The sequence below is a fragment of the Arsenophonus sp. aPb genome (assembly GCF_029873475.1).
Taxonomy (GTDB): domain Bacteria; phylum Pseudomonadota; class Gammaproteobacteria; order Enterobacterales; family Enterobacteriaceae; genus Arsenophonus.
In genome coordinates, this window is the sequence record NZ_CP123499.1 from 1557128 (window position 1) to 1787813 (window position 230686).

The following is a 230686-nucleotide window of genomic DNA, read 5'->3' on the forward strand; positions in this document are numbered from 1 at the left end:
CTTTCCTTTGGCGCCGAAGACGAAGCCACCCCAGGTATGATCACTTTTTTGGCTGCTTCACCTCCTTTAGCTAATAAGGCTTTACCCGTTTCTGTATCTGCGGGTACTACGGCATTATCATTTTGCACTATCCGTTGTGGCGCATTTGCTGCATATATATAAGCAGTAGCAAGTGTGTTACCACCATCATTTAAAGCAACATTACGGACGACATAAAAATAAGCAGCACCTTTTTTCTTAGCTTTTTTAGCGAGCGCCTCATTAAGTGCGGCTTCAGAGCTATACAAGCCACTGACAGTCACAGTATCAAATGGTAATAATCTTACAGCTTCTGTTTTAGGCAATTCTTTGATGCCAGCAAAGATGCGATAGGGGGGATGAGTTACTTTTGCCGCATCTTTACGATACAAATCGGCAACTACCCGTAAATTACCACTATCGCCTACATCATCTAGGCTTTGAATATAGTAAGAATAGGCGCCTTCTTTATCTGCTCGACGAGAAACTGCATCGGATGCTTCATAAATGGCATTAAAGCGGCCTGTGACAGCGATCCTTTGGTAAGGCTTTAATTCTTGAGCTTGTTCCGGTGTTAATTCTACAGCGGCTTGCACACTTATTATACTGCTTAGTGAAAGTACCGCAGTTGTGATGGCCGTTATTTTAAGCTTCATACAAAATCCTTCCGCATTACACAATTTACTATCAAAATGCTGAATTAATAGTCGTATCATACAGATAATAATTATTACATGTAATAACAGCAATTGTCCCATTGTTTTCTTGTGAAACTATTAATTTAGTTGAATACTCACTACTTTTGCCAATTATTTTTATAAATTAATATCAAGTCGTGAGCTATTTGACTAATATCATTTTTTGCTAAAAAAATTTAATTTAATGTCGTGGAAATCCGATAAATTATGGCTCATGATTACTATTTTCAGTAGGTTTCAATAATGTTTTTTCACTCAATATAACAGATATATATAATATAATTAGTTATGTAAGCAGGGAAGAAACATCAAGCAACTTTGAACTAGAAGGGATCATTATGCGTATTGGTGTACCGAAAGAAAGAATTACCAATGAAGCACGTATTGCAGCAACACCATTAACAATAAAGCAGCTAATTAAACTAGGTTTTTCTGTCGTCGTTGAACGAGAAGCGGGCCATCTTGCTAGTTTCGAAGATGCTGCTTTTGAGCAAGCTGGCGCTGAAATTGTCGAGCAACAATCTGTGTGGAATGCAGATATTATTTTTAAAGTTAATGCTCCGCTAGAAACCGAAATCGCGCTTATCAAAGAGGGGGCAATATTAGTTAGCTTCATTTGGCCGGCACAACAGCCAGATTTGATGCAAAAATTAGCAGAGCGTAAAATTACCGTATTAGCAATGGATGCAGTGCCACGTATTTCCAGGGCTCAGTCACTTGATGCACTAAGTTCTATGGCTAACGTTGCTGGTTATCGTGCAGTGGTAGAAGCAGCCTATCAATTTGGGCGTTTTTTTACGGGGCAAATTACTGCTGCTGGCAAAGTGCCGCCAGCTAAAATAATGGTTATTGGTGCAGGTGTTGCCGGTTTAGCAGCAATAGGTGCAGCAGGTAGTCTTGGGGCTATTGTGCGAGCATTTGATACCAGACCAGAAGTAAAAGAACAAGTACAAAGCATGGGGGCTGAGTATCTCGAATTGGATTTTAAGCAGGATTCGGCACGCAGTGATGGTTATGCTAAAGAGATGTCCGAGGCTTTTATTCAAGCTGAAATGGCTTTATTCGCTAAACAAGCAAAAGAAGTGGATATTATTATCACCACCGCATTGATACCAGGAAAACCTGCGCCAAAATTGATTACCAAAGAGATGGTTGACTCGATGAAGCCTGGTAGTGTAATCGTTGATTTAGCCGCGCAGTCGGGCGGAAATTGCGAGTTAACCCAAGCAGATAAACTGATCGTTACTGATCATGAGGTTAAAATTATTGGCTATACTGATTTACCCAGTCGTTTACCGACACAATCTTCACAACTTTATGCAACTAATATCGTTAATTTAATCAAGCTGCTTTGTAAAGAAAAAAATGGTCAACTAGCCATTGATTTTGATGATATTGTTGTGCGTGCGGTCACTGTTATTAAAGAAGGAGAAATTACCTGGCCGTCTCCACCGATTCACGTATCCCAACAACCGCAAACAAAAAATCAACTGATAAAATATGAAGAAAAACCGGCAACGAAAAAAATCTCCCCCTGGTTAAAATATATTTCTCTAATGTTGGCAATTATACTTTTTAGTGGTTTTGCGAGTGTAGCACCTAAAGATTTTCTTTCTCATTTTACCGTATTTGCGCTGGCATGTGTTGTTGGCTACTACGTTGTATGGAATGTTAGCCATTCACTGCATACGCCACTTATGTCAGTAACCAATGCGATTTCTGGTATTATCGTGGTAGGTGCATTATTGCAAATTGGCAGCGGTGGTTGGGTTACTTTCTTCTCATTTGTTGCAGTACTAATTGCCAGTATCAATATTTTTGGTGGATTTACAGTCACGCAACGTATGCTGAAAATGTTCCGTAAAGGGTAAGGGGTTTAAATTATGTCGAGTGGAATGGTAACAGCAGCATATATTGTGGCGGCTATCTTATTTATTTTCAGCCTAGCTGGTTTGTCTCGTCACGAAAGTTCTAAACGCGGTAATATATTGGGTATTACCGGAATGGCAATTGCTTTAATTGCAACTATCTTAGGTCCCGATGCGCATAATATTGGCTGGATTATTATTGCAATGGTTATTGGTGGTGTTATTGGGGTGCGTTTAGCAAATAAAGTCGCCATGACTGAGATGCCAGAACTGGTTGCTATTTTGCATAGTTTCGTCGGTTTGGCTGCTGTTTTAGTCGGTTTTAATAGCTTTATTGCTCATGAAGTATTTTCAGAAAATATAATGGAGAATATTCATCTGACAGAAATTTTCCTAGGTATTTTTATTGGGGCAGTAACATTTACTGGCTCAATTGTTGCTTATGGTAAATTATGCGGCAAAATAGCATCTAAACCCTTAATGCTTCCTAATCGCCATAAACTTAATTTATTGGCGTTATTAATTTCATTTATTTTGCTAGTTATTTTTGTCAAAACGACAGCTATTGGCTTGCAAGTATTTGTCTTATTAATGATGACCATCATTGCCTTAGCATTTGGCTGGCATTTAGTCTCTTCAATTGGTGGTGCAGATATGCCAGTTGTGGTATCAATGCTGAACTCTTATTCAGGATGGGCCGCCGCTGCTGCAGGTTTTATGTTGAGTAATGACTTGCTAATTGTTACTGGGGCGCTAGTGGGTTCTTCAGGTGCGATTTTATCTTACATTATGTGTAAAGCCATGAATCGCTCTTTTATTAGTGTCATTGCTGGCGGGTTTGGTACTGATGGAATATTAGTGGATGATGAACATAGTCAAGGAAATTATCGTGAAACCACAGCGGATGAGGTGGCTGAATTATTAAAAAATTCCCATTCGGTAATTATTACTCCTGGCTATGGAATGGCGGTGGCACAGGCTCAGTACCCCATCCACGATATTACACTAAAATTACGTGAAAAAGGGATTAATGTTCGTTTTGCAATCCATCCTGTTGCAGGACGTTTGCCTGGTCATATGAATGTATTATTAGCTGAAGCCAAAGTACCTTACGATATCGTTTTAGAGCTCGACGAAATAAATGATGATTTTGCTAGTACAGACACAGTATTAGTGATTGGGGCAAATGATACTGTTAATCCAGCAGCACAAGATGATCCTAATAGCCCGATAGCGGGTATGCCTGTCCTGGAAGTTTGGAAAGCGCAAAATGTGATTGTATTTAAACGATCAATGAACACGGGTTATGCTGGCGTTCAGAATCCATTATTTTTTAAAGAAAATACCCAAATGCTATTCGGTGATGCAAAAGTAAGCGTAGAAGCTATTTTGCGTGCTTTATAAGATTTTTAATAATCTCATGGCTCTATTTGGTAGGGCCATTTGCTGGGTTTATTGGACAAACAAAACCATCCGGTTTAATGGCCAATAAATCACATCTTAACTTATCAATGATCTGTTCAGCGGTATTGCCTAAAAACGCCGCCGAAATACCTGTTCTACCTAAAATACCCAGTACAACAATACCTGCATGTAATTCGTCACAGATTTCAGGGATTATTTTCTCAACGGGTCCTTCAACAACATGAGTATATTTTTCATCTATGGTAAATTTTTGTCTTAATTTTTTCATCGCAATAAGATGTTGGCCCCGCAAGGCCTGATTGTAGATATTTGGATCAAAATCCGGTAATTCAATAGCAATATTTATTGGGGCAACAGGGTAGGCACTCACGAGATGTATATGTGGACTTTTAACAATCCTATGACTAATATTTTTCGTTTCCTTGATTAATTTAATATTAAGTTTCTCATGATAGGATTCTTCGTTAGATAAATTAACTGCAACAACAATAGCACCATCGTTAGGCCATACTTTGTCTTTTACCATCCAGACTGGACAAGGACATTTACGTAGTAAATGCCAATCAAGGGGGGTAAATATCATGGCATCAAAGCGATCATTTTGAGGAGCCATTTTTAATAATAAATCATGTTTATCGGCAATAACTTCTTGAATAATTGCTTCATAAGGTTTGTTATGCCATATCACTTTGATTTCAATATCAATGCCAGCCTCTAAATAGTAGTGTGCTTGTTGTTTTATCCATACTTTTCGCTGACTAATAACACCTTTGCGCATTGCATTGCGTTCTTCTGGTGATAATAAGGTTGTCATGTCATAAGAGAGATCATAGATCGGCAAGAAAGCCTTAATGCGTCCACCATTGCGTTGTACTATATATACAGCACGTCGGAGTGCAGGTTGGTCATCCTGATTTGGATCGATAGCAACTAACAGATTCCGGTAATTAGCCATAATGGTTCCTCTAAGAGGCTGAACAACATTTATATCACTAAAGATAAACCAATATGGGTTATGATAATAGATAGTAATATAGCCAAATCACAAAAAAATAATAAGTTAATGTGATCTGGCCTACATTTATGAAGATGTTTAAGCTGAGGTTTTACCCGCAATTTCGGTCAGCTTATACATATCATTAATTGTGATATATTTACCTTTGACACTGAGAGTATAATTTTTTTGGAAGCGACCCAATAAACGACTAATTGTTTCAACGGTTAAACCGAGATAATTACCAATATCACCTCGAGTCATCGTTAGGCGAAATTCTTTTGCTGAGAAACCACGTTGAGCAAAACGACGAGACAGATTATAAATAAAAGCAGCTAATCTTTCTTCAGCATTTTTTTTCGAAAGCAGTAATATCATCTCTTGATCATCCTTAATTTCACCACTCATCAATCTCATTATTTGTTGCCGCAAATTAGGCATTTTACCTGAAAGGTCGTCGAGTGTTTCAAAAGGAATTTCACAAACCATTGAAGTTTCAAGAGCTTGAGCAAAACTTGGATGTTGATTATGGATAATAGCATCAAAACCAACAAGATCACCGGCTAAATGGAAACCGGTAATTTGTTCATCACCTTCCTCGGTAATAGTATAACTTTTTATAGTACCTGACCGGATGGCATAAAGTGATTTTAATTCATCACCCGCTTTAAATAGGGTTTGCCCTTTTTGGATTGGTTTTTTACGTTCAATAATATTATCGAGTTGATCCAGTTCATGTTCATTCAATGTGAATGGAATACAAAGCTGGCTAATACTGCAGTCCTGGCAATGGATAGCGCAGCCACCAGACTGGATTCGGCGAACAACGCGTTTTTCTGGGATCATATTACTTGACTCATTATGATAAGAAATATTGATTTTAGTCAATTTTAACACATATTCTGCGCTTGAGTAAAAGAATTAATAATTAGTTGTATTTTTATTTAACTACTATTATCAATATAAGCAGTTCACTTGACAGTCATTTATTTTACTTAAGCTAATTGTTATAACTTATAGAAAAGTAAAAATAAAATCAAATTTTGTCTAATAATATATTAATTTTTAATTAGTTTTGAAAATGTGGTTATTTATAATTTTAAACTTTATTTATTTGTTTTTAGTAAAATTTATTTTCTAATAATATTACTTAATAAAGTTTTTTTATTATAAAACATATTCATTCGGATAGATTTTATTAATCAATATATGATTTAGAAACGACGTTTTTTTAAAATTTTACCAACTAATAACTTATAGAAATAGTTTTATTGGTGTTTTATTATTTTTTTATAGTAAATAGTTTAGAGGTGGTGAATAGTGAAAGGTTGGCAGTTAGGCATTGCTATTACCATCATATTGCAGATTAAGGAGTGTTATGCTGTAACGCTATTTTTTTCTTATCCGCAAGCAATATCATGTCCATTCTTAGCGCAGCAACGTGGGTCTGACAATTTTTATCCACCACTTAGTAATGAAAATCACGTTTTTAGTCAAAAAACGAGGTTTATACCAACTTTACAGGCTAACAAAAAAACAACAATAAATTCTATGTCAATGAAGTGTTATATAAATTATCTTATCAATATGAAAAATCAATATAAATCGCCATCGAATTTAACAATAAGTAATATATGTAACTCAGTAAGTGACACTGTCACTAAAGCCTGTTTAAAACAACAAAAAAATAATGTAAATGATAAGTTGAAGGTCAATTTTATTACAACAAATAACACAAAGAAATTTTATTTTAATAATCTAAATCAGTTTTTTAGTAGTAGAGAATTAAATAGAATGAAAAATTTTGATGCTATGGAAATTGAGTTTTATATAAATTATAAAATAAATCATAAAGTTAGTCTTGGAACGAGATTTCTTAACGAAATAGATGGTATTAATTATAAATTAACTAAATTTGACTTTATTGCTCAGTGGCATTTCTGATCAAACTTTTCATTTTTTATATATAGTCAAAAGATAATATTAAATATTGGTTAAATTATTAGAGGAAAATTTTACGGCTCTCAAGTACAATAATCAGTTGACTGGCTCAGCAACGGAGTTACTATTGAATGCCGCACCATCATATAGATACTTTACCAAAAACGATGCTTGCCATCGAAATTGTGGGGCCAGGCGGCCCAGAAAAACTTAAACCCACCCAATTACCACTAATAAAACCACCAAAATCTCATTTACTTGTTAAGGTTGCCGCTGCGGGTGTAAATCGTCCAGATGTTTTTCAGCGTATGGGGGTTTATCCACCTCCAGCAGATGCATCTCCAATACCAGGATTAGAAATTTCTGGTCAAGTTGTTAGTGTCGGAGAAGGTTGTCAGCGTTGGAAAAAAGGCGATAAAGTTTGTGCTTTAGTTGCCGGAGGAGGATATGCTGAATACTGTTTGGTGCATGAAGCTATCGCTTTACCTATTGGTGATCTCAGTTATATCGAAGCGGCGGCACTGCCAGAAAACTTTTTTACTGTTTGGGCTAATGTTTTTCAAATTGGTCAACTTAAAAAAAATGAAACTGTTCTCATCCATGGTGGTACCTCTGGTATTGGTAGTGTCGCTATTATGTTAGCGAAAATTTTTGGTGCTAAAGTATTTACAACCGTTGGTTCAGTGGAAAAAATGAAGGTGGCTTCTTCTTTAGGCGCTGATAAAGTTATTAACTATGTAACAGACGATTTTGCTGAAAAAATAGCTCAATATACCCAAAATAAAGGGGTCAATATGGTGGTTGATCTGATTGGTGGCGATTATGTGAATAAAAATTATCAAATTGCCGCTAAATATGGCCGTATCATTCAAGTTGGTATGATGCGTGGGGCACCTCAGCAGGTAAATTTGATGCCATTAATGGTTAAACAATTAGTTCATACGGGTTCAACAATGCGAGCAAGGACGTTAGTGGAAAAAATAGCCATTGCAAACGCGTTAGAAAATAAAGTTTGGCCATTGATTAATACAGGTAAAATCAACCCTATTATTGCTAAAACGTATCCATTAGAACAAGCAGCAAAAGCGCATCGTTTTATGGAGTCAGGTGATTTAATTGGTAAACTAGTATTAGTTAATGAGCACTTTTGATATTGTTTTTTAGTATCGTTTTCATCTTACTGAGAGCTATTTTATGATTAAATATGTATTATTAAATTACATGAATAAACAGTCTAATTACCTAAAATTACTTGTTATATTATTACCTTTACAAGTTTTCGCTTATGATGAACAAGCTTCGTTAGAACAGTATCCGACAAAAGATATTGTGGCATATTTTAAGCAAGCACAACAAGAAGGCTTAACTGGTATTGCTCAAAAAAGCAAGTCGGTCTATGCGCGGCTAGCAACGCCGGGTGAAATTATTAAGACCATTATTAAAGGCGTTGGAACTGAGGGTATATCACCGCCAGCTCAAGAGGGTGATTGGGTGGTGGAAAATATTTGTCCAGCCACAGGTAATGAGCAATATCTGGTTAAAGAAGCAAAATTTCACCAATATTATCATGATCCTGTTACCGTATTAGGTAAGCCCAATTATTTACGTTTTATTCCTACTGGTAAAATGATGAATTATTTTATTGTACCAGAAACCGAATCGGCGTTTACCTTTATTAATAGTTGGGGGAAAAAACAATTATTACGTGCAGGCGATATTCTTATTCAGCCTGTTAGTCAGACTCAAAGTTTTTATCGAGTGCCAAAGCAGTCATTTTTATGTACATACAATATTGTTGTAACTGCACACAAAACGCCAAATGATCTTGCCAGTAATTAGCAATTGGTACGGTGATACTGATTATTTTCTAATTGATATCCTTAAAATTAATCAGACACATCATTTTTAAGTGAAAATCGACTCATTCATCGGTTTTTTGTATCTTATATTTTCTTACAATAGGTAATACCTATTGAATTAATAGTAGAAAGGAATTAGACGTAATATCTTTATGTTTATACATTAAGTACATATCAAATAGAAGGGAGCAGTAAAATGTCTTTGGTTAATACTGAAATTAAGCCTTTTCAAAATACCGCCTTTAAAGATGGAAAATTTATTGAGATATCTGAAAAAGATATAAAAGGTAAATGGAGCATTTTTTTCTTTTATCCTGCTGATTTTACCTTTGTTTGCCCAACTGAATTAGGTGACTTAGCTGATCATTATGAAGAGTTCCAGAAATTAGGCGTCGAAATTTATTCTGTTTCAACGGATACCCATTTTACTCATAAAGAGTGGCATAGTCACTCAGATACGATTGGTAAAATTAAATATACCATGATTGGTGATCCAAGTTGGACATTAACGCGTAATTTTGAAGTGATGCGTAAGTATCAAGAAAATGATGAACAGAAAGAATTAGGATTAGCGGATCGTGGTACGTTTATTGTTGATCCGAAAGGTATTATTCAAGCAGTAGAAATTACTGCTGAAGGTATCGGACGTGATGCATCCGATCTATTACGTAAAATCAAAGCTGCGCAATATGTCGCAAGCCATCCAGGGGAAGTCTGTCCCGCCAAATGGAAAGAAGGAGAAGCTACATTATCGCCTTCACTTGATTTGGTAGGAAAAATCTAATTAAAAACTTTGTGAGTAATTTTACTGTATTCGGGTGCATTAGCACCCGTTTTTTTCGGGGATAAAGCAATGCTTGATAGTAATATGAAATCTCAACTTAAAATCTATTTAGAAAAATTAATCCAACCAGTTGAGTTGATTGCAACATTAGATGAAAGTGAAAAGTCTGCCGAGATAAACGCATTATTACAGGATATTAGCACACTGTCAGATAAAATAACTTTTATTACAGACAATAATTTAGCGGTACGTAAACCGTCATTTTTAATTACTAATCCGGCTAAAGATAGCGGATTAAGGTTTGCCGGTTTGCCGTTAGGCCATGAATTTACCTCATTAGTTTTAGCATTATTGCAAGTTGGCGGTCATCCAGCAAAAGAAGCGGTAGAAGTATTAGATCAAATCCGTCAATTAACAGGACAGTTTCACTTTGAAACCTATTATTCATTGTCATGTCATAATTGCCCGGATGTTATCCAAGCTTTAAATTTAATGGCAGTTTTAAATCCTAATATTACACATACTGCTATCGATGGTGCTATTTTTCAGTCGGAAGTACAGCAACGAAATATTATGGCAGTGCCTGCCGTTTTTCTAAATGGTAAAGAGTTTGGGCAAGGGCGAATGACTTTAAGTGACATTGTCACTAAAATTGATGTTAATGCTGAAAAAAATGCCGTCCAAAAACTGAATCAACAATCGGCTTATGATGTTTTGATTGTTGGTAGCGGCCCGGCTGGTGCTTCAGCCGCCATTTACGCCGCTCGCAAAGGCATACGTACCGGTATTATTGGCGAGCGTTTTGGTGGGCAAGTGTTAGATACAATCGATATTGAAAATTATATTTCTGTATCGAGAACCGAAGGGCCAAAATTAGCTGCTGCACTACGTAGCCATGTCAATGATTATGATATTGATATTATTGATTCACAAATGGTGGCAAAACTCATTCCTGCTAATGTTGCTGGTCAGTTGCATAAGATCGAAACCGTATCGGGCGCTACTTTAAGTTCTCGCAGTATTATTATTGCAACAGGAGCTAAGTGGCGCGATATGAATGTGCCAGGCGAAAAAGAATATCGTACCAAAGGGGTAACTTATTGCCCCCATTGTGATGGGCCGTTATTTAAGGGCAAACGAGTCGCTGTGATTGGTGGCGGTAATTCTGGCGTTGAAGCCGCGATTGATCTTGCTGGCGTTGTTGAGCATGTGACTTTATTAGAATTTGCCGCAGAAATGAGGGCAGACGCGGTATTGCAGCAGAAATTAGCGAGTTTAAGCAATGTCGATATCATTTTACAAGCTGAAACCTTAGCAGTAAAAGGGGATGGTGTAAAAATGACTGGCTTACAGTATAAAAATCGATTGGATGGCTCGCTACATGATTTAGCGGTGGCTGGAACTTTTGTCCAAATTGGCTTATTACCTAATACCCAATGGTTAGATGGTGTAATAACACGTAATGCAATCGGTGAAATTCAGGTTGATGACAAAGGTGAGACCAATATAAAAGGCATCTTTGCTGCCGGCGATTGTACAACTGTTCCTTATAAACAGATTATTATTGCGGCGGGAGAAGGGGCGAAAGCATCACTTAGTGCTAGTCAGTATCTAATGAACAGCATGCAATAAAATAGTTATTGCGCATAATCATCCTATATCGATTATTTCAATCATCAGCAACCCCTTGTCAAGGGGTTGTTTTTTTTATTCAATTATTATTGAAACACTTACCGGCAAAAACTTTACCGCCAGGCTGGAGGGATAATTTTACACAAGGTTTCATTACACTGTTGTTTTGCATAAGTAGTCATACTATCATATAAAAGTGCGCTACAAGTGAAGGTATTTTCTGTTCCTAGTAATCGATTTTTCCAATCTTTGAATATATGGTGACCCAGCAGTGTTGGATCTAATTGATGGGCTTTTTCCATTAAGGCATAAGCATAATAGCGCAGCATTAATGGAGAATTCCGCGCAGTACCAAAAATGGCACTGGAGGAATAGCGGGTAAAAACCGTTGATAAAGCGAATAGATGCTCTGCTTTAGTTCGATTGGTACTTAATGCCAGATCAAATAAATTGATAATTTTCTGGTAATGCTGTTGTTGCAGGCTATAACCTTTTTTAAAATCAAGCACTGGAGAAAAAATCTTACTTAATTCTTGTTGAGCAGCGTTATCTATCAGCTTTGAGGTATAGTTGTGGGAATTTAGGGCATCAAGAAAGAGTGGTTTTAGTCGGTTTCCCAAATCCAGTATTTCAATTAATTTATTAACGTTTGTTGAATGTAAGCTATAGGTAAATGGATGGGAAAATAAAGGGAATTCTTGCTGATAGCATTGGCTAAGATTATATTCAGTTGGACTTAAGCAGCGACCATCTTGGAAAAGGAAAATATTATTCCATTTTGTGTTCGGGTTGGAATGTAACATCTGGCTGAGGTCATTTTCAGCCACCACAAACACTCTATCTGGTTTTGTGGGGGATAATAGCAGATAATTTTGCGCATCTTTATCTGACCAATCGGCATTACCTGCATAATCACCAAAAATACCTTTAATTTCATCATATTGTAACTGTTGCTGTATTTCAGGTAACGCTAGGTATTTTTCATATAAACTATGAGCCATACCCACATTGTTGGTATTAATATCCTGTGTTCTGGCTGCCAGTATGGTTTGAATAAAGCCACTATTCAATTTGTCGGAGATCATCAGATAGGGGTGTCGGTCGAAATAGTGGAGAAAGTTATTGATAATGGTCGGATGAGCATCCAGCTTACTGAGTAAATGCAATGCATAATCTGCTAGATAACTTGTTATCAATTTATCAACAAACTGATTAATCTGTTGATTTTTATTAAAAGGCGCCTTACTGAAGGTATCTAATAGCGGCAATGCGACGCTGGAGAGATTAATGTTAGGTTGGTCAAGAGAATGAATTAATTGCAAAGCCAGTTTAGTCTTTAGTTCACTATAGTGGTCATCGATACTGTCAATACTGGTTAATAAACTACCTTGGTTATTGAAATGATTAAGTTTAATATCAAGATCTGTTGCATCCCAACGAACAGGAAGAGCGAGGGTTAAACTATCATTTAGTATTGCGCCGGCAAAGTTAGTCTGATTAATATCGAGTTCACGCAAAATAACATCATGCAGATCAATATTGTTCAAGTTAACTTTATTTAGGGTCGCACCGGTTAAGTTGGCACCAGCTAGGTTAACGCCAACTAAATTAGTCTCGGTCAAATCCGCTCCAGCCAAATTAGCTTTGCTAAGATTAGCATTAGTCAGGTTTGCTATAAACAAATTAGCCCCTGTCATGTTAGCTTCAGTTAGATCAGCGGCATTCATATTGGCTAAGAGTAGTTTAGCATTAGCTAAATCAGCTTGTATCATCTTAGCTTTGTTCAAATTAGCATTAGTTAAATCCACATTTATCATAATAGCTTGGCTTAGATTAGCTTTGGTAAAGAGTGTTTCAATGACCGTTGTATTAGTCAAGTTAGCCTGAGTTAAGTTAGCTTCTGTCATTTTGCATCTAGCTAAAGTAGCTTCAGTAAGATCAACCATCTTCATCTCAGCTTGAGTAAAGTTAATTGTTAACAAATTAGCTTTTATCATTTTGGCTTGGTCCAAATTAGCTTTCATGAGGTTGCTATTAGTCAAGTTTGCTTTTACTAGCGAGGCGTTAGTCAGATTGGCGCTAGTCAAGTTTGCATTTACTAATTTGGCGTTAGCCAGATTAGCTTTCGTTAAGTTAGCGGCTATCATCGTGGTTTTATTCAGGGTAGCATTGGTTAGATTAGCTTCAGTGAGATTAACAGAGTTCATTTCAGCTTCAGTAAAGTCAACGTTAGTTAACTTGGCTCCTGTCATTTTGGCTTCATTCAGCATAGATCGCGTCAGATTAGCATTAGTTAGATTAGCTACGGTAAGATTTACTGAGTTCATTGTAGCTGAAGATAGGTTAGCCTTGGTCAAATTCGCTCCTGTCATCTGCGCTTCTTCCAGGATAGAATTGTTTAAATTAGCGTCAGTAAGATCAACTGAGTTCATCTTAGCTTGAGTAAAGTTAGCGCTAGTCAAATCTGCGTCTTCCATCCGGGCTTGGTTCAGGTTAGCCTTAGTTAAATTAGCGCCATTCATCTTAACTTTAGTTAGATTAGCTTCAGTTAGGTTAACGTTAGTTAAAATAGTATTGTGGAAATTAGTCCCATAAAGATTGCCGTGAGAGAAATTTTTTCTGTTATCGACTAAATAAACAGTCAGATCGAAATAGCTTAAATTTGCTTTTGGTAAGTTAATGGAAGCACTTGTGTTTTTTAAAAACCATTTTACTGCTGCCAATGACTTGTTTCTTTCTATTTCTATTTCAACTTGCTCTTCAGTCTTCCAGTTTTGAGTAGCTTGTTTCGTTCGCCACTTTTGCGCCGCCATTTTAGAGCCTTTGCCGCCTAAACCTTGAGTTTTTAGATGATAAAGGCGTTCTTGCAGCCGCATAGGCGCTAATGTTAGATTACCAGCGACATCACGATGATATTTTCGGCCATAGGGCATGCCGGTTGTTGGATTTAGCTGTACAAAGATATCTTTACCCTGTTGTTTACCGATATTCACGACTTGAACAGTTTTTTTTAGCTCAGGCCGGTAGGCGGTTTCAATTTTTTCTGGCTTAAGCGGCAGAGTTTGCGGAAAATTTTTTGCTTGCTTTTCTAGCGCTTCGACCAGGGGAGTTAAGCCAGGATTTTTTTGGCTTAAATTGATGGCCGCCTCTTTTAAGCTATTGATACCTTTTAGGCCACCCAATGTCAGCAATTCAACCCCTGGGTCTGCGCTACGAATAAAGCTAGTTCCTAATCCAATGTAAGTGTCTGCTGGTACACTTTTTGCGATATGGGGTATGCCGGCACTCACAAACTGCTTGCCACCATGCTTTATAGCCTGAGCAATTGTTGCCTGTTTTGCTGCGATTGAAAGCCCCTCAGTGGCTGCTTCCCCCATCGCAATACTAAATCGACCACCGATTTGCAGTCCTTTTGCCAAAAAGGGTAAAAAACTTAAGATATCAAAAACTCCAGCGACGATAGCTTCTCTGACTTTGCCTTTTTGCGCCTCAGTAATACAAGTATAAAATGGAATAAGACTTAAGAAAAAAGCATCGACTTTTTGGTGGGTGGTTTTTTGATAACCTTCATCATGGAGTTTTTTAAACAGCTTGTTAGCATGTAATGCCGCCAATTTTTCTAACGCTATTTTCGGCTGTTCAGCTGCTTTTTTTAGTAAGGTGGGGGAGTGGATCTTCAAGGCAAAATTTTTGTTATGGCGGGTATTTTTATGATCTTTTATTAAATTAAAGATTAGCTCTCGATTGCGGTCAACACGTGTTAATTTATAGTTAGCCATTTTTTGATCTTTCTGCAAGGCATAAAGACGCTCTTCTCCGTTAAACGAAAAACTGAGCATATCAATTGCCTCAGGCACAGGAATAATGAGGCCATTGTTAGCAACTAACCCGGCTACGCCGGGTGGCAAAGAATGAATGCCACTATCTCGGGCGTTATATTCAACTTTGATTTGATTTATTTCTGCTTGTTGCAGAAATTGTTGTTCTGCTGTACTCAGTGAATTAAACGCTTGAGGTAAAAGAACATAGTCGGTTTGCATAAAAATATCAGCGATATGTTGATTTTGCTGGGTAAAAATCTCATCGATATTGGGTAATAAGGTTATCTCTCCTTGATTATTGGGATATTCAACCTCTCTATTTTTATATAAGTAATTATTTAAGCAATCTTCGGCAATATCATGTTGTTTTAATTGTTGACGGGCAAGCGCTGGCCGGCTTTGCCAATCTTGTAATAACTGACTGAGTTGAATAAAAGGATTATTCTGACTGAATTGATGTAAGTAATGAAAATATTGCTGATAAAGAGTTTGTCTATCTTGTTCAGATAGTTGCGCGATATCTTGTTTATTTTCAGGATCTAATTGGTTATGGATGGTAGCGGGTAAATTAAAATAATAAGAATATGCAGCTGTTGTTTTTCCTGCCTGCAAAAGACTGTCTAGTAACATGCCAGTTGTAATAATATCATCCAGCGACATTTTATCAATTTCAGCACCATTTTCTATCAATAACATCGCACCGGCATGCAAATAACCCCATTGCGCTTGATCTAAAGTCATTTTTTGTAGTTTTTCATGCTCAAGTGGGGTGTTAAATTGCAACATTAATGTTGGCATCACTCGTTTCAGAACATGTTGTTGATAATAATTTTTGGCTTCGGCAGAGAGGTAGCCAAATTCGGTTTTACGGTTTAATTGGTCGAATTGATATTTTTTTAGATCTGCATAATTCAATAATGAAATAGGGTTTGCTTTATTATCAGCGATTTGCTTCGATAGCCATTGATCGGAGGGCATACCTAATATCGCCAATTGTAGCCAATCCGCAATAATAGCTTGTTGGCGTTTTGGCGGAATTTTCTCTCCCTCACCAGCGCCATATTCATTTAATGGAATTAATAATTGCTTAACAAGGATTGCTATTTTTGTTTCGTCGTTTTTATATTTTGCCAGATAATCAATGAGTTCATTAACCAAATTAGGCGGCGGGCGGTTTTTACTATTCTGATTTACGTTATCACTTTCTTTAGCCAGAAAGAGTTGTAAAAGTTTATTCTGTTCACGATAAGCTAGTTGATAAAAAAATGCAGTTTCTGAAGCGGGTAAAGTGATATTTATCGACCGGCTTGGCTTCATCAACAAAATATCAACAGTATTGTCTGATTGGTCAGAACTTATATTGGCGCTACTTTCAGTTGCAGCGGCCGGTTCTTCGTATTGTGATGTATTTGCTGATATTTTTTTACTTTGCAGGATGGGCTCACCCAAATCGACTTTATCACTCGTCGTGTTCTCAATGTTGCTTTTATTATCGGGTAAAGGTTCAGAGGCAAAAGGTAACCAGGAAGATGGTAGGGTTGAAGCTATAGTTGGCATTAACAATCCTTTATTTTTCAATAAAAAAACAATTAATAAATAAAATGTTAACAACGGCAAGTTTTCGTTAACAATTATGTGCTGTAACAAAAGTATTGCTATTGGAATATTGACCGATATCCCACTTATTTTAATCATGTTGATGGTGAGGAGCATTTAGAGGGTAGTGGAAATAAGTTATACAGGATTATATTGAACTAATAGGGTGTTTATGTTGATAGCAGAAGCCATCCGCTAATGGATGGCTTTTTTTAAAGTTAGGAATAATCGATAAAATCTAAATTATGTTTTAAGTTTCTGGTGCGTAATAATTGATGGCGTAGTTCTTCTAAAGAAACATGAGGGCAAGTTATTGCTGGGATCGGTGTTGTCATCGCTGTTGCTGGTATTGGGGCAGATAATTTTTTGGCTCGTTCAGCGGCTTTCATTAACTCTTCCACTTGATCAAGTGTTGCTTTTGCGGATTCTGTATCTAAGCTCCATTTATTAAACCAGTGGGCGACGGCAAATGGATCTACACGTGAAATATCAACAGCACCATATTGCATACGATAAATAACGACATGTTCTAGTTTTTCCTGAAAACCTTTCGACTCAATACTATAACGCCAATACCAAATATCACAGCGACATAAAAAATCTTTATCTGGATAAATAATATACTGTTTATATTGATCTTCCGAAGCGGAACCAGAACCTAACACAGCATCTAAACCATTTGTTGCCAGCTCTTCAATAAATTTCCCTACTTTTTGGCCATTGGGTTCTTGCGAAAGCGAGAATGCTGATTAGATGGTTTTTGCAATTGCACTACCAACCGCATCCTTACTATCTGTTTTGGTCATGACATGCATACGTTCGGTTTGAAAATCTTTGGTGACTCCTGGTGCTAAGCTGTCTTCATCACTTTGATGCCAGGAATTATTCATTTCATGTTTGAAATTCTCTAATTTGGCTTCTCCCAATTTGACTAGAATATTGAGCGTCTCTTTCAACTGCTCTTCCATATCTTTTCTTGGATCAAGATCACGAATAAATTTACTAACAACCGCCATAGTTAATCTCCTTATTAAATCATAATCATTAATAAATAGTGTTTAATTGTTAAATAATTGTTAACTATTTGATAGGTGCATGGCGATTATTATTTTTTGGTCTTATTATGTATAGTGATTATTTGTTGTTTTAAATTTAATAAACAAATAATAAGCAGTTACGTGAATTGGTTAGATTTTGTTTTTGACGGTGTTATCTGAATAAATTGATAAATAATAATTTCAAATTAGGTGTATTATTAAACATAATTTATTTTAATTGATGAAAATTACCGGTCATTAATCTTATTATTTAATTTACTACTATTATTAAATTTTATTTTTAGCATTTTTTAATAATTGATCTGTTTCTATATTGGCTAAGGCACGACATTGTAGCTCAACAGATCACTTACATCGGCATATTTCACAGCGTTTTTATATATTGCATTGTTAGACATAACAACCTTATGACCAGCATAGTCAAATTGAAAACCAAATGCAGGATTGCCATCGCTATACTTTACAAAAAATCCGGTGATGATGATAAAAAATAACCAACTTAGGCAAATAATAAAATGTTTTAACTATTTCATATTTCATTTTATAACTAATATTATTATTACTTTTCTAAAGGAAAATTATTTTTATTGAATTAAATAACATTAATTTTTTTATAAATAGATATTGATTTATATCAAGATAAAATCAACATATCCCATAAAAATAACTTATTGAAAATAAAAAACTTTCGTGCTTTTTATTACTAAATGAAAATTAAATTCAATTTTATTTATTAATGTAAATTTAATAGCAATAAATAAATTTTTTTGCAATCAATTGTATTATAAATTTAGGCTTATTTTTTATACTCATTGTACAAATATTTTCTTGAATTTTTTAATTAAATAGCCATTTGAATTTACCTATTTAATTAAAAATTAGTGTTATCCATTAATAATGATTTTAACAAATTAGTAAGGTTTGTCGGAGGAGTATATGAAAAAATACCTTGTTCCAATATGGATCACAGGAGGAATAATATTGTCACTATTATTGATAGGCTGCGCGATGGCGCAATCAGCAAAAATAAACCTAATTAAGCTTGCGGAAACTGGCGATTTAATGGCAATTGAACAGGCATTTAAAAATGGCGCTAATCTAGAACAACGTGATTGGCGTTTACGGACACCATTAATGGCGGCTACTCATACTAATCAAATTCAAGTTGCGCGATTTTTGATTGAACACGGGGCAGATGTTAATGCGAAAGATGCTAGTTTGGATTCACCTTATCTCTATGCAGGTGCTAAAGGATTAAAGGAAATTTTAACCATGACGTTGACTCACGGTGCTGATTTAAAAAGTACTAATCGTTATGGTGGAACAGCTTTGATACCGGCGGCAGAACGAGGCCATGTGCAAGTGGTACAAATGTTAATTGCCGCTGGTGTAGATGTTAACCATGTCAATCGTCTGGGTTGGACGGCATTAATTGAAGCTATTATTCTTGGTGATGGCAGTAATAAGTATGCTCAGATCGTGCAACAATTAATTAATGGCGGCGCTGATGTTAACTTAACTGATAATTTAGGTAATACACCATTGAAGTTAGCTAAACAAAAAGGTTATCAACAACTTGTGCAGATCTTACAAAATGCAGGAGCCAAAGAATGAGTGACCAACAGTTTTTGGAAAAAGCAATTAATTTAGCAAAAGAAAATGTTAAAGTAGGCGGTAGACCATTTGGTGCAGTGATTGTCACCAATAATACCATTATTGCTTCTGGTGTTAATCAAATAGCACAACAGGGTGATCCAACCGCTCATGCTGAATTACAGGCATTAAGAGCAGCGAGTAAAGCATTAGGTAAAGTTGATTTAGCAGATTGCACAATTTATGCTAGTGGACAACCTTGTCCAATGTGTCTAGCGGCGATAAGAATGGTAGGGATTAGCCGTGTTTTTTATGCTTATTCCAATCAAGATGCCGCACCTTTTGGCCTCTCTACTGAGAAATTAGCTCAACAATTAAGATTACTACCGCAGCAACAGCAAGATTTTGTGTTTGTTCAGTTAAAAATAACGTCACAAGTTGAACTATATCAGTTATGGCAACAGCAGCAGGCAATTAAGCATTAAAATGTTAGCTAAAACTGTCCGGATAATTGCCGGACAGCTAAGTTACTGTTGATTAGCAAATAGACACTATACTAGATATTTAAACATAAATTTGCGTTAATTTCCTGCGCTAACAAATTAGGCACTTCAAATTCAACAGCTAGTTTTTGCCACTGTGAAACTTTCTCTATCGTTTCATCAATAATTCCGTTGATCATTTCTCGGGTAAATAGGGGACTTAGTTTTTCTAATGAGTAAAAATCTTGGCGAGAAAAGTTGTCACGTTTCCCATTTAAGCTCATCCAATGACTGTTTACCCATTTACTACCGGGCTTGTAGCTATAAGCTAAATCGTAGGCAGGGGCTAGCATCCACTTATCGCCTTTTAACATAAAAGAAAAATTTTTAGCGTGATCATCATGGTTACGAGCTACAATATTAAAGGTCATTCTTTTTAGTAGTTGTTCTGCCTCTTTTGCTGAAAGTTTTAATTGTCTAGCAACAGCGAATAATTCGGCGTAGGAGAAAGAGCCGGGTTTTTTGTAATCAACGTGAGCAAGGCCATTTAAGGTTTGTACATGGCGTTTTTTATTACCAAAACGATCAAAGCGCTGAGTAATAAAATGGCGTCTATTACCTTCAGCGAGCAGCCGGCAAGGCATCATTTCTATGCCACAGCGGGTTGCCAATAAATAATAAACATATTCCATTGCACCAAAACCGACTGGATCACCAAAGGTTTGTTGATTTTTATTATGTTCACTAACACCATCGAACTTTATTAAATAATGGGTAAAACCGTCCGGAACATTAGTTTGTCCCGAACGAACCTGGGTGAAATCGTGATTAAAAGCAAGAACGGCTTTTGGTCTCGCGCCACCAGCACTCATGCCAACTGAAAGCAGTGCCATCATTGCTTCGCGATCTTCCTGACCATTTTTATGCAGCTCAACGGTAAATTTTTGCCTTGAATCAAGAATTTCTTGAGTGATAGCAACCAGAGAACTGATCTCAACGTGTTGTGAGGCATTGAGACTTTTGATCCTAGTTGCTGGCACGTATTCTAACGCGCCCATCCCTCTTTTACCGGTATATTGTAGTCGCTGTAATGGCGTAATGGTGTCAGGCGATTTACCCATCGTCGCAACCCAAGCATTAAGTACCGCATTACCAAAGTCATCGGGTAACGAGTCAGCAATTAAACCAGGTAATCCTTTAAAGGTATTAAAATCCAATTCGGGAAAACTATAAATTCGCGTTGCTAATGGCATTTTCAGTGGCGATAACTCGATTCCCTGTTTGATAAAGCTGGCATTGTATTCAAAAAAACCTAAACCTTTGCTAGTATCAAAACTTACTGCACCCACTTCATGTTGCTTATAGGTGACATTGATAACTTCCATTACCATTCTGCTAAATCCTCTGTATTATTTTTTCTCTGCCCAGATGCGCGTTGTCTTTTTTTACCCTGTAACTTAGCAAGTTGAATAGGTGAGATATCCTGTTTAGGCAACAATAGATCTAATTGTTCAAGCAAATTCAATGCTGCCATAATAGCGATTAAGTTCTCTAATTGGACGTTACCTTTTTCTGCATTTAGGACCGTTTTTCGACTGATACCGGACATTTCAGCTACTTCAGCTTGAGTTAAATCATGATTTAATCGAGCTTGTTTCAAACGTTCGCCTAATTCCGCTGCGATCGCTGAAGCTGATTTTTCAAATATGCTCATAGTATCCTCATTTAAGTACATTAAAGCAAAAAAGTGGTGTTTATGGGTATATTTTAGCACATTATAATGCTTGATTCATATTATTGGTTAGTGTCCCAAAATAGGGTCTTTATTGACTATAATAGGATTTAATGTATCTAAATACGGACATTGTGGGAATGGTAAAATGGCAGTTAAAAGACAATTATTGCTTAATCAGCAAAAAATTTGTGTCAATTTGATACTTTATTATTAAGCTTAATTTTCTAACAATAATCATTCATACATTTAATGTTAAGAGGTTTTTATGTCAGTTCCTGCATTTGGATTAGGCACTTTTCGTCTTAAAAGTGATATTGTGATTTCATCGATAAAAAATGCACTTGAATTGGGTTATCGTGCTATTGATACGGCGCAAATTTATGATAATGAAGCTGATGTTGGGCAAGCAATAAAAGAGAGCACTGTACCACGTGAAGATATCTATATTACGACAAAAATATGGACAGAAAATCTGAGTAAAGAAAAGTTAATCGCTAGCCTTAAACAAAGTTTAAGCAAACTAGGCACAGATTATGTTGACTTAACCTTAATTCATTGGCCGTCACCCAATAACGCGGTTAGTGTTAAGGAAAGTATGGAGGCTTTATTAACAGCCAAAGAAATGGGACTAACACGTGAGATTGGTGTGTCGAACTTTACTATTGATTTGATGCAACAAGCGGTAGCTGCCGTTGGCATAGAACATATTGCGACCAATCAGATTGAACTGTCGCCATATTTGCAAAATCGCCGTGTTACCGCCTGGGCAAAAGAGCAGGGAATACATATTACTTCTTATATGACATTGGCTTATGGTAAAGCACTGCAAGATGAAGTTATCAAGCAGATAGCTAAAAAACATCAGGCTACGCCGGCACAGGTAATATTGTCCTGGGCGATGGCGCTAGGTTATAGTGTGATCCCCTCTTCAACGAAGCGGGAAAATTTAGCCAGTAATTTAAAAGCCGTTGAATTGAAACTGGATAGCGAAGATATGGCCGCAATAGCAACGCTTGATCGTAATGAACGTTTGGTTAGCCCTGAAGGATTGGCTCCTCAATGGGATAATTAAATTTTGTCGTTTTTAATTACGAGTTGGGCTCCTACGGGAGCTATTTAAAAATTCAATTAAATAATCAATAAAGATCCGTATTCTTACACTGACTGGTTGATCACTGTAATATACTGCATGAAAGGGCATTGTAAGCGGTAAACGTTGCTCAATAAACAACTCAACAAGTTGACCGCAGGCTATCTCTTTATCGATCATAAAATCGGACAGGCAAGCAATACCATTACCCGTTAAACAGAGTTGCTTAAGGGTTTCGCCACTATTGGAAGAAAGGCCAACAGCGATTACATGTTGTTGGCCGGAGTGCTCGGATATTGGCCAACTATTAAGGGAACTAGGTTCAGTAAAACCTAAACAAAGGTGATTTTGTAACTCATTAATTGTCTGGGGGACACCAAATTGTTGTAGATATTCTGGTGAGGCAACTATTTTTCGTCTGCTGGAAAAAAGTAATCTAGCTCGTAAACTAGAGTCAGCTAGCTTACCTGCACGAATAGCAATATCGACTTTGCGTTCTATAAGGTTGATATAACTTTCGGAAGAGATCAGCGATATTGTTATTTCAGGATAACGCATACGGAACGTTTTGATCATTGGCATCAGTAAGTGCAATACCACTGGTGTTGCTGCATCGATACGTAATAAACCACTTGGCCTATCTTTAGATTCCATCAACTCATTTTCAGCCGCCGTCATTTCTTGCAATGCATGTTGAATACGGTTGAAATAGTGTTTACCTTCATCAGTTAAACTGAGTTGCCGAGTAGTACGATTAAGTAAACTGACACCAAGTTTTTTTTCCAGTTTTTTTACTGCTCGACTAACAGAAGAATTGGCTAATTGCAGTTGTTCCGCTGCTTGGCTAAAGCTGCCATTTTCTACTACTGATACAAAAATCATCAACTCTTCAGAATTTGCTTTCATTAATATTATTCCTACAGCCAGTTACTAATGGTTAGGCAAGCTAAACAAAATAGATAACTTTAAAATTAATTTTTTGACCACCAATAAAAATAATACCATTTGTTTAGTAGTGATTTTAGTCATTGATCAGATTATTGTTATATAAGCAAATAATTTTATACATTCTCGTCATTTAAGCGTGGTTTTTTACCGCCTATTATAATTATAACGAAGTTAATTAGAGGTTATGATGAGTAGTATCTTAATTATTAATGGCGGCAAAAAATTTGGCCATTCTGGGGGGCAATTAAATGATACGCTAACTAGAGTAGCAGAAAATTATTTAGCTGAAATCGGTCATGCTGTTGAAGTAGTACACGCTGACAGCCAATATGATATTAATGCGGAAGTACAAAAAATCTTACAGGCTGATGTGATTATTTGGCAGATGCCGGGATGGTGGATGGGAGCGCCATGGACGGTAAAAAAATATATAGATGAAGTTTTTACCCAAGGGCACGGCTTATTGTATGCCAGTGATGGACGTACCCGCTCAGATGCGAGTAAGAAATATGGCTCAGGTGGGTTAATTCAGGGCAAGAAATATATGTTGTCATTAACCTGGAATGCACCTTTAGAAGCTTTTAATGATGAAACGCAATTTTTTAATGCAGCCGGTGTAGATGGGGTTTATTTACCTTTTCATAAGGCTAATCAATTTCTGGGTATGGAACCTTTATCAACATTTATTGTTAACGATGTGATTAAATCACCCGATGTTCCAGGTTATATCGAAGAGTATCGTTTACATTTAAGCAATGTGTTTGGTTCCCAGGAATAATTAAGCGTATTCCCTAATACAGTCGCTGAATTTTTTGAGAATCTTATTCCAAGCATCATTGAGGGTGAAGAACCGTTTTGTGGGCGAGGGCGGTACATAGAAGCTAAGTGGGGCTGGTTTAACAGCCCCCAACTCACACCACAAAGCGTTTTCTGTGAAGTTATTTTGACCTGAACGTTTAGCAATGCAATAAGCAGCATTATTGTTTGCCTAACCTTTCACAATGCAATATCGTCTTTTCAAAAGCGAGCGCAATTGCATCCTTCATGGCCTTTTCACAACCGGTTTCGTTATACATATTGGCGAACAACTGATAATCAGAAACAAAATCTAATGGGGCAAGTTTTGTCGCCTTCCTATTTAGTTGTGCGCTGAAGTCAAATCCTGCTTTTGGTCCATATTGGTTTGCCGTCCATAAAACCTCGTGCGGTGAGTGTCCGCCATCGTAAGTCATAAACATCATGATGCCAAGCAGAGCAAAATTAGGGTTGATGTTCAGGCCTTGCTCACGTAGGTGAGACACAATACCAAGCATGATGTTCGTTGAGCCAGATATCCCCGCACTATAAGGGATCCCATTTTGCAGTGCGGTATGCATTGGAGTTATTTTCTTATTTAGTCGAGGTTTGTAATGCAATGCAGGTCTGTCGGTTATTGTCATCCAACTTTCTGACACTGCTGCTAATTGATGCCCCAGCGTTATACCTGCAGCAGGGGAAACAGGATTGTTTGGCGTTGCGCCAGTGCGACCCCGGTGTGGAGTAAGCATAGATTTGTAATTTGAGTTGATCTTTTGGTACCAAACGGCATTTCTCAAGTTGTCAATTTGAGAAAAGCCATTAAATAACTTCACGGCTAAATAGGGTATGGCAATACTTTCAAATCCATTGGTTATTTCATTACGTAATAATTTTAGCAGTAAATTTTTTGATTCTGGCCACGCAGATTCAGAAAATTGGCTAACACCGTCCACTTGATTAAACCAAAATCGTATATCACCCTCAATACGTTTTTGCAAATACTCGACCAACGTTCTTTGTGTTGAGTCGGTTTGGCTTTCTAGTAAATCAGCTATTCCATTTCCGATAGTATGCATCACGTTCAATACCTCTTTAGGAGGGTTGTTGACAAACTCAGCGATCCAGACTGATTCAAAATATCTGCCATAAATATTATCGTGTAGCTGTGTCAAATGAAGATCGCTTTCATTCCGAGGTAAAAGAGATACTAAATCTGTTGCAGTAGAATTTTCGCAATAGGCCAGATTTGCTAAATCGTTTAATCCATTGCTACGCAGAGCATTACTATCATCAGTGAGCGATTTTACAGTTTTTTCCAAGTTCATATCATGAGCCAACCAGCGATTTTTTTGTGCCTGTAACAAATCTGTTATCAGTTTTTTTTGCCGCTCAGTATTCTCGACTTTAGTTAAGGCTCGAGCTAATGTCGTTATCCAACGCATTGTAATCTCCGATGGTGTACTACATACCGGTTTATCAAAAGTGTGTGTCTGACTGACAGGGATGTGTGGTGATGTTATTATGGAAAAGTCAGCCATACTAAGATTTTTTTTAATCTCTTTTCCTAACATATTCCCAATGAATTCCGCCGCTTGATTTGCCCGAAATTGCAGTCCGCTAGACTTATTCACATCTTCCATTTTAGCTACGTAAAAATAGTTTCCATCTGGTGATTTTCTTAACAATAAACAATCATCAGCAGATATTTTGTTATTTAGTTCTACTAATTTTGATATAAATTTTACTAATTCGGATATAGTTAGTGGTTCTTTTGAATTTTTAATTTCCACTTCTTTAGGTAGTTCTATCCTATAAATTCCTGGATTGGACTCAATGTCATCAACTATTTTGTGATAAAGTTTTGCAAAATCCATTTCATTCAATATTTGCGTCTGTCCGTCCTGAGAGCGTAACAGGACATTGCATCCATCTTGTTGAATTGTTATTTCTTGTCCATTATCTAAAGTGACGGTTATATGGTCTTTAATATTCTCCATCGCTACTGATAATTCATCCGCGATAGCTTTGGCGTTATAGCAAAATTCATGAATTTTAGGATTTACATTTGCGTACCGTTCGACAAGATAGATAACCCCATATCCCAAACCTAGTGTGAGGATACCGACAGCACACTTGGCAAATTTTGACATCATGGAAGTATCATAGTTTCCAGCGGCATAAGCCAGGTTATCTGTTGCTTGAAAAGCTCTGGCGTAAGTATTAAGTGATGTAGTCATTTTTAGTAAAGTCTTTAAATTGATTGAATCAAATATATAATGCAACTTGTTGAGGTTTTCTCATGGTCAGCATTAACGTTCATTGTCCCCGGTCAATTTGCTCTGGTTTTATCGCCATAGTCAGCACACTAAAGGGCGGCAGCAACTTTGGTATGTTTATAACCCTAAAACAACCAGTATACTGATCTATACCTTCAGTTCTCGAATAGCTAAAACTTGCCGCGAGTTATTACAATTTAGGAATGACAACTAACGACGACTGGGGCTGTTATAGCAGGGGAGTGGTTATACTATGACAATAAGATGTCAGTCTGGGGTATCAGGTGATACCCCTAATCGAGCTTGTAAGCGCTTATGTCAAAAAGAGCTAACAAAGAGCTAACTAAAAAATTTAACGTCTAGGAATTCAAACTTTTTGCAACAACATGAAGAGGGGGATTATAGCCACTTAATCAATGGATTGTTTTGCGTTCAGGATATTAATGGAGCGGTTTTTTATTATTTTAATTGTTTTTTAGTGCCTATTTTTAATTAACTAATCAATTTTTATTGGGTATTAACATTCCCTCAAATCTTTTAACTCAGCATAATAGTCGTTAGTTTTACTGAAGAAATCCGGTTATGCTGTTAAAAAGTCGATCGGTTTTTATGGACGTAGCAAAGATGTCCTGCCCAAATAATCAAAGGAATGTTTTAATAAAAAACGGAGGTGATTGATGAAATATATCATTAAAATTATAACATTATTTTTAATATCAATATCTTTAACCGCTAATGCAATTCCAATGGCGATTAAACACGGCACAACACTTTATGATCCTGCAAAGGCATGGAGTAGTTATATACTTTTTGCCAGCCGGGACGCCAAAACTTATCTTATAGACATGATGGGAAATGAAATTAATCGTTGGCCCTATCATGCTTTTCCTGCATGGCCTATAGCAGGCGAAAATTCAGCTAAAATTTTAGTTGAACTCGCTACTATAGATAATTATGGTGTAGATTATCAACCGTTTACTGGAATGCGAAATGTCAGTATTGGCGAAGTCAACTGGCAAGGAAAAGTTGTTTGGCAATATGGTTCGAAAATTGATCCTGCTCATCAGCATCATGAAATTCAGCGTTTGTCTGATGGAAACATACTTATTTTACGAGCTAAGAAGAAAAGGATCGATGGATGGGATCACGATATAATCGATGATTATATAGATATAATATCCCCAGAGGGAAACAGCGTTTGGCATTGGTCGGTTGCTGATCACTTTGATAAGCTTGGCTTTGACTCACAACAACAAAAAATAATGAAGGGTGCCAGAATTGGCAATTTATTTCATATAAATACTGCTACACCATTAGGCAAAAATAAATGGTATGACAGCGGAGATAAACGCTTTGCTCCAGAGAATATACTTATCAACTCAAGAAATGGTAATTTAGCTGTTATTATTTGCCGTGAAACCGGTGAAATAGTGTGGAGGTTAGGACCTAATTTTCCATCAGTTAACTATCAAGGGGAAATACCCAGACCATTAGATCAAATAATAGGTGCGCATAATATTCATATGATTCCTTATGGATTACCCGGGGCAGGGAATCTATTAATATTCGACAACCAGGGCGCAGCAGGTTTTCCACCGGCAAAAAATAACATCCTCTCAGCGTCGAGAGTGATTGAAATTGACCCCCAATCAATGAAAATCGTCTGGGAGTATAATGCTGACAAATCTAAGCAACCTTTATATAATTTTTATAGCTCATTCATGAGTAATGCTCAACGTTTGCCAAATGGCAATACTTTGATTAATGAGGGGCAAAGTGGCCGGTTATTTCAGGTAACGCCTGAAGGAGAAATAGTATGGGAATATGTTAGTCCATATTATGGCAATGCTGTTAATCCTGCTGAACACAAGGCGAATAAAATTTATCGTGCTTATGCGGTTGATTACTCATGGGCGCCGAAGGGAACAAAATATAGTGAGCATTCTATCCAGGCAGATTGTGTAAATTATAAAAGTATGCCCGGGTGTAATTAAATAAATTTCAGAGGAAGGTGATTTTTAATAAGGATCACATTTCCTTTCTATAAGTTTTTTATAGATAAGGCGTAAGGAGGGCGAAATTTGAAAATCTCAATGGATTTATTAATGTTAATTTGTACGTTTTTAGCTAATGTTTGTCCTAATGGTTTTTATGATGACGAAAGCAGAAAATTATGTGTAAATAAAAATGATCTTACTGTGACAACAGAAAAACTATATGAGTGCGTAGAAGTAATAAAAGCGATACCTTGTATATCCAATAATTGATAGCTTGTGACAAAAATCTGATAATATTGTGACAACAGAAAAACTATATGAGTGCGTAGAAGTAATAAAAGCGATACCTTGTATATCCAATAATTGATAGCTTGTGACAAAAATCTGATAATATACATAGAGTTATTTCTTTATCATTTCATTATAATGGAGTTTATTTAACATAATATGTATTATGCGAATATTTATTATGAAATTGATTTGTAATATGAAATAAATAGCTACAACAAGTGTAAATGTTAATCAAGCTTTAGGTTTACTTAAGTATACAAGTATAAATGCGTATTTAAATTTTTTCTGGAATAATAGCCAATTGACAACAAGCCCATAAAATAAACAAGTTTGTCCATTCTTTTAAGCTGGGCTGTGAGTCATCAACGGGATATTTTGCGCGACTTCCACCTTGTTAGTAACACGATTAAATTTTCCTGCTACTCCAACAGGCCTTGCCTTTGAATCGTTATAAATACGGTCATCTTTTTTTACAGCTAAATGATTTAAATTTAGATAATTAGAGTTATTTATATTCATGGTATTAAAATTTTTATGCTAGCTAGCTAGCTAGCTAACTTACTGTTAACCTTTATTTTACCCTTTCCTATGCAAATATAACAACTGGAAACATTAAATATGTTTCCAGTGTTCCTAACCGATAAATAAATTAAGAAACTTTTTCTTTCTTTTCTTTTAAGGCAACCGTATTTGCAGCATCAATTTTTTGATGTTTTTTATGTTCTTGCACGTTATTTCGTTCAGGTATTTTTTTATTCAGATCTACTGTGATTTTTTTTGATATCCCAATAAAGAATCCACCATCCTCAATGGACAGATTTTCACTATAAATTTCACCTTCGATCATGCCATTTTTTTGAATTTCGATTAAATTAGATTCAACACGACCTTCAATTTTGCCATCGATAATTGATTTTTTGGCTAATATACTGCCTGTTACAATGCCAGTTTTTGTTACAATAACTGTGTTTTGTTTACATAAAATATTGCCAATATATTTACCATCAATAAGTATATCTGCATCTGAGACAATATCGCCTGTGAAACAAGTTTCAGCACATATAATGGTCTTTTTGTCACTTTTGTTTTCAAAATTATTTTCTGTGCTTTGTTTGTTTTCTGTACTTTCAATTTCCCGTTTCTTAAACAAAATCTTTCTCCTAAAATAATAGATAATTAGCAGGCTAGAGACTAATCCACTGCTAAAGCAAACCCAAAAAAATCCAGTAGAATACATGATGATAGAAAAGCACCATGCAACAATTGCTACATTGATTAATCGCACATAGTCCTCCACCGGATTTTAATTAACTAGCACAGCATTAAATGCAGAGTTTATGATGCGTAAAGTAAAAATTTTTTTGTCATCTCCAATAGTTTTATGTCATTAATCGTTTCACTTTAATTTAAAGTGGATATTTGTGTTAAAATATTTAGCTTCTTGTTAGTTAATGGTTGATCAATATGTCACTTAGATTGATTTTCAAATTAAATCATCTTTTTATGTTCACATAATGTAAAATACGGATTGTTATCGTATAGAGAAAATAAATAGCATTTTTTTGACTCTTAGAAAATAGTTAAATTGCAACAAAATTAATCATTATTCATTATATTAGTTAGCTTTAGTATATTGCAATGTATCTTCGGTTAGAAATGTTGACTTATGTTATAACTTTTATACTTTTATTCTGAAGTAAAAAAATTATAAATTATTATTCGAGTTAATTTTTTAATATTATAAACGTGATTAGTTACTATTTTGATAATAATATAAGCATTATATTGTTGTGGTTATATAATGAATTTGATAACTATTTTAGATGATAATTTATATTAAAAGCATAATTAAAAGCGACTAATTGTATATTAGGTTAGCCACTTTTTTGCTGCTGTTTAATTATTAAAAAATAGCGTTAATTATCATTTAATTTACACTGATAATCTTGAATTGCACCTGCTGAACCAAGATTGAAATCGAGCAATTTTAATCGGCTCGCCAACAAAATAAACTCATTTTTTTGTGTGGCTGGGGTCATCACTAAGCCATAATAGGCAATATTATCACCCTGCTCTGCGACATATTTTTCTAGATAATTAAAGGGTGATATTTTGTTTATGTCTGACGCGGGAACTTTAATGGCTATGTATTCATGACTATTAATTCTTTCCTTTAAGGGCTGCCAGTTCGTGGTTATGGTATGCTCATTTTCTTTTATGGTTTGATAGACTTCTGGTTTTAAACAGGCTAGATGAATGTGTAGTTGTTCTTGCGTGCGACCATATTTTGAGTTTATAGCGAGAGAAAGAAATTGCTCATTTATAGGTTTATTCGCTGATTTTATAAATAGATCCCGATTTTGCCATGCTAGCATGAAATAATTTTCTGTGTTTTTTTGTTGTAAAATAGGACTTTCAATGCCGGAGATTTTATCTAATGGTAATAATAAATCATGTAATGGCCCCTTTATATCCTTATAAATAACATATCGGTGTCGTTGGTCAACTTTGATACATGGCGATTGTAAGTTGCCATTTTTAAACTGAGGAATACATTGTTGATTAATCGTTTGCCATAATTTATCACTATTTATTTTTATATAGGCAAAATAAATTAATATTGATAAAAGTAAAGCAAGAAATATCTTGAGTACTAACTTGATAGTTTTTTTCATAAAAAATCCTATTATAAAAATTTTCCTTGAAAGCATTTTAGAATGGCTGATTTAGCGACTATCAGCGTTTTTTTGCTCATCTAGTATAAGATATGTGTAAGTTTATTCTATCTATTTGTTAATTTAATGTTCTAAGTATTTTTCTTATTTGACAGAATATAACTTTAATACGTAGCTAGCATGCGTTAAAGATATCACTTGACTCTTTTCATGTGAGGTTTTTTACTTACACCTAATTAGAAGCAAAAAATAAAAGAAGGTAAATAATGATAATTTTTGTCACTGGTGTTACCGCAGGGTTTGGTGAAGCAATAACTAAAAAATTTATTGCTAATGGCCACATTGTTATTGGCACAGGTCGACGAGAAACACGGTTAAAAAAACTGCATCAGCAGTTAGGAAAAAATTTTCACCCTATCCTGTTAGATGTAATGGATAAGCAAGCCATTAATGATGCAGTTAACAACTTAAATTTTAAAAAAATTGATGTACTGGTAAATAATGCTGGGCTGGCTTTAGGCTTAGATACTGCTGAAACGGCTAATACAGATGACTGGGATATTATGATTGATACCAATGTGAAAGGATTAGTTCATATGACCCGTGCAATATTACCAGGAATGGTAGCTGCTAATCATGGCCATATCATCAATATTGGTTCGATTGCAGCTAACTGGCCATATAAGGGAGGAAATGTTTATGGAGCCACTAAAGCATTTGTAAAACAATTTTCTTTAAATTTACGTGCTGATTTACAAGGTAAAAAAATAAGAGTAACGGATATTGAGCCAGGTTTGGTATCTGGAACGGAATTCTCTTATGTACGATTTAAAGGTGATGCAGAAAAAGTATCCGAGACTTATAAAGGTGCCAATGCTTTAACAGCAGAAGATATTGCTGAAGCTGTTTTATGGGTTTCAACATTACCTGGGCATGTCAATATTAATATTTTGGAAATGATGCCTGTTTGCCAATCTTTTGCTGGCCTAAGCATAAATAAAGAATTTTATAATGATAATTAATAATTTTTAAATATATTTTGTTATAATATAGCTCTAATTAACTAGGACAAATATTTTTGTACTAACAAGAAGGTGGTAAATTATGTTTAAGAGTATATCAATATTAGCCTTATTGGCTGGTTATTTGTCTATCGGAACTGTTTCTGCGGTAGAATTATTTGTTCATGATGGTAATAGTGATTTAACAAAAGAACAAGCGCGTGAACAGAAAGAGCAATGGAATGAAACGCAACTATTACGTAAAAAAGTCAATAAACGGACAGAAAAGGAGTTTGATAAATTAGATAAGGCAATCGACGAAAGCGAAGCTTGCTATAAAAGTAGTAAATTAAATGCTTATTGGGAATCTAAAACTAAACGTTGTTTGGACAGTAATACAGGACAACCTATACGTCCTTAAAAATGTTTTAAACATTAAGGAAATGGACATGAAAAAGATATTTTTATTAAGCTTACTGCTATGTTTTGTCGTACCAAGGATGGCACTAGCATCACCTTCTTGTGAAGATATTAAGCAGAATATTACAGACAAAATTGTTAAAAAAGGCGTTTCCTTGGATGCATTTAAACTAGAAATTTTACCAACTAAACAAGTAGATGCAACAAAAGTTAAGGTTGTTGGTCATTGTCACGATGATAAATTTAAAATTGTTTATAGCCGTTTACTGCATTATTAGTACTTAATGATTAAGGGTGACATTGGATGCACCCTTTTTTAGTATTAGCAATTTTTCATCATGTTTTTTAACAGTTTTTTATCTATATACTCAGATAAATTTCGTTCTTCCGGCCGTAGTAAATAAGGAATTTCCCCTAGTTTTGGCGCCGGTATGTGACGCTGTAACCTATCAATAATTTGCGCATAACAAGTTAATCCTGGATTAATACGATTTGCTATCCATCCAATTAAGCGAATACCGTCTTGAATAATAGCGTGTGCTGTTAATACAGCATGGTTAATACAGCCGGGCTGTATACCAACAACTAAAATAACGGGTATTTTTTGTTGGATTACCCAATCGGAATAAAACATTTGCTGATCAAGTAAGTGGCGCCAACCTCCACAACCTTCAATAATAATATAATTAGCTTTTTGTCTTAAAATAGTTATTTTTTTATTAATTTCATTAAAATCAATAACAGACTCTTTCTCTTGGCTATTTTGAATAATTACCGGCTTTATTTCATTAGCAGTTAGAGTAATCGGTGATGATTGTATAATAGTACTGGTAAATTTGTTTAGTTCATCTTGGACTGATGTCTTTTGAAATTTTGTCTTTATAATAGGTTTATAACCTATTGCACTACTTGTGTTATCGTTGAGCGTTTGCAATAAGGCACGGGTAGCAATTGTTTTACCTACATTGGTATTTGTTCCGGTTATAAATAAACTTGTCAACATATCTTAAACCTTATCTATAATAGATTAAGAAATTTTGATGAAGTTTAAGATATTGTATTTTTTAGAAAATTGCGTTAGCTCAATTTTTTACTTGATTAGTTTTTACCAAATTTTTATCCTTCTATTAATTTAGCCAGTAGAGAACCATTATATAATGCATCTTTGATAATAGCGGTAGCTAATAATGTTCCTTGATTACTAAATTTAGTAGCTACCAGGGACATTTTATTTTGGTAACAAGGTAAAGATTTTTGTAAAATATGTTTGGTAATGATAGGAAATAGCTGATTTTTTACTTCATTTAAAGGCGAGCCAATTAAAATTAATTGGGGATTGAAAATATTAACCATTACAGCAAGGGTGTTACCGATTTGCCGGCCTACTTTTTCCAGAATATCAACAGCAATTGGATCTTGTAGATTAATAGCCTGACAAAAATCATTGATAGAGATTTTGTCTTTATTAAGGATAGAATCGGGATATTGATGAGCGATTGATCGCGCTTTTTTTAATATTTGTGGGATCGCAATATCGGTTTCCAAACAACCTTGATTACCACAATAGCAATCTACACCGTCAAAATTGATATTTATATGCCCAATTTCAATCGCATGACTATTACCTAAAGGTAGGATACTTCCTTTAGTAACAATACAAGCGCTAACATGATCATCAACCACGATTTGAATTATATTTTTTTTATACTTAGATGTATCGGAAAAAAATTCACTCATGGTCCAGGCGGTAGTGCAGTTTTGCAAATAGATAGGTAGACCAATGCGTGCTTCTAATCGTTCTTTTAGTGGAAAATTTTTAATACTATAGTAAGGTGAGCTAATTATAATGCCATCGATTGAATTAATAATAGCATTAGTAATTACACTAATTGCTACCAATCGCTCTAAACAGTCTTGATAGCAATAAAAAAAATATTCGATTTTTGTTAATAGCTGCTCGTTAAATGAATGATTATCATTGGCAATAAGCTCAGTAATGTCTTCATGTAAAAGTTTATTATTTAGTTCATATAGCGATAGAATTAGTGAACCCTTATTAATTCTAATACATAAAAACTGCCAACCTTGGCTAACAATTTCTAAACCAGTTATTGGTCTCCCCCTAAAACCTAAATCAGGAAATTCGACCTCCTTTATTAAGTGAGCATTGATAAGCTCCCTGGTAATTTTGGTGATACTAGCTGGCGCTAGTTGGGTTTTTTTGGCCAAAGATATTCGAGAAATAGATCCAAATTGATCGATAAGTCGATAGACAAGCTTTAAGTTGATCTGTTTTATTTGATCAGTATGCCCTACTTGCTCATTCATATAAATTTTACTCAATTTATTAAAATCAATTGCAATTATGAAGAGCATTTTTTTTATATGTGAATTTTAGCTTTTATTTTGTGATCTGGAATGCAGTTATGAAAAAAACATCTTATAGAGACAAGTATTAATAACAATTATCTTAATCGATAGTATTACTTTTAACTACAATTTACGGCATAAATATACGCTTTTATGCCGTAAATATTGTTCTAATAAAAACCTACCGCTTTCCACCATAATAGGCCAATTGTAAGAAAAATAGCTTGATTGACTAAACTAATAATAAAACCAACTTTCCACCATACCCCTGTTGGAACATAGCCTGCGCCAAAAAGAATAGGTCCACGAGCATGGGAATATTGGGTTAAAGAGCAATAAAGGCTGCTAGAAAAAGCGAGCATTAATGCCGTTGGAACAGTGGGAATACCTAAATTGATACCAACTCCTAAGAAGACGGCATAAAGTGCAGCAATTTGAGCATTACCGCTGGCAAAGAAATAGTGAATATAAAAATAGGCGGCATTAAGCATTAAAAGAATAATAACCCAATTAGTATTTTGCATACTATGGCTGAGACTGTCACCAATAAGATTGCCAAACCAGGTAGTAAATCCTAGAATTTTCAACTCATTAGCCATCATTAATAAAGCGGCGAACCAGATAAGTGTATCCCAAGCATCTTTTTCTTTTTTTACATCTTCCCAAGTTAGTACACCGGCAAGTAGTAATACAGATAAACCAGCAAAAGAAGCAGTTGTAGGATCAATACCTAATACATCACCAAATATCCATAATATAAGCAGCAACAATACGCTAGCTAACATTAACCATTCATTACGTGTCATTGTCCCCATTTTTTTTAATTCATCATGTGCGATTTTTGGCGCATCTGGAGTATGACTAATAGTCGGCCGAACTAACCAATAGGCTAATAAAGGAATAACAATAAATGAGATCAGGCAAGGAATGATGGCTGCTAATAGCCAGCTACCCCAGGTTAAGGTAACACCTGCATTAGCGGCTAGTTTAACAGCGAGTAAGTTACCCGTATAGCCTGTCATAAACATTGCCGCAGTAATATCATTAATATTGCCAATACAAGTTATCAGAAAAGTTCCTATTTTACGCCGTGATTCATTTTCTGGGTGGGAATCAAAACTACGTGCTAATGAATCAGCAATCGGATAAATAACACCACCACAGCGTGCTGTGTTACTTGGCATTGCAGGAGATAAAATCAAATCAGCCACCGCGAGACCATAAGCTAATCCTAGAGTTCTTTTACCTAATAACCGGATCATTTGTAATGCAATTCGTCGTCCTAAGCCGGTTTTAATAAAACCTCTAGCAATCATAAAAGCAACTACAATAAGCCAAATTAAACTACTATTAAGCTCACTTAGTGCAGTTATAATGGCATCACTTGCACTTTCATCCCCGGCGGCGTGACTAAGGGCAAAGATGGTCATTCCGATTAGGCCGATGGCCCCGATGGGTAATACTTTAGCAACAATTGAAGCAATAGTTGCCACAAAAATAATAACGGTCTGCCAGGCAGCAAAACTTAATCCTGTTGGTGGGTTTTGATACCAAAAAAATGTTGCGATTATAGTGATAATTACTAATGGTAGCCACTTTACTTGACTCGTTATTTTATTCGCCATAATTGCTCTTTCCTTCTGCTCAGTTCTATTTTCATGAATTGTATAATAGCGCAGTAATAATTTTAGAGTGTTAAGATATTAATTCATATCTTTTAATATAAAAATAAAGGAGAAATTTATAGAGATAATGCTAATGAAAAGTAAAAATATATTGATATAGGAAATTTTACTTAAATTTGACAAAATATTTCAGTATCGCTTTGATTAATAAAAGATAATTTTTTTAATGATGAAAAAAAGATAAGTATCTGGGTATTTCATGATGATTAATTAAATTTTATTCAAACTTATTGAGTTAAGAGATTAATTTAGAATTGATAGAATAAATATGTAGAAGAGTCGATGGAAAAATAGTATTTACAAAAACTTTGTCTCTTATTTTAATTAAAATTTCATTAATTTAAACAACGCTAGCTTTTTATATTTATTTTGTTATTTTTAATAAGCTTATTAAAATTATATATTGGACAAAATATGGCATTTTATTTATTCTGGTATCAATTATTAGTGAATAATTATTAGGTATTAGATGAAAAAATCTCAACAAGACAACAAAGAGAATGACAGTTGCCGAAAAGACAATTTTCAGCATCATATAAAATATCGTGATGCTCTTTATATACGTGTTACTTTGTCATTTTTTATGGTGGGATTATCAACTTTTGCTTTACTCTATTTTGTACAACCAATACTACCCATTTTATCAAGTGAGTTTAAAATAACACCCGCCCAATCTAGCATGTCCCTTTCATTGTGTACTGGCCTACTTGCGCTTGGATTGCTTGTTACTGGTCCCCTTTCCGATGCGGTAGGCCGCAAAAATATCATGGTGCTCGCTTTACTGAGTGCGGCTATTATTACCTTTATCAGTGCCTTTATGCAAAGTTGGGATGGTATTTTATTAACCAGAGCATTGGTTGGTCTTGCTTTAAGTGGTGTTGCGGCAGTTGCTATGACTTACCTCAGTGAAGAAATTCATCCCAATTACTTAGCACTTTCTATGGGATTATATATCAGTGGTAACTCCATAGGTGGTATGAGCGGGCGCTTGATTACCGGTATTCTAACAGATCATTTTTCTTGGCGAATAGCAACAATTGTATTTAGTTTATTTACCTTTATCGCCGCCATTATTTTTTGGCGTTTATTACCGCCTTCACAACATTTTAGAGCAACGTCAGTTCGTCCACGTTTCCTATGGGTTAATTTTAGAGTTCACCTTAGAGATAAGGGGTTACCTTTTTTATTTATAATTGGTTTTATCATTATGGGAAGTTTTATAACTCTCTATAATTATATAGGTTATCGGTTATTGGAAGCTCCTTATAATTTTAGTCAGACTATGATTGGATTATTATCTTTCATCTTTTTAGCCGGTACCTACAGCGCGTCTAAAGCAGGATTTCTAGCCTTAAAATATAACTATGCAGATATTTTATTTATTGCGATTTGTTTAATGTTTATTGGTATCACAATTACTTTTTTTTCCCCCATCATAATTATTATATTAGGAATGGTGATATTGACGGTAGGATTTTTTGCTGCTCATGCTATTGTCAGTAGCTGGATTGGAAAACGTGCAAAGCGAGCTAAAGCCCAGGCATCATCATGGTATTTGTTCAGCTATTATGGTGGATCCAGTATAGCCGGCACTCTAGGCGGCATATTTTGGAGTAATTGGAAATGGAATGGAATTATTGGTTTTATTATATTTTTAACGTCACTTGGTTTAATTATTAGTATCAAATTAAGGAAAATATAAATTGAGGGTCTTAATTAAATACAAAACTTTGTGCTTTAATTAAGACTTTGATTCATTTAAATCTGTACTAATTAACTTTAATATCCATTGTTATATTCGCCCTGGCAATGTTTGGCAACTTGAGTTTTTTGCTGGCGGCGCAGTTATTGGGAATTTTTCATCCGGTGTGATGTATACTTCTGTTGTAGCGACATAACCGTCACTAAAGATAGCTTCAATATAAGTTGCTTGCCAACCCATTATTTTAGTATTCATAGCAACAGTTATATTTTCACCTTTGCCAATTTTGATTGATGATGGCAAATATCTTATACCGCATGAGTAACGAAAATCTCTTGCAACGGGATTTTTTGCCATCCAGCGGGTAATTTTGACAGGTTTTTCTGAGAAATGAACAGTAAGCTTATTTTTACTAATACAAGTGCTCAATTTTGGTAATGGTACATTTCTATTTAAGCGATTAATAAATGATATTAAAGAAGGTGCGGTAAAAGCTAATATATTAATATGATTGGTATTGGGTATGATCCTTAATGATTTGGTGCCCGGCAATTTATCGTAATAAAAACGAGAATTATCTGGGGTATAAAAGTCACCACTGCTCGCATTAATAATATATTTGGGTATGCTAAGTCGGTTTTGATGATTTGAATTAAGATATTGTAGAGGATCAACTATTTGCATTAGCTTTAAAAAATGAAATGAGCCAATCATTTGATCAATTTTTTGATTATAAAAAGGAAGAAATGCGAATGGCCAATTTTTACCATAACTCCGATATACATGTTTTAGCATTTTATTAGTATTAAGGCCATCATTAGCAATAGGAACGACGGCAGCTATATCAGAATTGGCAATAGCAGCTAACCATGCCGTACATCCTCGAGCTGATACGCCTGATACAATAAATTTATTGATATTCCATTTTTTTAATTCTTGTTTAGTAAATCGAATAGTCTGTGAAACAACGGCAGTCATAGGTATATCTAATGGTAATACTCTCCTCTCAGGATTATTCATAAATAGCGCCCAATTACGGGCAATAAGATCATATTGTTGATCATTTTCATTGAGAAATTTATTATCATCATTCGATATAACATAGCCATTGACGATATTATTAATTGAAATAACAATAGTATTAGTTTTTTTTGCTATATTGAGAAGCATTTCTTTATTGAAATCTGGCAAAAAATTCTTGTGATTATACCTTCCCCCACCATTAATTATAATAAGAGCATATTTAGGCTTTGGTATTGTGGGAATATATATATCAAGATTATGAAGCCAAGTTTGCGGAGGAACTAATTTTTCTGGTGACCATACTTGAGATACCATTTTGTATTTTATAAGTTCTACATCGTCTATTTTATCCCGACCATATATAGAATATTTTATCGGATTGGTGGCTAACAGTTGCTGATAATAGATAATAATATTTGAAAGCTGAAAAATACTTTCATGTGATGTCGAATGTTTTATATTTGAGGCATAGCTTTTAGTACAAAAACAAGTGAAAAGAGTAAAAAATAAGTTAATAAGTTTCATTAATTACCTTTTGATTAAGAGATGTACTACTTTGTTAATTTATGGTCAGTATTAAACCAAATATGTGAGCTAAGACAAATCCTACCTTTTGATTTGTTTTTTATACCTACCCTAGCCATTAGTAAATTTGCTCTGATCCCTTGAACTGCACAAGTAGAGATTTTGGTCATAATAGCTTGTTATGTAATCTGTAGAAATTTGATTATTTTCTTAGTAGGTTAGGTATTTTTTGGTTATAATAAATAGTATGTTGTAACTAAATGAAGATATTTAATATGAAATATGATGCAAGATATAAATTATCAAAATGTTTTGATTTATTGAAAGTTGAATTAGTCGATTTTTTAACCGAACTTAATAGCTTATCTTTAACCTCTGCCATTGTATTTAAATTACCTGAGACCAAGAAAGGAGATGAAAATAATGATATTAATCAAATAACAATTAGCACTTTGACAGGAGATACAGCTTTAGACTTAGCATTGACAAACTATAATAGATTATTTATTCATGATAATCCGCACCACATTAGTAATAAAACCGCAATCAGGCTACCTGGGGCGTTATGTTTTCATCTTTCAGCACAACGTTATTCAGTTATAAAACGACAATTGGAAACAATTAATAAGTTAAAAACAAAATTAAAAGATATTGTCACTTGTGAATCAGGGATAAAAAAAGAACAACGTTTTGAATTTATTCACCAACAATTGCATGGATTAATTACCCTTAATGCCTATCGTAAAATAAATTATATCGACTCACCCGATAGCATAAATTTTGGCTGGGCTAATAAAAAGATCGTTAATAAAGTGACAAAAGTGCAAATACTTGAACGACTACATAAAAACTATCGATCTGAAAAAGCAATGTCGGCATATACTAAGCAACAATGGCGTCATTTAGTTGAAAAAGAGATCCAAGACATAAATAGCATTCCTAATGATGCCATATTAAAAATACAACGCCCGGTAAAAGTTCAGCCGATTGCTAGAGTTTGGTACGCAAATGAAAAACGACAAGTGCAATATGCTTGCCCTCTTCCACTTTTATCGTTCAGTTGTGATACAAAACATGTGACAAAATTAGGTACACTTTCTGACTATGATATTAATAATATAAAAATAAAACATAAACCAAAAAATAAAAAACTAAAATTAATTATTGCTCGATTACATCTTTATCAAGAGATTTAAATAAAGAAACCGAGATAATAGCTCGGTTTTCTTTCTAAAGAATAAAACTACTTTTTCATACTACCTACCATATTTTCAGGCCGCACCCAACTATCAAACTCTTCTGCAGTTAAATAAGCAAGTTTTAATGCCGCTTGCTTAAGGGTTAATCCTTCTTTATGTGCTTTTTTGGCGATTTCAGCCGCTTTATCATAACCAATATGGGTATTTAGTGCAGTAACTAGCATTAATGATTCGTGTAATAATTTGTCTATACGCTGACGATTAGGCTCAATACCCTTAGCACAATGATCATTAAAACTCAGCATGCCATCCGCTAATAAACGCACTGATTGTAAAAAATTATCAATAATCATGGGTCGAAAGACATTAAGTTCAAAATTACCTGATGCACCACCAATATTAATAGCTACATCATTACCCATAACTTGCGCACAAAGCATAGTTAATGCTTCACACTGGGTCGGATTAACTTTTCCTGGCATTATCGAACTACCAGGCTCATTTTCAGGGATCATAATTTCCCCAATACCACAACGAGGACCTGATGCTAACCATCTTACATCATTAGCGATTTTCATTAATGAAGCTGCTAAACCTTTTAAAGCGCCATGGGCATGCACTAAAGCATCACAAGTCGCTAAAGCTTCAAATTTATTAGGCGAAGTGACAAACGGCAAACCGGATAATGTTGCAATTTTATTGGCGACTTTAACCGCATATTCAGGATGGGTGTTTAAACCTGTACCAACCGCGGTTCCACCCAAGGCTAATTCGCAAAGGTGAGGAATACTTTCTTCGATATGCCGAATATTATGAGCTAGCATGGCTGCCCAGCCCGATATTTCTTGGCCTAGAGTTAAAGGTGTTGCATCTTGAAGATGCGTGCGGCCAATTTTGACAATATCATGAAAAGCGGTAGATTTTTGCTCAAAAGTAGTTTGTAGTTCTTTTAATTTAGGTAACAGATGTTGGTATAAAGCAATAACTGCGGCCACATGCATTGCCGTTGGAAATACATCATTAGAACTCTGACTTTTATTTACGTCATCATTCGGGTGAATTAAACGTTGCTGACCCCTTTTTCCACCTAAAATTTCACTCGCTCTGTTCGCTAAGACTTCATTTATATTCATATTAGTTTGCGTACCAGAGCCAGTTTGCCAGATGGCTAATGGAAATTCAGCCATATGCTTATCCGCTAAGACTTCATCAGCAGCGGCGATAATAGCATTAGCTTTATCCTTTGCTATCAAACCTAAATCGGTATTTGCTTCAGCTGCTGCTTTTTTAGTTAATGCCAATGCATGGATCAAGGCAACTGGCATTTTTTCCACTGAGATACGGAAATGCTCCAGCGAACGTTGAGTTTGCGCGCCCCATAGCCTATCTGCTGGGACTTTAATTTCACCCATTGAGTCTTTTTCAATGCGATATTCTGACATTATTGTTATCTCCTTAGCATAAAATAATTGGATATGCATAATCCATCATTGCAGATAAACTAATTGTACTTGAAATCATGCACTATTTTTAATTTAAAATGTGAGAGATAAGCGAGTTTATTGCATTACAGTTAAAAATAAATTTTTATCAACTAAGAGCAGTATTATATGTTTAAAATGATCAATAAAATTCAATACTATGACTGGGGAAGTAAAGATGCCCTAACTAAGCTTTACCATATCAAAAATCCTCAGCATTTACCGATGGCTGAATTATGGATGGGAGCACATCCTAAGGCCAGCTCGATTGTCGAAGATATTAATAATCAGCAAAAAATATCGTTAGATAAACTAATTACAACCAATCCAACATATTACCTCGGTGAAAAAATTGCGCAAAAATTTCATCGATTACCTTTTCTATTTAAAGTACTCTGCGCAGCTCAGCCACTTTCAATCCAGGTGCATCCAGATAAAATTGCTGCCGAAGCGGGGTTTAGGCGTGAAAACGCTGCGGGGATTTCCCTTGATAGTCCAACTCGTAATTATAAAGATGACAATCATAAACCTGAATTAATTTACGCTTTAACGCCCTTCAAAGCACTAAATTCATTTCGCCCTTTAAAAGAAATCGCTAATTTATTGCTACCAATTGCAGTAGCTTCACCAATTATTCAACTATTTTTAAAAACACCAACAGAAACTCAACTAGCACAACTTTTTAGCCATTTATTAAGCCTGACAACAAGAGAAAAACAACCGCTACTTACCGCCTTAAAATCTGTTGTACAACAAAAACAAGAGGAGCCATGGCGCACAATCAAAAAAATACTGACTCTATATCCTGACGATAATGGATTATTTGTACCATTGTTACTGAATATTATTGAATTACAACCTGGTGAAGCGATGTTTCTTTATGCCAGAACGCCGCATGCCTATATTGAAGGCGTTGGATTAGAAGTGATGGCTAATTCTGACAATGTACTACGTGCGGGATTAACTAATAAGCATATTGATATTGCTGAATTACTGGCTAATATAGATTTCATTGCCAAACCCTGCAACACATTATTATTACAACCGAATATAAACAATAATGAATGTAGTTATCCCATTCCAGTCGATGATTTTGCTTTTTCTTTATATCTCATTGATAATCAATTGACTACAATAAAGAACAGTTCAGCAACAATTTTATTTTGTGTTGAAGGTAAGATATCAATCACCTCAGAAAAGCAAACTGCCGAAATTCTATCTGGTGAATCTATATTTATATCCGCATCCGAAAGACAAATTATGCTTAATGGAAAAGGTAAACTGGCCAGAGTTTTTAATTATTAGCAAAAATTAAAATACATGCAAAGCTGTATATAATATATTTTATAAATTTGATCGCTTTTATTCGCTAAAATCCTTAAGGGATGGATATATGAAGAAATCGTTAGTAGCTGTAAGTGTCATTGTAATTGTTGCCATAATTTGGACAATTGGCTCTTGGTATACTGGAAAAAAAATTGAGGGAGAATTTAATGCTTTCATTGAACGTACTAACACTACACTAAAGAATAATGCACCAGAAGCTAATATTAATGTTAAAACAGAAAATTATCAGCGTGGACTTTTCACTTCTAACGCAGATATCATTATTAATATAAAAGAGAATGAAGAAGGAAAAAATACCATTGTTAAGTTTGCCACAAAAATCTTTCATGGCCCTTTTCCTATTAGCAAAATAGTTAAACTTAATCTATTACCAAGGTTAGCCTCAGCCACTATTGAACTTGTTAAAAATGAAACCACAGAAGAACTATTCAAATATACTCAAGAGCAAGCTTTTATAACTGGTAATGTTGATGTCGGTTTTAATGAAGGCCTAGATGCAAATTTAAACTTAAGTCCACTAGACGGTAATAGTTATGGCAAAAATATAACGTTTAGCGGTGGTACAATCAGTTATGTGGGCAATACCGATCTTAAAGATATAAAAGTTTCCGTTGTTAGTGATAATTTTGTTATCGGTAATAAAGAGAAAACGGAAAACATGATCCTTAAAGGACTCAACATCCAAAGTGATTTATCTCTGACTCCGTTTAATTTCTATTCTGGCAAACAGACGCTGAATATTTCCGATATTAATTTTAACAGCGACGACATTAAATTTTCATTTAAAAACTTTGCTATTAACTTAGATTCTGTATTAAAAGGCGATAACATTGACGGTAAAATTTCTTATAGCATCAATGATTTTATCGCTAAAGAGCAAAATTTAGGTTCTGGTGAGCTTACGTTATTAATCGAAAGAATGGATGCTAAGGCTTTTGGTAATTTCTTAAAAAATTATAATGATGAAATTGCTCACAATTTAGCTAATGGTAATCCTCTTTATAATGCGGATACCATCTTCGCCCAATTATTAATAGATAACTTACCTAGCTTATTAAAGAATAGCCCGCGAATTGTCATCGAACCCTTTTATTGGAAAAATAGTGCCGGTGAGAGCAATATCAAAATAGATATAGATATGAAGCCTTGGACGTTGAATCAACTTTCTGTTTATAGCAAAAATAATCAATATGATCAGGTAATAAAAGCGCTATTTAATCATTTTAATATCAATGTTGATTTATCAAAACCAATGTTGATAGAAATGCTTAGCCAAATAGAAGTACTCAGTTCAGATGACAAAATTGCCACAGCAGAACAAAAAACATTGTTTAGCCAGAAAGCAACCGCACAAATTAGTGAATTTGAAAGTTCAGCTAAACAAAATGTCTTTATGTCACCAACTGAATATTTTCTCAGTGATGAGAAAAAAGCACAATTGAATGAAAACAGACCATTCCTGCCGTGGATGTTGGTAACAAAAGATAATATGACTATGGATATTGAATATGCTGGTGATGAACTGGAAATGAATAAGCAGAAATTTAAATTAGAACAGTTTTTAATTAATATCGGCTTAATGGACAACCCCTCCTATCAGCCATCAACCATACCGAAAACCCCACCACAATCAAATTAAAACTTAGTAAAATGACAAGAGCCAGTTAAAATACTGGCTCTTTTGCATCAATTTTAATATCCGAGGTGGTTTTATGTCGAATAAAATTAATATTATTAAAGATCGGCCTTTAATAAAAAATAGCCAGCAGCAAAATCAATTAAAAAAAAACGCTTTAATTAGTAAAATAAAAAAAATAAAAAATTGTTTTGTACTAAATAATATTCATATTTCAACAACCATTGGTTCAAGTAAAGCTAAATTTTATCATCAACTAATGTTACGTCTTAATCTTGACAGTTCAATTCAAATAAAAAATTATCATCATTATCATTTAACTTCGCGCCTTAATCTAGAATACAACTCCACGACAGAAAATGTCGCCCTACAAGGAACACCAAAAAACATACATTCAGCTGAAAGCTTGTCTTTACCTGTCTGCCCTTTTCTATTAAGTCAGAAACTTTTACAAGTTAAACAAATTCACCAAGAAGAAAAAATACAAAATGAAAGAGCTAAATTAAATGGATATATATCATCAATTAAATAATATTAATTAATCATTAACGTTAACGGCTCTCTTAGCATAGCATTGTGCTAATACCGCACACACCATTAATTGAATTTGATGAAAAATCATCACCGGTAGTAAAATAATACCAACCAGATGAGGAGGAAAGAGTATATTAGCCATTGGGACACCATTAACTAAACTCTTTTTAGAGCCACAAAAAACTATTGTGATCTCATCTGCTTTACTAAAGCCAAAATAGCGCGCAGTGAAAATATTAAATAAAACCACTATAGCCAATAGAAAACAACCAATTACCGCAATCAATAGCAACGACCAGCCATCAACTTTATACCAAATCCCTTCAATAACTGCCTCGCTAAAAGCGACATACACCACTAATAAAATAGATGAACGATCAGAAATAGTAATCAATTTTCGATAGCGATTAATCCATTTTACCATTAAAGGCCTGAACAAATGGCCTAATATAAATGGCAGCATAATTTGCAATAAAATAGCACCTATATTTGACAACAAATTAATCCGTTGATGATTATCAATATCTATCAAGATGCTCACTAATATTGGCGACAAAAACACCCCTAGTAAGCTGGAAGCAGATGCACTACAAATTGCAGCGGCAATATTTCCGCCGGCAACAGAAGTAAACGCAATTGCAGACTGTACTGTCGCCGGTAAGGCGCAAAGGTAAAGAAATCCGATATAAATAGTTGGTGAGATCCAATCAGCCACCAAAGGCTTTAATGCTAAACCAATAAGAGGAAACAAAATAAAGGTACTGGTAAAAATTAACAGATGTAATCGCCAATGACCAACACCGGCTAAAATAGCTTGGCGTGAAAGTTTTGCGCCATGGAGAAAAAAAAGTATTGCAATAGCGATGGTCGTTAAATACTGAAATACGATTTTTACTTTACCTTGACAAGGGAAAAAGGAAGCGAGCATGATGGTCATTAGCATAAACAGTAAAAAATAGTCAATTTGTAAACGACGCCACCAACTCATAATGCTTCCTTTAATATTTTAATATTTATAAATAAGAATAGACAAAATGAATGAAATTAAAGTGTCAGCTCTACTGTGTGTTGCATTTTCGCCGACTCTATCCCAGCTTCAATCAATTTCATTACCAAAATAGCCTCTTCGGCAGTAACTGGATTAGGTGCAGCGTTATTGATTGCCTCACGAATGGCACAATAATACATACCATAATTACCCTGTTCAGTTTCTAATGGCTCAACAGCCAGCTCGCCATTTTGTGACAGTGTCACACGTCCATCGCGACTATCCTTACCCCAATCTTCTGCTGTTGGTAACAGTCCTGCTTTTAAGCATTCTTCTTGTGGATCCAAACCATACTTGATATAACTTCCTTTCATGCCATGAAGTAGATAAACGGGTGACTCTGCCGCTGCGACAGTGGTTGCGTGTAAAACAACCTTGATAGTTAAATAATTTAAGCAAACATGAAAATAATCAACCGCTTCGGCATTTGGGCGAATCATCGCTATATCAGCCATAATCGATTTAGGTTTGCCAAAAAGTTGCAATACTTGATCAAGCATGTGCGGCGCCAAATCATACCATAGACCACTGCCTGCCTCTTTTGATTCTCGCCATCTTTGACGAACTTCAGGCCGATAACGATCAAAATGTGATTCGTAATATTTCAACTCACCCAATGTTTTATTTTCTAACAAAGATTTCACCGTTAAAAAACCGGAATCCCAGCGACGGTTATGATAAACAGATAGTAATTTACCTTTTGCCTGCGCTAATTGTTTTAACGTTACGGCCTCTTGAACAGTCAAGGTAAACGGTTTATCGACGATGACATGTTTTTCTGCTTCAAGCGCTTGTTTAGCCAATGGAAAATGGGTTTTATTTGGTGTTGGTATAACAATCAGATCTACTTCTGGCTGCTCTGCCAATAGTCGTTCAAGCGAAGCAAAAACAGGAACATTAGACCAATCTTTTTTTACTTTTTGTTCATCACTGCTCACAATAGCCGATAATTGAAATCCTTCTATTGTTGTAATAAAAGGAACATGAAAGGTTTTACCGGCAAAACCGTAACCAATCAAACCAACCTTAATAGGTTTATTCATAACAACCCCTTAAAACATTCATATATAAACTTAAAGCCATACATTACAGCTAGATCAAGTAATCCAAGTTACTTAGCGTACCTCTTTATTTTTTAGCTGCAATCTCTATTTTTTATTTTCTCAAAACGATTAATTCACTAAAATTGACTTTCACACAAGATCGATAACCTATATTACAATCAGTTGCTATCATAGCCGACCATTTATGTTTGCAACTTCTACTGACTAAATAAAAAAATTTAGGCGTTCAGATGACAGATTATTTTTTATTATTTATCGCCACTGTTTTGGTAAATAATTTCGTACTGGTAAAATTTCTTGGCTTATGCCCTTTTATGGGGGTCTCTAAAAAACTAGAAACCGCTATTGGTATGGGATTTGCGACAACATTTGTGATGACTTTAGCATCCATCTGCTCATGGCTTATGGATACATTTGTATTAATACCATTAGGTTTGATCTATTTACGCACATTGAGCTTTATCTTAGTTATTGCGGTTGTTGTTCAATTTACTGAGATGGTGGTACGCAAAACCAGTCCCACACTATACCGTCTTTTAGGTATTTTTTTACCGTTAATTACTACAAACTGTGCGGTTCTTGGCGTGGCATTACTAAATATCAATCAATCGCACAATTTTTTACAATCAGCCGTTTATGGTTTTGCAGCCGCAGCAGGGTTTTCTTTAGTAATGGTACTATTTTCTGCCATCCGTGAACGTATCGCGGTGGCAAATGTCCCAGCCCCCTTTCGTGGCTCATCTATTGGCCTCATTACTGCCGGCTTAATGTCTTTAGCGTTTATGGGATTTAGTGGTTTGGTAAAATTCTAATGAGTACTTTATTAATTGCAATCGGTATTATTGCCGGATTTGGCTTTATCTTTGGCCTTATTTTAGGATTTGCCGCTCTTCGTTTTAAAGTAGAAGATGATCCAATAGTGGAAAAAATTGATCATATTTTACCTCAAAGCCAGTGTGGCCAATGTGGCTATCCTGGCTGCCGCCCATATGCTGAAGCAATAGCCAATAATGGTGAAACCATAAATAAATGCGCGCCCGGCGGCGAACAAGCAATGTTAAAAATTGCCGAATTACTTAATGTGGAACCTCAAGCGCTTGATGAAGATAAATTAACACCAGAACGAAAAGTGGCTTTTATTGATGAAGCTAACTGTATTGGCTGCACTAAATGTATTCAGGCTTGCCCCGTCGATGCGATTGTTGGAACAACGCGCGCTTTACATACGGTGGTAGAAGATCTCTGCACCGGTTGTGATCTTTGTGTTGCGCCCTGCCCAACAGACTGTATTACTATGCTCCCGATAAAAACCACGATCAAAAACTGGAAATGGGATCTCACTACTATTCCAGTAAAAAATATTACTACCCCATCGAACTCAAGGCCAACTGTTGCATTTGCTAGTAAGGAGCGAGCAAATGTTTAACTTTTTCCAAAAACTTACTTCAAATAAAGAAAAAATTTGGTCTTTTTCAGGTGGCATACATCCGCCTGAAATGAAAACTCAATCAAATCAAGTTCCGTTACTTACACTACCCTTAGCTGATGAATTGATTATTCCTATCCAACAACATATAGGCTCAGCCGGCGATATCATTGTTAAAAGCGGTGACTATGTATTAAAAGGACAAGCACTGACTAAAGGTTGTGATCGTAGGATCCCGGTCCATGCTACTACCTCAGGGACTATCACTGCCATTGAGCCACATATAACAGCACATCCTTCTGGCCTAAAAACACTTTCTATCCGGCTACAACCAGATAGTAAAGATCAATGGTGTGAGCGTAAACCTTTAGCCAACTACTTACAACATTCTGCTAAAGTCTTATTGTCACATATCGAACAAGCTGGCATAGCGGGATTAGGCGGCGCAGGCTTTCCTACTGCAACAAAGTTGAAAAATGGCAATAAATTAATTAACACCTTGATCATTAACGCAGCAGAATGCGAACCCTATATAACCGCCGATGATCGATTAATGCAGGAGCATGCGGATGAAATCATCGAAGGTGTACTGATATTGATACATATACTAAAACCGAAAGAAGTCTTAATTGGGATTGAAGATAATAAGCCCGCGGCAATAGCTGCCTTAAAAGAAGCACTTTTATGCCAACAAGCTATCATTAAATTAAGAGTGATCCCAACCAAGTATCCTTCAGGCGGAGCTAAGCAATTAACTAAGATATTAACCGGTAAGGAAATACCGCACGGTGTTCACTCTTCTTTCATTGGTATATTGATGCAAAATGTTGGCACTGTGTTTGCCATTAAACGAGCGATTATCGATGGTGAACCGTTAATTGAACGGGTGGTAACATTAACTGGCACTGCAATACAAAATCCAGGCAATTATTGGGTTCGTTTGGGCACCCCTGTTAATTTCCTATTACAACAAGTTGGTATGGTGCCACAATCAGAACAGATGGTTATTATGGGAGGGCCATTAATGGGATTTACGTTGCCTGATTTAACCACACCTATTGTTAAAATTAGCAACTGTATTCTTGTTCCAACTTTGGCAGAAATAGGTAAACCTGCCATTGAAGAAGCTTGTATTCGCTGTGGTCTTTGCACTCAAGCTTGCCCTGCCAATTTATTACCGCAACAACTTTATTGGTTTAGTCGAGGCCAGGAGCATGAAAAAGCGGAAAAATATAATTTATCCGACTGTATAGAATGCGGTGCCTGTGCTTATGTTTGCCCAAGTAATATTCCTCTCGTCCAATACTATCGACAAGAAAAAGCAGAAATTAAAGCCATTGCCCGAGAAAAACAACGTGCCTCTGATGCCAAAAAACGGTTTGAAGCTAAAAAAGCCAGGCTTGAACGAGAAAAAATTCTACGTCAACAACGCCATAACCAAGCTGCCGTTAAGATCGAAACGAAAGATAAAGCAGCAATTAACGCCGCTTTGCTGCGAATTAATGCGCAGCAAAAACAGACTGACAATAGTAATGTTGAGTCATTGAACAACCAGGCTGCTATTGAAGCTCGCCATGCCAGAAAAGCTCAATTGCGTGTTATTCAAGCAGCCAAAAAAGCAGCAGAAAGTCAATCTACTGTAGCCATAGAAGCAACGGCAGAACAGCAATCAACTGATCCACGCAAAGCTGCTGTTGCCGCAGCGATTGCTCGTGTTAAAGCCAAAAAAGCAGCAGAAAGTCAATCTACTGTAGCCATAGAAGCAACGGCAGAACAGCAATCAACTTATCCACGCAAAGCTGCTGTTGCCGCAGCGATTGCACGTGTTAAAGCCAAAAAAGCAGCAGAAAATCAATCTACCGTAGCCATAGAAGCAATGGCAGAACCGCAATCAACTGATCCACGCAAAGCTGCTGTTGCCGCAGCGATTGCACGTGTTAAAGCAAAACGTGATGCGCAGAGTAAAACTCGCTAATATATTTAAACAACAAATGAGCTGAAAAATGAAATTCAGACCAATACCTACTGATCGTCGGATGAACCGGTTAAAAATGGCCAGTTCGCCCTTTACACATGAAAAACAAACTACTAGTAAACTCATGTTGTGGGTGGTTATTGCTGCCATTCCCGGTATTGCCTGCCAAATTTACTTTTTTGGTAGCGGGACAATTTACCAAATTTTACTCGCTGTCATAACGGCTTTTATTACTGAGGCTGGCGCTTTACAGCTACGAAAATTACCGGTTATACCCCATTTAAAAGACAATTCCGCCTTGGTAACAGCTTTACTATTAGCCATTAGTATCCCGCCTTTATCACCCTGGTGGCTAGTCGTTTTAGGTACTGCTTTTGCCATATTAATTGCTAAGCATATCTATGGCGGATTAGGCCAAAATCCGTTTAATCCAGCTATGGTAGGTTATGTTGTATTGCTGATCTCATTTCCAGTCCAAATGACTAGTTGGCTACCGCCGATAGAACTTCAATCTGTTCATGCCAATGCGTTAGCTAGTTTGCAAGTGATTTTTACCGGCCATACCTCGACAGGAGCCACATTAAACCAATTGACGCTAGGTTTTGATGGTATAAGTCAAGCGACACCACTAGATAGTTTCAAAACGGGTTTATTGACGCACTCGATTAGTCAAATACTGCAACAACCTATTTTACAAGGTTCATTAGCTGGTATTGGTTGGCAATGGGTTAATATTGCCTATTTGTTTGGTGGTATTATCCTACTTAGTCGCCGAATAATTAGCTGGCAAATTCCTCTGGCATTTTTAGCCACGCTATTATTCTGCTCGTTACTAAGTTGGTTGATTATGCCATCACAATACGCTTCCCCGATGCTCCATCTATTTTCAGGGGCAACCATGCTCGGCGCTTTTTTTATTGCTACCGATCCCGTTACAGCGGCAACCACACCGCGTGGCCGTATCATTTATGGTGCAATGATAGGATTACTAATTTGGATCATTCGCGTTTATGGTGGTTATCCTGATGCAGTTGCTTTTGCGGTATTACTGGCCAATATTGCGGTACCACTGATTGATCACTATAGCCAACCTCGTGTCTATGGCCATAAATAAGGAACGGTTATGTTAAAATCGATTAGACATCATGGCTTAATATTGGCTGTTTTTGCTGCGGCTACCACCGGACTGGCAGCAACGGTTTATACTATTACCAAAAGTACCATCGACAACCAGGCCCTAATCCAACAACAAAAACTTTTTGATCAAATTATTTCCCCTAACTTATATGACAATAATTTAACCAAAGAGTGTTATTTAGTCAGTAAAAATGAAGCATTAGGTAGCTCACTGCCTCATCATCTCTACATTGCCAGAAAAGCGGGAAAACCGATTGCGGCCATCATAGAGAGTATTGCACCTGATGGTTACTCAGGGGCAATAAAATTACTGGTCGCAGCTGATTTTCATGGTAAAGTACTCGGTGTCCGTGTAACTGAACATCATGAAACACCAGGGTTAGGTGATAAAATTGATATTCGTATTTCAAATTGGATCAATCATTTTTCAGGTAAAAAAATTGACTTAGAACATAGTTCACATTGGGCAGTAAAAAAAGATGGCGGTGATTTTGACCAATTTACTGGTGCCACTATTACGCCAAGAGCCGTTATTAATGCCACTAAGCGTACTGCCATGTTTATACAATCAGTGCCACAAAAATTACCAACTTATCCAACATGCTCAAATTAATTACCATGAACGAAACTAAAAAACTTTTTATCCAAGGATTATGGAAAAACAATTCGGCACTGGTTCAATTATTAGGTTTATGCCCGTTGCTAGCGGTTTCTTCAACCGCCACTAACGCGTTAGGATTAGGACTGGCAACAACATTAGTGCTGTTTTTTACCAATATTACCGTCTCAACATTTCGTCATTGGATCCCAAATGAAATACGTATTCCTATTTATGTCATGATTATTGCATCGGTTGTCTCCGCTGTGCAGATGTTAATAAACGCCTATGCCGTTGGTTTATATCAATCTTTAGGTATTTTTATTCCGCTGATCGTTACTAACTGTATTGTTATTGGGCGGGCTGAAGCTTATGCCGCCAAAAATAATGTCTATCACTCAGCAATCGATGGTTTGGCAATGGGTGTGGGTGCGACAATGGCGCTATTTTTTTTAGGTGCAATGCGAGAAATTTTAGGTAACGGGACATTATTTGATGGTGCAAATTTGCTATTAGGAGAATGGGCAAAAATATTACGTATTGAAGTTATTCATCTTAATTCGCCTTTTTTATTAGCTATATTACCCCCTGGGGCTTTCATTGGATTAGGATTGATGCTAGCAGGTAAATATTTAATCGATGAAAGAATAAAAAAATATATCAGTCAAAAACAACAACTCACTGTTGTAAAATCAACTTCTTTCCCCAACAAAAGTCATTTAGCCAAGGATCAAGAGCAAATAAAATATGAATAAACAAAAGCGGATAGCCATCTTGACTCGCTTGCGTGATAACAATCCAACACCAACAACCGAGCTTACTTTTAATTCGCCTTTTGAATTACTTATTTCTGTCTTACTTTCCGCTCAAGCAACGGATATTAGTGTCAATAAAGCCACAGCAAAACTCTACCCCGTCGCTAATACAGCTGAAAAAATGCTGGACCTTGGTCTCGATGGAATAAAGCGTTATATCAAAACAATCGGCTTATTTAATACCAAAGCTGAAAATATTATTAAAACCTGTCAGATATTGATTGATAAATATAACGGCGCGGTCCCCGAAGATCGCGAAGCATTGGAATCCTTACCCGGTGTTGGTCGTAAAACCGCCAATGTGGTATTGAACACCGCCTTTGGCTGGCCAACAATTGCTGTTGATACCCATATTTTCCGCGTTTGTAATCGCACAAATTTTGCACCAGGTAAGAATGTTATCGAGGTTGAACAAAAGTTGCTCAAAGTAGTACCGACTGAATTTAAAGTGGATTGTCACCACTGGTTTATATTACACGGCCGTTACACATGTATTGCCAGAAAGCCACGCTGTGGCGCTTGTATTATTGAAGATTTATGTGAATTTAACGACAAACAATACCCAACAACCTAACAATTAACAAATGGTATTTGCAAGACGAACTTTAAATACACCATTGTTAAAGTGACAAATATTATTATTCTGCTTGCCCACAGCACTCAACTTGAGCAAAATGTGGGTAAATTTTAATTTAATGACACAAATACGGATAGTATGTTTCAAGATAACCCGCTGCTAGCGCAGCTAAAACAGCAATTACATGCCCAAACACCTCGTGTTGAAGGGATTGTTAAAAGTACAGAAAAAGGTTTTGGTTTTCTTGAGGTCGATGGAACGAAAACTTATTTCATTCCACCACCACAAATGAAAAAAGTGATGCATGGTGATCGGATCATCGCCACTATTCACACCAATAAAGATCGCGAAATGGTTGAACCAGAGCAATTAGTTGAACCCTTTCTTACCCGATTCGTAGGACGAATTCAAAAAAGAAATAGTGATAACCGACTTTATGTCAAACCCGATCATCCAATTTTAAAAGAAAATATTTTTTGTCGTCCGGCACAACATCTTAGTCATGACTTTGCGCACAATGATTGGGTAATAGCCGAGATTCGTCGTCATCCATTAAAAAATCAAGGTGGGTTTCAAGCTGAAATTACCCAATATATTACTGATGGTGATGACCATTTCGCCCCTTGGTGGGTAACACTAAGTCGACATCAATTAGAGCGCGAAGCACCAAAAATGCAAAGCTGCGCAATTGAAGAACAGACATCAGAGCGCCATGATCTTACTCATCTCAACTTTATTACTATTGACAGTGCCAGCACTGAAGATATGGATGATGCACTTTATATAGAGCGGATTGATGATAATCAATTACGCCTTTTTGTTGCTATTGCCGATCCAACCAGTTATATCCCGCTAAATAGTGAGTTAGATACCATAGCCCAACAGCGTGGATATACCAATTACTTACCTGGTTTCAATATTCCAATGTTACCACGTGAATTATCGGATGATTTGTGCTCTCTACGCCCTAATGAGCGCCGCCCTGCGCTAGTCTGTCAATTTGATATCAAGCAAGATGGACAATTAGCTGAAAATATTCAATTTTGCCTGGCCTGGATCGAATCAAAAAACAAGTTGGTTTACGATGATGTTTCTGACTGGTTAGAACAGCAAGATAAATGGCAAAACGAAAATGAAATAATCAAACAGCAAATATTATTGCTCAATGAAATGTGCGAAAAACGTTCTGCCTGGCGCCTAGCCCATGCATTGGTATTTAAGGATCGACCAGACTATCGCTTTGTACTTGATGAAAATGGTAATGTTAATAACATTTTGGCGGAAAAACGTCGAATTGCTAATCGTATTGTCGAAGAAGCGATGATTGCCGCCAATCTTTGTGCAACAAAAGTATTAAAAGATAAATTAGGATTTGGTATTTTTAATGCCCATAATGGCTTTGACCCCAGTCAAATTGATAACGTTATTGCCATTTTGCAAGAAAGTGATATCGAACAAAATGCAGAAACACTGTTAACCCTTGATGGATTTTGCCGTTTACGGCGTTTATTAGATGGCCAACCCACTCAATTTATAGATAGTAGAATACGCCGTTTTCAAGCTTTTGCTGAAATTAAAACCACACCGGCTGCCCATTATGGTTTAGGATTTGATGCCTATGCCACCTGGACATCTCCGATCCGTAAGTATACCGATATCATCAACCATCGTTTATTAAAAGCCATAATAAATAATGAGCAGCATAATGTCACAAAACCTGCTGAAACTTTGCTGGCAAAAATTACTGAACGCAAGCGTGCTAATCGTTTAGCTGAACGCGATGTGGGTGATTGGTTGTATGCGCGTTTTCTAAAACCTTTTGCTAAAACTAACACCATTTTTGCTGCTGAAATAACCGATATTACTCGAGGTGGGATCCGCATTCGTTTAACCGATAATGGCGCTAGTGCCTTTATTCCAGCACCTTTTATACATCCCGTGCGAGAAGAAATACAGTGTAGTCAAGAAGCAGGCGCTATACTTATTAAAGGTATTGCTGTTTATAAACTTAACGATGTGATTAACGTTCAACTTGAAGAAGTTCGAATGGAAACCCGCAATATTATTGCACGACTTGTGGCTTAAGGGCATTCCTCAGATAGCTTGTTGATAACGAGCTACCTGTACAGAATAGCGACTTTATTAATTTAGCTATTCCATTACTGGTTTGTCGAAAATTCTGATTAAAAAAAGTCGCTATTTGGTTTAATTTGAATTTAATATATCATATCAATAGGATAGAAGAATGAAGCGTTCAAAAAAACACACATTGCTAATATTAATATCGGTCTTTTCCCTCATGTCTATTACAGCCTGCTCTAATATGTCAAAACGCGATAAAAATACCGCTATCGGTGCTGGCATTGGTGCCGTCGGTGGGGCTATTCTGACTGAAGGAAGTGGATTAGGCACGGTAGGTGGTGCTGCTATTGGTGGTTTAATTGGTCACCAAGTCGCTAAATAATAGTCGCGCTCAACAAACAACAATAAAGCCAGTTAATTATCTGGCTTTATTTAACAATATGATTAGCCACCGGCCAGCTTAACCTTCATTCCTTTAGCTTCTAATAATTGCTTGATAAGCTCCCGTTTGTCACCCTGAATCTCAATATTACCCGCTTTAATTGAGCCACCTGAACCGCATTTTTTCTTTAACTCAGCAGCAAGCAAAATTAATTCATCTTTTTTCAAACCCAAGCCGGTAATAATACAAACTCCTTTACCCTTTCGCCCCGAGCTTTCACGTCTGATACGAATAATACCATCGCCTTTTGTTGGTGATGATTTTTTTTCTGTTTCGACAATTCTGCCACTTTCTGTCGAATAAACTAAACGCGAGTCACTCATTTTATCCATCCAATTGAACGATTAATTTGCGTCAGAGTTAACGCTGGATCCGCGCTATGAGTAATAGGACGACCAATAACCATATAATCAACTCCAGCATTAATAGCCTGCTCTGGTGTCATTATTCGCCGCTGATCACCCGCTTGTGCACCTGTGGGACGAATTCCCGGCGTAACTAATAAAAAATCATTACCGCAAGCTGATTTCAGTGTTAAAGCTTCATGAGCTGAACAGACAACGCCATCCACCCCACACTGGTTGACTAATTTTGCTAGTTGCAAAGCGCGATCAGCCGGTGTTTGTTTAATGCCAATCTGGTGTAGATCCGCTTGTTCCATACTGGTTAATACAGTGACCGCAATTAATAGTGGTGCATCTTTACCATACTCAACTAATGCTTCTTTAGCTGCCATCATCATTCTAGCGCCACCACATGCATGTACATTAACCATCCAAACACCAATTTCTGCAGCAGCTTTAACGGCCTGTGCAACGGTATTGGGAATATCATGAAATTTCAAATCTAAGAAAACGTGAAATCCTCGGTTATGTAGAGTTTGAATAAATTGTGGGCCATATAAAGTAAACATCTGCATACCCACCTTTAGGCGGCAATCCTGCGGGCTTATATTATCAACAAAAGATAATGCCTTAGTTAGATCATGATAATCTAATGCAACAATAACGGGGGAATTAGTAGAGACGGAAAGTTTATTTTGCGTACGGGCTATCATTTTTAACCTTTTTAAATTTAATAAATGTAATATCAGTTACGTTGTCACTGACCATCAAGGCCTTTTATTGGTTTGATCGTATCCCAAGAGCGGCATGAAGGACAATACCAATATAAAGAATGGGTAGTAAAACCACATTTACGACAACGGTAATCAGGTTTTAAACGAATTTGCTCACCAACCATATTGCGCAATAATTCTAAACTCTCTTTTGCTCTACCTTCTTCTGCGTCTGCTAAATGATAATCGATCAATTTATAAAACAATCGCATCGTTGGGTGACGTTCTAGCTGCTGTTTAATAAATATTTGTGCTTTTTCCGGTCCTTTTCTTTTTTCAATTATTTCTGCAAGATAAAGCTGTGCAGTTGCCCCACAATCGCCGGCAACACATTGCTGGATATAAGCTTCCCAATCATCCCAAGCCACTAAATGATAATAACATTCATAAAGCATGGCTAAAGTGTCACTAACTAAATCTCTATCTTGGTCAAAAACTTGCTTAAGTATTGAAATTGCTTTTTCATATTCACCACGAGCGATATGAATGCGTCCTTTCATAATAGAAACTCTCGCTCCGTTTTTATTTGCTTGGGCAGCTTTATTCAGTAAAAGAAATGCCCCATCTAGATTGTCACTACTCAATTCCATGAGCGCAAGTTCGCAATAAAAATGAGCTATTTCTTCTTTTAGTTGAGGATTGCCCATTTTGACTAATTTTTCAGCAACATCGATTGCTTTATGCCAATCGCTCGTTGCTTGATAAATAGTGAGTAAAGATTGGAGTGCACTAAAGCGAAAATCTTGCTCATCAACTAGCTGCAAAAAAATATTTCTTGCGCGATCATAAACCCCAGCCGCTAAATAATCGCGTCCAAGCTGCTGTGTGGCTAGTAGTTTCTGCTCAAATGATAATGAGTTACTTTCAAACAAGGATTGATGAATACGAATAGCTCGCTCAATCTCACCTCTTGAGCGGAAAAGATTTCCTAATGTTAAATGAGCTTCAAACGCCGAACTATCTTCTTTAAGCATATCCAAAAACAGATCAACAGCTTTATCTTGTTGATTAGACAGTAAGAAATTAACACCAGCTACATACTCACGGGATAAACGATCGGCACTTTGCTGTTTATCATGTTGAGCACTTCTGCGTCCCATATACCAACCATAGGCAGCGGCAATAGGCAGTAGCAGAAATAACAGCTCTAACATAAAAAATTACCTTTTTTCATTTGTAACAAGCGCCACTTTAGCGTCATGTTCACTTGGAGGTGATTCAACTAATTGACTTTCTAGTCGTTTAATTTTACGTCTTGCATTAGATAATGAAATTAATGCCTTAGCGTAAAATACCCCGCAAATAAGCCAACCCAATACGAATCCAACCGCAAAAAGGATTGCTAGTAATGTTGATATTGGATAGTCACCTTTGGCAATCAAATAATTAAATGTTATTATCTGATTATTGCTTGAGCCAAGTGTCACGGAAACAATAAAAATGGCTATAGCAAGTAATAAAATTAAAAAATATTTCACATTTTTTCCTATTATTGCTTAATGATAGAAAAGTGGTTAAATCACTTTTTTTGTTAACTTAACATTTGATAACCCAATAAAGAAAGCGAATTATATCAACACTCACCTTTTTATTTAAATAAACATTTCAATGGTAGATAACATAATGCATTATCACAAAAAATTTGCTAAATCATGTTAATGGTACAAAATTATTTTAATGAAAAATTTCTGCTTGAATTTATCCCGTTCCACGAAATACTAGTGTTGCTGGCTATTTTTTTCAATAAGTGAATAAACATTCAGATCATTTATTGAAATTAGCGCCCATTTCAATCACAAAGCTTCAATCTAAATTGATAAGCAAAATGTGCTTATAATTAAAATAGTTAATTTTTTAATAATCATATTGTAGTAATATGAACATAATCTTATCTGCTGATGATATCCACTAGCCTAGTAAAATATATAGGTGAAAAACAACTTGATAACTATATTTAACTATTTTTTAACGCATTTTTCCTTAATTTTAAATCCAGAGTTTTGTTCATTATGTATAACACTATGCAGCTAAAACGTATAGCTGAAGCCAAGCTACCCACTCCTTTTGGTGAGTTTCTCCTCGTTGGTTTTGAAGAAATCGTTAATGGTAATAATCATATAGCACTTATTTATGGTGATATTACTGATGGAAAACCCGTTCTTTCCCGTATCCACTCGGAATGTCTAACCGGTGATGCCTTATTTAGTTTACGTTGTGATTGTGGGTTTCAACTAGAAGCAGCACTTAAACAAATTGCACAAGAGGGTCGCGGAGTACTACTTTACCATCGTCAAGAAGGGCGTAATATCGGATTATTAAATAAAATACGCGCCTATTCTCTGCAGGATCAAGGTCTGGATACTGTTGAAGCTAATTTAAAACTTGGCTTTAAACCCGATGAGCGTGATTTTACTATCTGTGCGGACATGTATAAATTACTCGCTATCAATGAAGTGATATTATTAACGAATAATCCTAAAAAACTAGAAATTATGAAAGAAGCCGGAATTAATGTCGTAGAACGCGTTCCTCTTATTGTTGGTCGTAATCCTAAAAATAGCGACTATCTCAATGTAAAAGCCAGCAAATTAGGCCATATTCTATCTGATGATGACAAGACATAATCAACCAATTATTATCAAAAACTGTCTGTTTTTTACAGAGCAGTTTTTGATGGTTTAAATACATTTATTTTACCATTTGACGAATAACATAATGAAGAATACCGCCATGACGAAAGTATTCTAATTCAGTCATCGTATCAATTCGGCAACGCATAGCAATTGTCATTATCTGACCATTTTTATCAGTAATATTGACTGTAATCATCTCGCCTGGGGTAATCGATTGCAAGCCTGCAATGTCAATTGTCTCATCACCTGTCAATTTTAACGTTTTACGATTTACATTGGCCGGAAATTCTAACGGTAAAACCCCCATCCCAATCAAATTAGAGCGATGAATTCGTTCATAAGATTCAGCAATAACTACCCTTACTCCTAGAAGTAGCGTTCCTTTAGCCGCCCAGTCACGACTGGATCCGGAGCCATACTCTTTACCAGCAATAATAGCTAACGGTATTTTATTTTGCTGATATTGCATAGCGGCGTCATAAATAGCTAGCTGAGTCTGTGTGGGGATATAGCGAGTAAATCCCCCTTCAACACCAGGCAGCATTTCATTACGAATGCGTATATTGGCAAATGTACCTCGCATCATAACTTCATGATTACCTCGTCTTGAACCATACGAATTGAAATCTTTTGCTTGAACGCCATGTGATTGTAAGTAGTGACCAGCGGGACTATCCGCTTTAATATTGCCGGCTGGTGAAATATGATCGGTGGTAACAGAATCGCCTAATATAGCCAGAATATGGGCACCATGAATATCAGTGATAGGCGCTGGTACTAGCTGCATACCATCAAAGAAAGGTGGATTACGAATATAAGTTGAATCAGGCTGCCATGAATAAGTGGCTGAACTTTTTACATCAAGTGCCTGCCATGCTGCATCGCCATCAAAAACCGCATTATATTCTTTATGAAACATGTCAGATTTTACCAATTGTACTGCATTGGCAATTTCCTGACTGGTTGGCCAAATATCTTTTAGCAATACATCGTTACCATTCTTATCTTGTCCTAACGGCTCATTAGCAAGATTTATTTGCATATTACCTGCCAAAGCATAAGCTACTACTAAAGGTGGCGAAGCTAACCAGTTAGTTTTTACTAATGGATGGATCCTACCTTCAAAATTTCGATTACCTGATAGCACCGCACCGACAGTAAGATCATTTTTCTTGATTGCCTCTTCTATTGGCGACGGTAGTGGCCCTGAATTACCAATACAAGTGGTACAGCCATAACCGACTAGGTTGAAACCTAATTGATTTAAGTAATCCGTCAATCCGGCTTTAGCTAAATAATCAGTAACCACTTTTGAGCCTGGCGCTAACGAAGATTTTACCCAAGGCTTACGCTCTAAACCTTTTTCAACTGCTTTTTTGGCTAATAACCCTGCCGCCATTAAAACACTTGGGTTTGAAGTATTGGTACAGGAAGTTATTGCTGCAATAACGACCGCACCCTCTTGCAATTGAAAATTTTTACCAGCATAACTGACCGAGGGCGCATGCTGTTTGGTTGATTTATTTAATTCAAGATCAACTGAATTTTTAAACGCATGCGGAACCTGACTCAATTCAACCCGATCTTGAGGGCGTTTTGGTCCAGCCAGACTTGCTTCAACCAAGGCTAAATCTAAAGCTAATGTACTGGTAAAAATAGGTTCTTCGCCGGGATGACGCCATAATCCTTGTGTTTTTGTATAGTTTTCAACTAAAGCAATTTCTTCTTCCGAACGTCCTGTTAACCGCATATAACTTAACGTGATTTCATCAACGGGGAAAAAACCACATGTAGCACCATATTCAGGTGACATATTGGCAATGGTAGCGCGATCCGCGAGGGGTAAATCGGCCAAACCATCACCATAAAATTCAACAAATTTCCCCACTACACCATGTTGACGCAACATTTGCGTCACTGTCAAAACTAAGTCGGTAGCAGTGATCCCTTCTTTGAGTTTACCTGTTAATTTAAAACCAACTACATCAGGAATAAGCATCGAAATCGGTTGTCCCAACATCGCGGCTTCAGCTTCAATACCGCCTACCCCCCAACCTAAGACCCCCAAACCATTGATCATCGTGGTATGAGAATCTGTGCCAACCAATGTATCTGGATAAGCGAACAATTTTCCTTCTCGTTCTTCATACCACACTGCCTTACCTAAATACTCAAGATTTACCTGGTGACAAATACCCGTTCCGGGCGGCACAACCCTAAAACGATTAAATGCTTTTTGTCCCCAACGTAAAAAAAGGTAACGCTCATGATTGCGTTGCATTTCAAATTTTACGTTATCGGTAAAGGCTTGCGGGGTAGCAAATTCATCAACCATAACTGAATGGTCAATAATTAAATCGACAGGTGTTAATGGGTTTACCTTATTAACCTCACCACCTAATCGTTGCACGGCTTCACGCATTGCAGCAAGATCAACAACTGCTGGTACACCGGTAAAATCCTGCATCAAAACTCGGGCGGGTTGATAGGCAATTTCACGCTCAGCATGCCCAGTATGCTGCCAATCAACCATCGCCTGTAAATCTTTTAATACGACAGATTTTCCATCAAGATGGCGCAGCAAATTTTCAAACAGTACTTTAAGTGATTTTGGAAGATTCGAAATATCACCTAACTGTTTTGCTGCTTTAGACAAGCTAAAATATTCATAGTGTTTACTTCCAGCGGAGAGTGTGGATGCACAGTCCGTTCTTATACTTAACGACATAACTCCTCCTTTTTTTATTTTTTATCTAACTAGCAAAGGTGACGCATCTTATAAAGATATTATATTAGAAATATTTTTCGCTTAAGTAACACATAATGATCATTAAATATGATTTTGTTCAAAATAAATAAAAAAATATTAACGATAAATAGCTCTAGCTTGATATGAAATTAATGCATAAGAAAAAATATAAAATAAAAAATGGTTAATAGGAATAAATGCCAATTTTTACTAAAATTATATTGTTGGTAATTGAATCCCTTTAAACATCTCTTCGATTTCTTCATTTGAACGCAAAGAGATCGCTTTATCAACAACATCAGGTGTTAAATGTGGTGCAAAACGCCAAATAAAATCATACATATAACTACGTAGAAAACTATTACGATGAAAACCTATTTTTGTGGTGCTATAGCTGAACTTATCCCGCATATCAATAATAACTAAGTCTTGATCCAGAATAGGATCAACTGCCATGCTAGCAATAATTCCTATACCTAAACCTAATCTTACATAAGTCTTAATAACATCAGCATCTGTAGCAGTAAAAATAATCTTAGCCTGTAAACCTGCCTTAAAAAAAGCCTCATCCAACTCAGAACGACCGGTAAAACCATGGGTATAAGTCACAATCGGGTATTGAGCGAGTTCATTAATAGTAATATTTTTCTTGCCAGCCAAAGGATGATCTGCTTTAACGACAACCGATCGATTCCAATGATAACAAGGTAACATCACTAAATCTTTGTAAAGATGTAAAGCTTCAGTTGCAATAGCAAAGTCGCTATTTCCTTTACTGACATCTTCCGCAATTTGGATTGGCGAGCCCTGGCTCATATGTAAGGAAACTTGTGGATAATGTTCGATAAATTGCTTAATCACCGGAGGAAGAGCATACCTTGCTTGAGTATGTGTAGTAGCAATCGCCAATATGCCGCGATCAGGGTAAGTATGTTCACCAACGACTGCTCGAATAGCGTTCATTTTCGTCATCACTTCTCGAGCAATTTTTATCACTTCCTTTCCGGCGGGAGTAACATGCGTTAAATGTTTACCACTACGACCAAAAATTTGCACTCCAAGTTCATCTTCAAGCATACGAACCTGCTTGCTTATACCTGGTTGTGATGTATATAACCCTTCAGCTGTTGATGAAACATTTAAATTATGATTTTCAATCTCTACAATGTAACGTAATTGCTGTAATTTCATCTTATTCAGCGTCCTATAAATTGAATAAAGGATTAATTATTTAATAACTTATAGTAAGTATATTATAACAAAAAGAAATATAAGTGTTATTTATTATAATCAATAATATATGTGGTTGTGAATATAACAACAAATAAATTACAAATAAAATATTATTAATATAATTAACTTATTTTACTAACAATTAATTATATATTTATTAGTTATAATGAATATAAATTTTGACAAGATTTATTAATTGACTGAATGTTAAAAATAAAAAGCCAAACAAAGCCATTATCTATTACTAAAGATTTCCTAAACTAACTTTGCATGGCTTAAAAATAAATTAATTATTTAATAATACCGCAAACTACCCTTAAACCACCACCACCTAATGTTGCTGGATGATCTGAATAATTATCGCCACCTTCATGGATCATTAATGCTCTATTCTTAATTTGACTTATTAATTTTAAGCGCGGTGCTAAAATAGCATAATCAGCACTACCATTTGCATTAACGACTAAACCCGGTAAATCACCTAAATGCCCACTACTATCATATGGACCTTTATGTTTAGCCGTTTTATTGGGATCAAAATGGCCACCTGCTTTTCCTGCTGCTATTAACTTTCCCTCTTTTTGTAAAGCATCACAATTAGGATGTTCATGAATATGAAAACCATGTATTCCTGGCACTAGTCCTTGTAATTGCGGAGTAAACAATAAACCAAACTTCGTTTCCGTGATGGTAATTTTACCAACGGATTGACCGTTATTTTTTGCTGTAACTATCTGCATTGGGACTGTAATTGATTTGGCTAGCGAAGTTGCAGTGAAAAAAGCGCCCACAATTAGTAACATTTTTAATTTCATAGATATTAATCCTTGTTATGATTTGAAATACCGAGGATAAGTAAACTAAAAATTAGGCTACTGAAATCAGTAGCCTTGTTTAATTATAGGAAGCAGATAAGCTTTTATTTGTTTTTTTCTATCCATTTACCATCAATATAAAATGCACTCCAGCCAGTTGCTTTACCACTTTTTTCTGAGGAAATATATTGTTGTTTGGTCTTACGACTAAATCTAACAATTGTTTTATTACCCTCAGGATCTGTCAGTGGCGCTAAGGTTAAATAGCTAAATTTGGCGGGCAAACGATCTTTAAAACGCACCAATTCTTCAACCAATGGTGCGCGAGTCTCTCTTGATTTTGGAAAAGTGTTAGCAGCTAAAAATATTCCCGCCGCACCGTCTCTTAATACAAAGTAAGCATCTGATTTTTCACAAACTAATTCTGGCAGTGGAATAGGATCTTCTTTAGGTGGAGCCACTTCACCACTCTTTAAAATCTTACGAGTATTTTTACAAGCGTCATTCGTGCATCCCATATATTTGCCAAAGCGCCCCATTTTCAGATGCATTTCTGAGCCACATTTATCGCATTCAATAACTGGCCCATCATAGCCTTTAATACGGAATTCACCTTCTTCAACTTCATAACCATTACATACTGGATTATTACCACATACATGTAATTTACGTTTATTGTCAATAAGGTAACTATCCATCGCGGTGGTGCATTTAGGACATCTCCGGCGGGCCCGCAAAGCATGTGTTTCTACATCCTCTTCTTCTCCTACCAGAATATTTGATAATTCATCTTCTGGAATTAGATTAATTGTTTTTTTGCAACACTCTTTGGTTGGTAAGCTATAACCAGAACATCCAAGAAAAACACCCGTAGAAGCAGTTCTAATTCCCATTTTTCGGTGACAGTCAGGACATTCAATCGATGTTAATACCATCGGATTGGGTCGCATACCGCCTTCCTCAGGTGCCTTGTTGGCGTTTTCAAGCTGCTCAGTAAAAGCAGCAAAAAATTCATCTAAAACACTCTTCCACTCAATACGATCTTCTGCTATTAAGTCAAGTTGATCTTCCATTCGAGCAGTAAAATCATAGTCCATTAATTCACTAAAATTTTCATCTAACCGATCAGTAACTATTTCACCTATTTTTTCAGCATAAAAACGGCGATTTTCAACTTTTACATAGCCTCGATCTTGGATAGTTGAAATTATAACCGGATAGGTTGATGGCCGGCCAATTCCACGTTTTTCTAATTCTCTAACCAGTGAAGCTTCGCTAAAACGCGCAGGAGGTTTAGTAAAGTGTTGGCTGGGAGACAATTTATCTAATTCAAGCTGATTACCAACTTTAACCATTGGTAATATTTTATCTTCATCACCTTTGCGTAATGCAGGCATAACTTTGGTCCAACCATCAAAACGCAAAATACGCCCTTTAGCTTTCAATTCAAAATCTCCAGCTTTGACGGTTAATGTTGTTGAATCAAATTCTGCTGGTGTCATTTGGCACGCGACAAATTGGTTCCAAATCAGCTGATACAATTTTTTAGCATCCGCCTCCATCCCTGTTAAAGAGTCAACATTAACCTCAATATTTGAAGGACGAATAGCTTCATGTGCTTCTTGAGAACTTTTTTGATTGGTATAGACATTCCCCTGTTTAGGTAAATATTTTTTACCAAATTTATTCTCAATATAATCGCGGGCCATAGTTAAAGCATCCTGACTTAAGTTAGTCGAGTCAGTACGCATATAGGTAATATAACCTGCTTCGTAAAGCCGCTGTGCCATCATCATGGTTTTCTTAACGCCAAAGCCTAGACGTGTGCTTGCCGCTTGTTGCAGCGTTGAGGTAATAAAAGGGGCGCTAGGTTTACTAATTGTGGGGCGATCTTCGCGATCTGCTACCTGGTAATGTGCATCTTTTAATAATGCAACGGCAGCATCAATTTGTGCTTTGGTGATGGGTTTAAACGGTTTACCCTTTTCGTGTGTGACCTCCAGTCGAATTAATGCCGTATCAAGGGTAAGTAATTCGGCATGTAGCTGCCAATATTCTTGTGGAACAAATGCTTTAATTTCGCGTTCTCGTTCAACAATTAGACGCACAGCAACTGATTGAACACGACCAGCAGAAAGACCGCGAGCAATTTTTTTCCATAATAATGGTGAAACCATGTAACCAACAACCCGATCTAAAAAACGCCGAGCTTGTTGCGCATTAACACGATCAATATTTAATTCACCGGGATTATCAAAAGCCTGCTTAATCGCGTTTTTAGTAATTTCATTAAAAACTACTCGACTAAAGCGTTGATTATCACCACCAATCACTTCTCGCAAATGCCAGGCAATCGCTTCCCCCTCACGATCGAGATCCGTTGCCAGATAGATGTGTTCAGCGTCAGAAGCGAGCGATCTTAATTCAGCAACGACTTTTTCTTTGCCAGGTAAAATTTGATAATTAGCTTTCCACCCGTGGTATGGGTCAACTCCCATTCGATTTACAAGCGCCTCATGTTCATCTTTTTTTACTTTTTTAACCTTGTTGGCTGAGTTTGTATTCTTTTGTGAGCTGGAACCACCACTTTTTGGCAAATCACGTATATGCCCTACGCTGCTTTTAACAACGTAGTTATTACCAAGATATTTATTGATCGTCTTAGCTTTTGCCGGGGACTCCACAATAACAAGAGCTTTACCCATAGTTATCTTTACCTAAAATATTGTCTAAGCGTACTGGCTTTCAAGCCAGATGAAATGAAATCTCTTTTTATATTGCGTCAGATTTACAATATATCAACTTTTTTTTGCTTAAATACTTCGCCATAAAGATAAAAACCTTTGTTAATTCATACTGTAATCAGATTCAATAATACAATTTTGTCAGTAAAACCATGACAAAAGTAAAGCATAGTAAGTAATAAAAGGCCTACACTCTACCTGATAAAAAATGATGCGCAACCACTTATTTTATTCACTGCTATTCTTATAACAACAAAAATTACTTCAATAAGTTATGAATACATTATAAAAAAAATCAATAAAATTATATAAAAAGTATCAAAAACATTGTTCAAACAGATAAATAAATAAAATTTTTAGAAAGAAATTAATTTCCTAATAAAATAGCTTAATGATGGTATATAAAATTATTTATCATGTTTTTAAGTAATTAATTAATATTTTATTTGCAATAGAATAATTAAATTTTAACCATCACGTTATAAAAATACCGGCTGAAAACGCCGGTATTTATTTCTTAATCTTAATTTAAAATAGTGGTTTCTGTCCTCTTTGCCACCAGCGTATTAACAACTTATCTGCATTTTCTATCATGCTGCCCATTAGGCGATCAACAAAACGTTTCGCAGGCGTATAAGTCACCGCAATAATTTCACGTGATTCAATTTGATTGATAATAATGTCATCACTAACGCCTATCTCATCAATTAAGCCTTTTTCCTTCGCTTGGACACCATACCAATGCTCACCTGTTGCAACAGCATTGATATCAAGGGCTGGCCGTTTTTGATGCACAAAATCTTTAAATAGTTGATGTGTTTCATTTAAATCTTGTACAAACTTCTTGCGTCCCTGCTCGGTATTTTCACCTAACAAAGTTAGTGTGCGTTTATACTCTCCGGCAGTATGCAATTCTACATCAATATCCTTTTTCTTAAGTAATCGATGAAAATTGGGTACTTGAGCAACCACACCAATAGAGCCAATAATGGCGAAGGGAGCCGCCACAATATGATCGGCGACACAAGCCATCATATAACCGCCGCTTGCCGCTACTTTATCCACCGAAACAATTAATTTCAGGCCTTTTTCTCGTAAACGATTTAGTTGAGAGGCAGCTAAACCATAGCCGTGCACAACACCACCTGGGCTTTCAAGCTTCAGTAAAACTTCATCTTTGTTGTCAGCAATTGATAGAATTGCAGTAATTTCTTCACGTAATGCATTGACTTCCAGAGCATTCATGCTGCCTTTAAAATCAATTACAAAAAGACAAGGTTTTTTTAGCGTTGTTTGACCAACTTTAGCATCCGCTTTCTGCTTTTTTTCTTCAATTTTACGTTGTTTCTTATAGGTTTTTAACCAAACTTTGTATTCAGCATCACTCATCTTAACCTGTTGCATTTCACGCTGACGTTCGCGATAAGCTTCACTTAAATCAATAAGTTTTAAATCACCTTTTTTGTTCTGCTTACGCAGCCCAATGCTAAAAATAAATAATGAAATCAATATAATAGCAACAAATACTGTAGCTATTTTAGCAACAAATAATCCATACGATGAAAGAAATTCCACAATTCTATCCTTCTTTACAGAATATAAACAATGGGGGTATTGTAACTAAAAACTTGATAAAGTGCTTATAACTCTCATTAATAAATTTGAATAATCAAAAGTAGGAAAATATCATGTTACATTACCAAGCTAAAGCTGATCTACTTAACCAAAAAAACATTCTAATTACAGGCGCTGGCGATGGCATTGGACGTGAAGCGGCATTAACTTATTCACGTTATGGCGCTAATCTTATTTTAGTCGGTAGAACACTGGCAAAACTAGAACACGTTAAACAGGAAATTATTTCTAATAGCAAATTTATACCTTCAGTTTCTATTTATCCACTTGATTTGTTAACAATAACTGAATCACAATGCCATGAATTAGCAACTGACATTAACCAAAATTATCCCTATCTTGATGGTGTATTACATAATGCCAGCATATTAGGAAAAATTGCACCGATTATTGATCAACCCATAAAACTCTGGCATGACGTTATGCAAGTAAACGTTAATGCAACTTTTATGCTAACACAAGCGCTACTACCACTGCTTTTACAAGCACCTAATAGTTCTTTAATATTTACTACATCAAGCGTCGGTAGACGAGGACGAGCTAATTGGGGTGCCTACTCGGTTTCCAAATTCGCAACGGAAGGTCTAATGCAGATATTATTTGATGAATATAAAGAGACTAATTTACGGGTTAATTGCATTAATCCTGGAGGAACAAGAACGCAAATGAGAGCAGACGCTTTTCCCTCAGAGGATCCTATGAAGTTAAAGACCTCACAAGAAATTATGCCGCTATATCTTTATCTAATGGGAGAAGACAGTATTAAAGAATCAGGAATAAGTTTTGATGCACAGCCTAATCGTAAACCAGGCGTGGCAAATTAATATTGACGTAATAAACGAAAAGCAAAAAATTAATAATGAGTGATGTAACTAATTATCAAATAAAGTTATTATTCAATTAGTGAGCTTTATAGGTATTTGCTGGGCGACGCTTTAATATCCCTGCATTAAAAATCATATTTGTTTGATTAATAAAAGCAGAATATTCATCACGATCATGCTTATTCTGCCCCAAATGGAAAGTGCTATACAATTTCGCCATATTGTAAAGATATTGATAATATTCTTCATAGATTTGTGCCTTAGATTCTACATTACTGATGTTTTTAAAATTATCAACAATTTCGACAATTTTATTAGCATAAGATTGTAAAGAATAATTATTGAAATTTGCAATTGGAAGTGCATATTCAAATGAATGAGTTACCGTATTTTGTTCGTTTAGGCCTTTATCAACAATTTGAATATTATTAACTTTTGATCCTACTACTGACAAAAAATCAATAAACTCCTCTTTAGTGAAACATTTTGTTTCCACATGCCCCTCTGATTGTTTGCTTTTATTCAAGGCTAAAACATTCAGAAAGGATGTGCCTATAGGGTAATCACATTTAAAAACATTATTATCAATAAATAAGGCATTACTACTTAATATTGGGCCCTGTACTTTTATTCCATCAACAACAATCTGATTATACTTTAAAGAGAGTAATTGGTTAGATATGATTTCTTTGAAAACCGAGCTGTATGCATAATAATATTGTTGGGTAGGATTAATAATTCCACCCTGGTTACCAGGATAAATGATAAATTCAGTTTTTTGGCCAAGAGGATATTCAATCGTATGCTTGCCAGATTGTAAATCAACTTGTTTAATTTCACCTTGAACAAGTTTAACAGGATGATTATCAATCTTAAAATAAAGTGCATCCTTATTATTATGACTAATGTAAAATTTCCCATCAGCTGAATTGGTTAATTGCCGCTCATCACAGCTTGCTAACAGCAATACAAATAGGCTGTTAGCGATAATTTGCCAAAATTGTGGCATATAAAATTTCAACCCTCTAATCAAGTTAACCTAATGAAAGTAGCTTATTTTGAGGTTCTTCTCAATTAAATTAAAAGTATTTATATAGCACTCTTTTTATCGATTAAACAAGTATTAGGTAGCTAAATTAGACTCTAATATTACCTTTAATTTTATATTACACTTTACGCGCAGGCTTACTACGTCCCTTTGCGGCTCCAGTTGCTCGTTTATTTGCTGCCCGCATCGAAGAAACTTGTGTATGTCGTTTTACAGCACGACGAATCTGATTTGCTTTAATACGACGTCTATCTTGCTCAACTGCTATCTTACTGGCTGTTTCATTACTAAGACCAACCAGTTGACGCAAATAATTAATCTGTGCTAAACCTAATTCCGTCCATCCCCCTCTAGGTAATCCTTTTGGTAAATAAATATCACCATAACGAACACGAATCAGGCGACTGACTTGAATGCCTACTGCTTCCCATAAACGTCTTACTTCACGATTACGACCTTCAGTTAAAGTAACATTAAACCATTGATTCATGCCTTCTCCGCCACGAAACTTCAAGGTCTTAAAATTAGCTTCACCATCTTCCAGTTGAACACCTTTGGTCAATTGACGAATTTTAGCATCATTAATTTCACCAAAAACACGAACGGCATATTCACGTTCAACCTCATGACGTGGATGCATCAAACGATTAGCCAGTTCTCCATCTGTAGTAAACAATAATAAACCACACGTATTAACATCTAAGCGCCCTATCGCAATCCAGCGAGAACCTGTTAATTTTGGTAAGCGATCAAATACGGTTGGACGTCCTTCTGGATCATGATGAGTACATAGCTCACCTTCTGGCTTATAATAAGCTAATATCCGACAAATGGTTTTCTCTGATTCTTTGATCCTTAACAGGTGACCATCTAAGCGAATTTTAGTGTTAGCCTTAACTTCTATTCGGTCACCCAACGTCGCTAATTGACCATCAACACTGATCCTGCCGGATTGAATAAAACTTTCTATTTCCCTGCGCGAACCATAACCACAACGAGCAAGGACTTTTTGTAACTTTTCACTTTTCTGCTTTTTAACGCTCATAGCGTAAACCTCTTGTGTCACCTTCACAGGCGTCATAATCATAAAAATAACTTAAAAAAATAAACTGTGCTTATTATACACAGTTTTTCTATTATCCCCAGCCGCAGTTTTTTTATTCAAATGGTATGGGTGAGCCCATTCCAACCCGAATGATATTTGGGGTACTCTCCGTTAAATCAACCACCGTAGTTGGTTTTTCACTTATATAACCGCCATTGATAATTAAATCAACTTGTTCGCCAATTAAACTTTCAATCTCCTCGGCGGAAGACTGTGCAAAATCATCACCTGGCAATATTAAGCTAGTAGATAATAAAGGTTCGCCAATTCCATCAAGCAGATCTCTTGCAATTGGATTGCTAGGTAAACGTATCCCTATTGTCTTACGTTTTTTATTCATTATCCGACGGGGTACTTCTTTTGTTGCAAGTAAAATAAAGGTGTAATGACCTGGTGTACTATTTTTAATCATTCTAAATACAGGATTGTCCAGATAAGCATATTCAGCTATTTCGGATAAATTACGACACATCAGCGTAAAATTGTGACGAGAATCCAATTGACGTAGGCGACAAATTTGCGTAAGGGCGTTTTTATTATCTAACTTACATCCAATTGCATAACCAGAATCAGTGGGATAAACAATAATGCCGCCTTTGTTTAATATATTTACGCATTGGCTAATTAAGCGAGGTTGTGGATTTTGCGGGTGAATTTGCAAAGATTGTCCCATGAATGTTCTCTATATATTATTTAATTAAACTTGAAAATTAAGCTATCAATATAACTAAACCGCTTACTATATAATATTTAAAATTCCCTATTTTCATCGCCACGTTTGCCAAACGGGAACAACACCTGCCGGTAGCCAAAGATTTCTACCTAGCTCAGACCAAGCACAAGGACGATGAAAATCAGAACCGACCGAAGCATATAAATCATGTAGTTTAGCTAACTCAGTCAAATTTTTTCGTTCATCTGGCGACTGCTGGCATTGAGCAATTTCAATTGCATCACCTTGTTGCTGTTTAAAATATAAAACTAACCTTTTTTGCCATTTTGCCGATAGTGAGTAGCGACCAGGATGTGCCAAGACGGCAACGCCGCCCGCTTGATGAATAACTTCTATTGCCTCATCAAGCTCACACCAATTAGCCGGAACATAACCTGGTTTACCTCGCGTTAAATATTTTTTAAAAACATGGCCGATACTTTTTTGTTTAGCATAATCCTTGATGTAACGAGCAAAATGGCTACGTGTTACCTGTCCCCCTGCTGCATAGCCTTTAGCATTTTGCCAAGCATCAGGAATACCGAATTTTTCTAATTTATCGCCTATTTTTTCTGCACGTTGATTACGTCGTGCCGTTTGCTTTTCAAGTAAACGTTTAAGAGCGCTTGCATCCAGATTAATATTAAGACCCACAATATGAATTTCAATTTTTTGCCAAAGCGTGGAAATTTCCACACCGGCAATTAATGTTAGCGGCTTATTTTTTTCATCAATATACTGCCGTGCCGGTAAAATTCCATTAACCGTATCATGATCAGTGATCGCTAATACGTCGACTCCCATTAATACTGCTCTATCAACTAACTCTAAGGGTGTGAGATCACCATCAGAAGCTCTTGTATGACAATGTAAATCATAAATAACAGATAGCTTCTCATTGTCTTGTGTCAAAATTTTACCCTCATTTTACTGCTGACAATTATAGAGAAAATTCATAGTGTGGCATAAATTACTTGACACAACTCGAACGATCTAGTTTACTAGTACAATGGATGGCAATATAGCTAATCTATCATGACACATTGCGAGGAAGAACAAAAATGACATTGGTATTTTTTATCGTCGCTAAAATCCGTCGGTGGCGCAATTCCCTTAAATGGGTGGTTTCTTCCTGTGCGTGAATAAATAACACAACACCAGATCGAAACCCGCCATGAAGCGGGTTTTTTATAGCCAATGAATATAAATATGAAAGGCAATTAATATGGAAAACATAGCAGTCAATCAAACAACTTTTCGCATATTAGAGAATAAGATTAACTATCAGCCTGAACCTTGTCTGTTATTTCATCACTTATGCAACAATCGCCCTGGCACTCTATTATTAGAATCTGCTGCCGTTGATAACAAGCAAAATCAACAAAGTATCTTGATTGTTAATAGTGCATTACGAATTACCGCCAATCAACAGCAAGTGACTTTTGCCGCTCTTAGTCCTAATGGAAATGCGCTATTAAGTCATATTGACATCGCATTACCAAGTGAATTAGAAAAAATCATGTCTGATGGTCAATTAGTCGTTAATTATCCGCAAATTGAACCCCATCTTGACGAAGATAGCCGATTAAAAGCAACTTCATCTTTTGATGCATTACGTTTGATTCATCATTTAGCCAAACATGACACCATTGATGCAGAAAAAATTCTTTTAGCAGGCTTATTCTCCTACGATTTAGTAGCTTATTTTGAAAATTTACCCCCGATAGCAAAATCTAATCGTTGTCCTGATTACTGTCTCTATTTAGCTGAACATTATCTTGTAATCGATCACCAACAGCAGTCAGCAAAACTCATAAGCGGCCAATTTTCAGCAAAACAATCGATTGCTAAAACGATATTAAACCGTCATCAAGCAATTATTACCGCAACTCAGCAATCATTATTACCCTTGCCAACTGGCGCTGAGATATCAACACCTTTAGTGGTCAATAAAAACGATAGTGAATACTGCGCCATGGTAGAAAAACTAAAAAAATACATCTATCAAGGTGATATTTTTCAAGTAGTACCTTCACGTAAATTTATGTTGCCATGTACCGCACCATTAAGTGCCTATCAACGACTTACCAGACAAAATCCCAGCCCTTACATGTTTTATATGCAAGATCAGGAATTTACTCTATTTGGTGCTTCACCTGAAAGCGCCCTCAAGTATGACGCCAAAAGTCGACAAATTGAACTATATCCGATCGCCGGAACTCGGCCAAGAGGTCGCAATACATTAGGCGAAATAGATGCTGATTTAGACAGTAAAATTGAACTGGCACTGCGAACTGATCAGAAAGAACTTGCTGAACATATTATGTTAGTTGATTTGGCTCGTAATGACTTAGCGCGTATTTGTCAGTCGGGTAGTCGATATGTTGCACATTTAACTGCCGTTGATCGTTATTCCCATGTTATGCACCTTGTTTCCCGAGTAGTTGGCAAATTAAGGGCTGATCTGGATGTATTACATGCTTATCAAGCCTGTATGAATATGGGGACTTTAACAGGTGCGCCTAAAATCAAAGCAATGACACTTATTGCTGACTATGAAAAGGAGAATCGAGGCAGCTATGGTGGCGCAATTGGCTATTTCAAGGGCAATGGAGATTTTGACACCTGTATTGTTATTCGTGCCGCTTATATAGAAGACGGCATTGCAGCTGTTCAAGTCGGCGCTGGCGTGGTATTAGATTCTGATCCACAGTCTGAAACGGACGAAACGCGCAATAAAGCCCAGGCAGTTATCAATGCCATTATGCAATCTCATCAAAGCTTGGAGGTATGCTAATGGCTGATATTTTACTACTCGATAATATTGATTCTTTTACTTATAACTTGGTTGATCAATTAAGAGTATTAGGTCATACCGTCACTATTTACCGCAATTCACTGCCTGGATGCATCATTGAACAGCGGCTTAAAAGGATGTCTTCACCTGTACTAATACTCTCTCCCGGCCCTGGTAAACCAGCCGATGCTGGCTGTATGCCTAAACTGCTGCCATCAGTACTGGGTAAAATCCCAGTAATTGGTATTTGCCTTGGTCATCAAGCAATTATTGAAGCCTATGGCGGAACAGTTTCATCGGCGAAAGAGATCATACACGGTAAAACATCTTTCGCTATACATGATGACCAATTTATGTTTAGTGGCCTAAACAATCCACTACCAATTGCCCGTTACCATTCTCTAATTGGTGAAAAAATTCCTGCTGATTTGATCATTAATGCTCACTGCCAAGGCGCAGTAATGGCCGTACGTCATAGCCAACATAAAGCCTGCGGATTTCAATTCCATCCTGAGTCGATTTTAACTCCTGAGGGAACCTCTTTATTAAACCAAACCCTATTATGGGCATTAAATTAAGGGGCAACAAAATGCAATTTATTTTGGACAAATTATTTAATGCACAAGTACTTACTCAACAAGAAAGTCATTTACTTTTTAGCACTATGATTCGAGGTGGATTAACGGAGTCCCAACTAGCTGGTGCATTGATTAGCATGAAAATGCGTGGAGAAGAGCCGAATGAAATTGTTGGTGCCGCGTTAGCTTGTTTAGAAAACGCGCAACCTTTTCCTCGACCTAATTACGATTTCTGCGATATCGTGGGTACTGGCGGTGATCACAGCAATAGTATTAATATTTCCACTGCCAGTGCTTTTGTCGCCGCAGAGTGTGGTTTAAAAGTTGCTAAACATGGCAATCGTAGTATATCAAGTCGTGCTGGCTCATCTGATTTACTGGCCTCTTTCGGCGTTCCGCTCGATATGACACCAAGCTCTGCACGACGTGCTTTAGATGAGGTCGGTATATGTTTTTTATTCGCACCACAATATCACCAGGGATTTCGCCATGCTGCCCCAATACGTAGTCAATTAAAAACTCGCACCCTCTTTAATATTCTTGGCCCATTAATAAATCCAGCTAAACCGCCAATTGCACTTATTGGTGTTTATGATCCAAAGCTCATTATACCTATTGCAAAGACTTTGCAATTAATAGGATATAAGCGAGCAGCCGTTGTACACAGCAGCGGAATAGACGAAGTCGCATTACATGGTCCTATTCAAGTCGCTGAATTAAATCAGGATGAAATTTTAACTTACCAACTCACTGCGCAAGATTTTGGCTTACCAAGCTATTCTTCAACAGAATTAATTGGCGGTTCGGTTGAAAAAAATCATCAACTGATTACCACGCTGTTACAGGGTAACGGGAAGCCTGCTCATACTAACACTGTGGCTGCCAATGTGGCATTACTGATGAAGCTCAATAATTATGAAGACCTAAAAACCAATACCGATTTTGTTTTGCAAGTTATTCGTAGCGGCAAAGCCTATCAACGGCTAACCATGCTAGCAAATAGAAAGGAGTTTCATTAATGCAAGCGACTATTTTACAAAAAATTGTTGCTGATAAAGTGAACGATTTAGCGGCAAAAAAACTAAAGCAACCATTAGCTAGCTTTATTGCGCAAGTTAAACCCAGTGAGCGTGACTTTTTCACGGCTATTTCACAAAATCATCCGGCATTTATTCTGGAGTGTAAAAAAGCTTCACCATCAAAAGGCATTATTCGTCATCACTTTGATCCTGTGCAAATTGCTAAAGAGTACCAAAATTATGCGTCAGCAATATCAGTGTTGACTGATGAAAAATATTTTCACGGCAGTTTTGACTATTTACGCCTGGTTAGTAACACTGTGCCACAACCGATTTTGTGCAAAGACTTCATTATTGATCCCTATCAAATCTATTTAGCTCGCTTTTACCAGGCAGACGCTATTTTATTGATGCTATCAATATTAGATGATCAGACCTATCTATCTTTAGCGACACTGGCAGATAATTTAAAGATGGGCATTCTGACTGAAGTGAGTAACGAAGAAGAGCTAAAACGCGCGATTAGGCTACAAGCTAACATTGTCGGTATCAATAATCGTGATCTTCGCGATCTGTCAATTGATTTAAATCGCACCAAACAATTTGCCCCGCAATTAGCCGCAGAAACTTTAGTTATCAGTGAATCAGGTATTTATAACCATCAACAAATTCGTCAACTCAGTAAACAAGTTGATGGCTTTTTGATCGGCAGCACGTTAATGAGCGAGGAGAACTTAATGTTAGCTATTCGTCGGCTAATTATTGGTGACAATAAAGTCTGTGGCCTCACTCGCCCACAAGATGCACAATGTGCTTATCAAGTCGGGGCGATTTATGGTGGCTTGATCTTTGCTGATAAATCACCACGAAAAGTAACATTAGAGCAAGCCAAAACCATTATAAAGGCAGCTCCTCTTAACTATGTTGGCGTTTTTCAACATCAAGCTAACTCATTTATTACTGAAATTAGTCATAAACTGAGCCTATTTGCCATCCAGTTACATGGTGATAAAACAGCGGCTGATATTCAACAACTTCGAACGTTATTACCGCCAAATTGTGAAATATGGCAAGCGGTAAATATGACCAAACCAGCTACCAGTTTCAACTTAAACAATATCGATCGTTATCTACTTGATAACGGTGAAGGTGGCACTGGTAAAACCTTTGATTGGTCAAAATTACCCTTGGATCATCTTGAGCAAATTATGCTAGCCGGTGGACTTAATGCCGACAACTGCCAACAAGCGGCGGCGTTAGGCTGTAGAGGTCTTGATTTCAATTCTGGCGCTGAACATCAGCCTGGCATAAAAAGTTGCCATAAGTTACAGATTATCTTTGAAAAATTGTTTGATTATTTATAAGCGTAACAATTTAATCCTTAGATTAACGGAATAAATTAATGAAGAAATTAAATCCCTACTTTGGCCAATTTGGTGGCCAATATGTGCCGGAAATTCTTATTCCCGCACTTAACGAACTGGAACAGGCTTTCATCGAAGCACAGCAAGATAATAGGTTTCAACAACAGTTTCACGATCTATTACAAAATTACGCTGGGCGTCCCACTGCCTTAACGCTATGTCGCAATTTAACTCTTGGGACTAAAACTAAACTTTATTTAAAGCGAGAAGATCTATTGCATGGTGGTGCCCATAAAACTAATCAAGTATTAGGCCAAGCTTTATTGGCAAAACGGATGGGCAAAACAGAAATTATTGCTGAAACCGGAGCCGGGCAACATGGCGTGGCCACAGCGCTAGCCTGTGCATTATTAGGGCTAAAATGTCGTATTTATATGGGGGAAAAAGATATCCATCGCCAATCACCCAATGTATTTCGTATGAAATTGATGGGAGCTAAAGTTATTGCGGTAAATAATGGTTCAGCTAGCTTAAAAGATGCTTGCAATGAAGCATTGAGAGATTGGTCAGGCAGCTATCACCAAGCACACTATTTACTTGGCACCGCTGCCGGTCCTCATCCCTATCCTACGCTGGTACGAGAGTTTCAACGTATGATTGGTGATGAAGCTAAAGCACAAATTTTAGCCAAAGAAGGGCGATTACCCGATGCGGTAATCGCTTGTGTCGGTGGTGGCTCTAATGCTATTGGCTTATTCACAGCTTTTAAACCTGAGCAAAACGTGCGTTTAATTGGGGTAGAACCGGCCGGTCTGGGTATTGATACTGGCTCTCATGGTGCACCGTTAAAACATGGACGGCTTGGCATCTTCTTCGGCATGAAATCGCCTATTATACAAACCGATGAAGGACAAATTAAAGAGTCTTATTCGATCTCGGCTGGACTAGATTTTCCCTCAGTAGGACCCGAGCATGCCTATTTAAATAGTATTGGCCGCGCTGATTATGTCTCGATTACCGATGATGAAGCTTTAGCTGCATTTAAAAAATTATCCACTCATGAGGGTATTATTCCAGCCTTGGAATCGTCACACGCCTTAGCTTATGCCTTAAAAATGATCAAGGCAGACCCCGCAAAAGAACAATTACTAATTGTTAATCTCTCAGGCCGCGGCGACAAAGATATTTATACTGTACATGCTATTTTGCAAACCAAAGGAGAGATCTAATGGAGCGTTATCAGCAACTATTTAAGCACTTAAATGATAAAAATCAGGGGGCATTCGTTCCATTTATCACCTTAGGCGATCCTAATGCCGAAATGTCGCTAAAAATTATTGATACATTAATTGAAGCACAAGCCGATGCATTAGAGATTGGAATTCCTTTTTCTGATCCTCTAGCTGATGGTCCAACTATTCAAAAGGCCAATTTACGCGCCCTTAATGCCAACATTACGCCAACCCGTTGTTTTGAGCTATTATCACAGATCCGTGAAAAGCACCCTTTGGTTCCTATTGGCCTATTAGTTTATGCTAATCTGGTTTTTAGTAATGGCATTGATAACTTTTATGCCCAATGTCAGCATAGTGGCATCGACTCCGTTTTAATCGCTGATGTGCCCATGAATGAGTCCGAACCCTTTCGTATGTCGGCACTGCGACACAATATTGCACCGATATTTATATGTCCGCCTAATGCAGATGAGCAGCTTTTACGCAAAATTGCTTTATATGGTCGTGGTTATACTTATTTACTCTCGCGTTCAGGTGTAACCGGTACAGAAAAAAAAGCCAATATTCCTGTTAGCCAGTTACTCACCAAGTTACAAGACTATCATGCCGCCCCGCCACTGTTGGGTTTTGGTATTTCTGAAGCGAAACAAGTCACTGATGCAATCAAAAATGGTGTAGTTGGTGCAATAACTGGTTCAGCCGTGGTTAAATTAATTGAAACTTATCATCAACAACCTGATGCATTATTGGCCAAATTAAAACAATTTGTTTCACTGATGAAAATGGCTACCTACAAATAGATATTTCAAGGCTATTGGACAAAGGCTTAATAGCCTGGTTATTTTTACAATTACTAATTTTCGATTCTAATAAGCAATTGTAACTAACGTGTCGCTACTAGTGCCAGCTATTCATTTGTAATTTATCCATATTTCATCAATAATCAGTATATTGACTGCAATGAAAATACTCATTTAGCATTCATAAAAGATAAATAAAATAACCCTCGTATTGATGGAGAATTGAATAATGAAATATCTTAAATCAATGACAGCGCTTTATACCGTGTTATTTATGGCATTATTCCTTTCTGCTTGTGCTCCAACAGCAAAAACAGAAGGAACTGGTGGATATATCGATGACACGGTTATTACAACTAAAGTGAAGACGGCACTATTGGCAGAAAAAAACTTGAAATCAACGCAAATCAATGTTGAAACTTTTAAAGGACGTGTGCAATTGAGTGGCTTTGTCAGTTCGCGTGCCGATGCTCAACGTGCAGTGCAAGTAACACAAGGTGTAGCAGGTGTGCAGTCAGTTATCGATTCGATGAAAGTACGATGATTGTTTTAGCCTTCAGCCCCTATTGGGGCTGAAATAAATATAATTTACCACCCTTGGCCCCTCTAACTAGATAATAAAACAATCACTTTTCATTACCAAATGGTTATAATATATCAATTATTTAACTGAATAATTATATTGCTATATCCAAAATTACTATAATATAAATATAACTCTTTTTTAATATTTTATCCTTACTTATAGAATAACGACAAAATTTACTGATATCGCAATAGCTTTACCATAGAAAAGCTATACGCTCTCGTCACTGTCAGTTACAATATGCAACTAAAATGTGATGATAAAAACCAGTTATAGGAGCAGTTTTCATGTCCATTACGGCCAACTCACTTATCAGCGATAGCTTTAATTTTTTTAAAAATCAGCTGAGCGGCCTTTTTATCCTGTCATTCATTTCAGCTACCATCAGTCTAATACTCTATTATTTTCTGGTACCTATCGATGAAATGGTAACTATTGTCAAAACCCTAGGTGGTCAAAATGACTCAACTTCACTTTTAACCTGGGTAAGCCAACTATCCGATGAAGAAAAAGCGATAATGATGAGAGTTTCATTACTATCATTGACTGCAGTTTTTATCGGATTAATATTATTAATTTCTTCAGTAGTTACTTATTTGTCAGAACTCAGTACTGGCAATAGCATCAGTGCATTGCAGGCTTTTATACTTTCGTTACGTATATTACCTAGCATGTTAATTTTGCTAGTTATATGCACTATTATAATTTATTTTGGTTTTATGCTATTCATACTACCGGGGGTCATTTTAGCTATTGGTTTTTCCTTATCGCCCATCATTTTAATAACCAGTAAAAACATCATGCCACTACGCGCTATTAGTCAAAGTTGGAAAATAGCCTTTCGTCATTGGTGGTTAATTCTATCAATTCTATTACTTTGGTTAGCATTACAAATGTTACTTACTATGCTACTTGGACAATTTCGTTTTTTACCGGGTATGGTAAATAATATTATCTCTTTTACACTAAATAATTTACTTACCTCTTTTACTTTGATTTATTTTTTCCGTCTCTACATGTTAATCGGAAAAACAACAAATTAAGCAGATAAAAATACCACGGTTATTATTTACCGTTAGATACCGTGGTAAGGTTTTATTATCAACTTAAAAAATTAATCATCTATCGTCGAACTAATATTCTGGCTCAAATTTCATTTAATTCATAATAACAAGCTAATTGCTTCAATAGGTTAATTCGTGAATTTCATTGCTTAGAAGATAATTTTATTGATAAAAATTTACGCCTATTAACCGTGTAACATTTTATCAAATAAGGTAATATAATATAACCCAAATTGGCAATATGATATTTTATAATTTATTAATCAAGTAATTATAAAAATTTATATTTATTCGAAAAGGATCAGGACAAGCGCCCTTATGAGACAACTATTAGATTTTATTCCTCTCATTGTTTTCTTTATTGTATATAAAAAAGTAGATATTTTTTACGCATCTGGCGCATTGATGGTTGCAACCGCTTTATCTATGCTGGCTATCTATCTTATCTATAAAAAAATTGCGAAAAGTTCGTTAATTACTTTAGTAATCGTGATAATTTTTGGCGGGTTGACCTTGATTTTCCATAGTGATCTTTTTATTAAATGGAAAGTGACGGTTATTTACGCTATTTTTTCATTAGCACTATTAGTCAGTCAGTATTTTACCCAAAAACCATTAATTCAAAGGATGCTGGGTAAAGAGATCCATTTAGCTAATGAAATTTGGTGTAAATTAAATCTATCATGGGCCATCTTTTTTGCCATCTGTGCGTTAGTTAATATTTATGTTGCCTTTTGGCTCCCTCAGGACGTCTGGGTCAATTTTAAAGTTTTTGGTTTGACCGCGGTCACGCTAATATTTACAATACTTAGCATGGTGTATATATATAAACATCTTCCTAAAGAACAAAAGTAATCGATATGATAATAACGGATACCTATTTCCAGTAGGTATATTGTGGCAAATAACAGAAGTAAATTTTTCATGACACAACAACAATTACCACAAGGGGAATTAGTTCTCCGTACATTAGCAATGCCCGCCGATACAAATGCTAACGGCGATATATTCGGCGGGTGGCTAATGTCACAAATGGATATTGGCGGCGCTATTCTAGCAAAAGAAAACGCACTTGGTCGCGTTGTTACTGTCGCCGTCAATGGGATCACGTTCCAAAAACCAGTCTCGGTCGGCGATGTGATATGTTGTTATGCTCATTGCATTAAAACAGGTAACACTTCTATCACCATCAATATTGAAGTCTGGGTCAAGAAAGTTTCTAGTGAGCCAGTAGGCCAACGCTATCGAGCTACAGAAGCCATTTTCACTTATGTCGCCGTTAATGAGGATAACTCTCCCCGTTGCTTACCTGAAGATAAACGTCATTACCAATTATCTACCCCAGATAACTCAACTTTCTCTTGACCGATTTTAACAGGCCAATTTACCTTGGCCTTTGAGCAAGTTTTATAATTAAACCAATTTAAGAAAGATTAATTGAACCATCAATTTTAAAAAGGAATGTCTTTTTTAATCCCTTAGCCGGAATTTTTTCATAATACCAACGATTCATCGCGCGCTTAACTTCACGTTCGAACATACCTCTAGGTGATGAATCAACCACTTCTAGATTAACGACTCTGCCATTTTCATCAATATCATACAGAACATTTACGTAGCCTTCTTTACCGAGTTTACGAGCGCGATCAGGATAATCTGGATGTTGAATTCTCAATGCCTTAGGACCTTCTATGGCAAATGATGGTGAAGCCATTTGGCTAGACTGCTGATTGTTATTAACACCAACATTAACATCGCTTATATTAGCTTGTTGTTGATTTGACTGTTCGACAATGGTTTTTTTAATTTGATGTTCTACTAACTGCTTAGATTTAGAATTTTGTTTAACAATTAACTTTTTCTGTATGACCTTCTTTTTCACAGGTAATGCCAATTTGGGTTCAACATCAGACTCTATTTTAGGCTTTATAGCCCCTTCTGGTTTATTATCAGCGACATTCACCGACTGGCTAATCCTACCAGGTGCAGCCAAGGTGACCATAGCTACTGACATAGATTCAGCTGTCGAAGCCGATAACATAGGCTGCAATAAAAACCAAGATACCGCTAACGAAGCATGTAGAAATAATGATAAACCAATAAATGATGCCGAACGGATCCAACGCATGAGAAAATTCTTTCTTAAATTAAGCAAATTAAATAAGTTGTATTCTAAATGCAAATAGCAATCATATTCAATAAGGATAGTCTGCTAAGATTAAAAAAGTATCTAGTAGTCGATAAAATTAGGCAATGATCGAATTTTTAATTAACGATATCAACATAGAAAGCCATAAAAATTAACCAATCAATAATGTATTTACTCATTTAAAATAACCAGCATTAACATTGGTGGTATAAAATAATAATCGACTAGTTGATTTGACAAACTATTACCCATGCAAGCAGCGAAAAAAATATAAAAATAATTAAAATATTCATAAAATACATTAAATTACTTTCACGAAAGCTAAAAATCATACTTTTAATATTCATAACAAATTTTATTTTGCTATAGTGAATAACCAGATAATTAAGAGTATTCAACTAACTCTAAAATAGGAACATCTTTGCCTATGGCAACCGTCTACATATTATTGAACTGGGCTTTACTTTTTCTGTACTGGCTAATGATCGCCACGGTTACTATACGCATTTTATTAAAACGACGCCCGGTTACTTCGGCCCTGACCTGGCTATTGATTATTTATATTATTCCACTGGTTGGCGTTATTGCATATCTGGCTTTTGGTGAGTTACACCTTGGCAAACGACGAGTAATGAAAGCAAAGAGGATGTGGCCTTCAGTTGAAACCTGGCTTGAAAAACTCAAACAATCTAAACATATTTTTTGTAAAAGTAACAGCCGAGTGGCTGAACCTTTATTTGAACTCTGCGAAAAAAGACAAGGAATTGGCGGCGTTAAAGGTAATAAAATTCAACTTTTAACCAATTATCAAGACGCTTTGACTACTATTATACGCGATATTAACGCAGCCCATTATAATATCGAAATGGTATTTTATATTTGGCAAGACGGAGGATTAGTTGATGAAGTTACGCAAGCCCTGATTAATGCGGCAAAACGTGGTGTAAAATGCCGAATTATGATTGATTCTGCCGGTAGCTGGTCTTTTTTTCATAGCCATCAACCAAAAAAAATGCGACAAGCTGGAATAGAACTAATAGAATCATTAAAAGTAAATTTGTTCCGTTTTTTTCTTCGTCGAATGGATCTGCGTCAACATCGAAAAATAATCATTATTGATAATTATATTTCCTATGTTGGTAGTATGAATATGGTTGATCCTCGCTTTTTTAAGCAAAATGCCGGTGTGGGCCAATGGGTAGATATCGTCGTCCGGATGGAAGGACCTGTCTCAACAACACTTGGCATTGTTTATGCCTTTGATTGGGAAATGGAAACGGGTCAACGCATTCTTCCCCCCCCCCCCGATACCAATATTATGCCATTTGAACAATCAAGTGGTCATACAACCCAAGTGATTGCTTCAGGCCCCGGTTTTCCGGAAGAATTAATTCAGCAATCTTTAATAACCGCTATTTTTTCTGCACGTAAGCAGTTGATCCTAACTACCCCTTACTTTGTTCCCAGTGATGATCTAATTCATGCTATTTGTACTGCAGCGATGCGAGGCGTAGAAGTATTAATGGTCATCCCTAATCGAAATAATTCTTTTTTAGTTCGTTGGGCAAGCCGGGCATTCTATTCGGAATTATTAGAAGCCGGCGTTAAGATTTATCAATTCAACGATGGGCTTTTACACACTAAAAGCCTATCTATTGATGGTGAGTTAAGCCTAATCGGTTCAGTTAATTTAGACATGAGAAGCCTTTGGCTTAATTTTGAAATTACTGTTGTTATTGATGATAAGAGTTTTGGTAACGATTTAATATTAGTTCAATACGATTACATTGCTCGCTCTACGCCTTTGATTCAGAAGAATTGGAATAAACGCCCGTTATGGAACCGTGTTATCGAACGTATTTGCTATTTTTTTAGTCCGTTATTGTAATTTTTTATAAAAAGATAAGGTACAAAAAATTATTTTTGTTAAATTAAACTTAATACCAATAAATCAACCAATAACATTTTTTTCCATAATAGTCAGATAATGATATTCATATATACATCTTGGTTATAAAAATAAGGCTAATTTTTATAAATTATGGTGCACACAGTTAATTAGCTAATTAATTCATTGTGCAAATCGCCAGCATAACTTACATCTACAAGCGTTATAATCAAACTGATTACTAACAAAAAATGTTTCAATTTTAAATCATTAATCACCAAATTAGTCATAAACTAAAATGAATATCGCTATCTTAGCAAACGAGTGTTTTTTTAACCTATATAAATGAGATTTATCATGGATTAATAATTTATAAAATTTACAACTATTAGATAAATAAAATTTTTAATATTTGATTTTATAACAATATCAAATCAATATCCGAAAATTTTATAAATAAATCATAAATATCACTGAGTTATAATGTTATTGTTAGTTTAAAGCAATCCGGGAAAAACTGATTTAGTCCCTGTGATGATAAACTCAATTCCAAGTGACATTAATAGTAATCCCATAATACGAGTAACAACATTAATTCCCGTTTGTCCTAAATACTTAACTAGAATTGTTGCTGAGCGAAAAAGTAACCAACAGCACAAAGCAAAAAAGATACAAGTTAACGATAGACCAACTAAATTTTGCCATCCCAGCCAGCGAGAAGACCAGACAATACATGAACTGATTGCTCCAGGCCCAGCCATTAATGGAAGTGCTAAAGGAACAACACCAATGCTGTCACGAATAACGCTTTCTGATTTTTCTTGTTTATTCTGCTTATCTTCACCTATTCGACCACTAATCATAGACATAGCAATGGCCGCAATGACTATTCCGCCAGCAATACGAAAAGAATCAATAGAAATACCAAATAATTTTAAAAAAACCTCACCCACCAATAACGAAATACATAAAATAATTGCCACAGAAAAATTAGCTACTAAATTAGTTCGATTTCTTTCTGTCACAGATTGATAATTAGTCATACTAATAAATACAGGCAAAATTCCTATCGGATTAACTAACGCAAAAAGACCTAAAAAAAACTTAATATAATTAGGAAGATCCAGTAAAGTACCAACCACAATTGTGTCCCTCACTCAAAAATTAATGCTTAGCTAAAAATTAATTATTCATAACAAATAATGTTTAGCCTAGGCAGGAAAAACACTTTATCTTAGCGTAGCATACTTATCTAGCTAAAATTTAAAAACTCAATCCAATAACAAAATAAGTTTCTAAATTAGATGCTATACGAAATTTTGCTAACTTAACTTTTGCTATTTACTTATATTGCTAATTGAAATTATCCTTATATAAATTATTACTGAATTGATTCAGTATGCACTTTTTTTGATAAAGATCACTTTAGCGCTATTTATAAATGGTAAGCTATATATCTATTGAGTACTCATAAATATAATGAGCGTTTTTGTTTATTTTTATAATGGGAATTTTTTAAGTCAATTAGCTTACAAAAAAATTAATCAGCACTTATATAATATGTCACGTCATATTTAATTATATTGCTCCTAATTTAGGCTAATTGACTAAAAAAATTTAACATTTATTAGGAGTAACCATTATGTCTGTAACTAATGTTACTGAACTCAATGAACTTGTTGCGCGTGTCAAAAAAGCGCAACAAGAATTTGCTAATTTTACCCAGGCTCAAGTTGATAAAATTTTTCGTGCTGCTGCTCTTGCAGCTGCTGATTCTCGCATTCCTTTAGCAAAATTAGCAGTTGAAGAATCAGGTATGGGAATTATAGAGGATAAAGTGATTAAAAATCATTTTGCTTCAGAATATATTTACAATGCCTATAAAGATGAGAAAACTTGTGGCGTCCTGTCAGAAGATCTTACTTTTGGAACTATAACAATCGCTGAACCTATTGGCTTAATTTGTGGCATTGTTCCAACAACTAATCCTACTTCAACAGCCATTTTTAAATCTTTAATTAGTCTAAAAACGCGCAACGGTATTATTTTTTCTCCCCACCCTCGTGCTAAGAAAGCTACTAACAACGCCGCCAAAATTGTTTTACAAGCCGCTATTGCTGCAGGTGCACCAAAAGATATCATTGGCTGGATTGATGAACCCTCCGTCGAACTTTCAAATGCATTAATGCATCACCCCGATGTTAATCTTATCTTAGCAACCGGTGGCCCGGGCATGGTGAAAGCAGCTTATAGCTCAGGAAAACCTGCCATCGGCGTAGGTGCGGGTAATACACCTGTAGTTATTGACAGCTCTGCCGATATTAAACGTGCAGTTGCTTCAATTTTAATGTCAAAAACTTTTGATAATGGTGTTATTTGCGCCTCAGAGCAATCTGTTATCATTGTGGACGAAATTTACAATCAAGTACGCGAACGTTTTGTCACTCATGGCGGCTACTTATTAAAAGGTAAAGAGCTTAAAGCGGTACAAAACATTATTTTAAAAAATGGTAATTTAAATGCCGCTATTGTTGGTCAACCTGCGGTAAAAATTGCTGAACTAGCCGGCATAAAAGTACCCCTAAACACTAAAATTTTAATCGGGGAAGTAAAAGCCACAGATGAGAGTGAACCCTTTGCCCACGAAAAACTCTCGCCATTACTTGCCATGTACCATAGTAAAGATTTTGCTGATGCCGTTGGAAAGGCAGAAAAATTGGTTGAGATGGGAGGTATCGGTCATACTTCTTGTCTTTATACCGATCAGGACAATCAAACTGAACGAGTTAATTATTTCGGCGAAAAAATGAAAACCGCACGCATCTTAATTAATACTCCGGCATCTCAAGGTGGGATTGGTGATCTTTATAATTTTAAATTAGCTCCTTCATTAACATTAGGATGCGGCTCCTGGGGTGGAAATTCTATTTCTGAAAACGTGGGACCTAAGCACCTAATTAATACTAAAACGGTAGCGAAAAGAGCAGAAAATATGTTGTGGCATAAACTTCCTAATTCTATCTATTTTCGTCGTGGTTGCCTACCAATAGCGCTGGAAGAAATTGCTACTGACGGGGCTAAGCGGGCTTTTATTGTTACTGACAGTTACTTATTCAATAATGGTTATGTTGATGAAGTCGTTAAAGTATTAAAAGCTTATAATGTAGAAACTGAAGTCTTTTTTGAAGTTGAAGCTGATCCAACGCTGAGCATTGTTCGTAAAGGTGCCGCTTTAATGCATACCTTTAAACCAGATGTGATTATCGCATTAGGTGGCGGGTCTCCTATGGATGCAGCTAAAATCATGTGGGTAATGTATGAACATCCTGAAACCCATTTTGAAGAGCTTGCTTTACGTTTTATGGATATTCGCAAACGGATTCATAAGTTTCCTAAAATGGGTGTTAAAGCCAAAATGGTTGCTATCACCACTACATCAGGTACGGGCTCTGAAGTCACACCCTTTGCTGTTGTTACTGATGATGCTACCGGCCAAAAATATCCTTTAGCTGATTATGCAATTACGCCAAATATGGCAATTGTTGATGCAAATCTGGTCATGCATATGCCTAAATCACTTACTGCATTTGGTGGACTCGATGCGATTGTTCATTCATTAGAAGCCTATGTTTCAGTTCTTGCAAGTGAATACTCTGATGGACAAGCTTTGCAAGCTTTAACGCTGTTAAAAGAATATTTACCAGCAAGTTATCTAAATGGGTCAAAGGATCCGATTGCTCGTGAACGAGTGCATAATGCAGCAACCATCGCTGGAATTGCCTTCGCTAATGCCTTTTTAGGCGTTTGCCACTCAATGGCTCATAAGTTAGGCTCCGAATTCCATTTACCCCATGGCCTAGCTAATGCGCTGCTAATTGAAAATGTCATTCGCTATAACGCTAATGATAATCCAACGAAGCAAACAGCATTCAGCCAATATGATCGCCCTCAAGCTCGTCGTCGCTATGGTGAAATTGCTGATCATTTAGGGCTAACATCACCGGGTGATCGTACGGCCAACAAAATTGAAAAACTCCTTAATTGGTTAACAACACTTAAAACTGTACTCGGCATTCCTAAATCTATTCGTGAAGCTGGGGTAGCAGAAAAGGATTTCTTAGCGAAGGTTGATAAGTTATCTGAAGATGCCTTTGATGATCAATGTACCGGTGCGAACCCGCGCTTTCCTTTGATCGCTGAACTAAAACAAATTATGTTGGATTCTTACTATGGTAATAATTTTACCGAAGAGAAAAATATATTTCTGCCTGCTGAGGAAAAAAGTCATCGAGTAAAAGAATCTATTTAATAAACATTTTATTTGTAACCATTTATTTAATAATTAGCACTGAAAATATATTCGGTGCTTTTTTAATCTCAAAATATTTTATCAATCCTTATTTGAAAATAATTTAAAATAAAAATAGTTATTATAGGTAATTAATTTTCTTTTAAGAATAATAAGTGAATAAAGGAAGTCAAAAGTTATTTAAATGGAACAACTGAAAAAGGTTTTTCACCCGCCTCAATACATTTAGTGTGCTTAATTGCATCCACATAATGTCTACGACAAACTGAAATATATTTCTCATTGCCACCAATTTCAATCTGCTCTCCTTGATAGACAGCAAGTCCATTATCATCTAATCGCAAAACCCTACTTGCTTTACGCCCACAATAACAAATAGTTTTTAGTTCGATAAGCTTATCTGCCCAAGCTAACAGATAGTGACTGCCAATAAATAACTCACCACGAAAATCTGTTCTTAATCCATAACACAGAACCGGTATGTTGGTATAATCAACAATTTCACAAAGCTGAGTAACTTGTTCTTTAGTTAAAAACTGACACTCATCAACGAGTACACAATGAATTTTTTGATAGCTATTTTTTTCTTTTATTAATCTCCCCATATCTGTCTGTTGCGAAAATAATATTGCATCTGCAACTAAACCAATTCGGGATGTTACTTTACCTTGAACAAATCGGGTATCAATCTCAGCGGTGAAAATAAGGGTATTCATCCCCCGTTCATTATAATTGTATGAAGACTGAAGTAGTGAAGTTGATTTACCCGCATTCATTGCTGAATAATAGAAATAAAGCTGAGCCATTAGCCCTTTCCTCTTAGCTATTTAGACAAACATTTTGAAAGTTTACCACATACATTATCAAACATTATTCTTCATTTCATTTGATTATAAATATTGATAACTAACATAACAGATTTTTTAGTAATGTTTATAGTTATGAAAAAGTCACTATGTTTTAAATGCCATTTTCTACAAACAACAGCTTTATTTTAACAAAGTATGTGATAAGAAAAGATTATTAATAGCTAACATTCATCATAAAACTTAGATACCTAGTAGTAATAACTCAACAAAAGCTTAATAAGCAAACTCTTTTACACATATTAAGTTAAAATTTAGTTTATGTTACATACCATAAAGTTGAATAAAAATAAAAAACATCGTCTTTACATATGAATGAAATTCAAATATAAAAGCAATACTATCATTTTCGTATAGATTTTTAAGTATGCTCGGTATCTAATATAAGATATATAATATTTTCCAGTAAAAGCATATATTGCTTTTGCAAAGAAGTTTAAGTTTAAAAAAACAATAAATTTAACCTTATTTTGTAACTTCACTATTGCAGAAAATAAAATAGCATTCTATTATTAGTAGACATCAGCCAACATTCATTTTAATTCGAGACCAGGATAATGAGCGATTCATTGAAATATTTTAAATCATTAAATAACATTCGTACCTTACGCGCTATAGCAAGAGAATTGTCGTTAGAAATATTGCAAGAAATATTCGATAAATTCAAGACCGTTGTTGAAGAACGAATCGAATATGAAAAACAAGAAAGAGCACAATTAGAAGTTCATAGTCAAAAAATTGCAAAATATATTAAATTACTTGAAGGAGAAGGACTCAGTCTAGATGATCTAGTAACTGCAAAGGCTCCGGCAAAAACATCTAGCCGTACTAAACGTGCTGCAAGACCAGCTAAATATCAATATAAAGATGAAAATGGTGAAATTAAAACTTGGACCGGTCAAGGTCGTACACCAGCAGTCATTAAAAAAGCAATGGAACAAAAAGGTAAAAAATTAGACGATTTTTTAATCTAAATGTTCTTTCTCTACTTTAAAAATACCCTTTATATAAAGGGTATTTTTATTACACATATTATTAACATTTGTCATACAATAAATAACCGGCCTTAATAAAGTCTAATAAATATCAAAGAGCAAAAATCCCTGCTTGATAAGATAACATTAATAACGCTTAAATACATTTACCTACAAGTCACTTTTCACAAATAGCTAACGTATATCTTTGACTTAATAAAGATAACAATATCAAAATGTACAACTTCGATTAATATAAATATTTTGTTATAAACAATACATCATGTTATGTAAATTTTTGTCATCTAAACATTCCAAATTATTCCCACAAGAAATAGTATCGTTGATTTTTATTGTCAGAAACTCATGCATTCAATGTTCATTATTAGACTACTCTATATTTATTTTATTAGCCAGGTTGTTAAATTTCATTCTATTCATTATGAAAAAATTTACTATAGAAATAATAAACAGATTACCTTATAAACAAAAGAATAAACAGCTAATCTGATGCATGTTAAATCAATTAAATATAATTACTATACTTTTTTATCATAATTATGATCAGTGTTAGTGTAAATATTATTGATAAAAATTCGCTCACTTACGTAAGAAAATTTAACCAATTGCCTAAACAATATATTAACAGCAAAAATCAAATTATTATTATTTGAAATAGATGTAATATCTCCATTTATACAACATGCTATCCTGCTTATAAAATCGATAAATCTCATTTTAATTTCATGCATAAATAAAACTTGTTAAAATAAATTTATAATAACAAACAGACAATATTTTTATAAAAAAACCATATAGACTTTTTATTTATTTAAGCCAAATTGATTGATAATTAGCAATCTAAGATATTTTTTTTATCCATGCAGAAAATTCGTCACCTAAGGATTCATGCCGCATACTATATTCAACAAATGCTTTTACATAACCCATTTTATTACCGCAATCATGACTCTTACCGTGTAAATGGTAAGCCTCAACGGGTTCACTTTCTATTAACATTTCAATCGCATCAGTTAACTGAATTTCATCACCTGCACCCGCTGGTGTTTTTTCTAATAAAGACCAAATTTTCTCTGACAATACATAACGACCAACAATAGATAGATTTGATGGCGCCTCTTCAGTTTTAGGTTTTTCAACAACACCTTTAATCATTTTGCTTTCACCGGGTTTTAATTCATAACTATTACAATCCACAACACCATAATTAGATACAGATTCTTTTGGTACCGGCTCAACAAGAATTTGGCTGGCTGACGTTTCATGATAACGTTTCAGCATCGCAGTCAAATTATATTGTTTCAAATCAGAGGAATATTGATCAATAATTACGTCAGGTAAAACTACTGCAAAAGGCCCCTCTCCTACCAATGGTTTGGCACACAAAATGGCATGCCCAAGCCCTTTTGCAATACCTTGCCTCGTTTGCATAATTGTGACATGACTTGGACATATGGATTGCACATCATTTAATAATTGCCGTTTGACACGCTTTTCCAAAATCGCTTCTAATTCAAAACTAGTATCAAAATGGTTTTCTATTGAATTCTTTGAAGAATGAGTGACTAAAATAATTTCATTAATACCAGCAGATATACACTCATTCACAACATACTGAATAAGTGGTTTATCCGCCAAAGGCAACATTTCTTTAGGGATTGCTTTCGTTGCCGGTAACATACGAGTTCCTAATCCAGCGACAGGAATAACTGCTTTGCTAACTTTTTTTTCCGCTTTTTTTAGTTGCATTTTTTCTTCCAAGTTACCTATATACAATATGCTATGGAAATGAGACAAATAGATTTTCAACAACTTATGTGGCGAGTATAGCAGTAAAATGTACCAAATAAATAGCAAACTAGAGAAAATTGGCCTAGGTTAACAATCCAGCGAAAGTAACTAATTATAATATTTCTACCAATGAATTAAACATTAACGTCATTCGATGTTTATGATTCCATATTTTACATTGCCAATCCGTGCCCTTTTCCATTATTTGTTGATAAGTCATTGGTTGTAAACTACCTAATGGTGCACTTGATGATAATTTAACTTCTTTGTTCTCTGTTTTTAATTTTACATTAAGTCCTGCTGAAGCTAACACAATTGTTTTGCTTTCAGTATGAAAATAACCTAATAAAATTGGGAATTGTCCTTTAATACCTAAATCCATTAATAAAGTATTTATTTGCTCGAGCATTTCACTAATATTAAACAATCTGTTTGATTGGCTATTAAGATACGTTTGCAATAATTCATTAAATGCGACTCTAAGTAATAATGCAGCCATAACTCCATCACCCGAAGAATACTCAATATCAAGGCAATAAAAGCCTATTTGTTTATCAGAAAGTTCTGCTAAATCAAATAATAATCCAATTTTATTAATATCTTTTAGTTGCCGATAATTAATTTTATAATTTGCCAATGTTTGATTTACTTTGGGCTGCAGCTCAAGTAAAACTGGCAAAATATCATGTTTTTCGTGCTGTATCATTTGCTGAATATGAGAAAGCTCAGCAGATAAGCGAGTAGTTGTTTCTACAATATCTGGATACAAATTACGTGTGATCGTTTCTTTAACGTCATCAAAATCAACAATCGGTTTTAATAAAGCATCTTTTACGCCAAGTCGAAGCATTCTATCCAAATCACTGATTCTATTTGTTCCTGAAATAACAATAACTGGAATTTCACACTTCATTTCTACCAGTTTCTGCATTAAAGTCTCACCACTCATCACAGGCATACTTAAATCACATAAAATCAAATCAAGATGCTCAACAGCATTAATAATATCTAACGCCTCCTGCCCATTACTGGCTGTATAAGTAATCACATCAAATGATTTAAGGTAATTTCTCAGTACGGAACGAAAAACCACCTCATCTTCTACAATTAATATTTTCTTCCCTTTCATATGCCAGCCTTACATTACATAAAATGCCATTGACGATATTATCTTTTTAGAAAATAGTACTTATGATAGAACAAATATTTTACGGATTTACACTTAAAGTTATATATTTTTTTGTATTGAAATATATAATTATTTTTTCACTTATTGGAATCAATTGGTTACTTTTATACAGTTATTATAATTAGAAATTACTTTCTTAATTTTGTTCCTTTTTTCTTTAATCAAAATAATCTCTATTGTAAATCAAAATTATCTTATGTTTGTTCATCCTGTATCTGGCAACTAAAAAACTATTTATTACTTTATTATCAATATCTAAAATTCATATCAGCAAACAAAATAGATGAATAATCAAAAAGCATTGAGGATGATTTAGTCACTGGTAAGTAACATTATTTACTCAATTAAAAGTGAATATAAAGATAAAAATGATTCTTTGTTAAAGTTTTCAGATTAATTAATCATAAATAACTGATAATTATCTATTATAGCGCCTGTTTGCTCTTAATTAATCAATATTCGAAATGATAAAAATGTGAGTAACAATAATACAAAGACTTTTTTTTAAATATTTTTAATGAAATTTTGAAAAAAACATTGCCATAACTGGTCTAAAAGCGTCAAAATTACGACATTTTATGGTAATAAGTTTAAAGTTTGTTATTTTGCGATATTTGTAACAAAAAATTTTAAGGAAAATATTATTCATGCACCAGAACACTCAAAAAAAAATTCTTCGTACCATCTGCCCTGACGCAAAAGGGTTAATCGCTAAAATCACAAATATTTGTTATAAACATCAATTAAATATTATTCAAAATAATGAATTTGTTGATCACCATACGAACTGTTTTTTTATGCGCACTGAACTTGAAGGTATTTTTAACGATAATATATTATTAGCCGATCTCGACGATGCTTTACCATTAGGATCTAAACGCGAATTAAGTACCTCAAATCAACGACGTATAGTTATTATGGTAACCAAAGAAGCACACTGTTTAGGTGATCTATTAATGAAAAGTGTCTATGGCGGTCTTGATGTTGAAATTGCCGCAGTAATTGGTAACCACGAGACACTAAGAACACTGGTTGAACAATTTAATATCCCTTTTCACTACGTTAGCCATGAAAATTTAACGCGTGAACAACATGATCATTTATTAAAACAACAAATTGACCACTATAATCCTGATTATGTGGTTTTAGCGAAATATATGCGCGTACTTACACCTGATTTTGTTCAACATTACCCCAATAAAATTATTAATATCCATCACTCTTTCTTACCAGCTTTTATAGGTGCAAAACCTTATCATCAAGCTTATCAACGTGGGGTCAAAATCATTGGTGCAACGGCTCATTTTGTCAATAATGATCTTGATGAAGGCCCAATTATCACCCAAAATGTGATTAACGTTGATCATAGTTATACTCCCGAGGACATGATGCGAGCAGGTAGAGACGTTGAAAAAAATGTCTTAAGTCATGCTTTATATTGGGTATTAGCACAACGTGTTTTTGTTCATGGCAATCGCACTATTATTCTTTAATTTATCCTCTATTTAATAAAAACTGACTTATTTTTTAAAGGTAATTATTATACAAAGCACATAATATTACCTTTACATAATCATAATTATTTTATTAAATTTCATGTTTCATTAAATAATTTATTTAATTATTTTTTATCATAGATAATTATTTATTATTAACTATGTTAAAAAACGAACACCTTTATTACATTCAAGACTTACCTAAAGAACAAATGCTCAAAATAATACACCTGAATAATAACTTAAATATCAATTAGTTATGATGTCAAAATGGATAAAGTCAATGCGATATCTATTTACTGTTATAAACTTACATGCTATAAACCTTGCTGTTACTAACATCAAGTCCATAGTAATTTTTCCCAATCAAATATTTTACCTATTGATTAATTTATTTTTTCAATCGCATCAATAAACCGATTCAAAATACTACCGTGTGCTTTAGATTTATAAAAATAACAACTATTTGTCATGCTGAGCTCGTCTAACGGTAAAAAAATAATGTCAGGTGTTGATTGGCAGGCTTCAGGTAATTTATCGGTTAAACCGATATAGTCACCATTTTGTATTAATCCATCACAAAAACCACTGTTTTCCATCCACCTAATATTGATTCTATTTGTCCCTAGCGTCGCTTTTGATTCTATATCTCGAATAAATTGACTTTTATATAAAACAGGATCACATAGCCAAGGAAATTGATTCAATAACTTTAAGAGATTCTTTTCGGCATGATCGTAAAGTTGTTTACGACAGCAAATACCAATGGCTTCTTTTTGTGATTTTTTTAACAAAATAAAACGTTCACTTACAATTTTTTCTGAGCTTAAAATTAAAATATTGCCATCATAATCTGATATTTCATTTACCTTATCATAATCAAATTTTAAAACATTTATTGGTATTTTATTAATACCCGCTGTTTGATAAAGTTTTATCAAGTGATGATCTTTACCCCAATCATAATAAATATTAACTACATTACGAAATTCATTACTAACATATCTTTTAGTAATTTCTTTTTCCTGCAAATATAAATTTTTTAAATCATTATAAAGCTCTTGCCCCTCTTTTGTTAGAGTCATGCCGGATTTTTTTCTTTTAAACAATGTCTTACCTAATACAGCTTCAAAGTCTTTAATTGATTTTGCTACAGGGGGTGCCGTGCGGTGCAATATTCTTGCCGCTTTACATAATGAACCTTGTTCAACAACCGCCATAAAAGCTTCTAATTTTCTTGAGAAAAACATAATGATTACTCCACTTCAATCTTAAATATCAAATAGAAATAATTTAAAATTCTATTTAATAATTTATAGCTGACCCAGAAATTCAAAAGAATACCTTTTTACAGCTCGTTAAGATAAAAGCACTTAGACTAATAATTTAAAGAAAAATAATTAAACCTCGATAATTAATTTCATAAATTGATTTTTAGCAAACGACATCATTACATCTGACTATTATTTCCGGACAAAAAACAAATTTTCATATAGTGCATTTTTAATTATAGTTTATTAATTTGAATAAAATTAATTATTTTTTTAAAAATATATATTTTTTTTAATTTTTTAATAGTCATTCACACTAGGTAATATATATATATATAAAATAACTCATTAATAAATAAAAGAAAATGTTTTATCTAATGGGTTACATTTATATATTCAATCTGATAAAATATTTGGATAAATATATTTAAATTAGGTAACCGATTATAATGAAATTTGTCTCATTTAACATTAATAGCCTAAGAGCGCGCATCCACCAACTTGAAGCTATCATCGAAAAACACCAACCTGATGTCATTGGCTTACAGGAGACCAAAGTTGATGATAGCGCATTCCCTTTAGAGCAACTTAATCAATTAGGCTATCACATCTGCTATCATGGACAAAAAGCACATTATGGTGTCGCACTATTTTGTAAACAAAAACCAATCACTATTCAAAAAGGATTTCCTGGCGACGATATTGATGCCCAGCGCCGTATTATTATGGCCGATATTGAGACAAAAAAAGGAATAATTACCATAATAAACGGTTATTTCCCACAAGGAGAATGCCGTGATCATCCAACAAAATTTGCAGCAAAAGCAAAATTTTACCAAGACTTGCAACTTTATATACAAAATAATCTTTCACCTCAATCCCATATTATTATTATGGGAGATATGAATATTAGCCCCACGGATCATGATATTGGCATTGGTGAAATGAATAGAAAACGTTGGTTAAGTGCGGGCAAATGCTCTTTTTTACCTGAAGAACGCGAATGGATGGATAAATTAAAATCCTGGGGATTAATCGATACTTATCGTCAACAAAATCCAGAAATTACTGATCAATTTTCTTGGTTTGATTACCGTTCAAAGGGTTTTGTTGATAACCGAGGTTTGCGTATTGATTTGATTTTAGCATCAAGTTCATTGTTTGCCTGCTGTGGTGAAACTGGCATTGACTATGACATCAGAAGTATGGAAAAACCTTCAGATCATGCCCCCATTTGGGCAAAATTTGAGTTAAATTGAGTTAAGATCAAATGATAACACTATGTTAAGTTATCATTTGATTCCACTTTTCGACGATTTTTCTTCTTTTTTTCTAATAATTTTTTCTCTGTTTTATCTTCGATAACCGATAAGTTACGAAATATGGTTAAATCAGTTTGTTGTTTTGCTTGTTGAATTAACATTTTCAGTGTCTCAGCTAACGGTGACATAAAATCCTGATATCGAAACTGTTTTTCACTGATTTGGGTTAATTTAGACTCCCAATGAGCAGTCATATCAGGTAATACTGCCACCACTGGCAGAACCTTAAATAAGGCAATCCCTGCTGGTGCAGCATGGATATAGCGGCCTTTTTTGACTAAAAATTTCCGTTTAAATAATAGATCAATAATACCCGCTCGAGTCGCTTCTGTACCTAGACCATCCGTTGCTCTCAATACCTTTTTCAGCGCTTTATCTTGTACAAAACGGGCAATCCCTGTCATAGCCGACAACAAAGTGGCATCAGTAAAAGGTTTTGGTGGCTGGGTTTGCTTTTCTATTACCTCACCCTGTTCACAAAATAGTTCATCTTTTACCTTTACTTCTGGTAGTGGTATACCATCGTTATCAGCATCCCGTTCCTTGGTGCTCAAAATTGCTCGCCAACCGGGCTCGACCAAAAAGCGAGCTTTGGCAATAAATTTTCCACCTGCGATCTCCAGTTCAATAACTCGCTTATGAAATTTTGCGCTGGCCATAAATTGGATAATATATTGACTAGCAATCAAGGCATAAATTCTGCTTTCGTTTTGGTTAAGCTCCACTGCTGTTGCGCGGGCGGTTGGAATAATGGCATGATGTGCATCAACTTTTTTATCATCCCAGCAGCGATTTTGCTTATCCAATTCAGTTAGCTCAAATTTTGTGAGGCTGGGCTGATGAATAGAAATAGCCTTTAATACCCCATGACGACTTGCAAAATGCTCTTGTGGTAAGTAACGACAATCAGAACGAGGATAAGTAATAACCTTATGTTTTTCATATAATTGTTGGCAAATATCAAGAACCTCCTTTGCACTCAAGCCATATTTTTTGGCCGCTTCAATTTGTAAAGCCGACAATGAATAAGGCAAGGGCGCAATTTCTGATTCTTGCTTATTTTGATATACAACAACCATGGCAGGCTGATGAGTAATTCTTGCCGCTACATGCTCGGCTAAAGGACGATGAATGAGACGTCCTTCTTCATCCTGATAATCAATGCACGCTTCACTTGGTTGCCAGTTAGCGGTAAAACGTTCTTCATTTGGCGTAATTATATGTGCTTTTACTTCAAAAAAATCTTTGGCAACAAAATGTTCAATATCTTCATCTCTTCTAACTACCAATCCTAATACTGGCGTTTGAACTCGGCCAACGGATAATACCCCTTGATAACCCCCACGCTGCCCGAGCAAAGTATAAGCCCGCGTCATATTTATGCCGTACAACCAATCTGCTCTAGCTCGAGCCAATGCAGATACACAAAGTGGAATAAAATCACGATTATTTCTTAACCGTTCGATGGCTTTAAGCACCGCTTGTGGATTGAGGTCGCTAATTAAACAACGCTGAACAGTCTGTTTTTTCTCATTTGGTAAAGCTAAAAAATCTAATACTTCATCCACCAGCAATTGTCCCTCGCGATCAGGATCGCCCGCATGCACAATCTCATCGGCCTGAGCCAATAGTGTTTTAATTGTATTAAGTTGCTTTATAACCGCGGCTCGAGGCTTTAATTGCCATTTTTCAGGTATGATCGGCAAATCAGTTAGTGACCAACGTGCGAAACGGGGATCATAAGCTTCAGGTTCAGCTTGCTCTAATAGATGGCCAATACACCAAGTCACATATTGTGAATCACCACACACAATAAAGCCGTCTTGTCGTTTATGTGGCTTTGGCAAAACATCAGCAATCGCACGCGCTAAACTGGGCTTTTCTGCAATAAATAGACGGCGCATAGCTTATCCCACTACCTCAATCATCGCTCTGCCAGATTTAGGTTTCTCTAGTTGACCGATTGCACTAAAGGATAAATTATTTTGCCAAGCGATTTTTTTAACTTCAGTAATTGCTGTTGGTAAAACAGCCATTAATAATCCTCCCGATGTCTGTGGATCACATAACACATCGCGTTGTAATGATGTTATCTGGCCTAAAAGATGGCCATAACTCGCAAAATTACGTAGGGTTCCACCTGGTACACACCCTTGTTCAATATAACTTTCAATATGCGGTAACTTAGCTATTTGCGAAAAAGCCACCGTCGCCTGTAAATTAGCCGCCCGACAAATTTCCGTTAAATGACCTAACAGCCCAAAACCTGTTACATCCGTCATAGCAGTAACACCCTCAATATTTGCCAACTCTGCACCTAATTTATTTAATTGACACATAATCTCAGTTGCTAACCCTTGATGTTCAGGTAATAATAAATTTTTCTTTTCTGCTGTTGTGTGAATCCCAATACCTAACGGTTTAGTTAAAAATAATTGGCTACCTGCTAAAGCAGTACTATTCTTTTTTACTTTAGCGGTATTAACAACACCTGTCACGGCGAGACCAAATATAGGCTCTGGCGCATCAATTGAATGACCTCCAGCAAGTGAGATGCCGGCATCCTGACAAACCATTCGCCCCCCTTCAATCACTTGCTGTGCTATCTCAGCTGGAATTTTATTAATGGGCCAACCTAATATCGCAATCGCCATAATGGGTTTACCACCCATTGCGTAAATATCACTGATTGCATTAGTAGCAGCAATACGCCCAAAATCAATTGGTTTATCGACTATTGGCATAAAAAAATCCGTTGTACTGATAATCCCTACGCCATTGCCAAGATCATAAATAGCAGCATCATCATTGGTCTCATTGCCCACCAACAAATGAGGATCATTAAATTTTTTACGTTCACTATATAAAATGGTCTCCAATATATTTGGGGCGATTTTACAACCACAACCGGCTCCATGACTGAATTGGGTTAATTTGATTTCTGATGGCATATTTTTTCCTTAATAATAACTGACAAAATCCTTTATATCTTGCGCAGATCCTTTCATAGGAAGGTTGAATTTTGGAGTTCCTAAATAGAGAAAGCCAACAATTTTATCATGTTCTTGACAAGCTAAACCTGATCTGACAACCGGATCCGTCGTCCAAGAGCCGGTACGCCAAATGCCAGCAAACCCCTGAGCAACAGCGGCCATCTGCATAGCATGAACACAACAACCAGTAGTAACAACTTGCTCCCAAGCCGGAATTTTTGTATCGACGACAATTTTGGCAATGACAGTAATGATTAAAGGGGCTCGCAAAGGCGCTTTTTTTGCTTTTTCTTCCACCACTTTTCCCAAATTAGCGTTAATTGCCGCTTTTTCTAGTAACTGGCCAAATTTAACCAGCCCTTGATTTTTAATGACGACAAAATGCCAGGGTCTTAATCCACCATGATCAGGTGCTCTCATTCCGGCCGCCAAAATATTATCCAGTGATTGATCTTCAGGTGCTGGTGTTGTCAGATGGCTCATGGAACGACGGGTTAATAATAGCGTTAAAGCATCCATAGACTCCTCCTTGTTGATATTAACTTTCATTGCAACTAATTAAATAGCTACAAAGAGCGTAGAAATAACGGTTTTATAAGTATGTTTCTCAAAAATAGAATATTATCATCAGCATTAGTATAGTAAGGTAACATTTTCAATCAGCTTGAATAGCAATAAAATAATATTTTAATTATTCTATGAGTTATGGCTGACAATTATCTTATGTACTTTTAAGATAAATATGTTAATCATATAATTGGAGATCACATGCGAAGCCCATGGAATTTAATCGCAGCCTTTTTTAAATTTAGTTGGCGATTACTTAATTTTATCAGACGATTTATCACCAGTTTTATCTGTCTTTTTTTGATTTTTATTGCAGCAAGCAGCTATTTTGCCTATAAAAGTGAAAAAAAATCGACTAGCCAATATCATGGAGCGCTACTTATTGACCTACAAGGAGTGATTGTAGATCAAGTCTCTATCCCTAACCCCCTTGGCAAAATGAGCCGCGAATTATTAGGCTCATCAAGCAACCGCATGCAAGAAAACTCCTTATTTGATATTGTAAATATTATTCGCCGGGCAACCTATGATGACAAAATTACCGGTATCGTTTTACAACTGGATAATCTGATTGGATCTGATCAGCCATCCTTACAATATATTGGTAAGGCATTGACAGAGTTTAAACAGGCGGGAAAACCCATTTATGCGGTGGGTAATGGCTATAATCAATCGCAATATTATTTAGCCAGTTTTGCCAATAATATCTATATGTCACAACAAGGTAATGTCGGAATTTACGGTTTTTCAACCAATAAACTCTATTATAAAACGCTACTAGATAACCTAAAAGTTAATAGTCATATTTTCCGTATTGGTACCTATAAATCAGCGGTAGAGCCATTTATTCGCGATAATATGTCACCTGAAGCACGTGAAGCAGATAAAGTCTGGATCGGTTCACTATGGCAACATTATCTATCAACAGTTGCGCAAAACCGACAAACGACAGCAGAAAATATTTTCCCAGGTGCCGATAAATTGATTGAAGAAATGAAAAGCGTCAATGGTGACAGTGCGCAATATGCCGTTAAACAAAAACTCATTGATCATATTTTTACCAGCGCAGTTATGGAGAAAGAATTAAGCAAAAAATTTGGTTGGAATGATAAAGAGCAACATTTTAATTACATTAGTATCTATGATTATGCCAATGAACAACCACAGAAAAGTCAACTAATGCAACAAAAACAATCTGATGATCAACCTGGAAATATTGCTGTGATAATTGCCCAAGGCGCTATTATTGATGGGCCGCAAGAGCCTGGCATGGTGGGCAGCGAAACAACCGTGGCACAAATACGTAAGGCAAGACTTAATCCAGATATCAAAGCGATTGTTTTACGTGTGAATAGTCCTGGTGGCAGTGTAACCGCTTCAGAAGCGATACGTAATGAACTGGTTGCTGCCCGTGACGCTAATAAACCTATCGTGGTCTCGATGGGAGGAATGGCAGCCTCAGGTGGCTATTGGATTTCAACACCAGCCAACTATATTTTTGCCAGTCCAACAACCTTGACCGGCTCAATTGGTATTTTTGGTGTGATAAATACCTTTGAAAAGAGCTTAGATACAATTGGTGTTTATACTGATGGTGTCTCCACCACGCCATTAGCGGATATCTCAGCGACTAAAGGGATTAATAAACAATTTTCTGACATGATGCAAATCATTATTGAAAATGGCTATCATACCTTTCTAAAATATGTTGCCCAGGCGCGTCATAAGACACCAGCAGAGATAGACAAAATTGCTCAAGGTAGAGTATGGGTAGGTTCAGACGCGCTACAAAATGGCCTGATTGATAAACTGGGTGATTTTGACGATGCCGTAAATAAAGCGGCTGAATTAGCTAAAATTACCGCCCCTTCACTTGACTGGATGCAGCCTGAACGTTCTTTGATTGATCAATTAATATTTGAATTAACTTCAAACGCTGAGGCAATGATGCCCAATACACTACAATTGTTACTTCCGCAAAAAACGGCTAATAACCTTCAGCAACAAATCAAATTTTACCGCCATATGAATGATCCACAAAATCGCTACGCATTTTGTTTAAATTGTGGTGAGATTTATTAATAAACAGGTATTACATTGTTACAACTCTAGCGCCCAGCATATGGGCGCTTTATTTTTATATTAATATTTAACATGCCACAGATTTTATTAATTAACTACTTTATAATTCTTTAAATTTATTTATTTTCACTTATTCATATCCTTGGGTACCGAGAATGGGAAAAAAATCCATCTATGTTGTTTACACAGGCGGCACCATTGGCATGCAGTATTCCATACATGGATATGTGCCAGCTTCCGGGCACCTGCAAAAACAACTAACTAACATGCCAGAGTTTCATCGGGCTGAAATGCCTCATTTCACTATCCGGGAACATAATCCTTTAATCGATTCCGCTAATATGACGCCACTAGATTGGCAATGCATTGCTGATGATATTAGGGATAATTATGAGAACTATGATGGTTTTGTTATTCTACATGGTACCGATACCATGGCATTTACCGCCTCTGCACTCTCATTTATGTTTGACAACCTAAGCAAACCAATTATCGTGACAGGGTCACAAATACCGCTGGAAGCGTTAAGATCCGATGGCCAAACCAATCTTCTTAATGCCTTGTACTTGGCGGCAAATTACCCTATCAATGAAGTAACACTGTTTTTTAATAACAAATTATTTAGGGGGAACCGTACCGTTAAATCACATGCGGATGGTTTTGATGCCTTTACTTCACCTAATTGTCCACCGTTGATTGATGCAGGTATTCATATCCGTTGTTTACAAAGCTGTCCATTGCTAAAAAACGACGGTAATTTCAGCAGCCATAAAATTACCCCTCAAGCCATTGGTGTTGTTACCATTTATCCTGGGATTTCAGTACAAAGCATTGAAAATATCTTACTGCAACCAACCAAAGCTCTTATTCTTCGTTCTTACGGGGTTGGTAATGCGCCTTCACAAACAGCGTTGTTAAAATGCCTTGAAAAAGCTTGTCAACAAGATATTATCGTCGTCAATCTGACACAATGCCTATCTGGGCGAGTTAACATGAATGGGTATGCAACCGGGCACGCATTAGCTAAAGTTGGTGTTATTAGCGGTTATGATATGACTTTTGAGGCAACACTTACCAAACTTCATTATTTACTCAGTCAATCTTTATCAGTAGATGATATTCGTACACTGATGCAAAAAAATTTGCGCGGTGAACTAAGTTATAGCGACAATTATTAAGGATAACATGATGACTCATAGCGCATTATTACTGGTCGATCTGCAAAATGACTTTTGTAATGGGGGCGCCCTAGCAATATTAGATAGTGAAAGTGTTATTAATACAGCTAATGAAGTTATTACCTACTGCCAGCAACAAGATATTGTTATTATCGCCAGCCAGGACTGGCATCCTGCTAATCATTTGAGTTTTGCCGTCAACTCAGGAACTAAAGTAGGCACAGAGGGTAAACTTAATGGTTTACGCCAAATTTGGTGGCCAGTTCATTGTGTGCAACATCAGAAAGGGGCGCGATTGCATCCAGCACTTAATCAGTCAGCAATCCAAGCTATTTTTCAAAAAGGAGTTAATGCCACAATTGATAGTTATAGTGCTTTTTTTGACAATGACCATCAGCATGCAACTCAGTTAAATTTTTGGCTAACAAAAAATCAAATTAAACATTTATATATTATGGGCTTAGCAACAGATTACTGCGTAAAATTCACCGTCCTTGATGCATTACAATTAGGTTATCAAGTAACGGTTATCCAAGATGGTTGTCGGGGCGTTAACCTCCATCCAGAAGACAGCCATAACGCATTACAAGAAATGGCATTAGCGGGTGCCAAACTAATAACATCTTCTAATTTGCCCGTTCAATCTTTTAACCGTGCTAATGATTTTCGCTAAAAGTGATTAATATGTTAATATTTAGTAAATTTTGGTTAGTGTTGTTTACTATCAAATAATTTCTTTAATTCATTTTTTGTTTTCAAAATAATTTTCCCATCCGTACCTACCGTCATATGCTGCGCATTATGATTATGCCTAGCCTGCCAAAGCATAACAGCCTGCAGACTATTTTCTTTTTGCTTTGGGGTTAACGCAACACCATCTGGCCATTTACCCAACTCAACGGCGGTTAGCAATCGTTGATAAATCTCAACTGTCATTAAATCAACCAGTTCATTAAGCTCCATATTTCATTCCTTCTTTTTGTTTTGGATTTATCATTAATTACATCCAATAAGTCTTATTTAACCCTCAGTTACCTCACCAGATTGTTGATCAGTAAAACTTAATGCGACTGAATTAATGCAATAACGTTGCCCAGTCGGTTGTGGACCATCGGCAAAAACATGGCCTAAATGCGCATTACAGTGACCACAACGTACTTCGATCCGTTGCATACCATGAGAAAAATCATCAATATAAGTGACGGCTTGATCATCTATCGGTTGGTAAAAGCTTGGCCAGCCACAACCCGTATCAAATTTTGTTTGCGATAAAAAAAGCGGCGCCTGGCAACATAGACAGTAATAAATACCTTCTCGTTGATTATGTAATAACTTACCTGAAAAAGGCGGCTCGGTTCCGGCTTCTTGAGTGACATGATGTTGCATTTCATTAAGTTTATTCGACTTAATGGGTTTATGTTCTTTTTCTGTCATAAGAAAGCTTTCCTTATTTTCTAGTAAACATAATTATATTTATCTGGTGAGAAAAAGGTAACTCTAAACCATCTCAATTATTTTTATCCTAGCAAAAAGGCTCTTTCTGATCTGATTTGTGATATAATTCACATATATTATTAATATTCACTTTAAATCTCCCTCTCCAGACCGATAATAGTGAATCAAAACATTCACCTTAAGCTTGTTTGCTAAACATACAAAAGGTGCTCTATATGTCATTTTTTATGGTAATTGACACGATTCCGCTTGACGGATGGCAAGGTTTTGGTAACGTTAGAAACAATATTGAATTCTTTTAAATTAAAATATAGCTGGTGGAAATACTATGACTATCAAAGTAGGTATTAATGGTTTCGGTCGTATTGGCCGTATTGTTTTTCGTGCTGCCCAAGAGCGTAAAGATATCGAAATCGTGGCAATCAATGATTTATTAGATGCCAATTATATGGCCTATATGCTGAAATATGACTCAACTCATGGTCGTTTCAACGGTACTATCGAAGTTAAAGATGGTCACCTAGTGGTTAATGGTAAAACTATTCGCTGCACGGCAGAAAAAGATCCTGCTAACTTGAAATGGAATGAAGTTGGTGTTGATGTAGTTGCTGAAGCAACAGGTATTTTCTTAACTGATGAAACAGCACGCAAACATATTACGGCGGGAGCTAAAAAAGTCGTTTTAACCGGCCCCTCTAAAGATGAGACCCCGATGTTTGTTATGGGTGTTAATCATAACACCTATAGTGGTCAAGATATTGTTTCTAATGCCTCTTGTACCACTAACTGCTTAGCTCCGTTAGCGAAAATTATCAATGACAAATTTGGTATCATTGAAGGCCTGATGACCACCGTTCATGCAACAACTGCAACTCAAAAAACTGTTGACGGACCTTCAGCTAAGGATTGGCGTGGTGGTCGTGGTGCTTCACAAAATATCATTCCTTCATCAACCGGTGCGGCTAAAGCTGTTGGTAAGGTCATTCCTGAGCTCAATGGTAAATTAACCGGTATGGCGTTCCGTGTTCCGACACCGAATGTTTCAGTTGTCGATCTAACTGTTCGTTTAAATAAACCTGCCACTTATAAAGAAATCTGCCAAGCGATCCAACATGCTGCAAATGGTGAATTAAAAGGCATTCTTGGTTACACAGAAGATGACGTTGTTTCCACTGACTTTAATGGCGACAAATTAACATCCATTTTTGATGCCAAAGCAGGTATTGCCTTAAACGATAGTTTTGTAAAATTAGTCGCCTGGTACGATAATGAAACTGGTTATTCGAATAAAGTTTTAGATTTAATTGCGCATATTGCTAAATAAATAGCCTAATTACTCACTTCAAGCCGCCATCAATGGCGGCTTTTTTCATTCTAGCATATAATCCAACGGTATTTTTAAACTGACTAATTGGCAATCATAAAAAAGATAAAAAGGTCGAAATTATGAATGACACGACACTGTTTAGCTTACCGGTAAGAGAAAAAATTTCATCCTATATCACGCTTTGCCAGCTCGATGAATTGCCGGTCATTATTGTTTCTCATCCTAAAGTGAATGCCGCAGTCAGCCTTCAGGGAGCACAATTACTTAGCTGGCAGCCCGATGGGGAAAAAGAGTGTTTGTGGTTAAGTAAAAATAGTTTATTCAAAAAAAATACCGCTATTCGCGGTGGAATTCCTATCTGTTGGCCATGGTTTGGTCTGGCCGCGCAACCCAGTCATGGTTTTGCCCGTTTACAAGAATGGCAACTGACAGCACATAGTGAGCATAACGATTGTGTGATCCTCACGCTAACCCTTGCTGATAATGAAAAGACAAAAAAGATATGGCCACATGAATTCACCTTAATAATGCGCTTAAAACTCGCTGCCACCAGTGAAATTGAATTTGAATATTTTGGTACTGAACCTGCCACTGGTGCATTACATACTTATTTACAAGTCAGTGACATAAATAAGATATACGTTGAAGGATTAGGCAAACATTATTTTGATAAAGTGGCTGATCGAGACGTTTACACTGAAGAGACAAAAACTTATATAACCGCACGGACTGATCGTATTTATACCGAATCCGATGATTGCAATTTAGTATATGACAAAAATTGGCAACGTATTTTAGAAATACATCATTACCACCATAGTGACATAGTCTGTTGGAATCCTGGCGCTGAACTCTCCAGTACAATAAAAGATATGACCCGCGATGGGTACAAAAAAATGCTATGTCTGGAAACCGCTCATATTAGCCAACCAATGCAACCAGCAGGTGAAAATCCTGCCCGGATGTCATTAATTTTAGGTGTGCGTAGTATTAAAATGCAAGACGTAATGCGATAGCTTCGCTATTTTTAGCTAAAAATAATAATAAAGATTGATATAGTTTATACGCATTTTACACTAATAACCGTTCTCTTAAACAACGCCCTCACTTTTGATGAGGGAATAAAAAAATAGTCTCATAGCACATCTAGACATTTGCAAGCAACGCGGGGTTAACGTGATTCAGACAAATTATTTATCATATTGTCTTTATCTTTCATTTCACGCCAAATATTACCACTCTCTTTACCATAACTACGAACCCGATCTAACACCTGCTCACACTTTTCTTGTTCACAGATTTTAGCTAAATCATGGTAAAAATCGTAAGCAAGTTGACGCGCTTTAGGATCAGAAAAAAAATAGCGACCAACGCGGGTATATAATCCTTTTAACCCATTTAGGATCAAGCCATATATAGGATTACCAGAAACAAATGCCAGGCCACGAAAAATATTATAATCAACTTTACTAAATGCTTCGGAACAATCTTCTATATTCTCTCTTATTGATAATATCTCTAATGATTTTTGTTTATTTTTACGAAAGGCTGTTCGAATAAAAATAGCGGAAATATTGGTTCTAACAGATAATAAATCCTCAATTAATTTTGGTGCCCCACTGTGATCTAACCGAGCCACTGTCTCTAAAATATTAAGTCCTGAAGTTTCCCAAAAATTATTTACTTTAGTCGGTTTTCCATGCTGAATAGTTAACCAACCATCTCTTGCAAGCCGCTGTAAAACTTCTCGTAAAGTTGTTCTCGTAACACCAATTAGCTCAGACAGCTCACGTTCTGCAGGTAAAATTGAACCTGGGGGAAAATGTTTATTCCAAATACTTTCAACAATATACTCTTCTGCAAAATTAGCCGGACTTTGCGCTCTAATAATCATATTTTTCTCTACCTAAAACAAATTTTTTGTCATTATAAAACGAGATAATATCAGAATGAAAAACTTTGAGGTAGCCGAGTTATTAAGAAATACTAATCTGATCATAAAGACTTAATACAATTTGCCGTTAAATAGTCGATCGTTCTTTTAATTTCTAGCATAGAAAAAACGTAGTATGCTACGTTAGTCAATTTTACTTACATACTAGTGAAGGAAAGCATGTAATAATGAATATAAACACCAGACAAATTATGTTGAAAAATTTCCTGGGTAACTCCCCTGAATGGTACAAATTGACTATTATTTTCTTTTTGATAATCAATCCACTGTGCTTTTTTTTCGTTAACCCTTTTATAGCCGGTTGGTTACTAATTGCCGAATTTATTTTTACCCTTGCCATGGCACTAAAATGTTACCCGCTACAGCCTGGCGGATTACTTGCTATTGAAGCAATAATAATTGGTATGACTTCACCGAAACAAGTCAGTCATGAAATCGCTAATAACATTGAAGTGATATTGCTATTGATTTTTATGGTGGCAGGCATTTATTTCATGAAACAATTGTTGTTATTTGCTTTCACAAAATTACTGCTGTCTATTCATTCTAAACGAATCCTATCACTGGCTTTCTGTTTAGCAAGCGCTTTTCTTTCGGCCTTTTTAGACGCGCTAACGGTAATTGCTGTCGTGATCAGTGTAGCTGTTGGTTTTTATTCTATTTATCATAACTATGTATCCAGTCAGAAAGAGCCTCTCCAGCCAGAAAATAACACAGATACCAGGGAAAAAAACCAGATTCTTGAACAATTTCGCGCTTTTTTACGTAGTCTAATGATGCACGCTGGCATTGGAACTGCATTAGGTGGTGTGATGACAATGGTTGGTGAGCCACAAAATTTAATTATTGCTAAATATGTTGGCTGGAATTTTAGTGCTTTTTTCTTACATATGATCCCAGTGACATTACCAGTATTTTTATGTGGCTTAATTATTTGTTATTGCGTCGAACATTTTAAACTATTCGGTTACGGTGCAGAATTACCAGAAAGCGTCCGCCATATTTTGCAAATGCACGATAAAAATGCGAGCAGAAAACGAGATCGACGGGAAAAATTGCAACTAATAACTCAAGCATTGGTCGGTGTTTGGTTAATTATTGCTCTAGCTTTCCATCTTGCTGAAGTCGGCTTAATTGGCTTATCTGTCATCATATTAATAACCTCATTTTGTGGCATTACTGATGAACACACCATTGGCAAAGCATTTGAAGAAGCTTTACCCTTTACCGCCTTATTAACGGTATTTTTTTCAATTGTTGCAGTTATTATTGATCAACATCTTTTTACCCCATTTATTCAATTTGTATTACAGTCTTCTGAATCATCGCAACTGTTTTTATTCTACTTATTTAATGGGTTACTTTCTGCTATTTCAGACAATGTTTTTGTTGGTACTGTCTATATAAATGAAGCAATGAGTGCGTTAAAAGAAGGATTAATATCACGCCAACAGTTTGAATATCTGGCGGTTGCCATTAATACAGGAACTAACCTGCCTTCAGTAGCAACACCAAACGGTCAAGCTGCTTTTCTATTTTTATTGACTTCAGCACTTTCACCACTTATTCGCCTTTCATATGGCAGAATGGTTATTATGGCATTACCTTATACTATTGTGATGACATTCGTCGGTTTATTAGCAATAGAACTATGGTTGATCCCAGCAACTGAGTGGTTCGCTTCATTAGGCCTGATAAATATAGCTAAATAATTTTTATTAAAAATGCTATTATTTAATTGAAAATAATAGCATTTTCCTTTCATTTAACACAAAAAGCTGTCAGCTAAAAAGAAAATTTATTTACAATTCAATTCATTATCCTATCTTATTAGAAATTTAAATTAGCTATTTTTTTTGGCGTAAACAAAATAAGATCATATGCTTCCCTCACTAACTTATCGAAGAAATGGAATAGAATAAACATGCTTAAATTTTTTTACTCATACTCACAAACCAGAAAAGCCTGGTTATTACTGGCTATCAGCGCCTGTATTTTAGAAATTATTGCACTTTATTTTCAACACGGTATGGGCCTAAGACCTTGTGTATTATGCATTTACGAAAGGATTGCACTGTTTGCTATCTTGGCAGCCGGTTTAATTGCTGTCATCGCGCCAAAAAGTACTCTTCGCTTCGTGGCACTCATTTTATGGTTATACAGTAGTTGGCAAGGATTGAAGCTAACCTGGGAACATACCAGACTAAAATTTTACCCATCACCTTTTGACTCGTGCGATTTTGCCGTTAATCTTCCATCATGGCTGCCACTTAATCACTGGTTTCCAGCTGTTTTTGAAGCCTATGGTGACTGTATCCAAAAACAGTGGTCATTTTTAAATATTGAAATGTCCGTATGGTTATTAATTATTTTTATCGCTTATTTTTTGCTGGCAATAATTATCCTGTTAAGCCAATTTTTATGGTTTAAAAAAAATAATCATTAAGACAATTCTAGCTGGACTAATAATTATCAGTCCAGCTTTCACTATGATGACTTTATGGAAATATTACGGCTCACTAGCGAGAAACTGTCAAACCGCTCAATAAGTTTGAGATTCAATAGATTATTACCTAATACACCTTATAAATAACCATTATCAATGAATACTAGTTTTAGAAACAAGATTAATAACTAAAACCCCAGAAATAATTAACAAAATCCCTAAAATAGCTGGCCAATCTAATTTTTGCTGATAAAGAAACAACGCTGCCACTGACACCAGCACGATGCCTAAACCAGACCAAATAGCATAGGCAATACCTAATGGCATCATTTTGACTACTTGTGATAAGCCAAAAAATGAAATGCTATAACCAACAACAACAATAATTGATGGTAACAAACGGGTAAAACCATCAGAAGCCTTTAATGATGTGGTTGCAATCACTTCAGCCACAATCGACATTAATAAATAAGCCAATCCGTTCATTTATACTCCTAAATATAAACTAATTATCACAATGGTAAGATAATCGAAACACTAATTGCCAGTATTGAGGTAAAACTAAATAATCAGCAAAAGTTTTCTTTTGCTCTAAACTAGCCTAAACTGGTCGCGTTTTTTATCGCGGTGGATTTAAAAAATCATTCTTTTGATAATAAAATCGATTACCTTTAATACATCAGTAATAAATATGAATCAACAAAAAGAACAGTATAACTTTAATAAACTACAAAAAAAGTTACGTCGTAACGTTGGCCAAGCGATCGCTGATTTCAATATGATTGAAGAAAATGATCGCATTATGGTTTGTCTTTCTGGTGGCAAAGATAGTTACACCCTATTATCAATATTACAAAATTTACAAAAAAGCGCGCCAGTAAATTTTACTCTGTTTGCCGTCAATCTTGACCAAAAACAACCCGGTTTTCCGGCCGACATTTTGCCATCTTATCTCGATAAACTCGGTATTGAATACCAAATAGTGGCAGAAAATACTTATGGTATTGTGAAAGAAAAAATACCGGCAGGAAAAACGACCTGCTCACTATGCTCTCGCCTACGTCGCGGTATCTTATATCGAACTGCCAGCGAACTGGGAGCCACTAAAATTGCATTAGGCCATCACCGGGATGATATTTTACAAACCGTATTTCTCAATATGTTTTATGGTGGCAAACTCAAAGGGATGCCACCTAAGCTAATGAGTGACAATGGTAAACATATCGTTATACGACCTTTAGCCTATTGCCGGGAAAAAGATATTGCTAACTACGCAAAAATTAAAGCATTTCCAATTATTCCTTGCAATCTTTGTGGTTCTCAACCCAATTTACAACGGCAAGTTATAGGCAAAATGCTAAGAGAATGGGACAAACAGTACCCAGGGCGAATTGAGACTATGTTTCAAGCAATGCAAAATATTGTTCCTTCTCATTTATGCGACAGTAACCTATTCAACTTCAAACAGATTAATCATACCAGCAACATTGTTAATGGTGGCGATTTAGCATTTGATAACGAAACATTTTCCATAATTAACGCCCACCATGCTACCGAGTCAGATAGCCCTCACTCAAATCGGGTTAATATTGTTGAAATAAAATAAAAAAAGCCGATGTATTATACATCGGCTGATAGCGGTCAATTATTCTGTATAAGAACTCAATATGAGAAAAACTACAATTATGGAGCACAACGTTCATCGCTTAACGTTGCATTCACCTGCGAAATCAATTCTGCCTTAATTAGGTATAAATTTTCTTGATATAGCTCAATTTATTTTTACTAAACTAAATAACTAGAAATTTTATATTAGAAAATGTTTTATTTTATAACCACTTCCCTCTCTTTAACCACCAGATAACAAAAGTAATTAAACAACTTAACAATAAACAAAAAATACTAAATGCAAATTTAAACTCGCTACCTGGAATACCATTTAGGTTGACGCCAAATAAGCCGGTTAAAAAGGTTGATGGAAGAAAAACAATCGCTAACATTGACATAGTATAAATTCGTTTATTAGTTGCTTCTGAAATCAATGCATTAATTTCATCGGTTATAACAGCGGTACGAGCAACAAAACCATCTAATTCATCAATACATCGCCCAAGCCTTTCGGCATTTTCCTGCATACGGTGGCGATCGTCATCGCTCATCCATAGAAATTTTTCGGTGGCTAAACGAGCAAAAACATCCCGTTGAGTAGACATATAGCGGCGCACGATAATAATCTGTTTTCTTAATAACGCTAATTTTCCCCGTTCCGGGATCTCTTCAGTTAATATTTTTTCTTCCATTTTAATTAAACGATCATGCAATATATCGGTAAAATCACTGACTTCATCGTTAATCGAATCAGCGACCTCCACTAACCATTCTCCGCTCGTTTTTGCGCCAACATGATGAGTTAGATCGTCAATAACAGGCTCAAGGGATTTAACTTTACGGTGGCGACTAGAAATAATTACCTGATTATTAATATAAATACGAAAGGCAACCAACTGTTCAGGCCGGTCACCGATATTTTTATTAATCGTTTGTAAATTAACCAGTGTGCCATCACCGGTTCTTATTATACGCAACCGATTAATATTTCCAGTTAGTCCATCTTTAATCGTTGAATTGAATAATCCAGAATGCTTTATCCATTGATAACTGGCTTTATTTCTATAATCATAGTGAAGCCAAAACGGCATTTGTGGTGTCGCTTCCGCATTAACATCGATAGCAATAAATCCACCTTCACCATCTAATTGGTATGCATGTACAGATTCAGAGCCCTGAATTATTGAGCCATAAATAGCCACAACACATATCCCCCTATTACGGTCAATTTTGTTTTTTCCTTTTAAAAATAGTCCTATTTCTGTTTAATTAAAGCTTTCTTACTCGATTGTTATATGATTAATTGCGACTAACATTTTATTTTTATGTCGTTAAGCCTTTCTATTCGTCAAAATTCATCACAAAAATTAATTAAAACAAAAATAAATTAAATTCAAATTAATTAATAATACATTTAAATTCAAGATATTATAATTAAATACAAATTAATAAAAAGTTGATCACAAATGAAAAATAATTAAAATAATTAAAATAATTAATCATAGAAACCATAAACTAGGGACAGTTATGAAAAAAACAGTTATTTTTACCTTAATGACCCATTTATTTTTTTCGCCTACAGGATTTTCAGCTTCTCCTCAATCGCAAACCTTCAGTCTAGGCTATTCTAATCTCTATTATCATGGTAATTCTCTTACCGGGTTAAACCTTAACTATGACTACCAAATAGATAACCATTGGGGAGTATTAACATCGATAAGCTGGAATAAAGGTGTTAATCATTGGTACAGCTTCAATAATCTCCATCAACTTGTTAAACATAAAGTTAATATTGATTACCTCAGCTTACAAGCCGGCCCCAGTTATCGTTTCAATGATTATTTAACGCTATATAGCACCATCGGTTTTGCCCGTTTTACCCTAAAAAACACAGAGAAATTTGAGATCGAAAATATAGTGATTGATTCAATGAAACATACCACCGGCCTTAGTTGGGGAGCCGGAATAAAAATCAACCCGATCAAAATGCTCAGCCTCTATTTAAGCTATGAAGGAGCGAATAGTCATAACGATCACACAAATCCCACAGTCAATGGATTTAATATTGGTTTAGGTTATCGATTCTAGTTGTCTAATTTACAATCTTAGTCGCCTGATGATACGTCAGGGCATAAATTTCATCACTGCCCTGCATTAAGCAGACTAATTTAGTATTGAATTAATGTTTAATAACATAAAGTGTATGGCTATAACTTACATTTTCTGGATTATTGACTAGATAGCCCTTTAACCAAGATTTTATTAAGTATCCGCGACTATAATAGTAAACCGGTGCAATAGGTGCATGTGTTAACAACATTTTTTCTGCTCGATTATAAAATCGATTACGATTTTTAATACTCTTTTCCATCATCGCCGAGGCAATAATTTGGTCATAGTCACTATTTTGAAATTTAGCCCAATTACCACGGTTAGAAGATACCATGACATTTAAAAAACTAGATGGCTCATTATATTCAGCAACTCTGGCTGCACCCAACACATTAAAATGACCGGAATTACGACTCTCATTGTAAGTTTTCCATTGCTGATTAACCAAAGTTATCTCAGCACCTAACTTTCTTTTCCACATTGAGGCAATAGCAATAGCCACCTTTTTATTATTTTCTGAATTATTGTAGACAAGAGAAAGCTTTAATGGATTATGGCTACTAAATCCCGCTAGATGTAATAGAACTCTAGCTTGTTCGTCCAACTCTTTTTGTCCATAGCCATCATAAAAGCCTCTTTCAGGAGTAAAATCTGCAATAACATCTGGTATAAAACGGTAAGCAGCTTTTTCTCCATCAGCTAATATTTTGTTGGTAATAACATCTCTATTAATTGATACAGTTAATGCTCTTCTTACTCGCCTATCATCAGTGGGTGGCTTTTGGGTATTAAAAACATAGTAATAAGTCGCCAACTGCCCGACTAAATAAAACTCATCCGGTATTTGCTGCAGCAATTTACTATCTAAATGCTCAGGTAAAAATTCAGTTTCAACAACATCACCGGCAAAATAACTCTGCCATGCGCGAGCACTTTGCTTAATCGGTACAAAGGTCACCTTAGTTAAAATTGTATTTTTATGATCCCAATAGTATCGATTAGGTTGTAAAATTATTTTTTCGCCAGCAATACGCTCAGTTAGCCTAAAAGCACCATTGCCGACTAAGTTAGTCGGTGTGAGCCAATTTTGGCCATATCTAGCAATTATTTTTTGATTAACAGGAAAGAAACTAAAATGACTAGTTAAATTTAGAAAATAGGGTGCTGGCTGCTCCAAAGTCACTTTCAAAGTATGGTTGTCAAGCGCTTCGACGCCTAACTTTTCAATGGGTAATTCATTATTAATAATTTTTTGCGCATTTTTAATCCCCGCCAGGGTGGCAAAATAAGCAAATGGTGAGTGATTTACCGGATCAACCAAGCGACGCCAACTATAGACAAAATCTTTAGCCGTGACAGGGTCACCATTTGACCACTTAGCATCTGGCCTTAAATAAAAAAACCAAATCCGATTACCGGCATTTGTCCAACTATTTGCTACACCTGGAATAGGACGGCCGGCTTCATTTTGATTAGTTAATCCTTCAAATAAATCACGTATTACATGTGCTTCGGCTAAACCAATCTCGCTAATTGGATCTAAAGAAGCAGGATCAGCGTTAATTTGCCTAACTACCTCTTGTTTTTCAGCTAATGCATCCCCTCTAGCCACTAACGCAGCTACTGCAGGTTTAGTATTCACGATACAATTAAAAAAGAATATTGCTAATGCTGTTTTATAGCGAAGCATATAGATTTCCATATTATATCCCTAGTTTATTATAATTATAGAAAATAATTTGGTTAAAACAATTAGATATAACAAGTTGTTGTAACGATTTAGATAGGAAACTTAATTATTTTCATTTAGAATTGTTGAACTAAATGTTATTAAGGGAGGAAAGGATAAGATGTCAACTAGTACAAATTTCAAAGGGCAACCTGTTGCAATCAATGGCACTTTCTTGCAACCGGGTGATAAAGCTAAAGAATTTACCCTAGTTGCTAACGATCTGGCAGAAAAGTCTTTGTCAGATTATCAAGGCAAACGAAAAATTCTTAATATATTTCCCAGTATTGATACCGGTGTCTGTGCTACCTCTGTTCGCAAATTTAACCAGTTAGTCAGCCAACTAGAAAACAGCGTTGTATTGTGTATCTCTGCCGATCTTCCTTTTGCACAGAGCCGCTTTTGTGGCGCAGAGGCGCTAGATAATGTAGTTACATTATCAATCTTTCGTGCACCAAGTTTCAGTAAAGACTATGGCGTAGAAATGACTTCTGGGCCATTAAAAGGTTTGACCGCTCGTGCTGTGGTTATTATCGATGAAAATGATAAAGTCATTTATAGTGAATTAGTTGATGAAATTACCCATGAACCCAACTATGATGCTGCTCTTAATGCATTAAGATAGTGATAATAATACTAATGAAAATATCTTTTAATTAAGCTATTTGTGTAGCTTTGATTCGATAGCGATAAAACTTATCGCTATCTCAATTTCGGTTACACTATATCACTCACCCTCATTCTCTTTTTTATGACTTAATCCATACTCCCGCAACTTATTGGCAATAGCAGTATGCGATACATTAAGCCGCTTTGCTAATTTACGCGTACTAGGATAATCTTGATAAAGTCGCGCTAATATTGAAGCTTCAAAATGTTTTATCAATTCATCTAACGTGCCATTTAATTGTTCGGCGGAAAATAGAGAAATATCTTTTAGATCCGGCAAAATAATATCTTGCGGTGTTAATTCTCGTCCCGCCAACTGAATTAAAGCCTGATAGAGAACATTACGTAGCTGCCTTACGTTACCAGGCCAATGATAATTGGCAAGATAAGGCGCTAATTTAGGTGAAAGTTTGGGTTTTTCAATGCGTTGTTCCTGTGAAAATTGCCTGACAAATTCTTCCGTAAGCGGCATTATATCTGCTTGCCTTTCACGCAACGGGGGCAAGCTTACCGTTAATACATGTAGGCGATAATAAAGATCTTGCCTAAATTGTCCCTTTTCAACTAATTCCAACAAATTTTTTTGTGTTGCGCAGATCACTCTGACATCAACTTTAACTTCTTGCTCTTCACCTACCCGGCGAAAGGTACCATCGTTTAAGAAACGTAACAATTTGATCTGCATTTGTGACGACATTTCGCCAATTTCGTCTAATAAAACAGTCCCCCCATTGGCATACTCAAAAAATCCCTTTTTGGCCTCAATGGCATTGGGATAAGCCCCTGCTGCGTAACCAAATAGTTCACTTTCTACAACATCCTCTGGCATCGATGCACAATTCAATCCTAAGAAAGGTTTATTACCTCTCATGCTCTGTAAGTGAGATGCTTTAGCTAAAATATCTTTACCCGTTCCTGTTTCACCAACCAATAGCAACGGTTCATCAAGTAGGGCTATTTTTTTTAAATGTTCAACTAGCTGGCTCATTTTGGGACTGACCGCAATGATGTGAGCAAAACTATCTGTTTTTTCCTTTTCGTTTGCTTGATACTGCTGCTCTGCGGGCAACGCCTTTAGTAGAATAATAGCGCCTGCGTTTTCAGTCGAACCCGTGGTTTTATGGTTATTAATTGGCGTAACCTGAAGCAGATATTTATTACCTTTAATCAACACTCGTTCAGAATAAGATTGTAAATTATTTTGTTCTAGTAATTTTGCCAAACGCGGATGATTTATTAGCTGATTAAATTTTTTTTCTTTTAACTGGTTATTATGAATAGCAAACAATTTTAACATCGCAGAATTGGCTAATGCGATATTAGCTTTAGCATTAACCGAAAAAATAGGATCAGGAAAAGTATTTAATAAAGTCAATAATAGTTTTTTTTCATGTTCAGAAGGCACAAAAGAGACTGTTTTTACATCTTTAACACCGCGAATACGTCGAATTTCAGTCATTAACTGTTGAAACGTCGTGGTGTCGACTTGAGCAAATTTGAGATAAATATTACGATTTGGTGAAATCTCAATCCCTTCAAGGTCAATGTTTTGTAAAACAAGTAAATCAAGTAATTCACGTGTTAAACCCATTCGATCTTGGCAAATCACTTCTAATCGCATCGCTGAGAACCTTATATCGATATAATTTACTATTCAATTAATTAAGTATGCATTTTTATTTAATAAGCTACCATAGAAAATATTTTATCGCATACGCACTAACACAAGAAATTATAAAAGAATAAGCATTAATTATTGCTCGCACCATTTAGTCAACACGGAGGATAATTAAAGAATGACGCCATTAAGCTAAATAGTCGATTGGTTAAACATTTTTATGTTCAACAGTCTTTGGCATAATATTTTTTAATTGGCTGAATAATTGACGGCGAAAATCAGCCAATTTCGGTTTATCATCCATCCAGGGTAAAGGACGGCATAACTCCATCGTTTTAATACCTAACCGAGCCGTTAGTAAACCGGCTCCAATTCCCTGAGCTGCTCGAGTAGAGAGCCTAGCCATGATATCTTGCGATAACCAATCCATACCAATTTCACGCACCAACTCACTTGCCCCCGCAAAGGCAATATTAAGCAATACCATTTTGAATAATCTAATACGACTATAATAACCCAGTTCAATCCCATAAATAGCAGCAATGCGATTAATTAATCGAATATTGCGCCAGGCAATAAATGCCATGTCGACAATGGCCAATGGACTAACGGCAATCATTAACGCCGATTCAGCGGATGAGCGATTGATCTCTTTTCTAGCTTGCTCATCTAAAATAGGTTGCACTAATTGACTATAAAGAGTCACAATTTCTTTATCATTATGACTATCATGAATGGTTCTCTGCCAACGCTTCATCGCCGGATGATCTAGGCCAATCGCCGATTGTTGGCCTAGCTTTAGACAAAATTCACGCCCACCATGCATACCATAACTTTGTAAAAATGCTTTGGCCTGGATGCGTTCTTGACTACGTTCTTTTAAATAATAAAGTCGCCGCCATTCGGTTATTATGCTGCCAATAGCGGCAATAATAATTAAGCCACCCGCCGTGACAAAAGCTAAAGAAACCCAATCTTGCTTTAACCACGCTTGATAGACCCATTGAGCTGTCTGGGCAAAAAGACTAACCACAATTAAGCTAAATGCGATAACCACCAGTTTACGCCAAAAACTATAGCGCGGTTTGAGCGCAGCATTAACCAGTGCCTCAATTTCACCTTCTCGCTCATCATGTTCTGTTTGCTGTCTGCTAGCGGCGAATTGTTCAGATACTAATGGATCAAATACTTTGGCTTTTTTTAACTTTGGTTGTTTATTTGATGGCAAAGACTCATCAAAATCGATGCGGGATTTTAGCGGTTTACTCATTTCAATTTATCTCCGAGTAAAAATTCTAAAGCACTATCCAATCGAATATGAGCAACAGGCTGATCAGGCGCTGTTTCGCGAGGCCGAAAAGATTCAAAATCAAATCCCTGCTTTAACCAAAAATCAGCATTAGGCAAACGTCTTGGCACCTCGCCAGGGAAAAAGGTCATTAATTGACCATCACTTAATCTATGTCCCTTTAATGCAGGTAACTGCTCTCCCTGATATTCAATCCTGCCATTTTCCGTCGCCTGAATTGAAGCCAGCGCGATACAATCCAAGCTGATCCCTTCAAAAGCTGCATTTTGCCAGGCCGCACGAACTAATTGCTGTAGCAATGAGACTAAATTGGCCTGTTGATCATGGGTTATATGATCAACTTTACTCGCCGCAAAAAGTAATTTATCAATACGAGGTGAGAATATTCGCCGCAATAATGTCCTTTTACCATAATGAAAGCTACGCATAATTTGGGTCAACGCGTTCTGCATATCATTAAATGCTGTCGAACCATTATTTAACGCAGTTAAACAGTCAACTAAGACAATTTGCCGATCAAAATGTTGAAAATATTCTTTATAAAAACGCTTGATAATTTTCTGGCAATAATAGTTATAACGCTGTTGCAGCATACCAATATTAGACTGTTTGTCCGCTTGCTTTAATTTCTGTTCATCCGTTGTATCAATATTAAGCCAAGGAAAAAACTGCAATACTGGTGCCCCGGCAAGATCACCAGGTAAAATAAATCGCCCTGGTTGAATAAAATAGAGTCCCTGTTGTTTACAAAAAACCAAGTAATCGGTATAAGCCTGGGCAACATTGGCTAATAATTTCTCATCAGCCGGCGCAAAAGGATCGCACTGTTGGCAAAGTTGCAACCATTGCTGTGCTCTTTCATTATTACAGCCTTCTAATAGCTGTTGCATTTGCCGTGACCAACTAAAATAGTCCTGAGTTAACATAGGTAGATCCAGCAACCATTCGCCTGGATAGTCAATAATTTCAATATATAAATTAGAAGTCTCTTTAACGTGGCGTAGCAAACTGCGTTGTGATCGATAACGCAGTTGTAAACATATTTCACTGATCCCACTAGTAGGAATCGGCCATTGAGGAGGAGAATGGTACAATGCCGCTATACCTTCGTCATAAGCAAAACGAGGAATATTAAAATGTTTTTGTGGGATCCGTTTTGCACCTAATAGACGACCATCTCTTGCAGCGGAAAAAAGTGGTAAACGCGCGCCACTGTGCACATGCAGTAACTGACTGACTAGTGACGTGATAAATGCCGTTTTACCACTACGACTAAGCCCAGTAACCGCTATACGGACATGACGATCTACACTTCGATTGACAAGTTCACTAAGCTCACTTCGCAATCTTTTCATATTTCTCCCACAACAAATTACGCACAAGTTTAGCAATACCTAGACGTAGCAATGGCTGCATAACTATTAACATAAACCATCGCAAAGGTTTTCGGCTAATATATTTTAACATTAGACCGATTATTCCAGCTGGCGCGTAATCAATAGCCATAATTATGGCTATTCTTGCCGTCTTTTTGCTCAAAAGCTTAAATTTTTGCCCGCATAACATCATATTACTCTGCTAAAACATAGGATAATTTTAATTGATAAGGAAAATGATTTTACGGTAGAGCATCATTTACTCTACCGCAGTTTGCCAAATAGTTATAATTTATTGATGCGACTATCAATACTAAAACTATCAGAAGTGATATAGCGTTCCATCTGGCGCAGTTTTTTTTCACCGGCCTTCAATTGCTGATCAATTTCATTTAGTAACTTAGTTACTTTAACACCAGTATGCGTTTCATCCTGATAACCTATCGGTGAAGGTTCAATAAAAAACCACATTAACAGATAAATAACGATAGTAATGGCAAAAAATCCCAAAAATAATGCCACAACTGCCAGTGCCCTAACTAAATTCACTGGTAAATCAAAGTAATGCGCCAGCCCTGCGCAAACACCACCAATCATACGCTGATCAGTAAGTCGATAAAGTTTTCTATCGCCCATTTTTGCCATTATAGTTGCCTCCAATTTGGATGTTCTGCATCCAGAATATCTTCCAGCGCTTTGATCCGTTGCTGCATGCGTTGTGCTCGCTCGGCTAACTGCGTTAGTCGCTGGATCTCATTCTGCGTTAATTGACTATGGCTAACACCTTTTTTACCATAGTGGCACCATAACCAAATAGGTAGAATAAAGATAACAAAGATCAATAAAACTAACCCAATAAATATAGAGCCCATCACATTTCCTTATTCATCATTAATTTTGGCTACCAAAAGATTACTCTTCTTTGTTCAGTTTAGCTTTCAACGCAGCCAATTGCTCACTGATTTCATCATCAGCTTTCAATTCAGCAAACTGCTGCTCTAAAGATTTTTGTTTACCTAAATGATAACTTTGTGCTTCACTTTCCATATGATCAATTCGCTGCTCAAACTGCTCAAAACGCGCAAGCGCTTCATCCAGCTTACCATTATCTAACTGCCGACGCACATCACGGCTGGATTGCGCAGCTTGATGCCTTAATATCATGGTCTGCTGCTTTGCCCGTGTTTCCGTCAATTTTTGCTCTAATTCGGCAATCTCACCTTTCATACGCACTAAAGTCTCATCAACCATGATTAACTCACTTTTTAGTGTATCAACCAGATTAGCCACTTTTTGCTTTTCAATTAATGCGGCACGAGCTAAATCTTCTTTATCCTTAACTAGCGCCAATTCTGCTTTTTCCTGCCATTGCATAATTTGTTTTTCACCACTAGCAATACGACGTTCTAACCCTTTTTGCTCTGCTAAAGTGCGCGCCGATATTGAACGGGACTCAACTAACATATCTTCCATTTCTTGGATCATTAGACGGATCATTTTCTGTGGATCTTCTGCTTTATCTAATAAAGAAGCAACATTAGCATTAATGATATCTGCGAAACGTGTAAAAATGCCCATTGATAAATTCCTCAATTTATATTGAATGATTAATTTGTCATTTATTTTTCTAACTTTAGTTATTGATAAACAATATTCATGCCAACTTAATAAATTAATATAACAACATGAAATACAACTATTTTTATTTTTTATCTTTTACATAACTTTTCGCTATAATTTATATATTAATTAAAATGACTAATAAATGGCTAAAATGACCACACAAGACTCTATTGATAATATTCTTGGCACTGCTGATAACTTCTTAGAAATACTGGAGCAAACTTCTGCCCTTGCCAAACTGAGTAAACCGGTTTTAGTTACTGGTGAGCGTGGGACAGGTAAGGAGCTGATTGCTAATCGCCTTCATTACCTGTCACCCCGTTGGCAAGAGCCCTTTATTTCCCTTAATTGCAGTGGACTAAATGAAAATTTGTTAGATTCCGAATTATTTGGCCATGAAGCTGGCGCATTTACGGGTGCACAAAAAAGACATTTAGGCCGCTTTGAGCGCGCGGATCGGGGCACACTTTTTCTTGACGAACTGGCAACCACCCCAATGATTGTGCAAGAAAAATTATTGCGTGTGATAGAATATGGCCAACTAGAACGGGTCGGTGGTAGCCAAAGTCTTAAAGTCAATGTTAGGCTTATTTGCGCGACCAACGCTAATTTACCTCAATTAGCTAGCAAAGGCTTATTTCGGGCCGATCTACTTGACCGTCTGGCCTTTGATGTCATCCACATTCCGCCATTGCGTGAGCGTTTAGCAGATATTATGTTACTGGCCGAACATTTTGCTATTAATATGTGCCGCGAGCTCAATCTGCCTTTTTTTCCAGGATTTTCCATTAAAGCGCAAAAAAATTTGTTAATTTATTCTTGGCCAGGCAATGTGCGTGAATTAAAGAATGTTATTGAACGTTCCGTTTATCGAAATGGCGATAGCACTGAACCACTAGATTTGATTGTCTTCGACCCTTTTACTAATGGTTCAATGATATCGGCGGTAACAAAAGAAAATAACGCTCTGCCTGAGCTTCCGATTAATTTAAAACATTGGCAGCATACAGTGGAAAAAATTTTGCTCGAACAAGCATTAAAAATAAGCCAGTATAATCAGCGGCTAGCCGCACAGCAATTAAAATTAACCTATCATCAATTAAGGGGATTACTGAAAAAGCATAACTTGCCCGATAACCAAAATAATAAATAAGAATAAGTTATTAAGAAAAGAGCCAGCACCCGATGCTGGCAAGAATATTAAAACATTATAGAAGCAATGTGAGCAATGTCGTGTCTACAGTAAATTAAGGCTACTATTTGACGATAACCTGTTTAGCAGACTGGTTAATAATAATAGTTATCAATAACATTTGCAAAGCACTTTATTGAGAATTTTTCTCAATAAATAACCAATAATTTTATCAACTCTATTTTGTTGCATAGCAGGAGTTAAGCTACAATAAAGCCATTCGCACTTATAATAGGTTTTTATATGCGGTACCTAATTTTATGGATTATTTTAATAAATGTAGGGACAATAAATGCATTAGCAGATACCCTTCCGCCACAAATTCGTCAAACCAGTTTTATTTATTGTGTTAATGGCATTGTCACCACATTTAATCCTCAAATTGCCAGCACAGGGCTGATTATTGATCCACTTGCCGCTCAACTCTACGATCGGTTATTAGAAGTTAATCCATTTACTTACAAACTAAATTCAGAACTGGCCTCCCATTGGAAATCATTTGATAAAGGCGCAACTTATCGGTTCTATTTAAAACGCAATATTCCATTTCAAACAACGGATTGGTTCACACCGACACGAACGCTGAATGCCGATGACGTTGTATTTAGTTTTTCCCGTATGTTTGATAAAAATCATCCTTATCATTATGTAGGTGGAGGCAACTATCCTTACTTCGATAGCCTACAATTAGCTAACAATATCCGTAGTATTCGTAAGATAGATAATTATACGGTTGAATTTAAATTATATACGCCTGATGCGTCATTTCTCTGGCATTTGGCTACTCGCTATGCCCCAATACTTTCGCAAGAATATGCACAATATCTTAATAAAATTAATCATAAAGAATTTATTGATTGGCAACCTGTTGGTACTGGTCCTTTCATGTTGGTAGGTTATCAAACTGGTCAATTTATCAAACTTTCTCGCCATGATAATTATTGGAAAGGCAAACCTTTAATGAAGCAAGTTGTGATTGATCTTGGCGTCGGCGGTACAGGACGCATATCTAAATTATTAACTGGCGAATGCGATGTTTTAGCCTACCCAGCGGCTAGTCAATTAAAGGTGTTACGTGAAGATGCCCGTTTACGGCTATCGATGCGAGCTGGCATGAATATCGCCTATCTGATTTTTAACACCAGTAATCCGCCTTTTGATCAATTAAAAGTTAGACAAGCCATTGCATATTCAATTAATAATGAAAGATTAATGCAATCTATTTATTATGGCACCGCCGAAACCGCAACTTCGGTGTTACCAAGAGCTTCATGGGCATATGATAATCAAATTAAAGTGACAGACTATAATCCAGAAAAGGCCAAACAAATGCTGGAAGAGCTAGGCTTATCTGGTATGAAATTAGATCTTTGGGTGCCCGTGATTTCTCAATCATATAATCCAAGTCCGTTAAAAACTGCAGAACTTATTCAGGCAGACCTAGCAAAGGTAGGCATTAAGATGGATATTCATCCTGTAGAAGGGAACCTATTAGAAAATAAACTTAATGATCGCAACTATGACATGGTTCTTGACGGTTGGTCAACAGATAGTAATGATCCAGATAGTTTTTTCCGTCCTCTACTCAGTTGCCCAGCAATTGAATCTCATACTAATTGGAGTAAATGGTGCAACCCCTACTTTGATGAGCTTTTACGCAAGGCGCTGGTAAGCCAAAGTATTTCATCGCGCATTAATTATTACCATCAAGCGCAATCATTATTGGCAAAAGAATTACCAGTATTACCGCTAGCTTATTCATTACATTTACAGGCTTATCGCTATGATATCAAAGGGCTAGTTATTAGTGCCTTTGGTAATTCATCTTTTGCCGGCGTTTATCGTGATGAGTCTATTAAAACCCCACTGCCGGCTGACTCTTATTTTGATGATGCAGAAGGAGCTGCATGGTGATTATTTACGCATTAAGGCGGTTATTACTATTAATTATTACCTTATTTCTACTGACGCTAGTTAGTTTTAGTTTGAACTATTTTACTGCTGATGCTCCCTTAAGTGGACTTTCATTATGGGATGCCTATATTTTCTATTTAACCAGTTTGTTACATTGGAATTTTGGTTTTTCTAGTATTAATGGGCAGCCCATTAGCGATCAGCTAAATGCCACTTTTCCTGCCACCATGGAGTTGTGCTTTTTAGCGTTTATTTTAGCGTTAATAATCGGCATTCCAACCGGTATCATTGCTGGTGTTTGGCGAAATAAACCCATTGATTACATTATTAAAATTTTTACCCTAATCGGTTTTTCTATGCCAATTTTCGTGTTGGCTTTATTATTTATCCTGCTTTTTTCATTGAAGTTAGGCTGGTTACCGGTCTCTGGACGAATTAATTTACTGTATGATCTTGAACCGGTTACTGGTTTTGCCCTGATCGATGTTTGGTTATCTGATTCAATCTATCGTAGTCAAATGTTTATTAATCTATTAGAGCATTTGATTTTACCAGTTATTACATTAGCCATTGCGCCAATTTCTGAAATGATACGTTTAATGAAAAATAGTACTGAAGCCGTTATGGGAGAAAATTATATTAAAGCAGCGGCAACTAGAGGACTATCCCGTATTACCATCATCAAACGCCATGTACTACACAATGCGCTTCCTCCCATTATTCCAAAGCTTGGTTTGCAATTTTCTACTATGATCACACTAGCAATGATCACTGAACTTGTTTTTAATTGGCCAGGATTAGGCCGCTGGTTAGTAACGGCGATTCGACAAAATGATTACTCAGCAATTTCTGCCGGCGTAATGATTATTGGTACTTTAGTTATTTTAGTTAATGTCATATCGGATATTTTAGGCGCTATGATGAACCCTTCTAAATATAAGGATGGGTATGTCTTCAGATAATTTTTATCGCGAACAAAAAATGCCATCGCCGATCCGGGTTGTCTGGCGATTTTTCTCTAATGATATTCTGGCGATGACTGGATTTTATGGCGTTGTTTTTCTTCTGGTTTTAACTTTACTTGGCGACTACTTAGCACCCTATACCATTAACCAACAATTTTTAGGCTACCAGCTACTGCCGCCATCCTGGTCGCATTATGGCAATGTGGCATTTTTTTTGGGTACTGATGATCTCGGCCGTGATATTTTAAGTCGACTACTTATCGGTACAGTATCTACCTTCGGCTCTGCACTTGTGATCACCATTAGTACGACACTGGTTGGATTAGTATTGGGTTGCTTAGCTGGTATTACCCATGGATTAAAATCAGCGATTTTAAATCATGTGTTAGATACCCTATTATCCATTCCCTCCCTGCTACTGGCGATTATTATTGTTGCTTTTGCTGGTTCAAGCCTTGAAAATGCAATGATAGCAATTTGGTTAGCCTTGCTACCAAGAATTGTTAGAACAATCTACAGCGCTGTACGCGATGAACTCGATACAGAGTATGTTCTTGCCGCTCGACTTGACGGTGCCTCAAATTTTTATATCCTTTGGTATACCGTATTACCCAATATCACACCTATCTTAGTAACAGAAATTACTCGTACTCTCTCTATGGCCATTTTGGATATGGCTGCTTTAGGCTTTCTTGATTTAGGTGCCAGATTACCGACTGCGGAATGGGGTACCATGCTTGGTGATAGTTTAGAGTTGATTTATGTGGCACCATGGACAGTTTTTCTTCCTGGTGCAGCCATTATGTTCAGCGTATTATTTGTTAACTTACTTGGTGATGGCTTACATCGCGCGATTAATGCTGGGGTGGAATAATGCCATTATTAGATATCCGTAACCTCACTATCGAATTTATGACTGCTAAAGGGCCAGTAAAAGCAGTCGATAATGTTTCTTTGCAGTTAAATGAAGGCGAAGTTCGCGGCTTAGCTGGCGAATCTGGTTCAGGTAAGAGCTTAATTGCTAAGGCTATTTGCGGCGTTACTAAAGATAATCTAAAAGTAACTGCCGATCGTTTTTATTTTCTTGATATTGATCTGCTAAAACTCACTGCACGGCAACGGCGTAGAGTGATAGGTCATAATATTTCCATGATTTTTCAAGAACCTCAATCCTGCTTAGATCCCGCTGAAAATATTGGTAAACAACTTATTCAATCAATTCCTCAATGGACTTTTAAAGGCCGATGGTGGCAACGATTTAGCTGGCGTAGGCGACGCGCAATTGAATTGCTTCATCGTGTGGGAATTAAAGATCACAATGACATTATGTACAGCTATCCTTATGAACTGACAGAAGGTGAATGTCAGAAAGTGATGATAGCTATTGCGCTGGCAAACCAGCCACGATTACTCATTGCAGACGAACCGACCAATGCAATGGAATCCACGACGCAAGCGCAAATATTTCGTCTGCTTGATAGATTAAATCAAAACAATAATATGACAATTCTACTAATTAGTCATGATATGCAAATGATGAGCAAACTGGTTGATCGTATTAGTGTACTCTATTGCGGTCAAACCGTTGAAAGTGCAACTCCTGAAGAGTTATTGCTCCGCCCTCATCATCCTTATACCCAAGCCTTAATACGTGCTGTTCCCGATTTTGGCAGCCCACTTCCTCATAAAAGTCGACTAAATACACTACCTGGGGCGATTCCTTCTCTAGAGCACTTGCCGATTGGTTGCCGTCTTGGCCCTCGTTGTCCCTATGCGCAAAAAACGTGTATTATAACCCCGCCGCTACGCAGCATAAAAAGTCGGGCCTTTGCCTGCCATTTTCCTCTAAATATGGAGGAAACACCATGACAACGCCGTTACTGTCAATAAAAAATCTGACTAAAACCTTTCGTTATCGCACCGGGTTATTTCAAACTCAACTGTTAGAAGCGGTAAAACCGTTAAGTTTTACCCTAAAATCTGGTGAAACCTTGGCTATTATCGGCGCTAACGGCTCAGGTAAATCAACCCTAGCCCGCATGTTATCGGGCGTGATTGAACCCAGTGGGGGTGAAATTTTTATTAATGGCCATCAACTTAACTTTGGCGATTATAGTTACCGTAGTCAACGCATACGCATGATATTTCAGGATCCCAGTACTTCTTTAACCCCTAGGCAGCGTATCGGCCAAATTCTTGAAATCCCTTTGATTCTAAATACTTCACTTTCCGTTCACGAACGTGAAGAGCGTATAGAACAGACCCTGCGCCAAGTTGGGCTATTACCTGATCACGCTGGCTATTATCCGCATATGTTAGCCGCGGGTCAAAAACAACGCGTTGCGCTGGCAAGAGCGTTGATCCTGCAACCAGAAATTATTATTGCCGATGAAGCACTGGCGTCATTAGATATGACAATGCGTTCTCAAATCATCAATTTAATGCTTGAATTACAAGAAAAACAAGGCATTTCCTATATTTATGTTACTCAACATCTTGGTATGATGAAACATATCAGCGATAAGGTGTTGGTGATGGATAATGGCGTTGTGGTCGAAAGAGGTAATACCGCCGAAGTGCTTGCTTCCCCCTTACATGAAGTGACCCGACGCTTAATTGCTAGCCACTTTGGTGAACTTTTATCTGCCGATGCCTGGCGACAAGATGTTATCTAGTATAAAGACAAAAAAACTGATCGGATCAGCGAGGTAATGCAACATATTTTCTTCTGTCATGATAAACTCTTTGCCGTTTATCAAACAAATAATGCATAAATACTATTTACAATAGATAATTTATGCTGTGTACATTAGTATTATTATTTAAAAATTTACAAGGATACGGCTTATGGGCTTTATGAGCGGCAAGCGCATTCTGATCACTGGTTTAGCCAGTAAACTATCTATTGCTCACGGTATTGCACAAGCAATGCATCAACAAGGCGCTGAACTGGCCTTCAGTTATCAAGGGGATAAGCTGAAATCTCGCGTGGAAGAGATGGCAAACAACTTTGGCTCTAGTATTGTTTTGCCATGTGATGTCGCTTCCGATGAAAGTATCACGGCATTATTTGCCGAGCTGGCAAAAGTATGGCCTAAATTTGATGGTTTTGTCCATTCAATTGCCTATGCACCAGCCGATCAACTTGATGGTGATTATGTTGATGCGGTCACCCGCGAGGGATCCCGCATTGCCCACGATATTAGTTCATATAGCTTTGTTGCGTTGGCAAAAGCTTGCCGAAGTATGTTAAATTCTAATTCTGCTCTGGTTACCCTAACCTATTTGGGCGCTGAACGCGCGATCCCGAACTATAATGTTATGGGATTAGCAAAAGCCTCGCTGGAAGCAAATGTTCGGTATATGGCTAACGCAATGGGGCCTGAAGCTATCCGAGTTAACGGCATTTCAGCCGGTCCCATTCGCACATTAGCGGCATCAGGTATTAAAGATTTTCGTAAAATGCTATCACATTGTGAATCAGTGACCCCCATTCGCCGCACGGTGACGACTGAAGACGTTGGCAATTGTGCTGCTTTTCTCTGTTCTGATTTATCGGCGGGTGTTACCGGTGAGATTTTACATGTTGACGGTGGATTCAGTATCGCTGCAATGAATGAACTGGAATTAAAAGACTAATAGAGATAATCAGCCCGCCAATAAATTAATATACCTAGCTTAATATTGGCTTATTAACGATATCATTTAAAGGCGGGCTGTTGTTAATTAGATAAATTAATGCTGGCTAGTAAGATAATTTGCCATCAAATCGGTGATCCTACCTGTATTTGCGGTATAACTCATAAATTGTGCAGGCGTTATATCGATGACTCTGGGTAACATTGAGGTCACTATACTCGATTTTGTCAAACCTTGAATATTTTCATCACTCTCAGCCAAACGCAATGCCTGTGCCATTGAAGCAAAGCAAGCTTTCAGATTATTTTGTGTTTTCTCTGATATAATAGTATTAATTTTGTCGTCCATTAAATGTTTAAATTCCTCTTGTGCCACGATCTGGTCTAATTGTTGCACTTCCTCTGGCGCACTTTTATCCATTGTCATAATTTTATCTAATTCATCCATTGTGACTTTGGGAAAAAATTCACCTAAATAGGTTTTTACCATCCAGGCCAAGGCGATGGGTTCAGATTGTAATTCTGGTGTACTAAATGCCTTAATCAGTTTGCTATTATCATTTTTGGAATAAAATTGACTACTAGGCTCTCCCCTAAAAATACCTTCAACATGCTTGTTGTTGATATGTTGATTTAAATTGGCACAAATTCCCCCAATACCTGTGTGCATCGCTTCTTCTACACACGCTTTAGCAACTTCAGCAATTTTCGTTGCTGCGACTTTATTTTGATCAACATTATCATTGGTTGAGGAAACATTTTTCTGCCAAAAAGTAGACATATTAAATTTGAAAAAATCATTGAAGCTAGTTTTCTGTTGTTTTGCATTTAAAATAGCACTTTCTGATTTCACAGAAGTTGATCGTGCCAACTCTGCTGTTTTTGATAAAGCGCTTTCGGATTTTACAGAAGATAATCGTGCTACCTCTGGCGCGTTTTGGCTGGTTAAAGTCATTCCATCTGACGATAATGAACTCACTTTACGTAATTCAACGGGAAATTTTAGCGGTTGGGATGAATAGCTAAAAGCATCCCTTGATTTCCATTCAAATTCACTGGAACTATTTTTTACTCCCGCGAAATTATTTACCAAACTCGTTACTGTATTGATAAAATTATTAAAGCTTCTTTGAATTGTTGATATTATCGGGGTTGTTTCTGTCCATGATGGTTCAGTATTGTTGGTGTTGGAAAAACTATCTAAACGCATTTTAACTCCATTATTTATTTTATATATTTGCACCGACAATTTTAAATATAATTAAATAACACCAATACCAAATTTAGCTTTTCTATTATTTACGAAATAAATAGCTAACTTTTTATAAACAGTAAGTATATTATCTATAGATAATGAAATAGTTATAAAATAAATTCATATAATTATGTGGATACTCAATATAATTAAAATAGCATTATAAATCGCATTGTATTAAATAGGTTATTTAATATATTTAAAATAAGCAATAGTGTTAATTATTGGTTAATTTTATTTTAATTTAGTGAGTAAGAAAATTATACTTTAGCAGGAATAACGCTAATGTCATGATTAACAAGCAAGTTGAATTTTGATATAAAGATTTACATTAAAACCACTACCAAATATTGTTTGAAAAATAATTTATTATTTGTCAACAGTATTATTTATAGTAGTGGTCTGTTAATTATAAATATTTTAACTGTTTATTAAAGTATTTCCTATCAGGTTGGAAATTTCATTTTTATTATAATTTATATAATTCATATAATCATTAAGTTCTTTTGCAGCATCTTTTTTAGCCGCATTTAGTTTTGTGGCAAATTCTTTATCATAAGATGCTTTAACAGCAAACTTTTCAGAAAAGAATCCCTCAGAATCAAGTTGTTTAGCAACAAATTCTTCAGCAACGAATTCCTCAGGTTGTTTTATCAAGCCAGTTAACATTGAACCAATAATATTGACCGAATTAAATGGGTTATCATTAGACCCTAACGTTTTACCAAATTTTAATGTGTTTGCTATCGTAGTAAAACACGCTTTCAAATTATCTTTTGTTTTATTACTATTTACTTGATCAATTTTTTTCTCAATTAAATCAGCTAATAGCTTTTGCTCTAGCTTTTGCCCGTTAATTGTATTAAATTCTTCCATCGTAATTTTAGGCATATTTTGATCTATATATAATTTTACCATCCATGCCAAGGCGATAGGATCAGAAAAACAGTTATCGTTATTGAATGCTTTGAGTAATTTTTCAGGATCATCTTTTTTATAGATTGAATTATTTGGTGGCTGTCTAAAAATACCATCAACATTTTTTTCAGCTATCGCATTATTTAACGCATCACAAACTCCTTTTATATTAAGATGCATCGCACGAGCGACCAACTCAGCAGGCGGTACTATCTTTGATTCATTTTTCGTACCAAACAAAGCATTCCATATAGAGCTAGCAAGACGAGAAATAAAAGATTTAGGCACAGCAAAGGTTTGTTCTGCCAATTGCGTTATCTTATTTCGTTCATTATTGAACTTAACTTCTGCAAAAACCATGTTTTCAATAGAAGAAAAATTATTTGGCTTAGTTATATTTATCTCTTTATTACTATGCAAATGGTTTGTTGCTCTATCACTGGCATAATTGCCAATTTCTTCATAAATAGGCTCCTCATTTTCACCAATAGCAGCATAGCCAATTTCGTCATAAATGTGGGGCTTTTCTCCAACAGCACTTTCATTAACCGTTGCATAAATGTGGCTATCTCCTCCTACCTTAGCATATCCGTGCGCATGATAAACTTTGTCATTATTGAGCCCATCATCAATAACACTATAATGATCTCGGTTATTGACAGACACTTGTTTTTCAATTGCATCATTAGGAACATGATAAATAGGCTCCTGTTCTCTAATTACATCAAAAGGCGTAGAATATAAATTTTCACTTTGCAACTTTGCTTGCTGTAATGTATTTTCTGCATTTTTGGCAGTCATAAAAACATCATGTAAATGGGAATTCAAAAAGACAGAAAAATTGGACAGTGTTGAAACTATATTTTTTTCGCGGTTTAATCCACTATCATTGAGTTTTACATTATTGGCAAGACGTTGAGCGCTATTGTTAATATTGTTAATCTCCTTAGAAACCGGATACAACTTAATTGCGATAAACTCTCTATCTGGATTTAGCTTTTTATAGGATGTTAACGAAATTGGCATGGTGGCATTGTTATAACTCATTTTGACTCCCTATTGATTTTATCTATCCTAATAATAATTATAAATTAGCCAATAAAAATAAATATCAAATTACATTCAAATAGTCATATCCAGAGCGAATTTTTATATAAAAATTAATTATATTTAATTAAATATTCAATAATATAATAAATATTTTTATATTACTTGAAAGGAAAAATATAGTTTTTATTTAAATGATAAATAATATTAATTTAATCTAACTACTTATAAATTTGACAAATTTTCAAACTACTTCCATATTTAGAAATGGTTAAATTAATATACTCTAGGGTGTTAAGGTTATTAAAATGTCAGCCATATTCAATAAGTTATTAGCATTCTTTTCAATAGGAGCACGCATGGGTTACTATGAAATCAAAAAAAGTAGTAAAAGCACTGAGCAACCATACTACTTTGTGTTAAAAGCCGCTAATCATGAAGTTATTGCCACCAGTGAGATGTATAAAACCAAAGCCGCTGTACAGAAAGGGATTGCCTCAGTGCAAAAAAATGGCCCAACCAAACAAGTTAAAGATCTCACCAGCGAAACCTAAGCTATTCATTATTTATCTAAAAGCTGCAGATATTGGCAGCTTTTCCATTTAGCGCCTTTCTATTATTCTCCTTATATTCTCCTTAGCCAAGATACAAATAAAGTAATAAATTTTTTAGCAACTGCTATGCTGTTATTTTAACAGCAATAAACCCTATTAAATCCAAAGGAATGTCACCATGAAACTCTATTATTCTGCCGGAACTTGTTCACTAGCCCCTCATATTGTATTAAGAGAAACTGGCTTAGATTTTAGTATGGAACGGGTTGATTTAAAGAAAAAATGTACCGAGAAAGAAGTAGATTTTTATACGATTAATCCTAAAGGCCAGGTACCGGTATTACAGTTAGATAACCATGATATATTGACGGAAAATGCGATTATTTTGCAATATATTGCCGATCAAGCCGCAGGATCAAATGATAAATTAATTGCACCTATGAGCAGCCTACAACGTTATCATCAGCTAGAATTGGTTAACTATATCGCCACAGAATTACATAAAGGCTTTAGCCCGCTATTTTCACCTTTAACGCCAGATAATTATCGCGAAATAGTGATAAAATCCTTGATCACAAAATTCAGCTATATGGAAAATTTGTTGACTAAGCGTAAATTTATCTGCGGTGAAAACTTTACTATTGCTGATGCTTATCTATTTACCATCTATCGTTGGGCAACCGTAGGTAATGTTGACCTTAGCCAATATCAACATCTAAAACAATATATTGAAGAGAAAATTAGCCCACGTAAAAGTGTACAAGAAGCATTAACGACGGAAGGTTTAATCTGAGATTGTTTTTTTATTTTTTGCTCTTCAAGTTTACATTAATTTGAAGAGCAATATCATTCGATAACAGGGTTAATCAAGCTGTACCGCTTTAAAGTGATGAGTAGGATTTACCATCTTATCTTGCGCAGCAATCAGTTGTAATTCATATTGTTCCATTGCTTTGGTTTTTAACATCACTTCATAAACCGCAGCTGCTATGTGCTCTAATGCGCTAGGTAACGCTTTACCGTTTAATAAATTGACTAGCAATAAGCCACTGGTTAAATCGCCAACCCCAACCGGTTGCTGTTTACCAAAATCAATTAGGGGCCGACTAATATGCCAGCAATGCGCTTCGGTCACTAATAACATTTCAAAACAGTCGGCATGATAACCAGCACGACTAAGATGTTTTACTAAAATGGTTTTAGGCCCTTTTTGACACAATTCTCTCGCCGCTAATAGTGCTTGTTCCACATTAGTAATCGATTTTCCAACCAATGTTTCCAGCTCTAACAGGTTAGGCGCCATTATATCGCAGATAGGTAAAGCTTCATGACATAAAAATTCAGCTACTCCCGGGGCCACAATACAGCCTTTTTCAGCATGCCCCATCACCGGATCACAGAAATACCAAGCAGTAGGATTTGTTATTTTAGTCTGTCTAACAATATCAACAATCGCTTTTCCTTGTTCAGCAGAGCCAATATAGCCCGTCAGAACCGCATTACAATGTTTTAGTTTATGGATTTTAGCAATACCGTTAACAATATCCGTTAAATGCTCAGGTGACATGACATTACCTGTCCATTGTGGATATTGTGTATGATTAGAAAATTGAACAGTATTCAGCGGCCAGACATCAATTCCCAGCCGTTGCATGGGAAAAACCGTGGCGCTATTACCCGCATGGCCAAAAACAACATGCGACTGAATTGAAAGAACGCTTTTCATATACCACTCATTTATTTTATTTTTAATAATAGTTGCTGTTATAAAACAAAATCATTACTAGCTAAACATGCAATTAACATGTTAGTAATTCATCTAATAAATTCCAATAAGTTGATCGCTACGTTAGATAAACCTTAAGATGATTAAACTTACGCTGCGGCGCACTCATTATTGCCAATTAACTAAACAGTAATGTTTTTTTCCACGCCTGATTAAAGAATAACGACCAAATAGGCGATCTTCAGCAGTAAAAATGTATTCAGGATCGACGCATTTCTCGCCATTAATCGCTACCGCCTTCGAACTTATCATCGTTCTTGCCTGACCGCGCGAAGGAACCAGTTTTGCCTCGACTAAAGCCTGCTGTAAATCTGCTCCGGCATTTAGTTTGATCATCGGCATGCCATCTTGCGCTAACTGGGCAAAATCTGCTGCGGTTAATGCCGCAATGGTATCGGAAAATAGGCTTTCTGTGATCCGCTTGGCAGCCTGTAAGCCCTCATCACCATGTACTAACTGGGTGACTTTTTCCGCTAATACATACTGCGCTCTCGGCGCTTTACCGCTGTTTTGATCTTCTTCTTGCAATGCGTCAATCTCTTCAATTGGCATAAAGGTAAAAAATTTAAGAAAACGATAAACATCCGCATCGGCCGTATTCACCCAGAATTGATAAAACTTATATGGACTGGTTTTTTGTGGATCTAACCAAACTGCCCCCGCTTCCGTCTTCCCAAATTTAGTGCCATCAGATTTAGTAATTAGTGGTACCGTTAGGCCAAAAACTTGTTTTTGATGTAGACGACGAGTTAGATCAATACCTGAAGTAATATTGCCCCATTGATCAGAGCCGCCTATCTGTAATTCAACATTATGTTGATGGCATAGGTTAGCAAAATCATAAGATTGCAGTAGATTATAGGAGAATTCAGTAAAAGAGATACCCGCATCATCGCGCTCAAGACGTTGTTTAACGGCTTCTTTATTGATCATTTGGTTAACAGAAAAATGTTTGCCAATATCACGCAAAAAGGTTAAGACATCCATTTGACCAAACCAGTCATAATTATTAACAACCTTAGCGCTATTTTTTCCACAATCAAAATCCAGAAATGGCGAAACCTGTTGACGGATTTTTTCAACCCATTGCTGCACCGTTTCACTCGTATTTAATTTACGCTCAGTAGCTTTAAAGCTAGGATCGCCAATTAAACCTGTCGCCCCACCCACTAAAGCTACCGGTTGATGACCCATCTGCTGAAAGCGCTTTAAACATAGCAAAGGAACCAAATGCCCTAAGTGCAAGCTATCAGCGGTTGGATCAAATCCACAATAGAGCGTCACTGATCCCTGGGATAGTTTCTCTATTAATGCCTTTTCATCCGTCAGTTGGGCAATTAAACCCCGCTCTTGCAATTGTTCAATTAGGTTCTTGCTAACCATCAATAACTCCATCAATTTTTTTATTTCGTCGATTTTGTGGATAAATATAATATAAATAAGCGCAATAGAATAAAACGCTAGTCAAATAAGTGCCAGTTAAAAATTATTTTTTCCGATTAAGGCGCCAAGCGATCGATTTGCCAATGATCTTGTTGCCATTGATACAAAAATCGATCATGTAGCCGTTTGGTACCACCTTGCCAAAATTCAACACTGTCAAATCTGACGCGATATCCGCCCCAAAAACTAGGTAAAGGAATTTCACCATTTTTAAATTTTTGTTTTAATTCAAAAAATTTATTTTCTAATAGACTTCTAGCCGAAATTTTTGCAGATTGCCGTGAAACCCAGGCCGCTATTTGACTATCTTTTGGTCGACTATGAAAATATTTTATTACCTCAAGTGGAGAGAGTTTTTCTGCTTCACCCAAGAAACAAACCTGTCGCTCTAACTGATACCAGGGAAATAACAAACTGACCTTATTGTTATGGGCGATATGTTGTGCTTTACGACTAGATAAATTGGTATAGAATATGAGTCCATTTTTATCATAATGCTTGAGTAATACAATTCGTTGATAGGGTTGTCCATCACTATCTACCGTGGCAACACACATGGCAGTCGGATCGGCTAATTTTGCTTCATACGCCTGTTTTAACCAACGCTCGAATAAAACCAATGGTTCATCGGTTAAATCCTTACGCCTTAAGCCCCCTTGAGTATATTCTCGTCTTAAATTAGCAATATCCAACTGATTTTTTTCTGCCATTTCTTTGCCTCTAACTAATTATGATGGATAGCATGTTATACACCATTGGCCGGGTAAATTGCGCCTAATAGGGTTTCCTGGCTAGCACCAGTTACAGAGGGTAAATTGCCTGGCAGACCCGATAAGGTACGAGCTGCTAACCACGCAAAGGCCAAAGCTTCCATATTGTCGCCGCTCAAACCATATTTATCTGTTGGTGCCACCACAATATGGCTTAACAATTCGCTTAAGCTTGCCATAAGGTAGTTATTTTTAGCGCCGCCGCCACAAACCAATAAGCAATCTACCTGATCATAAAGTAAAACTTGATCAACAATTGAACGAATGGTTAATTGTGCCAATGTCGCCTGTACATCCTGTGCCGATAAACTTATGTAAGGTGTTAGATATTTTTGTAACCAAGCAGCATTAAAATATTCTCTGCCGGTACTTTTTGGTGCTGGCCGCTTAAAATAAGGATCCGCTAGCATATCAGCCAGAAGCGACTCATTAACTTGCCCTGAGCGCGCCCAATCGCCATTACTATCATAAGATTTATTTAAATGTTGATTGGCCCAGATATCCAACAGAATATTTCCTGGTCCGGTATCATAGCCTTTAATTATTGAATTCCCAAATAAAGTAGTAAGATTTGCGATGCCGCCAATATTTAAAATAATGCGATTTTCATCTGGATGGCTAACTACCTTATGATGAAAAGCCGGTACTAAAGGAGCTCCTTGCCCACCATACGCCATATCCCTACGACGAAAATCGCCTACTACGGTGATGTTAGTTAACGCAACAATTCTATTATTATCGCCTAATTGCATAGTAAAAGGCCTTTGGCCAGTAGGTTGATGCCAAACGGTTTGCCCATGACACCCTATTGCGGTAATCTCTGTGGCCAGTAATGATTGCTGTTTCAATAGATTATTGATCGCATCGGCATATAACGTGCCGAGCTGATAATCAATTTCACCTATTGTTGCTAAAGTAACCGCTTGACCTTGACATATAGACAAGATTTGTTTTTTTAATTCCACGGGAAAGGGAAAGGCAATCGCACCTAACTGAACCACATTTTGGTCATCAATTTCTGCCAAAACAACATCAACCCCATCGAGGCTTGTACCTGACATAACACCTATATAGCGACCTGCTTTCATGTTTGTCCTCTGATTAATTTTCTCTATACTTCATTTCAGTCATTCAATATACTCATTGTTGTGGCTTTTTACTTTAAATGCTTAACTTTTTGAAATAAAACATAAAAATAACAATTTAAAAATATTTTAATTAAATATAAATTAATTAAGCTGAATTTATTACTTTAAGAAAAAATTATTAATGTTTAGACTATATTTAGATTGTAGAAAGTAAATTAATTTTGCTATTTGTCTGATTATCCAGTTAGTTTATATATAATAAATTATGATATCTGTGTATTCATGATTATTATTACACTGTAAATCAGATTTCCAAAAGGAGTAATCATGTTAAAGCAAGTTCTCGTCGGTATTTTTACAGTTACAGCTTTATCCGGCTGTATAAATACAGGTAGTCTTTCTGGGGACACTTATACCGCTTCGCAAGCTAAACAAGTACAAAGCGTAACCTATGGTACAGTTACTCGCATAACCCCGGTTAATATTCAGGCCGGTGGTGACGAAAACATCATAGGCGCATTGGGTGGTGCTGTTCTTGGTGGACTATTAGGTAATACAGTTGGCGGGGGCACAGGGAAAACCCTTGCAACGGCAGCAGGCGCGATCGCAGGTGGTGTTGCCGGTCAAAATGTTCAAGGGGCGCTTAACAAAACAAAAGGCGTTCAATTGGAAATTAGGCTGGATAATGGCCGCAATATCTCTGTGGTGCAAAAAGGCGATCCAAATAGTTTCCGTAATGGCCAACGTGTATCTATTATAGGTAGTGGAAATAACATTACTGTTTCACCTCGTTAACTCAACTAAAATAGCATATCGCGGCTAGATTTAAATAATTAGCCGCGTATGCATTAAATTATAATGCCATTTGTTCTTTTTTATTATTCTATCATTTATTACGAATGATTATGTAACCGAATAATATTTTGCTCGAGTTTCAATATCAATGAATAAAGTGTATTTAATTCATCATGTGTAATACCTCCTAATATCTCCTTTCTTGTTTTTTCAATTACATCATCAACCTGTTTAATAAATGGCATCGATTCTTCTGTTAATTTAATTCTTTTTGCTCGTCTGTCGTTGACACAGGTGTGACGCGTAATCAATTTCTTTTCTTCTAATTGATCGAGGGTTCTAACTAGCGATGGCTGTTCAATACCTATTGCTTTGGCCAATTGAATTTGTGATTGATCAGGCGGTAGCTGGCTAATGTTATATAAGGTTACCCAATGAGTTTGGGTGAGCTTTAATGGTTTCAGACGATGATCAATCAATGCCCGCCAGACTCGAACTAAACGCGCAAGATCAGTTCCTATTTTTGATTCCAATTGTTCCTCCTTAAAATAGAATACCATCAATATCTATAATTATTAAATTGCCAATTAATATTCTAGAAATATATATCCATTTCTATTCACTAAGATGTTAATATAGAAATGAGTAAAGGTTTAAATTTATATTTAGCATAGTAATATATAAATTTATATTTCATTATTAGTATATTAAGTTGACTTAATTAGTGTTCTAATCATTACCCACTTATTTACTATATAAAACAAAAGGCTATTAGTTAAATATCCTTATAAGAATAGCCTTCATCTAAATTCTATTCTATATGTTTTTATATTAATATTATTTTTAATTTGCAAAAAATAGACAATAAAAAATAAAAACCATTATAAAACAAGTTATTATAAATATTCTTAAAAGCATTTATTCAGCTATATTTAGATACTAAGTCTATATTGATTTTTAATAAATTACCTGAAAGTTGAAAAAAACTAATAAAAACTTATTATATCTTAAATAAATAATACCAAATAAAATAAGCTAATAAGTTAACAAATTATTTGAAAATAAAAAATATAGCTAAGCAATAAATTAATACATTACTCGTTAGTGATAATAAACAAACAATTGTTATGCATTACTAATGCATACTTAGCAAATAAAAATAATCGTTCAGTTCACAATATTATGATAACAAATAGCTTATAACAACATCATCAATTAGTTATAATGAATAGCGATTATAAAGGTAGTATAAAGACATTCTTAAACAGTCAATGTTCAATGCTAAAGCAACAAGATCAATTATATTGTAAATCTTAATTAATTAACCAACTATATAAATTGAAATAATAGTAAAGTTCACGTTATATTAATATCAGTAATGAATGGTTTTTAAACTTAAAAAAAAAGAGGCTTATATGCGCTTACTTCATACCATGTTACGTGTTGGCTCTCTGCAACGATCAATTCACTTTTATACTGAAATATTAGGTATGCGTCTATTACGCACAAGTGAAAATCCTGAATACAAATACTCACTTGCCTTCGTTGGCTATGATGATGAAAGTAAAGGTGCCGTGATAGAATTAACCTATAATTGGGATGTTGAGCATTATGAAATGGGCACCGCATTTGGTCACATTGCACTAGGGGTTGATAACGTTGCAGATACATGTAATAGCATACGTCAAGCAGGCGGCAAGGTGACACGCGAAGCTGGGCCAGTTAAAGGCGGTTCAACGATTATTGCATTTGTGGAAGATCCAGATGGCTATAAAATTGAACTGATTGAAAATAAAAATGCCAGTAATGCTTTAGGTAACTGATCCTTTACGTCATTGAATGAGCATATATCCATACATTTTCTATACTTAAGCCAATTTAATGCATTTTAACCAAAATTTGGCATAATATTTTTATTCTCAAGTATAAAGTCTTAAGCAAATGTCTAATAAAAAAAATGATGTTAACACGCTGGCAAAGCGTTTTCGAGGTTATTATCCTGTTGTTATCGATGTAGAAACTGGTGGGTTTAATGCACAACAAGACGCGTTATTAGAAGTGGCAGCAATGACGCTAAAAATGGATCAAGAGGGTTGGTTAGAGATTGATGAAAAACGCCATTTTCATGTTGCGCCTTTTGTAGGTGCAAATATAGAAGCAACTGCACTCGCTTTTACTGGTATTGACCCAACAAATCCTTTGCGTAATGCTGTCGATGAATATACGGCTTTACATGCCATTTTTAAGATGGTTAGGAAAGGCATTAAAAACAACGATTGTAATCGCGCAATTATAGTTGCCCACAATGCCAATTTTGATCATAGTTTTATTATGGCTGCCGCTCAGCGAGCAAATTTAAAACGTAATCCATTCCACCCCTTTGCCACTTTCGATACGGCCACACTCAGCGGGCTGGTTTTTGGTCAAACAATTTTAGCCAAAGCTTGTTATACCGCTGGGATCCCATTTGACGGCAAACAGGCACATGGCGCACTTTACGATACCGATAGAACAGCATTACTGTTTTGTGAAATTGTCAATAAATGGAAAAAATTAGGTGGCTGGCCACTAACAACCGATTGATAACCAAAGGCAGTGGTAACACATAATTTCACTGCCTTCTAGCTAGTTAGTTATTTTATAAAAATTATTTATCTATTCTGCACCTGGTTGTTCTGAAGTGCGATATTTATCGGCAGTTGCAGTGACCAATTTCTGTAATTCACCCTGCTGATACATTTCAATAATAATATCACAACCGCCAATTAGCTCCCCTTCAATCCATAACTGAGGAAATGTTGGCCAATTGGCATACTTAGGTAACTCACTGCGAATATCAGGGTTTTGCAAAATATCTACATAAGCAAAACGCTCGCCACAAGCAGAAAGGGCTTGAACCGCCTGAGCGGAAAAACCACAGCTCGGAAATTTAGGTGAGCCTTTCATGTATAAAAGAATTGGATTTTCTTTTATCTGGCGTTCAATTTTTTCTATTGTCGTCATTGTCACTTCCTTAAAAACTAAATTTATTATTTTGCACTACGCGAACATAACATTGATTAAGAATACCATTTTCTATCAATACTTGATAACCCTTTACTGCTATCTTTATTATGTTCCAAACATATTTAATAAAAACTGATTAGTATAATTAGTAAATTATTTATATAAAAATGATAATTTCAATACGGTTATATTTTGTATTTATCAACTGGTTGCGCAATATAAATAAAAAAGGAGTCTGCAATGTCTTTCCAATTACCGTCATTACCTTATGCTAAAAATGCCTTAGAGCCCCATATTTCTCAGGAAACGGTAGAATACCATTATGGCAAACACCATAGTACTTATGTCAATAATCTAAATAATTTAATTAAAAACACTAACTTTGAGGGGAAAACATTAGAAGAAATTATAAAAACCGCACAAGGAGGGATTTTTAATAATGCTGCCCAAGTTTGGAATCATACCTTTTATTGGCATTGTTTAGCGCCCAATGCCGGTGGCGAACCTACGGGTAAAATAGCTGAGGCCATTAATCAACATTTTGAGGTGTTTGAAAAATTTAAGCAGCAGTTTACCGATGCGGCAATTAAAAACTTTGGTTCAGGTTGGACGTGGTTAGTCAAACAAGCAAATGGAAAGCTTTCCATCGTCAATACTTCAAATGCCGCAACACCCATTACCGGCAACGATAGACCATTACTGACTGTCGATATATGGGAACATGCTTACTATATTGATTATCGTAATATACGAGCAGAATATTTGACCAATTTTTGGTCACTTGTTAACTGGCAATTTGTCGAACAGAATTTATTGCAATAATTTATCGGATTTAATTTAAAAAAGTGTTAAAAAGTTAAACAGCCATAACAAACGCTTAGTTATGGCTGCTATTGAATATTCTCACTAACTACAGTGCCATAATTAATATCCAAATAACATCCTAAATTACACTCTATGGTACTATGAGTAAAATAAGGATAATTTGTTATTAATCTAGCAGCTTTACATTTGTTAGTTTTCTCTTAATTCTTCGTTTATTTATCCGTTAATAGATGGATCATCGCCTTCCATTGGCGCTCTAGCTGAAGAAATGCTTTCATCGTTGTTTTGACTTAGCCCTTCAGACGAGCCCACCTCTGATGATAATGACTGCCGCCCATTAGGCGCCACCTCAATGGGTATAAAATTTTCCTGCCAGCCAGACCTGGATGCTACCATTTCGACTTCATCATCCACCGGTTCAAAATCCCGGCCTATCATTAATTCTTCACTCTCAACAGATCGAGCTTCAGCGGCTCGACCTTCTGCTGCTCTTATGTCATCAATATTTGCGTCATAAAAATCCTCTTGTTCTCTTTGTGCCAGCAATCTATCAAAGTCTTCAATATTGAGAGTAGAATTTGTATTATTTTCTTCACTATCCAACGCTGAAAATTCGCCTTCTGCTGCTGGCTGGGCAGCTCGCTCACGCTCTAGTTGATTAATATACTGACTAAGATCCTGAAATTGTTCACGAGAAGCACTTTCTAGTTCAGGTAATTCATCATTAGACTCACTAAACGATGAAGCGCTATAATTAGCAATATTTCTGCCAAGATCAAGAAAAGTCTCTGGAGGCGAATACAGCGAGATATTAGGATCAACGCCTACAGTCATATTCAAGGTCATATTAGGTACTCGCTGGTCATCCTCTGATCGAATATTAGTGCATTGCATTGAGAGCGTTAGGCGATCTGCACTAGTCGATTGGGCAGCGCTAGCGCTTGATTCTGGTTCACTATTCATCATAGCTGACTGCCAATCGATATGACTATTACTAACATGTCGGATTTGCTGTGCCAGCTGAGAATCCATTAGCCCTGATGAAGAAATAGTAATACCACCCACCGCACCAATCTGAATAGCTGCACGGGTATTTGATTGAGTATAATTAACCTGATTAATCATAAATATCCTCCTTGATTCGTTTATAATTATTTATCTAAACACAATTTAATAAAATTAAATATCAAATATTCAATTTTATTTAGGGTCAAATGAAATTATTCCCTATTTAGTATATAAATAAACAGTTAGCATAGCTGAATATTTTCAGCTAAATTTTATCATTTCAGATAAATTTTACCGGCGCTGTTATCTGCTAACAAATACCCTGCGGTTGGATTATATTTATATTGCTTTTTCGTTGATAGCATGAATAGTACTAACTACAATATCATAATTCGTTATATATTATTCAATGATGCAACTGACAAATTAGTGGCCAGTTGCAATAATAACGCATGATATTTATACTTGTGCCCCTTGCTTTATCTTTATTCAATACCAGTGGATTTTTAGCTATTTGTTACGGCGTATAACCTATATCAAAGCAAAAAACTGATATAAACACCGCAATTAATTCATAAAATACTGCTATAAAACCTGTAGATTAATTGTCATGAAAAAAACCAAAATTGTTTGTACTATCGGCCCCAAAACTGAATCTGAAGAAAAACTGTCACAATTACTTAATGCTGGCATGAATGTCATGCGGCTAAATTTCTCACATGGTGATCATGAAGAACATGGTCAACGCATTAAAAACCTTCGTGCTGTCTGTCGCCAAAAAAATCAACAAGCTGCCATACTATTAGATACCAAAGGACCAGAGATCCGTACAATGCGGCTTGAAGATGGCAAGGATGTATCGCTAACCGCTGGACAAAATTTTATCTTTACCACTGATACCTCAGTGATTGGTAATCAAGAGCGCGTTGCTGTGACCTACGTTGGTTTACCTAGTGATCTTAAGCCAGGTAATACTATCCTGGTTGATGATGGCTTAATCGGTATGGAAGTTTTATCGGTTACCGCTAGTGATGTCATCTGTCGGGTACTTAATAATGGCGATTTAGGTGAAAATAAAGGCGTTAATTTACCTGGTGTATCGATAGGCTTGCCCGCACTGGCAGAAAAAGATAAACAAGATCTCATTTTTGGTTGTCAGCAAGGCGTTGATTTTGTTGCTGCTTCCTTTATCCGTAAACGCGCTGATGTAGAAGAAATCCGCGCCCACCTAACGCTGCATGGTGGTAAAAATATCCAAATCATTGCTAAAATTGAAAACCAAGAAGGGTTAAACAACTTCGATGAAATTTTAGAGGCCTCTGATGGGATTATGGTGGCTCGCGGTGATCTTGGCGTCGAGATCCCGGTCGAAGAAGTTATTTTTGCCCAAAAAATGATGATCGAAAAATGCGTTGCTGCTCGTAAAATCGTCATTACTGCCACCCAAATGTTAGATTCGATGATCAAAAACCCTCGTCCTACTCGTGCCGAAGCAGGTGATGTGGCCAATGCTATTTTGGACGGTACTGATGCGGTTATGCTATCTGGCGAAAGTGCGAAAGGAAAATATCCTATCGAAGCAGTAAAAATTATGGCGACTATTTGCGATCGTACCGATCGGGTTATGCCAAGCCGAATTGATGATAGCAAAATAAACCAAAAATTACGCATTACTGAAGCGGTTTGCCGCGGTGCGGTTGAAATGGCGGAAAAGTTAAACTCGCAATTGATTATCGTAGCAACCTACGGCGGTAAATCAGCAAAATCAGTACGCAAATATTTTCCTACAGCTCCGATCCTTGCTTTAACAACCAATGAAGAAACTGCCCGTCAATTATTATTAGTTAAAGGCGTTATTCCGCAATTAGTCAAAGAAATTGCCTCTACAGACGATTTCTATCGTATTGGTAAACAAGTTGCTTTAACAAATAATATGGCTGACAAAGGTGATGTTGTTGTTATGGTTTCAGGTGCATTAGTGCCTAGCGGTACAACAAATACCTCATCTGTCCATATTTTATAATTCTATCAACAAAAATAAATTCCTCTGAATAAAATAGCGAGGAATTTATTTTTTCTTTTTTTAATAAAGAAATATTGGATCGTAAATATGTAATATTGGTAATTTATAATCGAAAAGCCCATTAGCTACTTTTGCCATTGCGTATTTATTTAAAACTCATTCTATTAACCCTAAACTAATATTTCCAGCAAAAAAGATCATAATCGACATGTTATTTAAAAAATAACTGTTATCGCGTTAATTTTATTTTATATCAGCGGTAAAAATATTTGACAAAATAACCCAATGAGATAATTAAAAAATGGTGTCCACGCAAGCAAAATGAGCAAAAAATAAACAAATTTATTCTCTTTTCTTAATTTTATTAAACAACTTGTCAGATTTTAAGTAGAAAATATTCTAATTAAGTACTAGCATAAGAATAAGTAAGTATTCTGCCTGAATTTGAAAAAGATCTAATAATTCAAAGTTAGAGACAGAAATTTATTCTCTGTTTTGCCAGGAATGTGTAATACTTACCTTGCTACTTGGAGATTAACTAAATCTAGAGGGTAATATAATGAATCGTACTAAAGTTGTACTGGGCTCTATCGTTCTGGCTTCTGCGTTGTTAGCAGGCTGTTCAAACAGTAGCCAAATTAACAAACTGTCCTCAGATGTTCAAACGTTAAACGGTAAAGTCGATCAACTATCAAATGACGTTCAGTCATTACGTACTGATGTTCAGACTGCTAAAGATGAAGCTGCTCGTGCTAATCAACGTTTGGATAATCAAGTTCGTAGATATAAAAAGTAATCCAATTGCATTTAACGGATCACTCGATATATTAATAAGGCACCCAATGGGTGCCTTATTATTTATTACATACAACTAATTTTTAATAATACCATTTTTTAATAATATCATTATTTGATTATTGATAAATCCACTATTTTTTATAAAAAATAGCAAATCTACCCTACGCATCACCATCTAATATTAATTTATGTCTTATTTACCTTTACTGGCATTCCTGAGCGACGTGCTACGGCTTGAGCAACTAATCTTTGATCAATACCAGGTTGTTGCAAAAATGCCTTAAACTCATTGCTATAAATTAATGGCATCGTTTGCGGATCATCAGACTCCCTTTTAGATAACGGTTGGTGAACTTCGATGTAATAGCTTCCATCAGGCTCTTTAGAGTACTTAATGGGTTCATTAATTACCTGTACCCTTGTTCCTACCGGTATAGAGTAAAATAATGCTTGTATATCCTCAGGTCTTAAACGTATACAGCCGGAACTAACCCGTAATCCAATACCAAAATTAGCATTAGTACCATGGATCAGATATTGCCCCTTACCATAAGATAATCGTAAGGCATACAGCCCCATTGGATTATCAGGCCCTGCTGGAAATACTGCTGGCAAAATAACGCCATCGGCAGCATAACGTTTACGGATATTTGCTGTCGGCGTCCAAGTTGGATTTTTAATTAATTGACTAACAGTCGTCACCATTTTAGGCGTATTGGCGCCCAATTGGCCGATACCAATAGGGTAAACAATGACTTTATTGCTCCCTTTAGGAAAATAATACAGTCGCAACTCAGCTAAATTAACAATGATTCCATCACGCTTAGTTGCCGGTAATAACATTTGCGATGGAATAATCAATGTCATACCGGCTTTAGGTAAGTAAGGGTCGGTACCTGGATTAGCTTCCAACATACCAAGCAAACCTATCTGAAATTCACTTGCAATAGCTTCCAATGGACGCCCATCATTAGGCACCACATAATGACTATTTTCCCCAATTAAGCGTGCTGTAGTGGATGGCAAGGAGTATTCAGCAGCACTGACATTGACAGTCAGCCCGCTTAAAAACAACAAGCCGATAAAGAATAGAATTCTCTTCATACTTTTTCCTCCTAAGGAACGTACAAAGTTTATCGGATGAATAAGCGTCACTTTAATAATATCAGTAGTTAACTAAATGTTTAAGTGCTTGATTGGATAATTTTTTCGGCTCTCTGGTGGATTGTTCTGATCATAGCATGCAATCCCTGGCTTCTTGATGGCGTTAAATGCTGCTCTAATGACAACTTTTGGAAAAATGTTTTACTATCTGTAGTCAAAATTTGCTGTCCAGTTTTATTTTGGAAAATAATTATTACTAATGCAATCAAGCCCTTAACTATAGCTGCATCGCTATCACCCGCAAACTGGATCCGGCCGTCACTATCCGGCTGCATAACAATCCAAACCTGGCTTTGGCAACCTGAGACCTGGGTTTTTACTTGTTTTTGTTGATCACTCAGTGGTAATAATTTTTCCCCTAATTCAATTAAATAAAGATATCGTTCTTCCCAGTTTTGACAACGTGAAAAATTACGCAACAATTTATTCTCATCAGGTAAGGCTGACATCATTCTACCCTTATATATACTTTAAAACAGATTAACCCAGTAATTTTTCAATATGTTGTAGTTTTTCAACCAAAATATCAATTTCTTCTTTAGTTGTATAAACCGCTAGGGAAGCCCGGCACATGGCTGGTACTTGATAAAAATTCATCAATGGCAACGCACAGTGGTGACCTGTTCGTATAGCAATAGCATAATTATCTAAAAAACTGCCGACATCATAAGCATGATGATCACCTAAATTAAAGGCAATAACCCCTTGGCGCTCCTCTGAACCGTAAAAACGCAAAGAGTTTATCATACTTAAACGATGGATAGCATACTGCATTAATGCGTTCTCATGGTCAGATATTTGTTGATAACCAATATTATTAACATAACGTAACGCCTCACCTAAGCCAATAATGCCAACAATATTTGGCGTGCCGGCTTCAAATCGCCATGGTGCCTTTTCATAGCTAATATTGATTTTTGAGAGCTCAGTTAAGGTCATACTGACTTTATCAATCATGGCTCCACCACCTTGCCAAGGCGGTAAAGCATTTAATAATGCCTCTCTACCATATAAAACACCTATTCCAGTAGGTCCATACAGTTTATGGCCGGAAAAAACATAAAAATCACAATCTAGATCTTGGACATCGATCATTTGATGCATAATACTTTGGGCACCATCAAGTAAAATATGCAACTGCGCTGCTTTTTTTTCTGCACACTGGCGAGCATAGGCAATAATCTGTTTTACTGGGTTAACGGTTCCCAAAACATTGGACATATGGGTAAAAGAGAGTAATCGAGTCCGGCCATCGATTAGCTTATCTAATTGTTCAAAAACTAATTTTCCATCATGATTAATAGGTAATATACGAATATCAAAACCAATCTGGCCAGCAAGCAGGTGCCAAGGAACGATGTTAGCGTGATGTTCCATTTGGCTAATAATAATATTATCGCCTGGTTCGATAAAACTACGGCCATAACTATTAGCAATTAAATTTATGCCTTCTGTTGTTCCTTTAACAAAAACAATTTCTTCAGCATTAGCAGCATGAATAAAATCAGCGACTTGCTGGCGAACATTTTCAACCATCGCGGTTGCTTCACTGCTTAAGCTATGGATCCCTCGGTGTACAGCGGCATAGTGATGACAAAGAAACTGTCTTTCTTTTTCAATTACTTGTAGCGGTTTTTGTGCACTAGCAGCACTATCTAAATAAACCAACGGTTGACCCTTGATTTTTTCTGCCAGCATAGGAAAATCTTTGCGAATGGATGCCACTGAAAATGTCATATTAAATCCCTGCTAAACGCTGCTGAATAATATCCATTACCTTATTACTTACCCCTTCGTTATCAATAGATTCAATGACTTCAGCCGCAAAAGCAACCATAATCATATGTTTTGCATCATTGAGATGAATACCCCGTGAACGTAAATAAAACAGCTGTTCATCATCAATACGGCCTATTGTAGCACCATGACTACACTTGACATCATCTGCATAAATTTCTAATTGTGGTTTGGTATCAATTTCTGCATATTTACCTAATAACAAATTGTTATTTGTCATTTTACCATCGGTTTTAAGTGCCGGTGGTGCGACTTTAATCATACCATTAAAAACAGCTTTACTTTCATCCAGCGCAATCGTTTTATGCAACTGGCGACTTTCACAAAATGGCTGATTATGTTCAAGATAAGTTCTGGTATCAACAATTTCGCTATGTTGTGGCAACAATAAGCTATTAAGCGCTAGTCTGCTACCTGCTCCATTTAACTTCACGCTGGTATGATGGCGAAGTAATGCTGAACCGATAAAAATACCGCTACTTTTTATTTGACTATCTCGCCCTGACAAAATGTCATTATGAGCAAAGTGGTTACTTTGGTTGTTTTCGACACTAAGTTTGATATGACTGAAATGACTATTATCACCAATATTAGCGGTTAACCGGCTGCCCGTTAGATGCGGTTTATCATCAATAGAAACAAAATGTTCGATAACTTGCGATTTGCAATTAGCACCAATCTCTAAATGATAGCGATAATGACTAGTGTTAACATAACCAGCTCGGTTTGTACCAGAGGTAATATTCAATATATAAAGCGGTTTTTCGACCTGCTGATTAGCGGCTAGTTTAATCAATAAGGGTTGAGCGGCTAGACTTTCAGTTAAATAGAGAAATATTTCATCGTTCACGATAGGCGCCAGAGGCTGTGCCAACGTATCTATCATTTTAATTTGATAAGGACCAAAGTTATCGCTACTTAACGTAGGAATAAGATATCCATTAAACAAAACAATTCGCCAGCCATCAATGGAGATAGCCAACTGTTTTAATTGCTTAGCAGTAATTGTGTCAACGTTATCACTATTTAATTGGTATTGCGCGTTAAGTACTTTTGCCAATGGCGTATAATGCCATTCTTCATGGCGAAAGGACGGAAAACCGATTTTTTCTACTTGCTGCCAATAAGCTTGAGCTTGTTTTTCATTCGCTCTTTTACTGGCATAAAAAAGTGCCGCAAAACTTTTTAGCGCCTGTTGATTTAATAGGTTGACTTGACGCTGTTTTTCTACTCTTTCACTGTTGGTCAATAAGCCAGCCATAGCCTTGTACCTCCAGTTTTTTGGCCAATGTAAAATCACCTGATTGAATAATTTTACCTTGATGGAGAACATGAACAAAATCAGGCTGCACATAATCCAAAATGCGCTGATAGTGAGTAACGATGATAAATGCTCTTTCAGCAGTACGTAGTGAATTCACGCCATTAGCCACTACTTTTAGAGCATCAATATCAAGACCTGAGTCCGTTTCATCTAAAATACATAATGCGGGCTCTAACGCTGCCATCTGTAAAATATCATTACGTTTTTTTTCACCACCAGAAAAACCGACATTAACCGATCGAGTAAGTAAATCTTTCGGCATATCAAGCAGTTCAATTTTATCTTCAATAAAATCCTGAAAATCAAACCTATCGAGTGGTGGCTGTTGACGGTATTCTCTGACGGCATTAACGGAAGTTTGTAAAAAAAATTGATTACTTACGCCAGGAATTTCCACTGGATACTGAAAGGCTAAAAATATACCTTCTCCTGCGCGTTCTTCCGGCGATAACTCAAGTAAATTTTTATTTTTAAATAAAATTTCACCCTGCTCTATTTGATATTCTTCACGTCCCGCTAGTGTGGCTGATAAAGTACTCTTACCTGATCCATTAGGCCCCATGATGGCATGTACTTCACCCGCTTTTACTTCTAGGTTTAATCCGTTAAGAATTTGATTACCTTCAATACTGACATTTAAATTTTTAACACTTAACATTTCATTGGCCTTTGAATAACTTAGTATTCTTTTAATAGGAACTATTAACCCACACTATGTTCCAAGCTAATTGCTAACAATTTTTGCGCTTCTACAGCAAACTCTAACGGTAATTCAGAAAAGACATCTTTACAGAAACCATTTACGATCATGGAAATGGCGTCATCTTCACTAATGCCACGTTGTAAACAATAAAAGAGTTGATCTTCACCAATACGAGATGTCGTGGCTTCATGCTCTAACTGTGCGCTACTATTTTTTACTTCGATATAAGGAAAGGTATGCGCACCACATTCAGTGCCGATTAACATAGAATCACATTGGGTATAATTTCTGGCATTTTCTGCAGTCGGTAAAATCTTTACTAAACCGCGGTAACTATTTTGACTGCGGCCAGCTGAAATTCCTTTGGAAATAATAGTGGAATGCGTATTCTTACCAATATGGATCATTTTTGTACCAGTATCAGCCTGTTGATTACCATTGGTTAATGCAACTGAAAAAAATTCGCCCACTGAATTATCCCCTTGTAGAATAACACTGGGATATTTCCAAGTAATTGCCGATCCTGTTTCAGACTGCGTCCAGGACATTTTGGCATTTTCACCCTCACATAAGGCGCGTTTGGTGACAAAATTTAAAATTCCACCAGTTTCACTTTCACCCCCTGAAAACCAGTTTTGTACGGTAGAATATTTTACTTCAGCATCCTTATGTATAATAACTTCAACTACAGCAGCATGTAATTGATAACTATCTCGCACTGGCGCAGAGCATCCCTCAATATAACTAACGTAGCTGCCTTCATCAGCAACCAAGATAGTGCGCTCAAACTGACCTGTCTTAGCAGAATTAATACGAAAATAGGTTGATAATTCCATCGGGCAACGAACACCTTTTGGCACATAAACAAATGTGCCATCAGAAGCGACAGCAGAATTCAATGCGGCAAAAAAATTATCTCGATTAGAAACAACCGTACCGATATATTTTTTTACTAACTCAGGATATTGTTGGATTGCTTCACCGAAAGAGCAAAAAATAATACCCAGTTTTGCTAATTCACTACGATAAGTTGTCGAAACTGAAACCGAGTCAAAGATAGCATCTACCGCAACCGATTTGCCCTCACGTACTGGCACGCCAAGTTTATTGAATGCTTCTTCAACTTCTGTCGTCAGATAATTATTGCTATGGGCATCACTCTCGTCTGCTGATAAATCAGTTTCAGCGTGACAATTTTCATCGCAACCATTACAGGATGGCGCCGCATAATAACTATATTCCTGATAGTTTAAATCAGGATAATAGCCTTTAAGCCAGTGCGGCTCTTCCATACCCAACCAATGTTGATAAGCTTCTAAACGAAACTGTAACATCCAATCAGGTTCATTACGTTTGGCTGAAATGGCTTTGATAATCTCTTCATTGAGGCCTTTAGCTAATTCATCCGTTGCAACTTGAGTGAAAAAACCCTCTTTATAACGATGCTCCGTTAACCATTGTTGAACATCATCACCAATTTCTATATTACGCTGTGACATAATTTAATTCGCTTAAATGCCAAAGCTTTCACCACAACCACAAGCGTGCTGAGCTTTAGGATTATTAAATTTAAATACTTGATTAAGTCCCTCACGAACATAATCAACCTCAGTACCATCAATAAATGGCATTGCTTTTAGAGGTACAAAAAGTTTGGCGCCATTATTTTCAAACAGCAAATATTCTTTGGTTGGATTATCAATCAATGCAATGACATAACCAAATCCTGCACAGCCTGATTGCTTGATATTAAGAGATAATCCTTGACTAGCAGGATTTTTTTTCATTAATTTACGAATTTGAGCAGCCGCTTTATCGGTCATGGTAAGGCCCTGCCAGGTTGTTTCATTTAAAGAAAAAGTATCAACATGCTCTGCCATTATCGACCTCACTAAACTAATATTTTCACTATATTATACTATGTAAGTAACTAGACTTTTTTTGCTTAATACTATATATGGTAATGATAACATTTCTCACTTCAACCATTTATTTTAAGAGGATATTTTTATTAGCGTATTTTTTCAGCAAAAAGTGGCATTTATTTTACTATAATTTCACAATTCCCAATTTATTATATACCTTAACTTATTGATAAATAAATTAAAAAAAACAAAATTAACTAGCAAAGTTATAAATGTTTCAGATGAACAAAAAGTGTTGCAAAAAAATCTACTTTTGTTCTTAATCACGCACAATTAAATTATTGCGGTTGTCAAACGGCAAATACAGCTCAGTTTTAATTGTTCATCAAAGATTTTTATCGACCAGATTTGTTGCCGTCGCCCTAGATGAATCGCACTACATACGCCACGCACTTTGCCTGAAGATACTGACCTAATATGGCTGGCATTAATTTCGCTACCCACCACTTTTTGCTCACCTTGAGTACAGAGATAACCGGCTATCGAGCCTAAGGATTCGGCTAATACCACCGAAGCACCACCATGTAATAATCCAAAGGGTTGCATGGTACGTTGATCAACCGGCATAGTTGCTTCAATCGTATCATCGCTGATACTTAGCATAACAATACCCAAATGAGATAACATGCTGTTTTTACTCCAACTATTAATTTCTTCGAGGGTGTAAGGACGTTGCCAAATCATTTAATAATCTCCAATAATGCTTGTAATGGATGTTTTATTATTTCCTTTTCCATTCGTTTTACTTGACTACGGCAGGAATAGCCGGTTGCTAAACAACGTTTTTGGGGTAATTTTTGTAATTGATTTCCCCAAGATAAGGCATAAATTCCCTTTGAATTTGCCAAGTGTTTAACTTCATGACCATAAGTTCCTGCCATGCCGCAACAGCCAACATTCACATTAATAAGTTGACAACCAAACTGAGCAAAAATTTTAATCCAATGCTGAGCACTAGCAGCAAACAATGACATTTCGGTACAGTGCCCTAATAAATACCATTTTTCAGTTGTTAACTTCGATACGGGCTTTGACGCTAATGCTGTTATCAGCCACTCATTAACTAATTTAACCTCGAAATCACCACGTTTATTACCGAGAATTTGACTATATTCATCGCGATAACAGAGCACTAAAGCTGGATCGATACCGACCATAGGAATTGATAATTTAGCTAAACGGTTAAGAAAATCCGCTGTCTTTTGTGCTGTTTTGGCAAAACGGGTTAAATATCCCTTAATATGTAACGCTTTTCCATTAGCTGAAAAGGGCAATAATATCGGCCGATAACCTAATCTTTCAATTAAATGGATAAAATCAGCAACAACCTTAGCATCATAATAGCTGGTAAAGGGGTCTTGGACGATTAAAACAAATTGGCTGCGCTTCTCTTCTGGTAAACTTTCTAACTGCGACAATGACAGTGATAATGCTGTATGCGCAGCCAATTGTTGTTGTAAGCTGGGCGTAGAAAGCTGGGGAAAATCTGTTAATCCAATCACCCTGTGAGCCAAAGTTTGTACCCACTTTTGCTGTAAAATAAAATTAAACCAACGTGGATGTTTTGCCATTAACGGTAAAGTCAATTCAATATTGGCAACAACATAGTCACTGATTGGTCGCAAATAACGGCTATAATAGAGCGCTAAAAATTTTGCTCTAAAAGTGGGAACATCAATTTTAACTGGGCATTGAGTTGAACACGCTTTACAGGCTAAACAGCCTGCCATCGCTTCTTTTACTTCATGGGAAAAATCATATTGTCCACACTTAGCTCGCAAGGTATGGTATAGGCGTGTTATTTTTTGCGGCCAAGAGAGTTTATAACTATTGATATCCTCGGCAAATAACGCTAGCTTTACGCCTTGCTTAACCTGTAACCTTAACCACTCTCGCATTAAAGTTGCCCTTCCTTTAGGTGAATGAATGCGTTGTTGTGATATTTTCATCGAAGGGCACATTGGACTATTAACATCAAAATTAAAACATAAACCATTGCCATGACATGCCATGACACGCTCAAAAGTTTGCCTTACATCAATAGGGATGATGCGATCATAAGTCCCTCTTTTCACTGTATCGATCGGTATTAACGGACGTTCTACATTAAGCGATGAGCATATTTTGCCTGGATTTAATTGATTAAAGGGATCAAAAGCAGTTTTAATTTGACAAAGTATTTGATAAAGCTTGTCACCAAAAAATTGTCGGCCATAGCTGGAGCGAAAACCTTTGCCGTGTTCTCCCCATAATAAGCCGCCATATTTAGCTGTAAGTTGAACAATTTGATCAGAAATTTGCTTCATTAATACTTCTTGCTGAGGATCACACATATCCATTACCGGGCGAACATGTAATACTCCAGCATCAACATGACCAAACATGCCATAAGCTAAATTATTACGGTCAAGCAACGCACGAAATTCAGCAATATAATCGGCTAAATGCTCTGGCGGCACGCAAGTATCCTCTACGAAAGGTATTGGCTTTGCTAACCCTTTAGTATTAGCCAATAGACCAACCGCTTTTTTTCTCATCGTATAGATACGTTCAATATCTGCTAAATGAGGGCATATTTGATAACCAAGTATGCCAGAATTACCTGCTTGGATTAGCTTATCCAATTGCGAGCATAAACTGGTTAATTGCTGATTAATTTTTTCTTCATTATCCCCACTAAATTCAACAATATTTAATGCTGATATTTTTTTTCATCCACATCGTTAACCAATTTACTTACTGACTGCCAGATAATATCTTGACGCGCTAAAGAGAGAATTTTAGCATCTACCGTTTCTACTTGATAAAGCATTGGCTGCCACCATAAACGGTGCATTACGTAGCGCTGAATCAAATGAGTCATAGTTTATATTAACTAATCGTCTTACTTTAGGTAATGGGGTAATATTTAGCTTAGCTTCGGTAATGAAAGCCAGCGTTCCTTCCGAGCCGGTTAAAATTCGAGTTAAATCAAATTGAGTCATACTATCGTCAAACACGTGACGCAAATCATAACCGGTTAAAAAACGATTTAAACGCGGGAATTTAGCCAGAATTAGCTGTCGCTGCTGACGACAATGTTGATAAACGGTGCGATATATACGGCCAATAGTTGATTGCTGCTGTGAAATACACTCCGCCGATTCAACTGGCATTGGATAGGTTTCTAATACCTCGCCACCCAGTAAAACGGCTTTAATACTCAATACATGATCCGATGTTTTGCCATAAACTAATGAACCTTGACCTGATGCATCAGTATTAATCATGCCACCCAAAGTGGCTCGGTTACTGGTTGATAATTCTGGTGAGAAAAAATAACCGTAAGGTGCCAAAAATTGATTAAGCTGATCTTTTATCACGCCCGCTTCGACCCTAACCCATTTTTGTGACACATCAATTTGCAAAATTTTTTGCATATAGCGCGACAGATCAACCACAATACCCTCAGTCAAAGCCTGACCATTGGTCCCGGTGCCACCTCCTCTAGGCGTAAAGGTTAATGACTGAAATTGTTTATGGCTGGCTAGTTTTGCCAAGAGTTGAACATCACTAGTCGAACGTGGATAGACAACAGCTTGAGGGAGAAGCTGGTAAATACTATTATCTGTTGCCATTGATAAACGTTCAGCATAACTAGTCGTTAAATCACCGCTAAAACCTTGCTCTTTTAATATAGTAAAGTACTTCGTTATCTGTTGACTGATTTGGTGAGAGCGTCCTATACGTGGGATCATGATATTAGTAACTCTTTTTAATTAGTGTTCACTTTGCATTTTATGTACTATCTTTGATTGAGAGTACATACCAGATAAACTTTGGCAATTAACATTTTGTAAACAATACAGTTTCCATTATCACCCTACTTTTATTAGTTACAAAAACATGATTATTGATCTAATAGACAATCGAGAATATCTACCGGTCATTTTTTATAATTAGGCTAATATATGGAAAAAGCGCAATCCCCTAATGATCTACCCAAATTTATATTTAGTATAATTGCTATTTTATTGATGATAACAGCATGTTTTTGGGTATTAAAACCTTTCATACTTGGTTTTCTCTGGGCAGGCATGGTGGTTATTGCAACCTGGCCATTATTTAAAAAAATTGAAGGCAAACTATGGCATAAAAAATGGCTAGCCAGTATAGCGATGACACTAATAGTAATCCTATTATTCGTTATTCCTTTTGCAATCTTAATTGGTAGCATTATACAAAATAGTGGCCCACTAATTGAATGGGCCAAATCACCGGCTGAAATTCGATTACCTGAGTTATTGTGGTTAAAAAATCTCCCCTTTATTGGTAATAAACTTTTTTATGGTTGGCATACACTGGTAGCGAATGGTGGCAACACATTAATTGCTAAACTACAACCTTATGTTGGAGAAGCAACCAGTTGGTTCTTAGCACAAGCTATTAATGCCGGGCGTTTTATGTTTCATCTTATCGTAATGTTACTATTTAGTGCATTACTCTATCTAAAAGGTGAAAGTGTTATATCAAGTATCCGACATTTTGCCATTCGCCTGGCTGGTACAAGAGGCGATACGGCTATTCTACTCGCTGGTCAATCAATCCGTGCCGTTGCATTAGGTGTTGTTGTAACCGCATTAATACAAGCGATTACCAGTGGTATTGGTTTAGCTTTAGCAGATGTTCCTTACGCTGCAATATTAACAATTCTTATCTTTGTATGTTGTGTTGCCCAACTTGGCCCTTTATTGATTATGGTGCCCTCTATAATATGGTTATTCTGGTCAGGCGATACCAGCTGGGCCATTATTATGATTGTATGGAGCATCATTGTCGCAACAATGGATGGTGTACTACGTCCTATCTTAATAAAGATGGGTGCGAATTTATCAATGATCCTGATTTTAATTGGCGTTATTGGTGGAATTTTATCATTTGGTGTAATTGGTCTTTTTATTGGCCCAGTAGTTTTAGCTGTCTCGCATAATTTACTAACTGCCTGGATGAATGAGGTCGAGAAACCAACCAAATTATCAAACAATTTAACCAAAACTAATTTATATAAGAATGATTCTTAAATAAAAAAGATTGTCTTAATTAATATTGTTGTTAATCATTATACTTAAATTATTTGAAAATTGTTCTGTTAAAAATTTACCAAAATATCGATTAATTGAACGTAATTAAATTCCATTAATTTTAACATTAATATGATTAAATAATAATCTTATATAATTACACTTGAAAGTAAAATTTTTATTGAGATAATTCTTAGTGATAAAACCTTAGAGTTATCTTAATATAATGCTTATAGATTAACCTGTTTATGAATTATTAGTTTCATTTATTTTTGGCATTATTATGCAATATAAAAATGATGAAACCTAGAGAATATTGCTGTGTGTAGTCTTTGCCTGTCAGCCCATGATAGGCTTTTTTTTTCTGTATTATTCAATATAATACATAATAATATATTGATTTATAAGAATATTATTGGATTATATTTATAGGGTCTAAAGAGTAACTTTGATAAAATAAGATACTTACCCACAAATATTCATATTTTTAATTAAACCTGAAAAATATTGATTAATAAAAGAACATACATAAATTTTACCTGTTATTAATTTACCGTTCGATTGACTATCTAATACCATATATTATTATTTGATTTTTATTCTATAACAGCAAATAAACCTTATTTTATATCATAATCTGGTCTGTCATCTGTCCAGATATAATTGAACATATAATTTACAAAATTAAACTATATTATTTTTTTTAACCTCACTGAATATAAATAAAATAGTAAAAATAACCTAAAGTTAACAATAAATAAATGAATAAAAAATCATGAAAACAAAATAAAAGTTTGGAATGATACCTTCTGTTTATAATGTAAACAAATATAATTAATTATTTAAAAAACACTATTTTATTATATAATTGAATTTAGATTGAAAAACATATTTATTATCTATTTAACCGTTCAATATATGAATAAAAAACTATAAAAAACTATAAAAAACTATAAAAAACTATAAAAAACAGATAAAAATAACTGATTATTCTAATATCCTATAAAACAATAATTCTAATTTATAAAAATTATTTATATTTTTTCAACCGCTTTTTATGAGAATAATTCTATTTCATTGTTTTTAAAATAAATTTTGCAAATATTTATCATTATTTCACTTTATTACTGTTTATCTATAGAGGGAAAAACTTGATTAACAACAAGACAATAATGATAATAATTATCATTACCATTATTTGGTTATATCTCTTCAATATCAACACACTCAGCCAAAGTAATCTACTTATATGAATAAACTCAGCCAAAGTAATCTACTTAATTCAGATATAAAGCAAATATCAACCCCAGTAATTAATACCATTAATAGCCAACATCTATTGAATCAAAAAGGAATTGCGAATATCTACCATCAAGGTGAAATTTATCAATTACGCCAGACAAGAGCAGGCAAATTGATTTTAACCAAATAGAATTTAATCAACACCAAGCCACCTAACTACTATCAGGCAGCCAACGTTTAGATCTACTATAATTATAGGAACGAATACTATGGATCTCAAGCATAAAACTGCCTTAAAATCAATCGATTACATTAAGTGCTCGCTATATAGTGTACCTTGTATCATCGGACTGATCATTTCGCAACAATCCTGGTCAAAATCAGACGACAAAACCATTATCGTATACGCTGATGAAGCTATGCCTTATATGTCCACTACCGCTAAAACATATACTGTCATTGATACTAGTCAGCCAAAATATCAATATGCATCTGATGCATTAGATTTATTAAAAAAAACGCCTGGACTAAGTCTTTCAGGCATTGGTAGCACAAATGGGCAAACTTTAAACATGCGTGGCTATGAAAGATCTGGCGTTCTCATCACCATTGATGGTATTCGGCAAGATATTGATGCCGAGACTATCACTGGCACATTTCTAGACCCAATATATATAAAAAAAATAATTGCCATACAAGGCAGTAATAGCCTACAACATGGTAGTGGAGCATTAGGTGGGACAATTGCCCTAAAAACAGTTAACGCTCGGGATCTGCTGGCACCAGAACAATCTCATGGCGCTATTTTGACATTAAGCCATAGCCGTAATGATCAGGGATATCAATATGGTAGTTTACTTTTTGGTAAAACACATCATGTTGATGGATTAATGGCCTTAAGCAGACGAAAAAAAGGATCCTCACGTTTAAGTGATAGCTCAATACCCTATAATAAGGAGGATATCCACAACCTACTCGCTAAAGGTAACTGGATGATTACTCCGTCATATATGATTTCAGCTCAATTACGCTATTATCAAAATGATGGAATACAGCTAAAAAATCCAGAAGTTGTCGAACCCAGCAAGTACAAAAATAGCCGTTATGATCGTAATACTAGCCAATATGATATCCAATTAACGCAGAAAATTTATCCTCTTCAAGCAGAAAATTGGCTTATAGATTGGGATCTTTACTACAGTAAGGTGACAATCGAACAAAAACCCATTGATGAGATAAAACGCTCGCTCTTTAGCATTAGTAAGCATGATGAGGAAAAACGCTCGCTCATTAGCAAAGGAAGCAAGATAACTAACTATTTTATCTGGGATCATGATCAATTTGCTACTCACCATTTCAACATTGGTAGCGAATTTAATCAGCAGCAGCAGCAGGCTAATGAACAAGCAGATTTCTTTCCACCAGCAACATTACGTAATATCGCTGTCTGGTTAGAGGACGAAATCCGATTAAACACCTTGCCAATCACATTTTCTATCGGTACTCGTTACTCTAACTATAGAAATGATAGTGATAGATACGATAGCAATCAGGATTCTCAATGGACATCGCGTGGCGCAGTTAGTTTTACCCCAACACACTGGTTGGAACTTTTTAGTTCTTATGCAGAAGGTTACAGAACACCTAGCTTAAATGAAATTTATAATGATTCCAAACACTTCGCGCGGAATTACTTCAAACCAAACCCGAATTTACAACCTGAACGAAATCAGACAATTGAATACGGAGTAAGTTTACGGTTTGATAATAAGTTACTAACTAATGACCGTTTACAATGGCGAGCAGCTGTTTTTGATACTAAAGCAACTAATTACATCAAGACTGAAGTCTATGGCATTATTCCACCGTTAGGAAAAACAATAAGCATTAATACACCATCTGTGGTTATTCATGGTATCGACAGTAGTCTTAACTATACCACTCCTTAGTTTAATGCTGCGCTCGCTTACAATCGCACTCATGCTAAAGATACGATAACAGGCATGAGCATTTCATCAATTCGTCCAGAAAGTTTAACCGCTTCATTGGATATACCGCTGGCTAATAGCGGTTTTTTCTTAGGTTGGGTTGGACAATTTGCCGCAAAAACCAATCGTTCCGGCGATCGTAAAACCGGTAAAGATAAATATTCGCAACCTATTATACAACAAGCGGGGTATGGTGTTAATGATGTTTATATCCGTTATCAAGGTGATGGTAAGTTATCAGGCATAGATACCACCCTATCATTAACCAATGCCTTTAATAAGACATATAGCTCATCATTAGGTGTTCCACAAGAAGGCAGGAATATACATTTTAAAATAAATTATCGCTGGTAATTATTTTTATTATGTCTACTTCTAAGTCATGAGTAATTGATTACTTATTTTACTCATGACAATTAATTTTTATCGCACTCTCTCGCTTTATCCGATCAAAATCTTGTCATAAATAGGTTATTTAGCGCAAAAAACAAACAAAACAGCAAAAATCAGACAATCTACAGCAACAAGGGGTTTATAGAGCCAAAGATTTCTATTTAAGCTATTAGTGCTAGCAAACAGGATTTTAGGTTAACAGACAAGTGAGAAGCAATAATTTATGCCGATGTTTAGCATCAGGCATAGCAGGTTAATGATAGTAATAAATATATGGATCAACACTATATACATAATAAGGAAATGACAGTATGAACGATTCACTTTATAACCGTTACCAGCAAGCAAAACAACAAAATAACCTACAATCGATTGCAGAATCGGCAAACTATTTAAATGTTACAGAAGCAGAATTGATCTATGCATGTGTTAATGCGGATGATGCTAAACGGTTAAATGTAGACATAACACTATTATTACCTGAACTGGCGAATTTAGGGGAAATAAAAGCGATTACCGCTAATAAATATGCTACTCACATCCATATTGGTGAATTTAAAAATGTTCGTTTAAACAACCAGACAGGTATCGTACTTAATCCCAGAGAGCTTGATTTGCGTATATTTCTTGAACACTGGGCAATCAGCTTTGCCTTGACTGAGACATCTTCCGATAATTTACAACACAGTATTCAGTTTTTTGATAACCATGGTAATGCCGTACATAAGATCTATGCTACTGAAAAAACCAATATGGCGGTTTGGTATAAGTTGATTAAACAATATCAGATGACCTCAAATCCAGCATTAAATTTGCGTCCTACTACTGTCCATCCACAACCACCACAAATTAATCAAGCGGTAAAAAAACAACTAGAAACCGATTGGCGTAACATGACAAATGTTCATCAATTTTTTCAACTATTGCAAAAATATAATGTTAAACGACAACAAATCTTCGACGCGGTCAGCGACGAACTTGCTTATCAAGTTGATAATCATGCTCTCTACCAAATTCTACATAGCGCCTTTAATCAGCAAAATGAAATTATGATCTTTGTCGGCAGCCTTGGATGCATGCAAATATTTACCGGATGCATTCAAAAACTAGCCGCTTATCATGACAAACAAAGTGCACTACAAAAAATTAATGTTTTAAATCCAAAATTCTCACTCAATGTAATTGAAACTGGTATTGCTAAAAGTTGGGTAACACGTAAACCAACCAAGGATGGTATAGTCACCAGCCTGGAAATTTTTGATAATCATGGCGATCATATCATTCAATTATTTGGTCAACGTACGGAAGGAGAACATGAACAATTAGATTGGCAGAAGCAAATTTCAACCTTAACTAAAATATAATATCAGGAGTTAAACATAATATGAAATTATGGCTTCTCTCAATCATCATCTCTTTACTCATTCCTTGTTCTCAAGCGAGTGAACGCATTATCACGCTCGGTGGGGATATTACTGAAATTATCTTTGCCCTTAATGAAGGAAAACAGGTTATTGCTCGCGATAGTAGCAGTCGTCAACCAGACTCGGTATTAAAGCTCCCTGACGTCGGTTATATGCGTATGTTAAATGCGGAAGGCATTTTATCGCTATACCCAACTTTGATCTTAGCAAGTGAACAGGCAAAACCCGATTTCGCTCTAAAACAAATTCAACAAACAGGTGTTAAGATAATAAAAGTGACAGGAGCCCCTACTCTGGCAGCCATACCAGAAAAAATTCGTACCATTGCTAATGCTATAGAACAACCTCAAAAAGGAGAAGCGCTCATCAATAAACTTAATGAGCAATTGTCATTAATTAATACGACTCCTCTACAACAAAAAATCATTTTCATATTCAGCCATAATGGCACTGTGCCTCTTGTCGCCGGTCAACGCACTGCAGCAGATAGTATTATTTCAACGGTCGGTGCCCAAAATGCATTACAAGGTTTTAACGGTTATCTGCCACTCTCTCAAGAAGCAATTATTGCCAGTCAACCCGATTGGATTTTAATTACCATTGAAGGGATTCGTTCCTTGGGGGGGATAGAAAAAATCTGGCAATTACCTGGTATTAATATGACACCTGCCGAAAAAAACAAAGCATTACTAGTGGTTAATGATTTAGGGCTACTCGGATTTGGACTATCAACGCCGAGCGTTATGAAACAAATACGCGATGCTTTGGAAAAAACCAATAAATGATGAAACAATTCGCTTATCCAAAATTGAGATTATTCATTTTATTTTGCATTGTTATTTTAATTGCCTTACTGGCGGCAAATGTAGGTGCTATGTCTCTGTCATTTAACACACTTTGGCAATTACCCTTAACAGATAATCATTGGCAAATTTGGCTAACTATTCGCTTACCCCGTATTTTATTGGCATTATTAGTCGGCTGCGCATTAGCGGTTGCGGGTGCTATTATGCAAGGGTTATTTCGTAATCCATTAGCCGATCCGGGCTTACTTGGCATTAGTAGCGGAGCTGCCCTTAGCGTTGCGCTTTTTATTGTTCTTCCCTTGCCTATTTCTTCACTACTAAGTGATTATGGTTATCTGATCGCCGCTTTTGTTGGCGGCTTTATCGTTGCAATAGTTATTTTTTCATTAACCCACTATTCAAATGGTCAATTAACAAAATTACTTATGTCAGGCATAGCGATTAATACATTATGCGTATCTTTCATTGGCGTACTTAGCTACGTTAGCGATGACCAACAGTTACGCAGCTTGACATTATGGATGATGGGCTCCTTAAGTCAAAATAATGGTGCCATATTAGCAATTGCCGCTAGCATCATTTCACTAACCATGTTTATAGTCTTACAACAAAGTATGACACTTAATTTATTACAATTAGGCGATGAAGAAGCATATTATCTCGGCTTAAAAGTAAAAAAAAGCAAGTTTATCCTGTTAGTACTAAGCTCACTTTTAATTGGTTGTGCTGTAGCGCTAAGTGGAATAATTGGTTTTATTGGCTTAGTCGTGCCGCATCTGATTAGAATGACCTTTGGCGCTAATCATAAATGGTTATTACCGGCTTCCGCTTTGGCAGGCTCTGCTCTACTACTTGTCGCTGATACCATCGCGCGTACATTAGCCACACCAGCGGAAATTCCAGTAGGCTTAATTACTGGACTAATTGGTGCTCCTTATTTTCTCTATCTTATTTTAAAACAGTCACAAGGTTAGTGATAAAATTATGTGCCGTTCCTCTATACCTTTTATTGAAGCAAAGCGACTCTGCTATCGCGTAAATAGTCAAAATATTATTGATGATTTATCACTGTCACTTTATCACAACCAAATAAGTATTATTATCGGGCCTAATGGTGCTGGAAAATCGACTTTACTACGTTTATTAACCGGTTTTCTTACACCACATACGGGAGACTGTTTATTAGAAGGGAAATCGCTAGCAACTTGGGATATCAATAAATTATCGCGTAAACGCGCGGTAATGCACCAACAGCACCAACTCAACTTTCCCTTTAGTGTTGAAGAAATTGTGGCGATGGGACGAAGTCCTCATGCAAGTCATTGCTTCAATCAAGCTATCGAAAGTGCATTGATACAAACTGACTGCCTGGCATTACGCTATCGAAATTACCAACAACTATCCGGCGGAGAACAGCAACGTGTGCAATTAGCCCGTGTTATCGCCCAACTTTGGCATCCTGAGCCCAATAATAGCTACTTATTTTTGGATGAACCAACCTCAGCACTTGATCTCTATCATCAGCAACAAAGTTTACGCTTATTACATCGTTTAAATCGTCAACAATCTATTGGTGTTTGTTGCATATTGCATGATCTAAACCTGGCAGCATTATATGCAGATCGCATTTATTTACTGCATCAGGGTCAACTGGTTAGTGTCGGCACACCGCAACAAGTCATGACAGAAGAAAATTTACGCCGCTGGTACAGAGCTAATCTTTATGTGAAAATTCATCCAGACAAGAAGGTTCCGCAAATATTTTTACACCACTGACTAATGTATTTTGATCGATAATAGCCAGTTAAAGGGATAAATAGCAAATATGGATCATAATCAACTGAGTCTGCTGTTTTTCATTTTCAGACTCAGTTTGCAAGACAAATTAGTGAATAAAAAATTAATTAGTGCTAATCATTTTCCGCCAGTGATAACCATGTTTTCATCACCGTATCAGGATTAAGCGAAAGACTATCAATCCCTTCTTTCACTAACCATTGTGCAAAATCCTGATGATCAGAAGGACCTTGACCACAAATACCTACATACTTGCCTTGTTGTTTAGCGGCCTTTATTGCCATCGATATCAATGCCTTAACCGCTTCATTGCGCTCATCAAATAGCGAAGAGATAATAGCAGAATCACGATCTAGCCCGAGTGTTAATTGCGTCATATCATTTGAACCAATGGAGAATCCATCAAAATAGGCAAGAAATTGTTCTGCTAATAGGGCATTTGATGGGATTTCACACATCATGATAATTTTCAAACCATTCTCACCGCGTTTTAAGCCATGATGTGCTAACTCTTCAATAACAGCTTCAGCTTGAGCAACAGTTCTGACAAATGGGATCATAATCTCAACATTGGTTAGTCCCATGATATTTCGCACCCGCTTGACCGCTTCACACTCAAGAGCAAAACATTGGCGAAAACTATCGGCCACATAGCGACCAGCGCCCCGAAAACCTAACATTGGGTTTTCTTCATGCGGTTCATAAAGATCACCACCAATTAGGTTAGCATATTCATTTGATTTAAAATCAGATAAACGGACAATTACCCGTTTCGGCCAAAATGCTGCCGCTAGTGTTGCAATTCCCTCTGTTAAGCGACCGATGTAAAACTCTACGGGATCCTGATAACCTAACATTAGTGCTCGAATTTCAGCCTGTAACTCAGTCGTTTGTTGCTCAAATTCCAATAAAGCACGGGGATGCACTCCGATCATGCGATTGATAATAAATTCCAAACGTGCCAAACCCACCCCATCATTAGGTAAACAAGCAAAATCAAATGCCCGATCAGGATTACCAACATTCATCATGATTTTCACCTTCAACGCTGGCATTTTATCTACCTGACAACTTTTGATCTCAAATGGCAATTTATCAGCATAAACAAAACCAGTATCGCCTTCAGCGCAAGAGACTGTCACTAATTGGCCATCTTGTAAGTGCTCAGTCGCATTACCACAGCCAACCACAGCTGGAATACCCAACTCACGTGCAATAATCGCGGCATGACAAGTACGTCCGCCACGATTAGTGACAATAGCAGCCGCTCGCTTCATGATAGGTTCCCAATCAGGATCAGTCATATCAGTAACCAAAACATCACCTGGCTGCACACAACTCATTTCACTAATATCATGAATAACTTTAACCGCTCCTGCACCAATACGTTGACCAATCGCACGCCCTTCTACTAATACTTTACCGGTTTTTTTTATTTGATAGCGTTCCATTATCTGCTGATTAGAGCGGACAGTTTCAGGTCGCGCCTGGACGATATATAATTTACCATTATGGCCATCTTTAGCCCATTCTATATCCATCGGCCGGCCATAGTGCTGCTCAATTAATAATGCTTGATGAGCAAGCGCTTCAACTTCATGATCAGCTAAAGAAAAACAATTTCGTTGTTTTTCCGCTACCTCTTCAATCTTTACTTGCTTACCATGTTGATGATTATCGGCATAAACCATCCGCATTTTTTTTGAGCCTAACGTTCTGCGCACAATAGCTGGACGCCCCGCTTTTAATGTCGGTTTATGCACATAAAATTCATCAGGATTTACCGCACCTTGAACAACCATCTCGCCAAGACCACACGCTGAGGTAATAAAAACAACCTGATCAAAACCGGATTCAGTATCTATAGTAAACATCACGCCCGAAGAAGCTAAATCAGAACGTACCATACGTTGGATTCCGGCAGAAAGCGCCACACCACGATGATCATACCCTTGATGGACACGATATGAGATAGCTCGGTCATTAAATAGCGAAGCAAAAACATGTTTGATAGCGACCATTACCGCATCAATACCTTTCACGTTCAAAAAAGTTTCTTGTTGTCCAGCAAAAGAAGCATCTGGCATATCTTCAGCAGTAGCAGAAGAGCGTACTGCAAAGGAAATATCAGCTTCATCGGCGGATAATTGCAAAAAAGCCTGACGGATATCTTTTTCTAATTTAGAGCCAAAAGGGGTATCAATGATCCATTGCCGGATTTGGCTACCCGCTTTGGCTAATTGATCTACATCGTCAATATCAATTTCATCCAATAATTGGTATATACGTTGATTAACATCACCTTGTTCTAAAAAATCATTGAAAGCACGAGCGGTAGTAGCAAAGCCATTTGGTACCAGAACATCCAGAGCAGCTAAATGTGTGATCATTTCACCTAACGAAGCATTCTTTCCGCCAACTAAATCAACATCATTCATAGTAAGCTGGTTATACCAAAGTATATTGCTTGAAGTACGGCCATTATCAGACATTGAAAAAGAACCCTTATTAAAATTCATAGAAGTGTAAATATGTTAGTTAGTTGGTAAAACTATCTCATCGCTAAGACTAACATAATGTTGAACCAAAAATGGAATGGTGAATCGATCAAGCTCATAATAATATTTTTTAACGCCATATAATCTATCATTCGACTAACAAATTTTTACATTTAATCTTTATTATTTTACTTTTTAAAAATAGAATAAAATGAAAAGGAAAATTAACCAATGGATAATTATCACGCTAAAAATTTAGCACGCTGTGTTTTTTTTATCTCCGACGGAACTGCTATTACTGCAGAGACGCTAGGTCATGCTGTTTTATCGCAATTTCCACTCCATTTTTCTTCTTATACACTACCGTTTGTCACCACTGAAAAACGTGCCACAGAAATAAAACAAAGAATTGATCAAATCTATTCTAAAACCCATATTCGCCCGTTGGTTTTTTACTCAATTATCTCGCCAACAGTAAAAAAAATTATTACCACTAGTGCCGGCTGTTGTTATGATATCGTCCAATCTTTAATTGATCCGATCCAGCAAGAAATTGGCTTAAAACCTGAACCAAAGCTCAACCGTACCCATGGACTATCTAATCTAAATCAATATGATGCTAGAATTGCAGCGATTGAATATACATTGGCGCACGATGATGGCATATCATTAAAAAATCTCGATCAGGCTCAAGTAATTTTATTGGGTGTTTCCCGTTGTGGTAAAACACCAACCAGCCTCTATTTAGCGATGCAATTTGCTATTCAGGCTGCCAATTATCCTTTCACCGCAGATGATATGGATAATTTGCAATTACCCTCTGCATTAAAGCCTTATATGAATAAACTTTTTGGTTTAACGATTAGTCCTGAGCGACTAGCGGCTATTCGTGAAGAGCGTTGTGAAAAAAGTCGTTATGCATCTTTACGTCAATGTCGGATAGAATTAACTGAGGTGGAAGCTTTATTTAGAAGACACAATATTCATTATTTAAATACAACTAATTACTCTGTTGAAGAGATCTCAGCTAAAGTCATCGATACATTCGGTCTAACCCGCCGTATATTTTAATAATTGAAAATTAGCTGAGAAACATTGATTATTTTAACGCTATCTTAAACAACCCTTGGAACCGGTTTATTTTCAGTTAGGGTAATGCTAGTTTATTTAGCGAGAAGATCTGCTACATTGAAGCATATATGAGATAAATATGTATAAAACAGATGAGTTAAGAACTCAACCTATTGATAGCCTTATTACGCCTCAAGCTCTGGCCGATGAGTTTCCGCTATCTAAAGAAATTGTCGAAAACGTGACAATGTCACGAAAAGCGATTGAATCAATTTTAACTGGTCAAGATCAACGACTGTTGGTGGTCATTGGCCCCTGTTCGGTACATGATACCCATGCAGCACTTGAATACGCAAAAATGCTGGCTAAGCTGCGTGTCGAATATAAAGATTATCTTGAAATCGTGATGCGTACCTATTTTGAAAAACCACGTACCGTCGTTGGTTGGAAAGGTTTAATTTCCGATCCAGATCTAAACAATTCCTGCCAAGTTAATAAAGGCCTACGATTAGCTCGTGAGCTACTAACTAACATTAACCAACTTGGGCTGCCAACGGCAACTGAATTTTTAGATATGATAATCGGCCAATATGTTGCCGATCTTATTAGCTGGGGAGCCGTCGGCGCCAGAACCACAGAAAGCCAAATCCATCGACAAATGGCATCAGCGCTTTCTTGTCCGGTTGGCTTTAAAAATGGTACTGACGGGAATATTAATATTGCTCTTGATGCTATTCGTGCAGCACGTGCCAGCCATGTATTTTTATCGCCCAATAAAAATGGTCAAATGACTGTTTATCAAACACAAGGTAATCCTTATGGCCATATTATTATGCGTGGAGGAAAACAACCTAATTATAGCGCTGAAGATATTGCTGTTGCTTGCTGTCAGTTACGCCAATTAGGCTTAGCTGAAAAATTAGTTATCGATTTTAGTCACGGTAATTGTCAAAAAATCCATCAACGCCAAATAGACGTTGCTAAAAACATTGCGCAACAACTGCAAAAAGGCTCGAAAGCCATCGCGGGCATTATGGCAGAAAGTTTTCTCGTAGAAGGTACCCAGCAAGTCATTGCCGGTAAGCCCCTTATTTATGGTCAGTCAATCACCGATCCCTGCTTGGGCTGGCAGGACACTGAACAATTACTATCTATACTGGCTGAAGCGGTAAAACATCGGTTTTAATCACCCTACAGGAGAATTTTTCAGCAGCAATTAAATTAATTGTCAGACAAAATTCTCCCTAACCAAAAGAATATTTTATCAGGCAGGATTTACTGAATTTTTTATTATTAAAATACCAAATACACCACCATCAGCTATCTTTACCCTATACGCTTTTATAATTTTTTATTAATTGATCATATTTTAACTGTCGTATTAACTATTCTGTCTGGTAATTAAATATTTAACGAAAATCTGCTAACGAGCCTGGCAACAAAATTATACCCATTATGCCGACTACAGAGGATTAATTTAGATGCAAAAATCTCTTGTCATCGCTAAAAATAGTGAAACTGAATTAGCCATCTTGCCTGCGCTGGCAAATCGACATGGATTAATTACCGGTGCAACAGGAACAGGTAAAACTGTAACGCTACAAAAAATGGCGGAAAGTTTTTCTCAAATTGGGGTGCCGGTTTTTATGGCTGATGTGAAAGGTGATCTTTCGGGGATTGGTGCCAAAGGAGTATTAACACCTAAATTACAATCACGCCTGGAAGCGCTTGGCGTAACAGACTGGCATCCTGCTGCGTGTCCTGTCACTTTTTGGGATGTTTTTGCAGAACAAGGACATCCGGTAAGAGCAACCATCTCAGATATGGGGCCATTGCTGTTATCTCGTTTAATGAATTTAAATGATGTGCAAAGTGGTGTATTACAACTTATTTTTAAAATCGCCGATGACAATGGCTTACTATTGCTAGACATGAAAGATCTGCGTGCTACCGTTCAATATGTCGGTGAAAATGCGAAACAATTTCAAACTGAATACGGTAACATTGCCGGTACCTCAATTGGCGCCATACAACGTGGTTTATTAACCCTTCAACAGCAAGGTGCTGATTACTTTTTCGGCGAACCTATGCTTGATATCGTTGATCTAATCAAAACCGATTCGAATGGCCAAGGAATAGTCAATATCCTTGCCGCAGACAAACTCTATAATCAGCCTAAGCTATACGCAGTATTTCTATTATGGTTATTATCGGAACTTTTTGAACGTTTGCCTGAAATGGGCGATGTTGAAAAACCGAAACTGGTGTTTTTCTTTGATGAAGCACATCTACTTTTTACTAACGCACCGACCGCACTACTGGAAAAAATCGAACAGGTTGTTCGCCTGATCCGTTCAAAAGGCGTTGGCGTTTATTTTGTTACACAAAATCCCCTTGATATTCCCGATAATATTCTAGGACAGCTTGGCAATCGGGTTCAGCATGCATTACGCGCTTTTACGCCACGGGATCAAAAAGCCGTTAAAGCAGCAGCCGAAACCATGCGAGCAAATCCAAAGTTTAAAGCCGAGCAGGCGATAACTGAACTAGGTGTGGGTGAAGCATTAATTTCGTTCTTAGATGAAAAAGGACGTCCAAACATTGTTCAACGGGCTTTCGTTATTGCGCCAGATTCACGCATGGGAATTTTAACTAGCGAAGAACGCAGCCAGCTACTTACTCATTCAGATATTTATGGCAAGTATGAGAAAATGTTGGATCGTGAATCAGCCTATGAAAAACTGGCAAATCAAACCAGCGATGAGATAACAGCTACTAGCCAAGCAAATCAGACAACAAAAAATACCGAAGATAGTGGGTTTGTTGGCGGCTTAAAAGATTTCCTATTTGGTTCAACCGGCCCCAGAGGAGGTAAAAAAGAGGGTTTAGTGCAAACAGCAACTAAATCTGCGGTACGTCAAATAAGTACTCAAATTATTCGTGGCATTTTGGGTGGTAGAAAACGTTAAAAAAAAAATAACAAACCTGGCAGTAAACTATACCAGGTTTGTTAAGCAAAAATCCTAATGGTATTAATTGTTTTATTTACATAATAAAATAGATAAAATTACTTATTAATATTTTTTAGGATCCAATCACTATAATAACTTACTCTGGTAAATTCCATGGACTGCATTATTCTACGAGAGACTAAACCTACTACCGTGTTATTACCATCGTGAGCTAATAATGGACTACCTGAATCCCCTCCTTGTGTTGTGGTATTATTACCAATTGCGCAAATATGCAAGGCCGGCTTATGGCAAGCAGGTGGGTAACCACTCGGTACTTCAATACATCGTTTAGGATTAGCGATCGAAATAATCGTTTTTCGCAAATATTCAGATGTTTTGCCCAATTCAGTATCACCCATACCAATCGCAGTTACTTCAGTACCTTCAGGTAAATCAAGATGTTTATTGATACCATTAATACTGGCAAAATCATTACTAATTGTTTCGCGGTCTAACTCAAGTAAAGCAATATCATAGGGTACATCAAATGGCGGAGGACAATCTACATCAGGATCAGAGGGTGAATTACGCCAATAAGGATGGCTAATAATCTGTTTAATTTTTACTTTATCTTGATAAATTGCACCCGGGTTATAGTGCTCCATGCCAACATAAACATTAAGTTTTGCAACATCAATATTTTCAATACAATGTGCTGCACTCAATACCCAACGTTTATTAATAAGAACGCTACCACAGCGATGTCTATTGATATCCGCAGAATCAGAAAGACATAATGCACAAAAAAAGGGAAATTCGCCTGGTTCAGCTGGTATACCGTTAGAAATATATTTATTAATCATTGTCTTACCGTAAAATTAATTTTTATTAGAATAAAATAAACATTAAAAAATAATCATATTTAGCCAATTAAAACTAACGAGCATTCATATTGGCATCAATCACTTGATAGAAGGCATTTGATGTATCTGCAATAGTCCAGACACCTAAAATCACTTGATAACCCGTACGATAAGGAACATTGCATTTCATGGTAACTTCTCGGGCGGGTACTGCACCACCATCAAATCGTGAACAGAAGGGTTGTAATTCAAACGCAGCGCGTCTTAATGGGCGATTAGGATCCCAATCTTGTTTGGTAATAAAATATTCCCAGCCAGTGGTACTATGTGGGGCAGTTAATGTCCAGTGAAACACATTTTCACCTGATCTCATATTAACCTTAGTCCAGCGCGTTACTGATTGTTCATCCAATTGTTTAAACATTCCTACACCAGCGCTGGCTATTTTGCCATCCGCTGGCCCTCTTTGTGGAAAACCTTTTTGTCCTTCCACTGATTGCGGTTCATACTGAATTGGACCACAATTTTTGTTTTCCAACATTGAACACAAATAAGCCCGACTCGCTGGGCTATCAATATAGCCATGCATTGGTTTAATATCAGTGGTGATACTGGCAAAACTCGAGGCACTCATTAACGCTAACATAGCCAACAGTAATTTTGTTTTCATTTTGCTTACTCCTTGATCAATAATTTTATTTCTGTAAAGAAATAATGAGTAAAAAATGCAATAACAGCACAGAAAATTATCGTCCCAGAACCAGCGCGATAGCAATTTAAAATAATTAGTTAATGCTTAAAAAATACTTACACCACTTTTAATGACTAATTAATAAATATAAATAAATAGTAATGATTTTTTGCCACTTTTTTAATAAAGTCATAATGTTATGAATGTCCAAAAAATACGAGTTTTATATTTAACATTAAATATTTAATTAAATGGTAAAACATATAATTAAATAAATTCTTAAATTAATTTCTTATATAACATATCGCTGAAATTAATTAAATTAATTTAAATAGGTATCTTGTATCGGTTATAAATAAAATATTAAAATACTTTTTAATTAAAAATAACAATAATAAAAGTATTGGCTAATAAAAAAACCAGTAAAATATATTTACTGATTTGCTAAAAAATACCATTTAGTGAATATTAATTTTTTATTCCTACTTTACTATGATCATTTCCCTTTTGTTTATTATTACTAGAGTACACATTTCAAACCACGAAAGGACTTTATTGCATTACTTATGCAAATTAGTATCTCTTCTTATTTCATTAAAGACACCCTTTCCAACAATTTCAGCACCAGTAATTGATAGGTGGCTAGTGTCTGTATAGATAGGAATGCCATCTTTAATAAGTGTACATTCTGTATGGTTACATAAGAAAGGATAAGTATCTATAAACTTCACTTTAGCATATTTACCTGCAAAGTTTTTTAAAGCTTCATCTGCAGCAGTATTCACTCTTTGTCGAGTATTGCTACAATCAAAAATATTAATTAATTTGTTTATAGGTAAATCAGCTTTAGCCAGACATTCAAACATTACACTTGAGCTACGCGGTGTAGAACCTATTATATAAAAATTCTGACCATGGTTGGCATCATTATAAAATGATGTCATTTCTTCAACCATAAGCTTATTATAATCAGCCTTACCTATATGAGAGCCATCTTCTCTTTTTATGTCCTCATATTGCAGCCCAGGCCAATTTCTTGATATAATTACAGGCTTTTCAGGATGTGCATTAATAAAATCAAGTTCCATTTTGTATCTGGATTCACACTTTTTTTGTTATAAAAAGAGTAATAATTTTTTGTCGATGTACAACCATCAAGTGCAAGGCTTGCCACTTTTATCCCATGTTTTTTTATATAGGAGAAAAAATGTCTCGCATGACTGTTACCTATGAGAATAAAATCAAAATCAGTCACATTCCCGTTAAAATATTGCGCATCCATGCTCTGAGGCAGATTCAGATGCCCTTCAAACTTCGCTTTGTAATCATTCCTTGATAGCTGGAAATCCGGATTAACTCTACTGCTCACACCATTTTTTAAAACATAAATACTTGCAGCAATAGCCAGCATGTAAATAAATACAACCGTTAAGCCATAACTTCTCTTCCTCTCTACAAAATAGTAGAGCTGGGAAGCTAAAACTAAAGTTATCAAGACGTAATATATAAATCCAAGTTTTAGAGCTAACTTATTTGCAATGACCAGTATTGGCCAGTGAACAAGATAAACCGAATAGGAAATTAGCCCGATATATTGCAGCACTTTACTGGCAAGTATTCCTTTTTCAACAGAGCATACTATCACTAAATATGTCATTACTGCTGGAATAATAGCAAGATACCCAGGCCATAAATCTTTATGATTAATAAAAAATGCTGATGCAATTAATACGACAAGTGAAGAATAGTATATTAATACCCTGGTTGTTTTTTTTAGTTTGAGTGGATAAAAGTATGCAATACCGCCAAGTAGCATTTCCCACGCTCTTGACTGCAACATATAGTATGAAGATACACTGTCTTTGACTGACGAATACCAGCCGTATAAAAACAGAACAATAGTCAGATAGATAACTATTTTTTTTAATGCCTTTATTGAGAAAAATTTACTCAAAAGCAATAATAAAATCGGATAAATAATATAAAACTGCCACTCCATTGACAGTGACCATGTGTGTAAAAAATATTTATCATAAGAATTAAGATCAAAATAACCAGATTCTCTTTTGTATATTATATTAGAGATAAAAAGGTTCTGTCGCATTAATGTTGGAAGTTTAATTTGTGGTAGTTAGAAGAATTGTTAGGCGACTAAAGTGTAAAAAGCATCGACTGGACAGAGAATTAGGCCATTGATAGGAATTTGTTGTTTATGGAGCATATGCAATATTTCTATTCCTTCCAGTAAAACTTTTGCCGTTCGGTACGTCTTAAAACCAAGCATCGCTCGATAGCGTTTTTTAATGAAACGGTGATCTTGCTCTACCATGTTATTTTTATAACGGCACTGTCTTATTTTTATCCCCAGCTCACGTTGATTAAGTGACATTAATGCAGCCCGATTAGCACCACTTTTATCAATATTCACTTCCATAGGATAGGTATTTTGATGGATAGCTTTCTTTAAAAAGCGTAATGCAGATTTTTTATTTCGCTTTTGACTAAGAATAAAATCTATCGTTTCACCACTAGCCTCTACGGCGCGATAAAGATAATGCCATTTCCCTTTTATCCTGATATAGGTTTCATCCAGATACCAGGTGCCACCATAGATTTTTCGTTTCTTTCTGGCAACACTTGCTAGTTTTGGCGTCAGTCGTAAAATCCAGCGGTGAATGGTGGAGTGATCAACAAAAATACCTCTTTCCTGCATCATCTCCTCAAGGTTACGCAAGCTTAAGGAATACGCCAGGTACCAACGTAGACAAACTAAAATGACATCGACGGGATAGTGGAGACGTTTAAAGCTTTGTTTAACAATATTCATAAGAGTCAATTATATCTGCTTGTAGTACAAGGTTTACAAATCGATCTTATCAAACAGACTCTTTTAATGCGACAGAACCGATAAAAATCAAGCTACTCAATGCATGCTTACCAATCAAGCGATAGCTCATTGGTTCAACAAATAAGTAACCATAAGCCAACATAAAGACAACAATAGTCAACAGTGCAGGCACTATCCTTTTAGCTCTTGATACATAAAATTTAAATATTGATAAAGATTTTGACTCCAAGCCACGAAATATTATTCCAGTCATTAGATATCCGGAGATTACAAAAAATACATCTACACCGATGAATCCACCTGTAATTCCATTTTTATCATAATGAAATATGACAACGAGCAGTACAGCAATAGCTCTGAGGCCATTTATATCAAACCTAAATTTATTCTCATTCATTATAAAATTTATTACCATCAAAATTGAGTAAATAGAGCGTTTCTAAGGCAACCTAACATTCAACATTTAGTCAGCAATTGTAAGATAACATATCAAATACAAATCAAATAATCTGTAATCCAAGCAGAAAACTATACAAATATCACTCCCACTCAATTGTCGCCGGGGGTTTACCACTAATATCGTAAACTACCCTAGAGATACCGGCGACTTCATTGATGATCCGATTTGATACTCTGCCAAGAAAATCATAAGGCAAATGTGCCCAATGGGCGGTCATGAAGTCAATGGTTTCAACGGCACGTAATGATACGACCCAGTCATATTTGCGGCCATCTCCCATCACACCAACTGAGCGGACCGGTAAGAAAACGGTGAAGGCTTGGCTGACTTTATGATAAAGATCGGCTTTATGTAATTCTTCAATAAAAATGGCATCTGCTTGGCGTAAGAGATCACAATAAGCTTTCTTCACTTCACCCAGGACCCGCACACCTAAGCCAGGGCCAGGAAATGGATGACGGTATAACATGTCGTAAGGAAGTCCTAACGCCAGGCCTACTTTACGCACCTCATCTTTAAATAACTCTTTTAATGGCTCAACTAAACCTAATTTCATTTCTGCGGGTAAGCCACCCACATTGTGGTGAGATTTAATGACATGTGCTTTACCGGTCGCCGAAGCAGCGGACTCAATTACGTCTGGATAAATAGTCCCTTGTGCTAGCCATTTTACTTGCGTTTGTTTAGCGGCTTGTTCATCAAATACTTCAATAAAAACACGACCAATCGTTTTACGCTTTAATTCTGGCTCATCAATGCCCGCCAATGCGTTAAGAAAGCGCTCTTCGGCAGCCACATGAATAATATTTAGATCAAATTTACCAGCAAACATGGCCATAACTTGCTGCGCTTCATTTAAGCGTAACAAACCATTATCAACAAAGACACAAGTCAGTTGTTTACCAATCGCACGATTGAGTAATAGCGCAGTAACTGAGGAATCCACACCGCCAGATAGCGCTAAAATCACTTGATCATCACCAATCTGTGCCTTTAGGCGTTGTACCGTATCTTCAACAATCGCCGCCGCAGTCCAACGGGCTTTACAACCACAAATATCTAATACAAAACGCTGTAAAATAGCCGCGCCTTGGTGTGTGTGAGTGACTTCAGGATGAAATTGGACACCATAAAAACGTTTTTCATCATTCGCCATGATGGCAAATGGGCAGCTATCGGTACTGGCGATAACCTTAAAATATGTCGGGATGGCAGTCACTTTATCGCCGTGACTCATCCATACATCAAGCAGTGGTTTACCCTCTACACTTAAGCTATCATAGATATCACGAAATAGTTCACAAGATTGTTGAATTGACACCTGGGCGTAGCCAAACTCTCGCTCGCCAGACACGTCAACTTGCCCACCTAATTGGATAGACATCGTTTGCATGCCATAGCAAATACCCAATACCGGGACGCCAGCCTGAAAAACATATTCCGGTGCACGTGGGCTATTTTGCTCGGTAGTACTCTCCGGTCCGCCAGAAAGAATAATGCCATTGGGATTAAATTTACGGATCTGTGCCTCGGAAACATCCCATGCCCAAAGTTCACAATAAACGCCAATTTCACGAATACGACGGGCAATTAATTGCGTGTATTGTGAACCAAAATCAAGGATCAAAATTCGGTATTGATGAATGTCAGTTGTCATCTAAAAATAATTCCAAAAACTAATAGTAATTTGACGGTTTATAGTGAAAAAACCACCGCTAATATAATTAACCTAAACGATAATTAGGTGATTCTTTGGTGATTGTAACATCATGCACATGACTCTCTTGGATGCCCGCACCACTGATCCGTACAAATTCTGCTTTGCTTCTTAATTCATCTATCGTGGCACACCCCGTCAACCCCATACAAGAACGAAGCCCGCCCATCTGCTGATGAACAATATTCTTCAATAATCCTTTATAAGCAACCCGGCCTTCTATTCCTTCAGGAACTAATTTGTCGGCCGCATTATCGGTTTGGAAGTAGCGATCGGAAGAGCCTTTCGACATTGCACCTAATGATCCCATTCCTCGGTAAGCTTTATAAGAGCGTCCCTGAAACAAGATTGTTTCGCCTGGTGATTCTTCAGTACCAGCCAGCATTGAACCAACCATAACGCATGAAGCACCCGCAGCTAGCGCTTTAGCAATATCACCCGAGAAGCGAATCCCACCATCGGCAATTACCGGGATATTCATGCCATTAAGCGCCTCAACCGCATCGGCAATCGCGGTGATCTGAGGTACACCAACACCGGTCACAATCCGTGTTGTACAGATAGAACCCGGGCCAATACCAACTTTCACCGCACTGGCACCCGCTTCAGCCAAGGCTTTAGCCCCTTCGCCTGTTGCTACGTTACCACCAATAATTGGCAAATCAGGATATTTTGCCCGTGTTTCACGAATACGTTGTAAAACACCCTGCGAATGTCCATGAGAAGAGTCAATTAACAACACATCAACACCGGCCGCGACTAATGCTTCAATACGTTGTTCATTATTTCCACCAGCACCTACTGCGGCCCCGACTCGCAAACGACCTTGCTCATCTTTACATGCATTAGGTTTGCGTTCAGCTTTCTGAAAATCTTTTACTGTGATCATACCAAACAGGTGAAAATTATCATCAACCACCAAGGCTTTTTCAATACGCCTTTCATGCAATTTTTGCAAAACCACATCACGGGACTCACCCTCTTTGACCGTGACCAAATGCGGTTTAGCAGTCATGACTGCGGTAACCGGCTGATCCAAATCGGTGACAAAACGGATGTCACGACCGGTAATGATACCAACCAATTCTTTATTATTATTAACCACCGGATAACCCGCAAAACCATTGCGTTCAGCCAGCTCATAGACTTCACGAATTGTGGTTTCCGGCGTGACGGTAACTGGATCGATAACGATGCCACTTTCATACTTTTTAACTCGGCGAACTTCTTCTGCCTGGCGCTCAATTGACATATTTTTATGAATAAAACCAATTCCACCCTCTTGGGCTAATGCGATGGCTAAATCTGATTCAGTCACAGTATCCATGGCAGCAGAAAGCATAGGAATAGTTAAACGGATAGCGGCAGTTAGTTGAGTTGATAAATCAGCCGTATTAGGTAATACATCTGAGTGTGCGGGAACTAACAATACATCATCGAATGTTAGTGCTTCTTTCTTTATACGTAGCATAAGCAATATCTCACCAGGCAGGATTTGGAAAAAGATAAAATATTGCGGCGATATTATACATGACGAAATTTATTGACTCCAGTACTTTCTCACTAAAATTCATTTTTAGTCGAGAAAAACACATAATTCCATAATAAGACTTAGACCTTAGCTTATTAGTAATTTATTTATTAACAGAATGATTTAATTAATTTCAAATCAAATAAATATTTACCGAAAGTAGGTATTTTGGTTAATTTATTCTGGTCTAACCATCACTTTTTAGAACTTATTACTTGTTTAAAATATGGGTAAAATTAACGGCTTAAACTAAGGAAAGTTATGTTCGCCATTAATAAAATAAACTTCAATCAAATACCCACTTACCAATCCGATACACAAAGAGCCTCACCCCCGCTTTCATCTATTGAAAAACAGCATATTAACTTTCTGGATTCTCTCTATGCTAATGAGAATATTAGTCACCCCCTACACTCTTATGATGAAGCGTTAGCACTTTTAACGCCAATTTTTGATAAAGATTATGTTGAAAATAAATCTAAAATTAATTTTGTATCAACAATGAATCAATTTAATCAATTAGAAGGTTATAAGAAGTGCCATTTTATTGATTGGTATAGTATTCAAGATTACCAATATAGTAGCTATACTTATTTAAATAGTATGTTAAAACTCGGGGCTGCGGTTAATCATCATCACCCCTTAGTTGCCCAATTGAATTTATCTTTAATGCATTTATCACTATTCGATAACTATCATAGCCAGTTTACACCGAGAATGGTTTATCGAGGTGAAGTCAGAAAAGCTGCCGATATGATGTTTTTGCAAACTAATAGTTCCTATAAACTGGATACTTTTTTCAGCACCTATGAAATTCCAGATAAAGTCATACCCTACCTAAAAGAGAAAAAAACATTAGCTAATGATAAAATTAATGTTTTATATGAAATTCAATATACTGAACCTTTAGTCGGTGCTAATATTTCCGCATTATTAAAAAATGGCAAACATGCAGTATTATTTTGGCCAAAAACAGAATTTATTATAACCAATATAAAAACTAATCCTATAGATAAAAATATGACAATCCGAATGACAACAGCCAATGTTGAGCAACATGAATGGGATAATCTATTGCACTCTCTATTTTAATTCTATGTATAATAAAAATAATAGCGGCTAATATTTAGCCATTAATTTTATTTATAAGGTGTTGCTAACTTAATATGTTAACTTCAGAAAATAGTGTGATTTACTCGGTTAGCCAACTTAATCAATCAGTTCGGCAATTACTTGAACTTCAACTTGGCAGAGTTTGGCTTAATGCAGAAATTTCTAATTTTTCTCAGCCGGCTTCCGGCCACTGGTATTTCACTTTAAAAGATGAAAAAGCACAGCTGCGGGCTGCAATGTTTCGTGGCCAAAATATACGGGTCAATTTTCGACCACAAAATGGCCAACAAGTGTTAGTTCGAGCGACTGTTACCTTGTACGAACCGAGAGGAGAGTACCAATTAATTATTGAAAATATGCAACCTGCAGGTGATGGATTATTACAACGACAATTTGAAATATTGAAACATAAACTTTCAGCTGAAGGATTATTTGCTCAACATTACAAACAAGCGCTACCAATGCCAGCCAAACGCTTGGGTGTTATTACTTCAGCAACAGGCGCTGCATTACACGATATTTTAAATATATTAAAACGCCGCGATCCTTCACTACCTGTCATTATTTATCCTACCGCCGTCCAAGGGGAAGATGCACCACGACAAATTGTTCGTGCCATTGAGTTGGCTAATCACAGGCTAGAGTGTGATGTACTCATTGTCGGCCGGGGTGGTGGTTCATTGGAGGATTTATGGGCCTTTAATGATGAAAAAGTTGCGCGAGCAATTTTTGCCAGTCAGTTACCAATTATTGCTGCGGTTGGTCATGAAACCGATGTAACTATTGCCGATTTTGTTGCCGATTTACGTGCCCCGACGCCTTCAGCAGCAGCAGAGCTAGTAAGCCGCAACCAACAAGAATTACTCCGCCAACTACTTGAACAAAAACAGCGACTGGAAATGGCGATGGATTATTTCCTGGCGCGTAAACTACGTGTCTTTAGTCAATTACATCATAAACTACAACAACAACATCCTGAACTGCGGATAACACGACAACAAAATTATCTGATCCAATTACAACAAAAACTTGTTAGCGCCACCCAACAATATTTACAGCAAATGAATCGTCAACAATATAGCTTTGAACAACGTTTAATACTGTGTGATCCGCGACCACAATTACAAAATTGTCGTCAACGTTATATTCAACATGAATTCAAACTAAAACAATTGATTAATCAAACAGTAAGCCAATATCGAGAAAAATTTGCTATTAACTGTTCCCGCCTTGAAGCAGTAAGTCCATTAGCAACATTAGCACGCGGTTATACTATCAGCGAATTACCTAATGGCAAGGTTTTAACCAATACACAACAAGTAGATGTCGGGGTGAAATTAAAAACGCGCTTACAAGACGGCTTGCTTGAAAGTAAAATTTTATCTATCAATAGAATTGATTAACTCAAACAAATTATCATACATAAAAATATATTTATTTGCCTTATATTAAATTATTATATAAGGCCATAAAAAATTTATTGGATATCAAAATCAGGGAAATATTTTTTATTATCATCTAGCATCAAAATAAAAGCATATTCTAGTGCCGTATCCTTCAAACGGTTAAAACGACCCGATTGTCCACCATGGCCGGCTTCCATATTTGTTTCCAGCAATAAGACAGTATTACCCACTTTATGTTCCCTTAATTTAGCCACCCATTTTGCCGGCTCCCAATATTGGACTTGGGAATCATATAAACCTGTCGTAACCAGTAAATTGGGATAACGTTGATGCTTAATATTATCATAGGGGCTGTAAGATTTTAGTCGAAAATAAGCTTCTTGTTCAGCAGGATCACCCCATTCATCATATTCTCCAGTTGTTAATGGAATAGAGGGATCAAGCATCGTCGTCACAACATCGACAAAAGGAACTTGAGCAACAACGCCTCGATACAGTTCCGGTGCCTGGTTAATTACCGTTGCCATTAATAAACCACCAGCGCTTCCGCCCATCGCATAAACCCGTTTTGGATCGGCATAACCCTTGGCAATCAATATCTTAGTTGCATCAATAAAATCATTGAAACTATTAGCTTTATTTTCAACCTTACCTTGCTGATACCAGGTTTTACCTAAATCTCCACCGCCACGAACATGGACTAATGCATATACAAAACCCCTATCTAATAAACTCAAACGTGGTGAACTAAAAACTGGATCTACATTGATACCATAAGCACCATAACCATATATCAAAATAGGATTTTTGTTTTTTTGCCATAGATCTTTACGATATACCAAAGAAATCGGCACTTTTGTCCCATCTTTTACTCGAATCCAGATACGTTCACTGGTATATAGGGACTGATCAAATTTATTAACTTGTTGCTGTTTTAGTAATTCACGTTGCCCAGTTAGCATATTTGTCTGCATAATGGATATTGGTGTAGTTAGTGATGAATAGCCATAGCGTAAGGTCTCACTATCAGGCTCTGGATTATAACCAATCCACGCGCTGTATACCGGTTCATCAAATGGAACCATTATTTGCTGTTTTGTCTGCCAGTCTATCTGACGAAGATTAACCAATCCATTATGACGTTCTTCAACCACCAACCAACGGTTAAAAAGGGCAAAATTTTCTAGATCAGTCTCTTTATTTGGTGCAATAACCGTTTGCCACGGCTGTTCAATTGTTTGAGTGGCATATAAGCCAAATTGCTCCGATTGGTGGTTAGAGCGAATATAGAAATTATCACGAAAATGATCTAAGTCGTACTCACGACCTGTTTGACGTGGTGAAAATACTTTAAGTGCTTCAGCAGGGTTATTGGCATCAATTAATCGATATTCTGATGTTTCTGTACTGCTAATCGACAGCAAGATATACGCTTTTGAGCGACTTTTAGCTATGCTCAAGTAAAATCTATCATCACTCTCCTGATAAACTTTTTTATCTTCAACACCCTTTTTTCCATATTGATGGCAATAAACCTGATAAGGTAACAGTGTTTGAGGATGGTTACTAATATAATAAAGAGTTTGATTATCATTAGACCATACAATATTATCAGAAGTATTTTTAATGACTGCATTCTGCCATTTTTTACTATCTAATTGTCTAAATGAAACCTCAAACTGACGACGCCCTTGGAAATCTTCGACAATTGCCAAACGATTATTATCTTCAGAAACAGCAATACCTCCCAATGTATAAAATTGATGTCCCTTAGCACGCTCATTACCATCAACTAATATCTGCCAATCACTATTTTGATTAACTGGTTTACGTTGATAAATAGGATAATCTTGACCTTCTTGATAAAGGGTACGATAAATATAACCATTATAAATATAAGGCACCGATTGATCGTGTTGCTCCATACGAGCGACCATCTCACCAAATAATTGTTCCCTTAATACGTTGCCTAATTTTAATACCGTATTGGTATATTGATTTTCTTCAGTCAAGTATTTGATAACTTTTTTATTTTTTCTTGTATCATCTCTTAACCAATAATAATTATCAATGCGGGTATCACCATGTAACACCATTTCATGTGGTTGCTTTTCTGCCATTGGAATTATCATTTTTTCTCCTGCAAAGCTGGTAAATGCGATGATATTTAACAACCAAGTCAATAGTACCAGATTTAAATATCGATAAGAAAAGTGCTGGTTTAATTGCATCATTAACAAGAACACTCTGTTGGCAATTTTTAAGTTATTTAATAACAAAAATTTAATAAATAAAAGACAGCCAGCGCAATTAATTAACTCACTTTTTAAATAAATTTCTAAATAATTAATTAACTTAATTTGTAGCGCTATTTTTATTGTCGTAATACAATAAACCTCTGTAATTGATATTACAGAGGTTCAAATCGATGGTTAATTTTAAACTTAAACTATAATGGCTGAGTTTGTGCTTCCGCTGCAGCAAGAGCAACCATATTAACGATACGTCTTACGGATACAACCGATGTTAATATATGTACTGGTTTTGCTACTCCCATTAATACTGGTCCCACCGTGACTCCATTAGAACTAGTAACACGAAGTAAGTTATAACTAATACGTGCAGCCTCCATATTAGGCATAATCAGTAAATTAGCCGATCCTTTTAATGTACTATCCGGCATAATATCTCGTCGAATACTTTCAACTAACGCTGCATCGCCATGCATTTCACCATCAATTTCCAAGTCAGGATCGGCACGTTTAACTAAGGACAACGTTTTACGCATTTTTTGGGCTGATGGACAGTCTGATGAACCAAAACTTGAGCGTGATAATAGTGCCACTTTAGGCTCGATACCAAAACGCCTTACTGCCTGTGCCGCCATCAGTGTAAGTTCTGCCAACTCTTCCGGTGTAGGATTATCATTCACATAGGTATCTGCAATAAAAGTATTTCCTGTTGGCAACATAAGCGCATTCATTGCACCTGCCACCGAACTATTCTGCCGGAAGCCAAGCACGTTTTTTATAATGGTAAAATGTTGATGATAACTACCAATAGTACCGCAAATCATGCCATCTGCTTCACCTTGGTGGATCATCAATGCACCAATTAACGTTGGATTATTGATGACTTCTCTACGCGCCATTTCTTGCGAAACCCCATGGCGCTTCATTAATTGATAATATTGTTGCCAATAGGTTTTAAAACGCGGATCGTTTTCATTATTAATCAACTCAAAATCTTCACCAATTCTAATTTGTAACCCAAGCTTCTCAATCCGCTTTTCAATAACACTGGGTCGACCAATTAAAATGGGATAAGCTAAACCTAAAGATATTAATTCTTGTGTTGCATGCAATATGCGTTCTTCCTCACCTTCCGCTAACACAATTCGTTTTTTCTCTTTACGGGCCAGAGAAAAAATTGGCTTCATAAATAGGTGGGTGCTATAGACAAATTCATTAAGCTTTTCTATATAAGAATTAAAATCTTCAATGGGTCGTGTCGCTACACCTGATTCCATCGCTGCTTTAGCGACTGCCGGCGCAATCTTAACGATTAAGCGAGGATCAAAAGGTTTTGGAATAATATAATCAGCACCAAATTTTAACTCCTGATCACCGTAAGCGGAAACAACAACATCATTCTGTTCAGCTAATGCCAAATCAGCAATAGCCTGAACACAAGCAAGTTTCATCTCTTCATTAATGGTGGTTGCACCAACATCCAATGCGCCACGAAAGATAAAAGGAAAACAGAGTACATTATTTACCTGATTAGGATAGTCTGAACGTCCAGTGCAGACTATCGCATCAGGCCGTGCGGCTTTTGCTACTGAAGGAAGAATTTCTGGCTCCGGATTTGCTAATGCTAAGATAAGCGGGGCATCAGCCATCGATTTTACCATTTCCGCCGTCAACACACCTGGCGCTGAGCAGCCTAAGAAAATATCTGCACCTGGAATAACATCTGCTAAGGTACGTAATCCATTATCTTCGATTGCATAAGCGGCTTTGGTATCATCCATCACTTCATCGCGGCCACGATAAATAACCCCTTTTGAATCACAGACAATAATATTGCTAAGATTAAGACCTAATGCGACTAATAAATTCATGCAGGCAATAGAAGCTGCACCTGCGCCTGAAACAACTAAACGAACCTGTTCAATTTTTTTATTAACAATGCGCAAACCATTCAATATTGCGGCGGTTGAAATAATGGCCGTACCATGCTGATCATCATGGAAAACGGGGATTTGCATTTTTTCCCGCAGCTTTTTCTCGATATAAAAACATTCTGGTGCTTTAATATCTTCCAAATTGATCCCGCCGAAGGTTGGCTCCAATGCAGCAATAACATCAATCAGTTTATCTGGGTTAGATTCGTCTATTTCGATATCAAACACATCAATGCCGGAAAATTTTTTAAATAAAACACCTTTACCTTCCATAACGGGTTTACCGGCCAAAGCACCTATATTTCCAAGGCCTAATACTGCCGTACCATTAGAAACTACAGCCACTAAATTAGCCTTAGCCGTGTATTTGTAAGCGGCCAAAGGATCTGCGGCAATTTCAAGACAAGGGTAAGCAACACCGGGAGAATATGCGAGGGCCAGATCGCGCTGTGCTGTTAATGGCTTAGTGGGTGTAACTTCAATTTTACCTGGTTGGGGAAACTCATGAAAATCAAGCGCACTTTGTTTTAATTTTTCATCCATTGTGTGTGTCCTTAGAGAATTTTATTAGCAAAAAACATCCCCATTATAATAATCTCTATCAATGAAATCATGACATATGCAACAATTCCGATAGAAACTAGAAAACATAAACATCATATCAGCAAAATCAACATAACTAAATAATATTAAAATTAAAATATAAAACTAATTACATTTATAATATTAATTTTTTCATAATTATAAAATTTAAGATTATTGAATTTAAAATTATTAAATTCCATGTGTTTTTTATTTAAGATAATTACCTTTTGGTTATTTCATTAATATTGTTTTTCTTATATTCTTGCACTGTTTCATTTTTTCAAAAAACTTTAAAGACTAATAATTAAAATCAGTTGTAAAAACACCATTTATTTCTACAGGCTTTTAAAAAGGAATATACTATGTCTAATCATTCAATAATGTTGGTTGATGAACATCCCCTAATACGTCATAGTTTAAAACAACTCATTAAAGCTGCACATGAATTTAGTGTCGTTGCCGAAGTAAGTAATGGTATTGATGTTATTAATATAGCTAATCAATTGAAACCAGATATTATTATGATGGATATTAATATATCTAATATGTATGGTCCTGAAGTTATTCGTCAAATTAGAAAAGAAGGTATTAAATCTTATATATTAATTCTCTCTTTTTCTGCTAATAGAATTGATGTTTATAATGCTATCGATGCTGGTGCTAATGGTTATTTATTAAAAAATTGCGAATTAGATATGTTAGTTAATAGCCTAAAAAGTGCTGCAAATGGTTTACCGGTTTTTAGCAATCAAATTCATCAGTATTTAAATAATCGTCATCAATATCAAGATCCACTTTCTTCATTAACAAAACGTGAATTTGAAGTATTACGTGAAATTGCTAATGGATTAAAAAATAGAGAAATATCTAAATCTCTTTTTATTTCTGAAGAAACAGTCAAAGTACATATTCGTAATTTATTGAAAAAACTTAATGTGCGTTCTCGCTTAGAAGCCAGCCTTGTTTATATGCGCGCTAAATAAATATAGCATAAACAAAATATCACTAAAGGACGAAGAAATGATTTATTAATAAAAATCACATTACACATAGTATATGTATATGCATTGCTTAATTAATGCATCATTTTATATGATGTAAAATATATTTTATTAAATATTTTTATATTCGATTTCTAATAAATTTAATAACTATTCTACTTAATAGTAGCCTTATATAGATTATTATCGCATTTTGCAGCATTATAGAGATCTTAGTGCTTCATATCCAAAAGGGAAATTATGATGTCAACATCAACAAGTTACATACTTTATGGTATAAAAAATTGTGATACTATTAAAAAGGCACGTCAGTGGCTCGATAATCATCATGTAATCTATCAATTCCATGATTATCGCACGGATGGGATCTCAAATGAATTACTCGAAATTTTTATTCAATATTTAGGATGGGAAGCCTTGATCAATAAACGTGGTATGACCTGGAAAAAATTGTCCGATGAGCAAAAAACGAATATTATTGATGCCGTAAGTGCTAAAGAGTTAATGTTAAAATATCCAGCCATTATTAAACGCCCATTATTAACAACTACTGATAACCATTATCTACTGGGTTTTTCAATAGACGAGTATCAACACTTTATGCATCACAGAGGCTAACTATGATTTGTCCTGTTCTTAAGCTTGCGCAACAACTTATTCAACAACCCTCTGTTAGCCCCAATGATCATGGCTGTCAAACTATTTTAATTAATCGATTGGAAAAACTTGGTTTTTCAATTGAAGTCATGCCCTTTGACGATACCGCCAATCTATGGGCATATCATGGGGAAAAAGGTGAAACGCTAGCTTTTGCTGGACATACCGATGTTGTTCCTGCCGGTGCAACTCAGAACTGGCGTTATCCTCCTTTTACACCAACATTAAATAACGGACTGCTCTATGGCCGTGGAGCAGCCGATATGAAAGGTTCCCTTGCCGCAATGATTGTTGCCGCCGAAAGATTTATTATCGATTTTCCCAACCATACTGGCCGATTAGCCTTTTTAATTACCTCTGATGAAGAGGCTACAGCAACTCATGGAACGGTAAAAGTGGTTGAGAAATTAATGATGCGCAACGAACAGATTGATTATTGCATTGTAGGTGAACCGTCTAGTCAGGTTAAGCTTGGTGATATTATCAAGAATGGTCGTCGAGGTTCACTAACCGCCAAACTCACCGTCCAAGGAACCCAAGGGCACATCGCTTATCCACACTTAGCCAATAATCCGATACATAGTTCATTACCTTTTTTAAATGAACTAGTTAATAAAAAATGGGATGTCGGTAATACTTTTTTTCCTCCCACCAGCATGCAAATTTCCAATATCCATTCTGGCACTGGCAGTAACAATATTATTCCTGGCGAGTTAGTTATACAATTTAATTTTCGCTTCAGCACCGAGCTCACCGAGCAACAAATTCGCCAGCAAGTTGAAGCAATGCTAAAAAAATATCAACTTAATTATAAAATTGAGTGGTCATTATCCGGTCATCCTTTTTTAACAGAAAAAGGCAAATTAATTAATATTGTTAGCCAGGTCATAGAGCAATATTGTGGCTATCAACCTCAGCTATCAACCGATGGCGGCACATCTGATGGCCGTTTTATTGCTAAAATGGGTGCACAAATTGTTGAATTAGGTCCTATAAATGAAACCATTCATAAAGTTGATGAATGTGTAAGTGTTGCTGATCTACAGCAACTAAGCCTTATTTATCAGCAAATTATGCAAAAAATATTATTACCGACATAAAATTTTAGTTAACTAGCTTTAATCTTAACCAGATAAAAAATTGGGTTAATTTTTTGACCCATTGATTTCTGGCAACCTTGATATATAACCGAGTAATAGAACTAAGATAATTAATAGTCCCCCTCTGATCCACCAAGCTTTTACTAACCAAAGTGAGAAAACAAAAGTAAATAAAATAATAATAATTAGCTTAATTTTAACGCCTTTAGGCAACGCTTTATGCTGTTGCCAATAGCGAATATATTGACCAAACCATGAGCTATAAAGTAACCAGTGATGAAAACGTGGCGATGAGCGAGAAAAACACCAGGCAGCTAATAGTAAAAAAGGGGTAGTGGGTAATAATGGTAAAAGTAAACCAAATGTCGCTAAGACAATACTAATCCAGCCCACAATAATGAGTAAAACTCGTTGTAAATGCATACTGAAATCAATAATAGTTATACGATAAAGGAAAACAGAGTATACTTTTATTTACTACATTTGCTAATGGAAAAAAGTTTATGCATTGGTTAGCTGATTACTGGTGGATTATCATTCTGCTCCTGATTGGCATTATCTGGAGCGCTGTCAAACAGATGCAAAAAATTGATCCTAAACGTTTTTTAGATAATAAATCCAAACTTCCTCCTCACCGTGATTTTAATGACAAATGGGATGATGAAGATGACTGGCCTAATCAAAAGAAGCATTAACCCATGATTTAAGTTTTTCTGCTCGTTGCCAGTCTAATTCTAATAATGCAACTGCAATATCGTTGCGTGCCTGTCTTAACCACATTTTTTGTCCTGACAATTTTAACTGCTGACAGCATATCTCAATAGATAAATTATGTTCACAATGAATTCTAGTAGCTTTTAAAGCCAGTGACGACTGCATTAATAACCGTCGAATAGCTGGATAGCTAGCTGAAAAACTTCTATTGCCATAAGCAAAGCCGGACAAAACCTGCCAATCTTCATCATTTAATTGATCATCTTTAATCGCTGCTAGTGTTAAACCAGTTACCTGATTGATATAAAAAGCGTCCCGCTTTAGCAAATACTGCGCACGTGACACCCATTCTCTAGCCTTCGGTGATAAGGGCAATACCGCCATAGCGGTATAAAATCCACTCGTCGCTTCTTTACGGCTACCGACCCTGACCAAATGAAACCCATTTTGCTGCCATAATGCCTGTAACTGTTCACAATAGCCAAAGCTAACAGAAAGAAAATCTTTTCCCTCTTTAATCGCCTGCTGTTGATAAAAAGTGAGTAATTTTGTTGCTACACCTTGGCGACGGAAAGCAGCAATAACGGCTATACGGCTTATTCGCTGAGAATTCATTTGTGCAGCTTGCGGAAAATAACTGTGTGCTGCTAAAGATTGAGCAACTAAATTACCTCTAGGTCGACGCCGTCCAGCCCATACTTCATGAGCAAGCGATGCAGATAATCCCCCTTCATCAACTAACCATAATACAGCTAGCAGATGTTTTTTTTGTTGCGCAACCAACAAATTCATCCCTTGCGCATCAAATAATCGTCTTAAATCAAGTGGTGAAGTACGATAATGCGCGTTAGTCAGCAAACCATATATGGCTGATAATAATTGCGGCTTTTCAATTAATAAAGATTGCGTTATGGGTAACAACGTAATGTGATGGTTATTTAATTTAGTTATCATTGTTGGTTTGGGTAAATATTCTTTTAATAATAAGCTATTATTTAGCCAATTTTCCAACGGATCATTTGATGCCCAACGGATCGGTGTGGTTAAAGAGAGAATATGACATTGCGCTAATTGAGCACAAAGTTTTAGCAAAAATCCTCGCCCTGTACCTTCATAGCCATCAACAGTTGTCGTAAAGAGTAAACGTGGAAAATAGTGTGTTAATTGATATAATTGTCCAATCGGAAGCATCGCCGCTTCATCAACAATTAACCAATCAACTTCATGTGGTTTTTGTAATTGGCAATCAGCCAATAAATTATCAATTGACCAATAGCGAGTTTTTTTGTTGGTATAGTAAGTTAATACCATTGACGCTGATTTTGCCGGTGCACAAACCCAACATTTCCCCTGCCACCGTTCAATCAACATACCAGCCAAGGCAGATTTTCCTCTACCACGCGGCGCAACTAATGCCCAAATCCCTGCCTCCGCGGCCAGTAAACACTGCAAAATTTTTTCTTGTTCAACCGTTGGTTGCCCATTGGGCTGATGCCAAGCGGCTATTTGGGGTAGCGCATGAGCGGTAAAAGGTTTCCCTTCATACCATAGCAAAACATTAGCATCATGTTGTAGATGATACTTTAACCAAGAAACAAAATTTGGTACCGCTATTATCGACGCCATTTCATTCCAGCGTTGACTATCTTGATCCGGCTGTTGAGACCAGGTTGCCCACTCAGGTAGGCAGATAATAAGATAGCTACCCGCTTTTAGCGTCCCTGCCAACATTAGCAATGCTTCCGTATGAAGTCCCTTTGTAGCATCAAAAACACCATGTAAGAATTCTTGTCCTAATAGTGACGCCGCTTTTTGTGGCGGTATAGCATCAGGCCAATGCGGTGAAATGGTTTGCCAATCCCCAATCATCCCTTGTTTAAGCGCCATTAGCTGTTCAAGGATCCAGTTGCTATGACCACTTAGCACCAGCAAGCGGCGTTGGCCCTGAATGCACAACTGAGGTTGTAAATTAATTAGGCTAGCAATTGTCACTAAAACTTGCCAATCAATAAAGAGAGCAGACCTGCTGCGATTAATGGCCCAACAGGAACACCACGGAAAACAGCAACACCTATCACCGTACCAACTAATAATCCAGCCACTGTTGACGGTTGATTCGACATCAAAAAGACGCCTCTGCTGCCTAACCAAGAGACTAAAATGCCAATCACTATCGCCAATAACGACTTCCAGTTAAAAAAAGAGTTAACAACATCATGGGGCGAGATTTTGCCACTTGCGATAGGAGCCATTACACCAATAGTTAAAATCAAAATACCTATGGTTAAGCCATATTTTTCAACCCAAGGGAAAAAATTACTAAGCGGCGTAATGCGAACAACCAGCAAAAATAACATTGCCAATGTAACCGTCATATTATGACTAATTATTCCTAAGCCAGCCAACACTAATAAAATAAGTAATGTTGGATCAAAATTACCCATAAAATTATTTACCAATAAAAATATATAATTAATTATCCTATCAATAAATTATGACTGAGCAAAATAAATAATAAAACACTATTAGTCGCTACAATTATGCTAACTTATAGCGACTTTTATCGCACTAAAGTGCGCCAAAAGTATTACAACTTTTAAAATCACCGGTGTCATAGCCTTTTTTAAACCAATTATAACGCTGTTCGGAGGTTCCATGAGTAAAACTATCGGGCACGATACGTCCCTGGCTTTGTTGCTGTAAACGATCATCACCGATTGCCTGAGCGGCAGCTAATGCTTGTTGTAAATCCCCTTCCTCTAGCAGACCTTGCTCATCCATTTTATTCCCCCAAACGCCGGCAAAACAGTCAGCTTGAAGTTCAAGCTTAACCGAAAGCTTATTCGCTTCGGTACGACTCACACTTTGTTGCGCTTCTCTCACTTTCTGATCAATACCTAATAAATGTTGCACATGATGACCCACTTCATGGGCCACAACATAACCTTGTGCAAAATCACCACCTGCCCCGAGCTTATTTTTCATCTCTTCATAAAATGACAAATCAATATAAACTTTCTGATCAGCAGGACAATAGAATGGTCCCATAATTGCCTGACCAGTGCCACAGGCAGTGGTAGTATAACCTCGATAAAGCACTAATTTAGGCTTAGCATAACTACGCCCCAACCGACTAAACTCTTTTTGCCAGACATCTTCAGTTGAAGCCAATATAACTGAGGTAAAATCAGCTAATTGCTGATCTTTAGCACTGATCGGTTGGTAATTGGCTTGTTGAGAGGAATTGATGTTGGAGTCACCGGTAATAAAACTGGTTAAATCGATACCATAATAGCCGGCAATGAGAACAACCACCAAAATGAATAAGCCACTTTTTCCACGTAATGGCAACCGCATACCACCGCCACCGAAAGGTGATCCCATTCTGCCAGATTGATTTCGTCGGTCTTCAATATTATCGCTTCTACGATGATCCCGCCAGCGCATATCATCTCCCAATATGACATGAATAATTAGCCCTTGATGGGATTATAGCGAATCATCTTGATTATTGTGTAATTATTAACTCCCAATCGGGGTAAAATTTAACAAATTCATTTCAATGCTGCGGATCAAATAGAAAATAGCTATGTAATAAAAACTAAGCAAAAAAATTAATTGCAGGTCGAAGAGAAACGGTAAAATATCGATGCACAACTGCATTGATTATTTGCATAATCACTTTAGTAATGGCTATCATATTGTGACTAATCGCTATTATAGCCAAATACGCTAAATTGATTTTTTTCATAAATATTGTATATATCATTAACTATACTGTTATCTAATTGTCGTTTAATTTTGCCGTAATTTGAGTTAATAATTGAGTATTAAAATTCATCTATCTTATTGATAAATAATCATATAATTAACTCTATAAAATTTAAGCCATTCATATAATTTAATTTTTTCATTGCTAATTGCTTTATTAAGTTATATTTAACTATTTTAGTTTATTAAATAATAAAAATATTAATTTAACATGATAAAAATCCAGTAAAAACAATCACCAGTAAGATTAAAAAGCAGCCACAAAATACCTTAAATTTTATATCTATACAATAAGATTAAAATTTTACTATAGCAATTTATCCTGTAGTCTATCTATCTCGTTAATTTAATAAAACCTTGCGAGCAGCCAATTAATACTTAAGCTGCTCTTACTAGTTAATTCTTAAAAGTAATAGCCAAGATGAGCAATCAATAAAGTAATGTGGGTTGTTAAGCAATCCCTTCTTGAGGCTTTTTACCGAAAACTTCTTTAATCTAAGCAAACACCTATACGCTTAGCAACCTCTTCATAAGCTTCAATTAATCCACCTAGACGCTGACGAAAACGATCTTTATCTAATTTATCCTTGGTTTTTTTATCCCATAAACGACTACCATCTGGTGAAAATTCATCACCTAAGACAACTTGACCATTAAACAGACCAAATTCAAGTTTAAAATCAACTAGAATCAAGCCTGCTTTATCAAAAATTGCATTTAATACTTCGTTTGCTTTATAACTTAATCGTTTCATCTCGCGAAGATGCGCCTTGCTAACCCAACCAAAAGTTTCACAGTAAGACTCATTAATCATTGGGTCATGCTGGGCATCATTTTTCAAAAACAGATCAAAAATGGGTGGTTCAAGCAACATACCCTCTTCGATACCCAGCCGTTTAACTAAAGAACCGGCGGCTCGATTACGAATAACGCATTCAACCGGGATCATGGTTAATTTTTTTACTAATGATTCAGTATCTGACAATAATTGTTCCATTTGGGTTGGAATGCCGGCTTGCGTCAGTTTTTGCATAATGAAATGATTAAATTTATTGTTTATCATTCCTTTACGTTCAAACTGCTCTATACGCTCACCATCTAGTGCCGATGTATCATTGCGGAATTCTAATACTAATAAATTAGGATCATCCGTAATATATACGGTTTTGGCTTTTCCGCGATACAACTCAGCTTTTTTCTGCATTTTATTGACTCCGAAATTTGATCATTTTAATAAAAAAACATTTGAATAGGACATTAAAGCAAGACGCAAACGTTTACTTCGTTAGATAAATGAGAATAACAGATTAGCGGTTATATATGTTAATTAAATAACTTCAAAGCAAACATTTGTTAGTCCAAAACTCAGCGAATAAATAAAAAAATAGATGATCTATAGTGAATAAACCACTATAAACCATCTATCATTTATTTAAGCAATATTATAGGCAAGCGTAATAAACTCAGTTTTATTAACTAATTACTGCTCACTTTACTAAACGCCACTTTTAATGCCGCGACCATTTCATCATTTTGTTTTTGTGTTAAGGTGGTTCCTTTCACTGCCATAAATTGCAGACTACTACGATTATTCATATCACCAACTTGCAATTTATAATCACCCTTTGCCATAGTTGGATTATCGACGCCAATCGCTTGCCAATCACTATCACTCATACCATTATAAGTGAGGTTAATCGCTCCCGTTGAACGACTACGATCACCAACTTGCATACCAATACTTTCAAGCACAGAGGGTAATCTATCCCACACAACATCATAAGGTGCACGCACAATGATTTGCGGTAATCCACTGCTATCACTACCCGTTTGCACATCTATAATGGCATAACGACCCTGGGCATCAGAACTGGTTGGGTTATTACGTAGTTTATTTATTGAATCAATCAGCTCATTTAACATTAAAATATTATAGCGCTGTATTTCTACCGGATCGGTAATGGTCTCTTCACCCTGCTTTATGCCTTCATTAGTGACCGTGATGACTATTTGATTATTTTGTGGAGCCAATTGAATTTTGTGCCGAGTTTGTAGAGGAATATCTTCATCTCCTCGCGGCCAGGTAATCCAATCGGTAATCAAGAAATGGTCAGAATCATTTTTTTGCGTAACTTTAATCGCTTTTTGTTGCAAAATAACGTTAATTTGCGACCAAAGAGCACTGTTTTCAGCTGTATTACTTAAAAATAAGCGACTTGCTGTTGGACTATTTTCGGTATGGGTGTCACTAAGTAACGAAAGGGTTTGAATGGGAGGGCGAATATCTAATGCTTTACCTACAGCACCATTTTGATTAGCGGGCGGAATATCGTATTCACCGTTTTGTAATGGTAACGACATACCTTGAGGAATAGTCAAATTTTTTAACGGTGGTGTATTTAAATATGACTCGTCACCACTTACTTGACGCTTATAACGTTGATTAGTCGTGCAAGCGACCAAAAATACCGCAAGAGACAGTCCTGCCAGCTTAATAGCCTTTGATTTGTGCAATAATGTTGCCATTAAATTTCCCTAAATTTTTTGTAAATCAGCGATCTTTAGCGCCTTTTGTACCGCTATCTGACCGGTCAGTGTTAATGGTGTCATCGGTAAGCGCAATGTATCAGAATTAATAAGTCCTAATTGATAACAAGCCCATTTAACTGGAATGGGATTAGGCTCGATAAATAATTGATGATGCAATTCACTTAGTCGATAATTTAACTTATGCGCTTCGGCATACTTTCCTATTAACGCTAGCTTGCATATTTCAGCCATTAATTTGGCCGCAATATTGGCTGTTACAGAAATTACCCCTTGCCCACCTAATTGTATAAAGTCTAACGCAGTTGCATCATCACCACTTAGCAAAATAAAATTATCATCATTAATTAATCGGCGTATGCGATTCACGCGACTTAAATCACCACTGGCTTCTTTAAGAGCAACAATATTACCTAACTTTGCTAATCTAGCAACTGTCTCAGGTAATAAATCACATCCGGTACGCGAAGGAACATTATATAAGATTTGTGGCAAATCTGTCTGTTCGGTAATGGCTTTAAAATGCTGATAGAGTCCTTCTTGTGAAGGTTTATTATAGTAAGGTGTTACCGCCAAGCAAGCAACAATACCCGTTTTTTCCAAAGATTTTGTTATTGTAATCGCTTGTTGGGTGGCATTTGCGCCACTACCGGCAATAATCGGAATTCTGCCATCAGCATACTCTAAGGTCGTCAATACTACATCCAAGTGCTCACTATGCTCAAGGGTCGCTGATTCGCCGGTTGTGCCAACAGATACGATCGCGGTTGTGCCATTATCCACATGATAATTAACCAGTTTTTTCAGACTAGGTTTATCTATTTGTCCTTTTATATCCATTGGGGTAACAATTGCAGCAAGACTTCCACGCAAAAAATTCCGATCTTCAATAGAATTATTAACCATAACCTTTTTCCTAAATGAGATATTAAAATTATGGTACTTTTTCAGTCTAAAGAAAAAAACCTTCTCATACACAAAATTTAATGAAATTTATTAATAACCACTCTATTTTAAGAAAAATAAATAATGGTTATCAGCCTACTTTCAGTTTATTTTTCTCGCTCAATTTATTATTTTATCAGCAAATAAATCTTTTAAAATTAAAAAACTAGCCAAAAAGTGCCAATTTTATTCCATTAAATATCATTTTATCACTTCTCAGTCTGTCAGCGTATTATATTGATATATTTGTTTTTTATCTTGGCAGGCGCTTTTTTTTATGGTTACCATACAATATTCAAAGTTATTGTTTATGTCGCTCCCGGTATAGTTGGAACTATTTACTTGCTTATTTATCACCCATAACTTCAAGCTAGCGGGACTAGTATTAAAAAATAGATCCAGCCACAGACAAGTAGGATGAAAACTTGAAATTGATATAAATGCCCAAAGTCTTATTGATGATAATGAATGAATTAGCAAAAATAGATTTAAACAATTGTGCACAAAATTAAATACCCAAGGTACAATTAGCATTATCAGCAAATCGCAATAACATATAGAATTAAATGGAGAGAATCTCATGAGCCCATTGAAAGCCGGTGATAAGGCCCCTCAATTTAGCCTTCCTGACCAAGATGGCGAAATAATCAATTTATCTGATTATCTTGGTCAACGAGTTTTGATTTATTTTTATCCCAAAGCAATGACTCCCGGTTGCACAATACAAGCTTGTGGATTACGTGACGAATGGGATAAATTAAAACAAATGGGTGTCGCAGTCTTAGGCATCAGTACTGATAAACCAGAAAAGTTATCACGTTTCGCTGAAAAAGAGATGCTAGAATTTACATTACTATCGGATCACAAGCACGAGGTTGCGGAAAAATTCGGGGTATGGGGAGCAAAGCAGTTTATGGGAAAAACGTTTGATGGTATTCATCGTATCAGTTTCCTAATTAATACCAAAGGCGAAATTGAACATGTGTTTGACAAATTCAAAACAACGGATCATCATCAAATTGTAATGGATTATCTCAATACCCATCCGTGATTAAAATCGATTGTTAATTGCCCTTGCATGTTTTGCTGGCAATTAACAATTAAACACTATTTTTCAGTTACTAGATTATCTTCCGGCCAAACATGCATTACGGCTTTAATTAACGTTGCCAGTGGAATGGCAAAAAATACGCCCCAAAAGCCCCAAAGCCCACCAAAGACCACGACAGATAAAATAATAACCAGTGGATGTAAATTAACCGCTTCAGAAAATAGAATTGGCACCAATAAGTTGCCATCGAGCCCTTGAACAATTAAATAAGCGATAAGTAAAGTCCAAAAATCGGGTCCAATACCCCATTGAAAAAGCGCAACTAATACTACGGGGATAGTAACCACCACCGCACCAATGTAGGGGATCAAAACAGAAATACCAACAAGTACTGATAGAAATAGCGAATAGCGCAAACCCAAAAAAGCAAATGCAATATAAGTACAGATACCAACAATAACCATTTCAATAACTTTACCGCGGATATAGTTAGTGATTTGTTGGTTCATCTCCTGCCAAACTTGTCCGACTAATAACCGATCACGAGGTAAAATACGTTGTAATCCACGTATCATTCTCGTTTTATCTTTCAACAGAAAAAATACCATTAGGGGTACTAAAACCAGATATATTGCTATGGTAATAATGCCAATAAGTGAGGCAACAGAGTACTTAACTACAGATTCACCTAAAGTTGATAAACGACCGCGTAAATTATCCGCTATCATATCAATAATACCGGCATCGACCAAAGCGGGGTAACGTTCAGGCAAAGCCTTAGCATATTCATTAAAGCTATTCACCATTGATGGTAAATCAAATAATAAATTCATTCCTTGCTGCCAGACAATGGGCACAATAATTAAAAAAACCATGGCGCTAATACCCATAAATATTGTCAGCACAATGGACGCCGCCGCCAGCCTTGATAAGCCTAACTTACCCAGTTTTTGGGTTGGCCATTCAAGTAAATAAGCCAACACGATAGCAACTAATAAAGGAGCTAAAATATCATGAAAAAAGAAAATGATACAAAAACCGATAATCAGGCTGATAAACAATGCAACGACCTGAGGATCTGAAAATCTTCGACGATACCATTGCAAAAACATCTCCAGCATATATTCACTCCTGAATGTGGTAAATTAGCCTTTTAATCTACGAAATTATACCAATTGACAGATTATCCAGTAAGGTTTGCTATCATAAAAATGTCATTTAATAACATAATCAATCGTAAGGGATACTTTCGGTTTATGAATACAAAATTTACTAAACCACTTATTACTCTTGTAATAACAATAATGTTAGCAGTTCCTATGATACCTGTTTATGCCGCTGTTGACGATAATCTACCCGATATTGGTACTACCGCAGGCGGTACATTAACTATTGATCAAGAGATCATTATTGGTGACGCACTAACCCGCCAATTACGTGCTAGCACACCACTTATTTACGATCCCTTATTAAATCAATATATTAATCATCTCGGCATGCGCTTAGTAAAAAATGCCCATTCAGTAAAAACACCGTTCCATTTTTACTTAATAAATAACCCTAATATTAATGCTTATGCTTATTTTGGTGGTAATGTCGTTCTCCATTCTGCCCTTTTTCGTTATAGCCAAAATGAAAGTCAACTGGCCTCAGTGATCGCTCATGAAATTTCTCATGTAACACAAAGACATCTTGCCCGTATGCTAGAAGATCGTGAACGAAATGCACCATTAGCCTGGATAGGCGCTATTGGTTCAGCACTGTTAGTGATGGCTAATCCACAAGCGGGTATTGCGGCGCTGACGGGAACATTAGCAGGAGTGCAACAAGGTATAATAAGCTTTACGCAATCTAACGAGCAAGAAGCTGATCGAATTGGCATACAAACTTTACGTCGAGCCGGATTCGATCCGCGCGCCATGTCTGACTTTATGCAAATTTTAGCTGATCAGAGCCGTTATATGTCAAAACCACCTGAAATGCTATTAACCCATCCATTACCAGATAGTCGTTTAGCTGATGCGCTAAATCGTTCAAATCAATACCCGAAAATTAACCTTCCTCCATCACTGGATTTTATGCTGGCTCGAGTGCGCATTCTTGCCATGTATACAGATGGACAAAAAACCGTCCTTGAGGAAATTTTATCACAATATAGTCAGGGTGATGCTAAAGAAAGAATGGCGGCTGATTATGGTCATGCACTACGACTGAATGAAGATAAAAAATATCCGGCTGCGAGTAATATTGTGAACTTACTTTTAGCTAAACAACCCACTAATCCCTGGTTTATTGATCTCATGACCGATATAGAAATTGGGCTAAATCAACCACTAAAAGCGATTTCTCGTTTACAAAGTGCACTAACCAAAACCCCAAACGACCCAGTGTTACAAATAAATCTGGCTAATGCCTACATTGCCAATAATCAGTATGAGCAAGCTAGTCAATTGTTACGTAAATACACTTTCGATAATCCCAATGACTTAAATGGTTGGACTTTGCTGGCAGAAGTTTCAGCTAAACAAGCTAAGCGAAGTGAAGAGTTAGCCGCTTATGCTGAAGGTATGGCTTTACGTGGCAATTATAATACTGCCATTCAATATCTTACTGATGCCAGTCGGTTGACAAAAACCGGTAGTTATGATCAAGCCAGATATGATGCGCGCATTGATGCACTACGCCAGTTACAAATCCGTGATAAACAGTTACAAAAACGCTAAGGAACTTATTCTATGTCTCAACAAGTGACAATTTATCATAATCCTCGTTGTTCAAAAAGCCGACAAACCCTACAGCTATTAGAGGATATGGGGGTTGAACCGCGCATCATTGAATATCTTAAAACACCACCAACCATCGATAGCTTAAAAACCTTACTTTGGCAATTAGGTTTCACTGAACCGCGTCAATTAATGAGGAGCAATGAAATAGTTTATCAAACACTTAATTTATCTGACCGCGCGTTATCAGACGAGGTGTTACTCCAAGCAATGCATGATAATCCGATCTTGATAGAGCGACCAATTGTTGTTGTCAATGGGCATGCTCAACTAGGTCGTCCACCAGAATTAGTGAAAAAGCTATTTAAATAGTCTTCTATCTTGAAGAGGTAAAACAAGTTTACCTCTTCAATTAAAGCTTAAGAATATCCTTGACGAAGGGTATAGTCAGTTTACGCTGAGCAACTATCGAAGCATGATCTAACTCATCTAACATAGTAAATAGTGTACGGGTTTTTCTATCCAAACGTTTTAATACAAAACGACTAACCTCTTCAGATAACTCAAAACCGCGTAATTTAGCGCGTAATTGTAGTGCTAGGATCTTATCGTCATCACTAAGTGGATGAAGTTTATAGATCTGCCCCCAATCGAGTCTGGATGCTAAATCAGGTAAAGTTAAATCAATCAACCTTGGCGGCTTATTACCGGTGATCAATAAACAGCTTTTGCCGTTTTCTAAGATACGATTATATAAATTAAAAAGTGCTAATTCCCACTCTTCATCATCGGCAATGCAATGAACATTATCAATGCAAACAAGTGCTAAATGCTCCATACCATCTAAAACATCAGGGACAAAATAGCTACGTTTATCCAGAGGAACATAACCAACCGCCTCACCTTTTTGTGACAATTCAGTACATGCAGCATGTAATAAATGGCTTTTACCACTACCTTCTTGCTGAGACCAAAAATATATATAGCTACTATGAAATTGATTAATAGCAGATTTAATGGCCGCTAATAAAATACCATTTTCGCCAGTAATAAAACTGGCAAAGGTTTCATCATCGGGCGTAGATAAAGGTAATGAAAGCTGCGACGGCGTATTCAGAAGCACCTCTTTCTGTATAGATAAGAAAACACATACAGCTTAACACAAAAGTTGTAATTAGATGAACTTAAACAATATCATCCGATGAAACTAACAATTTGGTTATTATTCCAGTAAAATAGCTATTTTTTAATCGGGTCAATCGACTCAATTTTAGAAGTTATATAAGTTTTTTCTGGCCGAATAATATTAATCAGGCGAAAAATTAACGACATTATAATACCGATAATGGTAGCAAGTGCCATCCCCTTCAGCTCAGCAGCACCAATATGGATCGTCGCACCACTTACGCCAATAATTAGAATAACTGAAGTCAATATTAAGTTTTGTGGTTTGTTATAGTCTACACGAGAATCAATTAATACTCGAATACCTGATGCCGCGATAACACCATAAAGTAATAAGGAAACACCCCCCATCACTGGAACTGGGATAAGCTGAATTGCAGCCGCTAATTTACCAACACAGGAAAGCATGATAGCTAAGATTGCCGCGCCACCAATTACCCAAGTACTATATACTTTAGTGATCGCCATTACACCAATATTTTCACCATAGGTGGTATTCGGTGTTGAACCAAAAAATCCTGAAATGGTGGTTGATAAACCATTGGCAAACATTGAACGGTGTAAACCGGGATCTTTTAATAAATCTCGCCCAACAATATTGGCAGTTACAACCAAATGACCCACATGTTCCGCAATAACAACTAGCGCGGCAGGCAAAATAGTCAAAATAGCAAACCACTCAAATCGTGGAGAATAAAATGTGGGTAATGCAAACCATGGCGCGGTAATAACGGGAGTTAAATCAACTTTTCCCATTAAAAAGGCAAGTAAATAGCCGACAACCACACCAATCAAAATAGGAATAATCGCTAAGAAGCCTCGAAAAACCACCGAACATAAAATGGTCACAATCAACGTCACCACTGAAATAATTAAACTACTTGAATCAACCGATATATCCGCTTTAGGTAAAAGCCCTGCCATGCCAGCTGCCGTTTGCGCTAATTCCAGACCAATAACAGCCACAATCGCGCCCATTGCCGCAGGAGGAAAAATAATATTGATCCAATTTCTACCTGCTATTTTTACAATTAGTGATACTAAGCAAAAAAGTAGTCCACAAACAATAAATCCGCCCAATGCTAACTCATAACCAAGGGGTAATAACAATAAAACTGGCGAAATAAAAGCAAAACTTGAGCCCAGATAAGCAGGAATACGCCCCCGACAAATAATTAAATAGAGCAATGTACCAATACCATTAAACAATAAAACGGTTGCAGGGTTGATGTTAAATAAAATAGGGACTAATACTGTCGCACCAAACATAGCAAATAGATGCTGAAAACTTAATGGAATAGTTTCTCTTAGCGGCGGCCTTTCTGCTACGCCAATTACGCGGCGGGTCATGAGCAATATCCTCTCAATAACTAATAATTGATATATTATTACTCATCAAAACTGATCAATAAAGCCCACCTTTTAATATTTTAATTTCATAACAGAAAATTGTATCAAAAATTAAGTAAGCTCTGGTAAGATAAAAACCATTTCTTAGGACTAATCACCAAAAAAAGCAAATTTTATCGTAATTAAGATAGCAAGATTAACACTTCATTTTATGGACTTTAACTTATCACCTAAAGATATAAAAAGTATTATTCAGGTTAAATTTTCCCTACTTTCTGATTGGTTAAAACAAAACAATACCAAAGTAGAAAATAATAACTATTTGCTGTGTTTTAATTAATATACTTTACTACTTTGATTACAAAATAAAAAAATGCCAATGATTTTCTTATATCATAATTAATTATACATAGTATATTAAAATTAAATAATAATATAGGTTATCTGGTTAGTATCAGGAGAATAATCATTACAGTTTTATTTGATAAAATTATGACAATATATTTTAAATTAGTGGATAAAAAATTTTAATAAAAATTAGACTCAATAAATTATAAAATTAATTATTTTAATTAAAGGAATATTTATGATAAATACAAATAAATTTAACAGTATCGATAATTCTATTGATACATCAAAATATAGTGGTGAAAATATTAGTCATTTATTAGGTTGTGCTGAAATATTTGGTCATGGAAAAGAAAAAGCCATCCAAGATGATAATCAATGGAATGAAAATAATGATAGAGACACAAATGCCAAAAAACTGGCCGCTTCACCGACAAATTTTGTTACCACAATAATAACTAATATCCGTGACCAATCAAAATGGGCACCGACTAATTCATTAGATAATGCATCGCTTTATTTAAGGAACTACTTAGATTATCTCTATCAAATTAGAACCTGTAACTATATTTTAAATTTTAATAGCCGCTCAAGCAATTTCAAAACTAGTAATCCACACCAATTAGCTGAACATATTATTGCCACGCATAAATTTATTGACAATGATGAACGTGCTAGTTTAACTAAAGAGTTAGCAACCAATCTAACGGATTTTGTAAAATTTAATGAAGAGGAGCATAATTTTATTCAGTTTATTGAACCAGTAATAAAAGCAGACAAACAAGCTAAACTATTCTATTACAGTATGTATTCTAACCCCGCTTCCGGCTATGATTTTAATTACATAGCACAAGAGTTTATTTTTGATCCCAATAAACTGACAGAAGAAAATGCCAAAATTGAATTAAATAAAAATTATGAAGGGCTAAAACGTTGGTTGGATAAAAATAGAGCGAAAAAAACGCCCAAAAATTAACTAATTAAATTTAAAATAATAGTTTTCACGCTTAATAAGATTGGTATCGCAGCCAATCTTATTTATTTTCAATGACTATCAGTAATAAAAAATAACTTAAACGATAAATGTTACTTAGTACCAAATATCTTATCGCCCGCATCACCTAAACCAGGAACAATATAACCATGTTCATCCAAATGATCATCAATCGATGCGGTATAAAGTTCAACATCGGGGTGAGCAGCCTCTAGTGCTTTAATACCCTCGGGTGCGGCAACTAATACCAATATTTTGATAACCTGACAGCCTGCTTGCTTAAGTAAATCAATCGTGGCAATCATTGAACCACCGGTAGCTAACATCGGATCAACAACCAATGCCATGCGTTCATTAATATTTGAAGCCAGCTTTTGAAAATATGAAATAGGCTCCAACGTCTTTTCATCACGATAAACACCTACAACACTTATACGGGCGCTAGGAATATTTTCCAATACCCCATCCATCATTCCTAATCCAGCACGTAAAATTGGCACAACGGTAATTTTTTTTCCTTTAATTTGCTCGATGTTTACCTGACCACACCAACCTTCTATTGCAATTGTCTCGGTTTCTAAGTTTGCTGTTGCTTCATAAGTTAAAAGACTGCCCACTTCTGAGGCCAATTCACGAAAACGTTTAGTACTAATATCTTTGTCCCGTAATAAACCCAATTTATGTTTAACTAACGGGTGTTTTACCTCAACGATTTTCACGCTACTCTCCTTCAGTACAAACTATCTACAAATAAAAAATTAGCAGATTATAGCGCTTTTTCTGCCCTCTTCCACTGCTAGATTAAGGTTTTCCATATATAAAATTCATTTTACGCGCTTTTGCACTTTATTATCAAAACCAATAAAGAGTCTCGCAAACGTTTGCTTAGGCTGGTAGAATTATCGTTGTTTCCATCTATTTTACTAAATGCAATCGCCTTGGGAGCTTGCTGTGACAGATAAAATTTCTCTCAGCTATAAAGATGCTGGTGTCAATATCGATGCAGGTAATATACTGGTCGAACGTATTAAAGGTGCAGTTAAAGAAACCCGCCGCCCAGAAGTAATGGGGGGATTAGGCGGATTTGGCGCACTGTGTGCCTTACCACAAAAGTATCGTGAGCCAATATTAGTTTCAGGCACCGATGGTGTCGGAACCAAACTGCGATTAGCTATGGATTTAAAACGCCATGATACCATTGGCATTGATTTGGTTGCCATGTGCGTTAATGATCTAATTGTTCAAGGAGCGGAGCCCCTCTTTTTTCTCGATTATTACGCAACTGGTAAACTAGATGTGGACACAGCTAGCAATGTGATCAAAAGCATTGCAGCAGGCTGTAAACAATCAGGCTGTGCCCTGGTCGGTGGAGAAACAGCAGAGATGCCGGGTATGTATCATGGCGACGATTATGATATAGCCGGTTTTTGTGTTGGTGTAGTCGAAAAAACAAAAATTATTGATGGTAGCAAAGTTAAAGCTGGCGATGCCCTCATTGCTTTAGGCTCTAGTGGCCCTCATTCCAATGGCTATTCATTAATTAGAAAAATCCTACAGCTAAACCAAGTAGATCCAACCACCATACAACTAGAAAATAAGTCACTGGCAGAAAGTTTGTTAGCACCAACGCGCATTTATGTTAAAAATATTCTAGCGTTAATTGAAAGACTGGATATTCATGCCATTGCCCATATAACCGGTGGTGGTTTTTGGGAAAATATTCCACGTGTTTTACCAGCAAATACCCAAGCGCAAATTGATGGCGCGAGCTGGCAATGGCCAGCCATATTTAGTTGGTTACAACAAACCGGTAATGTAACGACTCATGAAATGTACCGCACCTTTAATTGTGGTGTTGGCATGGTAATTGTAATACCGGCAGAAGAAGTTTCTGGCGCGTTACAACTGCTCAATCAACTGGGTGAAAATGCCTGGCTCATTGGTGAAATTGTCGCGAGCAAGGCGAATGAACTACAGGTGACAATCAGCAAATGAAAAATCTCGTGATATTAATTTCTGGCAACGGCAGTAATTTACAAGCCATTATTGATGCTTGCCAAAAACAAAATATTACCGCAAAAATTAGTGCGGTTTTCAGTGATAATCCGACGGCTTATGGTTTAGAACGGGCTAAGCAAGCCGCGATCCCAACCGTTGTGATGCCAAAAACGGATTACGCAGATAACCAGACTTATGATGCATCACTCATGACCGAGATAGCACAATATCAGCCAGATCTGATTGTACTGGCGGGTTACATGCGCATTCTCACACCACGCTTTGTCAGCCATTATTTAGGTAAAATAATTAATATTCATCCTTCTCTATTGCCTAAGTATCCTGGATTAAATACCCACCGTAAAGCGCTGGCAAATGGTGATAAAGAGCATGGTACTTCTATTCATTTTGTCACTGAGAAATTAGATGCAGGCCCGATTATTTTACAAGCTAAAGTACCTATTTTTGCGGAAGATCAAGTGCAAGATATTATTGCGCGCGTTCAAACACAAGAGCATCGTATTTATCCATTAGTCATTAATTGGTTTGTTAAAGATCGATTAGTGATGGTTAATAATTCAGCTTTCTTAGATGGTTGTAAATTACCTGAACAAGGTTACGCCAATGATGAAGATTAACATCATCCCTCGCTATGTGATGCCTATGGCATCACAATTTTGTATACTCATATAGCCCCATATTTATATCAAGTCTAATTGACTAATTTTGTAGTAATAATCACCCAATACTTAACGAATTAGTTATCGAAAACTGAGTTTATTGCTAAAATATAGTTGCCCTTATTTATCACTCAGCTTGATTCTGTTATTTTTTGACTGATCAAAGTGACTAAAAATGCAGAACATCCATAGTGACTATTTTTATATGCTAAGTTTTACTTCCAATCGAGGTATCAAATGCCTACTGGCAAAAAAAACGAGTCGATTACATTACGACCTTTAGAACGTGAAGATCTCCCATTTGTCCATCAATTAGATAATAACGCCAGTGTTATGCGTTATTGGTTCGAAGAACCTTATGAAGCCTTTGTTGAATTAAGCGATTTGTATGATAAACACATTCATGATCAGTTAGAACGTCGGTTCATTATTGAAAATGAAGGCACTAAAATTGGTTTAATCGAATTAGTAGAAATAAATTACATTCATCGTCGAGCTGAAATTGGGATTATTATTGATCCGGCATTTCAAGGTAAAGGATATGCGGCAAAAGCCACTAACTTAGCAATGGATTATGCCTTTTCGGTCCTAAACCTCTATAAAGTTTACTTGATTGTCGATAAAGAAAATACCAAAGCGCTACATATTTATAAAAAGTTGGGTTTTCATATTGAAGGCGATCTGGTAGATGAATTTTTTATTAATGGCAAATATCGTACCGTCATTCGGATGAGTATTTTTCAACATCAATACAGTGAAATGAAAAAAAAATCTCGCGTAGAGAGTAATAAAATACCTGAAAAATCATCAGTAATCAGATAAGCTGGTAAGTATCAATATCCCGTATTACTAAATAACAATAATGGTTATGGAGTAAAGATGTCTCAAGATCGACTCTATACTGAAAAAGAGATCAGTTGGCTATCATTCAATGAGCGAGTTTTGCAAGAAGCAGCAGATAAACGTAATCCGCTGATTGAACGCATGCGATTTTTGGGCATTTATTCCAATAACCTTGAGGAATTTTATAAAATTAGATTTGCCGATGTTAAGCGCCGAATATTAATTAATGAAGAACGAGGAACGGCATCCAGTTCACGCCAGCTACTAAAGAGAATTGAAAGTAAAGTTGCCAAGCTCGATCAAGAATTTGACTCATTGTATAACGAGCTATTACTTGAAATGGCACATAACCAAATTTTCCTAATTAATGAACGGCAAATTTCACCAAACCAACAAATTTGGTTACGACAATTTTTTCGCCAACAACTTCGTCAACATATTACGCCTATTTTGATCACACCAGAAACGGATTTAGTTGAATTTCTGAAAGATGACTATACCTATTTAGCCGTTGAGATTATCCAGGGACAGAATATTCAATATGCTTTACTTGAAATTCCAGCTGGCAAACAGCCTAGATTTATTCACTTACCGCCTGAAATGCCGAAACGCAGGAAATCAATGATCTTGCTAGATAATATTTTGCGTTATTGTCTAGACGAAATATTTAAAGGCTTTTTTGATTACGACCAATTAAACGCCTACGCCATGAAAATGACGCGCGATGCAGAATATGATTTAACTACTGAGATGGAATCTAGCATGCTAGAGTTGATGTCATCCAGTTTAAAACAGCGTCTTAATGCCGAACCAGTTCGTTTTGTTTATCAACGCGACATGCCTGATGAAATGGTTGAGCTGCTGAGAAAAAAACTCGGACTATCTAATGATGACTCAGTGATTGCAGGTGGCCGTTATCATAACTTTAAAGATTTCATTAAATTTCCAAATGAAGGTAATAAAAATTTACTTAATAAGCCACTGCCGCGCTTACGTCATCGTCGTTTTGATAACTTCCGTAATGGATTTGATGCCATCAGAGAAAAAGATGTTCTCCTCTACTATCCTTATTACACTTTTGAACATACGATAGAATTATTACGACAAGCCTCTTTTGACCCCAACGTGTTGACAATTAAAATCAATATTTATCGTGTAGCCAAGGATTCACGCATCATTGAATCGATGATTAATGCTGCTCACAACGGTAAAAAAGTCACCGTGGTGGTTGAATTACAAGCTAGATTTGATGAAGAGGCCAATATTCATTGGGCTAAGCATCTTACTGAAGCCGGAGTACATGTTATTTTTTCTGCACCTGGCCTGAAAATCCACGCTAAACTGTTTATTATTTCCCGCCTCGAACAAGGTGAAATTATTCGTTATGCCCACATTGGCACCGGCAATTTTAACGAAAAAACCGCTCGCCTTTATACCGATTATTCATTATTAACGGCCAATCAACAAATTACCAATGAAGTAAGGCGGGTATTTAACTTTATTGAAAATCCTTATCGACCCGTAAGTTTTGAAAATCTCATGGTTTCACCGCAAAATTCACGCACTCGGCTGACACAACTGATCGAGCGGGAAATTAGCAACGCTCAGGCGGGAAAAGCGGCCGCTATCTTACTAAAGATTAATAATTTAGACGACAAAGAGTTAATTAATCGTCTTTATGATGCCTCCAATGCTGGCGTAAAAATTCGCCTGCTGATCCGCGGCATGTGTTCACTGGTTCCTGGCCAAGCTAATTTCAGTGAAAATATTCAAGTTACTAGCATTGTTGACCGCTTTCTTGAACATGATAGAGTTTATGTATTTAGTAACAATGGCAACGAAGAAGTCTTTATCTCATCGGCTGACTGGATGACGCGCAATATCGATTTTCGTATTGAAGTTGCCGTTAAATTAGTTGATCAACAACTGAAACAACGCGTGCTCGACATTCTTGAATTACAATTTAACGATACAGTTAAAGCTCGTTATATCGATAAAGAGTTGACTAATCGTTACGTACCGCGCGGTAATAAACGCAAAATCCAAGCCCAACTTGCCGTCTACGATTATTTAAAATCACTAGAACATCCAGAGACAAGAGCTTAACACTATGCCATTAACAAAACCTTCAGCATCGAGGCCGATGGAAATTGCTGCCATTGATCTAGGCTCTAATAGCTTTCATATGATTGTCGCGCGAATCGTTAATGGCGCTTTACAAATTTTAACCCGCATTAAAAAACGCGTTCATCTGGCTGATGGCTTAGATGAGCATAACCAATTAAACGAAGACTCAATTCAGCGTGCTTTAACCTGCTTAGCGCTTTTTGCCGAACGTTTACAAGGTTTTGCTGCTGATAATGTCTGTATTGTTGGCACTCATGCCTTACGAGAAGCGGTTAACGTCAAAGAGTTTTTGCAACGTGCTAAAGCCATCATACCCTACCCAATTGAAATTATTTCAGGCCAAGAAGAAGCGCGACTAATTTTTATGGGTGTCGAACATACCCAGCCAGAGAAAGGGCGGAAGTTGGTGATTGATGTCGGCGGTGGTTCAACGGAACTTATTATTGGTGAAGATTTTAAGCCTTTATTAATGGAAAGCCGTAAAATGGGATGCATCAGTTATGGCCGCCAATTTTTTGCCAATAATATCATTAATGAAACTAATTTTGCGCGCGCCTATTTTGCAAGCCGGCAAAAACTAGAAAATCTTGCTTGCCAATATCAAATGAAAGGTTGGGACTGTGCTTTTGGCGCTTCAGGAACCATCAAAGCAATCCATGAAGTCCTTTGCCAGTTGGGTGACTCAGATGGCATCATCACCCCTGAGCGCTTAGCTAAACTAAAAAAATTAGTTCTAAAGTATAAAAATTTTAAATCCCTCGATCTGCCTGGCTTATCGGCAGAGCGTGCGCATGTTTTTGTTCCGGGATTGGCCATTTTATATGGTATATTTGATTCGCTGCAGATCAAACAATTATCTTTATCTGACGGCGCTTTACGTGAAGGAGTTCTATATGAAATGGAAGGACGTTTTCGTCATCAAGACATTCGCCAGCGCACCGCGTTAAGTTTAGCTGAGCACTATAATATTGACCGCGAACAAACCCAGCGAGTGTCAAAAACCATCAAAATTCTTTATCAACAATGGGCAAAACAAAATCCCAAGTTGGTTAACCCACAATTGAAAGTGCTACTTACCTGGGCAGCGATGCTGCATGAGGTCGGGTTAAATATAAATCATAATGGCTTACACCGTCATTCTGCCTATATTTTACACAATACTAATCTGCCGGGATTTAACCAAGAGCAACAATTATTATTGGCAACATTAGTTAGGTACCATAAAAAAAGCATCAAGTCTGAAGATATTCCTAAGTTCAATCTATTTAAGAAAAAACAATTATTACCCATGATCCAACTATTACGGTTAGCTACCCTACTTAATAATCAGCGTCAATCAACAACAACGCCAAGTTCACTACGTTTAAAAACCGATCAAAGCCATTGGACACTCTATTTCCCTTCTCACTATTTACAGCAAAATGCGTTAATGCTGCTAGATTTAGAAAAAGAACAAAAATACTGGCAAGAGGTACCTGGTTGGAAATTAAAAATTAAAGAGGAATCTACTTGATATTTTGGTATTATAAAAAATAAAATTTACCAAATATAAATCTAATTTAATTACTTAATTTCTATCTGATAACTTATCTATCCTGCTGCTGATAGTAGTTGTTTAAATAATGTGTGCATTTAATCAAAAGTCTTATAAATGATAATACCTGATAATAGGTTACGACTATTAGTATTTAAGGATAACCATGTCTCAACCAGCCTTTTCATCAAATATTACCTCACTTATTAATCCACATTCCCAAAAGCTGGCTCAAATTAGGCAAGATATTTTAACGCTTTTTATGGAAAATGAAGAGACAATTAAAATATTAGCCACCCAACATAACAAACAACAAAGCTTATCTATCCTAAAACATGATAAAAAAATCATTCAAATTAAATCACTATTACATGCCTTACATGCCGCAGATATTGCTGATCTATTAGAAATGTTACCATATGATGAACGTTCATCGTTATGGTATTTAATCGATAATAATAAACGCGGCCAGGTATTGGTTGAGGCGTCAACCTCAGTCTGGGAAAGTTTACTAAAAAACATGTCGGATAGAGAATTGCTACGTGCTGTTGCTAATCTACATGTTGATGAACAAGCCTATATCGCTGAACATTTACCTCGCGATACAATGCGTCGCTTATTGACTTATCTTGATCCCAGTCTACGTAATCAGATCCGTGAAGTCTTGCAATATCCAAAAGATAGCGTTGGTCAAATGATGGATTTTGAATTTATTACCGTTAGACCTAACGTTAGCCTGAAAACTGTTCAACGCTATCTCCGGCAACGAGGCAATATTCCTGAAGCAACCGATAAAATTTTTATTGTTGATATGCAAAATCGCTTACAAGGAGAATTACCGTTAACGACGATTTTAACTGCATCACCAACAAAAACCGTGGCTGATGTGATGAAAACCGCCACAGTAAGCTTCTTGCCCGACGAAAAAGCGGAAGACGCCGCAAGTGCTTTCGAACGATACGATTTGATCTCGGCTGCTGTGGTTGATAATAATGGTTTATTAATGGGACGCCTAACCGTTGAAGATATAGTTGATAATCTCAATGAAGAGAGTGATAGCAATATTCGGCGAATGGGAGGATTAAGTCCAGAAGAAGATGTTTTTGCCCCCGTCGGACAAGCGGTAAAAACTCGCTGGACTTGGCTTGCCATTAACTTATGCACCGCTTTTATCGCCTCACGGGTAATTGGCGTTTTCGAAAATACCATTTCACAACTTGTCGCGCTGGCAACATTAATGCCTATTGTAGCTGGCATTGGTGGCAATACTGGCAATCAGACTATCACCATGATTGTGCGGGCAATTGCCTTGCATCAGATCCAGACTGGTAATTTCTCATTTCTCTTACTCAGAGAGTTAGGGGTGGCCTTAATTAATGGCATTGTTTGGGGCGGGATCATGGGCATCGTCACCTATTTACTTTATGGTAACCTAGAGATGGGTGCAGTGATGACGTTAGCCATGATACTGAACTTAATGATGGCCGCATTAATGGGTGTTATTATCCCATTAATTATGGTAAAACTAGGTCGAGATCCGGCTATTGGCTCAAGTGTGATGATAACCGCAATAACTGATACCGGTGGCTTTTTTATTTTCTTAGGCTTAGCAACCCTTTTTCTAATTTGAATCGCCAGCGCTAATCTATTACTGTAATATTAGAATAGCGCCTTGAAACCCAACTTATTAAACATCTTTTCTATTTAAATTAATAAGCAAATTTTTCTCTATGTATGAATTCAAATATAACAATTTAATCTATTTATATTTCTAAAATAGAATGCATTCTTATTTAAATTCCATTATTGTTTTTGCTAGTTATCATTTTAATTAAAAGCCAATAACCTAATATTTAAGCCATTTAAAGCCCATTCAAAGTAAGATATCATAAAATCCGCTATTGATGTTTATATAGACAATGACGATAAAATAGAAGATTATTTGTCATAACTTCCAGATGATAAACGGATAATGATTTCAGCTAAATGAAATATCATTATTACTTTAATCTTTTTATGATTGAAAAATAAAACCAATCAACAAATTGCACCAATTGTTAGAATAATTTATCCAGCATACCCGTACACTATTTTGCCAATTAAGAAAATAAAAAGGATAAAACATGCCATCGCTAACCAACATGCAAAGTCAGCCTGTTGCCAGGCCATTAAATCGACAAGATTATAAAACACTGGGTCTATCTTCGTTAGGTGGCACACTTGAATTTTATGATTTTGTTATTTTTGTCTTTTACGCCAAAATCATCTCGCAACTTTTTTTCCCAAGTGGCAATCAATTTCTCGCGCTGATGGCAACTCTTGGCTTATTTGCTGCCGGTTATCTGGCTCGTCCGTTAGGTGGCATTATTATGGCACATTATGGCGATAAAATCGGTCGTAAGCGCATGTTCAGTTTAAGTATATTTATGATGGCACTACCTACTTTAGTCATCGGCTCCCTACCCACTTATGCAACAATTGGTATCGCCGCTCCACTACTATTACTACTAATGCGTATTATGCAGGGGGCGGCAATTGGCGGAGAAATGCCAGGTGCCTGGGTGTTTATCGCTGAACACACACCAAAACAGTGTTATGGTTTAGGTATTGGCATACTAACTTCGGGTATTACCGGCGGTATTTTACTTGGCTCTATGATAGCCATTAGTATTGAATATCATTTTAGCGAACAACAAATTGTTGACTTTGCCTGGCGTATCCCATTTATTCTTGGTGGTTTATTTGGCTTTATTTCTGTCTATCTGCGCCGTTTTTTAGAGGAAACACCGATATTCAAACAGTTAGCGGCGCAAAAAGCGCTTAGTAGTCAGTTACCGATTAAGACGGTGTTAACATCACATAAGCAAGCTTGTTTGATCACCGCTGCGTTAACCTGGTCTTTATCTACCGCTATTATCGTGATCATTTTAATGACGCCTGACGTTATTTTACGTGGGATCTACCATATTGATCGCAATAGCGCTTTACAAGCCAACTGCATTGCGGTGTTAATGTTAACAGTTGGTTGTATTTTTTGGGGCTATTTAAGTGATAAAATTGGCTCGCGTATCACCCTGCTTGTTGCCTACAGCGGACTTATTATTTCAACTAGCTATTTTTATTATATATTATCACCCTCTCTCTCATTTTTAGCGTTAAGTAGCTATTATGCCATTATGGGATTCTTCGTCGGCGCGGTTGTTTTAACACCAATTATTTCGACCCGAGCGTTCCCTCCGGCTATTCGTTATTCCGGCCTGTCCTTTGCCTATAATATTGCCTATGCGATCTTTGGTGGCTTAACGCCAATTATCACTGGCTTCTGGTTACAACAGTCTCAGTTGGCGCCAATTTACTATGTCAATACAGTGGCAATATTAGCTACTTTGGTTGGTTTTTTACCCCTAGCTTATCAAGGATGGCAAAATCATCAGCCAGATAAATCCAACCCTGATGCGGATAACCCGGTTCAAAATGTACTAAGTCGTTAATAACATCAGGATAATAATGCAAAAGAGTATCAGTCATAAGACTAATACCTAGGCGGAAAAAATTGGCTAATAACTAACAATAAAAATATGCGTATTAATTCCAAGCCGGTGGCATAATGCCCGCTAATATGGTTGGGAAATGAGCATTAATATGAGTAATCATATCAGTTGATATTACTGCCGTACAGCTAAAAGCATTATGGTAACCCAGCAATCTATCGCCCCAATCTTTATATTGTTCTTCAGATAGAAATGTTGGCGGTGATAATTGATGTGCCTGCTCCATCAGGGCAAAGGCAAAATACCTTAATGCGTTCGGTGACTCGTATTCAGTGCCGAATATTGCACTAGAAGAATATTTACTAAAAACCGCGGCCAGGCTTAATAAGGTTTTCGCCTGCGTTGATTTATCGGCGTTGGATAAATTATAAGCTTGCAGCAATTTTTGTGTGTAAGCGGCGGTTAAACGATAACCTGTTACGCCATTTTCGGTATATTGTGTAAACTTATTGTTAAATATCGCCGCCAGTTTAGTCTGGCTGTCAAAATCAATTAATTTTATTTGAGAAGTGCGTTGCGTTATCACAGTTTGAAAAGTGGACTGTAATTCACCTAGCTCTATAGTAGCTAATAATTTGTCAAACTTAGCTTGCTGTTGATGAAAACGATAGTTTGCCATAAATAATTTAAAATGATGTTGAAAAAGGGTATCTAACTGATAATCTGCCGGGCCAATATTCTCCTGCCCCTGATAGAGATAAAAACCATACCAATTGGTATCCGCTTTTCTCCCTCGCACATCCAACATTTGTTGTAGCTGGTTTTGTGACATCATCATGGCATAGTCACTATTGGGCGGCCTAGAGAGCAAAATAAAATTATCAGCATTTTTATCTGACCAGTCAGGTTTGCCAGCATAATCACCAAAATCAGGCTTCATCGTATAAAGTGCAATACGACTATCTCTTAGATAACAATCATACAGCCTTTTAGTCTGCTCTTTAAGGCTACTATCCCCCGCCATTATTTGTGAAATTAACTGAATAAAGGCGCCATTATGGCTAAACATCAGTTCTGGCTTGTTTTCAATGCAGGTCAGTAAGGTTGCCAATCGGGAATTATCTAATGCCGGCATCATACTGATATCATATTTTGTCAAATAGAGTGACAAGATATTGTTATTCAGCCAGTTGATAATTATCTCATCCTCGTTATATGGCGCTTTTGCTAAGGTATTTAACAAAGGCTCTACCACCGATAATAGTGAAAACTCTTCAGGGTTTTTGTCTAATGAATTCATTAGCTGATATACCAAGCTAATTTTTATTTTTTTATATTTTGCATCAATACTATCGATAGTCGTTAACAAACTAAAGTCATTGTTAATATGGTTAAGATAACGATCTAAATTATCAATATTCCAAACCGGAAAAGCGATATCACTTAGCACTGACTCATCTAAAATAGCGTCAGTTAAATCGGCACCGTTAAGATCAGCGCCATTAAAATTAGCCTTACTTAAGTCAGCTCCATTCAACTTAGCTTTAGTAAAATTAGCGTCATTTAAGTTGGCACCATTCAACTTAGCTTTAGTGAAATTAGTGGAGCTTAAATTAGTATGACTTAGATTAGCATCTGCAAGATCTGCCTCAATAAAAACACTAGATTGTAAATTAGAGTGACTAAAGTCAGCCTGGCACGCATTAGCCCCAACAAATTTTACTTGCTGTAAATCAGCCTTCACTAATTTAGTATTTTGCAAAATAGCCTCATGTAGCTCAACATCAAACAACTTAGCATCATTCAAATTAGCATCTCTCAGATCCGCCTTTATTAGCTTAGTTTTATATAACCTAGCATGGCATAATGTTGCCTCATTCAACTTAGCGCTATTGAGACAGGTATAATCAAGATTGGTATTATCCAATCTGGCGTTTTTTAGTGTGGCATCTGTCAAATTAGCTATTTGCAGATTAGCACCATTTAAATCGGCTTCATCTAAATTAGCTTCTTGCAATTTAGCCCGCTCAAAATCAAGCATCGCTAAATTAACTCCATTTAGTTGAGCCTTACGCAAATCCAGCTCAGCATCAACCGGACGTTGCTTAATTAATTTATCTAAAATCTCACGTTTGCGTTGTTGTAAATCCCTTTTGTTATCAACACTACAGTCATCTGGGATGGCTTGTCTTAATATCGCTAAGTCAGAAAATGCTTCCGTTGAGGTATTTGTTGTATGAAAGACAGAATTAGTTCCATTAGAAGAGGATACTTGCATAATCACTCCTTGATTAATTTACAATCAGAAAAGAATAATATATGAGTGATTAATGGAGTATAATTGCAAAAAACCGCTATTTAACGGCTATGAATTATTATCTTTGTCATTTTTTAACATTGATTATTTATTTATCTGCCATAAAATCTATTTTCAGCCGATTGCTTTGTTTGTCTATTAAACAAACACGGCGAAAGCGATAAAATTAACGTCCCTAATAACAAACAATCAAAGACGCATCATCAATTAAATTTAAGACAATAGAATTAGCGTAACTAATTCCAGGCAGGCGGCATAATACTAGACAGCAGGATAGGGAAATGATTTTTTATATGCTCAACCATCATGGTTGACAGCACCGCCGTACAGCTAAACACGTTATTGTAACCCAGCAATCTATCACACCAATCTTTATACTGTTCTTCAGAAGAAAATGTTAGTGGTACTAATTGATGTACCTGCGCCATCCAGTCTTTATACTGTTTTTCAGAACGAAATATTGGCGGTGATAATTGATGTGCTTTTTCCATTAAGGCAAAAGCAAAATACCTTAATGCATTCGGTGACTCAGTTTCCGTACCAAATATTGCACTGGAAGAATATTTGCTAAAAACAGCGGCCAAGCTTAATAAGATTTGTGCCTGCGTTAGTTTATCGGCGTTAGATAAATGATAAGCTTGCAGCAATTGTTGCGTGTAATCAGCGGTTAAGCGATAACCTGTTACGCCATTTTCCGTATATGGCTCAAACTTATCATTAAATATAGTTGCCAATTCAGTTTGACTGTCAAAATCGATTAACTTTATTTTACAAAAAGCTTTCGTTATCGCGGTTTGAAAGATGGGCTGTAACTCACCTAGCTGTAAAGTGACTAATAGTTGGCCAAATTTAGCTTGCTGTTGATGAAAACGATAGTTTGCCATAAATAATTTAAAATGATGTTGAAAAAGCGTATCTAACTGATAATCTGCCGGGCCAATATCCTCCTGCCCCTGATACAGATAGAAGTTATGCCAGTTGATATCCGCTTTTTTCCCTTGCACATCCAACATTTGCTGTAGCTGGTTTTGTGACATCATCATGGCATAGCCACTATTGGGCGGCCTAGAGAGCAATATAAAATTATTAGCCTCTTTATCAGACCAGTCAGGATTGCCGGCATAATCACCAAAATCAGGATTCATCGTATAAAACGCTACACGGTTATCTTGTAGATAATGATGATACAGAGTTTTAGTCTGATGCCTAAAACAACTGTCCCCCGCCATCGCTTGTGAAATCATCTGAATAAAAGCCCCATTATGACTAAACATCAGCTCCTGTTGTTTGTTAATACAATTTAACAAAGTTGCCAACAGCGGATCAGCTAATACCGGCATCATACTGGTATCATATTTGGCCAAATAGAGCGGCAGTATATTGTTATTGAGCCAGTTAATAATTATCGGATCCTGATTATAGGGCACAGTAGCCAACGTATCTAACAAGGGCTCTACTACTGATGACAATGAAATATCTGCAGAACGCTGGTCTAATGAATTAATTAACTGGTGAACCAGCGCGATTTTCTCGTTACGATACTTAACGTCAATGCTGGCGATAGTTTTAAGCAGACTATACCGATTATTTATGTGATTAAGATAACGATCCAAATTATCGTAATTCCAGCAAGGTAGCTTTATGTCACATAAGTTTGCACCAATTAATTTAGCCTGACTTAAATTTGCGCCACATAAATCCGCACCACTTAAATTCGTGCCACTTAAATTACTGCCACGTAAATCTATCTTACTTAAGTTCTTGCCACTTAAATTTGCGCCACTTAAATTCATCCCACGTAAAGTCGTGATATAGATATCCGTTTCTCTAAAATCCACCTCCCTTAAATCCACTTTCTTTAGATCTACGCCTAATAAATTTACCTTAGCTAAATTTGCCCCACGAAAACTTGCACCAGCTAACTTTGCCCCAATCAGTTTTACCTTTGTTAAATTCGCACCAGCTAAATTTGCCGCACTTAAATCTACGTTAAATAAGTCCACCTCAGTTAAATTCACGCCAGACAAATTGGCGCCATGTAAATTCGCTCCACGTAAATGAGCACCCCCTAAATCTACACCACATAAAACCGCGTCATGTAAATCCGCGCCACGTAAATTTGCTCGATATAAATTGGCTTTTGTCAAATTAGCTGCTGGCAATAACGCATTTTGCAATTTACTATGATTTAAATCAGCATATTGTAATTCAGCGTGAGATAAATTGACCCTACTCAAGGGTAGAGATGCCAAATTAGCATGTTGCAAATTAATACCTGACAAATTATTGCCACTGAGCCGAATCTTAATTAAAAATTGACTAACGAAGTTACACTCTTTGTTAACTAATTTCTTCATGCGTTGACAATTATTTCGATGTATTGCCACTTTATAATCATTGTAAATAGTCGACATTACCTGCCTTAAACGTTGAAAACGAGAAGGTGAGTCTGATGAAGTGTGAGCTGAATCAATAACAAGATCCGCATTCTTACTAGTCGGTACTCGCATAATCATTCCTTGATTAATTTATAATGAAAGCGAGATGGTATGTTAGCAATTGATAAAATCAAATAATATTTTTAAAAAAACCACTATTTAATTACTGTTAATAATTCTTTTTTGTTATTAGACACTTATCTAGATGGTGCTATTAAACCCATTTACTGATGATCACTATTTTAATCTATAACATTTAGCTAATTTATGCTTATCGCACACTGACTGGTATAATTTCCACATTTCCTTCATTTTTTTATAGCAAATACTCGCTAAACTATAGAGTGTAAATAATTTATTTAAGCAATTAAAAATATCTACTATTGCCAGCACAATAAGAATGCTAAGGACATGATGAACAAAAATAATCGCCGCCGAAAAATTGTCATATTTGCTATTGCCATTATTTTTTTATCCCTTTGTGGGATGTTTGCCTGGCGTTATTTTCTTCACCAAACCACTACGTCAGATTCCTTATCAACAACCTCAGCATCAAGCCTAAGCTCAACTAAATCGCGTAAAATACCACTGCCGCCGGTGCAGGCGGCATTATCAGTACGCCAAAGTATTCCTCATATTCTGACTGCCCTCGGTACCGTACAAGCCGCCAATACGGTTACTGTGACCAGTCGTGTTCAAGGACAATTAATGGCACTGCATTTCATCGAAGGACAAGCAGTTAAGGCAGGCGATTTATTAGCCGAAATTGATCCACGACCGTTTCAAATCTCACTGGCACAAGCAGAAGGACAATTGGCCAAAGATCAGGCGCAATTACGGAATGCTAGACAAGATTTAGCTCGTTATCAAAAACTAGCCGCAAGTAAGGTTATTTCGCAACAAGAGTTAGATAGACAGCAAACCTTGGTTCAACAAGCAGAAGGCAGTGTTAAAATTGATCAAGCGGCAATTAGTAATGCTAAACTGCAACTGACTTATAGCCGAATTACAGCACCTATTGCCGGTCGTGTTGGTTTAAAACAGGTCGATATTGGTAATTTCATCGCCAGTAGTTCAACTTCCCCCATCGTTGTCATTACTCAAACAACCCCGATTGACACCCTTTTTGCGCTACCTGAGGCCGATATTCCATTGATCAAAATTGCTCAACAGCAAAACACTAAAATTCCAGTGATCGCCTGGGATCGTAATAATAGCGCCCAAATTGCGGCCGGTTATCTGTTAAGTACCGATAATCAGATCGATAGCACAACGGGTACATTAAAAATGAAGGCGCGTTTTCCCAACCAAGATAATAGACTGTTTCCTAACCAATTTATTAATATCCATATTCAAGTTAATACGTTAAAAAATGTGGTGGTGATCCCAACCGCCGCCTTACAGATGGGTAGTATTGGTCACTTTGTCTGGACAATAGATAAAAATAATGTTGTTAGTAAGCAGAAAGTCACAGTGGGTTTACAAGATGGTCAAAAAACTATTATTACCACCGGTTTGGACGCAGGTGTTGGCGTTGTTACCGATGGTGTCGATAGGCTGGTTGATGGGGTAAAAGTTCAGGTTGTTACCCCAAACGCTCAATTAACTTCCTATGCAAATACAACGGAGAAATCTTAATGCAGTTTGAGACTCCGGTAAAAGGAGGTGGGCCTTCACGGTTATTTATTTTACGCCCGGTAGCAACCACGTTATTTATGGTTGCCATTTTATTGGCTGGTATTATCGGTTACCGTTTTTTACCAGTCTCTGCCTTGCCACAAGTTGATTATCCGACCATTCAAGTGGTCACTCTCTATCCTGGTGCCAGTCCTGATGTGATGACGTCAGCTATCACTGCACCATTAGAACGCCAGTTGGGTCAAATGTCTGGTCTAAAGCAGATGTTTTCCCAAAGCGCTGGCGGCTCTTCAGTAATTACGTTAACTTTTCAATTGTCACTGGCACTGGATATCGCTGAGCAAGAAGTGCAGGCGGCCATTAATGCGGCCAGTAACTTATTACCGAAAGATCTGCCCTACCCACCCGTCTATAGCAAAGTTAATCCGGCCGATCCGCCCATTTTAACCTTAGCGGTGACCACCAATGCCCTACCTATGACCCAACTACAAGATATGGTTGAAACACGGGTAGCGCAAAAAATCTCTCAGGTCGATGGAGTTGGATTAGTCACTCTCGCCGGCGGTCAACGTCCGGCAGTCCGTATTAAACTAAACCCCCAAGCCGTTGCTGCTCAGCAACTGGATAATGAAACTATTCGGCTCGCTATTAACAATGCCAATGTTAATTCAGCCAAAGGCAGCCTTGATGGCCCCGCTCGGTCAATTACGCTTTCTGCCAATGATCAAATGAAATCATTGGCAGATTATCGCTCACTCATTATTGCTTATAAGCAAGGCGCCGCAATTCGGCTAGGTGATATAGCTACAATTTCACAAGCAGCGGAAAATACGCAATTAGGCGCTTGGGCAAATAAAAAACCGGCCATTGTGATTAATGTTCAACGCCAACCTGGGGCGAATGTTATTAAAACCACCGATAATATTCGGAAAATCTTACCTGAGTTAGTTAAAAATTTACCAAAAGCAGTCAAGGTTAATATCCTGACCGATCGAACAACAACTATTCGTGCTTCTGTTAAAGATGTGCAATTTGAATTAATACTAGCGATCGCATTAGTTGTCATGGTGATTTACCTCTTTTTGCGCAATGGAGTCGCCACCTTAATTCCAAGCATCGCTGTTCCTTTATCCCTGGTGGGTACTTTTGCCGTCATGTATTTTTGTGGTTTTTCGATTAATAATCTCACCCTGATGGCCTTAACGGTAGCAACGGGATTTGTGGTCGATGATGCGATTGTGGTGATTGAAAATATCTCTCGCTACCTGGAAAAAGGGGATAAACCGTTAACGGCAGCGCTGAAAGGCGCTGGTGAGATTGGTTTTACCATTATTTCATTAACATTTTCATTAATTGCTGTGCTGATCCCACTGTTTTTTATGAGTGATATTGTTGGTCGCTTATTTCGTGAATTTGCTATTACACTGGCCGTAGCAATTTTAATTTCAGCTGTAGTCTCCCTCACTCTGACACCAATGATGTGTGCCCGTTTACTTAAAGCTGAGGTAAAAACCAAATACAATCGTTTCGAGCAAGGCTGTGAAATAGTGTTTGATAAAATGATTGCTATTTATGGCGCCTGGCTTAAACGCATTCTCAATCATGAATGGATAATAC

At 36.4% G+C, this 230686-nt stretch carries 195 protein-coding genes and 3 pseudogenes (2 of these 198 cut by a window edge); 102 read left to right on the top strand and 96 right to left on the bottom strand.

Annotated elements, in window-relative coordinates; genetic code table 11:
• Positions 1-674 carry the 5' portion of a DUF1471 family protein YdgH gene (gene ydgH / locus QE177_RS06940; RefSeq protein ID WP_280552137.1) on the bottom strand. It extends 277 nt beyond the left edge of the window, so only the first 674 of its 951 coding nucleotides appear in the window; the start codon lies at positions 672-674; its stop codon lies beyond the left edge, outside the window.
• A gap of 380 nt (positions 675-1054) precedes the next feature.
• Here ydgH and pntA point away from each other — a divergent pair, with 380 nt between their 5' ends.
• Positions 1055-2587 carry a Re/Si-specific NAD(P)(+) transhydrogenase subunit alpha gene (gene pntA / locus QE177_RS06945; RefSeq protein ID WP_280552138.1) on the top strand — a complete coding sequence of 511 codons (1533 nt, stop codon included), beginning with the start codon at positions 1055-1057 and terminating at the stop codon, positions 2585-2587.
• A 12-nt stretch (positions 2588-2599) separates the two neighbouring features.
• Positions 2600-3988 (top strand): Re/Si-specific NAD(P)(+) transhydrogenase subunit beta, encoded by a 1389-nt coding sequence (pntB, locus tag QE177_RS06950; RefSeq protein ID WP_280552139.1) that lies wholly within the window; start codon positions 2600-2602, stop codon positions 3986-3988.
• 22 nt (positions 3989-4010) lie between these two features.
• Here pntB and uspE read toward each other — a convergent pair whose 3' ends face one another.
• Complete coding sequence (gene uspE, locus QE177_RS06955; protein ID WP_280552140.1) at positions 4011-4964, bottom strand: universal stress protein UspE; 954 nt, start codon at positions 4962-4964, stop codon at positions 4011-4013.
• A gap of 138 nt (positions 4965-5102) precedes the next feature.
• Positions 5103-5849: an FNR family transcription factor gene (locus QE177_RS06960; protein ID WP_280552141.1), complete on the bottom strand. Its 747-nt coding sequence runs from the start codon at positions 5847-5849 to the stop codon at positions 5103-5105.
• Positions 5850-6323: 474 nt separating this feature from the next.
• Between QE177_RS06960 and QE177_RS06965 the strand changes: the two genes are divergently transcribed.
• The 5 genes from QE177_RS06965 (at position 6324) to ahpF (ending at position 11219) form a co-directional block, all read left to right on the top strand.
• The gene (locus QE177_RS06965) at positions 6324-6947 is read left to right on the top strand and encodes a hypothetical protein (protein ID WP_280552142.1); all 624 of its coding nucleotides are present in this window, start codon (positions 6324-6326) and stop codon (positions 6945-6947) included.
• A gap of 128 nt (positions 6948-7075) precedes the next feature.
• Positions 7076-8095, top strand: coding sequence for an NAD(P)H-quinone oxidoreductase (locus tag QE177_RS06970; RefSeq protein ID WP_280552143.1), 1020 nt, complete (start codon positions 7076-7078; stop codon positions 8093-8095).
• A gap of 43 nt (positions 8096-8138) precedes the next feature.
• Positions 8139-8783, top strand: coding sequence for a hypothetical protein (locus QE177_RS06975; RefSeq protein ID WP_280552144.1), 645 nt, complete (start codon positions 8139-8141; stop codon positions 8781-8783).
• Positions 8784-8999: 216 nt separating this feature from the next.
• The gene (ahpC, locus tag QE177_RS06980; protein ID WP_280552145.1) at positions 9000-9587 is read left to right on the top strand and encodes an alkyl hydroperoxide reductase subunit C; all 588 of its coding nucleotides are present in this window, start codon (positions 9000-9002) and stop codon (positions 9585-9587) included.
• A gap of 69 nt (positions 9588-9656) precedes the next feature.
• Positions 9657-11219 carry an alkyl hydroperoxide reductase subunit F gene (gene ahpF / locus QE177_RS06985; protein WP_280552146.1) on the top strand — a complete coding sequence of 521 codons (1563 nt, stop codon included), beginning with the start codon at positions 9657-9659 and terminating at the stop codon, positions 11217-11219.
• A gap of 113 nt (positions 11220-11332) precedes the next feature.
• On the opposite strand, the gene QE177_RS06990 is transcribed toward ahpF, so the two are convergent.
• From QE177_RS06990 to QE177_RS07000, 3 genes are all read right to left on the bottom strand, one after another.
• Positions 11333-16597, bottom strand: coding sequence for a pentapeptide repeat-containing protein (locus tag QE177_RS06990; protein ID WP_280552147.1), 5265 nt, complete (start codon positions 16595-16597; stop codon positions 11333-11335).
• Positions 16598-16854: 257 nt separating this feature from the next.
• Complete coding sequence (locus tag QE177_RS06995; RefSeq protein ID WP_280552148.1) at positions 16855-17301, bottom strand: hypothetical protein; 447 nt, start codon at positions 17299-17301, stop codon at positions 16855-16857.
• A gap of 84 nt (positions 17302-17385) precedes the next feature.
• Positions 17386-17652: a hypothetical protein gene (locus tag QE177_RS07000; protein ID WP_280552149.1), complete on the bottom strand. Its 267-nt coding sequence runs from the start codon at positions 17650-17652 to the stop codon at positions 17386-17388.
• Positions 17653-18630: 978 nt separating this feature from the next.
• Here QE177_RS07000 and QE177_RS07005 point away from each other — a divergent pair.
• Both QE177_RS07005 and QE177_RS07010 read left to right on the top strand, forming a co-directional pair.
• Entirely contained in the window at positions 18631-19308 is a 678-nt protein-coding gene (locus QE177_RS07005; protein ID WP_280552150.1) for an ankyrin repeat domain-containing protein, read from the top strand.
• On the top strand, positions 19305-19772 hold the full coding sequence (locus QE177_RS07010) for a nucleoside deaminase (RefSeq protein WP_280552151.1): 468 nt from the start codon (positions 19305-19307) through the stop codon (positions 19770-19772). The genes QE177_RS07005 and QE177_RS07010 overlap by 4 nt, the downstream gene beginning before the upstream one ends.
• Before the next feature lie 71 nt (positions 19773-19843).
• Here QE177_RS07010 and QE177_RS07015 read toward each other — a convergent pair whose 3' ends face one another.
• Both QE177_RS07015 and QE177_RS07020 read right to left on the bottom strand, forming a co-directional pair.
• Positions 19844-21160: a type II toxin-antitoxin system HipA family toxin gene (locus tag QE177_RS07015; RefSeq protein WP_280552152.1), complete on the bottom strand. Its 1317-nt coding sequence runs from the start codon at positions 21158-21160 to the stop codon at positions 19844-19846.
• Entirely contained in the window at positions 21154-21483 is a 330-nt protein-coding gene (locus tag QE177_RS07020) for a helix-turn-helix transcriptional regulator (RefSeq protein WP_280552153.1), read from the bottom strand. The genes QE177_RS07015 and QE177_RS07020 overlap by 7 nt, the downstream gene beginning before the upstream one ends.
• A gap of 286 nt (positions 21484-21769) precedes the next feature.
• Between QE177_RS07020 and dkgB the strand changes: the two genes are divergently transcribed.
• Positions 21770-22576 carry a 2,5-didehydrogluconate reductase DkgB gene (dkgB, locus tag QE177_RS07025; RefSeq protein ID WP_280552154.1) on the top strand — a complete coding sequence of 269 codons (807 nt, stop codon included), beginning with the start codon at positions 21770-21772 and terminating at the stop codon, positions 22574-22576.
• A 12-nt stretch (positions 22577-22588) separates the two neighbouring features.
• Here the strand turns inward: dkgB and yafC are convergent, their stop codons facing one another.
• Positions 22589-23500, bottom strand: a complete 912-nt coding sequence (gene yafC, locus QE177_RS07030; RefSeq protein WP_280552155.1) for a DNA-binding transcriptional regulator YafC — start codon at positions 23498-23500, stop codon at positions 22589-22591.
• A 229-nt stretch (positions 23501-23729) separates the two neighbouring features.
• Between yafC and QE177_RS07035 the strand changes: the two genes are divergently transcribed.
• Positions 23730-24320, top strand: a complete 591-nt coding sequence (locus tag QE177_RS07035) for an NAD(P)H-dependent oxidoreductase (protein WP_280552156.1) — start codon at positions 23730-23732, stop codon at positions 24318-24320.
• Between the two features lie 199 nt (positions 24321-24519).
• Here QE177_RS07035 and QE177_RS07040 read toward each other — a convergent pair whose 3' ends face one another.
• Positions 24520-26577, bottom strand: a complete 2058-nt coding sequence (locus tag QE177_RS07040) for a hypothetical protein (protein ID WP_280552157.1) — start codon at positions 26575-26577, stop codon at positions 24520-24522.
• Between the two features lie 130 nt (positions 26578-26707).
• Between QE177_RS07040 and QE177_RS07045 the strand changes: the two are divergent.
• Positions 26708-26855, top strand: a pseudogene (locus tag QE177_RS07045) (IS1 family transposase); the annotation flags it as partial.
• 438 nt (positions 26856-27293) lie between these two features.
• On the top strand, positions 27294-28610 hold the full coding sequence (locus tag QE177_RS07050) for an aryl-sulfate sulfotransferase (protein ID WP_280552158.1): 1317 nt from the start codon (positions 27294-27296) through the stop codon (positions 28608-28610).
• 636 nt (positions 28611-29246) lie between these two features.
• Here the strand turns inward: QE177_RS07050 and QE177_RS07055 are convergent.
• The 3 genes from QE177_RS07055 to QE177_RS07065 all read right to left on the bottom strand — a co-directional run bounded on the left by QE177_RS07055 (position 29247) and on the right by QE177_RS07065 (position 31579).
• Positions 29247-29423, bottom strand: coding sequence for a hypothetical protein (locus QE177_RS07055; protein WP_280552159.1), 177 nt, complete (start codon positions 29421-29423; stop codon positions 29247-29249).
• A 130-nt stretch (positions 29424-29553) separates the two neighbouring features.
• Positions 29554-30054, bottom strand: a complete 501-nt coding sequence (locus QE177_RS07060; protein WP_280552160.1) for a polymer-forming cytoskeletal protein — start codon at positions 30052-30054, stop codon at positions 29554-29556.
• Positions 30055-30820: 766 nt separating this feature from the next.
• Positions 30821-31579 (bottom strand): CDP-diacylglycerol diphosphatase, encoded by a 759-nt coding sequence (locus QE177_RS07065; protein WP_280552161.1) that lies wholly within the window; start codon positions 31577-31579, stop codon positions 30821-30823.
• A 266-nt stretch (positions 31580-31845) separates the two neighbouring features.
• Here QE177_RS07065 and ydfG point away from each other — a divergent pair, with 266 nt between their 5' ends.
• From ydfG to QE177_RS07080, 3 genes are all read left to right on the top strand, one after another.
• Positions 31846-32601, top strand: coding sequence for a bifunctional NADP-dependent 3-hydroxy acid dehydrogenase/3-hydroxypropionate dehydrogenase YdfG (gene ydfG / locus QE177_RS07070; protein ID WP_280552162.1), 756 nt, complete (start codon positions 31846-31848; stop codon positions 32599-32601).
• Positions 32602-32683: 82 nt separating this feature from the next.
• Positions 32684-33001 carry a DUF1283 family protein gene (locus tag QE177_RS07075; protein ID WP_348519921.1) on the top strand — a complete coding sequence of 106 codons (318 nt, stop codon included), beginning with the start codon at positions 32684-32686 and terminating at the stop codon, positions 32999-33001.
• Between the two features lie 28 nt (positions 33002-33029).
• A complete protein-coding gene (locus QE177_RS07080) occupies positions 33030-33278 on the top strand; it encodes a DUF1161 domain-containing protein (protein WP_280552163.1) in 249 nt (82 codons plus the stop codon).
• 44 nt (positions 33279-33322) lie between these two features.
• Here the strand turns inward: QE177_RS07080 and bioD are convergent, their stop codons facing one another.
• The 3 genes from bioD to QE177_RS07095 form a co-directional block, all read right to left on the bottom strand.
• Positions 33323-34003, bottom strand: a complete 681-nt coding sequence (gene bioD, locus QE177_RS07085; protein ID WP_280552164.1) for a dethiobiotin synthase — start codon at positions 34001-34003, stop codon at positions 33323-33325.
• 113 nt (positions 34004-34116) lie between these two features.
• Entirely contained in the window at positions 34117-35328 is a 1212-nt protein-coding gene (locus QE177_RS07090) for an ROK family protein (protein WP_280552165.1), read from the bottom strand.
• 212 nt (positions 35329-35540) lie between these two features.
• Positions 35541-36995, bottom strand: a complete 1455-nt coding sequence (locus QE177_RS07095) for a DASS family sodium-coupled anion symporter (RefSeq protein WP_280552166.1) — start codon at positions 36993-36995, stop codon at positions 35541-35543.
• A gap of 529 nt (positions 36996-37524) precedes the next feature.
• On the opposite strand from QE177_RS07095, the gene QE177_RS07100 reads away from it, so the two are divergent.
• Positions 37525-38757, top strand: coding sequence for an MFS transporter (locus QE177_RS07100; protein ID WP_280552167.1), 1233 nt, complete (start codon positions 37525-37527; stop codon positions 38755-38757).
• Between the two features lie 90 nt (positions 38758-38847).
• Here the strand turns inward: QE177_RS07100 and QE177_RS07105 are convergent, their stop codons facing one another.
• On the bottom strand, positions 38848-40305 hold the full coding sequence (locus tag QE177_RS07105) for a PhoPQ-activated protein PqaA family protein (protein WP_280552168.1): 1458 nt from the start codon (positions 40303-40305) through the stop codon (positions 38848-38850).
• A 275-nt stretch (positions 40306-40580) separates the two neighbouring features.
• On the opposite strand from QE177_RS07105, the gene tus reads away from it, so the two are divergent.
• The gene (tus, locus tag QE177_RS07110) at positions 40581-41501 is read left to right on the top strand and encodes a DNA replication terminus site-binding protein (protein WP_280552169.1); all 921 of its coding nucleotides are present in this window, start codon (positions 40581-40583) and stop codon (positions 41499-41501) included.
• A gap of 47 nt (positions 41502-41548) precedes the next feature.
• On the opposite strand, the gene fumC is transcribed toward tus, so the two are convergent.
• Positions 41549-42946, bottom strand: a complete 1398-nt coding sequence (gene fumC / locus QE177_RS07115; RefSeq protein WP_280552170.1) for a class II fumarate hydratase — start codon at positions 42944-42946, stop codon at positions 41549-41551.
• A 168-nt stretch (positions 42947-43114) separates the two neighbouring features.
• Between fumC and manA the strand changes: the two genes are divergently transcribed.
• From manA to QE177_RS07130, 3 genes are all read left to right on the top strand, one after another.
• Positions 43115-44290: a mannose-6-phosphate isomerase gene (gene manA / locus QE177_RS07120; RefSeq protein WP_280552171.1), complete on the top strand. Its 1176-nt coding sequence runs from the start codon at positions 43115-43117 to the stop codon at positions 44288-44290.
• Between the two features lie 88 nt (positions 44291-44378).
• Complete coding sequence (locus QE177_RS07125; RefSeq protein WP_280552172.1) at positions 44379-45971, top strand: YdgA family protein; 1593 nt, start codon at positions 44379-44381, stop codon at positions 45969-45971.
• A 73-nt stretch (positions 45972-46044) separates the two neighbouring features.
• On the top strand, positions 46045-46500 hold the full coding sequence (locus QE177_RS07130; protein WP_280552173.1) for a hypothetical protein: 456 nt from the start codon (positions 46045-46047) through the stop codon (positions 46498-46500).
• 6 nt (positions 46501-46506) lie between these two features.
• On the opposite strand, the gene QE177_RS07135 is transcribed toward QE177_RS07130, so the two are convergent.
• Positions 46507-47490: a bile acid:sodium symporter family protein gene (locus tag QE177_RS07135; protein WP_280552174.1), complete on the bottom strand. Its 984-nt coding sequence runs from the start codon at positions 47488-47490 to the stop codon at positions 46507-46509.
• A gap of 56 nt (positions 47491-47546) precedes the next feature.
• Positions 47547-48593 (bottom strand): oxidoreductase, encoded by a 1047-nt coding sequence (locus tag QE177_RS07140; protein WP_280552175.1) that lies wholly within the window; start codon positions 48591-48593, stop codon positions 47547-47549.
• A 251-nt stretch (positions 48594-48844) separates the two neighbouring features.
• Between QE177_RS07140 and rsxA the strand changes: the two genes are divergently transcribed.
• The 9 genes from rsxA to osmB all read left to right on the top strand — a co-directional run bounded on the left by rsxA (position 48845) and on the right by osmB (position 57606).
• Positions 48845-49426 (top strand): electron transport complex subunit RsxA, encoded by a 582-nt coding sequence (rsxA, locus tag QE177_RS07145; RefSeq protein WP_280552176.1) that lies wholly within the window; start codon positions 48845-48847, stop codon positions 49424-49426.
• On the top strand, positions 49426-50040 hold the full coding sequence (rsxB, locus tag QE177_RS07150) for an electron transport complex subunit RsxB (RefSeq protein WP_280552177.1): 615 nt from the start codon (positions 49426-49428) through the stop codon (positions 50038-50040). Before rsxA ends, rsxB begins: the two co-directional genes overlap by 1 nt.
• Entirely contained in the window at positions 50033-52015 is a 1983-nt protein-coding gene (rsxC, locus tag QE177_RS07155) for an electron transport complex subunit RsxC (protein ID WP_280552178.1), read from the top strand. The genes rsxB and rsxC overlap by 8 nt, the downstream gene beginning before the upstream one ends.
• 28 nt (positions 52016-52043) lie before the next feature.
• Positions 52044-53129: an electron transport complex subunit RsxD gene (rsxD, locus tag QE177_RS07160; protein WP_280548279.1), complete on the top strand. Its 1086-nt coding sequence runs from the start codon at positions 52044-52046 to the stop codon at positions 53127-53129.
• 9 nt (positions 53130-53138) lie between these two features.
• Positions 53139-53765, top strand: a complete 627-nt coding sequence (gene rsxG / locus QE177_RS07165) for an electron transport complex subunit RsxG (protein ID WP_280548281.1) — start codon at positions 53139-53141, stop codon at positions 53763-53765.
• Positions 53766-53770: 5 nt separating this feature from the next.
• A complete protein-coding gene (locus QE177_RS07170) occupies positions 53771-54505 on the top strand; it encodes an electron transport complex subunit E (protein ID WP_280552236.1) in 735 nt (244 codons plus the stop codon).
• Entirely contained in the window at positions 54498-55139 is a 642-nt protein-coding gene (gene nth / locus QE177_RS07175) for an endonuclease III (protein WP_280548283.1), read from the top strand. The genes QE177_RS07170 and nth overlap by 8 nt, the downstream gene beginning before the upstream one ends.
• A 141-nt stretch (positions 55140-55280) precedes the next feature.
• Positions 55281-57227 carry an exoribonuclease II gene (locus QE177_RS07180; protein WP_280548285.1) on the top strand — a complete coding sequence of 649 codons (1947 nt, stop codon included), beginning with the start codon at positions 55281-55283 and terminating at the stop codon, positions 57225-57227.
• Positions 57228-57387: 160 nt separating this feature from the next.
• Positions 57388-57606, top strand: coding sequence for an osmotically-inducible lipoprotein OsmB (osmB, locus tag QE177_RS07185; protein ID WP_280548287.1), 219 nt, complete (start codon positions 57388-57390; stop codon positions 57604-57606).
• Positions 57607-57668: 62 nt separating this feature from the next.
• Here osmB and yciH read toward each other — a convergent pair whose 3' ends face one another.
• The 4 genes from yciH to QE177_RS07205 are packed head-to-tail and all read right to left on the bottom strand — an operon-like array spanning position 57669 to position 60261.
• Complete coding sequence (gene yciH / locus QE177_RS07190; protein ID WP_280548289.1) at positions 57669-57989, bottom strand: stress response translation initiation inhibitor YciH; 321 nt, start codon at positions 57987-57989, stop codon at positions 57669-57671.
• The gene (gene pyrF / locus QE177_RS07195) at positions 57986-58723 is read right to left on the bottom strand and encodes an orotidine-5'-phosphate decarboxylase (RefSeq protein ID WP_280548291.1); all 738 of its coding nucleotides are present in this window, start codon (positions 58721-58723) and stop codon (positions 57986-57988) included. The genes yciH and pyrF overlap by 4 nt, the downstream gene beginning before the upstream one ends.
• A gap of 44 nt (positions 58724-58767) precedes the next feature.
• Positions 58768-59937 carry a lipopolysaccharide assembly protein LapB gene (lapB, locus tag QE177_RS07200; protein ID WP_280548293.1) on the bottom strand — a complete coding sequence of 390 codons (1170 nt, stop codon included), beginning with the start codon at positions 59935-59937 and terminating at the stop codon, positions 58768-58770.
• Positions 59938-59943: 6 nt separating this feature from the next.
• Positions 59944-60261 carry a LapA family protein gene (locus QE177_RS07205; protein WP_280548295.1) on the bottom strand — a complete coding sequence of 106 codons (318 nt, stop codon included), beginning with the start codon at positions 60259-60261 and terminating at the stop codon, positions 59944-59946.
• 543 nt (positions 60262-60804) lie between these two features.
• On the opposite strand from QE177_RS07205, the gene ribA reads away from it, so the two are divergent.
• Entirely contained in the window at positions 60805-61407 is a 603-nt protein-coding gene (ribA, locus tag QE177_RS07210; protein ID WP_280548297.1) for a GTP cyclohydrolase II, read from the top strand.
• A 64-nt stretch (positions 61408-61471) separates the two neighbouring features.
• On the opposite strand, the gene acnA is transcribed toward ribA, so the two are convergent.
• From acnA to sohB, 5 genes are all read right to left on the bottom strand, one after another.
• On the bottom strand, positions 61472-64144 hold the full coding sequence (gene acnA, locus QE177_RS07215; RefSeq protein WP_280548299.1) for an aconitate hydratase AcnA: 2673 nt from the start codon (positions 64142-64144) through the stop codon (positions 61472-61474).
• 237 nt (positions 64145-64381) lie between these two features.
• Positions 64382-65356 (bottom strand): HTH-type transcriptional regulator CysB, encoded by a 975-nt coding sequence (gene cysB, locus QE177_RS07220; protein ID WP_280548301.1) that lies wholly within the window; start codon positions 65354-65356, stop codon positions 64382-64384.
• A gap of 332 nt (positions 65357-65688) precedes the next feature.
• Entirely contained in the window at positions 65689-66213 is a 525-nt protein-coding gene (gene sodC, locus QE177_RS07225) for a superoxide dismutase [Cu-Zn] SodC (protein WP_280548303.1), read from the bottom strand.
• 104 nt (positions 66214-66317) lie between these two features.
• Positions 66318-68918: a type I DNA topoisomerase gene (gene topA, locus QE177_RS07230; RefSeq protein WP_280548305.1), complete on the bottom strand. Its 2601-nt coding sequence runs from the start codon at positions 68916-68918 to the stop codon at positions 66318-66320.
• A gap of 567 nt (positions 68919-69485) precedes the next feature.
• Positions 69486-70532 (bottom strand): protease SohB, encoded by a 1047-nt coding sequence (sohB, locus tag QE177_RS07235; RefSeq protein ID WP_280548307.1) that lies wholly within the window; start codon positions 70530-70532, stop codon positions 69486-69488.
• 113 nt (positions 70533-70645) lie between these two features.
• On the opposite strand from sohB, the gene QE177_RS07240 reads away from it, so the two are divergent.
• A complete protein-coding gene (locus tag QE177_RS07240) occupies positions 70646-71416 on the top strand; it encodes a YciK family oxidoreductase (protein WP_280548309.1) in 771 nt (256 codons plus the stop codon).
• Between the two features lie 76 nt (positions 71417-71492).
• On the opposite strand, the gene QE177_RS07245 is transcribed toward QE177_RS07240, so the two are convergent.
• The 4 genes from QE177_RS07245 to QE177_RS07260 all read right to left on the bottom strand — a co-directional run bounded on the left by QE177_RS07245 (position 71493) and on the right by QE177_RS07260 (position 75193).
• Positions 71493-72437, bottom strand: coding sequence for a hypothetical protein (locus QE177_RS07245; RefSeq protein WP_280548311.1), 945 nt, complete (start codon positions 72435-72437; stop codon positions 71493-71495).
• A 145-nt stretch (positions 72438-72582) separates the two neighbouring features.
• Positions 72583-73509, bottom strand: coding sequence for a 23S rRNA pseudouridine(2605) synthase RluB (gene rluB, locus QE177_RS07250; RefSeq protein WP_280548313.1), 927 nt, complete (start codon positions 73507-73509; stop codon positions 72583-72585).
• A 112-nt stretch (positions 73510-73621) separates the two neighbouring features.
• Positions 73622-74242, bottom strand: coding sequence for an L-threonylcarbamoyladenylate synthase (locus tag QE177_RS07255; RefSeq protein WP_280548315.1), 621 nt, complete (start codon positions 74240-74242; stop codon positions 73622-73624).
• 93 nt (positions 74243-74335) lie between these two features.
• Positions 74336-75193, bottom strand: coding sequence for a PHP domain-containing protein (locus tag QE177_RS07260; protein WP_280548317.1), 858 nt, complete (start codon positions 75191-75193; stop codon positions 74336-74338).
• Positions 75194-75506: 313 nt separating this feature from the next.
• Between QE177_RS07260 and QE177_RS07265 the strand changes: the two genes are divergently transcribed.
• From QE177_RS07265 to yciA, 10 genes are all read left to right on the top strand, one after another.
• Complete coding sequence (locus QE177_RS07265; protein ID WP_280548319.1) at positions 75507-77078, top strand: anthranilate synthase component 1; 1572 nt, start codon at positions 75507-75509, stop codon at positions 77076-77078.
• Positions 77078-77656 (top strand): gamma-glutamyl-gamma-aminobutyrate hydrolase family protein, encoded by a 579-nt coding sequence (locus QE177_RS07270; protein WP_280548322.1) that lies wholly within the window; start codon positions 77078-77080, stop codon positions 77654-77656. The genes QE177_RS07265 and QE177_RS07270 overlap by 1 nt, the downstream gene beginning before the upstream one ends.
• Positions 77657-77667: 11 nt before the next feature.
• The gene (gene trpD, locus QE177_RS07275; RefSeq protein ID WP_280548324.1) at positions 77668-78675 is read left to right on the top strand and encodes an anthranilate phosphoribosyltransferase; all 1008 of its coding nucleotides are present in this window, start codon (positions 77668-77670) and stop codon (positions 78673-78675) included.
• Complete coding sequence (trpCF, locus tag QE177_RS07280) at positions 78675-80039, top strand: bifunctional indole-3-glycerol-phosphate synthase TrpC/phosphoribosylanthranilate isomerase TrpF (protein ID WP_280548326.1); 1365 nt, start codon at positions 78675-78677, stop codon at positions 80037-80039. The genes trpD and trpCF overlap by 1 nt, the downstream gene beginning before the upstream one ends.
• A 38-nt stretch (positions 80040-80077) precedes the next feature.
• Positions 80078-81268 (top strand): tryptophan synthase subunit beta, encoded by a 1191-nt coding sequence (gene trpB, locus QE177_RS07285; RefSeq protein ID WP_280548327.1) that lies wholly within the window; start codon positions 80078-80080, stop codon positions 81266-81268.
• On the top strand, positions 81268-82074 hold the full coding sequence (gene trpA / locus QE177_RS07290; RefSeq protein ID WP_280548329.1) for a tryptophan synthase subunit alpha: 807 nt from the start codon (positions 81268-81270) through the stop codon (positions 82072-82074). Before trpB ends, trpA begins: the two co-directional genes overlap by 1 nt.
• A 229-nt stretch (positions 82075-82303) precedes the next feature.
• Positions 82304-82618, top strand: coding sequence for a BON domain-containing protein (locus QE177_RS07295; RefSeq protein ID WP_280548331.1), 315 nt, complete (start codon positions 82304-82306; stop codon positions 82616-82618).
• Positions 82619-82947: 329 nt separating this feature from the next.
• Positions 82948-83703 (top strand): YciC family protein, encoded by a 756-nt coding sequence (locus QE177_RS07300; protein WP_280548335.1) that lies wholly within the window; start codon positions 82948-82950, stop codon positions 83701-83703.
• A gap of 339 nt (positions 83704-84042) precedes the next feature.
• Positions 84043-84579 carry a septation protein A gene (locus tag QE177_RS07305; RefSeq protein WP_280548337.1) on the top strand — a complete coding sequence of 179 codons (537 nt, stop codon included), beginning with the start codon at positions 84043-84045 and terminating at the stop codon, positions 84577-84579.
• 69 nt (positions 84580-84648) lie between these two features.
• Positions 84649-85089, top strand: a complete 441-nt coding sequence (gene yciA / locus QE177_RS07310) for an acyl-CoA thioester hydrolase YciA (protein WP_280548339.1) — start codon at positions 84649-84651, stop codon at positions 85087-85089.
• Positions 85090-85147: 58 nt separating this feature from the next.
• On the opposite strand, the gene QE177_RS07315 is transcribed toward yciA, so the two are convergent.
• Positions 85148-85852 carry a TonB family protein gene (locus QE177_RS07315; protein WP_280548341.1) on the bottom strand — a complete coding sequence of 235 codons (705 nt, stop codon included), beginning with the start codon at positions 85850-85852 and terminating at the stop codon, positions 85148-85150.
• 448 nt (positions 85853-86300) lie between these two features.
• Between QE177_RS07315 and cls the strand changes: the two genes are divergently transcribed.
• Positions 86301-87761, top strand: coding sequence for a cardiolipin synthase (gene cls / locus QE177_RS07320; protein WP_280548343.1), 1461 nt, complete (start codon positions 86301-86303; stop codon positions 87759-87761).
• 497 nt (positions 87762-88258) lie between these two features.
• On the opposite strand, the gene QE177_RS07325 is transcribed toward cls, so the two are convergent.
• The gene (locus tag QE177_RS07325; protein ID WP_280548345.1) at positions 88259-88903 is read right to left on the bottom strand and encodes a YchE family NAAT transporter; all 645 of its coding nucleotides are present in this window, start codon (positions 88901-88903) and stop codon (positions 88259-88261) included.
• A gap of 500 nt (positions 88904-89403) precedes the next feature.
• Between QE177_RS07325 and adhE the strand changes: the two genes are divergently transcribed.
• A complete protein-coding gene (adhE, locus tag QE177_RS07330; protein WP_280548347.1) occupies positions 89404-92070 on the top strand; it encodes a bifunctional acetaldehyde-CoA/alcohol dehydrogenase in 2667 nt (888 codons plus the stop codon).
• A gap of 176 nt (positions 92071-92246) precedes the next feature.
• Here the strand turns inward: adhE and QE177_RS07335 are convergent, their stop codons facing one another.
• A complete protein-coding gene (locus tag QE177_RS07335; RefSeq protein WP_280548349.1) occupies positions 92247-92876 on the bottom strand; it encodes a thymidine kinase in 630 nt (209 codons plus the stop codon).
• Between the two features lie 617 nt (positions 92877-93493).
• On the opposite strand from QE177_RS07335, the gene QE177_RS07340 reads away from it, so the two are divergent.
• Positions 93494-93910, top strand: coding sequence for an H-NS family nucleoid-associated regulatory protein (locus QE177_RS07340; protein WP_026821972.1), 417 nt, complete (start codon positions 93494-93496; stop codon positions 93908-93910).
• A gap of 861 nt (positions 93911-94771) precedes the next feature.
• Here the strand turns inward: QE177_RS07340 and galU are convergent.
• A complete protein-coding gene (gene galU, locus QE177_RS07345) occupies positions 94772-95680 on the bottom strand; it encodes a UTP--glucose-1-phosphate uridylyltransferase GalU (protein WP_280548357.1) in 909 nt (302 codons plus the stop codon).
• 154 nt (positions 95681-95834) lie between these two features.
• On the bottom strand, positions 95835-96851 hold the full coding sequence (gene rssB / locus QE177_RS07350) for a two-component system response regulator RssB (RefSeq protein ID WP_280548359.1): 1017 nt from the start codon (positions 96849-96851) through the stop codon (positions 95835-95837).
• A gap of 707 nt (positions 96852-97558) precedes the next feature.
• On the opposite strand from rssB, the gene purU reads away from it, so the two are divergent.
• Positions 97559-98404 carry a formyltetrahydrofolate deformylase gene (gene purU, locus QE177_RS07355; RefSeq protein ID WP_280548362.1) on the top strand — a complete coding sequence of 282 codons (846 nt, stop codon included), beginning with the start codon at positions 97559-97561 and terminating at the stop codon, positions 98402-98404.
• Between the two features lie 389 nt (positions 98405-98793).
• On the opposite strand, the gene QE177_RS07360 is transcribed toward purU, so the two are convergent.
• Positions 98794-99657 carry a LysR family transcriptional regulator gene (locus QE177_RS07360; RefSeq protein WP_280548364.1) on the bottom strand — a complete coding sequence of 288 codons (864 nt, stop codon included), beginning with the start codon at positions 99655-99657 and terminating at the stop codon, positions 98794-98796.
• Positions 99658-100127: 470 nt separating this feature from the next.
• On the opposite strand from QE177_RS07360, the gene xthA reads away from it, so the two are divergent.
• Positions 100128-100937, top strand: coding sequence for an exodeoxyribonuclease III (gene xthA / locus QE177_RS07365; protein ID WP_280548366.1), 810 nt, complete (start codon positions 100128-100130; stop codon positions 100935-100937).
• Between the two features lie 20 nt (positions 100938-100957).
• Here xthA and QE177_RS07370 read toward each other — a convergent pair whose 3' ends face one another.
• The 3 genes from QE177_RS07370 to QE177_RS07380 are packed head-to-tail and all read right to left on the bottom strand — an operon-like array spanning position 100958 to position 104512.
• A complete protein-coding gene (locus QE177_RS07370; RefSeq protein WP_280548368.1) occupies positions 100958-102904 on the bottom strand; it encodes a DNA topoisomerase III in 1947 nt (648 codons plus the stop codon).
• A gap of 3 nt (positions 102905-102907) precedes the next feature.
• The gene (gene selD, locus QE177_RS07375) at positions 102908-103951 is read right to left on the bottom strand and encodes a selenide, water dikinase SelD (protein WP_280548369.1); all 1044 of its coding nucleotides are present in this window, start codon (positions 103949-103951) and stop codon (positions 102908-102910) included.
• Positions 103952-103960: 9 nt separating this feature from the next.
• On the bottom strand, positions 103961-104512 hold the full coding sequence (locus tag QE177_RS07380; protein WP_280548371.1) for an NAD(P)H nitroreductase: 552 nt from the start codon (positions 104510-104512) through the stop codon (positions 103961-103963).
• Between the two features lie 249 nt (positions 104513-104761).
• Between QE177_RS07380 and sppA the strand changes: the two genes are divergently transcribed.
• The 3 genes from sppA (at position 104762) to pncA (ending at position 108493) form a co-directional block, all read left to right on the top strand.
• Positions 104762-106642: a signal peptide peptidase SppA gene (gene sppA, locus QE177_RS07385; protein ID WP_280548373.1), complete on the top strand. Its 1881-nt coding sequence runs from the start codon at positions 104762-104764 to the stop codon at positions 106640-106642.
• A 155-nt stretch (positions 106643-106797) separates the two neighbouring features.
• Positions 106798-107820: an asparaginase gene (gene ansA / locus QE177_RS07390; protein ID WP_280548375.1), complete on the top strand. Its 1023-nt coding sequence runs from the start codon at positions 106798-106800 to the stop codon at positions 107818-107820.
• 10 nt (positions 107821-107830) lie between these two features.
• Positions 107831-108493, top strand: coding sequence for a bifunctional nicotinamidase/pyrazinamidase (gene pncA, locus QE177_RS07395; protein WP_280548377.1), 663 nt, complete (start codon positions 107831-107833; stop codon positions 108491-108493).
• A 35-nt stretch (positions 108494-108528) separates the two neighbouring features.
• On the opposite strand, the gene QE177_RS07400 is transcribed toward pncA, so the two are convergent.
• Complete coding sequence (locus tag QE177_RS07400) at positions 108529-108783, bottom strand: DUF1315 family protein (protein ID WP_280548379.1); 255 nt, start codon at positions 108781-108783, stop codon at positions 108529-108531.
• A gap of 57 nt (positions 108784-108840) precedes the next feature.
• Positions 108841-109254, bottom strand: a complete 414-nt coding sequence (gene msrB / locus QE177_RS07405; protein WP_280548381.1) for a peptide-methionine (R)-S-oxide reductase MsrB — start codon at positions 109252-109254, stop codon at positions 108841-108843.
• 349 nt (positions 109255-109603) lie between these two features.
• Here msrB and gapA point away from each other — a divergent pair, with 349 nt between their 5' ends.
• Positions 109604-110599 carry a glyceraldehyde-3-phosphate dehydrogenase gene (gene gapA / locus QE177_RS07410; protein WP_280548383.1) on the top strand — a complete coding sequence of 332 codons (996 nt, stop codon included), beginning with the start codon at positions 109604-109606 and terminating at the stop codon, positions 110597-110599.
• A 122-nt stretch (positions 110600-110721) separates the two neighbouring features.
• Positions 110722-111618, top strand: coding sequence for a D-hexose-6-phosphate mutarotase (locus tag QE177_RS07415; RefSeq protein ID WP_280548385.1), 897 nt, complete (start codon positions 110722-110724; stop codon positions 111616-111618).
• 155 nt (positions 111619-111773) lie between these two features.
• Here the strand turns inward: QE177_RS07415 and fadR are convergent, their stop codons facing one another.
• Complete coding sequence (fadR, locus tag QE177_RS07420; RefSeq protein ID WP_280548387.1) at positions 111774-112496, bottom strand: fatty acid metabolism transcriptional regulator FadR; 723 nt, start codon at positions 112494-112496, stop codon at positions 111774-111776.
• A 227-nt stretch (positions 112497-112723) separates the two neighbouring features.
• Here fadR and nhaB point away from each other — a divergent pair, with 227 nt between their 5' ends.
• Positions 112724-114268, top strand: coding sequence for a sodium/proton antiporter NhaB (gene nhaB / locus QE177_RS07425; RefSeq protein WP_280548389.1), 1545 nt, complete (start codon positions 112724-112726; stop codon positions 114266-114268).
• 212 nt (positions 114269-114480) lie between these two features.
• Positions 114481-115002 carry a disulfide bond formation protein DsbB gene (dsbB, locus tag QE177_RS07430; RefSeq protein WP_280548391.1) on the top strand — a complete coding sequence of 174 codons (522 nt, stop codon included), beginning with the start codon at positions 114481-114483 and terminating at the stop codon, positions 115000-115002.
• Between the two features lie 153 nt (positions 115003-115155).
• On the opposite strand, the gene QE177_RS07435 is transcribed toward dsbB, so the two are convergent.
• Complete coding sequence (locus tag QE177_RS07435) at positions 115156-115488, bottom strand: multidrug efflux SMR transporter (RefSeq protein WP_280548393.1); 333 nt, start codon at positions 115486-115488, stop codon at positions 115156-115158.
• Between the two features lie 199 nt (positions 115489-115687).
• Between QE177_RS07435 and ttcA the strand changes: the two are divergent.
• Positions 115688-116518: pseudogene (gene ttcA / locus QE177_RS07440) on the top strand (tRNA 2-thiocytidine(32) synthetase TtcA); the annotation flags it as partial.
• A gap of 313 nt (positions 116519-116831) precedes the next feature.
• On the opposite strand, the gene zntB reads toward ttcA, so the two are convergent.
• Positions 116832-117821, bottom strand: a complete 990-nt coding sequence (zntB, locus tag QE177_RS07445; RefSeq protein ID WP_280552237.1) for a zinc transporter ZntB — start codon at positions 117819-117821, stop codon at positions 116832-116834.
• A 316-nt stretch (positions 117822-118137) separates the two neighbouring features.
• On the opposite strand from zntB, the gene QE177_RS07450 reads away from it, so the two are divergent.
• Positions 118138-118698, top strand: a complete 561-nt coding sequence (locus tag QE177_RS07450) for an Ail/Lom family outer membrane beta-barrel protein (RefSeq protein WP_280548395.1) — start codon at positions 118138-118140, stop codon at positions 118696-118698.
• 91 nt (positions 118699-118789) lie between these two features.
• On the opposite strand, the gene QE177_RS07455 is transcribed toward QE177_RS07450, so the two are convergent.
• Positions 118790-120424: a peptide ABC transporter substrate-binding protein gene (locus QE177_RS07455; protein WP_280548398.1), complete on the bottom strand. Its 1635-nt coding sequence runs from the start codon at positions 120422-120424 to the stop codon at positions 118790-118792.
• A 148-nt stretch (positions 120425-120572) separates the two neighbouring features.
• Between QE177_RS07455 and tpx the strand changes: the two genes are divergently transcribed.
• Positions 120573-121076 (top strand): thiol peroxidase, encoded by a 504-nt coding sequence (gene tpx / locus QE177_RS07460; protein ID WP_280548400.1) that lies wholly within the window; start codon positions 120573-120575, stop codon positions 121074-121076.
• Between the two features lie 102 nt (positions 121077-121178).
• On the opposite strand, the gene tyrR is transcribed toward tpx, so the two are convergent.
• The 6 genes from tyrR to pspA form a co-directional block, all read right to left on the bottom strand.
• Complete coding sequence (gene tyrR, locus QE177_RS07465; RefSeq protein WP_280548402.1) at positions 121179-122741, bottom strand: transcriptional regulator TyrR; 1563 nt, start codon at positions 122739-122741, stop codon at positions 121179-121181.
• 205 nt (positions 122742-122946) lie between these two features.
• Positions 122947-124008: a TIGR01620 family protein gene (locus QE177_RS07470; protein WP_280548404.1), complete on the bottom strand. Its 1062-nt coding sequence runs from the start codon at positions 124006-124008 to the stop codon at positions 122947-122949.
• Positions 124005-125402, bottom strand: coding sequence for a YcjX family protein (locus QE177_RS07475; protein ID WP_280548406.1), 1398 nt, complete (start codon positions 125400-125402; stop codon positions 124005-124007). Before QE177_RS07475 ends, QE177_RS07470 begins: the two co-directional genes overlap by 4 nt.
• A gap of 306 nt (positions 125403-125708) precedes the next feature.
• Positions 125709-126068: an envelope stress response membrane protein PspC gene (gene pspC / locus QE177_RS07480; protein ID WP_280548409.1), complete on the bottom strand. Its 360-nt coding sequence runs from the start codon at positions 126066-126068 to the stop codon at positions 125709-125711.
• Complete coding sequence (gene pspB, locus QE177_RS07485) at positions 126068-126295, bottom strand: envelope stress response membrane protein PspB (protein WP_280548411.1); 228 nt, start codon at positions 126293-126295, stop codon at positions 126068-126070. The genes pspC and pspB overlap by 1 nt, the downstream gene beginning before the upstream one ends.
• A 40-nt stretch (positions 126296-126335) precedes the next feature.
• Positions 126336-127001: a phage shock protein PspA gene (gene pspA / locus QE177_RS07490; protein ID WP_280548413.1), complete on the bottom strand. Its 666-nt coding sequence runs from the start codon at positions 126999-127001 to the stop codon at positions 126336-126338.
• Positions 127002-127197: 196 nt separating this feature from the next.
• On the opposite strand from pspA, the gene pspF reads away from it, so the two are divergent.
• From pspF to fabI, 7 genes are all read left to right on the top strand, one after another.
• Entirely contained in the window at positions 127198-128199 is a 1002-nt protein-coding gene (gene pspF, locus QE177_RS07495) for a phage shock protein operon transcriptional activator (RefSeq protein ID WP_280552238.1), read from the top strand.
• A gap of 282 nt (positions 128200-128481) precedes the next feature.
• Positions 128482-130152, top strand: coding sequence for an ABC transporter substrate-binding protein SapA (gene sapA / locus QE177_RS07500; protein ID WP_280548415.1), 1671 nt, complete (start codon positions 128482-128484; stop codon positions 130150-130152).
• The gene (gene sapB / locus QE177_RS07505; protein ID WP_280552239.1) at positions 130149-131114 is read left to right on the top strand and encodes a putrescine export ABC transporter permease SapB; all 966 of its coding nucleotides are present in this window, start codon (positions 130149-130151) and stop codon (positions 131112-131114) included. Before sapA ends, sapB begins: the two co-directional genes overlap by 4 nt.
• Positions 131101-131991 (top strand): putrescine export ABC transporter permease SapC, encoded by an 891-nt coding sequence (sapC, locus tag QE177_RS07510; RefSeq protein WP_280548418.1) that lies wholly within the window; start codon positions 131101-131103, stop codon positions 131989-131991. Before sapB ends, sapC begins: the two co-directional genes overlap by 14 nt.
• On the top strand, positions 131991-132986 hold the full coding sequence (gene sapD / locus QE177_RS07515; protein ID WP_280548420.1) for a putrescine export ABC transporter ATP-binding protein SapD: 996 nt from the start codon (positions 131991-131993) through the stop codon (positions 132984-132986). The genes sapC and sapD overlap by 1 nt, the downstream gene beginning before the upstream one ends.
• Positions 132983-133792: a putrescine export ABC transporter ATP-binding protein SapF gene (gene sapF, locus QE177_RS07520; RefSeq protein ID WP_280548422.1), complete on the top strand. Its 810-nt coding sequence runs from the start codon at positions 132983-132985 to the stop codon at positions 133790-133792. Before sapD ends, sapF begins: the two co-directional genes overlap by 4 nt.
• Before the next feature lie 172 nt (positions 133793-133964).
• Complete coding sequence (gene fabI / locus QE177_RS07525; RefSeq protein WP_280548424.1) at positions 133965-134756, top strand: enoyl-ACP reductase FabI; 792 nt, start codon at positions 133965-133967, stop codon at positions 134754-134756.
• A gap of 96 nt (positions 134757-134852) precedes the next feature.
• Here fabI and QE177_RS07530 read toward each other — a convergent pair whose 3' ends face one another.
• Positions 134853-135965, bottom strand: a complete 1113-nt coding sequence (locus tag QE177_RS07530; protein ID WP_280548426.1) for a hypothetical protein — start codon at positions 135963-135965, stop codon at positions 134853-134855.
• Positions 135966-136430: 465 nt separating this feature from the next.
• The gene (locus QE177_RS07535) at positions 136431-137975 is read right to left on the bottom strand and encodes a hypothetical protein (protein WP_280548428.1); all 1545 of its coding nucleotides are present in this window, start codon (positions 137973-137975) and stop codon (positions 136431-136433) included.
• A gap of 359 nt (positions 137976-138334) precedes the next feature.
• Between QE177_RS07535 and QE177_RS07540 the strand changes: the two genes are divergently transcribed.
• Both QE177_RS07540 and gstA read left to right on the top strand, forming a co-directional pair.
• Positions 138335-138529 carry a YegP family protein gene (locus QE177_RS07540; RefSeq protein WP_026823288.1) on the top strand — a complete coding sequence of 65 codons (195 nt, stop codon included), beginning with the start codon at positions 138335-138337 and terminating at the stop codon, positions 138527-138529.
• A gap of 178 nt (positions 138530-138707) precedes the next feature.
• Complete coding sequence (gene gstA / locus QE177_RS07545) at positions 138708-139322, top strand: glutathione transferase GstA (RefSeq protein WP_280548432.1); 615 nt, start codon at positions 138708-138710, stop codon at positions 139320-139322.
• 69 nt (positions 139323-139391) lie between these two features.
• Here the strand turns inward: gstA and pdxY are convergent, their stop codons facing one another.
• The 4 genes from pdxY to anmK all read right to left on the bottom strand — a co-directional run bounded on the left by pdxY (position 139392) and on the right by anmK (position 143616).
• Entirely contained in the window at positions 139392-140255 is an 864-nt protein-coding gene (gene pdxY / locus QE177_RS07550) for a pyridoxal kinase PdxY (RefSeq protein ID WP_280548433.1), read from the bottom strand.
• A 168-nt stretch (positions 140256-140423) separates the two neighbouring features.
• Positions 140424-141698: a tyrosine--tRNA ligase gene (gene tyrS / locus QE177_RS07555; protein WP_280548434.1), complete on the bottom strand. Its 1275-nt coding sequence runs from the start codon at positions 141696-141698 to the stop codon at positions 140424-140426.
• Between the two features lie 116 nt (positions 141699-141814).
• Positions 141815-142468, bottom strand: coding sequence for a pyridoxamine 5'-phosphate oxidase (pdxH, locus tag QE177_RS07560; RefSeq protein WP_280548436.1), 654 nt, complete (start codon positions 142466-142468; stop codon positions 141815-141817).
• Between the two features lie 35 nt (positions 142469-142503).
• Complete coding sequence (gene anmK, locus QE177_RS07565) at positions 142504-143616, bottom strand: anhydro-N-acetylmuramic acid kinase (RefSeq protein ID WP_280548437.1); 1113 nt, start codon at positions 143614-143616, stop codon at positions 142504-142506.
• A gap of 327 nt (positions 143617-143943) precedes the next feature.
• Here anmK and QE177_RS07570 point away from each other — a divergent pair, with 327 nt between their 5' ends.
• The gene (locus tag QE177_RS07570; RefSeq protein ID WP_280548439.1) at positions 143944-144411 is read left to right on the top strand and encodes a glycine zipper 2TM domain-containing protein; all 468 of its coding nucleotides are present in this window, start codon (positions 143944-143946) and stop codon (positions 144409-144411) included.
• Between the two features lie 98 nt (positions 144412-144509).
• Here QE177_RS07570 and slyA read toward each other — a convergent pair whose 3' ends face one another.
• Positions 144510-144944, bottom strand: a complete 435-nt coding sequence (slyA, locus tag QE177_RS07575; RefSeq protein ID WP_026823660.1) for a transcriptional regulator SlyA — start codon at positions 144942-144944, stop codon at positions 144510-144512.
• Positions 144945-145826: 882 nt separating this feature from the next.
• On the opposite strand from slyA, the gene gloA reads away from it, so the two are divergent.
• Complete coding sequence (gloA, locus tag QE177_RS07580) at positions 145827-146234, top strand: lactoylglutathione lyase (protein ID WP_280548445.1); 408 nt, start codon at positions 145827-145829, stop codon at positions 146232-146234.
• 118 nt (positions 146235-146352) lie between these two features.
• Positions 146353-146994 (top strand): ribonuclease T, encoded by a 642-nt coding sequence (rnt, locus tag QE177_RS07585; RefSeq protein WP_280548446.1) that lies wholly within the window; start codon positions 146353-146355, stop codon positions 146992-146994.
• Between the two features lie 72 nt (positions 146995-147066).
• On the opposite strand, the gene QE177_RS07590 is transcribed toward rnt, so the two are convergent.
• The gene (locus tag QE177_RS07590; RefSeq protein WP_280548447.1) at positions 147067-147414 is read right to left on the bottom strand and encodes a Grx4 family monothiol glutaredoxin; all 348 of its coding nucleotides are present in this window, start codon (positions 147412-147414) and stop codon (positions 147067-147069) included.
• Between the two features lie 243 nt (positions 147415-147657).
• Between QE177_RS07590 and sodB the strand changes: the two genes are divergently transcribed.
• Positions 147658-148239, top strand: a complete 582-nt coding sequence (gene sodB, locus QE177_RS07595) for a superoxide dismutase [Fe] (RefSeq protein ID WP_280548448.1) — start codon at positions 147658-147660, stop codon at positions 148237-148239.
• A gap of 219 nt (positions 148240-148458) precedes the next feature.
• On the opposite strand, the gene QE177_RS07600 is transcribed toward sodB, so the two are convergent.
• Positions 148459-149367, bottom strand: a complete 909-nt coding sequence (locus QE177_RS07600) for a hypothetical protein (RefSeq protein WP_280548449.1) — start codon at positions 149365-149367, stop codon at positions 148459-148461.
• A gap of 493 nt (positions 149368-149860) precedes the next feature.
• Here QE177_RS07600 and pykF point away from each other — a divergent pair, with 493 nt between their 5' ends.
• Both pykF and QE177_RS07610 read left to right on the top strand, forming a co-directional pair.
• Positions 149861-151273, top strand: a complete 1413-nt coding sequence (pykF, locus tag QE177_RS07605; RefSeq protein WP_280548450.1) for a pyruvate kinase PykF — start codon at positions 149861-149863, stop codon at positions 151271-151273.
• Positions 151274-151832: 559 nt separating this feature from the next.
• Complete coding sequence (locus tag QE177_RS07610) at positions 151833-152069, top strand: major outer membrane lipoprotein (RefSeq protein ID WP_180559983.1); 237 nt, start codon at positions 151833-151835, stop codon at positions 152067-152069.
• Positions 152070-152257: 188 nt separating this feature from the next.
• Here QE177_RS07610 and QE177_RS07615 read toward each other — a convergent pair whose 3' ends face one another.
• The 9 genes and pseudogenes from QE177_RS07615 to QE177_RS07655 all read right to left on the bottom strand — a co-directional run bounded on the left by QE177_RS07615 (position 152258) and on the right by QE177_RS07655 (position 162721).
• Positions 152258-153175, bottom strand: coding sequence for a L,D-transpeptidase family protein (locus QE177_RS07615; protein ID WP_280548454.1), 918 nt, complete (start codon positions 153173-153175; stop codon positions 152258-152260).
• 80 nt (positions 153176-153255) lie between these two features.
• Positions 153256-153684: a cysteine desulfuration protein SufE gene (sufE, locus tag QE177_RS07620; RefSeq protein ID WP_280548456.1), complete on the bottom strand. Its 429-nt coding sequence runs from the start codon at positions 153682-153684 to the stop codon at positions 153256-153258.
• A 31-nt stretch (positions 153685-153715) separates the two neighbouring features.
• Positions 153716-154972 carry a cysteine desulfurase SufS gene (gene sufS, locus QE177_RS07625; RefSeq protein WP_280548457.1) on the bottom strand — a complete coding sequence of 419 codons (1257 nt, stop codon included), beginning with the start codon at positions 154970-154972 and terminating at the stop codon, positions 153716-153718.
• 1 nt (position 154973) lies between these two features.
• Positions 154974-156293, bottom strand: a complete 1320-nt coding sequence (sufD, locus tag QE177_RS07630) for a Fe-S cluster assembly protein SufD (protein WP_280548458.1) — start codon at positions 156291-156293, stop codon at positions 154974-154976.
• Entirely contained in the window at positions 156268-157014 is a 747-nt protein-coding gene (gene sufC, locus QE177_RS07635) for a Fe-S cluster assembly ATPase SufC (RefSeq protein WP_280548459.1), read from the bottom strand. Before sufC ends, sufD begins: the two co-directional genes overlap by 26 nt.
• 44 nt (positions 157015-157058) lie before the next feature.
• Positions 157059-158558 (bottom strand): Fe-S cluster assembly protein SufB, encoded by a 1500-nt coding sequence (sufB, locus tag QE177_RS07640; RefSeq protein WP_280548460.1) that lies wholly within the window; start codon positions 158556-158558, stop codon positions 157059-157061.
• Positions 158559-158570: 12 nt separating this feature from the next.
• Complete coding sequence (sufA, locus tag QE177_RS07645) at positions 158571-158939, bottom strand: Fe-S cluster assembly scaffold SufA (protein WP_280548461.1); 369 nt, start codon at positions 158937-158939, stop codon at positions 158571-158573.
• 318 nt (positions 158940-159257) lie between these two features.
• The gene (locus QE177_RS07650; RefSeq protein ID WP_280548462.1) at positions 159258-159668 is read right to left on the bottom strand and encodes a hotdog fold thioesterase; all 411 of its coding nucleotides are present in this window, start codon (positions 159666-159668) and stop codon (positions 159258-159260) included.
• Positions 159665-162721: pseudogene (locus QE177_RS07655) on the bottom strand (FAD-binding and (Fe-S)-binding domain-containing protein). Before QE177_RS07655 ends, QE177_RS07650 begins: the two are co-directional and overlap by 4 nt.
• Before the next feature lie 213 nt (positions 162722-162934).
• Between QE177_RS07655 and ydiK the strand changes: the two are divergent.
• The 8 genes from ydiK to QE177_RS07690 all read left to right on the top strand — a co-directional run bounded on the left by ydiK (position 162935) and on the right by QE177_RS07690 (position 171673).
• On the top strand, positions 162935-164044 hold the full coding sequence (ydiK, locus tag QE177_RS07660) for an AI-2E family transporter YdiK (protein ID WP_280548463.1): 1110 nt from the start codon (positions 162935-162937) through the stop codon (positions 164042-164044).
• Positions 164045-165293: 1249 nt separating this feature from the next.
• On the top strand, positions 165294-165476 hold the full coding sequence (hemP, locus tag QE177_RS07665) for a hemin uptake protein HemP (protein WP_280548464.1): 183 nt from the start codon (positions 165294-165296) through the stop codon (positions 165474-165476).
• 79 nt (positions 165477-165555) lie between these two features.
• Positions 165556-167235 (top strand): TonB-dependent receptor, encoded by a 1680-nt coding sequence (locus tag QE177_RS07670; protein WP_348519905.1) that lies wholly within the window; start codon positions 165556-165558, stop codon positions 167233-167235.
• A 54-nt stretch (positions 167236-167289) separates the two neighbouring features.
• Complete coding sequence (locus tag QE177_RS15705; protein ID WP_348519906.1) at positions 167290-167628, top strand: hypothetical protein; 339 nt, start codon at positions 167290-167292, stop codon at positions 167626-167628.
• Between the two features lie 350 nt (positions 167629-167978).
• On the top strand, positions 167979-169031 hold the full coding sequence (locus tag QE177_RS07675; protein WP_280548465.1) for a ChuX/HutX family heme-like substrate-binding protein: 1053 nt from the start codon (positions 167979-167981) through the stop codon (positions 169029-169031).
• A 20-nt stretch (positions 169032-169051) separates the two neighbouring features.
• A complete protein-coding gene (locus QE177_RS07680) occupies positions 169052-169876 on the top strand; it encodes a hemin ABC transporter substrate-binding protein (RefSeq protein WP_280548466.1) in 825 nt (274 codons plus the stop codon).
• Positions 169876-170871 carry an iron ABC transporter permease gene (locus tag QE177_RS07685; protein WP_280552240.1) on the top strand — a complete coding sequence of 332 codons (996 nt, stop codon included), beginning with the start codon at positions 169876-169878 and terminating at the stop codon, positions 170869-170871. Before QE177_RS07680 ends, QE177_RS07685 begins: the two co-directional genes overlap by 1 nt.
• 10 nt (positions 170872-170881) lie before the next feature.
• Positions 170882-171673: a heme ABC transporter ATP-binding protein gene (locus QE177_RS07690; RefSeq protein ID WP_280548467.1), complete on the top strand. Its 792-nt coding sequence runs from the start codon at positions 170882-170884 to the stop codon at positions 171671-171673.
• Positions 171674-171807: 134 nt separating this feature from the next.
• Here QE177_RS07690 and ppsA read toward each other — a convergent pair whose 3' ends face one another.
• Complete coding sequence (ppsA, locus tag QE177_RS07695; RefSeq protein WP_280548468.1) at positions 171808-174186, bottom strand: phosphoenolpyruvate synthase; 2379 nt, start codon at positions 174184-174186, stop codon at positions 171808-171810.
• 237 nt (positions 174187-174423) lie between these two features.
• Here ppsA and QE177_RS07700 point away from each other — a divergent pair, with 237 nt between their 5' ends.
• The 3 genes from QE177_RS07700 to QE177_RS07710 all read left to right on the top strand — a co-directional run bounded on the left by QE177_RS07700 (position 174424) and on the right by QE177_RS07710 (position 178232).
• Positions 174424-175263 carry a pyruvate, water dikinase regulatory protein gene (locus QE177_RS07700; RefSeq protein WP_280548469.1) on the top strand — a complete coding sequence of 280 codons (840 nt, stop codon included), beginning with the start codon at positions 174424-174426 and terminating at the stop codon, positions 175261-175263.
• Between the two features lie 139 nt (positions 175264-175402).
• Complete coding sequence (locus tag QE177_RS07705; protein ID WP_280548470.1) at positions 175403-176449, top strand: 3-deoxy-7-phosphoheptulonate synthase; 1047 nt, start codon at positions 175403-175405, stop codon at positions 176447-176449.
• A 295-nt stretch (positions 176450-176744) separates the two neighbouring features.
• A complete protein-coding gene (locus QE177_RS07710; protein ID WP_280548471.1) occupies positions 176745-178232 on the top strand; it encodes a DUF853 domain-containing protein in 1488 nt (495 codons plus the stop codon).
• A gap of 98 nt (positions 178233-178330) precedes the next feature.
• Here QE177_RS07710 and QE177_RS07715 read toward each other — a convergent pair whose 3' ends face one another.
• The 8 genes from QE177_RS07715 to guaB form a co-directional block, all read right to left on the bottom strand.
• Positions 178331-179080, bottom strand: coding sequence for a serine protease (locus tag QE177_RS07715; protein ID WP_280548472.1), 750 nt, complete (start codon positions 179078-179080; stop codon positions 178331-178333).
• 73 nt (positions 179081-179153) lie between these two features.
• A complete protein-coding gene (locus QE177_RS07720) occupies positions 179154-179750 on the bottom strand; it encodes a lytic polysaccharide monooxygenase (protein ID WP_280548473.1) in 597 nt (198 codons plus the stop codon).
• A 581-nt stretch (positions 179751-180331) separates the two neighbouring features.
• Positions 180332-180859 carry an SGNH hydrolase domain-containing protein gene (locus tag QE177_RS07725; protein WP_280548474.1) on the bottom strand — a complete coding sequence of 176 codons (528 nt, stop codon included), beginning with the start codon at positions 180857-180859 and terminating at the stop codon, positions 180332-180334.
• Entirely contained in the window at positions 180817-181770 is a 954-nt protein-coding gene (locus tag QE177_RS07730; RefSeq protein WP_280548475.1) for an acyltransferase family protein, read from the bottom strand. The genes QE177_RS07725 and QE177_RS07730 overlap by 43 nt, the downstream gene beginning before the upstream one ends.
• A 144-nt stretch (positions 181771-181914) precedes the next feature.
• Complete coding sequence (locus QE177_RS07735) at positions 181915-182598, bottom strand: IS6 family transposase (RefSeq protein ID WP_280548476.1); 684 nt, start codon at positions 182596-182598, stop codon at positions 181915-181917.
• Between the two features lie 49 nt (positions 182599-182647).
• Positions 182648-183016, bottom strand: coding sequence for an acyltransferase (locus QE177_RS07740; protein ID WP_280548477.1), 369 nt, complete (start codon positions 183014-183016; stop codon positions 182648-182650).
• 142 nt (positions 183017-183158) lie between these two features.
• A complete protein-coding gene (gene guaA / locus QE177_RS07745; protein WP_280548478.1) occupies positions 183159-184736 on the bottom strand; it encodes a glutamine-hydrolyzing GMP synthase in 1578 nt (525 codons plus the stop codon).
• A gap of 67 nt (positions 184737-184803) precedes the next feature.
• A complete protein-coding gene (gene guaB, locus QE177_RS07750) occupies positions 184804-186267 on the bottom strand; it encodes an IMP dehydrogenase (protein ID WP_280548479.1) in 1464 nt (487 codons plus the stop codon).
• Positions 186268-186588: 321 nt separating this feature from the next.
• Between guaB and QE177_RS07755 the strand changes: the two genes are divergently transcribed.
• Together QE177_RS07755 and xseA are read left to right on the top strand one after the other, a co-directional pair.
• Positions 186589-187419, top strand: coding sequence for a hypothetical protein (locus tag QE177_RS07755; protein ID WP_280548480.1), 831 nt, complete (start codon positions 186589-186591; stop codon positions 187417-187419).
• A 74-nt stretch (positions 187420-187493) separates the two neighbouring features.
• A complete protein-coding gene (gene xseA, locus QE177_RS07760; RefSeq protein ID WP_280548481.1) occupies positions 187494-188843 on the top strand; it encodes an exodeoxyribonuclease VII large subunit in 1350 nt (449 codons plus the stop codon).
• A gap of 74 nt (positions 188844-188917) precedes the next feature.
• Here the strand turns inward: xseA and QE177_RS07765 are convergent, their stop codons facing one another.
• Both QE177_RS07765 and QE177_RS07770 read right to left on the bottom strand, forming a co-directional pair.
• A complete protein-coding gene (locus tag QE177_RS07765; RefSeq protein WP_280548482.1) occupies positions 188918-190978 on the bottom strand; it encodes a S9 family peptidase in 2061 nt (686 codons plus the stop codon).
• Positions 190979-191295: 317 nt separating this feature from the next.
• On the bottom strand, positions 191296-193575 hold the full coding sequence (locus QE177_RS07770) for an NADP-dependent malic enzyme (RefSeq protein WP_280548483.1): 2280 nt from the start codon (positions 193573-193575) through the stop codon (positions 191296-191298).
• 404 nt (positions 193576-193979) lie between these two features.
• On the opposite strand from QE177_RS07770, the gene QE177_RS07775 reads away from it, so the two are divergent.
• The 3 genes from QE177_RS07775 (at position 193980) to dapE (ending at position 196375) form a co-directional block, all read left to right on the top strand.
• Positions 193980-194600, top strand: a complete 621-nt coding sequence (locus tag QE177_RS07775) for a response regulator (RefSeq protein WP_280548484.1) — start codon at positions 193980-193982, stop codon at positions 194598-194600.
• 258 nt (positions 194601-194858) lie between these two features.
• On the top strand, positions 194859-195236 hold the full coding sequence (locus QE177_RS07780) for an ArsC family reductase (RefSeq protein ID WP_280548485.1): 378 nt from the start codon (positions 194859-194861) through the stop codon (positions 195234-195236).
• A gap of 2 nt (positions 195237-195238) precedes the next feature.
• Positions 195239-196375 (top strand): succinyl-diaminopimelate desuccinylase, encoded by a 1137-nt coding sequence (gene dapE, locus QE177_RS07785; RefSeq protein WP_280548486.1) that lies wholly within the window; start codon positions 195239-195241, stop codon positions 196373-196375.
• 45 nt (positions 196376-196420) lie between these two features.
• Here dapE and QE177_RS07790 read toward each other — a convergent pair whose 3' ends face one another.
• Positions 196421-196798, bottom strand: coding sequence for a DUF454 family protein (locus tag QE177_RS07790; protein WP_280548487.1), 378 nt, complete (start codon positions 196796-196798; stop codon positions 196421-196423).
• A gap of 80 nt (positions 196799-196878) precedes the next feature.
• Here QE177_RS07790 and QE177_RS07795 point away from each other — a divergent pair, with 80 nt between their 5' ends.
• Positions 196879-197070 carry a hypothetical protein gene (locus QE177_RS07795; RefSeq protein WP_280548489.1) on the top strand — a complete coding sequence of 64 codons (192 nt, stop codon included), beginning with the start codon at positions 196879-196881 and terminating at the stop codon, positions 197068-197070.
• Here the strand turns inward: QE177_RS07795 and QE177_RS07800 are convergent.
• The 6 genes from QE177_RS07800 to dapA form a co-directional block, all read right to left on the bottom strand.
• Positions 197051-199081: a GNAT family N-acetyltransferase gene (locus QE177_RS07800; protein ID WP_280548491.1), complete on the bottom strand. Its 2031-nt coding sequence runs from the start codon at positions 199079-199081 to the stop codon at positions 197051-197053. The genes QE177_RS07795 and QE177_RS07800 overlap by 20 nt on opposite strands.
• Entirely contained in the window at positions 199081-199533 is a 453-nt protein-coding gene (locus QE177_RS07805; RefSeq protein WP_280548493.1) for a DUF441 domain-containing protein, read from the bottom strand. Before QE177_RS07805 ends, QE177_RS07800 begins: the two co-directional genes overlap by 1 nt.
• A gap of 124 nt (positions 199534-199657) precedes the next feature.
• Positions 199658-200536, bottom strand: coding sequence for a neutral zinc metallopeptidase (locus QE177_RS07810; protein WP_280548494.1), 879 nt, complete (start codon positions 200534-200536; stop codon positions 199658-199660).
• Positions 200537-201350: 814 nt separating this feature from the next.
• A complete protein-coding gene (purC, locus tag QE177_RS07815) occupies positions 201351-202064 on the bottom strand; it encodes a phosphoribosylaminoimidazolesuccinocarboxamide synthase (RefSeq protein ID WP_280548496.1) in 714 nt (237 codons plus the stop codon).
• 272 nt (positions 202065-202336) lie between these two features.
• Positions 202337-203386 carry an outer membrane protein assembly factor BamC gene (gene bamC, locus QE177_RS07820; protein WP_280548498.1) on the bottom strand — a complete coding sequence of 350 codons (1050 nt, stop codon included), beginning with the start codon at positions 203384-203386 and terminating at the stop codon, positions 202337-202339.
• A 9-nt stretch (positions 203387-203395) separates the two neighbouring features.
• Complete coding sequence (gene dapA / locus QE177_RS07825; RefSeq protein WP_280548499.1) at positions 203396-204313, bottom strand: 4-hydroxy-tetrahydrodipicolinate synthase; 918 nt, start codon at positions 204311-204313, stop codon at positions 203396-203398.
• A 619-nt stretch (positions 204314-204932) separates the two neighbouring features.
• Between dapA and bcp the strand changes: the two genes are divergently transcribed.
• Positions 204933-205403: a thioredoxin-dependent thiol peroxidase gene (gene bcp, locus QE177_RS07830; protein WP_280548501.1), complete on the top strand. Its 471-nt coding sequence runs from the start codon at positions 204933-204935 to the stop codon at positions 205401-205403.
• A gap of 56 nt (positions 205404-205459) precedes the next feature.
• Here bcp and QE177_RS07835 read toward each other — a convergent pair whose 3' ends face one another.
• The gene (locus QE177_RS07835) at positions 205460-206524 is read right to left on the bottom strand and encodes an AI-2E family transporter (protein WP_280548503.1); all 1065 of its coding nucleotides are present in this window, start codon (positions 206522-206524) and stop codon (positions 205460-205462) included.
• A 135-nt stretch (positions 206525-206659) separates the two neighbouring features.
• Here QE177_RS07835 and QE177_RS07840 point away from each other — a divergent pair, with 135 nt between their 5' ends.
• A complete protein-coding gene (locus tag QE177_RS07840) occupies positions 206660-208126 on the top strand; it encodes a M48 family metallopeptidase (protein WP_280548505.1) in 1467 nt (488 codons plus the stop codon).
• A gap of 12 nt (positions 208127-208138) precedes the next feature.
• The gene (arsC, locus tag QE177_RS07845; RefSeq protein WP_280548508.1) at positions 208139-208498 is read left to right on the top strand and encodes an arsenate reductase (glutaredoxin); all 360 of its coding nucleotides are present in this window, start codon (positions 208139-208141) and stop codon (positions 208496-208498) included.
• 40 nt (positions 208499-208538) lie between these two features.
• On the opposite strand, the gene hda is transcribed toward arsC, so the two are convergent.
• The gene (gene hda / locus QE177_RS07850; RefSeq protein WP_280552241.1) at positions 208539-209261 is read right to left on the bottom strand and encodes a DnaA inactivator Hda; all 723 of its coding nucleotides are present in this window, start codon (positions 209259-209261) and stop codon (positions 208539-208541) included.
• Positions 209262-209365: 104 nt separating this feature from the next.
• Positions 209366-210661 (bottom strand): uracil permease, encoded by a 1296-nt coding sequence (gene uraA, locus QE177_RS07855; protein WP_280548509.1) that lies wholly within the window; start codon positions 210659-210661, stop codon positions 209366-209368.
• A gap of 586 nt (positions 210662-211247) precedes the next feature.
• On the opposite strand from uraA, the gene QE177_RS07860 reads away from it, so the two are divergent.
• On the top strand, positions 211248-211985 hold the full coding sequence (locus QE177_RS07860; RefSeq protein WP_280548510.1) for a hypothetical protein: 738 nt from the start codon (positions 211248-211250) through the stop codon (positions 211983-211985).
• 110 nt (positions 211986-212095) lie between these two features.
• Here the strand turns inward: QE177_RS07860 and upp are convergent, their stop codons facing one another.
• Complete coding sequence (upp, locus tag QE177_RS07865; protein WP_026822589.1) at positions 212096-212722, bottom strand: uracil phosphoribosyltransferase; 627 nt, start codon at positions 212720-212722, stop codon at positions 212096-212098.
• 232 nt (positions 212723-212954) lie between these two features.
• Between upp and purM the strand changes: the two genes are divergently transcribed.
• The 7 genes from purM (at position 212955) to QE177_RS07900 (ending at position 222676) form a co-directional block, all read left to right on the top strand.
• On the top strand, positions 212955-213998 hold the full coding sequence (gene purM / locus QE177_RS07870; RefSeq protein WP_280548515.1) for a phosphoribosylformylglycinamidine cyclo-ligase: 1044 nt from the start codon (positions 212955-212957) through the stop codon (positions 213996-213998).
• Positions 213995-214639: a phosphoribosylglycinamide formyltransferase gene (purN, locus tag QE177_RS07875; RefSeq protein WP_280548516.1), complete on the top strand. Its 645-nt coding sequence runs from the start codon at positions 213995-213997 to the stop codon at positions 214637-214639. Before purM ends, purN begins: the two co-directional genes overlap by 4 nt.
• A 279-nt stretch (positions 214640-214918) precedes the next feature.
• Complete coding sequence (gene speG, locus QE177_RS07880; protein WP_026822592.1) at positions 214919-215503, top strand: spermidine N1-acetyltransferase; 585 nt, start codon at positions 214919-214921, stop codon at positions 215501-215503.
• A 57-nt stretch (positions 215504-215560) separates the two neighbouring features.
• Positions 215561-217630 (top strand): polyphosphate kinase 1, encoded by a 2070-nt coding sequence (gene ppk1 / locus QE177_RS07885; protein WP_280548518.1) that lies wholly within the window; start codon positions 215561-215563, stop codon positions 217628-217630.
• A 4-nt stretch (positions 217631-217634) separates the two neighbouring features.
• Entirely contained in the window at positions 217635-219164 is a 1530-nt protein-coding gene (gene ppx / locus QE177_RS07890; RefSeq protein ID WP_280548519.1) for an exopolyphosphatase, read from the top strand.
• 187 nt (positions 219165-219351) lie between these two features.
• Positions 219352-220815, top strand: a complete 1464-nt coding sequence (gene mgtE / locus QE177_RS07895) for a magnesium transporter (protein ID WP_280548520.1) — start codon at positions 219352-219354, stop codon at positions 220813-220815.
• Between the two features lie 493 nt (positions 220816-221308).
• Entirely contained in the window at positions 221309-222676 is a 1368-nt protein-coding gene (locus QE177_RS07900) for an MFS transporter (protein ID WP_280548521.1), read from the top strand.
• Between the two features lie 94 nt (positions 222677-222770).
• On the opposite strand, the gene QE177_RS07905 is transcribed toward QE177_RS07900, so the two are convergent.
• The gene (locus QE177_RS07905) at positions 222771-224954 is read right to left on the bottom strand and encodes a pentapeptide repeat-containing protein (protein WP_280548523.1); all 2184 of its coding nucleotides are present in this window, start codon (positions 224952-224954) and stop codon (positions 222771-222773) included.
• A 275-nt stretch (positions 224955-225229) separates the two neighbouring features.
• The gene (locus tag QE177_RS07910; RefSeq protein WP_280548525.1) at positions 225230-227503 is read right to left on the bottom strand and encodes a pentapeptide repeat-containing protein; all 2274 of its coding nucleotides are present in this window, start codon (positions 227501-227503) and stop codon (positions 225230-225232) included.
• A gap of 342 nt (positions 227504-227845) precedes the next feature.
• On the opposite strand from QE177_RS07910, the gene QE177_RS07915 reads away from it, so the two are divergent.
• Both QE177_RS07915 and QE177_RS07920 read left to right on the top strand, forming a co-directional pair.
• A complete protein-coding gene (locus tag QE177_RS07915; protein WP_280552242.1) occupies positions 227846-229069 on the top strand; it encodes an MdtA/MuxA family multidrug efflux RND transporter periplasmic adaptor subunit in 1224 nt (407 codons plus the stop codon).
• Positions 229069-230686, top strand: partial view of an MdtB/MuxB family multidrug efflux RND transporter permease subunit gene (locus QE177_RS07920; protein WP_280548527.1) — the 5' portion only. Its footprint extends 1523 nt past the window's final position; only the first 1618 of its 3141 coding nucleotides appear in the window; it begins with the start codon at positions 229069-229071; its stop codon lies beyond the right edge, outside the window. Before QE177_RS07915 ends, QE177_RS07920 begins: the two co-directional genes overlap by 1 nt.

Bases quoted from the DNA above. Each gene is read 5' to 3' on its own strand.
- sufC (WP_280548459.1), bottom strand. From the start codon at position 157,014: ATGTTAAGTGTTAAAAATTTAAATGTCAGTATTGAAGGTAATCAAATT.
- rsxG (WP_280548281.1), top strand. From the start codon at position 53,139: ATGTTAAAATCGATTAGACATCATGGCTTAATATTGGCTGTTTTTGCT.
- sufB (WP_280548460.1), bottom strand. From the start codon at position 158,558: ATGTCACAGCGTAATATAGAAATTGGTGATGATGTTCAACAATGGTTA.
- xseA (WP_280548481.1), top strand. From the start codon at position 187,494: ATGTTAACTTCAGAAAATAGTGTGATTTACTCGGTTAGCCAACTTAAT.
- QE177_RS07040 (WP_280552157.1), bottom strand. From the start codon at position 26,577: ATGACTACATCACTTAATACTTACGCCAGAGCTTTTCAAGCAACAGAT.
- QE177_RS07470 (WP_280548404.1), bottom strand. From the start codon at position 124,008: ATGAGTAAACCGCTAAAATCCCGCATCGATTTTGATGAGTCTTTGCCA.
- QE177_RS07775 (WP_280548484.1), top strand. From the start codon at position 193,980: ATGTCTAATCATTCAATAATGTTGGTTGATGAACATCCCCTAATACGT.
- rssB (WP_280548359.1), bottom strand. From the start codon at position 96,851: ATGAAAGGGAAGAAAATATTAATTGTAGAAGATGAGGTGGTTTTTCGT.
- QE177_RS07730 (WP_280548475.1), bottom strand. From the start codon at position 181,770: ATGGAGTGGCAGTTTTATATTATTTATCCGATTTTATTATTGCTTTTG.
- QE177_RS07530 (WP_280548426.1), bottom strand. From the start codon at position 135,965: ATGCGTTTAGATAGTTTTTCCAACACCAACAATACTGAACCATCATGG.
- QE177_RS07090 (WP_280552165.1), bottom strand. From the start codon at position 35,328: ATGAATGAGCAAGTAGGGCATACTGATCAAATAAAACAGATCAACTTA.
- QE177_RS07720 (WP_280548473.1), bottom strand. From the start codon at position 179,750: ATGAAAACAAAATTACTGTTGGCTATGTTAGCGTTAATGAGTGCCTCG.
- purC (WP_280548496.1), bottom strand. From the start codon at position 202,064: ATGCAGAAAAAAGCTGAGTTGTATCGCGGAAAAGCCAAAACCGTATAT.
- galU (WP_280548357.1), bottom strand. From the start codon at position 95,680: ATGCAACTAAAAAAAGCGGAAAAAAAAGTTAGCAAAGCAGTTATTCCT.
- QE177_RS07180 (WP_280548285.1), top strand. From the start codon at position 55,281: ATGTTTCAAGATAACCCGCTGCTAGCGCAGCTAAAACAGCAATTACAT.
- yciA (WP_280548339.1), top strand. From the start codon at position 84,649: ATGACACAACAACAATTACCACAAGGGGAATTAGTTCTCCGTACATTA.
- pspB (WP_280548411.1), bottom strand. From the start codon at position 126,295: ATGGGCTCTATATTTATTGGGTTAGTTTTATTGATCTTTGTTATCTTT.
- msrB (WP_280548381.1), bottom strand. From the start codon at position 109,254: ATGACAGAAAAAGAACATAAACCCATTAAGTCGAATAAACTTAATGAA.
- dsbB (WP_280548391.1), top strand. From the start codon at position 114,481: ATGCTTAAATTTTTTTACTCATACTCACAAACCAGAAAAGCCTGGTTA.
- fadR (WP_280548387.1), bottom strand. From the start codon at position 112,496: ATGATTATTAGAGCGCAAAGTCCGGCTAATTTTGCAGAAGAGTATATT.
- QE177_RS07270 (WP_280548322.1), top strand. From the start codon at position 77,078: ATGGCTGATATTTTACTACTCGATAATATTGATTCTTTTACTTATAAC.
- QE177_RS07000 (WP_280552149.1), bottom strand. From the start codon at position 17,652: ATGGCGGTTGTTAGTAAATTTATTCGTGATCTTGATCCAAGAAAAGAT.
- QE177_RS07255 (WP_280548315.1), bottom strand. From the start codon at position 74,242: ATGGGACAATCTTTGCAAATTCACCCGCAAAATCCACAACCTCGCTTA.
- pyrF (WP_280548291.1), bottom strand. From the start codon at position 58,723: ATGATAGCCCGTACGCAAAATAAACTTTCCGTCTCTACTAATTCCCCC.
- QE177_RS07130 (WP_280552173.1), top strand. From the start codon at position 46,045: ATGTCGAATAAAATTAATATTATTAAAGATCGGCCTTTAATAAAAAAT.
- QE177_RS07905 (WP_280548523.1), bottom strand. From the start codon at position 224,954: ATGCAAGTATCCTCTTCTAATGGAACTAATTCTGTCTTTCATACAACA.
- QE177_RS07685 (WP_280552240.1), top strand. From the start codon at position 169,876: ATGAAACAATTCGCTTATCCAAAATTGAGATTATTCATTTTATTTTGC.
- QE177_RS07300 (WP_280548335.1), top strand. From the start codon at position 82,948: ATGTCCATTACGGCCAACTCACTTATCAGCGATAGCTTTAATTTTTTT.
- QE177_RS07415 (WP_280548385.1), top strand. From the start codon at position 110,722: ATGAATGACACGACACTGTTTAGCTTACCGGTAAGAGAAAAAATTTCA.
- mgtE (WP_280548520.1), top strand. From the start codon at position 219,352: ATGTCTCAACCAGCCTTTTCATCAAATATTACCTCACTTATTAATCCA.
- QE177_RS07305 (WP_280548337.1), top strand. From the start codon at position 84,043: ATGAGACAACTATTAGATTTTATTCCTCTCATTGTTTTCTTTATTGTA.
- QE177_RS07010 (WP_280552151.1), top strand. From the start codon at position 19,305: ATGAGTGACCAACAGTTTTTGGAAAAAGCAATTAATTTAGCAAAAGAA.
- QE177_RS07740 (WP_280548477.1), bottom strand. From the start codon at position 183,016: ATGAATGAGAATAAATTTAGGTTTGATATAAATGGCCTCAGAGCTATT.
- topA (WP_280548305.1), bottom strand. From the start codon at position 68,918: ATGGGTAAAGCTCTTGTTATTGTGGAGTCCCCGGCAAAAGCTAAGACG.
- acnA (WP_280548299.1), bottom strand. From the start codon at position 64,144: ATGTCGTTAAGTATAAGAACGGACTGTGCATCCACACTCTCCGCTGGA.
- guaB (WP_280548479.1), bottom strand. From the start codon at position 186,267: ATGCTACGTATAAAGAAAGAAGCACTAACATTCGATGATGTATTGTTA.
- adhE (WP_280548347.1), top strand. From the start codon at position 89,404: ATGTCTGTAACTAATGTTACTGAACTCAATGAACTTGTTGCGCGTGTC.
- QE177_RS07080 (WP_280552163.1), top strand. From the start codon at position 33,030: ATGAAAAAGATATTTTTATTAAGCTTACTGCTATGTTTTGTCGTACCA.
- QE177_RS07100 (WP_280552167.1), top strand. From the start codon at position 37,525: ATGAAAAAATCTCAACAAGACAACAAAGAGAATGACAGTTGCCGAAAA.
- QE177_RS07005 (WP_280552150.1), top strand. From the start codon at position 18,631: ATGAAAAAATACCTTGTTCCAATATGGATCACAGGAGGAATAATATTG.
- QE177_RS07015 (WP_280552152.1), bottom strand. From the start codon at position 21,160: ATGGTAATGGAAGTTATCAATGTCACCTATAAGCAACATGAAGTGGGT.
- QE177_RS07610 (WP_180559983.1), top strand. From the start codon at position 151,833: ATGAATCGTACTAAAGTTGTACTGGGCTCTATCGTTCTGGCTTCTGCG.
- sufD (WP_280548458.1), bottom strand. From the start codon at position 156,293: ATGGCTGGCTTATTGACCAACAGTGAAAGAGTAGAAAAACAGCGTCAA.
- QE177_RS07790 (WP_280548487.1), bottom strand. From the start codon at position 196,798: ATGCATTTACAACGAGTTTTACTCATTATTGTGGGCTGGATTAGTATT.
- QE177_RS15705 (WP_348519906.1), top strand. From the start codon at position 167,290: ATGAGCATTTCATCAATTCGTCCAGAAAGTTTAACCGCTTCATTGGAT.
- QE177_RS07360 (WP_280548364.1), bottom strand. From the start codon at position 99,657: ATGTTTTTCTCAAGAAAATTAGAAGCTTTTATGGCGGTTGTTGAACAA.
- QE177_RS07615 (WP_280548454.1), bottom strand. From the start codon at position 153,175: ATGAAGAGAATTCTATTCTTTATCGGCTTGTTGTTTTTAAGCGGGCTG.
- QE177_RS07710 (WP_280548471.1), top strand. From the start codon at position 176,745: ATGCAAAAATCTCTTGTCATCGCTAAAAATAGTGAAACTGAATTAGCC.
- QE177_RS07095 (WP_280552166.1), bottom strand. From the start codon at position 36,995: ATGGCGAATAAAATAACGAGTCAAGTAAAGTGGCTACCATTAGTAATT.
- sapC (WP_280548418.1), top strand. From the start codon at position 131,101: ATGTCTTCAGATAATTTTTATCGCGAACAAAAAATGCCATCGCCGATC.
- pspC (WP_280548409.1), bottom strand. From the start codon at position 126,068: ATGGCAAAAATGGGCGATAGAAAACTTTATCGACTTACTGATCAGCGT.
- selD (WP_280548369.1), bottom strand. From the start codon at position 103,951: ATGCCATCAGAAATCAAATTAACCCAATTCAGTCATGGAGCCGGTTGT.
- QE177_RS07705 (WP_280548470.1), top strand. From the start codon at position 175,403: ATGTATAAAACAGATGAGTTAAGAACTCAACCTATTGATAGCCTTATT.
- sppA (WP_280548373.1), top strand. From the start codon at position 104,762: ATGCGAAGCCCATGGAATTTAATCGCAGCCTTTTTTAAATTTAGTTGG.
- tus (WP_280552169.1), top strand. From the start codon at position 40,581: ATGAAATATGATGCAAGATATAAATTATCAAAATGTTTTGATTTATTG.
- trpA (WP_280548329.1), top strand. From the start codon at position 81,268: ATGGAGCGTTATCAGCAACTATTTAAGCACTTAAATGATAAAAATCAG.
- fumC (WP_280552170.1), bottom strand. From the start codon at position 42,946: ATGTCAGAATATCGCATTGAAAAAGACTCAATGGGTGAAATTAAAGTC.
- manA (WP_280552171.1), top strand. From the start codon at position 43,115: ATGTTTAAAATGATCAATAAAATTCAATACTATGACTGGGGAAGTAAA.
- dkgB (WP_280552154.1), top strand. From the start codon at position 21,770: ATGTCAGTTCCTGCATTTGGATTAGGCACTTTTCGTCTTAAAAGTGAT.
- guaA (WP_280548478.1), bottom strand. From the start codon at position 184,736: ATGACAACTGACATTCATCAATACCGAATTTTGATCCTTGATTTTGGT.
- ribA (WP_280548297.1), top strand. From the start codon at position 60,805: ATGCAGCTAAAACGTATAGCTGAAGCCAAGCTACCCACTCCTTTTGGT.
- nhaB (WP_280548389.1), top strand. From the start codon at position 112,724: ATGAATATAAACACCAGACAAATTATGTTGAAAAATTTCCTGGGTAAC.
- pdxY (WP_280548433.1), bottom strand. From the start codon at position 140,255: ATGAAAAGCGTTCTTTCAATTCAGTCGCATGTTGTTTTTGGCCATGCG.
- QE177_RS07840 (WP_280548505.1), top strand. From the start codon at position 206,660: ATGAATACAAAATTTACTAAACCACTTATTACTCTTGTAATAACAATA.
- yciH (WP_280548289.1), bottom strand. From the start codon at position 57,989: ATGAGTGACTCGCGTTTAGTTTATTCGACAGAAAGTGGCAGAATTGTC.
- xthA (WP_280548366.1), top strand. From the start codon at position 100,128: ATGAAATTTGTCTCATTTAACATTAATAGCCTAAGAGCGCGCATCCAC.
- QE177_RS07700 (WP_280548469.1), top strand. From the start codon at position 174,424: ATGGATAATTATCACGCTAAAAATTTAGCACGCTGTGTTTTTTTTATC.
- QE177_RS07370 (WP_280548368.1), bottom strand. From the start codon at position 102,904: ATGCGCCGTCTATTTATTGCAGAAAAGCCCAGTTTAGCGCGTGCGATT.
- QE177_RS07450 (WP_280548395.1), top strand. From the start codon at position 118,138: ATGAAAAAAACAGTTATTTTTACCTTAATGACCCATTTATTTTTTTCG.
- QE177_RS07105 (WP_280552168.1), bottom strand. From the start codon at position 40,305: ATGAAACTTATTAACTTATTTTTTACTCTTTTCACTTGTTTTTGTACT.
- hemP (WP_280548464.1), top strand. From the start codon at position 165,294: ATGAATAAACTCAGCCAAAGTAATCTACTTAATTCAGATATAAAGCAA.
- speG (WP_026822592.1), top strand. From the start codon at position 214,919: ATGCCTACTGGCAAAAAAAACGAGTCGATTACATTACGACCTTTAGAA.
- QE177_RS07435 (WP_280548393.1), bottom strand. From the start codon at position 115,488: ATGAACGGATTGGCTTATTTATTAATGTCGATTGTGGCTGAAGTGATT.
- QE177_RS07805 (WP_280548493.1), bottom strand. From the start codon at position 199,533: ATGGGTAATTTTGATCCAACATTACTTATTTTATTAGTGTTGGCTGGC.
- lapB (WP_280548293.1), bottom strand. From the start codon at position 59,937: ATGTTAGAGCTGTTATTTCTGCTACTGCCTATTGCCGCTGCCTATGGT.
- rsxD (WP_280548279.1), top strand. From the start codon at position 52,044: ATGAAATTCAGACCAATACCTACTGATCGTCGGATGAACCGGTTAAAA.
- QE177_RS07690 (WP_280548467.1), top strand. From the start codon at position 170,882: ATGTGCCGTTCCTCTATACCTTTTATTGAAGCAAAGCGACTCTGCTAT.
- QE177_RS07795 (WP_280548489.1), top strand. From the start codon at position 196,879: ATGCATTGGTTAGCTGATTACTGGTGGATTATCATTCTGCTCCTGATT.
- ppsA (WP_280548468.1), bottom strand. From the start codon at position 174,186: ATGTCTGATAATGGCCGTACTTCAAGCAATATACTTTGGTATAACCAG.
- QE177_RS07295 (WP_280548331.1), top strand. From the start codon at position 82,304: ATGAAATATCTTAAATCAATGACAGCGCTTTATACCGTGTTATTTATG.
- cysB (WP_280548301.1), bottom strand. From the start codon at position 65,356: ATGAAATTACAGCAATTACGTTACATTGTAGAGATTGAAAATCATAAT.
- gstA (WP_280548432.1), top strand. From the start codon at position 138,708: ATGAAACTCTATTATTCTGCCGGAACTTGTTCACTAGCCCCTCATATT.
- dapE (WP_280548486.1), top strand. From the start codon at position 195,239: ATGATTTGTCCTGTTCTTAAGCTTGCGCAACAACTTATTCAACAACCC.
- tyrS (WP_280548434.1), bottom strand. From the start codon at position 141,698: ATGGTTAGCAAGAACCTAATTGAACAATTGCAAGAGCGGGGTTTAATT.
- cls (WP_280548343.1), top strand. From the start codon at position 86,301: ATGGCAACCGTCTACATATTATTGAACTGGGCTTTACTTTTTCTGTAC.
- QE177_RS07765 (WP_280548482.1), bottom strand. From the start codon at position 190,978: ATGATAATTCCAATGGCAGAAAAGCAACCACATGAAATGGTGTTACAT.
- trpB (WP_280548327.1), top strand. From the start codon at position 80,078: ATGAAGAAATTAAATCCCTACTTTGGCCAATTTGGTGGCCAATATGTG.
- QE177_RS07835 (WP_280548503.1), bottom strand. From the start codon at position 206,524: ATGCTGGAGATGTTTTTGCAATGGTATCGTCGAAGATTTTCAGATCCT.
- pntB (WP_280552139.1), top strand. From the start codon at position 2,600: ATGTCGAGTGGAATGGTAACAGCAGCATATATTGTGGCGGCTATCTTA.
- tpx (WP_280548400.1), top strand. From the start codon at position 120,573: ATGTCAACTAGTACAAATTTCAAAGGGCAACCTGTTGCAATCAATGGC.
- trpD (WP_280548324.1), top strand. From the start codon at position 77,668: ATGCAATTTATTTTGGACAAATTATTTAATGCACAAGTACTTACTCAA.
- QE177_RS06960 (WP_280552141.1), bottom strand. From the start codon at position 5,849: ATGATCCCAGAAAAACGCGTTGTTCGCCGAATCCAGTCTGGTGGCTGC.
- QE177_RS07900 (WP_280548521.1), top strand. From the start codon at position 221,309: ATGCCATCGCTAACCAACATGCAAAGTCAGCCTGTTGCCAGGCCATTA.
- QE177_RS07380 (WP_280548371.1), bottom strand. From the start codon at position 104,512: ATGGATGCTTTAACGCTATTATTAACCCGTCGTTCCATGAGCCATCTG.
- QE177_RS07400 (WP_280548379.1), bottom strand. From the start codon at position 108,783: ATGGAGCTTAATGAACTGGTTGATTTAATGACAGTTGAGATTTATCAA.
- QE177_RS07135 (WP_280552174.1), bottom strand. From the start codon at position 47,490: ATGAGTTGGTGGCGTCGTTTACAAATTGACTATTTTTTACTGTTTATG.
- pspF (WP_280552238.1), top strand. From the start codon at position 127,198: ATGACCACACAAGACTCTATTGATAATATTCTTGGCACTGCTGATAAC.
- rsxC (WP_280552178.1), top strand. From the start codon at position 50,033: ATGTTTAACTTTTTCCAAAAACTTACTTCAAATAAAGAAAAAATTTGG.
- sodC (WP_280548303.1), bottom strand. From the start codon at position 66,213: ATGAAATTAAAAATGTTACTAATTGTGGGCGCTTTTTTCACTGCAACT.
- QE177_RS07915 (WP_280552242.1), top strand. From the start codon at position 227,846: ATGAACAAAAATAATCGCCGCCGAAAAATTGTCATATTTGCTATTGCC.
- QE177_RS07050 (WP_280552158.1), top strand. From the start codon at position 27,294: ATGAAATATATCATTAAAATTATAACATTATTTTTAATATCAATATCT.
- QE177_RS07020 (WP_280552153.1), bottom strand. From the start codon at position 21,483: ATGAGCATATTTGAAAAATCAGCTTCAGCGATCGCAGCGGAATTAGGC.
- rnt (WP_280548446.1), top strand. From the start codon at position 146,353: ATGTCTAATAAAAAAAATGATGTTAACACGCTGGCAAAGCGTTTTCGA.
- QE177_RS07650 (WP_280548462.1), bottom strand. From the start codon at position 159,668: ATGATTTGGCAACGTCCTTACACCCTCGAAGAAATTAATAGTTGGAGT.
- ydfG (WP_280552162.1), top strand. From the start codon at position 31,846: ATGATAATTTTTGTCACTGGTGTTACCGCAGGGTTTGGTGAAGCAATA.
- ahpF (WP_280552146.1), top strand. From the start codon at position 9,657: ATGCTTGATAGTAATATGAAATCTCAACTTAAAATCTATTTAGAAAAA.
- bioD (WP_280552164.1), bottom strand. From the start codon at position 34,003: ATGTTGACAAGTTTATTTATAACCGGAACAAATACCAATGTAGGTAAA.
- QE177_RS07680 (WP_280548466.1), top strand. From the start codon at position 169,052: ATGAAATTATGGCTTCTCTCAATCATCATCTCTTTACTCATTCCTTGT.
- yafC (WP_280552155.1), bottom strand. From the start codon at position 23,500: ATGAAAGCAAATTCTGAAGAGTTGATGATTTTTGTATCAGTAGTAGAA.
- ahpC (WP_280552145.1), top strand. From the start codon at position 9,000: ATGTCTTTGGTTAATACTGAAATTAAGCCTTTTCAAAATACCGCCTTT.
- QE177_RS07075 (WP_348519921.1), top strand. From the start codon at position 32,684: ATGTTTAAGAGTATATCAATATTAGCCTTATTGGCTGGTTATTTGTCT.
- sufA (WP_280548461.1), bottom strand. From the start codon at position 158,939: ATGGCAGAGCATGTTGATACTTTTTCTTTAAATGAAACAACCTGGCAG.
- ppk1 (WP_280548518.1), top strand. From the start codon at position 215,561: ATGTCTCAAGATCGACTCTATACTGAAAAAGAGATCAGTTGGCTATCA.
- QE177_RS07590 (WP_280548447.1), bottom strand. From the start codon at position 147,414: ATGACGACAATAGAAAAAATTGAACGCCAGATAAAAGAAAATCCAATT.
- QE177_RS07170 (WP_280552236.1), top strand. From the start codon at position 53,771: ATGAACGAAACTAAAAAACTTTTTATCCAAGGATTATGGAAAAACAAT.
- fabI (WP_280548424.1), top strand. From the start codon at position 133,965: ATGGGCTTTATGAGCGGCAAGCGCATTCTGATCACTGGTTTAGCCAGT.
- nth (WP_280548283.1), top strand. From the start codon at position 54,498: ATGAATAAACAAAAGCGGATAGCCATCTTGACTCGCTTGCGTGATAAC.
- QE177_RS07735 (WP_280548476.1), bottom strand. From the start codon at position 182,598: ATGAATATTGTTAAACAAAGCTTTAAACGTCTCCACTATCCCGTCGAT.
- pdxH (WP_280548436.1), bottom strand. From the start codon at position 142,468: ATGGCAGAAAAAAATCAGTTGGATATTGCTAATTTAAGACGAGAATAT.
- rsxB (WP_280552177.1), top strand. From the start codon at position 49,426: ATGAGTACTTTATTAATTGCAATCGGTATTATTGCCGGATTTGGCTTT.
- QE177_RS07810 (WP_280548494.1), bottom strand. From the start codon at position 200,536: ATGCGCTGGCGGGATCATCGTAGAAGCGATAATATTGAAGACCGACGA.
- QE177_RS07540 (WP_026823288.1), top strand. From the start codon at position 138,335: ATGGGTTACTATGAAATCAAAAAAAGTAGTAAAAGCACTGAGCAACCA.
- QE177_RS07240 (WP_280548309.1), top strand. From the start codon at position 70,646: ATGTTACATTACCAAGCTAAAGCTGATCTACTTAACCAAAAAAACATT.
- QE177_RS07715 (WP_280548472.1), bottom strand. From the start codon at position 179,080: ATGATTAATAAATATATTTCTAACGGTATACCAGCTGAACCAGGCGAA.
- rluB (WP_280548313.1), bottom strand. From the start codon at position 73,509: ATGAGCGTTAAAAAGCAGAAAAGTGAAAAGTTACAAAAAGTCCTTGCT.
- QE177_RS06975 (WP_280552144.1), top strand. From the start codon at position 8,139: ATGATTAAATATGTATTATTAAATTACATGAATAAACAGTCTAATTAC.
- QE177_RS07535 (WP_280548428.1), bottom strand. From the start codon at position 137,975: ATGAGTTATAACAATGCCACCATGCCAATTTCGTTAACATCCTATAAA.
- QE177_RS07770 (WP_280548483.1), bottom strand. From the start codon at position 193,575: ATGGATGAAAAATTAAAACAAAGTGCGCTTGATTTTCATGAGTTTCCC.
- QE177_RS07675 (WP_280548465.1), top strand. From the start codon at position 167,979: ATGAACGATTCACTTTATAACCGTTACCAGCAAGCAAAACAACAAAAT.
- tyrR (WP_280548402.1), bottom strand. From the start codon at position 122,741: ATGCGATTAGAAGTGATTTGCCAAGATCGAATGGGTTTAACACGTGAA.
- QE177_RS07755 (WP_280548480.1), top strand. From the start codon at position 186,589: ATGTTCGCCATTAATAAAATAAACTTCAATCAAATACCCACTTACCAA.
- pspA (WP_280548413.1), bottom strand. From the start codon at position 127,001: ATGGGCATTTTTACACGTTTCGCAGATATCATTAATGCTAATGTTGCT.
- QE177_RS07065 (WP_280552161.1), bottom strand. From the start codon at position 31,579: ATGAAAAAAACTATCAAGTTAGTACTCAAGATATTTCTTGCTTTACTT.
- gloA (WP_280548445.1), top strand. From the start codon at position 145,827: ATGCGCTTACTTCATACCATGTTACGTGTTGGCTCTCTGCAACGATCA.
- trpCF (WP_280548326.1), top strand. From the start codon at position 78,675: ATGCAAGCGACTATTTTACAAAAAATTGTTGCTGATAAAGTGAACGAT.
- QE177_RS07725 (WP_280548474.1), bottom strand. From the start codon at position 180,859: ATGGAACTTGATTTTATTAATGCACATCCTGAAAAGCCTGTAATTATA.
- QE177_RS07265 (WP_280548319.1), top strand. From the start codon at position 75,507: ATGGAAAACATAGCAGTCAATCAAACAACTTTTCGCATATTAGAGAAT.
- sufE (WP_280548456.1), bottom strand. From the start codon at position 153,684: ATGTCAGCCTTACCTGATGAGAATAAATTGTTGCGTAATTTTTCACGT.
- QE177_RS07455 (WP_280548398.1), bottom strand. From the start codon at position 120,424: ATGGAAATCTATATGCTTCGCTATAAAACAGCATTAGCAATATTCTTT.
- QE177_RS07125 (WP_280552172.1), top strand. From the start codon at position 44,379: ATGAAGAAATCGTTAGTAGCTGTAAGTGTCATTGTAATTGTTGCCATA.
- QE177_RS06970 (WP_280552143.1), top strand. From the start codon at position 7,076: ATGCCGCACCATCATATAGATACTTTACCAAAAACGATGCTTGCCATC.
- uspE (WP_280552140.1), bottom strand. From the start codon at position 4,964: ATGGCTAATTACCGGAATCTGTTAGTTGCTATCGATCCAAATCAGGAT.
- QE177_RS07035 (WP_280552156.1), top strand. From the start codon at position 23,730: ATGAGTAGTATCTTAATTATTAATGGCGGCAAAAAATTTGGCCATTCT.
- QE177_RS07340 (WP_026821972.1), top strand. From the start codon at position 93,494: ATGAGCGATTCATTGAAATATTTTAAATCATTAAATAACATTCGTACC.
- gapA (WP_280548383.1), top strand. From the start codon at position 109,604: ATGACTATCAAAGTAGGTATTAATGGTTTCGGTCGTATTGGCCGTATT.
- QE177_RS07570 (WP_280548439.1), top strand. From the start codon at position 143,944: ATGTTAAAGCAAGTTCTCGTCGGTATTTTTACAGTTACAGCTTTATCC.
- QE177_RS07335 (WP_280548349.1), bottom strand. From the start codon at position 92,876: ATGGCTCAGCTTTATTTCTATTATTCAGCAATGAATGCGGGTAAATCA.
- QE177_RS07780 (WP_280548485.1), top strand. From the start codon at position 194,859: ATGATGTCAACATCAACAAGTTACATACTTTATGGTATAAAAAATTGT.
- ppx (WP_280548519.1), top strand. From the start codon at position 217,635: ATGCCATTAACAAAACCTTCAGCATCGAGGCCGATGGAAATTGCTGCC.
- purU (WP_280548362.1), top strand. From the start codon at position 97,559: ATGCACCAGAACACTCAAAAAAAAATTCTTCGTACCATCTGCCCTGAC.
- ansA (WP_280548375.1), top strand. From the start codon at position 106,798: ATGGGAAAAAAATCCATCTATGTTGTTTACACAGGCGGCACCATTGGC.
- pykF (WP_280548450.1), top strand. From the start codon at position 149,861: ATGAAAAAAACCAAAATTGTTTGTACTATCGGCCCCAAAACTGAATCT.
- sapD (WP_280548420.1), top strand. From the start codon at position 131,991: ATGCCATTATTAGATATCCGTAACCTCACTATCGAATTTATGACTGCT.
- QE177_RS07910 (WP_280548525.1), bottom strand. From the start codon at position 227,503: ATGCGAGTACCGACTAGTAAGAATGCGGATCTTGTTATTGATTCAGCT.
- sapF (WP_280548422.1), top strand. From the start codon at position 132,983: ATGACAACGCCGTTACTGTCAATAAAAAATCTGACTAAAACCTTTCGT.
- QE177_RS07055 (WP_280552159.1), bottom strand. From the start codon at position 29,423: ATGAATATAAATAACTCTAATTATCTAAATTTAAATCATTTAGCTGTA.
- pntA (WP_280552138.1), top strand. From the start codon at position 1,055: ATGCGTATTGGTGTACCGAAAGAAAGAATTACCAATGAAGCACGTATT.
- purN (WP_280548516.1), top strand. From the start codon at position 213,995: ATGAAAAATCTCGTGATATTAATTTCTGGCAACGGCAGTAATTTACAA.
- QE177_RS07670 (WP_348519905.1), top strand. From the start codon at position 165,556: ATGGATCTCAAGCATAAAACTGCCTTAAAATCAATCGATTACATTAAG.
- QE177_RS07600 (WP_280548449.1), bottom strand. From the start codon at position 149,367: ATGATTAATCAGGTTAATTATACTCAATCAAATACCCGTGCAGCTATT.
- sufS (WP_280548457.1), bottom strand. From the start codon at position 154,972: ATGACATTTTCAGTGGCATCCATTCGCAAAGATTTTCCTATGCTGGCA.
- QE177_RS07140 (WP_280552175.1), bottom strand. From the start codon at position 48,593: ATGAATAAACCTATTAAGGTTGGTTTGATTGGTTACGGTTTTGCCGGT.
- bamC (WP_280548498.1), bottom strand. From the start codon at position 203,386: ATGGCAACATTATTGCACAAATCAAAGGCTATTAAGCTGGCAGGACTG.
- anmK (WP_280548437.1), bottom strand. From the start codon at position 143,616: ATGAAAGCAGGTCGCTATATAGGTGTTATGTCAGGTACAAGCCTCGAT.
- arsC (WP_280548508.1), top strand. From the start codon at position 208,139: ATGTCTCAACAAGTGACAATTTATCATAATCCTCGTTGTTCAAAAAGC.
- ydiK (WP_280548463.1), top strand. From the start codon at position 162,935: ATGGAAAAAGCGCAATCCCCTAATGATCTACCCAAATTTATATTTAGT.
- dapA (WP_280548499.1), bottom strand. From the start codon at position 204,313: ATGGTTAATAATTCTATTGAAGATCGGAATTTTTTGCGTGGAAGTCTT.
- sapA (WP_280548415.1), top strand. From the start codon at position 128,482: ATGCGGTACCTAATTTTATGGATTATTTTAATAAATGTAGGGACAATA.
- pncA (WP_280548377.1), top strand. From the start codon at position 107,831: ATGACTCATAGCGCATTATTACTGGTCGATCTGCAAAATGACTTTTGT.
- QE177_RS07315 (WP_280548341.1), bottom strand. From the start codon at position 85,852: ATGCGTTGGATCCGTTCGGCATCATTTATTGGTTTATCATTATTTCTA.
- QE177_RS07860 (WP_280548510.1), top strand. From the start codon at position 211,248: ATGATAAATACAAATAAATTTAACAGTATCGATAATTCTATTGATACA.
- QE177_RS06990 (WP_280552147.1), bottom strand. From the start codon at position 16,597: ATGCCAACTATAGCTTCAACCCTACCATCTTCCTGGTTACCTTTTGCC.
- bcp (WP_280548501.1), top strand. From the start codon at position 204,933: ATGAGCCCATTGAAAGCCGGTGATAAGGCCCCTCAATTTAGCCTTCCT.
- QE177_RS07475 (WP_280548406.1), bottom strand. From the start codon at position 125,402: ATGAAAAGATTGCGAAGTGAGCTTAGTGAACTTGTCAATCGAAGTGTA.
- uraA (WP_280548509.1), bottom strand. From the start codon at position 210,661: ATGACCCGCCGCGTAATTGGCGTAGCAGAAAGGCCGCCGCTAAGAGAA.
- sodB (WP_280548448.1), top strand. From the start codon at position 147,658: ATGTCTTTCCAATTACCGTCATTACCTTATGCTAAAAATGCCTTAGAG.
- rsxA (WP_280552176.1), top strand. From the start codon at position 48,845: ATGACAGATTATTTTTTATTATTTATCGCCACTGTTTTGGTAAATAAT.
- osmB (WP_280548287.1), top strand. From the start codon at position 57,388: ATGAAGCGTTCAAAAAAACACACATTGCTAATATTAATATCGGTCTTT.